The organism is Curvibacter sp. GW821-FHT01G03 (genome assembly GCF_059422285.1).
Genome location: NZ_JBWKWP010000001.1, coordinates 281,701 through 463,758, shown reverse-complemented (window position 1 = coordinate 463,758; position 182,058 = coordinate 281,701). Strand labels below are relative to the sequence as shown.

Genomic DNA, 182,058 nt, shown 5'->3' with positions numbered 1-182,058 from the left:
TGCCGACATGCTCACCATGACCGCCTGCTCGCGCTGCGCCGGCAAGTTCGTCACCGAGCCCTACGAAAACGCCCGCCACTTCCTGTGCGGCCTGTGCAACCCGCCCGCACGCGCCGGCAAGAGCAAGGCCAGCGGCGCCCTGATGGTGCACTGACCCCCTCCGCCTCCTTCATTTCGACAAAACGCCCCGCCGGCTCGCGCCGCGGGGCGTTTTGTCATCTGGGGTCGGCGGCGCCCGACATCCGGCAGCGACCGCAACGGTCGATGTCCTTGGCACAGGTCGCGACACAGCAGCAGCCAGCGACCACCTCGGCAGCTTTGTATCAGCCACTCAGGTATTCAAGGCGCTGAATATCCCACCCCGCCACGGCGCACTATTTAATCCCTGCCAGGGCAGGCACAGCCGGACACCGGTTTGAATTCAAAAAGGCCCCCGATACAAATCCGGCCTTTATATCAACACGCTTACAAAAACCCTGACATCAGCACACCCTGGCCGTCTTCACCGCCAGTGCCACAGCGCTCAGCACGATGGCGCTTTGCCATCGGGTAAAGAGATTGAATGCAATATGTTTCTGCACTGTAAATATAAATTTAATAGTTTAAATATGTACCAAGAAAATGTTTGTTTGTATTTTGATACATGCATTTTCATCCGGAATTGAAGCAAATCCGGTGGGTTTATCAAACGCCAGTTTTCGGGGCTGAAACCTACGATTCAGACACCCCAACTCTCTGGAGAAAACCCGTGAGCACCATCAACACCAGCAGCATGGCCTATTCGGCCGGGCTGAGCCCCTATGAGATCAACACCAAGGCCTATGGGCCAGTCGTCGCCAGTGCCATCGGCGTGGTCGATGGGGCCTCCGAAGCCGCCAGCGCGGTCTACAACTTCAGCGCCGAGAGCCTGCAGGCGCTCAGCGACTCCATCAGCGGCGGGGTGGACTCGGTCACCTCCACCTTCAGCGATGCGGCCAATGCTGTCGGCCACAGCGTGGAGAGTGTGGTGAACACCGTCACTGAAGCGGCCAGCGAAGGCTTGCAGGCGGTCGAAGGCCTGGGCACCTCGGTCAGCGACACGGCCAGCGAGGTCACCAGCACCGTCACCGATGCCCTGAGCAGCGCCACCAGCACGGTCACCGACGCCGTGAGCAGCGCCGCGAGCACCGTGGGCGATGTGGCGAGCTCGGTCGGCAGCAGCATCAGCGACACCGCCAGCAGCATCGCCGCCTATGTGACCCTCGGCGCCCTGGGCACCAAAAGCCTGCTCGACACCACCGCCTGACGCCCCCCTCTCTCAAGCTCAAGCAGGAGACTCTCCATGAAGGCAAGACTGGCACATCACCGCCCGCCCGCCCAGCGCCGCCATGCCCGCCTGACGCGGACGCTGGCCCGCCTGGGCACGTTGGGCCTGGGTGCGGCCCTGGGCGGCTGCTCCATCCTCAGCCCGATCCCGCTGCTGGAACTGGCCAAAGGCACGGCGAACGTGACCGGTGTGGCCGTGCAGTCAAGCGCCGGCAAGGCCACCGACACCGTCTACCACCTGCACTCGACGGTCAAGACGGTGTGCATCGAATACAACCCCACGGCACCCGTGGCCGACGTGGTGCCCGCGCTGCAGCTGGAGCTGCGCAAGCACGCCATTGAGAGCCGGGTCTACCAGGCCAACGCCTGGAACGCCAACTGCCCGGTGTGGCTGCGTTACACGGCCTACATGGACTGGGGCACCCAACCCTACAACGACGAGTTGCGGCCTTACGTCAACAACATCTCGCTGACCCTGCACAACGACCGGGGGCAGGTGCTGTCGACCAGCAACTACCGCTTTGACGGCGGTGGCTTCAATGCCAGCAAGTGGGCCTCGACCCGCGACAAGCTGGGCCCCGTGGTGACGGCCCTGGTCACCGGTTTTGAATGATGGCCCAGAGCGGCCAAGGAGCTTTCATGTCTCACCTCTCGCTTTCGTCCTCGCAGCGCCTGCTGATTCTGTGCAGCCTGGCCGCCCTGCTGGGGGCCTGCAGCACGCCCACCCCGGTCAGTACCGTGCCCGGCCCGCTGACGGCCGCCCCCTTGTCCCCGCCCCTGAACATCGAACGGGCCAACACCGGCTCCTTGTTCCAGCCCGGCATGACGACCGCGTCGCTGTTCACAGACCGACGCAAGCCCCGCGCCGTGGGCGACACCCTCAAGGTCGACATCTCCGAAAGCATCAACGCCAGCAATGTGCTGACCACCGACAACAGCCGCAGCAACGCGATGAGCACCAAGGGCCCCGGCGTCAAAGGCGTGGGCAGCGGCATCATCCGCTCGCTGCTGAACCTGGACGCCAGCGCCTCGGGCAGCGACTCTTACAAAGGCAACGGCAAGACCACCGACGTCAGCAGCTTCACAGGTCAGCTGACGGCCACCGTGATCAACGTTCTGCCCAACGGCAATCTGGTGGTGGCCGGCGAGCGCAGCGTGGCCCTCAATGGCGGCGTGCGCACCCTGCGCTTCTCGGGCGTGGTCGACCCCAAGGACCTGGCTTCGGGCAACGTGGTGGCCTCGGCCGACGTGGCCAATGCCCGCCTCGAAGTGGCCGGCCAGGGCGATGTCTCCGAAGCCGCCTCGCGCAACTGGCTGCAAAGGGTGCTCACCAACAGCCTGTCGGTCTGGTAAGTGCGAGGGGCAGCGCTCAGCCGCCCCCCCCAACGCAAGAAAGGAAAGGGTATGAAACAACGCTTCATCCGTCTGGGCCTGGGCATGGTCCTGGGGCTGGCCACGCTGGGGGCCGCCGCCCCGGCCCTGGCGCTTGATCTGGCCGGCGTGCACTTCGACGACCAGATCGTGGTGGCCGGCAAGCCGCTGCGGCTCAATGGGGCCGGCGTGGGCTATCGCTTCCTGTTCAAGGTCTATGCCGTGGGCCTGTACCTGCCCGAGCGCCGGTTTTCAGCCCAGGAGGTGATGGCCACCGACGAGCCACGTCGCATGGTGATCACCGCGCTGCGCGAACTCAGCAGCAGCGACTTCAACGACGCGGTGATGAACCACTTCGGGCCCCGAGGCGACGAACCCGACGCCCGCGCCGCTCAGAGGGTGCTGCACCTGGGCCGCATCATCGCCAGCAAGGCACCGGTGCTCAAGAAGGGCGACAGCCTGACACTGGACTGGCAGCCCGACCAGGGCATGAGCATGAGCTACAACGACAACGTCACGACCCTGCCCGGACACGATGTGGGGTTCTACAACACCTTGCTGGCCATCTGGCTGGGCGACAAGGCTTCGGACCCGACGCTGCGCAGCCACTTGCTGGGGCGGCCGAGCGCCTCACGCGCCTCGGCCGACTGAGCCGCCTGAGCCGCGTGGCCGGGGCCTCGCCAGGCCGCTCACTGGGGGTGCAGGCGCAGCGAATCGGCCAGCGCGTCGGAGCGGGCCGGCGCCCCGCCCCCCCCCTGGCCAAGGCCGCGGTTGGCGCCAGCCAGCGCCCCCTGGCCTGTCTTGAGTTGCGCCTTGGCCGCCTCCCGATCACGGATGCGCAGCACCACGCCGCCGGCAGAACGCTCGCCCTCCTGCCCCAGCATGGCCCGGGCCGGCCCCACACCGCAGCGCTGGCGCAAGGCATCGATCTGGCTTTGCAGTTCACCGGCCTGCTCCAGGCGGGTCTGGTTGCGCGACACGATCTGGTGCGCCAGGTCGATCAGCTTGGTGTTCTGTGTCCGGCCGCCGTCCTCCAGCAACTGGGCCACCGCGCCCTGCACATCGCCGCCCAGGCTGCGGCCCATCGCGGCCTCGGCCATGGCGTTGATCTGCTGCAGGCAATCGCGCACCAGATCGGCATAGGGCGTGTGGCGCACACAGGCGTTGGCGATCAGTTCGGCCAGCCCCCGGGTGTTGGCAAAGCGCAGCCCCACCTGCCGCACCCAGCCCTCGGCCTCGTTGACACGCAGCTCGCGCTCGGCCAGCACCGACAACAGATTGCAGACGTTGCAGGCGGCCTCGAAGTCGAAATCGGCGTCGTGCAGTTCAGCCGCCATGGCGCGCAGGCCGGCCAGCACCTCTTCGTGACGGCGGTGCAGCAAATGCCCCAGGATGTGCACCATGTCGCGAAAACGACGCACCCGGGCGCTGCCCGTGTGGCGTTCCGCAAAGCGGGCCAGGTCGGCCACGCAGCGATCCAGGCCACGCCGGTCGCGCTCGTTGAGGTGGCAGAACGCCAACAGCACCAGCGACTGAAAGTCGAACAGCTTGGAGTTCACGCCCAGGATGCCGGCGCGGGTCAGCGGCAACTTGGCATTGCTCAGGTCGCCGACGTAATAGGCCATCATGCCGGTCTTCTGCAGGCGTGCCACCGACTCTGGCGTGAGGTCGCTGGCGCGGCGGAAACTGTCCATGGCACCGCCGAAATCGGCCATCTCGACCTGGGCCCGGCCCAGCACGTCGTAGGCATCGGCAAAACCGGTGTCGCGTTCGATCAAGCTCTGCAGGCTGGTCACCGCCTTGGTCGACTGCCCGGCCTCGATCTGGGCTCGCGCTACCCCCAGCTCGGCCCAGGGCGCCGGGCGCAGCGCCAGCACGGCCCGGTACAAGGCCTCGGCCTCTTTGGGGCGGCCCTGGCGCAACAGCAGCTCGGCCCCGATGCGCGCCGCATACAGCCAGTAAGGGCCCTGGGTCTCGAAGCGCTGCTGACACAGGTTGGCCGCCTCGTCGACGCGGCCGTGCTCCAGGGCATCAAAGATGGGCAGCAGATGGCGCTTGCGCAGCCGCGCCAGGTTCAGGCGCTCAAACAGCATGGACGGCGTGAAAGGCTTGAGCAGATAGCCATCCAGGGCCGATTCGGCCGCCTCGGACACGGCAGCGTAAGAGGCCTCGCCCGTGACCATGAAGAACACGGTGGAAAACGGCAGCATGTGGGCCCGACGCAGATCGTCCAGCAGGGTCTGACCCGAATAGTGGTGCTCGGCAAAGAACTGCTCGCACAGCACGAAATCGAACACCGTGTGCTCCAGCCGGTTGCGCGCGTCCTGAATGCGGCTGCACTGGACCACCTCGCCCACGCCGAAATCACGCAACTGACGCACCAGGATTGAGCGCGAGGTGGTGTTGCCGTCAATGACCAACGCCTTGGTGTTGGCAATTTCTCGCGAGTTTTCAGTGGCCATGGCTCATAAACAGGTATCGTCTCTATTTGTAACAGGGATCGCGTCAGACCAGAACGCAAAAGCGCGCCGTTCGTGCTCTCGAAACGTAAAAGTTACGCGTTTTTGCGCTCTTTAGAGGCAGGGCGAACATCCCTGAGCAATCTGCGCCAGCCCGTTTCAGAAAGTGCCCCCTTTGACCCTGTTCATCGCCTCGGCCGCCGGCCTGCTGCTGTTGTTGTTGTTCATTGCCCTGCTGTTGGGCCGGCGCCGGCGTGATCCGGCGAAACCGGTGGCGCCCGCACCCAGTGCAACGCCCCCCCGGGTGGACGTCGCACCGCCCACACGGGCCGGTCCGGTGGCGGCCACGCCTCGGGCCGTGCTGCCCTTGCCCGACACGTTGGCCTCGTTCCAGCGCCTGGGGCGCGACCAGCTGTCGATGCCCCGCCAGGCCGCCATCACGGCCGCCTTGCAGCGGGTGGCGCAGCCCTCGCGCGCACTGCACCAGTTGGTCTCGCCCGACTTTCTGGCCCATGCCAGTTCGGCCGATCTGGCCGAATTGCTGCAAGGCGAACCCCAGGTCACGGCCAAGGTGCTGGCCACGGTCAACTCGCCGTTGTATGCCTTGCAGGCACCGGTGGTCAGCCTGGGCCCCGCCATCACCTACCTGGGCCTGAACACGGTGCGAGGTCTGTGCCTGCACTACATGCTGGAGGACAGCTTCCAGAGCGCAGACCGTGGCCTGCGGCGCTACTTCGATCAGGTGTGGGGGGCCAGCAGCCTGGCCAGCGAGCTGTGCCTGCGTCTGGCACAGGGTTGCCACCTGTCCGACCCCGGGGCCCTGGCCACGCAGGTCGTGCTGTCTTTTCTGGGGCGGCTGTCGATGGCCTCGGTGCTGCCCACTGAGCGACTGCTGGCCCTGGCCCCCTTGGACCTGCTGGAGCGCAGCCGGGCCGAGCAACAGCAGCTCGGCCTGTGTGCCAGCGAAGTGGGTGGCCTGCTGATGCAAGCCTGGCACCTGCCCGCGGCGCTGATCCAGGAGACCAGTGCCATCGACGCCCTGCTCAGCCCGCAGCCCCAGGCCCTGAACCCGTGCGCCGAAGCCCGGCTGGCCGTGGCCTACCTGAGCGCCCGCATCGGTGAACTGATGATGTTCGGCGAGCTGACGGAACCGGCAGCCCTGGACCTGACGGAGGCCGCTCGGATCGAGCTGTTTCCGGTGCGCCGGGCGCTGGCGCTGCCGGCACTGACACCTCTGCCTGATCTGCTGCAGGGGCCGGAATTGAATCGCCACCTGAAACAGATGCAGCAGGCGCTGCAGACTTGGATTTGACCCTCTGATCCCGCTGCGCGGATGATTGTCAGAAATTTACAATAGCGTTACTTTTCAGTCACAATCAGCGCAGATCCCAACCTCCTCACTGGCCCGCGGGCATCCATGCGATACACAGAATCCAAGGCCCGCAGCGCCGAGTTGCTGCGACTGACGCTGGCCAACATGGGCCATCACACAGCCGCCTTCAACCCCATCACGTTCACGGTGTGGTACGAACATGCCGCTGGCATCAACCCGAAGCTGAATGCCGACATGAGCCAGTGCCTGAGCAAGGGCCTGGCCATGGACGACGAGATGATGCTGCGCTTGTACCGCGACCACATCACGCCCGCGGACACGGAGCAGATGGAGTTGATCGCCCACGAGATGCAGCGCCTGATGCGCAACATGGCCGATTCGGCCGCCGCGACGGGCGAACAGGCCGGCAGTTTCGGTCAGCAATTGGTGGAACTGAATGAAGCCCTGACGGCGACTGAGAACAGCCCTTTGAGCACCCAGGTGACACGCGCCCTGGAAGGCACGCTGGAGATGAAAGCCGCGGTCGACACCTTGCAGGCCCGAGTCAACCAGAGCCAGGAAGAAATCAAGCGCCTGCGCCAGGACCTGGAACGCACGCGTGAGGAAGCCATGCTGGACCCGCTGACCGGCCTGCTCAACCGCAAGGGTTTCGACCAGCGCCTGCAGGCCCTGTTGAGCCAGGCACCCGACTCAAGCGAAAGCCATTGCCTGCTGATGCTGGACATCGATCACTTCAAGCGCGTGAACGACACCCACGGACACCTGATGGGTGACCGCGTGATCCAGGGCCTGGGCGAGATCCTGCGCACCTCGGTCACCCACCCCAGTCACGCGGTGGCCCGCTACGGCGGAGAAGAGTTTGCCATCGTGCTGCCCAACACCAGCCGCGCCGAGGCCACGCAGATCGCTGAAACCATCCGTGCCCGCACCAAGGCGATGAAGCTGCGCAATCGATCCACCCAGGAGGTGGTGCTGACCGTGACCATCTCCAGCGGCATCGCGACCCTGCGCCAGGGCGACGATGCACACTCGCTGATTGCACGCGCCGATGCTGCGCTGTATGCCTCCAAGAAGGGCGGTCGCGACCGCGTCACCTGCCAGTGACGCCGCCGCGAACAGCCTGCGCCCCCGACCGAAAACAGCCGCAGGCGCATCGGATCGTCGGATCCTCGTCGGATCCTCAATAGGTTTCGAGGTGCAAGCGGGCGCCCTGACGCAAGCCGGGGCCCACACTGTCCCAGGCCAGGCCGGCCTGCTGGGCCACATCGCGCAGGGCCAGCACCACCCCTTCCTCCATGGCCTTGAGGCCGCAGACGAAGAAATAGGTGTCCGGATCGGCCAGCAAGGGCCCCAGGTCGGCTGCGCGTTCGCGGATCAGGTCCTGCACATAGCGCTTGGGAGCCCCGGACTGACGCGAGAAGGCAAAGTTGATGTCGATGAAATCCTTGGGCAGATTTTGCAAGGGCCCAAAGTACGGCAGTTCTTCAGGCGTGCGGGCGCCAAAGAACAGCATCAGCTTGCCGCCCTCGAACTTGCCCGACTGCCGCAGACGGCGGCGCCACTCGGTCATGGCGCGCATCGGGGCACTGCCGGTGCCGGTGCAGATCATGACGATGTTGGAGCGCGGGTGGTTGGGCATCAGGAAGCTGGCGCCAAAGGGCCCGATCACCTGGACCTTGTCCCCCACCTGCAGGTCGCACATGTAGTTGCTGGCCACGCCCCGCACGGGCTGGCCCTGGTGGTCTTCCAACACGCGCTTGATGGTCAGCGACAGGTTGTTGTAGCCCGGTCGCTCGCCATTGCGCGGGCTGGCGATGGAGTATTGGCGGGCATGGTACGGCCGGCCCTGGGCATCGGTGCCGGGTGGGATCACACCGATCGACTGCCCCTCGAGCACCGGAAACGGAAGGTGGCCGAAATCGAGCACCACGTGATGGGTGTCGTAGTCCTTGCCGACTTCGGTGACGCGCACATTGCCGACCACGGTGGCGGTGATGAACTTCTCGGACGCCTTGGGGCCGTAGAGGTTGGTGTAGGCATGGGCCGCCGACCAGGGCGGCAGAGTGGCGCCATATTGGGCGCTGTTGAAACGTTCGCCTTCACCAGGCCCCGCCGGTGCGGTGCTGACGGCAGGGGCCTGATCCGGCGCAGTGGCCGCACCGGCCGCCGCCAGTTGCTCGGCACTGAGTTCGTCGGGCAGGTTGTCCCAGCCCAGTTGGGCCTCGACCGTGTAGGCCATCGCGCGCGGCATGTTGCGCCAGTTGTCGATCGAGCCCGTGGGGCAAGGCGGCACACAGGCCATGCACAGGTTGCACTTGTCGGCGTCGACCACGTAGTTGCGCGAATCGTGGGTGATGGCCGCGACCGGGCAGGTGGCCTCGCAGGTGTTGCAGCGGATGCAGATCTCGGGGTCGATCAGATGCTGCCGGATGACTTGGGGTTCGCTCATGTCCATGGCTGTCTCGACTTGTTGTGGGCTGTGGGGCGGTTCTGGAGCGGGATCTTGAAGGCGGGAAAGGGGGCTGGCAAGCCCCCTTTCCTCAAACCCCGGAGGGCTCGGCGAGGGGCATACCCCGCCGCCGGGCCGCCCCAAGGCGGGGTACGGCCCCCTTGGGGGGCAGCGCATGACATGAAATGCAAAGCGTGGGGGCCATTTCAGTTGAAGCGGACATATTCGAAGTCCACGGGCTGGCGGTTGATGCCCATGACCGGCGGCGCGATCCAGTTGGCAAACTTGCCGGTGTCGGTGACACGGCCCATCAGGCTGGCCACAAAGGCCCGGTCTTCGGCGCTGGGCAGCCAGTCGTTCTTCTTGGCTTGCCATTCGGCTTCGGACACCACACGCCCGTCAGGCGACACCTTGACCCCGGCCAGGGAGCCGATGTTGCGGTGGAAAGCCTTGTGCGGCACGGTCAGGCGGAACGGGATGCCGTTCTTTTCGATCACCTTGTTCCAGCGCTCCACGCCGCCGATCGAATCCTTGATGTAGTCGTCGCGCAGCACTTCGTTGAGTGCATTGAGCATCGGCACTTCCTTCTCGACGAGCTGGCCGTTCTGCACGTTCAGCACCTTGTAGCTCTGGCCGCGCAGCTGGTGGTCGTCGGTGCGCTTGCCTTCTTCAAAGCGGCCCTTGAGACCCGTGCTGTAGAAGGTGGCCGCATTGCTCGACTCGTCGGCACCGAACAGGTCGATGGTCACGCTGAAGTGGAAGTTCAGGTAGCGCTGCAGAGTGGGCAGATCGATGACACCGGCAGCGCGCAGCTTGGCAGGGTCGTCGGTCTTGAGCTCGTTCATGACCTGGCAGGTGCGCTGGATCACGCGGCTCACGCCCGACTCGCCCACGAACATGTGGTGGGCTTCCTCGGTCAGCATGAACTTGGTGGTGCGGGCCAACGGATCGAAACTCGACTCGGCCAGGGCACACAGCTGGAACTTGCCGTCCCGGTCGGTGAAGTAGGTGAACATGAAGAAGCTCAGCCAATCCGGCGTGGGCTCGTTGAAGGCCTGCAGGATGCGGGGGTTGTCCTGCTGACCGCTGCGGCGCTCCAGCAGGGCTTCGCCTTCCTCGCGGCCGTCGCGGCCGAAGTACTTGTGCAGCAGGTAGACCATGGCCCACAGGTGGCGGCCTTCTTCGACGTTGACCTGGAACAGGTTACGCAGGTCGTACTGGCTGGGCGCGGTCAGGCCCAGGTGGCGCTGCTGCTCGACCGAGGCCGGCTCGGTGTCGCCCTGGGTGACGATGATGCGGCGCAGGTTGGCGCGGTACTCGCCGGGCACGTCTTGCCAGGCGTTCTCGCCCTTGTGGTCACCGAAGTGGATCTTGCGGTCTTGTTCGGCCGGATTGAGGAAGATGCCCCAGCGGTAGTCGGGCATCTTGACGTGGCCAAACTGCGCCCAGCCCTGCGGATCCACGCTGACTGCCGTGCGCAGGTACACATCAAAGCCGTGGCTGCCGTCCGGACCCATGTCGTTCCACCAGTCCAGGTAGTTGGGCTGCCACTGCTCCAGCGCGCGCTTCAGGGTGCGGTCTTCGGCCAGGTTGACGTTGTTGGGGATCTTTTCGCTGTAGTCGATCGTGGACATGCTTGTCTCCAGGTAAGTGGTCAGTCAGTCATCAAGAAAATCACACCAGGTTTGAGGGGTGTGGCTGCCGTAGCGAGCGCGCCGAGGTGGCCTTGAGCACCGCAGCCGTACACCCGTACGGCGAGGAGCACAGAGGCCAGATCGGCGGGCGCAGCCGGCAGACACCCCCTCAAACCCGGTTCCAGTCGAAGGCGGCCTTGTTGCCTTTGCCGTAGACCTTCAAAGCGCCGTATTCGCCCACCGCATTGGGGCGCTGGAAGATCCAGTTCTGCCAGGCGGTGAGGCGGCCGAAGATGCGGGTGAACATGTTCTCGGGCCCGTTGAAGCGCAGGTTGGCTTCCATGCCGGTCAGGGCATCGGGTGACATGGCCACGCGCTCTTCGATGGCGATGCGCACCTCGTCGGCCCAGTCGATGTCGTCGGGGTTGCTGGTGACCAGGCCCAGGGCGTAGGCGGCGTCGGCATCCAGGGCACGGCCGGCGGCGGCGCGCACGGCCTCCAGCGGAGCGACTTCGTCATAGAAGCGCCGGCCCAGGCGGCTCTGGCCGGTGACCATGGGGTACAGGCCGAAGTTGGCCTCGCCCACCGTGATCTTCGGGGCCTGGTCTTCGTCGTCGGGCAGGGCCAGGTGGTAGCTGCGGTCGCAGGCCAGGGCCAGCTCCAGAAAGCTGCCGGCAAAGCACGAGCCCGGCTCGATCAGGGCGAACAGGCTGCGGCTGGACACGTCCAGGCGGCTGAAGGTGCGGCGCAGCAAGCCGATGGTTTCGCGCACCAGCCAATGGCTGGCATGGGCGCTCAGAACGACGTCCATGGCCAGCACCGCGGCGGCATCGCCCTGGGTGGTGATCAGCCAGGTGCCGATCTCCAGCTCATTGGTGCGCATGGACAGGATGGCGTCCTCCAGTTGGCGCGCCAAGGCCAGCGGGTACCAGGCGGCCCCTGCGGCTTCGATCCCGGCCACATCGGCGGGTTGGGCACCGGCCGGGGCCTTGACCACGAACGTGGCCGTGCGCTTGGCGCGGTCGATGTTCACGCTGACATGGTCGTAGTGCAGGGCATCGGCCTCGGTCCGGCGCTGCAGGGCCACCAACTCGACCCCGCGGCCATCGGCCGGGCGGTCGCTCTGGGCGGCCAGTTGTTCGGCGCGTTCGCGCACCTTCTGGGCGAACACGGCGGGCTTGGCAATGTCGTCAACCAGGCGCCAGTCCTTGGCCTTCTGGCCGCGCACACCTTCGGTGGTGGTGCAGAAGATGTCGGCCAGATCGTGGCGCACATGGCGCTTGTCGGTGACACGGGTCAGGCCGCCGGTGCCGGGCAGCACGCCCAGCAAGGGCACCTCAGGCAGGCTGACCGCGCTGGAGCGGTCGTCCACCAGGATGATCTCGTCGCAGGCCAGAGCCAGCTCGTAGCCGCCACCGGCACAGGCGCCGTTCACGGCCGCCAGGAACTTCAGGCCGCTGTGCTGGGAGGAGTCTTCAAGGCCGTTGCGGGTCTCGTTGGTGAATTTGCAGAAGTTCACTTTCCAACCGTGGCTGGACACGCCCAGCATGAAGATGTTGGCGCCCGAGCAGAACACCTTTTCCTTGGCGCTGGTGACCACCACGGTGCGCACCTCGGGGTGCTCGAAGCGGATGCGGTTGATGGCATCGTTGAGTTCGATGTCCACGCCCAGGTCGTAGCTGTTGAGCTTGAGCTTGTAGCCGGGGGCCAGGCCACCGTTTTCGTCGAAGTCGGCCGTCAGCGTGGCGATGGCGCCATCAAAGCTCAGTTTCCAGTGCTTGTACTGGCTGGGATGGGTCTGGTAATCGACGCGGGGCGCGGTGCTCATGGTGTGTCTCCGTCGGTGGAAAAATAATGCATTCTTGCGAAACTGACTGCATGTTAGTACATGCATTAAAGTGCGTCAAGCAAGATGCAGTAAATTTCCTATCGCCCCACCACCCCGGGTCAGACCGGCAGTTTCAAGGCCTCCCGGACCTGGGTGCGCAACAGCTTGAAGGTGTCCTGCAGCGGCTGCGAGCTGGTGTTCAGACGCAGATCAGCCTTCGAATAAAAGGCTGAGCGCCCCGCCAGGATCTGCCGCAGGTCATTCATGGCCTCGGCACTGGCAGCCATGGGGCGCAGATCCCCTTGCTCGGCCACGCGCTGCATGTGGTCTTCGGGTTCGGCCTGCAGCCACACCGTGGTGCAGTGCGACAGCAGCAGATTGAAGGTGGCCGCATCGGACACCAGGCCGCCGGGGGTGGCGATCACCACCTCGGGGTAGATCTGGATGGCCTCTTCTAGGGCGCGGCGCTCGTAGCGGCGGTAGGCATTCATGCCATACAGGCCCTGGATTTCAGAGATGCTGCAGCCGGCAAACTTCTCGATCTCGCGACTCAACTCGACAAAGGGGTACTCCAGGTCGTCGGCCAGCATCTGGCCCAGCGTCGATTTGCCCGCACCGCGCAGCCCCACCAGCGCCACCCGCGGCCAGGCCGCGCCCGGCGTGTGCCCACTGACACTGCCATTGCCCAACAACTCACCAATGGCCACGCGCACCCGGCGCAGCGTGGCCTCGTCACGGTGCTCCAGCAACTCGCGAATCAGCAGCCACTCGGGCGAGGACGCAGTGATGTCGCCGATCAATTCGGCCATGGAGCATTGCAGTGCACCCGCCACCTGCTGCAGCACCAGAAAAGAAGCATTGCCGGTGCCGTACTCCAGGTTGGCCAGGTGACGCTCGGACACATCGGCCGCCAAGGCCACGGCCTTGCGCGTCATGCCTCGGCGCGCGCGCAGGCTGCGCACCCGCTCGCCCAAGGCCACCAGCGAGGCGTGGCGCTCTTCGCCAGCGGCGTCAGGGGCAGCGGCGATGGCGGGCGCCACCGGGGTGATGGAATCTTGCATCTTGATGATATGGGTAAACCCTGATTTATGAACTATAGTGCTTGACGCCACTCAGGGCGAGCATTAGCCTTCACGACATGCACAATACTTCACCAGACTTGCCGATGCAAGCCTGCATGTCAAACGGAGGCCCGACTGTGGCACAAAATGCGTTCCGTCAAACCCTGGCCCGACTCACCGCCGACATCGCTGCCCATTTGGCCAGGCGCCCCCTGGACAGCGAACTGGGCACCTGGCTGAACACCGACCATGGGGCTGACAGCCCCACCTGGCAGACGCTGAAGCAGCAATGCCTGACCGGCGTGGAACAGGGCTGGCTGTGCGAGCGCGAGGGCGGCGGCATCCGCTACGGCCGCGTCTTCAAACCCGCCGAGGATCTACACGGCTTCTCGGTCGACGTGGTGGACATGCACGACATTGCCGGCCCGCACCACAGCCACCCGCTGGGCGAGATCGACCTGATCATGCCCCTCGACGGCGAGGCCCGGTTTGACGGCCACCCGGCCGGCTGGCTGGTCTACCCCCCGGGCAGCGCCCACCGCCCCACCGTGAGGCCTGGCCGCGCCCTGGTGCTGTACCTGCTGCCCGAGGGCCGGATCGAATTCACCCGCACGAAAGAAGCCGCCCAATGAGCCCCTCTGAATTGCTGCTGAACCACCTGGGTGGCCAATGGGTTGCCGGCCGCGGCACCGGCACGGCCTTGTTCGACCCGGTGCTGGGGAACGAGCTGGTGCGCGTGGACGCGACCGGGCTGGACCTGCGCGCCGGTTTTGCCTTCGCCCGTGAGCACGCCGGCCCCGCCCTGCGCGCGCTGGGCTATGCCCAACGCGCCGCCCTGCTGGGGGCGGCCGTGAAGGTGCTGCAGGCGAATCGCGACACGTACTACGAGATCGCCACGGCCAACAGTGGCACGGTGAAGAACGATTCGGCAGTGGACATCGACGGCGGCATCTTCACCCTCGCTCACTACGCCCGACTGGGCGAAAGCCTGGGAGACCGACCGCATCTACTCGATGGCGAGGCCACCCGACTGGGCAAGGACCCGCTGTTTCAGAGCCAGCATGTGCTGAGCCCGGCACGGGGCGTGGCCTTGTTCATCAATGCCTTCAACTTTCCCAGTTGGGGCCTGTGGGAGAAAGCCGCCCCCGCCTTGCTTTCGGGTGTGCCGGTGGTGGTCAAGCCCGGCACCTCGACCGCCTGGCTGACCCAGCGCATGGTGCAGGACGTGGTGACGGCCGGTATTTTCCCGCCCGGTGCGCTGTCAGTGGTGTGCGGCAGCTCGGCTGGGTTGCTGGAGGCGCTGACACCATTCGACCTGATCAGTTTCACCGGCTCGGCTGACACGGCCGAACTGATCCGCTCGCACCCGGCGGTGGCGCGGCGTTCGGTGCGCTGCAACATCGAGGCCGACAGCGTGAACTCGGCCCTGCTGCTGCCGGGCGTGGGCGCTGACAGTGAAGCCTTCGAGCTGCTGGCCAAGGAGGTGGCTCGCGAGATGACGGTCAAATCGGGCCAAAAATGCACCGCGATCCGCCGCATCTTCGTGCCCCAGGAACATTACGACACCGCCGCCCAGGCCATCAGCGCGCGGCTGGCCCGGACCACGGTGGGCAACCCACGCAACGAGTCGGTGCGCATGGGCGCCTTGGTCAGTCGCGCCCAGTTTGATGCCGTGCAGGCCGGCCTGGCCCGCTTGCAGCAACAGGCCAGCACCTTGCACGACGGCAGCCGCCACCCGCTGGTCGACGCCGACCCTGCCGTGGCCTGCTGCCTGGGCCCCACCTTGCTGGGCAGCCGCGATGCCGAGGCCGATGTGTTCCACGACACCGAGGTGTTCGGCCCGGTGGCCACCCTGCTGCCCTACCGCGACCTGGACCACGCCCTGCACCTGGTGCGTCGCGGCGAAGGCTCGCTGGTGGCCTCGGTGTTCGGCAGCGACGACCAGGCCCTGCAATCGGCGGCCCTTGAACTGGCCGACAGCCAGGGGCGGGTGCACGTGATCTCGCCCGAGGTGGGCGGCCTGCACACCGGCCACGGCAACGTGATGCCCCAGTCGCTGCATGGCGGCCCGGGCCGTGCCGGTGGTGGCGAGGAACTGGGCGGCTTGCGCGCCCTGGGCTTCTACCACCGCCGCTGTGCCCTGCAGGCATCGACCAGTGTGCTGCAAGGGCTGTGACCCCCTCAGAACCAGACAGGAGACCGACATGAACACCCCCACAGCGCCAATAGCCAACGTGCCCCCACCGGGACCCAGTTTCAACTTCGCCCAGCACCTGATCGAGCGCAATGCCGGACGCGGCGCCAAGGCCGCCTACATCGACGACCAGGGCCAGCTGAGCTACGGCGAACTGGCCCAGCGCATCCGCCGCCTGGGCTCGGCACTGCTGGCCAGCGGCGTGCATCGCGAGGAGCGTGTGCTGTTGCTGATGCACGACTGCAACGACTGGCCGGTGGCCTTTCTGGGGGCCATGCACGCGGGCATCGTGCCGGTGGCCGTGAACACCTTGCTGACGGCCGACGATTACGCCTACATGCTGGAGCACAGCCGTGCCCGCGCCGTGCTGGTGTCGGCCGCGCTGCTGCCGGTGCTGCAATCGGCCATGACCCGGGGCGAGCACGAGGTGCGGCGAGTCATCGCCTCGCGCCCCACCGGCCCGCTGGCCGAGGGTGTGATGGACTTCGAGAGCTTTCTGAGCCAGGGTGAGCCCCATGCTGCCCCCGCCGCCACCGGCCCGGATGACCCTGGCTTCTGGCTGTACTCCTCGGGCTCCACCGGCCGCCCCAAGGGCACGGTGCACCTGCAGGGCAACCCGTACTGGACGGCCGAGTTGTATGGCGGCCCGATCCTGGGCCTGCGCGAGGACGACATCTGCTTCTCTGCGGCCAAGCTGTTCTTTGCCTACGGCCTGGGCAACGCACTGAGCTTTCCGCTCAGCGTGGGGGCCACCACCGTGCTGATGCCCGAACGGCCCACGCCGGACGCCACCTTCCAGCGCTGGACCGAGCAACGCCCCACGGTGTTCTTCGGCGCCCCGACCGGCTTTGCCGGCATGCTGAGTTCGCCCAGGCTGCCCGCGCGCGATCAGGTGGCGCTGCGCCTGTGCTCGTCGGCCGGGGAGGCCCTGCCGGCCGACATCGGCGAGCGCTTCACCCGCCACTTCGGGGTCGAGATCATCGATGGCATCGGCTCCACCGAGATGCTGCACATCTACCTGTCCAACCGGGTGGGGGCGGTGCGCTATGGCACCACCGGCACGCCGGTGCCAGGCTATGACATCGACCTGCGCGGCGAGGATGGCCAGCCGGTGCCCGATGGCGAACCCGGCGATCTGTACGTGCGCGGGCCCTCGTCCGCCCTGATGTACTGGAACAACCGCGAAAAGACGCGCGAGACCTTCCAGGGCGGCTGGACCAAGAGCGGCGACAAATACATCCACAACACCGACGGCACCTACACCTATGCCGGGCGCAGTGATGACATGCTCAAGGTCAGCGGCATCTATGTGTCGCCCTTCGAGGTCGAGGCCACGCTGGTGCAGCACCCGGCGGTGTTGGAGGCGGCCGTGATCGGGGTGCCCGACGCCGAGGGCCTGACCAAGACCAAGGCCTTTGTGGTGCTCAAGCCCGGCCAGGTCTGCAGCGAAGACGAGCTCAAGGCTTTCGTGAAGGAACGCCTGGCACCGTACAAGTACCCTCGCCAGATCGAGTTTCTGGAGGAGTTGCCCAAGACCGCGACCGGCAAGATCCAGCGCTTCAAGCTGCGCGAACTGGAGGCCTCGCGTCCATGAGCGCGCAGCACGTGCCCGTGGCCTGGAACGGGGGGGCGGTCGAGATCGAGGTCGCCTGGATCAACCCGGACCGCATCACCACCCCGGTGCTGGTGTTTCTGCATGAGGGCCTGGGCTCGGTGGCGATGTGGAAGGACTTTCCGCAGCGCCTGTGCGATGCGCTGGGCTGGCGTGGCCTGGTGTACTCACGCCCGGGTTATGGCCGTTCGACGCCGCGCCCGGCCTCAGACGTCTGGGGCCCCGACTTCATGCACCGCCAGGCCCATGAGCTGCTGCCGGCCCTGCTGCAGGCCCTGGGCCTCAGCGGCCCGCAAGCGCCGGCACTGTGGCTGTTCGGTCACAGCGATGGGGGCTCGATCACCCTGCTGTACGCCGCAGGCGCCGGCACGGCCTTGGCGGGGGCCATCGTGCTGGCCCCCCACATCCTGGTGGAAGACATCTCCGTGCGCAGCATCGAAGCGGCGCGCCAGGCTTACGAAAGCGGGACGCTGCGGACCGGCCTGGCCCGCTATCACGACGACCCGGATTCGGCCTTCTGGGGCTGGAACCGCATCTGGCTGAGCCCGGATTTCCGCGACTGGAACATCGCGGCCGAACTGCAACACATCCGCTGCCCCGTGCTGGCCGTGCAAGGGCTGGACGATGAGTACGGCACGCTGGAGCAGATCCGGGGCATTGCTCGCCAGGCCCCGCACACGCAACTGCTGGCGCTGCCCGACTGCGGCCATTCACCCCACCGGGACCAGCCCGAGCGGCTGATCGCGGCCGTGCAGGCTTTTGTCTCCGACCCAGCGCCAGCGCTCAATCGACCAGCGTGAGGGCGTCGAAAGACAGGTGGTGCATGAACTCACGCAGGATCAGCACCCCGGCGGCAAAGGCTTGGCCTTCGGGCAGCCCTTCGGTGACGGCGGGCCGCCCTTCAGAGACTGCACACACGCGGTTGAAAAGGCGCTCAAGGGCGTCCAGGCTCAGGGTATTGCCACCGCCGGCCTGCTCCACGATCTGACGCAGCAGAGGGTCAGCACCGTGCAGGGCCGTGCCCACCGGCAGGCGCGGCACCAGGCGCATCAGCTCGTCTTCGACCTCGGCAATCGCGGCTTCCAGCTCGGCGGGCCGGGGCGGATCATGCCGCCACAGGCGTTCGGGCAGGCTCAGCGTGCCCAGCGGCAGCTCCAGGGTCAGCGCGGCTTGCTCGCCATCACCGACCAGCACCTGGCAGCGCTGCGACCCCAGTTGCAGCAGGCTGATCAGCCGAGGGGGACGGGGTTCTGGCAGGTTCCGCAGCACGGCCTGCAGACGGCGCAGCCCCGCATCGGCCTCGTAGCTGCCGGACAGGGGGCGCAGCAAAGGCTGCAGTGACTCGGGCTCCAGCGTGCGCGCCGCACCAAAACCGGCGATGTGGCGGCCCGACGTGGGGGTGAGGCACACAAAACGGAAATCACCCAGTTCGGTCATGGGAGCGGCCTCAGGGAAGCGACTCAGGTAAGCGGCACGGCACAAAAGCCACTCGGCTTGGTCGGGCCCCTCGGCTTGCAGCACCCTGGCCTGAGCCTGCAGCGTGAGCCGCTGCAGATCATGCACCGGCGCACCCGCCACTTCGGCCTGGGTGATCAACAGCGAGACCGCGCTGCGGGCCTGCAAGTAGCGCGTGTGGGCCGCCAGGGCACTCACATGGATCACCACCCAGGGCCCGTCGGCCACGAGGGCAAAGGGCACCATCGACACAGAGGGCTCACCCGTGTCGGTGCAGGTTCCCAGGGCGGCCACACGGGTGTCGGCCAGCAATTGACGCAGTGCACCATCAAGCCGGGATTCATGGGCCATGCCAGGCTCCTCGTTGTTCAGGGATGGGCCAGAGCGCATGCGGTCTTCAGCGCTCGTGGTGGTCTGAAAACAGGGCATCGTCGTGGCCAGCAGCCAAGGCACGGCGGTGTTGCACGTGGTAGGCCGTCACCACCTGATGGGCCACCATGTCGAGCGAAGGCCGGTGATTGCCTTGTTTGTCGGTCCAGACTCTCGGCGTCAGGCTGCCCGACAGGGCCACTGAATCGCCGTCGCCCAGGGCCAACAGGCCGTCCACCACCTCAGTGTCAAAGGCAATCACGTTCACAAACAGATTCTCGCCATCGCTGGCCGAGGCCCGCACCCGGGCCACCGCAAAAGGCTGGTTGTGCCGGTCGATACGCGACTCAGGGGCGCCATGCAGTCGGCCACAAATCAATCCATCAATCATTTTTCTCAATCCTTGCAAGGCATGCGCCACCACGCCGGTGCCACCCGATAGCTTACCCACATGGACGCGCCCCAAAAGGCAACGCCGCTGAGGGCGGTGTATTTTTCAGTGTCGCCCAGGCTCTGGCACAATCGCGCCCGGACTGACGCTCAAGCGGCCCAGTCTCCCACGCCCCGGGGCTCAGCCTGTCTGACGCCCTTCCGCACAGCCTCTGGATATACACCATGAACCGCTGCCTGAACATTTTTTTACACCATGCCCCGCGCTGGGCCATGCTGGCCAGTGTGATGGCCGTCGCGGCCCATGCGGAGGTGCGTGAGTTTCCGGCGTCCGCACTGCGCGGCACGCTGGTGGTCACCCAACCACCCATCGTGTCCCTGGACGGGGTGCAGACCCGGCTGTCGCCGGGTGCCCGCATCCGGGATGCCCACAACCTGATGGTGCTGTCGGGCTCGCTGGTCAACCAGAGCCTGACCGTGAACTACACCCGTGACACGTACCAGCTGGTGCATGAGGTGTGGATCCTGACGGCCGAAGAAGCAGCGCTCAAACGCGCCTCGGCCGCCCCGACCACCAACATCGTCGTCACGGTACCGGTCAAATAAAAAGCGCGTTGACCTGAGCGCGGTGCCCCGTCGACGCGCCGGGACCAAGCCGCCCCAGGGCGCACCTGCCTGCCCTCCTTTTTCTGAGCCCGCCGAGCCTCGATGGCCCGCGCCCCCCCACGAACGAGAACTGCCATGAGCAAAAAAGTCTTCATCAAAACCTTTGGCTGCCAGATGAACGAGTACGACTCGGACAAGATGGCCGACGTGCTCCATGCCGCCCAGGGCTATGAGCCGACCCAGAATGTGGACGAGGCCGACCTGATCCTGTTCAACACCTGCTCGGTGCGCGAAAAGGCCCAGGAGAAAGTGTTTTCGGACCTGGGCCGGGTGCAGCACCTGAAGAAAAAGGGCGTGCTGATCGGCGTGGGCGGCTGCGTGGCCAGCCAGGAAGGCGCCGAGATCATCAAGCGTGCGCCCTACGTGGACGTGGTGTTCGGGCCACAGACCCTGCACCGACTGCCCGAGATGCTCAAGGCCCGCGCGCGACTGGAGCGCCCCCAGGTGGACATCAGCTTTCCCGAGATCGAAAAGTTCGACCACCTGCCGCCGGCCCGTGTGGAGGGGGCCTCGGCCTTTGTGTCGATCATGGAAGGCTGCAGCAAGTACTGCAGCTACTGCGTGGTGCCCTACACCCGCGGTGAAGAGATGAGCCGCCCCTTCGAGGACGTGCTGGTGGAGGTGGCGGGCCTGGCCGACCAGGGCGTGCGCGAAGTCACGCTGCTGGGGCAGAACGTGAACGCCTACCGCGGCACCATGGGCGACACCGCCGAGATCGCCGACTTTGCGCTGCTGATCGAGTACATCGCCGACATCCCCGGCATCGAGCGCATCCGCTACACCACCAGCCACCCGAATGAATTCACCCAGCGCCTGATCGATGTGTACGACAAAGTGCCCAAGCTGGTCAGCCACCTGCACCTGCCGGTGCAGCACGGCAGCGACCGCATCCTGATGGCCATGAAGCGCGGCTACACCGCCATGGAATACAAGAGCACGGTGCGCAAGCTGCGCGCCATCCGCCCTGACATGGCCATGAGCAGCGATTTCATCGTGGGCTTTCCGGGTGAGACCGAGGACGATTTCAGCAAGATGATGAAGCTGATCGACGATGTGGGCTTTGACAACTCGTTCAGCTTCATCTTCAGCCCGCGCCCGGGCACCCCGGCCGCCAACCTGCCTGACGACACCCCGCACGAGGTCAAGCTGCGCCGCCTGCAGCAGGTGCAGGCCGCCATCGAAGACAACATGAAGCGCATCAGCGACACCCGCTTCGGCACGGTGCAGCGCATTCTGGTGGAAGGCCCGTCACGCAAATCAAGCGCCGAGAACCCCGAACTGATGGGCCGCACCGAATGCAACCGGGCGGTGAACTTCCCGGCCGGCCCCAACCCTCAGCGGCTGATCGGCCAATTGATCGACGTGAAGATCACCCAGGCCATGCCGCACTCGCTGCGCGGCGAAGTGCTGGTGCGCGAAAGCGCCTGAGCCCCCGCCCTGGGCAAGGCGCCCCTGCGGAGGGGCGCCCCGGGCTTCAGAAAGGCATGCCCGGCATGCCTTTCATGCCCTTCATCCCGCCCATGCGCTTCATCATCTTCATGAGGCCGCCGCCCTTCATCTTCTTCATCATCGTCTGCATCTGCTCAAACTCGTTGAGCAGGCGGTTCACTTCCTGCACCTGAACACCCGCCCCGTTGGCAATGCGGCGCTTGCGCGTGGCCTTGATCAACTCGGGCTTGCGGCGCTCCAGGGCAGTCATGCTGCAGATGATGCCTTCCTTGCGGCGGATGTCGCGCTCGGCCTTGTCCATGTCCATCTGGCCAGCCTTGGCGGTGAGCTGCGCCGGCAGTTTGTCCATGAGGCTGGACAAGCCCCCCATCTGCTTCATCTGCTGGATCTGGGACAGGAAGTCGTTCAGGTCAAAGCCGTCGCCACTCTTGACCTTGGCCGCCAGCTTCTGGGCAGCCTCCAGGTCGACCCCGGCCGTGACCTGCTCGACCAGGGCCACGATGTCGCCCATGCCCAGGATGCGACCGGCATGGCGCTCGGCATCGAACACCTCCAGACCATCGATCTTTTCGGACACCCCGGCAAACTTGATCGGGGCGCCGGTGACCTGGCGCACCGACAGGGCCGCACCACCACGCGAGTCACCGTCGAGCTTGGTGAGCACGATGCCGGTGAGCGGCAGGGCCTCCTTGAAGGCCTTGGCCGTGTTGACCGCATCCTGACCCTGCATGGCGTCGACCACGAACAGGGTTTCGACCGGCTTGAGGGCCGCGTGCAGCTGCTGGATCTCCTGCATCAGCACTTCGTCTATGGCGAGGCGGCCGGCCGTGTCAACCAGCAACACGTCAAAGTAATGTTTCTTGGCGTAATCGAGGGCCGCGTGGGCAATGTCCAGGGGCTTTTGATCCGGGGTGCTGGGAAACCACTCGGCACCGGCCTGGGCCGTGACGGTCTTGAGCTGCTCGATGGCGGCAGGGCGGTAGACGTCGCCCGACACGGTCAGCACCTTCTTCTTGCGCTTTTCGATCAGGTGCTTGGCCAGCTTGGCGGTGGTGGTGGTCTTGCCGGCCCCCTGCAGACCCGCCATGAGGATGACCGCCGGCGGCTGGGTGGCCAGGTTGATGTCGGCGATGCCTTCACCCATGGTCGCGGCCAGCTCGCGGTTGACGATGCCCACCAGGGCCTGCCCGGGCTTGAGCGAGCCCAGCACGTCCTGGCCCAGGGCCTTGTCCTTGACACGGGCAATGAAGTCGCGCACCACCGGCAGGGCCACGTCGGCCTCAAGCAACGCCATGCGAACCTCGCGCAGCATGTCGGCCACGTTGGACTCGGTGATGCGCGCCTGGCCGCTCATCTGCTTGACGAGGCGCGAAAGTTTGTCGGTAAGGGCGGAGGCCATGTTTGATGTTCCGAGAGGGTTGAGCGGGCTGGGCCTGCAGGGCTTGCGCCAGGCAAAGACGGCGGGCAGCGCGCCGGGCACCCATGTGCAAGACGCTAAACTGTGATCCATGATTTTATCCAGTGAGTCCACCGGTCTGGTGCTGCTGGGCCTGGCAGCCGCCGCCGCCTACGCCGTTCCTGCGGCCGCCGCCTCGCGCATCGCGCCGCGCGGCGTGCGCTTTTCCCTGCTGCTGGCCTGGTTGCTGCACGCCGGCGTGTTGATGCTGGGGCTGGCTGGCGAGCCACCCCGATTCGGTTTTGCCCCGGCCCTGTCCGTCACGGCCTGGCTGGTGCTGACGGTGTACGCCATCGAGAGCCGGCTGTTTCCACAACTCCAGGCCCGCTGGGCCCTGGCCGGCCTGGGCGCCTTCACCGTGCTGCTGTCGCTGGTGTTTCCGGGGCAGGCATTGCACGTCAGCGCCTCGCCCTGGCTGCCGCTGCACTGGGCACTGGGCATTGCCTCGTACGGCATGTTCTCGGCGGCCGTGGTGCATGCCTGGCTCATGACCCGGGCTGAACACCGCATCCGGCAGGCTGCCGACCCGCACAGCGGGGTGCCGCTGCTGACACTGGAGCGCCTCACCTTCCGCTTCGTGGCCGCCGGCTTTGTGCTGCTGACCGCCACCCTGCTGGCCGGTTGGTTGTTTGGCGAGGTGCTTTACGGCCAGGCCTGGCGCTGGAATCACAAGACCGTGTTCTCGGTGCTGTCCTGGCTGACCTTTGCCGTGCTGCTGCTGGGCCGCTCGCGCTTCGGCTGGCGGGGGCGCCGGGCCCTGCGCATCCTGTACATCGGCTCGGGCCTGCTGCTGCTGGCCTATGTGGGCTCGCGCTTCGTGATGGAAGTGCTGCTGAGCCGGGGGGGCGCATGAGCAAATACCTGTTGATCATTGGCATTGCGCTGGGCGTCTACTGGCTGTGGCGCCAGGGGCGCATGGCAGAAACCCGGGACGCCAGACCGGCGCCCCCTGCGGCGCGACCTGCCCCACGCACCGGCGCTGAGCCGCAAGACATGGTGGCCTGCGCCCACTGCGGCCTGCACCTGCCCCGCAGTGAAGCCCTGGCCGACGGCCCGGGCGGCAGTGCGCCGTTCTACTGCAGCGCGGCCCACCGCCAGAGCGGCCGCCAGGCATGAGCGCTGACGACGCACCGGCGTCCTGGTTCAGCGCACTCGACCCCGAATCATCCGAATGGCTGTCGCCGCCGGGCACGCCGTCCCGGCTGTGGCACGGGTTTCTGACCGCCCGGCTGATGCTGGCCCTGGCCTTGCTGATGCTGCAGGGCCTGAGCAACCTCCTGACCCCGCCGATCAACATCTGGGTGATGGGCTTGGGCGGGGTGTATTTCGGTCTGACACTGCTGGCCCGCTGGCGAGCGACACCGCAGCCGCCCAATCCGGAGATGGGGCCCCACTGGTTGCCCACCCTCGGGCTGGATCTGCTGGTATTTTCGGGCTTGCAATGGTTGCAGAGCGGCAGCATGAATTACACGCCCCTGATCGTGATGCCGGTGCTGATGGCCGCCACGCTGGGCTCGCGCCTGCTGACGCTGTCGAGTGCGGCGGCCGGCACGCTGCTGCTGCTGGTACAGACCTGGAGCCAGCACCTGCTGACCGGCAACGATGCGGCGGCCCCGCTCATGCAGGCCGGCATCACGGGTGGTGGCTACTTCGTGGTGGGCCTGCTGGTGCATCAACTGGCCCAGCGCTTGGCCCGCGAAGAGCGTATTTCAAACAGCAGCCGGCTGGCGGCCCAGGTGCAGGCCCAGGTCAACACCCTGGTGATCGAGCACCTGCGCGATGGGGTGCTGGTGATCGACGCCCGCGAGGTGGTATGCGCCCTGAACCCGGCGGCTCGTGCCTTGCTGGGGCCGGCGGCGGCCCAAGCCGCGCCGGGCTTCTGGCTGGGCACCCACCCGCAGTGGCAACCCCTGCTGGACCTGGCCCGTGCCACCTTTGGCCAGGCCTTGCCACAAGTGCAGGACACCGAACTGCGCCTGGACGCCCAAAGCCTGGCCCAAGTGCATGTGCGCACGCAGCTGACCCGCAGTGGTCAGCAAGGGGCCGGCAAGCTGTGCGTCATGTTCGTGCACGATCTGCGCGAGCTGGAGGCCCGGCTGCGCACCGAGAAGCTGGCGGCCATGGGTCGGGTGTCGGCCGCCATGGCGCATGAGATCCGCAACCCGCTGGCGGCCATCACCCAGGCCAACGCCCTGCTGGAAGAAGACGTGCAGGACCCGGGCCAGCGAAGGCTGGTGCAGATGGTTCAACACAATGCGCAACGCCTGGCCCGCATCGTCGAAGAGGTGCTCGACATCGCCCGGGTGGAACATCAGCCGGGCGCTGACCCGGCCAGCGCCATGGCGCTGGATGCCAGCGTGGCGGCCTGCTGCCGGGAATGGTGCCAGCGCGATCCAGCCAGGCGACGCGTGCAGCTGGATCTTCAGGCGGGCCTGACGTCGGTCCACTTCGACCCCGAGCACCTGCGCCGGGTGCTGGACAACCTGCTGGACAACGCCCTGCGCTACCAGGGCACCCATCCCGACTCGCTGCAGGTGTCGACCCGGTCTCGGGCGGGTCAGGCCCCCGGCCTGATGGTGTGGAGCGATGGTGCCCCCATGGAGCCCAGTGTGGAGCGCCACCTGTTTGAACCCTTTTTCTCGTCCGAGAGCCGGTCTTCCGGACTGGGTCTGTACATCTGCCGCCAACTGTGCGAGCGCCATGGCGCCCACATCGCCTACCGCCGCACCCCGGCGGCCACGGCCCGCGGCACCTTGGACGGCAATGCCTTCGTGCTTGATTTCACGGCTGCCCTGGCCAGTGATGGACAGCCCCAGCTTGCGTTTGACACAATGCCCAGCTGACCATGTCCAGTCTCCCTTCCCCATCGCTGCCGGCGCCGGCCCACATCCTGGTTGTGGATGACGAGCCCGATCTGCGCACGCTGTATGAACTCACGCTGCTGCGCGAGGGTTACCGCGTGGAGGCCGCGGGCAGCCTGGCTGAAGCCAGGGCCTGCCTGGACGAGCGCAGTTTCGACGCCGTGATCACCGACATGCGCCTGCCTGACGGGCTGGGGCTCGATCTGCTCAAGCAATTGCGGACCCGCCAGCGCCCTGAGCGCTGCGTGGTCATGACCGCCTATGGCTCGGCCGAGAATGCGGTCGAGGCCCTCAAGGCCGGCGCCTTCGACTACCTGACCAAGCCGGTCGACCTCAAGCAGTTCCGCACCGTGGTGGCCTCTGCGGTACAAGGCAGCCGGGAGACGCTGGTGATTGCTGCCCGCGAAATGGCCCACCCCGTCGAGCCCGGCCTGGGCACTCCACCCGGCGGCTTGCAGGCGCTGGAGCGGCTGGTCGGCCAGTCCGAAGCCCTGCAGTCGGTCAAGCAGCGCGTCGGCAAGGTGGCGCGCGGCATGGCCCCGGTGCTGGTGCGCGGCGAGTCCGGTACCGGCAAAGAGCTGGTGGCGCGTGCGCTGCACGCCTGCAGCCAGCGCGGCCACGGGCCACTGGTGGCGGTGAATTGCGGCGCCATTCCTGAAAGCCTGCTCGAAGCCGAGTTCTTCGGGGCCCGCAAGGGCTCCTACACCGGGGCCCAACAGGACCGCGAGGGCTACTTCCAGGCCGCCAGCGGCGGGACGCTGTTTCTTGACGAGATCGGCGACCTGCCCCTGGCCATGCAATCCAAACTGCTGCGGGCGATCCAGGAACGCAGCATCCGCCCCCTGGGCTCGACCCAGGAGATCCCGGTGGACGTGCGCATCGTCAGCGCGACCCACAAGGACCTGGCCGCCGAGGTGCTGGCCGGGCGTTTCCGGCAGGACCTGTACTACCGCCTCAATGTGATCGAAGTGGTGGTGCCGCCGCTGCGCGAGCGGCGCGAAGACCTGCCCCTGCTCTGTCAGGCCTTGCTTGACCGCATCGCGCGCGAGTCGGGGTTGGCCGCACCACGCCTGACCGAACAGGCCATGGCCCCGCTGTATGCCCTGCCCTTGGCGGGCAATGTGCGCGAACTGGAGAACCTCCTGCACCGCGCGGTGGCCTTGAGCGAAGGCGATGAACTGGCCATGGATCAGGCGCTGTGGCTCCAGGGAGACGCCCTCCCCTGCAAGGCCGAAGCCCCTGCAGCCCTCCCCACGGCCAGCCAGGTGTCGACCGCCCAGCCGACCCTGCCGCACGGGGACGCCAGCACGCCGCAACCCGCCTCCGCGGCAGGCGGCGCCCCCCCTGCACCGCCTGATCCACTGCCCTTCGATCTGCAGGCCTATCTGGACGAACAGGAGCGCGCCATCCTGATGCGAGCCCTCGAAGACAACCAGTTCAACCGGACCGCCACCGCAGCCCGCCTGGGTCTGAGCCTGCGCCAGATCCGCTATCGGATCGAACGCCTGAACATTCCCATTCCCCAGGACAGCGAAAGCCATGAAGCCGGCTGACCCGGCGCCCCCCTTGTGGCGAGGGGGCTGGTACACCCCTGCCCGGGCCCTGGCCTCACCCAACTTCGGCCCGCGCCCCAAGCGCGCCTGCATCGACCTGATCGTGCTGCACTCGATCAGTCTGCCACCGGGCCAGTATGGTGGCGACGAGGTGCAGCAGCTGTTCACCAACCAACTGGATTGGGACGCCCACCCCTACTTTGATCAGATCCGTGGACTGGAGGTGTCCTCGCACTTCTACATCCGACGCGATGGCGAGCTGTGGCAATTTGTCGATTGCAATGAGCGGGCTTGGCACGCCGGCCGCTCGCATTACCGGGGCCGGGACAACTGCAATGACGACTCGATAGGCATTGAACTCGAAGGTCTCGAAGGAAGCACTTTCACGGTGGCACAATACGCGACCCTGATCGGGCTGTGTCAGGCTTTGCGCTGCCACTACCCCATCGCTCACGTGGCGGGTCACGAACACATTGCACCGGGTCGCAAACACGATCCCGGGGCGGGTTTTGACTGGCCTGGGCTGATCGGCCAGCTCGACTGGCCCTCAGGATTTTTCCCTATGGCCGTGGCGCATTTGCCGCGGTCCTGATTTTTTTGCGGCTTCAGGTGCTGCTCGGACGCCGCGGCGATGCGCAGAAACCATGCGGTCCGGCAGCCTGAAATGCCCGGCAAAGCCATGGAACAAGCGGCTCGCTGACTTGAAGCGCAGTCCTGGCGCGGCTTTTGAAGCCGCCCCTCATACAGCAATCACAAAGTGAAATAAAGACCCTTTGCCTGCGCCCATCTTTGGGCTTGGTACACTACAGGTAGTGTCTTGAATTCACTCAAGGCCCCAGATATAGTGTGTAACGATCGGTTCGATCGAACCACCCCCATCACTCGCACGCTCCCACCCGAGCCGTGCCTTCTCCCCTGAAAACAGTTCAAGAAGAGGAATCCATGCAAGTTGCCACGAACGCCCCGGCCTCGGCCTCGACCAGCACCACCTCGCCTCCCGAAGCCGCCGAATCCGGCGTGCCCAGCGTGCTTGCGCACTACCAGATCATCCGCCGCAACGGTGCGGTGGTGCCCTTTGAGCCGCAGAAGATTGCCGTGGCCATGATGAAGGCCTTCCTGGCTGTGCATGGCACACAAGGCGCGGCTTCGGCCAGCGTGCGCGATGTGGTCGATGCCCTGACCCAAGGCGTGGTCAAGGCGCTGATGCGCTCGCGCCCAGGTGGCGGCACCTTCCCGATCGAAGACGTGCAAGACCAGGTTGAACTGGGTCTGATGCGTGGCAGCCACCATGAAGTGGCCCGAGCCTACGTGCTGTACCGTGAACGCCGCGCCCAGGAACGTGCTCACCAGGTCGAGCAAGCCAAGCCCCCAGTGCCGACCCTGCACGTGACCGAGAACGGCCAACGCCTGGCCCTCGACGAGGCCTACCTGCGTTCGCTGATCGTCTCGGCCTGCCAAGGCCTGAGCGCCGACGTCAAGCCCGAACCGATCTTTGCCGAGACCATGCGCAACCTGTACGACGGTGTGCCCATGGAAGAGGTCTACAAGGCGTCGATCCTGGCTGCCCGGACCCTGATCGAAAAGGACCCGGACTACACCTACGCCACCGCTCGCCTGCTGCTGCACACGATCGCCAAGGAAGTGCTGGGTCGCGAAGTCAGCCCGGCCGAAATGGCCAGCAGCTACGCCGAGTACTTTCCTCAGTTCATTCAGAAGGGCGTGGCCAACGAACTGCTCGACGAAAAGCTGCTGAGCTACGACCTGACCCGCCTGGCCGCAGCCCTCAAGGCCGAACGTGATCTGCAGTTCGACTACCTGGGCCTGCAGACCCTGTACGACCGTTACTTCCTGCACGTGCGCAAGACCCGCATCGAACTGCCGCAGGCCTTTTTCATGCGCGTGGCCATGGGCCTGGCATTGAACGAGACCGACCGCGAGGCCCGCGCCATCGAGTTCTACGAAGTGCTGTCGTCCTTCGACTTCATGTCCAGCACCCCGACGCTGTTCAACAGCGGCACGCTGCGTTCGCAGCTTTCCAGCTGCTACCTGACCACGGTGCCTGACGACCTGGACGGCATCTACGAATCCATCAAGGAAAACGCCCTGCTGTCCAAGTTTGCCGGCGGCCTGGGCAATGACTGGACCCGTGTGCGCGCCCTGGGCTCGCACATCAAGGGAACCAACGGCGAATCACAAGGCGTGGTGCCGTTCCTGAAGGTGGTGAACGACACCGCCGTGGCCGTGAACCAGGGTGGCAAGCGCAAAGGCGCCGTCTGCACCTACCTGGAGACCTGGCACCTCGACATCGAAGAGTTCCTGGAGCTGCGCAAGAACACCGGCGATGACCGCCGCCGCACCCACGACATGAACACGGCCAACTGGATCCCTGATCTGTTCATGCGCCGCGTGATGGAAAAGGGCACCTGGACCCTGTTCTCGCCCTCCACCGTGCCCGATCTGCACGACCTGTTCGGTGCTGACTTCGAGCGCGCCTACGTGGCCTACGAAGAGAAGGCCGCCCGTGGCGAAATCAAGCCCAGCCGCACCCTGCAGGCCACTGACCTGTGGCGCAAGATGCTGACCATGCTGTTCGAGACTGGCCACCCCTGGATCACCTTCAAGGACGCCTGCAATGTGCGCTCGCCGCAGCAGCACGTGGGCGTGGTGCACTCGTCCAACCTGTGCACCGAGATCACGCTCAACACCAGCGACACCGAAACGGCGGTGTGCAACCTGGGCTCGGTCAACCTGCTGCAGCACATCACCGACGGCAAGCTCGATCACGAGAAGCTCAAGCGCACCATCAAGGTGGCCATGCGCATGCTCGACAACGTGATTGACATCAACTACTACGCGGTCAAGAAGGCCCGTGATTCGAACCTGCGCCACCGCCCGGTGGGCCTGGGCCTGATGGGCTTCCAGGACAGCCTGTACGAATTGCGCATCCCCTACGCGTCGCAGGCCGCTGTTGAGTTCGCCGACCGGTCGATGGAAGCCATCTGCTACTACGCCTACTGGGCTTCGTCCGAACTGGCCAAGGAGCGTGGCAAGTATTCGAGCTACCCGGGGTCGCTGTGGGACCGCGGCATCCTGCCCTTCGACACCATCGACATGCTCGAAAAAGCCCGCGGCGGTTACATCGAAGTGGATCGTTCGGCCACGCTGGACTGGGATGCCCTGCGCAAGAAGATCGCGGCTGACGGCATGCGCAACTCCAACTGCGTGGCCATTGCCCCCACGGCCACCATCTCCAACATCATTGGTGTGGATGCCTCGATCGAGCCGTGCTTCGGCAACCTCTCGGTCAAGTCCAACCTGTCGGGCGAGTTCACCGTCATCAACGGCTACCTGGTGCGCGACCTCAAGCGCCTGGGCCTGTGGGACGACGTGATGGTGATGGACCTCAAGCACTTTGATGGCTCGCTGCGCCCCATCGACCGCGTGCCGCACGAAATCAAGGCGCTGTATTCGACCGCCTTCGAGGTGGAGACCACCTGGCTGGTCGAAGCCGCAGCACGCCGCCAGAAGTGGATCGATCAAGCCCAGTCGCTGAACATCTACATGGCCGGCGCCTCGGGCAAGAAGCTCGACGACACCTACAAGCTGGCCTGGTTGCGTGGCCTCAAGACCACCTACTACCTGCGCACCGTCGGTGCCACCCACGCCGAGAAATCGACGGTGGCAGCAGGCCGCATGAACTCCGTGTCCTCGGGCAGCGAACCCGGCCTGAGCGCCGCGCCCAAGCCCAGCGCCCTGGAAGCCGCCGCCGCGGCCGCCCGAGCACAGGCCGATGCGATTCCGGCCACGGACATCAAGTTCTGCGCCATCGACGACCCGGGCTGCGAAGCCTGCCAGTAAGGCCATTGATGAAGCCCCTGCATCGAGAGTCAGGGGCTTCGTCGATGCACTGGATGCCACGCATGCCCGGACCTGTTTCGACCAGAGACAGCCGCGTCATGCAAGGGCCACAGCGTCGATGCGACAGAACAACAAACCTCTCACAAACAAGGCAGCCACGCCCATCGGGTACTTTCCAATTTGCATGGCTGCTTTCATAATCCGGACATTGGAAAACCTATGTTGACCTGGGACGAAGAAGTCAAGCCCTCATCGCAAAATTCACTCGCCGGCGAACTGCAAAACAGCCGCACGGCCGAGGCCGCGTCTCCCACTGAATTCGGCACCCCATCCGCCTCGACAACCGAGGTCGCGGCCGGCGCCAAACGCCGAGTCAACGCAGCCGACAAGCGCATCATCAACGGCCAGACCGACGTCAACCAGCTGGTGCCCTTCAAGTACAAATGGGCCTGGGAAAAATACCTGGCCACCTGCGCCAATCACTGGATGCCGCAAGAGGTCAACATGACCCGCGACATCGCGCTCTGGAAAGACCCCAATGGGCTGACCGAAGATGAGCGTCGCATCATCAAGCGCAACCTCGGCTTCTTCGTGACGGCCGACTCGCTGGCTGCCAACAACATCGTGCTGGGCACCTACCGCCACATCACCGCCCCCGAGTGCCGTCAGTTCCTGCTGCGCCAGGCCTTCGAAGAAGCCATCCACACCCATGCCTACCAGTACATCGTGGAGTCGCTGGGCCTGGATGAGAGCGAGATCTTCAACGCCTACAACGAGGTGAAGTCGATCCGCGACAAGGATGAATTTCTGATCCCGTTCATCGACGCGATCATGAACCCCGAATTCAAGACCGGCACTGTCGAGACCGACCAGACCTTGCTGAAGTCGCTGATCGTGTTTGCCTGCCTCATGGAAGGCCTGTTCTTCTACGTGGGCTTCACCCAGATCCTGGCGCTTGGCCGGCAGAACAAGATGACCGGTGCTGCCGAGCAGTATCAGTACATCCTGCGCGACGAGTCGATGCACTGCAACTTCGGCATCGATCTGATCAACCAGCTCAAGCTCGAGAACCCCCACCTCTGGACAGCCGACTTCAAGAACGAGATCAAGGCCTTGTTCATGAAGGCCGTCGAACTCGAATACGCCTACGCCGAAGACACCATGCCCCGCGGCGTACTGGGTCTGAACGCCTCGATGTTCAAGGGCTACCTGCGCTACATCGCCAATCGCCGTGCCACCCAGATCGGGCTCGAGGCACTCTTCCCCAACGAAGAGAACCCCTTCCCCTGGATGAGCGAAATGATCGACCTGAAGAAAGAGCGCAACTTCTTCGAAACCCGCGTGATCGAGTATCAGTCGGGTGGCGCGCTTTCCTGGGACTGATCACCGCAACGCCATGGCCACCCCATTCATGCCCACCGACCACGCAGCGGCCATTGCGCCTGCCGTGGCGTTGCGCGCCCCCATTCAGACCTGTGGGCACAGGCCCAGAGACCTGGATCGCTTGACGCCGACATGCGAGCGACAAGTGTTCATTGCAATCCGACCAAGGAGAAAATGATGGCAACTGCGAAGAAACCGGCCGCCAAGAAGGCCGCTGCACCTGCAAAGAAGGCGGCTGCACCCGCCAAGAAGGCCGCCGCCCCAGCCAAGAAGGCTGCTGCACCCGCCAAGAAGGCCGCTGCTCCTGCCAAGGCTGCAGCACCCGCCAAGAAGGCCGCAGCACCTGCCAAGGCCGCTGCACCCGCCAAGAAGGCTGCTGCGCCTGCCAAGAAGGCCGCTGCGCCCGCCAAGAAGGCTGCTGCGCCTGCGAAGAAGGCCGCTGCACCCGCCAAGAAGGCTGCTGCGCCTGCGAAGAAGGCTGCTGCTCCTGCCAAGAAGGCCGCTGCACCTGCGAAGAAGGCTGCTGCACCTGCCAAGAAGGCCGCTGCTCCTGCCAAGAAGGCTGCCGCGCCTGCAAAGAAGGCCGCCGCACCCGCCAAGAAGGCTGCTGCACCTGCCAAGAAGGCCGCTGCACCGAAGAAGACCGCAGCCACTGTGGCCAAGAAGGCTCCGGCCGCCAAAAAGCCTGCTGCCAAGAAGGCTGCTGCGAAGAAAGCGCCCGCCAAGCCTGCCGCTGCCCCTGTGGCTCCTGCTGCTCCGTCGGCTCAGACCACACTCAACCCTCAGGCTGCCTGGCCCTTCCCGACCGGCAACAAGCCCTGAACGACACGTTCTCCAACGTGCCAGCCCGACGCCTCACGGCCTCGGGCTTTTTTAATGGGCGAAGCCGCCAGTGCCAGCCGGCCCCTGAGAGCCTGTTCAGGGCTGAAAGTCGAGCTGGTAGTTCTGTGGCCCGCGCTGGGCAATCTTGAGGGCCCCGACGCGGCTGCCGAGGGCGGCACAGCGCACCAGGTCCCAGCCTTGTTCCAGACCGAACAGCAGCGCGCCGCGCCAGGCATCACCACAACCGGTCGGGTCGACCACGGCCTGCGCCTGCACCGGGGGCACATGGGTGCGCTGCCCCGCCACCCAGACTTCGCTGCCTTCAGCGCCCAGGGTGATCACCAGTCCGCCCTCGACGCGGCGCGAAATCTCAGCAGCGGTCAAGCCGGTACGGTCGCACAGCATCTTGCCTTCGTAGTCGTTGACCGTGACCCAGGTCGCCTGGTCCACAAAGCGGGCCAGATCGGCGCCGTCGAACATCGGCAAGCCCTGACCCGGATCGAACACGAAGGGAATGCCGGCGGCCTTGAACTGTGCGGCATGCTCAAGCATGGCATCACGCCCATCGGGCGAGATGATGCCCAGGCGCACATCAGGGCGTGCCTCGATGCGGGTCTGGTGCGCCTGCATCATGGCCCCGGGGTGGAAAGCGGTGATCTGGTTGTTGTCACGGTCAGTCATGATCATGGCCTGGGCCGTGTAGGTGTCCGCAACCTGACGCACATACTCGCAGCTGATGCCCAGGGTGCGCAGGCGCTCCAGGTAGTCTGCACCGTCATTGCCGACAGTGGCCATGGGCAGGGGCGTGCCCCCCAGCAGCTTGAGCGCATAGGCGATGTTGCCGGCACAGCCGCCAAAGTCACGCCGCAGGGCCGGCACCAGAAAAGACACGTTGAGGATGTGCAACTGATCCGGCAGGATCTGGTCCGCAAAACGCCCCTCGAAGGTCATGATGGTGTCGAAAGCCAGGGAACCACAGATGATTGCTGCCATGTTGTTGAATTCGTTTCTTGAAAGTCGTCAGGGATAAAAAACCAGCACCCGATAGCCCGCGATGCGCAAGGTGGCGGCACCCGCCACCCGCACGGGCAGAGTGGCATTCCACTCGGCCCCAGGGCCCAGCATTGGCGGGGCACCCAGCTCGGTCGGCAGGAACACGCGCCGCAACACGGCCTGGTCCTGCGAATCGGTCAGGCTGAGTTCGGCCGCCGGCATGCCCAGAGGCAAGGCACCGGTGTTGCGAATGGCCAGGGCCAGCTGAAAGCCCTCGCCATGGGTTTTGTTGAAGGCGGAGGACTCGATGACGAAGGCCTCGATGCGGCGCAAGGGAGCCAGCTCGCAACCCGTCACATCGCACAGGGCCTGCAAAGTGGGCCGAAGCGCCGGCTCGGCAGCGGCCAGGCGGGCACGCTCGTGCAGCGCCCACTGGAGCAGCAGCAGCCCCGACAGCAGCAACACGGCCAAACCCAGCCCTGCTCGCACCCAGGGACGTCGCCAGAAGGCCTCGCGGCGCGCACGGCGCAGAAACTGCAAGCCCTTGAGCACATCCGGGCCGAAAGCATCGACTTCATCCTCAGCCCGCCGTGCAGGCGCTGCCGCCATGGCCTGGGCAGGCGCTTCGGCAGCCCACTGAGTGGAGAGATCGCCCGGTGCATCGGCCGCCACCGACTCGGACAACAGACTGGGCGACACCTCGTCAACCAGGCCTGCCGCGTTCAGCATGGAATCGGTCTTCGGTGCCGCCGGGGGGAGCTCGGGGCCGGGCGCATCGGCCGGCGCCGGGTCATCCGGAAATCGCAACGCCGCGAGCGTGACCCCGGGCGGGTCGGCACGGGGCGGCTGCGGGGCCCCTGGCAGGTCGAGCTCTGGCACCGACAACACTGGAAACCGGTCCCCCTGGGGACGCACGCGCGGCTCGGCCGGCTCGGCCATCGGTGCGAAATCGACCCGCACGGGGGGGGCATCGACTTCGGGCTGAGGCGCGAAGACATCGTGCAGATCGAGAGCGAACTCATCGTCATCCAGCGTGGGTTCGACCTGACGCCGCGCATCGGAGGTGGCCAGATCCAGATCCAGATCCAGGCGAGCCAGTTGCTCGGCCAGCAAGTCGTCTGCGCTGCGTGGCACGGCAGGCTCGGCCACCGGCGCGGATGCGGGGGACTCGGGTGCATGCACGCGCACCGGCTGCACTGGTGGTGGCGGCGGTAGCGGTGGGGGTGGCAACACCAGATCCGGCATCACCAGCTCTGGCATCACGGGTTCACGGCTGGGGCGAGCTGGCGGCGGGGGAGCGGGCGGGGGCTGCGTCGCCAAGACCGGCTGCACGGCTGAGGCCGGCAAAGGCGCGTGATCGGCCACCGAGGCCGGCGGGTGGGTGGGCGCCGGTGCCGCCACCGGTGCTGCCGCGGGCATGGCCGAGACCGGCGAGTGGGCTGGTGCACGCAAAAACGCCGGGGGTTCCGGCCGGTGACTTCGCGATGCCGCAGGCCCGCTCGTGGCCAGCGGGCTGGCATCACCTTCCTGGACCAGGTTGGCCGTGGCGTCGAACACCTCGGTGCACTGCCCACAGCGCACCCAGCCATCGGAAATCCTCAATTGGTCTGGCACAACCTTGAAGGTCGTGGCGCAGGCTGGGCAACGTGTGATGAGGCTCATGGATGCGCCTGATTGTAGAGGCGCGGGCGCATTTTTCACCCGGCTCGTCACCGGGAGACACCACCGCTGTGGCGCAGGCTTAACGCTGCGCGGTCATCAGGATCCAGCCGTCCTCGCTGTCGGCCACCGACAACTGCAGCCAGGGCGCATAGGCGGCCTTCAGCTCATCGGCCTGGCGCTCCAGGATGCCAGCCAGCACCAGCGAGCCGCCTGCAGCCACATGGGCGCACAGCAGCGGTGCCAGCACCTTGAGCGGGGTGGCCAGGATGTTGGCCAGCACCGTGTCGTACACCCCGTGCGCCTTGTCCGGCAGGCCAGCGTTCAAGGCCACGCCATTGGCCTCGGCATTGAGGTGGGTGGACTGAACCGCCGCCTCGTCGATGTCGACCGCATCGATGGCCTGCGCGCCATGCTTGGCTGCACCGATGGCCAGGATGCCCGAACCGCAACCGTAATCCAGCACCCGACCCAGCGTGGCCGTGGCCGGTCGCCGCGCGATCCAGCGCAGACACATGCGGGTGGTGGGGTGAGTGCCGGTGCCAAAGGCCAGCCCGGGGTCCAGGCGAATCACCTGGCGGGCCTGCGCTGGCGGCTCGTGCCAGGTAGGCACGATCCAGAACTCAGGCGTGATCTCGACCGGCGAGAACTGGGATTGGGTCAGGCGCACCCAGTCTTCGTCCGGCACCTTGGCCAGCCCCAGCAGACGGCAGTCGGCAAAGAAATCCTGCAACTGCAGCAACTTGGCCGCCTCGTCAGCGCTGGCCTCGTCTGGAAACAGCGCAATCACGCGCGAACGCTGCCAGCCTTCTTTGGGCGGCGGCATGCCGGGTTCACCGAACAGCGCCTGCTCGGCGTCGGTCTGGGCATCGGCGTCTTCGACGCTGACGCTCAGGGCATCCAGCGCATCGAGCGCGTCGCTCACCGTTTCAACGTGGTCTTCGGGGCACAGCAGCCGGAGTTCAAACATGGCGTTCCTGGGGTCTTGGGAGGCCGGCCGCCCGCGAGGGGCGCCAGCCGGGGCCGATCAGCGCTTGTGGTGGCCCAGCCACTCTTCAAGGTAGTGGATGTTGGTGCCGCCGGCCATGAACTTGGCATCCACCATCAGCTCGCGGTGCAGCGGGATGTTGGTGTTGATGCCTTCGACCACGGTCTCCAGCAAGGCGGTGCGCATGCGGGCCAGGGCCTGCTCGCGGGTATCGCCGTGCACGATGATCTTGCCGATCATCGAGTCATAGTTCGGCGGCACGAAGTAGTTGGTGTAGACGTGCGAATCCACGCGTACCCCCGGGCCACCCGGGGCGTGCCACATGGTGATGCGACCCGGCGACGGCACAAACTTGTAGGGGTCTTCGGCATTCACGCGGCACTCGATGGCGTGACCCCGGATCTCGATCTGGCGCTGCGTGAAGGGCAGCTTCTCGCCTGCGGCGACCATGATCTGGGTCTTCACGATGTCAATGCCGGTGATCAGCTCGGTCACCGGATGCTCCACCTGCACACGGGTGTTCATCTCGATGAAATAGAACTCGCCGTTTTCATACAGGAACTCGAAGGTCCCCGCACCGCGGTAGCCGATCTTCTTGCAGGCGGCGGCACAACGCTCACCGATCTTCTCGATCAGCTTGCGTGGAATGCCAGGGGCCGGCGCCTCTTCAATCACCTTCTGGTGGCGACGCTGCATCGAGCAGTCACGCTCACCCAGGTAGACCGCATTGCGGTGCTTGTCGGCCAGGATCTGGATCTCGATGTGGCGCGGGTTCTGCAGGAACTTTTCCATGTAGACCGCAGGATTGCCGAAAGCAGCCCCCGCCTCGGCCTTGGTCATCTGCACGGCATTGACCAGCGCGGCCTCGGTGTGTACCACGCGCATGCCGCGGCCACCGCCGCCGCCGGCGGCCTTGATGATGACGGGGTAGCCCACGGTCTTGGCGATGCGCTTGATCTGCACCGGGTCATCAGGCAGTTCGCCCTCGGAACCCGGAACGCAGGGCACGCCAGCCCGGATCATGGCCTGCTTGGCCGACACCTTGTCGCCCATGATGCGGATCGACTCGGGTGAGGGGCCGATGAACTGGAAGCCACTTTTCTCGACGCGCTCGGCAAAGTCGGCGTTTTCGCTCAGAAAGCCGTAGCCGGGGTGGATGGCTTCGGCGTCGGTCACCTCGGCTGCCGAGATGATGGCGGGCATGTTGAGGTAGCTTTGAGGCGAAGGGGCCGGGCCGATGCACACGGCCTCTTCCGCCAGCTTGACGTACTTGGCATCGCGGTCGGCCTCGGAATAGACCATCACCGCCTTGACACCCAGTTCGCGGCAGGCCCGCTGGATGCGGAGGGCAATCTCCCCCCGATTGGCAATCAGGATTTTCTTAAACATCAGTGCTCCCGGGGCGGCAGAGCCCCGCACGCAGCGCGTGCACTATCTCTGGGATGGGCACCCGACAGCCGACGGCCCAAGAGGCCCGCCGTCCCGGCACCCCCATGCGATCACTCGATCACGAACAAGGGCTGACCGTACTCGACGGCCTGGCCGTTCTCGCCCAGGATCTGGGTCACGGTACCCGACTTGTCGGCTTCGATCTCATTGAGGATCTTCATGGCCTCGATGATGCAGATGGTCTCGCCTTCCTTGATCTGGCTGCCCACCTCGACAAAGGCCTTGGCGCCCGGGCTGGAGGCACGGTAGAAAGTACCCACCATGGGCGACTTGACCACATGCCCGGCAGGTGCTGCCGCGACGGCGGGAGCGGCGGCGGCGGCTGCGACAGGCGCGGCGGCCACGGCAGGCTGAGCCAGCACAGGGGCCGCCACCATTTGCTGAATCACGGCCCCGCCGCCCTTCACGATGCGCACCTTGCCTTCGGCTTCAGTGATTTCCAGTTCTGAAACATTGGATTCAGACACCAGATCAATCAGGGTCTTGAGTTTTCGCAGGTCCATGTAAGCTCCAACAGCTAAAACGATAACAGGCGCGAATTTACTGCAAAACAGCGCCAAGTCTCATCATCAGCAGACAAATTAATTACAACTTCATTCGGGCAGATCAAAGAAAATACCCTGGAAGTGTGCAGAAAGGCCCCTGAGCAAAAGGGGCCTCAAAGACAGCCCGACGGTCAGCCGGGCTGGGTCCACACCGTCAGTTCCTGAGGTGTGATCTGGCCCATTTTACGCTGTATTACCCGCCCATCGGCCGCGATCACCACCGAAAACGGCAAGCCGCCGTTCTCGTTGCCCAGGGCGCGGCTGAGTTCGGTGCCGCCCAGACCGGCCAGCCCCACGGGAAAGCCCAGGGGGGTGCGGCTCAGAAAACGGGCCACCGAACTGGGCTGGTCAATGGCCAATCCAAGCACTTGCCAGCCATTGACCGAAGTTTCGCGTTGAAACCGATCCAGCATGGGCAACTCCTCCACACAGGGTGGACACCAGGTGGCCCAGAAGTTGATCAGCAGCGGTTTGCCCTTGAAATCGGCCAGCACCAACTCACCGCCACCCGCCCGATCGAACTTCAGGCCCCACAGCTCGGACAAGGCCGCCCCGGCCTGGGCGTCCGTGCCTTGGGGTCGCGTGCGCCACCAGCCCAGCCCCGCTCCGGCCACCGCAGCCACGCCCGCGGCCGATGCCCACAGCCATCGGCGCCGGCCGGCGCCGGGCGATTTCAACTCCTGGGAATTGCTCATGCTTCAGCTTCCTTCAACAAGGCCTGAACGGCGGCCAGAGAGCCCCGAGGCGCACGCCCGCGGGCATCAGGCACCAGAGCGCCCCGCAGATCGTCCAGGTCGTAGATCAACAGATGGACACCAATCACCTCGCCCAGCGCCTTGCTGGGCGAGCCCAGGGACAAGGCCTCGACCGGCTCGCCCCGAAAACCCTGGACCGTCTGCGGCTCGTAATCGACGTTGTGATCGATCAATCGAATCTCGGCCGACTTGGGGTCATCGCAAAACAGCTGGATGCGGATGTCCGACAGCCGCGTCGCGGTGCCCTGCCAGACCGCCCCCGTCAGGTGTGGGCGGAATTCCGACATGCGCTCCATCCAGACCAGGGCCAGTTCGCGCAGCGCACGAAGCTCTGCCGGCTGGGTGTCGGCACAGAACAATTCGATGTACTCCAGCACCGCATCTTCAACCGCGAGGTTGTCGGGCAAGGCCGTGCGGGCCGGCAAACCCAGCTGCTTGACGGCACGGCGCTTGGCAGCACCGTACTCCAGGCCTTCTTCCACCACCATGCGGGCAGCGGTTGCGGCAATTTCCGAGGCAAGACTTTCCATGGAGACGGGTCGGGCGGGCCATCAGCACACGCACCGCAGACATTGCAAAGCGGGCATTTTGCGCTTTTTCGCCGCTTCGCCCCGCCGCTACCAGTTTGATAGCTTGCCAGCCCGCCCCCACGCAGGCCACGCCCGACATGGCGCATGACCCCACGTAAAATCGGTTTCATGCACATTCACATCCTGGGTATTTGCGGCACCTTCATGGGCGGCCTGGCGGCCCTGGCCCGCGAGGCGGGTCACCGCGTCACCGGTTGCGACGCGGGGGTCTACCCCCCGATGAGCGATCAGCTTCGGTCTTTGGGCATCGATCTGATCGAAGGCTTCTCAGCCGATCAGATGGCTCTGAAACCGGATCTTTTCGTCATTGGCAACGTGGTCAGCCGCGCCAGAACAAACGACGGCAGCCCCAAGTTCCCACTGATGGAAGCCATCCTGGACCAGGGCGCACGCTACACCAGTGGCCCTCAGTGGCTGGCGGAGCATCTGCTGCACGGCCGCCACGTGCTGGCCGTGGCGGGCACGCACGGCAAGACCACCACCACCTCGATGCTGGCCTGGGTGCTGGACCAGGCAGGCCTGCAACCCGGCTTTCTGGTGGGGGGCGTCCCGCTGAACTTCGGGGTCTCGGCGCGCCTGGGGGAATGCAGCGCCTTCGTGATCGAGGCCGATGAGTACGACACCGCCTTTTTCGACAAACGAAGCAAGTTCGTGCATTACCGCCCGCGCACCGCGGTGCTGAACAACCTGGAGTTCGACCACGCCGACATCTTCGACAACCTGGCCGCCATCGAACGTCAGTTCCATCACCTGGTGCGCACCGTGCCGGGCCAAGGCCGTGTGGTGGTCAATGGACTGGAAGAAAGCCTGACCCGGGTGCTGGCCCAGGGCTGCTGGAGCGAGGTGCGCAGCTTTGGCAGCACGGTGAGCGATTTCTCCGCCGAGGGTGAAGCCCATGATTTCGCCGTGCTGCACCAAGGCCGGCCCGTGGCGCGCGTGCAGTGGACCCTCAGCGGGGCCCACAACCAACTCAACGCCCTGGCCACCCTGGCCGCGGCCGACCACCTGGGCGTGCCGGCCGAGGTGGCCGCCGAGGCGCTGTCACGCTTCCAGAACGTGAAGCGCCGCATGGAGGTTCGCGGCCAGGTCGGTGGCATCACCGTGTACGACGACTTTGCCCACCACCCCACCGCCATCCGCACCACGCTGGACGGCCTGCGCCAGCGCCTGGGCCCGGTGACCGACGCTGGCGGACGCATCCTGGCGGTGTTCGAACCGCGCAGCAACACCATGAAACTGGGCACCATGAAAGCCCAGTTGCCCTGGTCGCTGGCCAGTGCCGAACAGGCCTTCTGCCACACCGGGGGCCTGGACTGGGATGCCGCAGAAGCCCTGGCGCCCCTGGGTGAGCGCGCGCACACGGCCCCCGACATCGCCACCCTGGTGCAGCAGGTGAGCGCCGCGGCACGCCCCGGTGACCACGTGGTGTGCATGAGCAACGGCGGCTTTGGTGGCGTGCACCAGCGCCTGCTAGAGGCCCTGTCACAGGCCTGAGCGAAGCCTCCTCAGCGCATCAAGGCTCGACGTGCCAATAGGCTGAGCGCATCCACCGCCGCCACCATCAACAGCATCGCGGCCAGGATGGTGGCCGTCTTGCCCATGTGGAACAGGCCCATGTGAAAGGCCAGCAACTGGCCCAGGCCGCCCGCCCCCACCACGCCCAGCACGGCGGCGGCGCGGATGTTGTTCTCCCAACGGTACAGGGTGTAGCTCAGCCACTGGGGCAGCACCTGAGGCAGGCTGGCATAGGCCAACACCTGCACCCGCCCCACCCCTTGCTGGCGCAGCGCCTCGGCCGGGCCCGAAGGGGCGTTCTCAAGGGCTTCGGCGAACAAACGGCCCAGCACGCCCAGGGTGTGACAGGCCAGGGCCAGGGTGCCGGCAAACGGCCCCAGGCCCGCCGAAATCAACAACAGCGTGGCCCAGACCAGCTCGGGAATGGAGCGCAGCGCATTGAGCAGCCAGCGCGTCGGCCCCCGCAGCCAAGCCCGCTCACCCGCTTGCAACCGGCTTGCCGGCAGGGCCAACAGCAGGCCGCCCAGCGCCGCCAGCCCGGTGCCCAGCAAGGACATGGCCAAGGTCTCCCAACTGGCCACCAGCACCTGACGCAGCAGGCCGGGCGACAGGTCGGGTGGGTAAAACTCCCCCAGGAAGCGGCCCATGCTGTGCAGGGCCTCCAGCGACAGGAACTGCTGCCATTGCAAATCCAGCGATGCCGTGCTGGCCACGACCAGCAGCAGCACACCGACGGTGAACCACAGGCCGGGCCGGCGCCAGGGCGCAGGCGCCTGCAGATCGGACAGGCGACGGGCCGGCAGCCTGGAGGGCAGACCGGGGGGCGAATCGGGCGAGGCGGCAGGCTTCATCCGAGCAGCTTTCGCAAACCGGCGCTGACGCGGTCGGCCAGGGCCACCAGGGCCATGAACACCAGCAGCATGCTGGCCACCTCAGCGCCATTGAACATCTTCATCGAGTTGTCGAGCTGCTGCCCCAGGCCGCCAGCGCCGACAAAACCCAGCACCACCGATGAGCGGATCGCACACTCCCAACGGTAGACGGTGTAAGAGCTGAGCTCGGCCGCGCAGGTCGGCAGCAGCCCGTGGAAAAAGGCCTGCAGGCGGCCCGCGCCATTGCGCAACAAGGACTGGGCGGCATGCTGCTCGCCACTTTCCAGGATTTCGCCATAGACCTTGCCCAGCATGCCGGCATAGGTGAGCGCGATGGCCAGCACGCCAGCGGTGGGCCCGAGCCCCACCACCCGCACAAACACCAGCGCCCAGACCAGCTCGGGCACGCTGCGCAGCACGATCAACAGCGCGCGCACGCCCTGGCGGGCCCAGAACGGCCCTCGGGCCATGCACCCAGACAAGGCCGACACCGACAAAGCGGCGGTCGACAGCAAGGTGAGCGGTACGGCCAGCAGCCAGCCCAGCGCCACACCGACCGTGGCCATGGCCACGGTGCGCCACGATTCACGCGCCAGCAGGCTCAGGAACTCGGCGCCCCCCGCCAAGGGCCAGAAGCTGGCCAGAAAGCGCCCGCTGAAGGCCAGCGAATCGGGCTGCAGCAGGATCCAGGGCTTGAATTCAGTGGCCTGCAGCAGCGGCCACAGCAGCACCAGCAAGGCGCCGCCAAGAGCCAGGCGTCGGGGCCAGGCCGGGTCGCGCAGCGGGGCGCGGCGGGCTGCCGGATTCATCGACACGACAGACCCACGGGCTCGGCCAGGGCATCGGCGCTCAAGCCAGCGAGGGGCGCGGCCTCGCTACGCAACTCATGCTCGCGCTGGGCATACAAGCGGGCCAGCCGCTCCGGGCTTACCTCGGCGGCCGGCAGGTCAAACATCAGCCCCCCCTCACGCAGGCCCAGGATGCGGTCAAAGCAGGCCAGGGCCACATCCACCTGGTGCAGCGAGGCCACCAAGGTGATGTCACGCTCGCGGGCCACCCCCTGCAGCGTCGCCATGGCCTGGCGGGCCCGGGTGGGATCCAGAGCCGAAAGCGGCTCATCGACCAGCCACAGCGAAGCCGGCGCCAGCAGGGCACGGGCCAGGCCCACCCGCTGGCGTTCACCGCCCGACAGGCGATCTACTCGCTCGAACAGTTTGTCGCCCAGGTCGAAGTGCTCCAAGGCATCAAATGCCGCCGGCAGGTCGCTGGGGTGGAACAAGGAAACCAGACTGGCCATCAGGCCCATGGCTGGCAAGCGCCCGGCGAGCACCGAGGTGACCACGCGCTGCCGGGGAGGCAGCGGCGGCACCTGAGGCGCCAGAAACAGACGACCACGCAACTGCTGCAACTGCCGGCGCGGCAATTGCCAGGGGTCACGCCCGTCCAACCTCAGTTGTCCGGTGGTCGGCGGCAAGGCACAGGCCAGCACCTGCAACAGACTGGTCTTGCCGGCGCCCGAGGGCCCGATCACGGCGACTTGTTCACCCGCTCGGAGGCACAGGCTCAGACCAGCCAGCGCGGCACGCGCGCCCGCACGCGCCGCTGGGTGCAAAGCGCCGATCTGGTCGAGTTCAATCATCAGGCCCAAGTGCGGCTCCGTGGCTCGCCCATCAGAGCAGGCCGGCGCTGCGTGCGGCAGCCTCGATGCTCTTGTAGTTCTCGACCTTGGTCGGGACGAAGCGGGTGGCGCGCTGCAACTCCAGCACCTCTTTGCCCTCGGGCGTGTTCTTGTTGAGTGCCAGGAAGGCCTGGGTGATCTTGTCGCGCAGGGCGGCCGGCATGTCGGCGTGCACGGCCCAGTTGTAGTCGTAATACGGCGGCGTGGTGTAGAACACCTGCACCTTGCTGGTGTCGACCTTCTTGTCGGCCACGAACTTGTCCCACACCGAAATATTGAGCGCGCCAGCCTGCACCTTGCCTGAGGCCACGGCCGCGATGGTGGCGTCATGGGCACCGCTGTAGGCCACGCGACGGAAATCATGTTCGGGGTTGAGGCCGGCCTGCAACAGGAAACTGCGCGGCATCAGATGGCCGGAGGTGCTGCTTTGCGAGCCAAAGCTCACATCCTTGCCCTTGAGATCGGCCAGCGACTTGATGGCCGGATCGGCGCTGATGAAGACCGACTTGAACTTTTCGTCCTCCTCACGTTGCACCAGGGGAATGATCTTGCCGTTGGAGCGCACCTGGGCCTGCACAAGAGTAAAGCCGCCGAACCAGGCCATGTCCACCTTCTTGTTGACCAGGGCCTCCACCGAGGCCGCGTAGTCGGTGACCGGGGTGTACTCCACCTTCACGGACAGCTTGCCTTCCAGGTACTTCATCAGCGGTGCAGCCTTGCGGGCCAGTTCGGTGGGCGACTCGTCGGGGATGGCGGTGACACGCAGCACCTGCTGGGCCTGCCCCAGCGGGGCCAGGCTCAGCAAGGCGCACGCCAGCAGGGCGCGCAAGGTGGTGGCGCGGGTGATCGAACGGGCGGCCACAGGGGTGAACAGAGACATGAAGAATCCTTACAGATCAGAATGGCCGGCAGGTTACACCGAAAGACGGGCGGTGGCCTGAGAACACCAAGGCCTGTTCAGGCTTTCGCATCGGGCTGGCGCGCAGACTTCGGCTCACGCGCATCGGGCAGGCCCAGCACCAGGAAACAGCTGTCGCAACGTGCGTAGGCGACTGGATCGCTCAAGGGCCAGGCCAGATGCTTGTCCTTGGTCCGGGCGCCGCAGTAGACCGCCTCGTCGATCTCGCTCAGCCGCGCCTGCCCACAACGCGGGCAGCTCAGCTTGGACAGGTCGATGTTGAATGCGGCAGCTTTGTTCGGCATGGCGATCCGGAAATCCGTGGACAGGCGACAGGGTTCAGGTCGGTCCCGCCCTGATCCAGCAAGACGGGATCAGGCGAGCCGCTGAGTTGGATCTTGAAGCAAATGCTGCACCGCAGCAACCACACGGGTGTCAGACCTGAGAAATAGTTGGCGACAGGGCAGCCCCTCGCGTTGGAAAACCCTCATTTCTGCCGCATTTGTTCGATAGTCGGACCACGTTACCGCCCCTGCTGTTGCTCAGCGGTCAAACGGTGACGCCGAGCGGATATGGCACCGTATGATGGCAAAAACCACAACGCCACCATGTCCGAAGCCCCGGCGACACCCGCTCCCAGCCGCTCTCTGATCCCCCCCTCACTTTTGATGCGGGGTTTCACGGGTTCGCGCCTGAGCTGGATGGTGGCCCTGTCGGTGCTGGCCCTGCTGGCCATCGGTTGGGTGGCGGTGGTGCTGACACTGGATCTGAAAGCCCGCGATGCCGTGGCGGCTGAGGTGAGGCAAAACACCAACCTGGCCCGCGTGCTGCAGGAGCAGACCGTGCGCGTGCTGGCATCGGTCGACCAGGCCACCCTGCGCATGCGCGATGCCGCCGTGGCGGGCGAACTGACACCCGCTGACTACGGGCAATTTGCCAATGAAACCGGCCTGGTACCGCAAATCCTGACCCAGCTGTCGTTGATCGACGCTCAGGGCCACTTCGTAGGCAGCAACATCGACCCGACCGGCGAGAAGACGGGCCACGTGGATCTGTCGGCACGCGAGCATGTGCAAGTACACCTGGCGCCCGACAAGGTACCCGACGCATCACAGCAGATGAGCCCCGACGGCCTGTTCGTCGGCAAGCCGGTGCTGGGCAAGGTCTCGAACAAATGGACCATCCAGCTGTCGCGCAAGATCCAGCGCAGTGATGGCCGGGTTCTGGGGGTGATCGTGGCTTCACTCAACCCGGCCTACTTCGAGCAATCCTACAGCGGGGTCAATCTGGGGCCCAAAGGCGGCGTCACCTTGCTGGGCAACGACCGCAGCGTCCGCGCCCGGGTGATCGGCGGGACCCCCACCGGCATGGGCACCACCCTGTCGAACAGTTCAACCATGGCACGTCTGCCCCAGAACGAACGGGCCGGCTGGTCCATCGTCACCAGCAACATCGACAAGGTCGAGCGCGTGGCGGCCTACCACCGGGTGGCCGACTACCCCTTGCGGGTGTACGTGCTGACCAGCACCGAGGGGGCCTTGAGCGACTGGCGCAGCCTGCGCAACGTGACCGTGACACTGATGGGCTTGCTGACCCTGGCTTCGCTGGCCGGTGCGGGGGTGTTTCTGCGCAGCCTGCGTCAGCTGGAAAACACGAACCATGCGCTGCAGATCAGCGAGGCCCAGGCCCAGTCGGCCAGCCGCGCCAAGAGCGAGTTCCTGGCCGCGGTTTCGCATGAGCTGCGCACCCCCTTGACCAGCATCCGCGGCTTTGCCGAACTGATGGAGATGCGCCTGGAGCAGCCTCGCTTCAAAGACCAGGCGCGCATGATCCGCAAGGCCGCCGAGCACCTCAATGAGTTGCTCACCGAAATCCTGGACCTGGCCAAGGTCGAGGCCGGGGCCATGCCGGTCACACCCGAGCCGGTGGCCTTGGCCGAGCTGCTGCAATCCACGCTGGATTTCTTCAGTGTCACCGCGGCACAGAAATCGTTGGATCTCAAATTGCAGTTGGCCCCCAGCACCCCTCAGACCCTGTTGTGCGACGGATTGAGGCTCAAGCAGATCCTCAACAACCTGTTGTCCAACGCGCTCAAATTCACCCAGGAAGGCTGCGTGACCATCGAGGTGGAAGGCAGCGAAGACCGGGTGAGCTTCCATGTGGTCGACACCGGCCCCGGCATCGCCCCCGAACTGCACGACACCATCTTCGAGCGCTTCCGCCAGGGCAATGACCGGGTCAGTTACGAGCATGGCGGCACGGGCTTGGGCCTGTCGCTGTCGCGTGCGCTGGCGGGCCTGATGGGTGGCACGCTGACCGTGCAATCGAGCCCGGGCGAAGGAGCCCGGTTCACCCTGCAACTGCCTCGCCCGATCGTCCCCAGCGCTGCAGCCTGAAACGCGGCGCAAGGACCTGGCGCCGTCGTCATGTCGGCGTCACGGGCCGCCCGAAGAATGGCGCTCGTGATGGCCAACAGCAACCCCATGCAAGCATTTGAACGGCAGCGCGCCAGCCCGGCCTGGCGACCCGCATGGCCGACCGCGCAGGCGACGACGACCGCCACGGCTCAGGCAACAGCGCCCATGGGGCCTGATGCAACGGCCACCCGGGAGGCCTTCGCCGCCTGCGCCCAGCACCCTGGCCTGCTGTTCTTTCATGCAGGCACCTTCCATGCCGAACTGGTGCAGGCCGCCACCCAGCGCTTGCGCCAGCGCCTGGCCGAAATGGAGGCCCCTCAGCCCGCCAAGGACCGCCTGTTGCGCGTCTTCATCGAACTGACCCGTCAGTTGGCCAGCCGCGGGCCCGAAGCCACCGAACCCCAGGGGCGCATCGCAGTCGGTGGCGTGGGCGAACATTTCTGGGTTCTTTGCAGTTGGCGCCTGACGGCCGAGCGGGTGGCACAGCTGCGCCCGCACCTGGAGGCCGTGCACCGCATGAGCGCCGAGGAACTCGCCAACCACACGCCCGCAGGGCATCGGTTCGGAGCCCTGACTGAAGCCGCGCATGCACCGTTGGCCCAGGCCCCGGACGATCTGGATCCTGCCTGGCTGCAAGTGGCTCGCCATTGCTCGGCCCCGATCGAATATGGCTTCTCCGGCCCACAGCCGGATGGAGGGGCTCGGCTTCATGTGCGGGCCTGGATCTGAGCGGAGGTTCCGAGCCCAGGCTCCGAGCCGACGCCATCAGCCGCCGTTCTGAGCACGCTCGAGGCGCGGCCTCACTCAGTCGGCCAGCCGGCTCACCTGCTGGTGCAACTCGGCCGCCCAGCGGCGGCGATCACGCCCGCCGGCGTGCTGCAGCTCGCCATAGTGCACCACCGCCACGATGGGCTCGCTGGTCAACGTGCGCCACAGGGAGCCGACCAGGGTGTCGTCCCCCACGTAGCAGGGGGCCAGTGAGCGCGTCCCACCGGCCGCCGTGACAAACTTCAGCGCCACCGGCTGCACCGGTGCCGCCGCCGACACCGCGGCCTGCAGCAAATTGGCATGGAATGGCAGCACCTGCAGACCGTCACCCGTGGTGCCTTCGGGAAACACGGCCAGCACGTCGCCGCGCCGCAGGCTGTCGCTCATGTCGTGCACCACCCGCATGGCGTCGCGGCGGGAGGCACGTTCGATGAACAAGGTCCCTGCCGCCGCGGCCAGGGCGCCGATCAGGGGCCAGTGCCGCACCTCGGATTTGGACACGAAGCGGCAATGCCGGCTGGCGTGCAGCACCACGATGTCCAGCCAGGAGATGTGGTTGGACACCAGCAGGGCCGGGCCCAGCGCGACCGGCGTACCCTGGACGCGCAGGCGGATGCCCAGCACTTGCAGCAAACGGCTGGCCCAGGCCTGCACCCGCATTTCACGCTGCTCAGGCCCCAGGCGCGGGAACTGCAGCAGCACCGTGTGCAGGCCAGCCAGCACGTGCAGCAGCACGCGCCCCAGGCGCCAGACGGCCCTGGGGGCCCGCAGCCAGCGGCTCGAAGCCCCAGCCTGGCGGTGAGCGGAGGGGTTCATGACGCCGCCGGGCCCTGACCGTGACCGCGTCTCAGACGCGCTCGAAGGCCACCTGGCCACCCACCACCGTGTAGCGCACCTGGCCCGGCATGGCCGTGCCGGTCAGCTCGTAGGCAAACGGGGTGTGCTTTCCCTGGCTGCGCAACGCCTGCGGCAGCACCTGCCACACGGCTTCGGGGTCGAACAGGCAGAGGTCGGCCACGCCGCCTTCGATCACCTGGCCCACGCTGGCCTGCAGGGTGCCCAGCGCCGAACCCAGCACCTGGGCCGGGTCGCGCGTCAGCACCGACAGCGCCCGGGGCAGGCTCAGGCCCAGGTCCTGGCCCCATTTGAGCGCCAGGCTGAGCAGCAGCTCGAAGCCGGTGGCACCGGGCTCGCTCTCGGCAAACGGCAGGGTCTTGGCGTCTTCATCCACCGGGTTGTGGTCGGACACCAGGGCATCGATGGTGCCGTCGGCCAGCGCTTCGCGCAGCGCGTCGCGGTCGCGCTGCTGACGCAGTGGCGGCGTGAGGCGGGCGCGGCTGTCGAAGAAGCCGATGTCGGCATCGATCAGGTGCAGTGAGTTGATGCTGACATCGCAACTCACGGGCAGGCCCTCGGCCTTGGCCTGGCGTACCAGGGCCACGCCGGCGGCGCTGCTGAGGCGGCACAGGTGAACCCGGGCGCGGGTGCTGCGCTGCAACTCGAAGATGGTGTGCAGGGCGATGGTCTCGGCGGCCACCGGCACACCGCTCAGGCCCAGGCGGGTGGCCAGCGGGCCGCTGGCCGCCACACCCTTGCCCAGGTACAGCTCTTGCGGACGCAGCCAGACGGTGTAGCCGAAGGTGCTGGCGTATTGCAGGGCCCGCTGCAGCACCTGGGTGCTGACCAGGGGCACCTCGGCCTGACCGAAACCGATGCAGCCGGCCTCGGTCAACTCGGCCATCTCGGTGAGCACTTCACCAGCCAGGTTGCGGGTCAGCGCCCCCAGGGGGAACAGGCGCGACTGGTGCAGCTTCTCGGCGCGAAACTTGAGCATCTCGACCAATCCGGGCTCGTCGAGCACCGGATCGGTGTCGGGCAGGCAGACCACGCTGGTCACGCCACCGGCCACCGCCGCAGCCATTTCAGATTCGAGCATGCCTTCGTGTTCGTGGCCGGGTTCGCGCAGGCGCGCCGCCAGGTCCACCAGGCCAGGCGCCACCACCAGACCGGTGGCATCGATCACGCGCTGCGGCGCGAATTCGCCACGCACGGCGCCGATGGACACGATGCGGCCCGCCGCCACGGCCACGTCGGCCACCTCGTCGCGGCCCGAAGCCGGGTCGATCACACGGCCGTTCTTGATCAGCAGATTCATGGTGCTCTCCTCCCTCAGGCCTCGTTGCCGGCCACGATGCTCATCACGGCCATGCGGACCGCGATGCCGAAAGTGACCTGCGGCAGGATCACCGATTGCTTGCCGTCCACCACGGCCGAGTCGATCTCGACGCCGCGGTTGATCGGGCCCGGGTGCATCACGATCGCATCGGGCTTGGCCAATTGCAGCTTTTCCTCGGTCAGGCCGAAGCTCTTGAAGAACTCCTGGCTGGACGGCAGCAACGCGCCACTCATGCGCTCGTTCTGCAGGCGCAGCATGATCACCACGTCGCAGTCCTTGATGCCCTCTTCGAGGGTGTGGAACACCTTCACGCCCATCTGCGCCATGTCGCTGGGCACCAGGGTCTTGGGGCCCACCACACGCACCTCGGCACAGCCCAGGGTGGTCAGGCCGTGGATGTCGGAACGCGCCACACGCGAGTGCAGCACGTCGCCCACGATGGCCACCGTGAGGTTGGAGAAATCCTTCTTGTAGTGACGGATCGTGAACATGTCGAGCAAGCCCTGGGTGGGGTGCGCATGGCGCCCGTCACCGGCATTGATCACATGCACATGGGGCGCCACGTGCTGGGCGATCAGGTAAGGCGCACCCGACTCGCTGTGCCGCACCACGAACAGGTCGGCCGCCATGGCCGACAGGTTGGCAATGGTGTCGAGCAGCGACTCGCCCTTGGAGGCCGAGGAGCGCGCGATGTCAAGGTTGATCACATCAGCCGACAGGCGCTTGGCCGCGATCTCGAAGGTGGTGCGGGTGCGCGTGCTGTTCTCGAAGAACAGGTTGAACACGCTCTTGCCGCGCAGCAGGGGCACCTTCTTGACCTCGCGGTCGCTGACGCTGACGAAATTGGCCGCCGTGTCCAGGATGTGGGTCACGATGTCCTTGGGCAGGCCTTCGATGGAGAGCAGGTGGATCAGCTCGCCGTTCTTGTTGAGTTGGGGGTTTCGTTTGTGGAGCATGGCAATTCCCTGTGGGATTCAGGCGAAATCTGGGGCTCAGGCGGGTTCGACGTGGAAGCTGAAGCCGCCCGCATCGCTGCGAGCCAGCGCCAGGGTGCTGCCCTCAGGCAGGGCCACACGGGCCGCCGCGTAGTCGGCCTGGATCGGCAGCTGGCGGCCGCCACGGTCCACCAGCACAGCCAGTCGCACGCTGGCGGGCCGGCCGTAGTCGAACAGTTCGTTGATCACGGCGCGCAGGGTGCGGCCGGTGTAGAGCACGTCGTCCAGCAACAGGATGTCGGCGCCATTGACGTCAAAGGGCAGCAGGGTCTGCCCCGCCGAACTGAGTCCACGCTGGGCAAAGTCGTCGCGGTGCAGGGCGGACGAGATCACGCCGGGCTGACCGGGCAGCCCCAACTCCTTTTGCAGGCGCTCGACCAGCCAGGCGCCCCCCGAGGTGATGCCCACCAGGCGGGTTTCAGGCCCCATCAGGGAACGGACACCGCGTACCAGCTCGCGGTAAAGTGCTTCGGCATCCAGCACCAGGCTTCCGGTGGAACTCAAGGCAGACTCCTCAAAAACTGTTCAAGAATGATGCACGCCGAGGCCGCATCGGCATCGGCGGCACCCAGGGAATGGGCTTCGGTGGTGCTGTAGCGCTCGTCCACCTCGAACACCTGCAGGCCGTAACGGCCCTTGAGCTGGCGCGCAAAACGACGCGCCTTGACGGTGTTCTCGTGCTCGGCGCCATCCGGATGAAAAGGCACGCCCACCACCAGCGCATCGGGCTGCCACTCAGCCAGGACCTTGCCGATCGCTTCGAAGCGACGGTCGCCCTCAGCCGCAATGGTCTTCTGCGGCGTGGCCGAACGGGTGAAGCGGTTGCCCACGGCCACCCCGGTGCGCTTGGCGCCGTAGTCAAAAGCCAGAAACGATTGGAACTGGGCAGGAACCGCTGGAACGCCGGGGCGGTCAGCAGTGCTCATGCGTGCCCCGCCTCGGGCGACAACATCCAGGCCTGCAGGCCCAGCAAGGCCAGAGCCTGGTCGTAGCGCTGTTCGATGGGGGTGTCGAAGATCACACGGCTGTCGGCATCGACCGTGAGCCAGCTGTTTTCAGCCAGCTCGGACTCCAGTTGGCCACCGCCCCAGGACGAGTAGCCCAAGGTGACGATGACCCGTCGCGGGCCGGCCCCAGTGGCCAAGGCCTCCAGCACGTCGCGCGAGGTGGTCATTTCGAGCCCCCCGGGGATGGTCATGGTGGACGCATAGGCCGACTGGTCGCCCTCGGGCGTGTCGGCCACCATGGCGTCATGCAGCACAAAGCCGCGTTCGGTCTGGACCGGGCCGCCTTGCAGCACCGGCGCGTCGGACAGGTCAGGCCGACGCAAAGACAGATCGACCTTGTCAAACAAGGCCTTGAGTGAGAGATCGCTGGGTTTGTTGATGATGAGGCCCAGCGCGCCGCGCTCGCTGTGCTCGCACAGGTAAACCACACTGCGCGCAAAAGCCTCATCCTCCAGCCCGGGCATGGCGATCAGGAAATGATTCGTCAGGTTGATGGGGGCAGAATCAGAAGGCATCCCGCGATTTTAACGGTCCCTATGCCCAAGCCTTACCCGATCGGTCTTTTCTGGTTCCGGCGCGACCTGCGCGCCCATGACAATGCCGGCCTGCACCAGGCCCTGAGCCAGTGTGCGCAGGTGCACACGGTGTTCGTGCTCGACACCGACATCCTTGACGGCCTGCCGCGGCAGGACCGGCGCGTGGACTTCATCGTGCAAAGCCTGGCCCAGCTCGATGAGGCCTTGCGCAGCCTGGCCGGACGGGCCGGTGCCGGCCTGATCGTGCTGCACGGATCGGCCCGCGACGAGGTGCCGGCCCTGGCCCGGCGCCTGGGTGCCCAGGCGGTGTTCACCAACCACGACGACGAGCCGGCCGCCTTGCAGCGCGACAGCGAGGTGCGCACCGCCCTGAGCCGGCAGGGCATGGCCTTCCACACCAGCAAAGACCAGGTGATCTTCGAGCGCCGCGAGGTGCTGACCCAGACTGGCTCGGTGTATGGCGTGTTCACGCCCTACAAGAACGCCTGGCTCAAGAAGATCACGCCCTTCTACCTGAAGAGCTACCCGGTGGAACGCCACGCCAGCGCCCTGGCCGAGCGGCCTGAGGGCCTGCGCCACGCACCGCCCAGCCTGGAGTCCATCGGCTTTCAGCCCAGCAACCTGGGCCAGCTGCGCCTGCCGGTGGGCCTGGCCGGCGCACGCGCGCTGCTGGACGACTTCCGCCCCCGACTGGAGGCCTACCAGCGCACGCGCGACTTTCCAGCCCTCAAGGGGCCCAGCTACCTGAGCACCCACTTGCGCTTTGGCACCGTCTCGATCCGCGAGTTGGCAGCCCTGGCCCACCAGGCCAGCAGCCACGATCCGGCCGACACCGGCGCCGCCACCTGGCTGAGCGAGCTGATCTGGCGCGATTTCTACATGCAGATCCTGGCCAACCACCCAGGCGTGGTGACGAACAGTTTCAAGCCCGAGTACGACGCCATCGAATGGGAACAGGGCCCCAAGGCCGAGGCCCAGTTCCAGGCCTGGTGCGAGGGCCGCACCGGCTACCCGCTGGTGGATGCGGCCATGGCCCAACTCAACCAGACCGGCTACATGCACAACCGCCTGCGCATGGTGGTGGCGAGTTTTCTGGTCAAGGACCTGGGGATCGACTGGCGTCGAGGCGAGGCCTATTTCGCGCAGCAGCTCAATGACTTCGACCTGGCGGCCAACAACGGCGGCTGGCAGTGGGCCAGCTCCAGCGGCTGCGATGCGCAGCCGTATTTCCGCATCTTCAACCCGGTGAGCCAGAGCGAGAAGTTCGATGCCGAGGGGCGATTCATCCGCCGCTACCTGCCTCAACTGGCGGGCTTGCAGGGTGCAGCCCTGCACGCCCCCTGGCAGGCCCGCCCCATCGACCTGCAGGCGGCCGGCCTGCGCCTGGGTGAGGGCTACCCGCTGCCCATCGTGCAGCACGACGAAGCACGCCAGCGCACGCTGGCGCGTTACGCGGTGGTCAAGAAGCCCAGCTGATCCCATGACGGGGCCAGGGCCCCGCCGGCAGCGGCGTGCTCAGGCCGGGGTGTCGGCCACCACGCCCTGCCCGGCATAGTGCCGCACCAGGCTCAGCAGCTCTTCTTCGGCGTAGGGCTTGCCCAGGTAGTGGTTGACGCCCAGTTCCAGGGCATGCTCACGGTGCTTGGCGGCAATGCGCGAGGTGATCATGATGATGGGCAGCTCATGCAGGGCCGCATCGTGGCGGATGTTGCGCGCCAGATCGAAGCCATCCATGCGGGGCATTTCGATGTCGGACAGCACCACCACCGGGCGCTCATCCTGCAGGCGCTCCAGGGCCTGCAGCCCGTCGGCGGCCAGGGTCACCCGGTAGCCTTCGCGCTGCAACAGACGCTGGGTCACGCGGCGCACGGTGATCGAATCGTCCACCACCAGCACCAGCGGGGCCTGGGCATCGGACAGCACAGCCGGTTCGGCCACGCCGCCCGGGGCATCGGCCGCAGGGGTGACCGGCTGGGCCAGGCGGGCCCGGATCTGATCGCCATACACGTTGGCCAGCGCCACCGGGTTGTAGATCATCACCACCGCCCCGGAAGCCAGCACCGACATGCCGGCCAGGCCGGGCAGGCGTGAGAGTTGCGGCCCCAGGTTCTTCACCACCACCTCCTGGTTGCCCAGCACTTCATCGACGTGCACCGCGATGCGCTGCGCCGCGCTGTGGAAGATCACCACGGGCCGCGTGCGGGCCGCCGCCTCGGTGCTGTGCGCCGCCAGTTGCAACAGTGCCCCGCCCCAGTAGAAGGGCACGGTCTCGACCCCCAGATCGAACTGGCTGCTGCGGTAGGCTTCATCCAGTTCGCCGGGGCCTGAGCGGCGCACGATCTCGACCAGGCTGGCCGGCACGCCGAGGGTGGCCTGGCCGATGCGCAGCATCACCACCTGGGTGACCGCCGTGGTCAGGGGCAGCACCAGCTTGAAGCGGCTGCCCTGCCCGCTGCGGCTGCGGGTTTCAATGCGCCCACCCAAGGCGTTGACCTCGGTGCGCACCACGTCCATGCCGATGCCGCGGCCCGCCAGTTCGGTGACCTCGCTGGCAGTGGTGAAACCGGGCATGAAGATCATCTGGGCGGCCTCGTCCTCGGACAGGACGTGACCGGGCGCCATCAGGCCCTGGCTTTGGGCTCGCTCGCCAATCGCCGCGAGATCCAGCCCGGCACCATCATCGGCGAACTCGACCGACACATCGTTGCCGCTTTGCGTGACCTGGATGCCGATGCTGCCGGTGGCCGGCTTGCCGGCGGCCGCGCGCTGCTCGGGGCTTTCGATGCCGTGCGCCACCGCGTTGCGCAACAGGTGTTCGAAGGCCGGGGTCATGCGGTCCAGCACGCCGCGGTCCATCTCGATGCTGCCGCCGGTGATGTCGAGCTTGATCTGCTTGCCGGTTTCCTTCGCTGATTGACGTGCGATGGCGTACAGACGCTCGGCAATGCCGTCAAACTCAACCATGCGGGTGCGCAGCAGATCACGCTGCAGTTCACGCGCCTGGCGGGCCTGGGCCACCAGCTCGTCTTCGGTGCTGTCCACCGTGCGCTGCAGATTGCGCTGCACCATGGCCACGTCGTTGACCGACTCGGCCATCATGCGGGTGAGCTCCTGCACCCGGGTGAAACGATCAAACTCCAGCGGGTCAAAGCCCGCATCCGAATCCTTGGCCTGGGCCAGGCGCGACTGCATCTGCGACTCGGCCTGAAGCTCGATGTCGCGCAACTGCTCGCGCAGGCGATCCAGGTTGCCGGTGAGCTCACCCAGCGAACTGCGCATCTGCCCCACGCGCGACTCCAGGCGTGATCGCGAAATCATGACCTCGCCGGCCTGATTGACCAGCCGGTCCAGCAGTTGCGAGCGCACCCGCACCGATTGGCCTGCCAGCGTCTTCTGCGGCACCCACTGAACGGTTGGGGGCAAGGCTGGCCGCGGCACGGCGGCCGCCACAACCTCGCCTGACAACACTTGGGTGGCGGCCTGCAGATCGGCCTCGGTGGCCGCATCGCTGTAGCCCCGCAGCGCATCAAAATTGGCCTGCAAACCGTCAAAGCGGTTCACCAGGGCGTCCAGGGCCGATGCATCGGCACCAGTTTCGTCCAGCCCTTCGATCACCGACTCCATGCGGTGGGCCATCTCGCCCAGGCGCAGTGCGCCCGCCAGGCGCGCGCTGCCTTTGAGGGTGTGCAAATGCCGCAGCAACTCGGCCCGCGGCTCGGCCTGGGTGGGCTCGTCCTGCCAGTGGCGCAGGCTGGCCGCCACCCGCGGCAACAGTTCGAGCGCTTCTTCTTCGAAGATCGGGAACAGGTCGGGGTCGATCACGTCGACCGCGTCAAATTCGTCGTCGTAGGCCCGCTCAGGCGCGGCGTCGAGGGCCGAGGGCTGCGGGGCTTCCAGGCTCGGCTGCGCGTTGGGCGCAGGCTCTTCGGCGGACGGCAGGGGGGCCACCGGCAGCACTTGCGACGCATCCGCCAAATTCGCCACATCGGCCACATCCGACACCTGCTCTGCCTGCCACGCGGGCACCGGCTCAAGCACCGGCTCAGGGCTCAGGGCCACGTCCACCAGGTCGGTGGTGGGCGCCTCCACGAGGAGGGGCTCCGGCTCGGCTTCAAGCAGGGGCTCGGGCATGGGCACGGACATGGGCGCGTCCATGTCGCCCGGCAGGGTCAGTGGCTCTGGCTGACCCAATTCAAGAGTTTCAACCGTTTCGATCGCTTCAACGGCTTCAACGGCTTCATCCAGCCCGGCCTCATCGAAGGCCGGTTCATCAAAAGCCGGTTCATTCGAGGCTTGCGCCGGCGCATCGATCCACTCCGAGGGCTCGGCCAGGGCCAGGCCCTCCGGCAAGGGCGCGCCTGCCTCGGTCGCCAGAATGGCCTCCAGGGCCTGCACCACGGCCGGCTGCGGCTCTTTGAGAAAGCCCGCCGCAAACTGATGCAGCAGGCGGCGGATGTCGTCCGCCGCATCGACGAAGGCACGCGCATCCGACTCGGTGCCCCGGCTTTGCAACTGCACATGCTGCAGCGCATGCTCCAGCGTGCGGGCCAGCGACGACAAGGCCTTGAAGCCCACCGTGGCCGAACTGCCGGCCAGGGAGTGGGCCAGCGCCACCGCCGTATCGGGCACCGGCTCGTGCAACTCCAGCGCCCACTCACCCAGCGAGGTCTGCAAACGCCGCGACCACTCGTCAGCCTCATTGAGGTAGACGTTGTAAAGCGGAATGCTCAGGCGCAGGTCGCCAATGACCCGGATTGATTCATCATCACCGGCAGGCATCAGCAAGTCGACGGGCTCGGGCTCGGGCTCGGCAGGGTGGTCCTCTGGCGCCATGGCGGGGTCGGCCAGCACAGGCTCCAGATCCCCGTCGGACTCGGGCGAAGGTGGCGGTGGTTCCTCGGCGGCATCCGCGGCCAGGAGCAAGTCCGCTTGCAAGGTGTCCTGCGGGATGTCATGCGGGGTGTCCAGCAGCGCATCCGGCAGGGCTTGCAGCCCGGGTTCAGACAGCGATTCAGCCGCGGGTTCCAACGACAGGGCCTCGAAAGAGCGCAACAGCTCATCGTCCAGGGCGGCATCCACGGCCGCATCCAGACTGGCTTCATCCAAAGGCAAGGCCGGCGGCTGTGGACGCTCCAGTCCGGCATCGGCCTCCAGCGGAAAGTCCAGCTCAAAGTGGGGCAAAGCGTCGGCCTGCGGCGCTGCCTCGGCCTCAGCGTCAGTCTCTACGCCCGGCAAATCAAGCAGCAGCTCCGGCAGGGCCGCATCAGGCGGCACATCGTCGACAGGCGCGACAGCCTCTGCAGGGGCTTCGGCCAGGGCTGCCTCGAACTGGGCGAAATCAATGTCCTCAACATCGAACGATGCCGTCGCCGCCTCGGGTGCGGCTGCGGTCTCGACCGGCGCCTCGTCAGCGAACGACATCATTGCCGTGGGCGCAAAGTCGACCAGCGGTACGCCGTCGTCTTGGGCCACCGGCAGCCCCGCATCGAGGGACAGGCCGTCGAGCGACAGGTCCCCATCAGCGCCCTCACCGACCTCTTCCGGTGCCAGCGGCGGCAGCTCAGGCAACCCGGTGGGTGCCGGCGTAGGCTCAGCCACGGCATCGAGCAGGGGCAACAGGCGATCTTCGAGCCGCAGGGCATCGGCGGCCTCGCGGAAGGGTGCGGCGCGCCAGGCATGGGCCTGGTGGGCGGCAATGTCGTCCACCCAGCGCGAGAACTGATTCAGGGCCTGGATGGACAGGGTCAGCACAGGCTTGCTGGCAGGCTTTTGGTCGGCCAGCCAGGCGTTGTGCAATTGCTCAAGTGCCCAGGCGGCTTCGCCAAACTCGCCCAGGCCCACCATGCGCGAACTGCCCTTGAGGGTGTGGAAGGCTCGGCGCAAGGCCGTCTGGTCACCCAGGGAGGCCGGGTCGTGGTGCAGCGCATCGATGGTGGCGGCCCCCTGGGCAAAGACCTCGCGGGCCTCTTCCAGGAAAACGTCGATGAGTTCGTCCTCTTCGATCGCGGGCGCCTCGGTGCGGGCGGGCGGCGGCAACGAGGGGGCTGCGACTTCGTCGCCCAGTGCGTCGTCACCGAGCTCGGCAGGCTCGGGGGCCTGGACCGGCGCGGCAGGGGCCGGCAAGGCCGTGCCGAGCGGGGCCTCCTGGGCTTGCGCAAGACCAGACGACGGGGTACCCAATGCCAGTGAGTCCACAAACAGCGGTGGCTCGAGCGGGGTTTCAGGGCTTTCGGTGGGGCCGAACTGCTGGCGCTGGCGCCCGCCCAGGAACTTGAGTTCGCCCGCCTCTTCGTCATAAACAAAGAGCTTGCGGGCCAACGTGCGTTGGTAGCTCAGCATGTCGATCAGGAACCCCAGTGCCCCCAGGCTGTTGCCCAGGCGCTCGAAGGTGCCGGCACGCACGGCGTCGCTGGTGACTTCATCGACCATCAGCCGCTCGACGCTGTCGCGCATGCGCATGGCCGCGTGGGCGGCCTGCTCCAGCCCCAGCACCGAAAGCACCCCACGCATCTGCGACAGGCGCGCCGGCACCGCCGTCAGAACCTGGCTGTCGGAAGGCTGGCGGAAGAAGGTATCGAGCGACTTTTCAACTTCGGTCAGGGTGGAGCGCAGTTCCTCAACCACACTGCCCATGGTCTGGCGATCGCTGACACGCCGGTACAGCTCTTCCATCCAGGGTTCCAGAGGGCCCACTTCCTCGCCGGCGAGCACGCGGTCCAGGCGATCAGCGAGGGCTCGCGAGCGCTCGCTCATCTGGGCTTCGTCAATGTCCATTTCCTGGTAGCAGGCCTGCAGGAACAGCACGGCCGTGGCCACTTCCATGGCCACCGATGCCCCAGGTGCGTCGCCCCCGTGAGCCGTGGCTTCGGCCGCCCGTTGCAGCGCCTGGCCCAAAGGCTGGCTACCCGGGTGCAGCTTGGACAGCGATTCACCCACCAGGGCAAACTGATCGACGGCGCTGCGCAACTTGTTGCGGTCGCCACCGGCCAGGGCCGACCAGGTGTCGGTGGCCGTGGCGATGCGCTTGCGCGCCTGCACCAGCACGGCCGGGTCAAAACGGCCGAAACGGCGCGCCTCGTAATCGGCCGGGGCGTGGCGTTGCAGGCCATAGGCCTCGCGCACGGCACGCAGCAGGGGTGCAGGTTGCTGCTCGGTCAGGCGGGCCTGTGCGCAGTAGAAAAGCAGGTCCTGGAACAGACGCTCGGACACCGCGGCTTCGCCACGGGCCAGCGCCGAGTACTGCACCAGCACACGCGAGATGACCCGCTTGACGTAGACATCCAGCGGCACCAGGCCCAGGGACAGTCCTTCAAAGAAACCCGCCGCCACCTTCCAGAACAGACGCCCGCCCTGGGTGCCCGCATGGGCCAGGCCAGCAGCGATCTGGGCCATGGCACGGGCCCCCGAGGGGCGTCCGGTCTTGACCAGCTTGAGCATGGCGTGGTCGAAACGAGAGCGCACCTCGGCGTCATAGGCCAGCGGCACCAGGCCGTCGGGCAACACCGGATCGGCCACGCGGCGCTCGTTGCCCCACAGATCGGCCGGATGAATGCGCTCGACGCCCAGCCACTGCTGCACGTCGCGGTACTGAGGAAACAGGCTGACCGCCGACACTTCGTGGCCCGCCAGCACCGCCTCCAGATACTCGCTGATGGCAAAGCTGGCCCGCTCGATCACGGCGATGGCATCGTCGGTGCAACTTGATGGGGCCTGGATGAACTTCTGTGTCATCGCCTCCAGGGCCCGCATCATCAGCGCCACCGGCGCCATGCCCACCATCTCAAGCGCCCCGGTGGCCTGGTGCATCTGCTGGCGCGCCAGGCGCAGCGCACTCACATCCGCGCTGGCCAGTTCGGCCCCGTGGCTCAGCAAAGCCTCGCGCACATGGCGGCGCATGGCCTTGATCGAGCCGTCAAGGGATTTGCGCAGTTCGTCCAGCACCCAGGCCAGAGGGCCCAGGTCATGGTCTGCCGCATCCAGGGCAGCGGGGGACACAGCGTCGGTGGGTCGCATGAAGGGTTCCGGTCAGGCGTTGGGGCGACTGGCCCCGATCAGGCGATCTTGAACCGCGCCACGGAGTGACGCAGTTCATCGGCCATCTGCGACAGTTCGCGCACCTGCTGGGCTGTGGTCCGAGTGCCCTCTCCGGTCTGTTCGGTCACGGCAAAAATGTGCTGGATGTTGTCGGCCACCTCGTTGGCCAGCGTGGCTTCCTTGGAGGCTGACGACGAGATCTGTTCGATCAGCTCGGCCAGTCGCTGCGACACGCGGTCGATCTCGGTCAGAGCAGTACCGGCGCTGTCGGACAGTCGAGCCCCTTCCACCACACCCTGGGTGGAGCGCTCCATGGCGGCCACGGCGTCCTGGGTGTCGGTCTGAATCGCCTTCACCAGCGCCGCGATCTGGCGCGTGGCGTCGGCCGAACGCTCAGCCAGACGCTGCACTTCTTCCGCCACCACCGAGAAGCCTCGACCGGCTTCACCGGCCGAGGCGGCCTGGATGGCGGCGTTCAGGGCCAGCACGTTGGTCTGCTCGGTAATGTCAGAGATCAGCTCGGTGATTTCACCGATCTCTTGCGAGGATTCGCCCAGTCGCTTGATGCGCTTGGAGGTTTCCTGGATCTGGTCACGGATGGCGTTCATGCCCCCGATGGCGTTCTGCACCGCTTGCAGACCTGAGTCGGCCGCCTGCAGCGATTGGCGAGCCACCGAGGCGGACTCTTGCGCCTGCGCCGACACACCATTGATGCGCGAGGCCATTTCAAGCACCGAGCGGCCGGTTTCACGGATCTCACGCAGTTGCTCGGTGGAGGCCGCCAGCAGCTCGGTCGAGGTGTTGTCCACCTGGGCCGTGGTCTGGGCCACGCGGGTGGCCGTGTTCTGCACGTTGCCCACCAGAACACGCAGCTCTTCCACCGTGTAGTTCACCGAGTCGGCGATGGCGCCGGTGATGTCTTCGGTCACCGTGGCTTCCTGGGTCAGATCGCCTTCGGCCACCGTCTGCAGTTCGTTCATGAGTCGCAGAATGGCGGCCTGGTTGGCGTCGTTGACGCGCTTGGCCTCTTGCTCCTGGCGTTGGGCTTCAAGCTGCTGCAACTCGGCAGCGGTCTGGCGGTTGCGGCTGTCCAGCAGCTGCACACGGGCCAACCCGAAAGCACAGATCAACACGAAGAACGAAGCCACCACCAGGGACAAGATGGAGGTCAGGCTCAGACCGGTCTGCGAGGACAGGCGACCCTGCAGGTCTTCCAGGCCCCGGCGCAGCGGCTCGGAGTCGTTGAGGATGGCGGACTGCGCCTCACGGGCCGACACCAGCCCTTGCAGGTTGCCCAGAATCGCACCGGCCTGGCTGCGGGTCTGGTCATAGACCTTGATCAGGCTTTCGAGCTGCTCGCGGGTCTGGGCGTCCTTGGAGGCCGCCAGACGCAGTTCCGGGCTGCCGTTGAGCAGGCCCTGGGCGATCTCGCGGAAGGAGTTCAAATCCTTGCCGAGCAGGAACACGGCTTCGGGGCTGACCCCTTCGGTGGTCTGGAACTCGTTGGCGGATTTGCCGATGCGCTGGGTCAGCATCACCAGTTGGCCGGCGGCCGAAATCTCGGACGCCGGTGCGTTCTGCTGCAGCTTGAGCGAGGAGATGGTTTCGGCGATCTCCAGCAGGTCGGCAGACTGGCGGTTGATGGTGCGCAGGGCCTCACCCACCTGGGTCAGGATCTTCTGCTGGCTCATCACCACGGATGCATTGCGTTCGGCACGCTCCATCAGCGGCATGACCTTGTCCAGGTCGGCCTTGAAATCGGTGCCCAGCGGATCCAGGCGCATCTGGTCATCACCATTGGTCAAGCCACGCACGGTCTTGACCAACACCCCCGCGCTCTCGACGACGTCAGGGAAAGCCTGCGGGCTGCCCACCAGGGCCTGTGATACCGACTTGGCCAGGCGCTGCGACTGCATCAGCGACTGCCCTGAGGCTGCAAGCTGCTGAGCCACCTTGTCCGCCTGGCTCAGCGCCACACCGGCAATGGCGGCCAGCACCAGCAAGGCCACCCCCAACAGAATGAACAGCACGCGCTGATGGCGTGCCACGGTGCCGCGCCCCAGCAGGGGCAACTCGATCTGCCCTTCGGTGGCATCCTTGATCTCGGATTCAGCCAGGCGCGTTTCGGCAAAGTTGACCTGGCGGTTGTCCAGTTCGGTTTCAGGGGCCAGAGAGTCGCCCAGTCCGCCGCCGTCCTGCCTCAGATCCTGCAGGGCGTCCGGGTGGCCGGGCAACTCATGCAGGGTGTCAGGCCCCGCCAGCCCCACCGCCACCGAGGACTCGGCCTCGGCCGGAGACTTCTTCTTGGCAAACAGCTTTCCGATTTGATCCGCAAATGACATGGAACGACCTTGATGGCTGAGGCACTCAGGCACTGATACTGAGGAACTGCGCAGACTGCGAGAGCGACAGGAGTTGGATCTCCTGCCAGGTCTCGCCTTGCGCATCGGTGTGGAGGGCACCGAAGAAGCCCGGGGCATCTTCGGCAGGGGGGGCGCTGGAAACAAAAGCGTCGGGGCTGCGCAATCCGGCAAGGCGGTCGACCACCAGGGCCACGTTCACGTCCAGGGCGGCATTGAGCGCCAGGAGGCTGCAATCGGCCAGGGCCAGCTCGGAGCGAGGACGCAAAGCAGGCGCTGTTGGCCAGACTTCGACCAGAAAAGCGGCCAGGTCGACCACGCCGGACAGACTGCCGCGCAGATTGGCCACCCCCCAAAACCAGGGCTGCGTGTAAGGCACCGGCTGCACCGGCGACCATGGAAAAATCTCGCCCGACTGGGCCAGGGGCATCAGGTAACGCCCTGCGCCGGCATGCACTGCCAGCCAGGCAATCGAGGGCCCTTCGGCTTGCGCAGCCTGAAGACGGGCGGCCAGGCGGCTTTGGAGTTCACGGAGAGCATCTCGATTGGCCATTGGGGGGGTCGCAGGTCTGGGCGATCAGTTCAGCGCGTTGATCTTGGCCTTGAGTTCGGCGGGATCGACCGGCTTGGTGATGTAACCCCGCGCGCCCTGTCGCAAGCCCCAGACCCGGTCGGTCTCCTGGTTCTTGCTGGTGCACATGATGATGGGCACATCGGCGTACTTGGGGTCCCGGCTGATCGAGCGCGTGAGCTGAAAGCCATTCTGGCCGGGCATCACGACATCCATCAGGATGAGGTCGGGCTTCTCTTCGGCCAGGCGCTTGAATGCTTCGTCAGCGTTTTCAGCGGTGCGGACCTGCATCCCGTTTTTCTGCAGCAGTTCAGACAGGAACATCAGCTCCGTCTTCGAGTCGTCAACGATCAGCACTTTGTGAATCGACATCACAACGCTCCTAGAGTCGGCATACCGAATTGCCGCACGGCCTGCAGCAATTGGTCCTTGGTGAAGGGTTTGGTGAGGTAATCCTGACAACCCACCATGCGTCCGCGCGCCTTGTCGAACACGCCATCCTTGGAGGACAGCATCACGACCGGCGTCGCCGCAAAGCGCTCATTGCGTTTGATGATGGCACAGGTCTGGTAGCCATCCAGCTTGGGCATCAGGATGTCACAGAAGATCAGCTGCGGCTCGTAGTCATTGACTTTGGCGAGCGCATCAAAGCCGTCGTCGGCCAGCAGAACGTCATGACCGCCCTGCTTGAGAAATATTTCAGCGCTGCGGCGGATGGTGTTGCTGTCGTCCACCACCAGCACTTTGAGACCTGAACTGTCAATGGACATCAGTGCGTTCCTCCTGTCGCCAGATCGACGCCAGCAAGGGAGTCACGGGTTCAGATCTGGACCATTTCAAAGTCTTCCTTGCGGGCTCCGCACTCAGGGCAGGTCCAGTTCATCGGAACCTTTTCCCAGGGGGTGCCTGGCTCGATGCCATGCTCGGGAGCACCGGTGGATTCGTCATAAATCCAGCCACAAATAAGACACATCCAAGTTTTGTTATCAGTCACAGCTTAAGGGGCCTTCGAATAGAATGCAATGATTGTATCGAGTCCCGCGGCCGCTTCTGCTACCCTGAGCAGACTGCCCATTTCCGGACTTCATGACCACCCTCACCTCCCCCCCCAGCGCCCCCGCGGCCAGCGACGAAGAGAGCACGCCGGCATGCGTGTTGGTGTTCAACGCCAGCGACCCCAGCGGGGCTGGCGGCCTCACGGCAGACATCACCACCATCGCCTCGGTTGGCGGGCACGCCTTGCCCGTGGTGACCGGCAGCTACATCCGCGATACCTCCGAAATCTTCGACCATGCCGCCTTCGATGACGAGGTCGTCACCGAGCAGGCGCGCACCATGCTCGAAGATGTGCCGGTGCAGGTGATCAAGGTAGGCTTTGTGGGCGACCCGGAGAACCTCAGCTCGATCGCCGAGATCAGCTCAGACTACCCCGACATCCCGGTGGTGGCCTACATGCCCAACCTGTCCTGGTGGCAGGAGGACAAGATCGACAGCTACCTGGACGCGTTTTCCGAACTGCTGTTGCCCCAGACCTCGGTGTTGGTTGGCAACCACAGTACCTTGTGGCGATGGCTGCTGCCCGACTGGAACAGTGACCGTTCCCCCACCGCCCGTGACATTGCCACTGCCGCCGCCAAACAAGGCGTGCCCTACACCCTGGTCACGGGCATCCCCCTGCCCGAGCAACATGTCGACAACGTGCTGGCCAGCCCGCAAAGCGTGCTGGGCCACGTGCAGTTCGAGTTGTTCGACGCCGTGTTCGCCGGTGCCGGCGACACTTTGTCGGCCGCGCTGGCCGCCCTGGTCGCCACCGGCATGGATCTGGGCGAAGCCACCAGCGAGGCCTTGAGCTACCTGGACCGATGTCTGGACGCGGGCTTCCGCCCCGGCATGGGCCATGTGATCCCCGACCGCCTGTTCTGGGCCCAGCCCGAAGAAGGTGAAGACGACAACGAAGACCCCGACGCCAGCGACACGCTGGCCGGGTTTGTGATTCCTCCCCATGACACTCAACACTGACCTGAACCTGCCCCTGTTCGAACGTGCCAAGCGCGTGATCCCCGGCGGCGTGAACTCGCCCGTGCGCGCCTTCCGCGCCGTGGGGGGCACGCCACGTTTTGTCCAACGGGCACAGGGCGCCTACTTCTGGGACGCCAACGACCAGCGCTTCATCGACTACATCGGCTCCTGGGGGCCGATGATCCTGGGCCATGGCCACCCAGCCGTGCTGGAAGCGGTACAAAAAGCAGCCCTGGAGGGCTTCTCGTTCGGCGCCCCCACCGAGCGCGAGGTTGAACTGGCCGAAGAAATCCTGAGCCTGGTGCCCTCGATGGACATGGTGCGCCTGGTCAGCTCGGGCACCGAAGCCGGCATGACCGCGATCCGCCTGGCCCGTGGCGCCACTGGCCGCAGCAAGCTGATCAAGTTCGAGGGCTGCTACCACGGCCACGCCGATGCCCTGCTCGTCAAGGCGGGCTCGGGGCTGGCCACCTTCGGCACCTCCACCAGCGCTGGCGTACCGCCCGAGGTGGTGCAGCACACCCTGGTGCTGGAGTACAACAACATCGAGCAGCTTGAACAGGCCTTTGCCGAGCACGGCAAGGAACTGGCCTGTGTGATGATCGAACCGATCGCAGGCAACATGAACTTCGTGCGTGCTTCAGTGCCCTTCATGAAGCGCTGCCGCGAGCTGTGCTCGGAACACGGCGCCCTGCTGATCCTCGACGAGGTGATGACCGGCTTCCGCGTGGCCCTGGGCAGTGCCCAGAGCGTCTATGCGCGGGCCATCCCCGGTTTTGAACCCGACATCACGGTGATGGGCAAGGTGATTGGCGGCGGCATGCCGCTGGCCGCTTTCGGCGCCCGCCGCGCCATCATGGAACACCTGGCTCCGCTGGGGGGCGTTTACCAGGCCGGCACCCTGTCGGGCAACCCGGTCGCCACCGCCTGTGGCCTGGCCACGCTGCGCGAGATCCGCCAACCCGGTTTCTTCGAGGCCCTGTCGGCCAGCACCCAGTCGCTGGTGGACGGGCTCAAGGCGGCCGCTGCCGCCGAGGGCGTCCCCTTCAGCGCCGACTGCCAGGGCGGCATGTTCGGCTTCTTCCTGATGCCGGAGTTGCCGCAGAACTACGCCACGGTCATGAAGACCGACAGCGCCCGCTTCAACCAGCTGTTCCACGGCCTGCTGGACCGCGGCGTGTACATCGCTCCGGCCCTGTATGAAGCCGGCTTTGTCAGCAGCGCCCACAGCGCCGACGACATCGCCCAGACCGTGGCCGCCGCCCGCGAGGTGTTCAAGACCCTGGCGGCCGCGAGCTGACCCCCTGATGCGCCGGGCCACCGCCCGGTGCGCCCAAAGCCCTTGTGCTTGCGCACCGCTGTGCTAAAAATGAAGCACTGACCGCGCCCTGCGGCCATGAAAAGAGGGCGTCATGAGCAACAACAAGCCGCTTCGCTTTTGGGAAGTCGATCTGCTGGAGTGGGCCAAGCAGACCCTGATCGACCTGTTCGTGCTGGCCCAGTTCACTTCAGTGTTCCTGTTTCTGACCCTGCCGGTGGTGATTCCAGGCCTGCTGATGTGGGGTTTCCAGATCCTGACCGGACGCCCCTGAGTTGAAACTCAAGTCGCAGTTCATCGACCTGCGACGCTTCATCACTTCCCACGGCCTGCCATTTCTTTGGCAGTATTGGCAGTCACTGCCAAACGACTGCCTGCCATGCCCCGCACCCGCCCCACGCTCCGCCCCACGGCGGCCCTGCCGAGCCAGGATGAGCTCAATGCCCTGTTGTCCTTCCTGGAGCACGACCATGCCCCGATGATGGTGCTTGACCCGGCCTACAACATCCTGGCTGCCAACACCGCCTACCGGCGCCAGTTCGGGGCAGCCGACCCCTCGCCCCTGGGGCGCAAGTGCTACGAGGTCTCACACCACTACGACGTGCCCTGCGACCAGGCGGGCGAGCACTGCCCCATGCGCCACGCGCTGGAGCGGCGGCGTGCCGACCGCGTGCTGCATGTGCACCACACCCCGCGCGGGCTGGAGCATGTCGACGTCGAACTGCGCCCCATCCAGGACCGCCAAGGCCAGGTGATTGCCTTTGTCGAGCGCTTGTCCACGCTGCGCAGCGCCTCGCCCCAGGTGCGGGCCGACGGCCTGGTCGGGCATTCGAGCGCCTTCACCCAGGCGTTGGCCGCCTTGCAGCGCGTGGCGCCCTCGAACCTGCCGGTGCTGCTGCTGGGCGAGTCTGGCACGGGCAAGGAATTGTTCGCCCGGGCGCTGCATGAGGCCAGCGAACGCGCCCATGGTCCCTTCGTGACCGTGGACTGCTCGGGCTTCACCGAGACGCTGTTCGAAAGCGAGCTGTTCGGCTACGAGAAAGGGGCCTTCACCGGTGCAAGCAGCCGCAAGAAAGGCCTGGTCGAGACGGCCACCGGGGGCACGCTCTTCCTCGACGAGATGGGCGACGTTCCGTTGAGCATGCAGGTCAAGCTGCTGCGCCTGATCGAGTCGGGCACCTTCCGGCGGGTGGGCGGCATCGAGACCCTGCGTGCCGATTTCCGCCTGGTGGCAGCCACCCACAAGCCCCTGGCACGCATGGTCGAGCAGGGGCAGTTCCGGCAGGATCTGTATTACCGCATCAACGCATTTCCGGTGCACCTGCCCGCGTTGCGCGAGCGGGCCGACGACATTCCGCTGCTGGTGGACTCCATCCTGGCGCGCAGCCAGTCCGGCAGCCTGCGTTATCGGGTCGATGCCGAGGCCATGCGCTGCATGCAGCACTACGCCTGGCCGGGCAACATCCGCGAACTGCGCAACGTGATCGACCGGGCGCGCCTGTTTGCCGACGATGGCGTGATCGGACTGGCCCAGTTGCCGCCGGACACCCTGCAGTCCGACGCCCGCGGCGGCCCAGCGGTGGCCACGGCGCCACCGCCTCCGCTGACCACCGACCGGCTCCAGACACCCGACGCATTGCGCGAACTGGCCACCCGCTTCCAGGGCAGCCGCAAGGCACTTGCGCGCCAACTCGGCCTGAGCGAGCGCACCCTCTACCGGCGCCTGAAGGACCTCGGGCTGGCCGGCAGGCCGTGATCAGCGCGGCACCAGGAAGGCCGACTTCTCCGACACATGGGCCTCGCCCCCCTCGGCACCGATCGAGAAATAAACGGTGTGCGAACCTGCCGGGGCCGAGCCATAGGGCACCTGCAGGCGCACGGGCACCCAGCGCGATTCGGCCGGCCCCACCTCGACCAACACCTCCGAGGCCACCTTCAGGCCCTCCAGGCCCGTGGCGCCCAGCCGGTAGGTCTGCGGCTTTTCGGTGGCGTTCATGATCTGCAGCCGGTACACGTTCTCCAGCATGCCGCCCGGGGCAATCCGCGACAGCGCCGCGCGGTCGCGCACCACATCCACGCGCAAGGGCGTGCGCAGCACCAGGTGGGAGAACAGCGCCACGGTCAGCGCGAGCAGCACGGTGGCATACACCAGCACCCGGGGGCGCATCACATGGCGCAGGATCTGTGCGCGCGTCCAGCCGTTGCGCACCGCGTTCTGGGTGGAGTAGCGCACCAGGCCGCGCGGGTAATTGAGCTTGTCCATCACCGTGTCGCACACATCGGCACAGGCGCCGCAACCGATGCACTCGTATTGCAGCCCCTTGCGGATGTCGATGCCGGTGGGGCAGACCTGCACGCACAACTCGCAATCCACGCAAGCCCCGAGCTTCAGCGCCGCCGGGTCGGCCTTGCGCGAGCGCTTGCCGCGCGGCTCGCCGCGCGCTTCGTCGTAGGTGACGATCAGGGTGTCCTTGTCGAACATGGCGCTCTGGAAGCGGGCATAGGGGCACATGTATTTGCACACCTGCTCGCGCATGAAGCCGGCGTTGCCATAGGTGGCAAAGCCGTAGAACAGCACCCAGAAGGTCTCCCAGGGGCCCAGTGAGTTGGTCCAGACCTCCAGGCCCAGCGTGCGCACGGGCGTGAAATAGCCGACAAAGGTGAAGCCCGTCCACACGGCCACGGCCAGCCAGACCCCGTGCTTGCCGCCGCGCCGCCAAAGCTTGTTGAGCGACATGGGGGCCTCGTCCAGGCGGATGCGGGCCATGCGGTCTCCCTCGAAGCGCCGCTCGATCCACAGGAAGATCTCGGTGTACACCGTCTGGGGGCAGGCATAGCCGCACCACAGGCGACCGGCGACGGCCGTGAACAGAAACAGCGACAGGGCCGAGATCACCAGCAAGCCGGTCAGGTAGATGAAATCCTGCGGGTAAAGGACGATGCCGAACAGGTAGAAGCGCCGCGCTCCCAAGTCAAACAGCACCGCCTGACGCTGGCCCCACTCCAGCCAGGGCAAGCCATAAAAGAAGATCTGCGTGAGGAACACCAGGCCCCAGCGCCAGCGAGCAAACAGGCCACTGACCGAGCGCGGATGGATCTTTTTGGTGGCGGCGTACAGGAACACCTCGGCGTCTTCCGGCGGTGCCGCAACGATGGGAATGACTTTGTTCGTGGAGGAAGGCGTGGAATCCATGGCAACCCGGTTCAGTGAGGCGCTCCTCCGCAGGCGGGATGCCACGCGGATGAGCCGACACGCGCCCGGGGACATCCCGGGCACTCAGATCAAGGCTTCCTAAGGGCAGTTTTCATGCCAGCCCATTCGCGCAGGAAATGTTCTTTAAATACAGGGGCTTATGCGCAGAACACCTGATCACCTCGAATTCTGACAGCCATTCCACTGCCAAATATCCGCCACTTCAGTGCCATAACACTGCCAATTCACTGCCACACGAGGTCGGTGGTCTGAAGCATTGAGCCGACCTGTTGCATCCATGGCATATTGAAAATAATCATTTTTAACATCTATCATATGAAAATAGATTAAATGATTCATTTGGACGTCAAAGAATTACAAAATGCTTGTTGAATTTCATATTTAGTATATATTTCAAATAAATAGACACACTCAACGCTTGGCACCACCCCACCGAGGCCGTTGCATCCCCCAAGGTTGATCCCCCATGGCACACGTCTGCAGTCCAGAACAGTCCCCCACGCAGCCCCTGACTGCTGCCGACCTGAATGCCCTGCAATCCCTGCACACGCATTTGAGGCAGCACTGCCCCGACGCATTTCGGGTTGCGGCCCGCCACCTGCTGCAAGAACCTGTCAGTCAGGCGCACTGGCCTGATGACGCGTCCGAGGGCCAACTGGAGCAACTGCAGGCAGCCTATTTCGCCAACCTCACCGAAGGCCCCTACGGAGAGGGTTATCGACAAAGCCGGGACCAGATGGGCCAGGCCATGGCCCGCCTGGACCTGCCCCCGAGCTGGCTGACCGAGGCCTACCGGCATTACCTGCAGACGGTGCTGCCCTGCCTGGTGCAGGCGCATGCCGGCCAACCCGACCAGTTGCTGGACCAGGTGCTGGCCCTGAGCAAGGCGCTGATGCATGACATGGGTCTGGCCACCGACGCACTGCAGCGCCACCGGCGACGGAACGCACCCCGTCTTGACAATTACGGCACGGCCTTTGCCGGGCTGCCCTGCGGCACCCTGGTGCTGACCCCGGACCTGACGGTCGTTTTCGCCAACCCGGCAGTCGAAGCCCTGTTGAATCTGCCCGCTGGCAGCCTGCACGGGCGTGCGCTGCACGAATGGCTGGACGTGACACGCCTGATCCCACTGGCCGAACAGGTCTTCCATCAGAACCTGGCCAGCGAGACCCTGACCCTGTGCCGCAGTGGGCACCCCGAGGCCCTGGCCATCCCGGTGCGTGCCACGACACGCCTTCTGCGCGATGCCCTCCACGGAGGAGAGCCCCACCTGCTGCTGGTATTGGAAGACCTGCGCCAGCAGACCCGCCTGACGCGCGACCTGCTCAATGCCCAGGCTGTGGCCAGCGTCGGCACCTGGCAGATTGACCTGGCCACCGATGTGATGCTGCTCAGCCCCCAGGCCTGCAGCATCCTGAACTGGCCCGAAGACCGGGTCTGCACCTTCCGCAGCCTGATGGAGCACATCCATGACGAAGATCGCGAAGGCGTGGAAAAGGCCTGGCAGGCCGCGCTGGAAGGGGCCCCTTTCCGAGTGGAGCACCGCCTCAAGATGGGCCAGGGGCTGCGCTGGATCGAGGCGCGTGGCCGCCTCGAATACGACGCCCAAGGCCGGCCACTGAAAGGCCATGGGACCCTGCTTGATACCTCTGAGCGCCACCTGGCGGCCGAACACCTGCAACGCCTGGCGCTTTACGACGTGCTGACCGGACTGCCCAATCGAACCCATGGCCTGGTGCTGGCACAGCAGATGCTGGACCGCTGCGAGCGCGCGGGCCGGCAACTGGCCTTGCTGTTCCTGGACCTGGACCGCCTGCAGGAGACCAACGACATCCTGGGGCACGCCATGGGCGACCAGGTGTTGCGCGAGGTGGCGCACCGCTGTCAGGCCCTGCTGTGCAAGGACCAGTTGCTGGCCCGCATTGGTGGTGATGAGTTCATGGTGGCCTGTGAAATCGACAGCCTGGAAGACGCCCAGCACATCAGTCGCAACCTGATGCACACCCTGGCCCAGCCCATCGGCGCAGCCGCCCCCCCGGTCGAGGTGGGCGTGAGCATCGGTATGGCGCTGTTCCCCAGCCAGGGCGCCACTGTCGAGGAATTGCTCAAACATGCGGATCTGGCCATGTTCAAGGCCAAGGCCCTGGGCGGTGGCCATTGCCAGTTGTACGAGCAGCAGATGAGTGAAAAACTGCATCGCCGCAACACCCTGGCCACACGCCTTGCCAAGGCCTTGAACAGTGGCGGCCTGCACCTGCACTACCAGCCCAAGATCGACCTGAACAGCGGCCGGCTGATCGGCCTGGAAGCCCTGGCCCGCTGGAACGACCCCGAGCTGGGGTCAATCAGCCCCGGTGAATTCATCCCGGTGGCAGAGGAACGGGGACTGATTACTCAGCTGGGGGACTGGGCCCTGCGCGAAGCCAGCCGCCAATGGGCGGCATGGCACGCACCGGCCCTGGCCGCGCCGCCCCCGATTGCGGTGAACGTGTCGGCCGCCCAGCTCAGCGATGAATCTTTCCCGCTCCGGGCCACCCAATTGGTACGCGCCGCCGGCGCCCGTCCTGAAGCGATCGAGCTGGAGATCACCGAGACCGCGATGACACTGGACCCTGAACGTGCCCGACGCGTGGCCGGCCAACTGGTGGCCGCAGGCTTCAACCTGACGCTCGACGATTTCGGCACAGGCTATGCCTCGATGGCGCAATTGAAGAACTTCCCGGTGGGCAAGCTGAAGATCGACATGAGCTTCGTGCACGACATGCTGCGCGCCCCGGCCGACCAGGCCATCGTGACGGCCGTCATCAGCATGGCACGGGCTCTGCGTCTGCGCACCGTGGCGGAAGGGGTGGAAACCCCTGAACAGGCCCAAACCCTGCTGGCACTCGGCTGCGATGAGGCCCAGGGCTACCACTACGCCCCGGCGCTGCCGCCCCGGCTGCTGGCAGCAGATTGGCTGCCCTAGCCATCCGGCCAGCACGGGTCAAAATCATCAGTACCAGCATTTATTTCAGAAAAACCAGCACGATGCCTCACTGACCCTGAGCTTTACCGGATCTGCCATGGCCCGGCACCGGCCTGGGTCATGCTTCTCCTGCAAAATGTTTGGTTACGTTGAGCGCCGTCAGCTCCATCGGGGATGGGCCTGGGCGCGCGACGCCTGCCTGCCAACCGGATGCCTGCCCCATGTGGATCGTCAATATTGCGCTGCGCCGACCTTACACGTTCATCGTGATGGCCCTGCTGATCGTGCTGGCCACGCCCCTGGCGCTGGTGCGCATGGCCACCGACATCTTTCCGGAAATCAACATTCCGGTGATCAGCATCATCTGGAACTACACCGGTCTGTCAGCCCAAGAGGTGGGCACCCGCATCACCAACGTCAATGAACGCTCGCTGACCACCACGGTCAACGACATTGAGCACATCGAGTCGCAGTCGCTGGCCGGCATTGCGGTGATCAAGGTGTTCTTCCAGCCCGACGCCAACATCCAGACCGCGCTGGCTCAGGTGACCTCCTCGGTGCAAGCCATCGTGCGGCAGATGCCGCCGGGTATCACGCCACCGCTGGTGATCAAGTATTCGGCCTCCAGCATCCCGGTGATCCAATTGGGCCTGGCCAGCCCGTCCATGTCGGAGCAGGGCCTGTTCGACGCCGCCGTCAACTTTCTGCGGCCGCGCCTGATCACCATCCCGGGCGCCGCCGTGCCCTTCCCCTACGGCGGCAAGAACCGGGTGGTCTCCGTGGACCTGAACACCCTGGCCCTGCAGGCCAAGGGCCTGACCCCCTCGGACGTGGTGAACGCCATCAATGCGCAGAACCTGATCCTGCCCGGCGGCACCGCCAAGCTGGGTGACACCGAATACACCGTGGCCATGAATGGCTCGCCAGCCAATCTGGAGGGCCTGAACGCCCTGCCCATCCGCTCCAGCAACGGCACCACCATCACCCTCAGCGACGTGGCCAATGTGCGCGACGGTTTCACCCCCCAGACCAACATCGCACGCCAGGACGGCAACCGTGGCGTGCTGCTGTCGGTGCTGAAGAATGGCAGTTCGTCCACCCTGGAGATCGTCACCAAACTGCGCGAACTGCTGCCCTCGGTGGCCCAGACCCTGCCGCCCGACCTGAAAATCACCCCCCTGTTCGACCAATCGCTGTTCGTGAAGGCCGCCATCAGCGGCGTGATCCACGAAGCGCTGATCGCCGCCTGCCTGACCGCGGCCATGATCCTGCTGTTCCTGGGCAACTGGCGCAGCACCTGCATCATTGCCGTGTCGATCCCGCTGTCGGTGCTGTCGGCCATCCTGATGCTCTACGCGCTGGGCGAGACCATCAACCTCATGACCCTGGGTGGTCTGGCGCTGGCGGTGGGTATTCTGGTGGACGACGCCACCGTGACCATCGAAAACATCGAGCGCCATCTGCACCTGGGCACACCACTGGAGCAGGCCATTCTGGAGGGGGCTGGCGAGATCGCCGTGCCGGCCTTCGTCTCCACCCTGTGCATCTGCATCGTGTTCGTACCCATGTTCTTTCTGACCGGTGTCGCCCGCTACCTGTTCGTGCCGCTGGCCGAATCGGTGGTGTTCGCGATGATGGCCTCCTATGTGCTGTCGCGCACCCTGGTGCCCACCCTGGTCAAGCTGCTGATGCGCAACGCCCCGCCCGTGGACGACAGCCGGCCCGGCTTTTTCCGCCGCATCTACCTGCGCTTTGACGCCGGCTTCGAAAACCTGCGCGGCGTCTATGTGGTGATCCTGAGCGGCCTGCTGACGCGCCGAGCCAGCTTCATCACCGCTTTCCTGGTGTTCTGCATCGCGTCCTGCGGGCTGTATGGCGTGCTGGGGCGCGACTTTTTCCCGAGCGTGGATGCCGGCCTGATCCGCCTGCACTTCCGTGCCCCCACCGGCACCCGCATCGAAGAGACGGCCCGCCTGGCCGACCGCATCGAGAACGCGGTGCGCGAACTGATCCCGCCCGAAGAGCTGGAGACCATTCTCGACAACCTGGGCCTGCCCTACAGCGGCATCAACCTGTCCTACAGCAATGCCGGCACCATCGGCACATTGGACGGCGAAGTCCAGATCGCGCTGCGCCATGGCCATGGCCCCACCGACGAACACGTCAAGCGCCTGCGCGCCGAACTGCCCAAGCGCTTCCCGGGCGTGGAGATCTTCTTCCAGCCGGCCGACATCATCACCCAGATCCTCAACTTCGGTCAGCCCGCGGCCATCGACGTGCAGTTCAGCGGCGCCAACATCGCCGAGAACTACCGCCTGGCCAGTGTGTTGCAGAGCAAGGTGCGGCAGATTGATGGCGCCGTGGATGTGCACATCCAGCAGCGCATCAACCAGCCGACCAAAAAGCTCGACATCGACCGCGCCCAGCTGCAGCAGTTGGGCCTGAACGCCAACAACGTGGCGCAAAACCTGCTGGTCTCGCTGTCGGGCAGCTTCCAGACCGCACCGGCCTTCTGGCTGAACCCGGCCAACGGCGTGGTCTACAGCATTGCGGTACAGACCCCGCAATACCAGGTCGACTCGCTGGACAACCTGCTGCAGATCCCGGTGGGCGTGCCCATCACCAACAGCGTGCCCACGGGCAGCACCGCCCTCGTGCAGCCCCCGGCCCAGCTGATGAGCAACCTGGTCACCGTGCGCCCCACCCGTGAGCAGACCGTGGTGTCACGCTACAACATCCAGCCCGTGGTGGATGTGTTCGTGAGCGTGTCCGGGCGTGACCTGGGCAGCGTGGCCGGCGAGGTTCAGAAGGTCATCGACAGCATGAAGGCCGACCTGCCCCGCGGCACCAACGTGAAGATGCGTGGCCAGGTCGAGACCATGCAGAGCTCTTACCTCGGCCTGGGCGTGGGCCTGATCATGGCCATCGTGCTGGTGTACCTGCTGATCGTGGTCAACTTCCAGTCCTGGGTCGACCCCTTCATCATCATCACCGCCCTGCCGGCCGCCCTGGGCGGCATTGCGTGGATGCTGTTCCTGACCGCCACCACGCTCAGCGTGCCCGCGCTCACCGGGGCCATCATGACCATGGGCGTGGCCACGGCCAACAGCATTCTGATGATCTCATTTGCCCGCGAGCGCCTGTTGGACGGCGCGCCGCCCCTGTCGGCCGCACTCGAAGCCGGCACCACCCGCCTGCGCCCGGTGCTGATGACCGCCCTGGCCATGATCATCGGCATGCTGCCCATGGCCGTGGGCCTGGGCGAAGGCGGCGAACAGAACGCGCCACTGGGCCGCGCCACCATTGGTGGCCTGTTGTTTGCCACCGTCTCCACCCTGTTCTTCGTGCCGGTGGTGTTTGCCGCCGTGCACCGCGCGCTGGAGCATCGGGCCGCCCGGCGCCCGCAGCCCGTCCCGACCCCCGCCCAAGGAAATGCCTGACATGAGCCACGCACAGCGACACTCTTCCATCGGAATCCATGGCCTGCATCAGCATGAAGGGGCCCACAACATCAAGCGCATCCGGCTGCTGCGACGCGCCCGCTGGGCCGCCCTGGGCGTGCTGCTGGTGCTCGGTGCAGGCGCGGCCCTGGTGATGACCGAGCGCGCGGCCCAGGCCAAGGCCCTGGCGGCCAGCACCCAGGAGAACGCCCAGGTGCACGTGTATGTGGTCTCGCCACGGCCCGGCCGGGGCCAGCAGACACTGCAACTGCCAGGCAGCCTGCAGGGCTACATCGAGACCCCGATCTATGCGCGCAGCAGCGGCTATGTCAAACAGTGGTTCAAGGACATCGGCGCGCGCGTGAGCAAGGGTGACCTGCTGGCCGAAATCGCCACTGGCGAAATCGAGCAGCAACTGGCCGAAGCCCGGGCCAACCGGGCCCAGGTGCAATCCAACCTGCAACTGGCGCGCACCTCGTTCGAGCGCTGGCAGGGCTTGCGCGCCCGCGATGCCGTGTCGCAGCAGGAACTCGACGAGCGCCAGAACACACTGAAGCTGGTACAGGCCAACCTGGCCGCCAGCGAGGCGGTGGTGCAAAGGCTGGAGCTGCAGCTGTCTTACAACCGCATCGTGGCGCCCTTCAGTGGCGTGGTCACCAAGCGCAACATCGATGTGGGCAGCCTGGTGGACGCTGGCAACGGCGGCGCCCCGAAGCTGCTGTTCACGCTGTCGCAGACCGATGTGCTGCGCTTGTACGTGTCGGCACCGCAAAGCTTTGCGCCGCGCATCAAGACTGGCCAGGAAGCCCAGGTCACCCTGTCCGAGCTGCCCGGCCAGACCTTCACCGGCAAGGTGGTGCGCACCGCCGGCGCCATCGACCCGGCCACCCGCACCCTGCAGGTCGAGGTCAACCTGCCCAACCCCGAGGGCAAGCTGCTGCCGGGCTCGTACGTGCAGGTGGCCCTGCAGGCCGCCGGCGCTGACAAGCCCGTGCTGACCGTGCCCAACAACGGCCTGCTGTTCCGCCCGGAAGGCACGCTGGTGGCCACCGTGGTGGACGGCAAGGTGCAACTCAAGAAGGTGGCACTGGGCCGTGACCTGGGCGTGCGCATCGAGATCCAGAACGGCCTGTCGCCCCAAGACAAGCTGATCATCAACCCGCCCGACTCGCTGGCCGAAGGCGATGCGGTGGTGGCCAGTGAGGCGCCGGTGCCGGCCAACAACAAGGAAGGTGCCAAGGAAGGCGGCAAAGAGGGCGCCAAGCCCGAAGCCCAGCCGAGCAAGGCCGAGCGGAGCGCCTCATGAACGCCCCCGCGCTGCACCGCCTGGCGCGGCACGGCGCCTGGCTGGGCCTGGCCCTGCTGGGCGGCTGCTCGGCCGTGGGGCCCGACTACGTGCGCCCCGACACCGTGGCCCCGGCCCACTGGCAGGCCGAAGCCGGCTGGCAGGCCGGCCAACCGCGAGACGACGAACTCAAAGGCCCCTGGTGGCTGCTGTACGCCGACCCCACGCTGCAGGGCCTGATCGATACCGCCCTGAAGCAGAACAACACCCTGGCCCTGGCCCAGTCGCGCCTGGACCAGGCCCGGGCCCAGACCGATTCGGCCCTGGGTGCCCTGCTGCCCCGGGTGGGCCTGCAGGCCGGAACCTCGCGTTTTCGAACCTCGGCCAACCGGCCGCTGAGCAGCTACACCAGCGCCAACAGTTCGGTGGAGCAGACCGACTACCAGACCGCGCTGACCGTGAGCTATGAGGTGGACCTGGCCGGCCGGGTACGGCGCCAATTGGAAAACGCCCGCGCCGCCCAGGCCCAGTCGGGCGCCGATTTTGAAAACACCCGCCTGGTGCTGACCGCGCAACTGGCCAGCAACTACCTGGCCCTGCGCGGGCTGGACGCCGAAATCGAGGTGCTGAACCAGACCCTCAAGGCGCAGCGCCAGACGCTGGATTTCATCGCCACCCGGCACGATCTGGGCACCGCCTCCGGCATCGATCTGGAGCAGCAACAGGGCCTGGTCTCGGGCACCGAAGCCCAGTTGCAAGGCCTGCGCGACAGCCGGGCCCGTTTCGAGCACGCGATTGCCACGCTCACCGGCCAGCCGGCCCCCAGCTTTCAACTGGCCGCCGACACCCGGCTGCCCGAGCCGCCGCAGTTGCCCCTGGGCACACCGGCCTCGCTGCTGGAGCGCCGCCCCGACATCGCCAGCGCCGAGCGCGCCATGGCAGCGGCCAATGCCCAGGTCGGCATCGCCACCAGCGCCTACTACCCCAGCCTGACCCTGAACAGCCTCTATGGCGACGACAGCAACGGCTTCAGCAAGCTGTTCTCGGCCCCCAGCCTGCTGTGGTCGCTGGGCCTGAGCGCCACACAGACCCTGTTTGACGGCGGCCGCACCACCGCGGCGGTGAACGTGGCCAAGGCCGGCTACCAGCAGGCCAGTGCCAGCTACCGCCAGACCGTGCTGCAGGCGTTCCAGGAAGTGCAGGACAGCCTGAGCACCCAGGCCGCGCTGCGCGAAGCCCAACGCTCGCTGCAGCAGGCCGTGAAAAGCGCCGGCAAGGTGCTGGAGCTGTCGCAGGCCCGCTACCGGGCTGGTGCCTCCAGCCTGCTGGAGGTTGTGCTGGCCCAGCAGACCCTGCTGGGCTACCAGCGCCAGCAGGTGCAGAACCAGAGCCAGCAGTTGCTGACCTCGGTGCAACTGATCAAGGCCCTGGGCGGCGGCTGGAAAGCCACCGACACCACGTTGGGCCAGGCCAGCCCGGCCCGCGTGGCTCAGGACTGAAAGCGCGGCGCTCGTTTCTCGACAAAGGCCCGCACCGCCTCAAAATGGTCTTCGGTGGTGTGGGCGAGGGCCTGGTAGGCGGCTGAGAGCTCCAGCAGCGACTCCAGCGAACTGCGCTCGCCCTCGCGCAGCAGGCGCTTGGTCATGCGCAGCACGCCGCCCGGGTTGGCGGCAATCTTGCCGGCCAGGGTGCGGGCCGCCGCCATCAGCTGACCGGCCGGCACCACGCGCGAGACCAGGCCGCAGGCCAGGGCCTCGGCCGCATCGATGGCCTCGCCCGTGAACGCCATCTCGGAGGCCTTGGACAGGCCCACCACCCGCGGCAACAGCCAGGCGCCGCCATCGCCGGGCACGATGCCCACGCGCACAAAGCTTTCGGCAAAGGTGGCGCCTTCGGCGGCGATGCGCATGTCGCACATGCAGCACAGGTCCAGCCCGGCGCCGACGGCGGGCCCGTTGATGGCCGCAATCACCGGCACATCGAGCTGATAGAGCGCGCGCGGCAGGCGCTGGATGCCCTGGCGGTACTCCTCGCGGATCGCATCGGGCGAAGGTCGCTCGCGCTCGTAGCGCTGCATGTCCTTGACGTTGCCGCCCGAGCTGAACACCGGGCCTTCGCCGGTCAGGATCACCACCCGCACGCTGGGGTCGCGGCGCACCTCATCGCAGGCCTGCACGAACTCGGCCACCGCGGTGTTGCCGGTCAGTGCGTTGCGCGTGGCCGGCTGACTCATGGTGAGGATCAGGATCGCGCCGTCGCGCTCGGATTTCAGGAAAGGGGTCGGGTGGGTCATGGAAAACTCCGTCAGGGCTCAGGCGGGAAGGGATTCGGTGTCGGTGAGCTGGCGCAACAGGTCGAGGGCCAGACCTTCGTGCCCGTTCACGAGGGCCTCGCCCAGCACACCCTGCCAATGCGATTCGCTGCCCCCGGCCTGACGCCAGGCGTGCAGGCGGCGGGTGTGAAGCTGCAGGTCGAACTCGGCGGTGAAGCCGATGGCGCCATGGATCGAGTGGCCCAACGCTGCCACCTCAGGGGCGGCCTCGCTGCAACGGGCTTTGGCCACGGCGGCCCGCAGCAGGTCAGGCGCCTGCACCGGGCCCTGGCAGCCCAGACGGGCCGCCATGCGCGAGGCAAACACCAACTCAGCCATCACGCTGAGCTGGTGCTGGATGGCCTGGAACTTGCCAATCGGGCGGCCGAACTGCTGGCGCTCATTGGCGTGCTGCAGGCTGCGCTCGAACACCGCCCTCATGGCGCCAGCCATCTGGGCCGCATACAGCACGGCCTGCAGCTCGCGCAGCGGCGGCAGGGCCCCGGGCCAGGCGGGCGTGGCCAGCCAGAAGGCCCGTGGCCAGCTCAGCGTGGCCTCCTGGGCCAGCCCGGTGGCTTCCACCCGGGCCTCGGCCACCGGCAGCAAGGCACAGCGATCGAGGTGGCGCAGCAGCACATGGCTGGCCACGCGGGCACTGGGCACGCTGGTGCAGATCAGGCGCTCCCCGTCATCCAGCGCCTGGGCGGCCAGCGTGAGGGGCCCCTCGGGCCGGGCCAGGCCGGCCTGGGCCAACAGGCCGCGCGCCAGCAGGGTTTCGCCCAGCGGCACGGGCAGCGCGAACTCACCACACAGGGCCAGCAGGCTGAAAGCCTGGCCCAGATCCAGGCCGGCCCCGCCCTGCGTCTCGGGCAACAGGGCATCGACAAAGCCCGAATCCTGCAAGGTCTGCCACAGGGCCAGGTGCGGACCACCGGCCTCGATGGCGCGCACCACGGGCGGGCCTGCATGGTCGGTCAGCAGGGTGCGCAGCGAGGCGGCGAAAAGGTCTTGCTCGTCGTTCATCAACCAGCCTTTCTCGATGGGGTTGTCAGCGGGCTCATCAACGCAGGCCCAGGCCGCGCGCGATCATGCCGCGCAGGATGTCGCGCGTGCCGCCACGCAGCGAGTACGAAGGCGCCACCTGGATCACGTAGTTCAGGGTGTGCAGCAGGCCGAACGGCACGGGCTGGCCCTCGGCCAGGCGGGTCCCCAGGTCGTCAGCCAGTGCCGCCGGGATCAGCTGCTCGACACCAGTGCCCAGGTCTTTGACCAGGGCCGACTCGACCACCGGGCTCTCGCCCCGTGCCAGACGCCCGGTGACCGCCACCGACATGGCCCGCAGCGGCGCCAGTTGGGCCAGCACCCGCCCGGCCAGCCGCAGGGCCGCAGCATTGCGCTGTGGGTGGGTAGCGGCGTCCTGGCGCACAAAGGCCAGCCACTCGTCAAACAGCACGATGCTGGAGTACAGGCGCTCGGGCCCGCTGCGCTCAAAGGCCAGCTCGGCCGTCACCTGGGCCCAACCCTGGCCCTCGGCCCCGATCAGGGCCTCGGGCGCCAGCGCCACGTCGTCAAAAAAGACCTCGCAGAAATGGCGGTCACCGGATTGGTCGGTGATGGGCCGCACGGTCACCCCGGGCAGCGACAGGTCGACGATGAACTGCGACAGGCCCTGCTGGCGGTCGCCCGCCTCGCCGGAGCTGCGCACCAGCGCGATCATGTAATGGCAGTGGTGCGCATTGGTGGTCCAGATCTTCTGGCCATTCAGGCGCCAGCCCATGTCGGTGCGGGTGGCGCGGGTGCGCACGCTGGCCAGGTCGGAGCCAGCCCCGGGCTCGCTCATGCCGATGCAGAAGAAGGCCTCGCCCCGGCAGATGGCGGGCAGGTACTGGCGCTTTTGCGCCTCGCTGCCGTACTTGAGGATCAGCGGGCCGCTCTGGCGGTCGGCAATCCAGTGCGAGCCCACGGGCGCGCCGGCATTGAGGAACTCCTCGACCAGCACGTAGCGGGCATAGGGGCTGCGCCCGCCGCCGCCATAAGCGGTGGGCAGGGTGATGCCCAGCCAGCCCTGTGCGCCCAGTGCCCGGCTGAAGGCCGGGTCGTAACCCGACCAGGAACGCGCCCGGGTGACCCCGGGCACACCTTGCAGGGCCTCGGCCAGAAAGGCCCGCACGGGGGCGCGCAGGGCCTCGTCCTCGGCGGGGATGGGGGTCAGGTCCAGTGAGTCGAGGGCACTCATTCAGCTTCCTTGTGAGAGGGCGGGTATCCGCCGATGAAACTCATGCCAGCACCCCTTGCCGGGTCAGGCGATCGAGTTCGGCTTCACCCAGGCCCAGGCGCTCGGCCAGCACGGCGCGGGTGTGCTGGCCCAGGGTGGGCGGGGCCTGGCGGTATTGCACCGGGGTGTCGGACAAGCGGATGGGGCTGGCTACCAAGGGGATGTCCCCCTCGGCCACCGGGTGCGGCAGGTGGGTGATCACGCCGCGCGACTGCAGTTGGGGGTCGGCAAACACCTGGGCCATGTTGTTGATGGGGCCGCAGGGCACACCGGCAGCCTCCAGGCGAGCCACCCAGTCGGCCGTGGTGTGCATCACCGTGCACTGGCGCAGCAGCGGGATCAGCGTGGCGCGGTGGGCCAGGCGGGCGCTGTTGCTCGCGTAGCGCGGGTCTTGCGCCCACTCGGGGTGACCGGCCTCGGCACAGAAGCGGGCAAACTGGCTGTCGTTGCCAATGGCCAGGATCATGTCGCCGTCGGCGGTCGGAAAGTCCTGGTAGGGCACGGTGTTGGGGTGGGCGTTGCCCATGCGTTGTGGCACCTGGCCGCTGTAGAGGTAGTTCATGCCCTGGTTGGCCAGGCAGGCCACCTGCACATCGAGCAGGGCCAGGTCAATGTGCTGGCCGCGCCCGGTCTGATCCCGGGCCCGCAGGGCGGCCAGCACCGCGGTGCTGGCGTACAGGCCGGTGAGGATGTCGGTCAGCGCCACACCCACCTTCAACGGCCCGGCCCCGGGCTGCCCCTCGGGCTGGCCGGTGACGCTCATCAAGCCCCCCATGCCCTGCATGAGGAAGTCGTAGCCCGCCCGCGCGGCATAGGGCCCGGTCTGGCCAAAGCCGGTGATCGAGCAATACACCAGCCGCGGGTTGAGCGCACACAGGGTCTCGGCGTCCAGGCCATAGGCACTCAGGCCGCCGACCTTGAAGTTCTCGATCAGCACGTCGCTGTCCTGGGCCAGGCGCCGGATGATGTCCTGCCCGGCAGGCTGGGTCAGATCCACTGCGATGGAGCGCTTGTTGCGGTTGGCGCACAGGTAATAGGCCGATTCGTGGCTGGCTTGACCCTGTGGGTCTTTCAGGAAGGGAGGGCCCCACAGGCGGGTGTCGTCACCGAAGCCCGGGCGTTCGACCTTGATCACCTCAGCCCCCAGGTCGCCCAGGGTCTGACTGGCCCAGGGGCCCGCCAGCACGCGCGACAGGTCGAGCACGCGCAGGCCGGCCAGCGCCATCACTGGGGCCCTGTCCGCCGGGGCGGCCGAAGGCAAGGCGCCCGCACTCATTACAGCTCCACCCGGGCCTTCTGGGCAATGCGCTTCCAGAGCTGGATCTCGCTGGCCTGGAAGGCGCGCATCTCGTCGGGGCCACCCGACATCACCTCGGCCCCCAGGCGCTCGTAGAACTCGCGGGTTTCGGGGAGGCCCTCGATGCGGGTGAACCAGGCGGCCAGGCGGTCGACCTCGGTGCGCGGCGTCTTGGCCGAGACCATGGCCGCGACCCAGGTGTAGGCGCTGAAGCCGGCCAGGCCGGCCTCGGTGGCGGTCGGAATCTGGGGCAAGGCCGGCACGCGGCGCTCGGACGCCACGGCCAGCGCCTTGAGCTTGCCGCCCTTGATCAGCTCCTGGGCGCTGGTGGTTTCGGCAAAGGCAAACTGCACCGTGCCGCCCACCACCGCCGTCACGGCTTCACCAGCGCCCTTGAAAGGCACATGGTGCGTCTGCACGCGGGCGGCATCGTTGAACAGCTCGGCCATCAGCTGATAGCCCGCCGAGCCAGCGCCGTAGTTGAGCGCATCGGGGCGGGCCCGGGCGGCGTTGATCAGATCGCCCAGGCTCTGCTGTTCGGCCTGGCCAGGGACCACCAGCAAGGCGGGCGAGCGCATCAGCATGGACAGGGGAGCGAAGTCAGCCACCGGGTCGTAGGGCAGCGACTTGAACAGTGCGGCATTGACGGCCAGGGTGGAGTTGCTGCCGACGAACACCGTGCTGCCATCGGCCGGGGCGGCCAGCACGGCGCGCACGGCGATGAAGCCATTGCCGCCCGCCCGGTTTTCAACCACCACGGGCTGGCCACTGAGCTCGGTGAGCTTGCGGGCAAAGTAGCGCGCCGAGGTGTCGGTGCCGCTGCCGGGCGGAAACGGCACCACGAAGCGGATGGGGCGGTTGGCGGCATCGGGCAGGGGCGTCTGCGCCTTCACCACAGGCGCGCTGAGCGTCAGGCAGGCGCCCACCAGGGCCAGGCCCAGGGCGAACAGGGTTTTGCGTTGCATGGGGGGTCTCCAGTTCAACGGGGCCGGTGGCGGTGACTCAGTCGAGGGCGGCGCCGGTCTGACGCACCACCTCGGTCCAACGGCGGATCTCGCTGTCGATGTAGGCGCCGTACTCGGCCGGGGTCGAGCCCAGGGGTTCGGCGCCCTGCTGGGCCAGCTTGGCGCGCACATCGGCGCTGGCCAGGGCCTTGAGCACCTCGGCGTTGAGCCGGTTCACGATTTCGGGCGGGGTGCGCGCCGGCAACAGCAGGCCCTGCCAGGCACCGGCCTCGAAACCGGGGGCCACGGTCTCGTTGAGGGTGGGCACCTCGGGCAGCACGCTGGTGCGCTTGAGGCTGGTGACGGCCAGCGCACGCAGGCGCTTGTCGCGGATGAAGGGCAAGGCCGAGTTGACGGTGTCGGTCATGAACTGCAGCTGCCCGCCCACCAGATCGGTGAGGGCCGGCGCGCTGCCCTTGTAGGGCGCGTGGGTGGCCTGCAGGCCCTGCCCTTTGAGCAACAGGAAGGCGCCCAGGTGGGTGATGTTGCCGTTGCCCGCCGAGCCGAAGGTGAGCCGCTCGCCCTGGGCCCGGGCGTACGCCAGGAACTCGGCCGGCGTGTGGACGGGCAGCGAGGGGTGCACCACCAGCACCAGCGGAATCACCGCCGTGAGGGCCACCGGCGCAAAGTCGGTGCGCACGTCGTAGCTGAGCTTCTTGTACAGCGCCGGGCTGAGCGCCACGGCCGAGGTGTTGTAGAACAGGGTGTAGCCATCGGCCGGGGCGCGGGCCACCATCTCGGCCGCGATGTTGCCGTTGGCGCCCGGGCGGTTGTCGACCAGCACCGACTGCCCCAACTGCTCACCGAGCTTCTGCGCCAGCACGCGGGCCACCAGATCGGTCGGGCCGCCGGGCGGGAAGGCCAGCACGAGGCGCAGCGGCTTGTCGGGGTAGCGGGCCGCCGGTGCGGCCGGCTGGGCAAGGCACAACGGGGCCAGCAGCGCCAGTGCCAGGCTGGCGCACACGCGGCGCGAAAAGGGGCTGAAGATCATGCCGGGGCTCCTGGGTTTCATTCGGGACGGCCCGCCAGCAAGCGCTTGGCGGTGTAGTGCATGACCTCGATGTCATGCTGATTGAAGACGGTGATGTCAGAGCTGACCACTGCCCGCCCCTTGGCCGAGGTGGGCCGCACCTCGGTCACGGTGATGCGGGCGTGGATGGTGTCGCCGACCCGCACCGGGTGCAGGATCTTCTGGTGCAGCTCCAGCATGGCCAGGCCAGTGCCCTGGATCATGGTCTGCAGGATGAAGCCCTCGATCAAGGTGTAGGTGAGTGCCCCGGGCACCGGGCGGCCGGCCATGGCACCGCCCTCGAACTCGGTGTCAATGAAGATCGCCTCCAGCATGCCGGTGCACGAGATGAAATTGACCAGGTCAGTCTCGGTGAGGGTGCGCCGGAAGGTGCGAAAGCTCTGGCCGACCGACAGGTCTTGCCAATGAAAGCCCTGGCCCAGGCGGGGCGGCAGCGGGGGCGTGGTGTGGGGCATGGAAGGCTCCAGGTTCAGGAAGGTGTTCGTTGGGCCGGGGCACCCACAGCGCCCGTGGCCAGCCACCCGGCCAGGGTGTCGGCCGGCACGCCGGCCGCGCTCAGGGCGCGCGCGGTGTCGGCCCCCAGGCGGGGCGGCAGGCCGACCGCGGCGCGCTGGCCGTCAAAGCGCGGGGCCACGCCCGGGAAGCGCAGGGCCCCCATGGCCGGGTCGTCGATCGGCTCGAAAAAGCCGGTGGCCTGCAGGTGCGGGTCGTGCTGCAGGTCTTCGAGCCGGTTCATGCGCGCCACCGGGACCTCGATGCGATCGCACAAGGCCAGCCAGTGGGCCGTGTCGTGCAGGGCTACCAGGCGGCCGGTGGTCTCGTACAAGGCCTCGATGTGGCGGGTACGCGCGGCCATGCTGGCAAAGCGCGGGTCGACGGCCAGGGCGGGCTCGCCCACGGCCTCGAAGAAGCGGCGCCAGTGGGCATCGGTGTAGGGCATCAGGCAGACGTGGCCGTCGGCCGTGGCATAGGGGCGACGCCAGTCGGCCAGCACCCGGGGGTAGCCTGGGGCCGAACGCGGCGGCTCGAAATGCTCACCATAGAAATGCTCGACCAGGTTGAAGCCCACCATGGTCTCGAACATCGGGACCTCGACAAAGCCGCCCTGCCCGGTGGCCTGCCGTTTCACCACCGCCGCCACGATGGCCAGGGCGGCCACCAGGCCACAGGTCTTGTCGGCGGCGATGGTGGGCAGGTAGCGCGCCACCCCGCTTTGGGCCTGCATCAGCGCGGCGCTGCCCGACAAGCCCTGGATGATGTCGTCGTAGGCCGGCTTGCCGCTGTAGGGCCCGCCGTCGGCAAAGCCGTGCAGACCGGCAAACACCAGGCGCGGGTAGCGTTGGCACAGCGTGGCAGGGTCCAGCCCCAACGGGGCCAGCTTCTGCGGCCGCATGCTGTGCATGAACACGTCGGCCCCGGCAATCAAGGCTTGCAGCGCGGCCTGGCCGCCGGCCTGCTTGAGGTCGATCACCACGCTTTGCTTGCTGCGGTTCACGCCCAGAAAGATCGCAGCCATGCCGGCTTCGGCCGCCGGGCCGGTGTGGCGCGTGGAATCGCCCTCGGGGGGCTCCACCTTGATCACCTCGGCCCCCAGGTCGGCCAGCCACTGGCTGGCGTAGGGGCCCATCACCACCGCGCTGGCATCCACCACGCGCAGGCCCGCCAGTGGCTGGGCCGCCTTTGTTGTCTCCGTCATGGGGATCGACTGTAGGAATCGCTTGTCAGAGCGTCCAATATTGATTAGCGTCGATCCAATACCGTTCGAGTATCAAAATGAACCTCAGGCAACTGGCGCAATTTGTCGATCTGGCCGAAACCGGCAACTTCCACCGCACGGCCGAGCGCCTGCACATGGCCCAGCCACCGCTGTCGGTGTCGATCCGCAAGCTGGAAGACGAGCTGGGCGGCGCCCTGTTCGACCGGACACCGGCCGGCGTGGTGCTGACGGCGGCCGGCCAGGCCATGCTGGCCGACGCACGACAGGCTCTGGCGCACGCGGCCCAGTGCCGCCAGCGGGTGGCCGCGGCCTTGCATGGCCTGGGCGGGCTGCTGCGGGTGGGCTTCATCGGCACAGCCACCTACTCGCTGCTGCCGCGGCTGATCCCGAGCTTTCGCGCCCATTACCCGAAGATCGAGCTGGAACTGACCGAGTCGACCACCCAGGCCGCGCTCGACGGCCTGGCCGCCGGACGCTTGGACGTGGGCCTGGTGCGCTACCCGGTGCTGACGCCGGGTGACTGCGAGTTCACAGTGCTGGAGCGCGATGAGTTCATGCTGGCCGTGCCCGGCAACAGCCCGCTGGCCCGGCGCAGTGCCATCGCGCTGTCGGCCGTGGCGCTGGAGCCTTTCATTCTTTACGAGCAGGCGAGGGTGCCAGGGCTGTTTGCGTTGGCCATGCTGCGCTGCCAGCACTCGGGCTTCAGCCCTCGCGTGGCCCAGCAGGCGATGCAGGTGTCCACCATCCTGAGCCTGGTCGAAAGCGGCCTGGGCCTGGCCCTGGTGGCCGGCGTGGCCCGCCACCAGATGCGCCGGGGCGTGAAGCTGCTGCGCCTGACCGACACCCCGGCCGATGCCCGACTCGACATGGCCCTGGCCACCCGACCGGGGCATGGCAACCAGTTGGTGAGCACCTTTGCGGCCCACGCCCTGCGGGTGGCCCAGGAAGCATCGGCCACGCCATGAATTGGAGGTTTGCGGGATTTGTTCACAGGCGGGTCAAGACCATCCAACTAGACTGAGCGCACATTCATCAAATCAAGTGCCTGCGGGCCAAGAGAGGATCACCATGGGTTTGTTCGATCAGGTACTGAGCACGGTCGGGGGCTTGGCGGCCCAGCAGGGTGGCAGCGCCGCCGGGGCCGGCCTGCCCGAGGTGGTGCTGCATTGGCTCAACGACCCGCAGACCGGCGGCTTGTCGGGTCTGGTGAAGGTTTTTGAGCAGCAGGGGCTGGCCCATGTGGTCGCCTCCTGGGTCTCGAATGGTCAGAACCTGCCGATCGACGCCAGCCAGCTGCAGGCCGTGCTGGGCAGCGACACGGTGCAGCGTCTGGCGGGCCAGTTGGGCCTGAACACAGGCGAGCTGTCGGCTCAGTTGGCGCAGTGGCTGCCCCAGATCGTCGATCACCTGACCCCCCAGGGGCAGCTGCCAGCCCAGGGCGCCCAAGGCGAGTCACCCCTGGTGGCCGAAGGGCTGAGCCTGCTCAAGGGCCTGCTGGGCTGATGTGACCTGAAGCCTCAGGCCAGAAACAGGGCCTGCAGATCGCTCAGGAAGTCAAAACCCCGCTCGGTGGGTTTGACGCGGGCGAAGTCGCGCTCGATCAGGCCCTTGCGTTCGGCCTCGTCCAGGCCGGCAGCGATGGCCGACAAGGGCAGGCCGGTGCGGTCGCAGAAATCCTGCAGCGCAAAGCCTTCGCGCAGGCGCAGCGCGTTCAGCATGTACTCGAAGGGCAGTTCGCTGCGCTTGACTTCGGTTTCTTGCGCGATGGCCTCGCCGGCCAGGGCCTTGTCCATGTAAAGGCGCGGTTCGCGCACCCGCACCTGCCGGATGACGCGGTGCGCAAAGCTGAGCTTGCCGTGCGCGCCCGCACCAATGCCCAGGTAATCGCCAAACTGCCAGTAATTGGTGTTGTGGAAACAGCCATGGCCGGGCTGGGCGTAGGCCGACACCTCGTAGCGCTGCATGCCACGGGCGGCAGTGCGCTCGGTGATCAGATCGAGCATGGCGTAAGCGGTGTCGTCTTCGGGCACCACGGGCGGGTACTTGGCGAAATAGGTGTTCGGCTCGATGGTCAGGTGGTAGACCGACAGGTGCGGCGGCGACAACGCCAGCGCGGTGTCCAGGTCTTGCGCAAACCCCTCCAGGCTCTGGCCGGGCAGTGCATACATCAGGTCGAGGTTGAAGGTGTCGAAGGCGCTGCGCGCCTCCTCCACCGCCGCCAGGGCCTGGGCCCGGTCGTGCACCCGGCCCAAGGCCTGGAGATGCTGGTCGTTGAAGCTCTGCACCCCCACCGAGAGGCGGGTGACTCCGGCTTGGCGGAAGGCGCGGAATCGATCCTTCTCAAAAGTACCGGGATTGGCCTCCAGGGTGATCTCACACTCGGCCTCCAGGCGCAGGCGGGCCCGCAGGCCGCTGATGAGCTGGTCGATCGATTCAGGCGAGAACAGGCTGGGCGTGCCCCCCCCGATGAAGATGCTGTGCACCGCGCGGCCCCAGATCAGGGGCAGAGAGGCCTCCAGATCGGCCATCAGGGCGTCAATGTAGCGCGCCTCGGGGGCCGCAGCCGGCTCACCGCCCTCACCCCGGAACTCGTGCGAGTTGAAGTCGCAGTAAGGGCACTTCTTGAGGCACCAGGGCAGGTGCACGTACAGCGACAGCGGCGGCAGCGCGGGCAGGCTGAGGGTGCCTGGGCGCATGTAGTGGGTCAGGTCGGGCGGACTCACGCGGAGGCCTCCGGCAGCCAGTTGTCGCGCATCAGCTGAAGCATCTGGCGCGCAGCGCGGCCGCGGTGGCTGTGGGCGTTCTTGACCTCGGGGGCCAACTGGGCAAACGTCTGGCCGAATTCGGGGATGAACATCACGGGGTCGAAGCCGAAGCCGTGCTCTCCCACGGGTTGGCGGGTGATCTGCCCGACGGCACGGCCCACCGCGATCAGGGGCTCGGGGTCTTCGGGTGAGCGCACCGCCACCAGGGTGCTGACCAGGGCGGCGCGGCGCTGGTCGATGCCCTGCATCTGTTCGAGCAAGGCGCGCACGTTGTTGTCATCGCCCTTGGGATAGCCAAACTGGGTGGCGTAGTAGGCCGTGTCGACGCCGGGCAGGCCGCCAAAAGCGTCCACGCACAGACCGGCGTCATCGGCCAGGGCCGGCAGGCCGCTGTGGGCGCTGGCGTGGCGGGCCTTGGCCAGGGCGTTTTCGACAAAGGTGCGGAAGGGTTCGGCGGCTTCGGGAATGCCCAACTCGCCCTGGCGCACCAGTTCGACGCCCAGGGGCGCGAACAGGGCCTGCAGTTCAGCCAGCTTGCCTTGGTTGTTGGAGGCCAGGACCAGTTTCATGACAGCGTTCTCACATCAGGGGGTCGGGTTCAGGCGGCCAGGGCTTGTTTCTGCAACCGCACCAGTTCGGCAATGCCCGCTTCGGCCAGGGCCAGCAACTGGTCCATTTCACGGCGGGTGAAAGCAGCCCCTTCGGCGGTGCCCTGCACTTCGACGTAGTGGCCGGCGCCGGTCATGACCACGTTCATGTCGGTGTCGCAGGCCGAGTCTTCGGTGTATTCAAGATCGAGCAGCGGCGTGCCTTCGACGATGCCCACCGAGATGGCGGCCACGTGGTCGAGGATGGGCGACTCGCTGATCTTGCCCGCGGCCAGCAGACCGTTGACGGCGTCCTGGGCGGCCACGAAGGCGCCAGTGATGGCCGCGGTGCGGGTGCCGCCATCGGCCTGCAGCACGTCGCAGTCCAGGTGCAAGGTGCGTTCACCCAGGCGTTTGAGGTCGAACACGGCGCGCAGCGAGCGCCCGATGAGGCGCTGGATCTCCTGGGTGCGGCCCGTCTGCTTGCCGCGCGCGGCCTCGCGGTCACTGCGGGTGTGAGTGGCACGCGGCAGCATGCCGTACTCGGCCGTGACCCAGCCCTCACCGCTGCCCCGCTTGTGCGGGGGCACTTTCTCTTCGACCGAGGCGGTGCACAAGACCTTGGTGTGACCGAATTCGATCAACACCGAGCCTTCGGCGTGCATGGTGTAGCCCCGCGTGATGCGCACCGGACGCAATTGGGCGGCGGCCCGCTGCTGGCTGCGTTGATAAAGGGTTGGGTTGGCCGTCATGTTGAGAATCCGTTGGTATGAAACGCGCCGGCTGGGCGGCCGGCAGGGCGTGATTGGAACCTGCCGCAGGCCTGGGTTCAAGCCCGCGCCGGGATGCCCCGCCATCGCACCAGGACAATCCCGGGCCTGCTCAATGCTTGCGCTGGGCCGAGCGGCGGATGGCGGCGTTGATCTCGGCGATGGAGCGCTCGATGGCGGCGTCGTCCAGATCGTCGACAAAATTGTCCAGGGCGCCCGACTGGATGGTCGAGGCAAACACCCCTTCGCTGATGCTGTCGGTGGAGATGCCGCGGGTGGACTCAAAGGTGTCAGGGGTTTCCCACTCGAGCGCGATCACCGTGACGTTGTCGCTGCTGTCGCCGGCCTTGCGCAGGGCGGTCTCGACCAGCTCAGGCACCACCTCCGAGACCGAGGAGCGACTGAGTTGACGCACGATTTCGTCGTCATGGACGCTGCCCCAAAGCCCGTCGGAGCACAGCATGATCTTGTCGCCTTGCTGCAGGATGACCGGTCCGGTCACATCAAAGACGGGCTTGGTGGGCGACCCCAGGCAGGTGAACAGCACGTTGCGGTTGATGCGCTCGGGCAGCATCATGGCCGGGCTGCGGTGCTCCAGGTAAGAGTGGTCGCGGGTGCGGGTGAGCAACTCGGCGTCACGCACCAGGTACAGGCGGGAGTCACCACAGTGCACCCAACTTGCACTGCCGCTTTGCACCACCCCGGCCACCAGGGTGGTGCGCGGGGTGTCCAGCATGCCTTTGTCGGCGGCGTAACGCAGGATCTGGTGGTGTGCGGCCATCAGCGCCGTGGTCAGAAACTCGGTCACGTCAGCCAAACGGGGCTGGGCCTCGCGCTGGAACAGCGCCGAGATGGTCTGCAAGGCAATTTGGGCCGCCACCTCGCCTTCGGGGTGACCGCCCATGCCGTCGGCCAGCACGAACAGGGCTGAATCACGGGTATAGCAATAGCCCATGCGGTCTTCGTTCTTTTCGCGACCACCTCGGCGGCTGACCTGGAAAACTGAGAATTTCATTTCGGTTTGGCACCCACGTCCGTGGCTTCACGGCCGGTTTTTTTCTTGTTGTCGGACACCAGGGTGTCGAATTGCAGCCGAACTTTCTCACCCACGGAGAGCTTGGTGTAGCGGCGCTCGCCTTCGCGGCTGAGTTCTTTTTGCAGCGCAAACACCGACTGCGGTCGGGCCAGTGGGTCGAGCGCCATGCACCACTCGACCACCTCGATGAGGTTGTCGGAATAGACACCGCGCAGGCGCGACAAGGCCAGCGAAAGGCGGTCTTTTTCGATGCGCTGGGGGGCCTCGTTGGGGGGATATCCCTGCATGCAGGCATAAATGCAGGCACCGATGGCGTAGATGTCAGTCCAGGGGCCCATGGCAGCATCGCGCCGGTACATCTCGGGGGCCGCAAAGCCAGGCGTGTACATCGGGCGGATGAAGTTGCCCTCCTTGGACAGCACTTCTCGGGCCGCCCCGAAGTCGATCAGCACGGCCTTGTTGTCGTCGGTGATGAAGATGTTGGCCGGCTTGATGTCCAGGTGAAGCATCTTGTGCTGGTGCACGATGCGCAGGCCGCGCAAGACCTCGTCGAACAGGGACCGGATGGTCGACTCGCGGAACACCTTCTGGGTTTTCAAGTCGCGCGCGGTGATGATGAAATCCTGCAGGGTGGCCCCCTCCAGGTAGTTCATCACCATGTAGACGGTTTCGTTCTCGCGGAAGAAGTTCAGCACACTCACCACCGAGGGGTGGGAGATCTGGGCCAGCGAGCGCCCCTCTTCAAAAAAGCTCTTCAGGCCGAGTCGGTAAAGCGACAGCTTTTCGGGCTGGACCTTGGGCAGCAACTCACCGGCACCGCGCGTGGCCAGCGACGAAGGAAGGTACTCTTTGACAGCAACCTGTTGACCTTCCATGTCGAGGGCCAGGTACACCACGCCGAAGCCGCCCGCAGACAGACGGCGCACCACACGGTAGCCACCGATGACGGTATCCGGTGGAAGCGGTGCCGGTTTGACCTTCGACATGTGGAGATAGACGGGACGGGCACCCCGTCCAGGCGGGATAATCCCTGTATTGATTTATGTAATAGAACCCAATGCCAGTTTACAGCATGACCGGTTACGCCACTGCCCAGCAGGACGTGGCCACCCCTGAGGTCGGCGGCGACGCCAAAAGCAGTGCCACCACCCGGTTCGGCCTGGAAATCCGCGCCGTGAACAGCCGCTTTCTGGACCTGAGCTTCCGGCTGCCCGAAGAGCTGCGCCAGCACGAGCCCGCCCTGCGCGAGCTGCTGACCGCCAAGCTCAAACGGGGCAAGGTGGAAGTACGCGCCGCCCTGGACCAGGAAGGCGGCGACGGCCTGAAAGAGCCCACCACCCGCCAACTGCAAAAACTCAATGCCATCCAGGACCAGGTGCGGGCCTGGCTGCCGCAGGCCACGCCGCTGAGCGTGGCGGATGTGATCCGGCTGGGGGGCTCGGATGCCCACACCCTGCTGCCCAGTGCCGAAGAGGTGCAGGCCCTGGCCGCCAAGGTGGTCAAGGAACTGCTGTCGGCGCGCCAGCGTGAAGGCGCCCGCCTGAGCACCATGCTGCAAGACCGCATCGGCCAGTTGCGCGCCCTGGCCGCCCAGGCCACCCCGCTGGTGCCCCAGTTGGTGGAGCAGCAGCGCCAGCGCTTTCTGGAGCGCTGGAAAGAAGCCATGAACCTGACCGAAGGCAGCACCCTGCCCGAGGCGGCCCAGGACCGCGCCCTGTCCGAGGCCACCGCTTTCGCCATCCGAATCGACGTGGCCGAAGAGATCACCCGCCTGGATTCGCACCTGGACGAGCTGGAGCGCCTGCTCACCAAGGGCGGCGAGCTGGGCAAACGGCTCGACTTCCTGATCCAGGAACTGCACCGCGAGGCCAACACCCTGGGCTCGAAATCGGCCGCCCTGGAACTGACCCGCATCAGCGTGGACATGAAGGTGCTGATCGAGCAGATGCGCGAGCAAGTCCAGAACATCGAATAAGCCCCAGAGCCCAACCCAGACTCCGAGCCCATCATGGATTACCCAGGAAACCTGTTTGTCGTGGCCGCCCCCAGCGGGGCCGGCAAGTCCAGCCTTGTGAAGGCGCTGCTGGAGCTGGACTCGCGTGTCCAGCCCTCGGTGTCGCACACCACCCGGCCACCCCGTGGCCAGGAAAAGCACGGACGCGAATACTTCTTTGTGTCCCAGCCCGAATTCGACGCGATGGTGGCCAACAACGCCTTCATCGAGTGGGCCCATGTGCACGGCAACCGCTACGGCACCTCGAAAAAAGCCATCGAAGAACGCATTGCCGAAGGCGCCGATGTGGTGCTGGAGATCGACTTTCAGGGCGCGATCCAGATCAAGAAAGCGTTTGCCAACGCCATCCTGATCTTCATCCTGCCCCCCAGCTGGGAAGAGCTGCGATCGCGCCTGGAGCGCCGCGGCGAAGACGCGCCTGACGTGATCGAACTGCGCCTGAAAAACGCCGCCATCGAGATGGCGCAGGCTTCCAAATTCGACTTCGTTATAATCAACGAATTGTTTGAGCGCGCCCTTTTCGACATGAAAGCCGTGGTGCACGCCCAACGTCTCAAGTATGCAGCCCAGCGACGCGCCCGGGCTGACACCTTCCACTCACTGAACATCGACTAGCCCGCGGAGAACCCTCATGGCACGCATTACCGTTGAAGATTGCCTGGTCAATATCCCGAACCGCTTCCAGCTGGTTCTGGCGGCCACTTACCGCGCCCGCATGCTGAGTCAGGGCCACTCGCCCAAGATCGAAAGCAAGAACAAGCCGGCCGTGACTGCCCTGCGTGAAATCGCAGAAGGCAAGATCGGCCTGGAAATGCTCAAAAAGGTTCCCTGAACCTGCTCGCGCCCCTGGCGCCGAAAAAGCACCGCAGCCGCGGTGCTTTTTTTTGCCCTCTGTCCCACACATCCCTGACAGCGCTACATTAGAAGCATGACTGCGGTGCTGCCCTCTTCCTCTGCCACGCCCCCGAAAAGTGCTGCCGCGGCCGCCGGTTCAGCCACGACTGCAGCCGCCAATGCCGCCGCCGCCAGCTTTGCCGCCCTGGTCGACGGCCTCGGCTACCTGGGCCCGACCGGCATCGAGCAGGTGCGCCAGGCCTACCGCTTTGCCGACGCGGCCCACCTGGGCCAGTTGCGCAACAGCGGCGAACCCTACATCACCCACCCGATCGCCGTGGCGGCCCAATGCGCCGTCTGGAAGCTCGATGCCCAGGCCTTGATGGCGGCCTTGCTGCACGACGCCCTGGAAGACTGCGGCGTGACCAAGGCCGAGCTGGTTGATCGCTTCGGCCTGCAGGTGGCCGAACTGGTCGACGGGCTGACCAAGCTCGACAAGCTGCAGTTCAACACCCGCGAAGAAAACCAGGCCGAGTCATTCCGCAAGATGCTGCTGGCCATGGCACGCGATGTGCGGGTGATCCTGATCAAACTGGCCGACCGCACGCACAACATGCGCACGATGTCGGACATGCCCAAGAGCAAATGGGGCCGGATCGCCTCCGAAACGCTCGAAATCTATGCGCCGATTGCCCACCGCCTGGGCCTGAACCAGACCTACCGCGAGCTGCAGGACCTGTCGTTCCGCCACCTGCACCCCTGGCGCTACGCCATCCTGGGCAAAGCGGTGGCCAAGGCCCGCAGTCGACGCCGCGACCTGATCCAGAAGGTGCAGGCCGATGTCGATGCCGCCTTTGCCACGCTGGGCATGCGCATCCGCATGGCCGGGCGGGAAAAGACGCTGTATTCGATCTATTGCAAGATGGATGAAAAACACCTGAGCTTTGCCCAGGTGACCGACATCTACGGCTTTCGCATCATCGTGCCGGGCATCACCGATTGCTACACGGCGTTGGGCGTGCTGCACCAGATGTACAAGCCGGTGCCGGGCAAGTTCAAGGACCACATCGCCATTGCCAAGGTGAACGGCTACCAGTCGCTGCACACGACGCTGGTGGGCCCTTCGGGCATCAACATCGAGTTCCAGATGCGAACCGAAGAGATGCACATGGTGGCCGAAGCCGGCGTGGCCGCCCACTGGCTGTACAAGGCCTCCGACCACGAAGGCGATCCCTCCGAGCGTCTGGGCACTCAGTGGCTGCAGTCGCTGCTCGACATCCAGAACGAAACACGCGATGCCGCCGAGTTCTGGGACCACGTCAAGGTCGACCTGTTCCCCGATGCGGTCTATGTGTTCACCCCCAAGAGCCAGATCATGGCCCTGCCACGGGGCGCCACCCTCGTCGACTTTGCCTACGCCATCCACAGCAACATCGGCGACCGCACGGTGGCGGGCAAGATCAATGGCGAGCAGGTGCCGCTGCGCACCGAACTCAAGAACGGTGATGTGGTGGAGGTGGTCACGGCCCCCGTGTCCTCGCCCAACCCCGCCTGGCTGGGCTTTGTGCGCACAGGTCGGGCCCGCTCCAAGATCCGGCATTACCTGAAGACGCTGGCCCAGACAGAATCCGAATCGCTGGGCGAAAAGCTGCTGATCCAGGCCCTGCGTGCCGAGGGCATCGACCGGTTGCCTGAAGCTCGTGACCCGCATTTCCCGGGCATCTGGGACAAATTGCTGCGCTTCACCGGCAACAAGACCCGCAGCGAGCTGATGACCGACATCGGCCTGGGCAAGCGCATTGCCAGCATGGTGGCCAAGCGCCTGACGGTGCTGATGACCGAGGGTGGCGAGAAGCGCGATGCCCTGCTGCTGACCCGCGAACGCTACACCTCGCACGAAAAGCTGTCGCAGGGCGCCGTGCTGCTCGATGGCAGCGAGAACGCCTCGGTCAAGTACGCCCCCTGTTGCCGCCCGATCCCGGGCGATGCCATCGTCGGCTACCTGGGGCGCGGCGAAGGCTTGGTGGTTCACACTGCCGACTGTGCCACCGCCAAACGCCTGCAGCACAAGGACAGCGAGCGCTTCATTGCGGTGGACTGGGCCGACGAGCCGGTTCGCCCATTCGAGACCGGGCTGGTGGTGACCGTGACCAACGGCAAGGGTGTGCTGGCCCGCGTGGCCGCCGATCTGGCCGCCTCCGAGGTAGACATCACCCATGTCGACATGGGCGATGAAGGCCCGGCCAGCACGGCCGAGCTGCGCTTCTTGGTGTCGGTTCAGGACACCCCGCACCTGGATGCCGCCTTACGGCATCTGCAGCGCACGCCCACCGTGCTGAGGGCTGCACGCATCAAGCCGGGGGCCTGAGAAGGCCCGGACGACGTTCCGCGGGCCGCGCAGTGGCCCTGTCGGGCGGGTTCAGTCCGCAGCCGTCGGCGCCGGGTAGACCACCTGCAGAATTTCGATGTCGCGCGGACCCGAAGGGGTGATCAGCTTGACCACATCGCCCTCACGCGCCTTGAGCAAGGCGCGCGACACCGGCGAGACCCAACTGACCTGCCCCAGCGCACTGTCGGCCTCGTCGATGCCCATGATGGTGACCGTGCGCTGCACGCCTTCGTCGTCTTCGTAGGTGACGGTGGCGCCAAAGAACACCTGATCACTGCCATGGTGCACGCTGGGGTTGGTGACCTCGGCGATCTCCAGGCGCTTGGTCAGAAAGCGGATGCGCCGGTCGATCTCGCGCAGACGCTTCTTGCCATACAGGTAGTCACCATTTTCCGAACGGTCGCCATTGCTGGCGGCCCAGTGAACCACGTCGACCACCTTGGGCCGCTCTTCGTCGATCAGTTGGAATAACTCGTCGCGCAGGCGTTGGTAGCCTGCCGCCGTGATGTAGTTGCGCGTGCCAGCAGGCAGGGCCGGCAGACCCAGGTCTTCGTCGTCGTCCGCCCCAGCGTCTGACTCTCGCGTGAACGCCTTGTTCATGATCCCCTCTTCAACAATCCCGGCCAGCGCAGGGCCTCTGACCCGTGGTGGGCCGCAGGGCTCCGAGTGTGCACGAATCTGCCACAGGCCCGGCCATCGCCGATTGAGGGCCCCTGATTTGGCCCGAGCTTGCCCCACGTCAATCCGGCACCCCACACAGAGGGGACCGCAATCGATACATTCTGTGGTGACCTCGCCCCTGGCAGGCGCCCCCGCCCCGGAAAGGAAACCATGTCCATCGAAGCCCCTTCGCCAGAGCGCCGCGCGCGGCACGATCTGCGCGCCATCTTCTTCGAGGCCTTTGAAATGCTGGCGCCGTTTTTTTCGCAGCAAAATGGCTGGGGCAGCGCCAGCTCCCATGATCATCTGGCCTACCGCGCCCTGAAAGAGCGGTTTCCGATGCTCAGCGCCCAGGACTGCCTGGTGCTGGTGATGACGGCCAAGCGCCTGCCACACCCAGGGCGCCCAGTCGCCAAGCCCTGACGCCCCCACCCACAGGAATCCGACCCGATGTTTGAATCTGCCGAGCTGGGCCACAAGATCAGCAAAGCCGCGTATAAAGCGGCCGTTCCCGAACTGCGCACAGGCCTGCTCCAGGCCCAGGCCGAGCTGTATGAAAAAAAGCCCTTCCCTGTCTTGTTGCTGATCAGCGGCCAGGACGGTGCCGGCAAGGGTGAAGCCATCAACCTGCTCTACGAGTGGATGGACTCTCGGTTCCTGTCGACCCTGGCCTTCTCCGAACCCACGGACGAAGAACGCGAACGCCCGCCAATGTGGCGCTATTGGCGCTCGCTGCCGCCCAAGGGCCGACTGGGCATCTTTGCCGGATCCTGGTACTCCGACCCCATCCGGCAGCGCATCGCCGGTGAGATCACCGTGGCCGAACTGGACGCCCGTGCCGCACAGATCAACCGCTTTGAGGCGATGCTGGCCCAGGAGGGTGCCCTGATCCTGAAGTTCTGGTTCCACCTGACCAAGGACGCCCAGCGCGAGCGCCTCAAAGCCCTGGAAAGCGATCCACGCACCGCCTGGCGGGTCAGCGCCTGGAACTGGGATCGGCTGAAAACCTACGACCAACTGCAAGATGCCGCCGGCCACCTGCTGCGCATCACCAACACCGCCCAGGCCCCCTGGATCGTGCTGGAAGGCAATGACGATCGCTACCGCTCCTTGACGGTCGGGCAACTGGTGCTCAAGGCGCTGCGCGAGCGCCTGGGCCAGCCCGCCGCCGCCAGCGCCCCACCACCGCCCGCGGCGCCCCTGCTGCGGGTGGACACCGATGGACGCAACGTGCTGTCCCAACTCGACCTGGCGCGCTCTCTGGCCGACAAGTCCTACAAGACCGAGTTGGCCCATTGGCAGGGGCGTCTGGCTGAACTGGTGCGCCACCCCGGCTTTCGCCAGAGAGCCCTGGTCTGCGCATTCGAAGGACCCGATGCCGCAGGCAAAGGCGGCGCCATCCGGCGCATCGGGGCGGCCCTCGATGCACGCCAGTACCAGGTGATTCCCGTTGCTGCCCCAAGCGAGGAGGAACGCGCCCAACCCTATCTGTGGCGCTTCTGGCGCCACCTGCCGCGCCAGGGCAACGTCAGCATCTTTGATCGAACCTGGTATGGGCGCGTGCTGGTCGAGCGCATCGAAGGCTTTTGCAGCGAGGCCGACTGGCAGCGCGCGTACTCTGAAATCAACGATTTCGAGCACGAACTGGCCGATGCCGGCACCATCGTGGTGAAGTTCTGGCTGCAGATCAGCCAAGAGGAGCAATTGCGGCGGTTTCAAGAGCGCGAATCGATTGACTTCAAGCGCTTCAAGATCACCGAAGAAGACTGGCGCAACCGCGAGAAATGGGATGCCTACCAACAAGCCATCTGCGACATGGTCGAACGCACCAGCACAGGCAATGCGCCCTGGACCCTGGTGGAGGCCAACGACAAGAATCACGCGCGGGTGAAGGTGTTGCGCACGCTTTGCGAACGGCTCGAAGCCGAACTCGATCAAGCGACAAGCAAGGCGGGCAAGGCGGGCAAGGCCAAGACACGCAAGGCCTCGGCGCAACCCAAGGCCGCACAGGCCGCAACGCGCAAGAAACCCAAGAAAGCCTGACGCCCAGGTCGAGGGCCGGGCTCAGCCCGGCCTGAAGGTCGCCCCGCGATGGCCAAAGACGAGACCCAGAAACGAAAAAGCCCTAGAACATTTCTGTTCTAGGGCTTGTCGTTTGGTGCGGCTGGCAGGATTCGAACCCACGACCCCTTGGTTCGTAGCCAAGTACTCTATCCAACTGAGCTACAGCCGCTGAGCTTTGTATTCTAACCTGATTTTTTTGCGTGTTTTGCGAAGTTTGAAAAATTTTTTCTTACTTGCTTTGCATCGCGTTGCTTCAGGTCAGAAGCGCTTCGTTGTGCGAAGACCGCAATTATGCACCATTTTCAAGACCCCTCGGGGAAACCCGCGATTTTTTTGCAATCGGTGTCGACGCTGGCCCGGTCGCTGAGGTTGCCAGGAATACTGTGGGCCCAAGGCCCGGAAGGTGCAGGAATTGGGCAAAATCAAGTTTCACATGGAGGTGGCGAAATGAGCCAGACAGGGAGCAGGCGATGGCAACGGTGACTTGCCGTGAATGTGGCACCACGTTCGCATCCGATGCGTTCGTATGCCCTCATTGCAAAGCCTGGCGCGGAGAAGCTGGCACCGGTGCACACCCCAGCAACGAGCCCTCCAACCGCATTCTTCAGACGGTGGCCATCGCCTTGATGGCCGCCACCCTGATGTGCACGGTCGGGCTGATGCTGCTTTGGAACTCAACCCCCCTGCCCTCGGCCCGCCCGCCAGAGACCAGCCGCCCCCCGGTCCAGGAGCTGGCCCGCGCCGACGCCACAGCCTCAGCCACGACCGACGTCAACGGCGTCTCGACCTCACAGCCCGGCCCTGCCAATCGCCACCAGCCCTGATTGACCCAGAACCCATGTCCCCACGCTCTGCCCGCCACGACAAAAGCCCCGTCACCCGCCCCACCAGGACCTGGGTACGCCAAGGGGTTGCCGCCTTGCTGGGAGGCTTGCTGTGCATGGGGGCCTGCGCCGAGTTCATTGACGGCGCCGAACTCAATCGATGGTCAGAGGCCTACGAGCGGCAGCGCCAAGGGCTTCAAAGCGCCAAGGACGGCCGCGACATCCTGATGTTCATGGGCTACGTCATGGGCGTCTGGGATTCGACCCTCGGTGAGCGCGATTTTCTGTGCACACCCGACGACTTTGCGTCGATGCAGATGTACCAGATCGTGGCCAAACACGTGCGCGAGCACCCTGAAAAATGGGGCCTGCCGGCCGACTACCTGATCCGCGAAGCTGCCCTTCGCGCCTACCGCTGCAAAAACAAGAACTGACCTGGCTTCAGCGCGGCCCGGGCGCAGAGGAAGTGCCGTCTGCGCCGTTGCCATCTGCGCCCTTGTCATCAGGCACTGTTGCCAGCGAGGCCAGCACACCACGGACCTGGTCCAGCACCTCGTCCGCCAGGGCCCGATCGGCCTTGAGCACACCCCGCGAAATGGCGGTCGCCCCGACGAAAGCCGCCACGAACACACTGGCCAGTGCAGACCGCTGGGCCGCATCCCCGGTGTCTGGCAGCACCGACTCCAGCCCGGTGCGGAACTCAACGAAGGCATCCGCAAAGCTCTGACTCAGCAGCTCACCCTGGCGTGCCGTTTCACAGGCGGTGGCGATCAGGGGGCACCCGGCCTCCAGGTCGTCCCGGATGCGCGGGTTGAGGTAGACCTTGAGGTAGGTGTCCACACTGCGCTCCGCCCCCGGCCGCGGGGCATTGACCCGATCGAAGCCACGTCGGAAGGCGTGGCTGAACGCCTGGGCCGCCAGGTCCTGCTTGTCCGCAAAGTGCTTGTACAGCGCCCCCGGCGTCAAGCCCGCCTCGCGGCTCACGTCGGCCACGCCAATGCCATCGATCCCGTGCTTCTTGAACAGCCTGCCGGCCGCGTCCAGCAAGGCCTGCCGGTTCTGCTGAGCCTGTTCCTTGGTCACTTTCATGGCTGGATACCTCGTTGACTTTTTTTGATTTCGACCATTATCATAAACACCCACACAATCGACAACCCGAAGCCAGCCGCCATCTTCGCCCAACGCCGGGCGAAGCGGCCCTTCACCCCCTAGGACGCCACAGCATGCTCGCACCCCGCCTGGCTTTGTATCTGAAACACCTGGGCATCCATTACGCCTGGGTGATCGCCGCCCTGACCTTTCTGGCCATGCTGGTCACCTCGGCGGCACTCGGGCTGCCCGGCGCCCTGATGCAGCCCCTGAGCCAGGAGTTTGGCTGGACCACCACCGAACTGTCGTCGGTCTTTGCCATCCGCTTTGCGCTGTATGGACTGCTGGGGCCTTTTGCTGCCATGGTGTTGATGCGCTATGGCGTGTCGCGCATGGTGGCCATTGCCGCAGCCGTGATTGCCAGCTCGTTGCTGCTGGGGGTGTTCATGCACAGCCTGGGGCAGGCCTTTGCGCTTTGGGGCCTGCTGCTGGGCGTGGGCACGGGCCTGACGGCCATGGTGCTGGGCGCCACGGTGGCCAACCGCTGGTTTGTTCAGCGCAAGGGCCTGGTGATGGGCCTGCTGGCCGGCAGCAGCGCCACCGGTCAGTTGGTTTTCCTGCCCCTGGTGGTCTGGCTCATCGAGCAATATGGCTGGCGCTGGGCCCTGGCCCCGGTGATCGCGGCTTCACTGCTGGTGTTCGTGATGATGCTGCTGTTCATGCGCGACCATCCGGCCGACCTGAACCTGAATGCCTACGGCGCCCCTGCGGGCGTGAACGTGCAGCCTGCCGCAGCCCGTGCGGACTGGGGCCTGCCCCTGCGCACACTGGCCAGCGCCGTCAAGGTGCCCTCATTCTGGGTTCTGGCAGCCAGCTTTTTCATCTGCGGGCTCAGCACCAATGGTCTGATCCAGACGCACTTCATCTCGCTGTGCGGCGACAACGGCCTGGGGCCGGTGCCGGCCGCCTCTGTGTTGTCGATGATGGGCTTGTTCGACCTGGTGGGCACCACCCTGTCGGGCTACCTGTCCGACCGCTATGACAGCCGCAAGCTGCTGTTCTGGTACTACGGACTGCGCGGCCTGTCGCTGTTCTGGCTGCCGTATTCAGAGTTCACCCTGGTCGGCCTGTCGATGTTTGCCGTGTTCTACGGACTCGACTGGATCGCCACGGTGCCCCCCACCGTGAAGCTGGCCGCCGCCGAGTTCGGCCCTGAGCGTGCCAGCATCGTCTTTGGCTGGGTGTTTGCGGCCCACCAACTGGGTGCTGCCACAGCGACCTATGGCGCCGGCCTGTCGCGCTCGGTGCTGGCCTCTTACACACCGGCCCTGTTCGTGGCAGGCGGGGCCTGCCTGATCGCCGCCTTGATCATCATGCGGCTGCAGCCCGCCGCCGTGAAAGCCAACGCCACCAGCCGCTGAAGAGCCGCCTGCGGCGGCCCGCCTCAAGCCGTGGCCGCCGGGGTGATGACGCCCAGCCCCCGCAGGCGCTCGATGGCCTCAGTATCAAAACCGGCCTCGCGCAGCAAGGCTTCGTTGTGCTCCCCCATGGCGGGGGCCGCGCGGTGAGGCAGGGCCGTGCCCGCAACGCGGATCGGGTTGGCAACCATGCGGGCGCTGCGGCCATCGTTGTAACGAAAGTCCTCCACCCCAGCCCGCTCGTGAACAAAGGGGTTGTCCAGGGCCTGAGCCACATCGAACACCGGAGACACAGGGATCTTGCCGCTCAAGGCCTGCAACCAATCGGCCGTGTCACGGGTCATGAAAGCAGCGTCGAGCAACTCCGTGACCAGGCCCCGGTGCTGCAGGCGGACAGCGAACGTGGCCAGGCGAGGGTCATCGGCCCATTCGGGGTGGCCCAGTTCGGCCGCCAGCAAGGGCCAGAACTTTTCCTTGTTGCACATGACAAAAATCCAGCCATCGCGGGTTCGATAAAGCTGGCTGGGCACCAGACTGGGGTGGCCGCTGCGCTCGGTGCGCCCGGTCACCACCTGGGCGTTCAGGTACCAGGTACCCGGGTAATTGAGGTTGTGCAGAGCCACATCGAACAACGAGGTATCGATGTCCATGCCTTGCCCGCTGGCACGCGCCTTGACCACGCCGGCCAGCAGGCCGAAGGCGGCCGCCAGACCCGTCATGAGATCGACAATCGACAACCCGTAGCGCGTGGGCGGACCGTCAGGCTCGCCCGTCAGCGACAGATGCCCCGCCTCGGCCTGCATCAGATAGTCGTAGCCGGGCCAGGCCTGGCGCGACCCGCTGCGCCCATAGGCCGAAAGGTGTGCACACACCAGGCGAGGGTTGACCTCACGCAGTGCGTCGTACGTCAGCCCCAGCTTGCCAGGCAAATCGCCACGCAGGTTGTCCAGCAAGGCGTCGGCACCAGCGGCAAGGCGGCGCAGCACCGCCATGCCTTCGGGGTGCTTGAGGTCCAGAGTCAGGCTTTTCTTGTTGCGGTTGAAGGTCTGAAAAAAGTGGCTGTCGTCATCGCCAAAGAAATGGGGCCCGACATGCCGTCCCACATCACCACCATCGCGGTGGTTTTCGATCTTGATCACCTCCGCCCCAAGGTCGGCCAGGTAAGAGGTGCCAAAGGGGCCGGCGCCATATTGCTCCACAGCCAGCACACGCAGGCCCGCCAGCGGCAGCCGGCCATTTGTCTCTTGGGATGTTTCGGGCGAAGTCATGTTGAACGTCCTTTATTTGTACGGACAATTCTATAACCACGGCCTGACAAATAGCAAGTTTCAGAACGCGACCAAGCTCAACGGGACATCTCCATCCGGTAACTGAACCGATCACTGGGGTGCAGGTTGTCGGCCACCTCGATGAGTTCACCCTGGTCACTGTAGTAGCGGCGCACGATGCGCAAGGCCGGCGCACCCGCCGGACATTGCAGGCTGGCCGCATCGTCCGCACTCAACACCACACCCTGGATTTCCTGCTCCACGCGCTGGATGGTGACCTTGTAATCCCGCTCGATCAGGGCATAGACCGCCGTCTGGCGCCCCGCCAACCTGGCCTCGATGCCCTGCAGCATGGGGTTCAAAAAGATCCGGGTCAGACACAGGGGTCGCGCAGCGCCACCGCCCGCACTGGTCTCGTCATGGCGCAAGCCCACCGCCAGCACCCACTCTTGCCCCACCTCGGCCCCGAAGTCCTGCGCCTGCGTGCGCGTGAGCGGGATGCGCCCGATGTAGACGATGCGCAGCGTGGTGTCCTGGGCGTACTGGAACAAGTCTGGCAACGAGCGCACGTCGTGGCGGTAGCGGGCTTCGTCAGGCGGGGCGATCACCACCGTGCCAACGCGCTGACGCCGGGTGACCAGGCCTGCCGACGACAAAAGCCGGATCGCCGCCCGGGCCGTGAAGCGGCTGATGCCAAATTGCTCACACAACTCCAGCTCAGTGGGCAGGCGGGCGCCGACCGGATAGCGGCCGTCGGCAATGCCGCGCCGCAATTCGGCAGCCACACGCTGGTAGATGGGCTGCCCTGCAACAACCGGCTCAGCAGCCGGCTCGGCAGGCGCCTCATCCAGAGGGAGATCGTCTTCAGAGGGCGGGGGTGGGATGGAGCTCATGCCCCAAGTCTGCATCAGATTGCCGCCACGCCAAGGATTGACACCGTACAAATGAGCGCGCAATAATGTCCGGACAATAAATCGATGCAGAGAACTTCGATGCCTCCCGATTCAACCCATCCGAGACAAGCAGGAGCCTTCATGACCCCCACCCCCGTCCGTGACGCGGCCGACGAACATGAATTTGTAGAGGCCGTGGAAGCCTGGGCCGCCAAAGAGCTCAAGCCCGTGGCCCGCCGCTACGACCAGGCCGACGAGTACCCCCATGAGATCGTGGAGCAGATGAAAGAGTTGGGCCTGTTCGGTGCCACCATCGGCGAGGCCTATGGTGGCCTGGGCCTGTCGGCCTGGACCTATGCCCAGATCGTGATCAAGGTCGCCTCCGTGTGGATGGCGCCGTCGGGCATCTTCAACTCGCACCTGATCATGGCCGCCGCCATCGAACGCCACGGCACCGATGCCCAGAAACAGGCCTACCTGCCCCGCATGGCCACCGGCGAGTACCGAGGCAGCATCGGCCTGACCGAACCCAACGCAGGCTCCGACCTGCAAGCCATCCGCACGGTGGCCCGGCGCGACGGCGACCATTACGTGGTCAATGGCAGCAAGACCTGGATCACCAACAGCATGCATGGCCACGGCACCCTGCTGCTGGTCAAGACCGACCCGCAGGCCCAACCCCGCCATCAGGGCATGAGCCTGCTGATCGCCGACAAAGGACCAGGCTTCAATGTGGTGGGCAAGCTCAAGAAGATGGGCTATCGCGCCATCGACACCTGCGAGCTGACCTTCGACAACTACCGCGTGCCCGCGGGGCAACTGGTGGGCGGCGTCGAGGGCAAAGGCTTTGCGCAGACCGCCGGTGGCCTGGAGCTGGGGCGGATCAACGTCGGCGCCCGCGGGGCCGGCATTGCCGAAGGCGCCTTGCGCCACGCCTTGCGCTACGTGCAGGAGCGCGAGGCCTTTGGCAAGCCGATCTGGCAGCACCAGGCCCTGCAACTCAAACTGGCCGACATGGTGACCCAGGTGGAGGGTGCCAAGCTGCTGCTGCAGCAGGCTGCCACCAAATACGACCGCGGTGAACGCTGCGACCTGGAGGCAGCCATGGCCAAGCTGGCGGGCTCGGAAGCGGGCGCCGAATGCGCTCAACAGGCCATGCGCATCTTTGGCGGATACAGCTATTCGGTCGAGTACGAGATCGAGCGCTACTACCGCGACGCCATGCTGATGTGCATCGGCGAAGGCACCAACGAGATCCTGCGCCAGGTGATCGCCAAACAACTGATCGAGCGCCACCACATCTGAGTCACTCCCCGAATCTGCCCCAACCTCCCCAGGAGACAGAACCATGCAATCCACGATTGAAATCAGCCCCCAGCGTTTCCGGGCCTCCTACGGCCGCTACTTCGAAGACTTTGAAGTGGGCCACACCTACGAACACCGCCCGGGCCGCACCATCACCGACAACGACAACATCCAGTTCTCGCTGATGACCATGAATGCCCACCCCATGCACTGCGATGCCAACTTTGCTGCCAAAAGTGAATTTGGCCGCCTGCTGGTCAACAGCGGTCTGTCGCTGGCCGTGGTGCTGGGCATGACGGTGAACGACGTCAGCGCCAAGGCGATCGCCAACCTGGGCTGGAAAGAAATCCGCCTGACCGCACCGGTATTCGGTGGCGACACCCTCTATGCCGAGTCGGAGGTGCTGGAAAAGCGCGCCTCCAAAAGCCGCCCCAACCAGGGCATCGTCACCACCCGCACCCGTGGGTTCAACCAGGACGGCGTGATGGTGATGGAGTTCATCCGCATGTCGCTGATCCCCATGCGTGGCCACGGCGTGGGCGACTGAGCGCGCGCGCCCACCCACCCGCCTGCACCTGCACTTCAAAACAAGACGGAGACAACACCATGAGCCTCTGGCGCAAACCCCTGGTCGCCCTGCTGCTGAGCAGCTGGGCCTGCCTGGCCCTGGCCACCTACCCCGACAAGCCGATCCGCCTGGTGGTCGGCTTCCCACCCGGCCAGGCCACGGACATCGTGGCCAGGGCCGCCGCCCGCAAGCTGCAGGAAGCCCTGGGCCAGGCCGTGATCGTGGACAACAAGCCCGGGGCAGCCGGCATCATCGGCTCGGAGCTGGTGGCCAAGGCCGCACCAGACGGCTACACCCTGGTCGTGGGCTCCAGCGGCACCATGGCCATCAACCCCAGCCTGTACTCCAAGCTGCCCTACCAGCCCCTGAAAGACTTCGAGCCGGTCAGCCTGCTCTCGGTGGTGCCGCTGTTCCTGGCGGTCAGCCCCGGGTTTCCGGCCAAGACGGCGGCTGAACTGGTGCAGATGGCCAAGGCCACGCCCGGCAAGATCAACTACGGCTCGGGCGGCAGTGGGGTGACCAGTCACCTGACCATGGAGTTGCTCAAAAACGCGCAGGGCATCGACCTGATCCATGTGCCCTACAAAGGCAGCCCGGCCGCGGTGACAGACCTGATCGGCGGTCAGGTCAACGCCATGATCGACACCGGCCCGGCCCTGCTGCCCCACATGCGCAGCGGCAAGCTGCGCGTGCTGGCCGTGGCCAGCGAAAAGCGAAACCCGGCTGCGCCCGACGTGCCCACCATGGCCGAAGCCGGCCTGGGCAACTTCGTGGCGCCCGCCTGGGTTGGCCTGGCAGCGCCCAAAGGCACCCCCAAGGAAGTGATCGACATCCTGTACAAAGCCCTGCAGACCCACTGGCGCGACGCACCGGACGTGCGCGAACAACTCAATGGGCAAGGGGCCGAACCGGCCGTGATGACGCCAGCCGAGTTCCGCAAGTACATCCAGTCAGAAATCGAGAAATGGGGCCTGGCCGTGAAGCTGTCGGGCGCCCGTGTGGATTGAGCAGGGACCACCGGCCATGACCTCTGAAACCCGCTCTCCCCGTGCCCGGCTGTCCAGGCAACTGGCCGACTTTGCCGTCGGCCTGGCGCTGGAACAGGTGCCGCCTGACGTGCAGGAACAGGCCAAGCACCTGATGCTCGACGCGCTGGGCATCGGCCTGGCCTGCACCCAATGGGACTTTGCCAACACCACCCTGGCGGGCCTGCGCGAGCTGGCCGGCCCCGGTGGCGACGTGCCTGTGATCGGTTGCGCACAGAACCTGCCGCTGCGTGACGCCGTGATCATGAACGCCTTGCTGATCCACGGCCTGGACTACGACGACACCCACCCGGCCGGCGTGATCCACGCCACCACCTCGGTGCTGCCCGCCGTAATGGGTCTGGGCCACCGCCTGGGCAGCAGCGGCGCCGAGCTGCTGCAGGCCTATGTGCTGGGCATGGAGACCGCCACCCGGATCGGTGCGGCCGCCAAAAGCGGCTTTCACCAGGTGGGTTTCCATCCGACCGGCCTGGTCGGCACCTTCGGCTGCACCTTGGCGGCAGCCCGCCTGCTGGGCCTGAACGCGGACCAGATGGTGGACGCCCAGGGCATTGCCTTGTCGCTGGCCTCAGGCAGCCTGGAGTGCCTGGAGGACGGCGCCTGGACCAAACGCCTTCACCCCGGCTGGGGGGCCGCGAGTGGCATCACCGCCGCCACCCTGGGCCGGCATGGCTTTGTCGGGCCCGGCGCTGCCTACGAGGGGCGCTTTGGTCTGTACGCCAGCCACCTCGGCCCTGACCTGCTGGCCAAAGCCGATTTATCGATGGTCTGCGCCGACCTGGGGCGGGTCTGGGAGGTGATGCAGGTGGCCATCAAGCCCGTGCCCGCCTGCCACTTCACCCACGCCTTCGCCGACGCCGCCAGCGTGCTGTCGCGGCAATGGGATGGCAGCCCCATCCGCCGCATCGTGGCCCGGGTGCCCACCGGGGCCATGAAGGCCGTGTGCGAGCCCATCGACAAAAAGCTGCGACCGGCCAATGCCTACGACGCCCAGTTCAGCGTGCCCTACTCAGTGGCCACCGGTCTTCGCTTGGGTCGCTTCACCCTCGATGCACTCGACCCGGCAGCCTATCAAGACCCCGAAACCCTCGCTCTGGCGGCGCTGGTGGAATGTCAGAGTGACCCGACGGCCGACTTTCCGCGCTACTTTGGCGGAGAGGTGATCCTGGAGCTGGCCGATGGCCGCACCCTGCGCCACCACGAACCCATCAACCGTGGCGCGGCCGGGCGCCCGATCAGCCATGCCGACATCGTGGCCAAGTTCCATGACAACGCAGCCCGCGCGGTCAGCCGCCAGCAGGCCGATCAGCTGCAGGACCTGGTGCTGAACATTGAGCAGGTCTCGGTTGCGGAGCTCACCCGCTGCCTTGGCCAGCCCGCGAAGGGCCGGTCTACGTGAGGCCCCACCCCAGCCATCCGCCCGGGCCCTGGCTCAGCCTGGCCATCACGCTGGCCGTTCAGGCCCTGGTTTCCATGGCCTTGCTGACCCTGCCGGTCATGGCACCGGTCGCGGCCCAGGCGCTCGGGGTGTCGCCCTCTCTGGTGGGCGTCTACGTGGCCCTGGTGTATGCCGGCGCCATGGCCGCCAGTCTGGCTGCCGGGGCTGGCGTGGCCCGGCTGGGCGCCATCCGGGTCAGCCAATGGGGCCTGCTGCTGTGCGCCACCGGCCTGGCCCTGTGCGCCCTGCCCTCCCTTTGGGCTTGCGCGGCAGGCGCCGTGCTCATTGGCCTGGGCTATGGCCCCATCACCCCAGCCAGCTCCCACCTGCTGAGCCGCACCACCCCGGCGCACCGGATGTCGGTGGTGTTTTCGATCAAGCAGACCGGCGTGCCCCTGGGCGGCATGCTGGCTGGCGCGCTGATCCCCAGCCTGATGCTGGCTTTTGGCTGGCAGCCCAGCCTGTTGTTGTCGGCCTTGGCCTGCCTGCTGTGCATGGCCGCCGCCCAACCCCTGCGCGCCGCCCTGGACGCCGACCGACAACCCGAGCGCCCTCTGGCCCTGGGCCACCTGGGCCAGCCCATCCGGCTGGTCTTGTCGCAGCCGGGCCTGCGCCTGTTGGCGGGTTGCTCCTTCGTGTTCTCGATCGCGCAGCTCTCGCTCACCACCTACCTGGTCACGTTTCTGAGCCAGCAACTGAACTACAGCCTGGTCGCTGCGGGGCTGCTGCTGTCGGTGGCCCAATGCGGCGGCGTGGCAGGTCGCATTCTGTGGGGCTGGTTGGCCGATCGGGGCTTGGGAGCGCGCCGCATGCTGGCCGTGCTGGGGGCTGTGATGGCCTTGAGCGCCGCACTGACAGCCCTGCTGCCGGCAGGCACACCGTCATGGCTGGTGGGCTGCCTGCTGGCCATCTTCGGGGCCTCGGCCATTGGCTGGAACGGCGTCTACCTGGCCGAGGTGGCCAGGCAGGCCCCACCGGGCCTGGCCAGCGTGGCCACGGGGGGCACCCTGGCCTTCACCTTTCTGGGCGTGGTCCTGGGGCCGCCCGTGTTTGGCGCACTCTCCAGCATGGCTGGCAGCTACAGCGCAGGTTACCTGGGCCTGGCTCTGCTGACCGCCGGCTGTTGCCTGACCCTGACCCGATACCGCCTGCCAGCCCCTGAGCAGAACAAGACGACCACCCAACGCCAGGTTTGACCCTCGCGCCAAAGGAACCCCACCCATGCTGGAACGAAGCTACCTGTTTGTCCCGGGCGACCGCCCGGAGCGCTTTGGCAAGGCCCTGGCCAGCGGCGCGCACGCCGTGATCCTGGATCTGGAAGATGCCGTACAGCCCGAACGCAAGCCCGAGGCTCGTGAAGCCATCCGTCACTGGCTGCACAGCACGGGCGGAGGGTCCGTCTGGGTGCGTGTGAACCCCCAGGGCTCATCCTGGCACGATGAGGATCTGGGGCTGCTGCAGGCCCCGCGTGTGCGCGGACTGATGCTGCCCAAGGCGCAGGACGCCGCCGCCCTGCAATCCCTGGCCCGGCGGCTGCAGCCCGGACAGCAGCTGATCCCCCTGGTGGAAACCGTGACAGGCTGGTTCGAAGCCGAAGCCCTGGCCCGCTGCCCACAGGTGCACCGACTGGCCTTTGGTTCGGTGGACTTCATGGCCGACTCGGGCATTCAGGGCGACGCCGAGGAAATGGACGCCGTGCGCACACCTCTCGTCCTGGTCTCGCGCCGGGCCAACATCCAGCCCCCCATCGATGGCGTGTCGCTGGCAATTGACGATGCCACGCAACTCAGCGCCGACACCGCCCGCTCGCGGCGCTTTGGCTTTGGAGCCAAACTGTGCATCCACCCCAAGCAGGTGGCGGTGGTGAACCAGGGCTTTCTGCCCAGCCCCCAGCAGATCGGCTGGGCCCGCCGCGTGGTACAGGCCCTGGCCAGCAGCCCCTCAGGGGCCGTGAGCGTGGACGGCAAGCTGGTCGACAAACCCGTGGAGTTGCTGGCGCGCGCCATCCTGGCCGAAGCCCCCCCGGACAGCGCAGGCTGAAGCGCCCGGGCAAAAGGGGGCGACGGGCGCGATAACCAGAAGAACTCACGCCCGCCAAGCTCAGCCGCGGCCCTGAAGGCCGACACCAGGGTCAAGGATGTCGACTACGCCCTGTTCTGGGACCAAGGCCATGCCGACAACGACGACGTGCAGGACCCACTCCGTGGTATCAACCAGCGGCTGGCCGCCGGCAACTGAACCCGGCACCGCCAGCGCACACTCAAGGCTGCAAGGTCAAGTTCAGCGTGTTGACGCTGTTCGGCGTCGACAACTGAACCACCCCTGCGGGGCTTTGCGTGGTATAGCCCACCGCACTGCCCAACACGGTGTAAGCCCCGGCCGCCGCGTTGTCTGGGCTGAAGTTCAGGGCTGCGCCTGCGTTGTAACTGGCGCGCAACGGGGCTGCCAGCGACAGACTCAAACTGTAGCCAGCACTGACCGGGTCCACCGCGGTCCAGGCCACATCAACAGCAGGCCCGCCGCTCAAGGTTTGCCGTGCGCTCACCCAAGCATCGGTCAGCACCGCCCCCAGGCTCGAGGTGACCGATCCGCTCACCGTCGCGACCGAAGACGCAGGCACGCTGATCGGATTGGCCGCCGGATTGATCGCGGTCACGCCAGCCGCCAACGACACAGGGACGCCAGTCACAGCCGCCGTGGTGAGGTTCTGCCCCGCCACCACCACGGTGTAGGCGGTGTTCTCAGGCAGGTAGGCCAACATAAAGCGGCCCGTGACAGGATCGGGAGCGACAGCCCGCAAATGGTTGTCTGGATCGCGCGTTGACACGGTCACGCTGGCGGCCTGCGCCGGACTCACGTACCCCACGATGGCGGTGGTCAGTCGCTTGATGACCGCCACCACAGGCTTGAGGTTGTAACGCCCCGAATTGCCAGCCTGGACGATCGAATGACAGGCATCGAAGTCGAGCACCATGTCGGCCAACTGGCCGCCAGTCACCTCAAAATTGGCTTGAAGCTTGTAGCCGCTCTGCTGCCCGCTGGGCGTGCTCAAGGCAATTTCGGTGCTGCTGCCTGACAGCACCAACGCATTGGCCAGCGGGTTGCCCGAAGTCGGATTGGCCGGGTTGTCGGCCAGCACCAGCCGAACCTGCTGATAACGGCCGGCTGGCAATGGCATCGAACCCAGCTCCTGCAGAACCCCGTTGTTCAGCTGAAGCAGATCCAGGCGCTGCGCGGGGATCACCATCTCACTCCAACCGGCGTCGCTGTCAGATGCCGTGGCGCTCTGGTGAACACGAATCTTGGTGACGGTCACATACACATGGTCGTAACCGCAACTGGGCGCATCCGTCATGGCCAGCTTGAGCGTGCCCACGCTACTGCCATCGCTGCCCCCACCGCCACCGCAAGCGGACAGAGTCAGTGCCGCCAGACCAACAGCGGTCAGTCCGAGCATTCGAGAGGAGAAATTAAAAGTGTGGGGGGTGTCCATGACTGCCTCTGTAGTTATGACGAGTGGTCAAATTTGAGGCAATGAGGCAGATGGCCGGGTTACATAAAGTAAATATGCAGCCGTTCACCGATGTGACATAGTAAGAAGATTACAAATAGACACCTTCCGGCGTGCCAAGCCCGCCGGGGGCACCGCTAGGCCAGAGCCACCCCGCGCCACGGCGCCCCAACCCCTACCCTGGGCCCATGACGGGTTGCACCACCTTGCTGAGGCCAGTAAGAGACGCCCGCAGTCGCCTTCGCCAAAGTCCTCCAACCGCCCACGACATCGGCTATCGCATGGCACTGAAAAGAAAAAGCTGCGCTATCTTTACGATAGCGCAGCTTCCTTAGGCAGCTTGGTAGGGCGTGAGGGACTTGAACCCGCGACCAAAGGATTATGAGTCCTGCTATACCTGTGTTGATAGGCATTCCAATGGATTGATGATATCAATATAAATCAACAACTTACAAACCACATCTAATTCAAAACACGAAATTTATGTTGATCGATATTCCGCAAAATTGCTGTATTCTGGCTACACAGTGGCTACACGGAACGCCGTGTAGCCAAACACAGCAGGAATCATCAACATGGCTCGCCCTAGAAACAATGAAGCACTCGACCTGAGCAAGCGCATCAATCTCACAGTAGGTGTCATCGAGCGACTCACTTGCCGAACAGACCAAAAAGCACAGGCCTTCCTACGCGACTCAGAGGTACCGGGCTTGAGGGTCAGGGTCACCAACACCGGTGCCAAATCTTTCGTCTTCGAAGCCAAACTCGACCGCCAGACCATCCGTCGAACGATCGGCGACGTGAAGACATGGACCATCGATCAGGCACGGGCCGAGGCACGCCGTCTGGCGGTCACACTGGACAACGGCGATGACCCGCGAGAACTTGCTCGTCAACGCGAGGCAGAGAGGGCCAAGCAAAAGGCAGCAGCAGTAACCCTTGCGACCACCGCGCAAGAAGCCTGGACGGCCTACATCGAGGAGCGCAGTCCGCTCTGGGGAGAACACCATCGCAACGATCACCAACGGCTGAGCAAAGCAGGCGGCATCGCAGCATCGCGCGGCACCCGCGGCAAAGGCATTACCCAACCAGGCCCTTTGTTTGATCTCTTGGCTCGCCCACTCAGAACCCTGGACAGCGCGACCATCGAGAACTGGGCCAAAAGTGAAGCAACGACTCGCCCCACAACAGCTCGGTTGGCATGGCGTCTTCTAAGAGCCTTTCTCGCTTGGTGCGCCGAACACCCAGAGTTCTCCACTCTGGTCTCGGAACGCAATCCAGCAAAGACAAAGAAGGCAAGGGAGGCACTCGGCAAACCTGGCGTCAAACAGGATGCGCTCTTACGCGAACAACTGCCGGCGTGGTTCGAAGCTGTCCGAGGGATGAGTGGAGCAGCACCAGCGGCTTACCTACAAACCATGCTGTTGACAGGCGCTCGTCCAGGTGAAATTCGGTCACTGCAATGGAGAGATCTCGACGCCAAGTGGAACAGCCTGACGATCCGTGACAAGGTGGAGGGGGAACGAGTGATACCTCTGACGCCGTATGTCCGAACCCTTTTGGAGGCCCTTCCACGCCGGAATGACTTCGTTTTCGCCAGCGGCAGAGTGGATGGAATCCCGATGTCCGAACCAAGCAACGCACATGACAAAGTCTGTGCAGCCGCAGGTATCGAGGGTTTGACTTTGCATGGCCTTCGCCGCTCTTTCAAATCTCTCACCGAGTGGCTCGATATCCCTGCGGGAGTTGTCGCCCAGATCATGGGGCACAAGCCAAGTGCGACAGCTGAGAAGCACTACACGGTGCGGCCACTCGATTTGTTGCGAGTTCATCACGAGCGCATCGAATCGTGGATTCTTGAGCAAGGCAACATGAAGTCGAAAGATCCGGCGTAATGCAGCGCCCCGGGCCATAGTGCATATTCGGTCCTACCCAACCATCTGCTCTGATCCAAACCTGCCACCGATTCCGAGTGGAGCCAGGCCAGCGGTTCCGATTCGATCCAACCACTTCGGTGGCCTGCATACCACTGAGGCACCGACTGATACGATGTCTGAGAACGGCCGAGGCTGTGTGAAAACGCGACTCAAGCCCTCGATTTGTCGGCTTGTTCAAAAATCGACCGCATAGAACGGCCTACAACGCCCGATCTCAATGCAGGCAAGGGTTCAAGCACCCCCGAAAAAGTCATGCATCAGCGTTTTCACACAGCCTCGGCCAACTCCGGACATTCGAAGCCTGGCTCCAATTGCGCCAGAAGCTGACGCTCGTGAGCTTTCTTCAAAATCCGCTTGCCCCGACCCTTGCGGCCGCCTTTATAAAAAACATCTTTCGAAATGCAGAAAGGTGGATTTGTGAATAGTCGAATGCGATTCCTGAGCCCTTCAAGCGCAGCCAGACGGCTCGGCGTTTCCGTGAAGGCACTGCGTATCTACGAGCAGCGTGGTCTGATGACGCCGGCGCGCTCTGAGGCTGGTTGGCGGTCTTACGGCCCAGCGGAGATGCAGCGTGCAGGCGAAATTGTGGCCCTGCGTGCGCTGGGCCTGAGCATTGCGCAAGTTGCAAGTGTCTTGGAAGGCGAGTCCGAGGGACTTGAACCTGCCTTGGCCTTACATCAGGCCGCGCTCGAAGGCGACGCGCGTCGACTTGCCAACACCATCGAACGCGTTCGTGGTCTGCGAGCCAAATTGGACAGCGGGCAGAGGCCCACCATCTCAGAGTTGACCCGCTTGCAGCCTTCGACCAGTGGGCTGAGCGTCGAATTTGAACTCCCCTGGCCCTGGGGTGGAGAGCTTTTCCAGTTGAACGACATCCCTCCACTGAACTACATCGTGGGTCCGTTAGGAAGCGGAAAAACGCGATTGGCCATGCGCCTAGCCCAGGCGCAACCGTCGGCGGTATTCCTGGGCCTAGAGCGGGTCACGACAGCCGATGCGAAGGGGAGTCTAGCTGCCGACCCGGATCTAAGACTGCGCGTCAACCGCGCGATTGATTGGCTGGTTGAAGACGGCGCAGTTGTCTCCGAGGCTCTAACCGCTTTGCTGGTCGGCCTTGAGGTCGAAGGCCCGACCATTCTGGTCGTCGACATGGTTGAGCACGGACTTGATACACCCACTCAACAGGCGCTGTCTGCCCATTTGCGTCGCCGCATGTCCGTGGAACGTCCACTCTTTTTGATGACACGCTCCTCTGTCATTCTAGATTTGGCTTCTGTTGGCAAGGGAGAGTCCATTATTCTTTGTCCAGCGAATCACAGCCCGCCCATTCGCGTGTCGCCCTATCCAGGTGCTGCCGGCTATGAAGCCGTCGCAACCTGTTTGGCAGCGCCTGAGGTGCGCGCACGAACGGAAGGCGTCATTGCATGGCGGCCTCAGGGGCGTCAACATGATTTTGGGGAAGGGCACCTTGCAGTTCGTTGCTAGCCGACTTTGCCGCGTGGAGTCATGTGCGTATCCGGCAGAATTCGGCCAGAAGCTGCCTGTCACAACCAGCGGCTTTTGAGCGAAGTTGATTTGTGTACGATGGCCTGAATTCCTGCAGATGATGCGTATTTCAGCGATCGTGGACGCCGGATTCAGGCTGATCGTCGACGGCAAATCAGTGTTGCCGTGGCGGCGCTGAAGAAGCGCGCAGGAACTGGTGTAACTGTAGCTCAATCGTTCACGATCAGCCTGAAATGGCCTGTCGTGGTGTAGGCACGCAAGAATGGTTTGATCCCGAGTTCATGTCTTCAACTCTCAGGCCTCGACCAACGCGGCGCGGGCAACCTCGTCGGCCGTCTCTCTCATGGACTTGGTGGCTTTGAGTGGGATCTTGTAGCTGCTGTGCACAACTCGGTCCAGGATGGCGTCGGCAAGTGTCGGGTCGTTGAGGTAGGTGTGCCAATCCTTGACCGGCAACTGGCCGGTGATCAGCGTGGAGCGCGTGCCGATGCGGTCATCCAGCAGTTCGAGCAGGTCATTGCGTTCAGGCGCTCCCATAGGCGAGATGGCAAAGTCGTCAATGACCAGAAGATCCAGCCGGGCCAACTGTGTCAGGCGCCGGGCGAAGCTGCCGTCGCCATGCGCCACCTGCAATTCGTCGAACAACCTGGCCGCCCGGACGTACTGCACTGAGAAGCCGCTGGCGTGCGGCCTGATGTGCCAGGGCGCACGCAAGCCAGGTTTTGCCGCTGCCTGTGGCACCGGTGATGAGCAGATTGCGCGCATGGCGCAGCCAGTCGCCACCAGCCAATGCGGTGATCAGGCCGCGGTCCAGTCCGCGGCTGGCACGCCAGTTGATCTCTTCGATGCAAGCTGTGCTCACGCGTGTCGGCTCGCAGCTTGCTCGCGCTTCACATCATTCATCCACATTCACATTCATTCCCCAGCTGAATGGGTGGACACTTCACGGAGCCATAGCTGCAAAACACGCAACAGTCTCCCGCCAGAGGCCGCAGGATCGCATGGCATCCGCTGCACTCGTGGAAGAACAGGCAGGAGTCGTTCGGCATCTCAAGCTTTTCCGTGTGGCCGCACTGCGGGCAGGCAAGCGTCGATTGGGATTGGATCGGGACAGCAGCAGGGAGATTCGAGCTGGCCATGGGGTGAGTTCAGTTTGGCTTGAGGCAATGGCAATAGATGAAGTGCTGGACCGTTCCCCAAGGCGTTTTATGCTCATCACTTGCGCGCTCTATCAGCTCGAAGGCGGGCCCGAATTCGCCGTGCAATTGGGTGTGGCTATACCGCGCAACCGGAAGGCCGCTGCACTGCTCGGGGCCATCGGGCGAGAAGGTCGCAACGATCACATGGCCGCCCGGCCTCACAGACTTCATGACCTGCCGAACGTAGGCCAGACGGTCGGCTGGAGCAGTCAGGAAATGGAAGACCGCCCGGTCGTGCCAGATATCGAAACCTTGCGAGGGTAGTTCAACCTGTCGGACGTCGCCCACGATCCACTGGACGCCATCGCCATTTGCTCCGAGCCGATCCTTGGCCACGGCGAGCGCGCTCGTCGAAAGGTCGAGGACAGAGATGTTCTTGAAGCCATCGGCCAGCAGATCATCCACCAAGGTGGACGCTCCACCTCCGACATCAATGATCCGCGCGTCGGGCTGTGCGCTGATCGAGCGGATGATTGCGAGTGATCTCTCCGCATGCTCCTGAAACCAGCTCACTTGGCTGGCCGATTTGGTTTGGTAGACCTTTTCCCAATGTTCTTGTCCGCTCATGGATGCTCCTGGCGCGGGTTTCATGCGGGACCTGCGTATTCCCCACGCGCAGGATAATCCCTGGCGATCGCGAAGTCGATGGCGCCCAGCAAGTCCTGGAACTGGGGGCGAGCGAAGGGCATGGTTTGCGTGGATCCGTAGTAGAGCGTCCCGTCAGGTTTGACCAGGAAGACTCCCGGCTCGCTGAACAAGGCCGGCTCCTCGATGCCAATGGAGGTGGCTCCGCGACCCTCGCTGATGTAGAGGCCCCATTGGCGGGCAGTTTGTAGAGGAAGACCAAAACCGAATTGAACAAGGTTCGCACCGACTTTTTCCGCCATGGCTTTGGCCCTGGACTCATCGTCGCTGCTGATGGCCATGATCTCCACCCCGCGCTTGTGCAACTCAGGCGCCAGGCGCTCAAGCTCCAGCAGGTATTTCGCGCAAATGGGGCAATGCAGCCCGCGATAGAACACGATCAGATCGAACCGACTTGCGGGCCGCTCTCCTAGGACGAACCGACCTCCTTGGACTGAGGAAACTTCAAGGCCTGGCACGGTTTGGCGAGGCATCAATGGCTGGGGTGTCATGTCAGATCTTTCATTGAATGGGAAGCGTTGATGGGAATGAGCAGGGGTGATGCGGCCAGCCTTTGCATCATTGCCCCGCCAAAAGGCAGGAAAGCTTTCTCTCGGTCTGCCCCCCGAGCAAAACTTCGCGGATTGAGCCTCCTTCGACCAAGATGAAGCTGGGCGTCCCAGCGATTCCGAATTTCCGGGCGAGTTCGATGTTCTGGCCTACATCGACCGGGATCAGGTTGCGATGCGACTGGCGCAGCTTCTCTACCAATGGCTTGATTGCCCGGCACGGCCCGCAGCTTGCCGAGTAGAAGTAATAAAGGCGACGGGTATCGGAGGCGGCAGGGCCGTCGATTGACGAGGTGTCAGGCGCGGGATGTCCCACGCTGCGCTTGGCCCGAAGCCACATGAGAAATTGCATGCCGACGATCAATGCGATCAGGCCTCCAGCGACGACACCCATCCAGTTCATGAGGCCCTCTTGGCATCTTGCTTTGTTTGTCCCGTCTCGCTCGAATCGGAGCTTAGGAGATATTCGCGCACCAACTCGCGTGCGCGGTGCAGCCGGCTTTTGATGGCCGGCGCGTTCTCACCCAGGCGCTCGGCGATTTCGACAATGGTGAGCTCCTCGAAGTCGCGCAGCAGCACCACTTCCAGGTAATGCGCCGGCAAGGACTCCAGGGCATTGGCTAGATCAATCCGTAAAGCCAGATCCGAGCGGCAGGCGAGCTGTTGCTCGGCGACATCTTCTTCAAGGGGCTCATGCTTGAACATCAAGCGTTCAAGCTTGCGGCATTCCCTTTTGATCACGACGAACAGCCAAGAGGAAAAGGCTGCAGCGGCTTTGAGCCCCGTGACCTTGCGCGAAAGTGTCAGCAGCGACTCCTGAACCGCATCGTCCACATCGCTGGCGTGGCAATGTCGGCGGGCATACCGACGGGCGTCGGCCTGGCAGACCGTCAACAGTTGGCTGATGGCCGCAGGATCGCCCGTCTGGGCGGCCAGGATGAGGTTGGAATGGTCTGCCATCGCTTTCATGTTCAATGCGCCCGATCAAGCTTGCGGCCGACCATCGCGCACATGGGACAAAAGCCGACCAGACCGGTCATGGACAGAATGGCGCCCATGACGCCTGCACCCATGGCCAAGGGCGAGCCCCAGCTCACGGCGGCGAAGGCCAGGGCCATCACGCCCATGATGATTCGAGCGATGCGTTCCCAGGCTGGGACATTTTTTGTGTAGAACATGGCAATCTCCTTTGGATGTTGAGTTGAGGACCGTCCTCCCTTGCTAAGAGGGAGCCTCAAGACAAAACGATTCGCGGGAGCTTGCATTTATTTGCCGTGAGTCTGGTGATTGGTGCTCAATTGGCCCCGGCGAGCTGGCCATCAAGGATGAAGATGCGGTCCGTGGGGTTGGCCGACTTGATGTGCAGGGTGCCAGCGCCTTTCAGGCCCTTGAAGGATCCCGTGCCGGATACGACTTCCCAGAAGCCGTTGTCGTTGAGCTCCGACTTGCCGTCCTTGCCGGGTAGGAATACCGCGCGAACTGTCCACTTGATGTAGGCGATGTTGCCCTCGCCCTTGGTGGCGACGAGGTAGCCGCTGGGGTCGCCTGCCACGCCTGGGACGATGTCATGGCGACCGTATTCGACGATCTGAGCGCCATCCAGCAAGCCCGTGCCAGCGGCCACACCCTCGCGGCGAACCATCAGCACGAAATGCCCAGATCCGTCCTTGAAATCGAGCTTGATCTGCTCCTTGGGGACCATGGTGGCCTGCACGTTGAGCGGATCGGCCATGGCGGCGGAGCCCAAAAGCATGGATGCGGCAATCGCTAACGCAGCTGAAATGAGAGTGGGGCGAAATGGCGTTTTGGACATGGCTTTTCCTGAGTTGATGAATGCAGGTAACAGGTGGTTGAGTTTGAAGTCAAGGATTTTTGGGGCCGCCGGCAGGTGTTCCCATGTCGCGGACGGCTTGGGCAAGCTGCTCGAATCCATCGAAGACGAAATTGCAATCAGGGTGGGGTGTCGGGTCGGGAGGCGACTCGCATCCCCATTCATTCGGCCTGCGAACAAAGGCCGTTTTGAATCCGCAAGCGCGAGCGGCGTTGAGGTCGAAGTTGTGGCAGGCGACCATCAAGATTTCGCCTGGCTCCATGGCGAGCCACTTCGCCACTTGGTGGTAGGCCCGCAGGTCTGGCTTGTAATAGCCGATTTCCTCGCAGGAGACGACTGCATCCCAAGTGAATCCGTTGAGCCGGGAGACGTCCACAACCAGCGACAGTGGCAGCATGGTGAACGAGATGGCGGGGATGCGCTCCCTGATGTACCGCAGGGGAGCTGCGAAGTCAGGCCATGCCGGCAGTCTGTGCCAAGCGCTCGATATGTGCGCTCGATCTTCCGATGTGAAAACGGCCAGGTCGTTGGCTTGGCAAATGTCGTCGAGCGCTTGGCGATGGATGTCGTCCATGTTGAAGGCAGGTTGGCTTTGGCCGACGATGCCCTTCATCGAAAGGCGCCGGTATTGGTTGGTGAGCAGCCCCCAATCCTTCTGGATTCCATGCGCCTTGCCGATGTCAGCGAAGGCGTTCCGAATGCCCGTGTGCCAATCCAATATGGTTCCGCCTGTGTCGAAAGTCGCTGCTTTGATACGCATGGAAGCTCCGTCATGGGTTGCTAAAACCGCGTGGTCAGCTGGGTCAGCCAGGTGGGTGAGTGGTCGACCAGCCAAGACTCGATCGGCTTGTCCGCGCCAGACAGGATCATGGCCGCCAACGCGATCATGACTGCACCCATCAGGATCTTGCCGGTTTTGCCAGCCTGCATGAGTTTGCCGCGCATTTTCATCATGGCTCCGCGGCCCACGTAGGCGAGTGCCACAACGGGGAGGGCGGCTCCGATCCCGAAAATGCCCATGAGCAAGGCCACTTGGGGAAGTTGTGAGCCTTGGCTCGCCAGCACCACGGCGGCTCCCAGCGTTGGGCCCACGCAGGGGCTCCACACCACGCCGAGAATCAGGCCGATGGCGAACTGCCCCCATAGGCCGTCGAGGTTCATGCGCGAGATAAGGTTGTTACCCGCATCGCCGATGCCGGAGATGGCCGAGGCGAAGCGCTGTTGAAGGCTCGTCGACATCAGCACCAAGCCCAACAGCCCAAGGATGGTGGCGCCTACCACTCGAAAGATGGAAGGGTCGAGGTCCAATGCGGAGCCCGCCCAGGCGAGTCCGGTGCCGATGATGGCATAAGAGATGGCAAGGCCTCCGGCCAGGGCCAGCGGCGCACGAGGGTGCGCGTTGGTGGCGGTCCCGAGCAGGATAGGGATGATAGGCAGCACGCAAGGCGAGAGCGTGGAGAGCACTCCCGCCAGGAAGCCGAAGCCATAGGAGCCGAGTCCGAAATCCATTACTGGACCGTCTTCTTGACCAGGCCTTCCAAGCCGTCGGGGGTGGTGTCGCCCGTGGAGCGGCCCACTTCCTTGCCGCCCTTGAAGGCAACCAAGGTGCTCTGCATGGAGACTTTGAATTTCTTGAGCGTGAGTTTGGCGGAGTCGAAGTCGACCGTCAGCAGGGTCACGTCCTTGTAGGCGGGCTGGCTCATAAGGCCGTCGATGATCGGCTTTTGGGCCTTGCAAGTCGGGCACCAGGTTGCACTGACGTCGACCACGACTGCTTTGCCATCGGCTGCGAGCTTGTCGAACTCGGCCTGGGTGTAGGGCTTGATCTCACCGGCCATCGCGATGGCCGCGGCGGTGGAGAGTGCGAAGAGGATGGCAGATTTTGCGAGGTTCATGAGAATCTCCGAGGGGTGGGTTAATGGGCGGGTTTGAAGGATTTTTGAAGCGAGGCGGTGTAGGCGGTCAAGGCGGCCAGCTCCTTGGAGTCCCAGGGCAGCGGCTTGGCGGCCATGGGCATGACCATGCAGCCTTGAATCATTTCGTCGAGATGGACCGTCTTGCGTCCTAGTTTGTCCTTGGCCATCGCGACGGTGTGGGGGTAGGGCTTTGCGAAACTGGCTTGGAACGCTCCATGGTCCGCATGGCAACTCGCGCAGCTCAGGCCGTTGGTGGAGAGCTTGGTGTCGTTGAAAAGCTTCTCGCCTAGGGCCACATCTCCGACCAGTGGCTTGTAACCACTAGGCCTGGTGATCGCCGCGCCCGGGTCGCCGGCAGCAATGGCGCCCGTGGCTCCCACGAAGGCGAGTATTGCTGGGGCGAGGGTCTTTGAGAGAGTGGCCACGACGTTCCTTCGGTTGTTTGGAAGTAAGAGGGGGCGTCAGGCCAAAAGGATTCGCGACGAGTGGAATATTTTTATAAGTTCGTCGCTCACCACGTCGGTTCCTTACAAATTTGTGCTGGCCGATCACCACTTTTAGACATCGCGCCCGGTTTGCAAATATTTATTGAGCTCCGCGAACCCAAACGTGATGTCGGCTCCTCTTAGCTTCCGAGGATCGTCCTCGACAGACCTACTAACCCAAGGAATCGACATGAAGACCAGTTTCAAACTCGCATCCCTGGCGGCCTTGACCGCCGCGACCCTGGCCTTGCCTGCCGCCGCTCAAGATATGAAGGACGGAGCCAAGTGCGCGCCCAAGATGTCGAAGTGTTGCGCCAAGTGCGCCGGCAAATGCTGCGCCAAGCCCATGATGAAATGCGCCGCCAAGAAGTGCGCGGCCAAATGCGGCGCGAAGTGTGGCGCCAAGTGCGGAGCGAAATGCGCTCCCAAATGCGGGGCAAAGTGCGCGCCTAAGAACTGAGCGCTGTGAGGGCGAGCCCGCGCATTCGTCGTTCCGCTTCGGCGGAGGAGGCGGGCTCGCGCCTTCTTGATGCCTACGCCGCGCTCGGCGAGCGTGGTGAGCATTTGTTTGCCGGCTTGCTCGGGGGCGCGCTTCCGAAGCAATGGGCGCACTACCCGGACGATGATGCGATCGACTCGGCTCGGTGCTACCAATGGTTCTATCACTCGCACAGCCCCGAGGACCGGCTCGACTCGGCCGAGCACGGACACATCCACTTGTTTGCGCGGCGACCGCTGTGGGGCCGCAGGCTGCGGTCCAAGTCGGAGAGGGATTTCGCCAAGCTTTGTGGCGATCCGAAGTCGGACGCCCACACGCGCCACTTGCTGGCCATCGGCTTCGACGCCAAGGGCCTGCCCATCTCGCTCTTCACGGTCAATAGTTGGGTTACGGGCGACCTGATGCTGGGGGCGGACCTGACGATGGACCTGCTCGAAAACATGGAGCTTGACACGGGGTATCCTGAGGTCGACGCCGTGGTCGAGTCGACCGTTCGAATGTGCATACCCGAACTTCGCGAATTGATGGCTACCCGCGACAGGTCCCTGGCCGCCCATGCCGGGCGAGACAAGCTCGGCAATTCTTCGTTGGAGCTGCTCTCCGAAAGCTCGATAGATTTGGATGCGAAGTTGATGGTCTAGCGTGATTGGTACATGCAACGCTAGTACGGCATCAGGTAGCAACGCGTGTACGGCTGCGTTAATGGCAAGAGGGGGGCGTCTCACATTGAATGACAACTGGCCAGCGTTGCATGAGTATTCCGATGTAGTCAACCGCTGATTACGATTCAAACCCACCTGCCAGTCCAAATCAAACCTGCCATCGATTCCGATTCAAACCAGGCCACTCGTTCCGACTTATGTCCACCATGTTGACATCCCCCGTGTTGAGTTCGCCAGGAAATCAACAGGCAGAGGATCCGCCCGTGCGGTCGTCGTTGCAGCCATGTGCGGCCATGAACATGGCAACGGCTGACTGGCAATAGGACTCGATTTCGCTATCGTCCCCTGCTCTCGCCTCGTCGAAGCGCGCAATGAGCAGAAGATCGGATCCTTTGAAAAGAGCTGAGAACAAGCGGGCGGACAAGCGAACGTCTGGCACGTCAAGAATCTTCTTCGCGTGCAACTGACTCAGCAGTGTCTCGATCAGTGCGATGACGTGGGCAGGCCCGGCTTCGAAATGAAGCTTGCACAACGCTTTTTGATTCGTCTTGTCAGCCAAGACCATAGCTTCGACGCTGCGGACGTTCGGGCTCAACAACGTACGAAGCAGAGACGATCCCACTGCCATAAGCAAATTTTCGGCTGAACCATCGATTCCTTCTAAAAGGGTCTGTGGTGCAAACGGATGACAGTGGGCCACCATGGCCGCGCTGAACAGCGTCTCCTTGTTCTCGAAGTGCCGATAGATGCTTAGCTTGGAAATCTTCGCCCGCTGAGCGACTTTGTCCATGGTCGTCGCTTGAAAACCCAATTCCACAAAGAGTTCGTAGGCGGTGTTGACGATTGTTTGGCGAAGCGCCTCGTTGACGGGGCGGCCACGCCGTCCCTTGGTGTCTTTGGTCATGATAATTACGGTACTTGACAGTACCTAATTTGCAGATATACGATACCCAATAGTATCTCAAATCTGCAAACTAGCCCCACTTCAACCGCCCCCTCCATACACAACAAGGAGCTCATCACCATGAATGACGTCATCATCATCGGAGGCAGCTTTGCCGGTCTCGCTGCTGCCTTACAACTGGGTCGTGCTCGCCGCAAGGTTATCGTTCTCGATACAAGCCGCCCACGTAACCGCTTCGCAGGCCACTCGCATGGCGTGCTAGGGCACGATCACAAACCACCGCAGGACATCCTGGCCGAGGCGCGACAGCAGTTGGCGCGCTATCCCTCGATCACCCTGGTCAATGCCCGGGCCGAGAGCGTGTCTGGCGCAATCGACGACTTCTCTGTCGTCACGGACGACAATGAATCCCTGAAGGCGCGTCGTCTGATCCTGAGCTATGGAGTCGTCGATCAGATGCCAGATGTCCCAGGCTTTGCCGAATGTTGGGGCTCGTCCATCGTGCCCTGCCCCTATTGCGATGGCTTTGAAGTCGCCGACCAGCATTGGGGCGTTTTCTGGTCTGGCCCGCAGTCACATCAGTCCGTCAGGCTGTTCCGTGATTGGACGGATAAGTTGACTGTTTTTGCCAATGGCCATGACATTGCGCCCGAACTCCGGGCCGATCTGGCGGGCCGCAACATCCTCATCGTCGACGGCCGGATCATCGAGATTGCCCATACCGAGGGCCACATCTCCACCGTCAACCTGGATACAGGCAGCAATGTCGCGGTCGACGTGCTGTTCGCTCAACCGCGCAACAAGCCTTCCGCAAGTCTGCATGAGTCACTGGGGCTTGCCACTGTGGAGACGCCTGTGGGCATCGCCATCAAGGTCGACGAGCGCCGACAAACCAGCATGCCCGGCATCTACGCAGCAGGTGACCTTGCCACGCCTTTCCTGCCCTCGGTCACCCAGTCGTCATGGCAGGGCGCGATGGCAGGTATCTTTGCCCAGCAATCGATGCTGGCTTGAGAGTAAGCAGCATCAATCACGATAGTTTCAATTCCACAATAGACAGGAGTCCACCATGACCGCCGCAAAACCATTCGTACCTTTGGACGAGAAATTTCCTTTTGACCGCCAACTCGGTGTCGCGGCCGCACCTCTCGTACTCATCAACCTCTTCACGGTCGTCGATCCCGCCGACGAAGCGGGCTTTTTGAACGCTTTCAAGGCGGCTGCCGAGGTCATAACGAAGGCACCGGGCTTCATTTCCATGCAATTGCATCGAGCGATCGGCGATAGCCCGACTTACCTGAACTACGTGATGTGGGAATCTACCGAGGCAGTCCGCGCCGCCTTTACTGATCCCAAGTTCCTTGCGAAACTTCCAGCATATCCTTCATCCGTCGTCGCCAGACCGCATCTGTTCGAGAAGGTCGCCGTCCCTGGTTTTTGCGAGGCTTGACGCCAGAAATGGTGAGTAAGCCCTCTTGCTAATTTGAAAAATTGAGGACGTGAACGATGTCGAAAGAACCAACGAGCGACTTCGCTGGGCAATGGGCTCTGATCACTGGAGCGTCGAGCGGCCTCGGCCTCGAATTCGCAGATCTACTAGCTGCTCAGAAAGTCAATCTGGTGTTAGCAGCACGACGGCTGGATCCGATGGAAAAGTTGGCCTCAGACCTCCGCAGAAAACATGGGGTGAATGTGCTGGTCGAGGCAATTGATCTTGCCTCCCCGGGTGCGGCCAGTCGCTTGAAGTCCAGTCTCGATGAGAAGTCGGTGACCATCGACATCTTGTTGAACAACGCCGGATACGGCTTGCATGGCGACTTGCTGGAAACGCCGATTGAGCGCACAGCGAACATGATCCAGCTCAATATCACGACGCTCACGGAGCTGACTTATCTGTTCGGTCGAGACATGTCCAATCGACGATCAGGACACATACTTCTCGTCGCCAGCCTCATGGCCTTTCAAGCCGTTCCCAGCTACGCAGCCTATGCAGCAACCAAGGCGTATGTACTTGCCCTTGGCGAGGCTCTTCACAATGAACTTCGTCCGCATGGCGTGGTTGTGACGACTCTCTGCCCGGGGCACACTGCGACGGGTTTCGATGAAGTGGCCGGTGCAACCACATCGGCAATGTTGCGCCTACTCACTATGCAGCCTCGCCCGGTGGCCGTGAGCGGTATTCGGGCGTTGTTGCAAGGAAAGGCCATGGTGGTCGCGGGTCTGTTGAACAAGGTGGTGGCATTTTCAAATCGGCTGACGCCTCGGTCAATGCAACGGGCAACGTTGAAAAAAATTGTGGATGCTTAATACCCAGAGCGCAGTCGTCGAGGGGGGCTCGAACCGGCGGGGCTCTGACTGTGACACGCGTTGGCATCGAAGCGCTTAATTTGGAAAACACCGGAACAAGGAAATTGCATGGAAGAGCAAGATGCCGATCAGGTCTCCGATTGGAACAGCCGGAGTGGAGAGCGCTGGGTAGCCAATCAGGCTCGACTCGATGCCGTGGTGTCGGTGTTTGGTGAGGCCGCGATTGAAGCTGCCGCGCCTGCAACAGGTGAGCGCGTGTTGGACGTTGGCTGTGGTGCAGGTGCGTCGAGCCTCGCTCTGGCCGCGCGCGTCGGCCCTGCGGGCCAAGTGCTGGGCGTGGACATATCTGAGCCGCTGATCGGGTTGGCGCGCAGGCAAATGCCACACAATACGCAGACCCAGTTCCAGTTGGCTGACGCCAGCAGTGTTGCGTTGCCCGTCGGAGCGTTCGACCTCTTGTTCTCGCGCTTCGGGGTGATGTTCTTCGATGATCCGACCGCTGCGTTCGCTCATATGCGACGCGCGCTCCGACCAGGTGGCCGGGTTGCTTTTGTTTGCTGGCGCAGCGCAGCCGAAAACGCATGGATAAGCCTCCCGATGGACGCAATCAAAGCCATTTTTCCGCCAGGCGTTGCGCCCGCTCCAGGGGCACTAGGCCCATTTTCGTTTGGGGACCGGGAGTATGTTTCGCGCATCCTGACAGCAGCCGGCTTCGCCGATATCGCCATTACGCCCTTTGATGCTTCCGTTCCGTTTGGCGAGGGTGAAACGCGAGAAGCTGCAATCGACGACGCGGTAAGGATGGCGCTTGATGTCGGACCTTTGTCGCGTGCGTTTGCCAATCAGTCCGATGAGATCGTCGCCCGCGCAAAGGCTGCAGTTCGTAACGCCTTCGCAAGACTCACTGGTACGCAGTCGGTGATGATCGAAGGCGCAGCCTGGATCGTTACGGCAAGCAATCCGAGAGGCTGACAGTGAGTGACAGGAGTCGCCCCGACCTGACGCCCACATCCACCTTTGACCAGCAAGTCGTCGAAATCAGGTTGCCCGTGTCTTGACGTGAAAAACTTAGCTTTATTTGGGGGCTCGAATCGGAATGAGTGGCCCGGTTTAAATCGGAGTTAGTGGCGGTTTTGGATCGGACTGGCTGGTGGGTTTGAAACGCAGATGGTGGTGGATTTCATCGGTATACGCAGTTGCATTCAGTGACACCGACCTTCCGCTCAGGGCCCTTTGCCTACACCTGTCTATCGGGCTTCAACTACTGTTGTGCAGCAGGAGCGGTCCACCAATCCAAGGAAGTTAACGGCCGCATTCCACAGGCAGCGTTCGCAGACCCAAGACAGATTCCTAGGCCTTGCCCTCAAGCGGCTCCATTGTCGGCACTGGCCCAGAACTTTCTTTGAGCTTGTCCAGCACCCACTGCGCCCGGTCCGTGCAGGCCAAGGCCTCAGGGCGGTTCTTGACGCTGTCGATGGCAACCAGGAGCTGCGCCTTGTTTTGCTCCAGGCGCCTCTGAAGGACTTCGATTTCCGAGACCTTGCGCTCCAAGCTCCCCAGCAACTCCGCGTGCTGCCACCGGGCTTCGTCGTTGGGTAAGAGGTTGCGAATCTCGTCGAGCGAGAAGCCAGCGCTCTGTGCGCTGGTGATGATGTCCAGCGTCCACAGGGCCTCAGGTCCGTACTCACGGTAACCGTTCTCCTTGCGTTCCACCCCTCGAATCAACCCGCTTGACTCATAGAAGCGGATGCGCGATGGCGCCAGACCGCTGTGCTTGGCCAATTCGCCGATCTTCATGCTGGACCTCAAATTCCTCTTGACTTTAAAGTTTACTTTAACCTTAAAGTTTCACTATCGTCAAGCAAGGACATCGCCATGAAGGCAAGCGCAAAGCATCCGTTCCCCCGTGGTCTGGGCCCTATCGTCAGGCTCAGTGCGACCTTTCTGAGGCCCATCCGAGCTGGGGTGGCTGCACTGACGGCCATCGCCTGGTTGGCCACGCCTGGGCCAGCGAAAGCCCAAGTCGTGACCAACGGACCTGTAACAACGAAGCGAGTCCTCATCGTCGTGACGAATCATTCGGACTACCCCAGCCGTAATGACAAGACCGGCTTGTGGCTCACCGAACTGACCCATTTTTGGGATGTGCTCCAGGAGGCAGGGATCACGATGGACATCGCGAGCCCTGCTGGCGGCAAGAGCCCTCTGGACGAGCGAAGTCTGAGTTCGTTCCACCTCGACGATGCGGCAAGCGCGCACATGCGCGACCCAGCCTTCATGGCGCGGTTGCAGCAGACGCTGCGTGTGGCGGAGTTGGACCCGTCCAACTACTCGGTCATCTACTTCACCGGTGGCCACGGCACGATGTGGGACTTTCGAGATGCGCCCGAACTTAAGCGCGTGGCCGAAGCCATTTACGAACAAGGTGGCATCGTGTCGGCCGTCTGTCATGGCAACGCGGCTTTGGTGCGGCTCCGTGGCACTGACGGTCAGCCTCTCATTGCAGGGCGCCGGGTCACAGGCTTCTCAAACTTCGAGGAGCGGCTTGCCGGCGTGCGGGACCAGGTCCCTTTCCTGCTGCAAGACGCGCTCGAGGCTGCTGGCGCAAGGTACGTAAAGGCCTGGATTCCGTTCACGTCCTTCGCCGTGACCGACGGGCGGCTCGTTACCGGCCAAAACCCTCAATCCGGCAAGGCCGTCGGTCAGCAGGTGCTAACGCTTCTGCGAGCACAGCAATCAGCTTCGGACTCCAGGTAGTCCATTCACACCTGGTCGAACTCCGTGCTCGCACTCGACACGCAGGCCAGGCAACTTATTCCAATAGGAACATCACCATGAACTACAAAAATTTGATCGCATCCACCATCATTAGCTTGAGTGCTGCCTCGGGCGCAGTACGGGCAGCCGATTTGGCAACGCCTGAGCTCACGAACATCAACATGGCCGGGCAGGAAGTGCCTGTCGTGAAGGGAGGCCTCTACGACCGATTCCGTTCTAACCCTCCGCTGTCCGTCATCGCCACCGAGGCCCCGGACGTCGACCTGAGCTGGTTCGAGCAGCTCAAAAAGGAGAAGGTAGATATCGGCTTCGAGTCCTACTCGCCGAACTTCTACTACAAGAACAGCCGCGTCACGGCCATATTCACGGCCGACCTTGCAAAGCTGAAGGAGTTGATGCCGGCCAAGGTCCTGGAGCAGGTTCAACCCTTGCAGGTTTGGTCAGGGCGCGGCCTCATCGCGCTGACCGCCTACACATACCAATACTGCGACAACGACAGCTATAACGAGATCGGTCTGTCGGTCATCACCAACCGGCCGGGCTCGACGAGCTTTGGACCTTTCACGTTGCTGCGTCAGTCCATGTCCGACGAATTCTGGGGGTATGTGCTCAAGCTGCCGGTGAACACGGAGCTGGCTCGCGTGCGCGGTGTGGTGGGCTACAACCTGCCGAAGTGGCTGACCGACATTAACTTCAAGGAGACGGAGAAGTCCGTCGTCGTCGAAATTTTCGACAACGACACCAAGAAGATCGACGTGACCCTCGAGACTCAGAAGCTGACGGACCTGTCAAGCAAGCCAACGCAGGTGACCAACAGCTTCACCAACATCGATCAGAAGGGGCAACTGACGGCCGGGTACGCTGTGTCTCGCCAGCTCAGCCATGCCAGCAGCACCAGCGCAGATGCAGTCAAGTTGAGACTGACCGAAGGGAGCTTGTCGTCGTTCATCAAGGCGCTGGACTTGGGCAAGATGGTGAAGTACGAATACGTGCCGGATTTCCAGAGCGCGCTGTACGCGCCCAAACCGTTTTAAGCCCCTTCAGGGCCATCTGAACCCGATGCAAGAAGGAAGAACATGCAAACCATCCTGGGAGCAACAGGCCAGATTGCTGTCGAGCTCGCGCGAGAGCTGCATCGCAACTACACGCGCGAGCTGCGCCTCGTGAGCCGCAACCCCCGCAAGATCAATGGCACCGATGTGCTCGTGTCCGCGAACCTTCTCGATGCGCAGCAGACCGCCGAGGCGGTAAAGGGGAGCGACGTCGTGTATTTCACGGCGGGCCTGCCACCGGACACGAAGCTGTGGGAGGCGCAGTTTCCGACCATGCTGAAAAACTCCCTCGATGCTAGCCGAGTCGCAGGTGCGAAGTTTGTCTACTTCGACAACACCTATATGTACCCGCAAGATGAGCGGCTGCTGACTGAGGAGGCACCATTCGAGCCAGTGGGTCGCAAAGGAAAAGTCCGCGCTGCGATGACCTCCATGGTGCTGCAGGAGATGGCGCGAGGGGAAATACCGGTGCTCATCGGACGCGCCCCCGAGTTCTATGGTCCGGGAAAGACGCAGAGCGTCACGAACGCGCTGGTGATCGACAAGCTCAGGCTCGGCAAGAAACCCAAGGTGCCGGTGCGCGACGACACCCGCCGAACCTTGATATGGACGCCTGACGCCAGCCGAGCATTGGCCGTCCTAGGCAATGCGCCGGACGCCTACGGACAGAGCTGGCATCTGCCCTGCGACGACGACCGACAGACCTACACGCAATTCGTGGCCATGGCTGCAGACGTGTTCGGCCTGCCCACCGACTACGGCGTCATTAGCAGCTTTGCCATGAGCGTGGCGGGCCTCTTCTCGAAAGAAGTTCGTGAAATCCGGGAACTGCTTCCACGCTACAAGTGGGACAACCTGTTTGACTCTAGCAAGTTCAAGCGTCGTTTTCCCGACTTTGTCGTCACCACGTACGGAGAAGGCCTGCGATTGATTCGACAGGAAGCAGTCATGGCCTAGCGGCGGTCGGACACAGCGAATCCTCGCGCGACTCTTCAAGACTTCTTTGCCAAGTAGAACCGGCCGACGGAAGATGACATTTTCCAACCACATCACCCTTGTCTGAGGTGCGCACGACCTCGTCTGAAATGACCGCTCACTGTGATTGATCGGACATTCGTGATCCGATGCTGGTTGGCCGCAATCAGTCCGAAGCAGTCAACTATGACAACGCCATGATCGGCGGCTCCTGGCCGAATTCTGCTCTACCTCAGATTGCGGTGGTGGGCCCTTAGCCGACTCATCACACCCCGCCTTGCAGACAGTCCCCTGGTTCGAAATCGACTCTTTAGAGTTGATTTGTTGGGCGACATGCCTGCTCAGAATGGTCCTAGAATCCAGCCAGCGGGGACTTGAGCAGTCTCCCCGCCACCAAGGGTTGTTCTGGCCCCAAGTGCTGCTCCTGTTCATGGGTCTCTGTACCCAGATAGGAGTTCGACTTGACATCTTCTCTTTCTTCGACGCCGCCGCCCGCCACATCGGGGCCGGTCTATACGCTCTGGGAACTGGTGCGTTACATGCTGGCCCTGGGCTCCTGGGGCTTCGGAGGCCCCGTGGCCTTGGTGGGGTACATGTACCGGGATCTGGTCGAGAAGCGGCACTGGATCTCCGAGAGCGACTACAAAGAAGGCATGGCTCTGGCCCAATTGATGCCAGGGCCTCTGGCGGCGCAGTTGGCCATCTACCTGGGCTACGTGCACTTCCGAATCGCAGGGGCGACATGGGCTGGACTCGCCTTCGTGCTGCCGTCATTCCTGATGGTCCTGGCATTGGGGGCCGCCTACAGTGCGTTTGGGGGTATCACTTGGATGCAGGCGGTGTTCTACGGGGTGGGGGCCTCGGTGATCGGCATCATTGCTATGAGCGCCTACAAGCTCACCACCAAGAACATCGGGCGCGACAAACTCTTGTGGGCCATCTTTCTGATCAGTGCCAGCGTCACGGTGGTCACCAAGTCTGAAGTGGTTTGGCTGTTTCTGGGCGCGGGTGTGCTGGTCTGGTTTTGGCGTGCGCCTCCCGCCTGGGCACGACGCGGGGGCCTTCAGGCCATCGCCGCGCCCATTGCGGCCTTCTTCACCCTTGAAGCTTTGGACTGGCACAAGCTGGCTCAGGTGGGCGGTTACTTCGCCTATGCGGGCAGCTTCGTGTTTGGCAGCGGTCTGGCCATCGTTCCCTTTCTCTACAGCGGTGTTGTCCAGGACTACCACTGGCTGACCGACCGCCAATTCGTGGATGCGGTGGCGGTGGCCATGATCACGCCGGGTCCGGTGGTCATCACCACGGGCTTCATCGGCTATCTGGTCTCTGGATTCTGGGGGGCCGTTGTGGCGGCTCTCGCCACCTTCTTGCCCTGCTACCTGTTCACGGTGCTTCCTGCCCCCTATTTCAAGAAGTACGGCAAGCTGCCCGCCATCATTGCCTTTGTGGATGGGGTCACTGCAGCGGCCATCGGTGCCATCACCGGGGCTGTGATTGTGATCGGGGAACGTTCCATCACCGATTGGGTGACCGCACTGCTGGCACTGACCACGGCTGCCGTCCTGTGGAAATTCAAAAAGCTCCCAGAACCGTTGATCGTTGTGGCTGCGGCTTTGATCGGGCTGGCGGTCTACCCGCTGATACACGGAGCCTGAGTGGGCGTCGCTTCGTCTACACATCGCTCGCCAAGTTGGCTTGCGTGTGCCTTGCTGACATTTGGCATCGGGATCGTGCAGGCCGAAACTTCACCACCGCACCTTCAAGTCCTGACGGCTCAAGAGGTGCGCAAGGCGAAACACACAACTGGCCTCCAGCGGGGTGACGACAGAGCAGAATCGGTGCTCGATGACGACTCCAATGCAATCTATGCCTGCGCTCAAAGGCGGCATGCTGGCTCTGCTGGCCGCAACCCTGTTCGGTATCAGTACCCCATTGGTGCAGAGGCTGGGCCTGGGCATCGGTCCCTTCACAACGGCTGCACTGCTCTACGCAGGAGCCGCCCTGGTCGGCGCTTTCTCGCGTCAGCCGACGGAGCGAGAGGCCCGCCTGTTGCCTTCGGATCTGCCTCGCCTGCTTGCAATGGCGCTCTTGGGGGCTGCGGTGGGGCCGGTGGCCTTGGCCTGGGGTCTACAACATACGAGCGGCACCGGGGCGTCCCTGATGTTGACGTTGGAGGCGTTGTTCACGGCGCTGCTGGCTTGGTGGCTCTACCGGGAAACCATGGATCGCCGAGTTGCCACTGCGGTGGCCCTGTTGTTGGCAGGAGGGATTGTGCTGGTGCTGGATCAGGGGCATAGCGGCCATAGCAAGTTCTGGGGGTTGATGGCGGTCATGGGCGCCACGGCGGCATGGGGGCTGGACAACACCTTGTCAAGAGCGCTGGCTGAGCGCGATCCCGGGCAAGTCGTGCTGGCGAAGTCAGTGCTTGGCACTGCCACAACGCTTGCTTTGGCGGTGCTGATGGGAGAGCCACTACCATCAACAGCTTCGATCCTAGGTTTGCTGGCGGTGGGAGGCAGTGGCTATGGCTTGAGCTTGCGCTTCTACCTGCTTGCACAACGTGCCTTTGGGGCGGCTCGCACGGGGTCGGTGTTTGCCTTTGCTCCGTTCATTGGTGCCGCGCTCGCGTTTCTGTTGGGAGATCGCTCGGGCGGTTGGGGCATGTTGCTGGGAGGGGTACTGATGCTGTTGGGGGTGGCCGTTCACTTGATGGAATCACATCACCATGAACATGACCATGAAGCCCTGTTGCACGAGCACGCGCACGCGCACAACGATGGGCACCATCACCACACCCATGAGGTCATGCCCACGGGGTCGCACAGCCACCTGCACCGACATGAGCCGACGCGGCACAGCCATGCGCACGTGCCGGATGCCCACCATTCACACAGTCACTGATGTGAGTGCGTGCGTTCGGCCTTGCTCTATGTCTGCTACCTGCAAACGCGTTGAGCGACCGCTTCTGGCCGAGGCCGCGTGAAAACGCGACTTGAGCTATCGATTTCTCGGCTCGTTCAAAAGTTGACCTCATAGAACGGCCTATAACGCCCGATCTCAATGCAGGCGAGGGTTCAAGCACACCCGAAAAAGTCACCCATCGGCGTTTTCACACAGCCTCGGCCGAATTCTGCCCCACATCGGAGGCCACTGGCGGCCCCTGAACCGACATTCAGCTATTGGATAGGCTGCCGATCACGTATGACTGAGTTCGGGGGGGGCGCCTCCGACAGGCAGAAGGACCCGCCGGTGCGACGGGCCGGCACCGATATAAGCCTCGGAAACTCATTTGGGATTGGATGCTAGCTCGCGCTCAAGGCGAGTGAGATTTTGCTCGTTCGCCGGTTCAACGATGTGTCGGATGGATTCGGCCACTTTGGAATCATCGAACTGCTGCGACCACGTAACCAGTGAGCCAGCCCTGACCTCCTGCAACTCTATACTCAGTTCGAAATGCGGCGCGCAGGTGTGCCTGATCCGCACTTTGGCGTTGGGCTCGATCTGCATAAATATGGCCTCATTTGGATAGTTTTTCCCATCCGGGCCATGCATTGTGAACCTCCACTGTCCCCCAGGTTGAAACTCGAACAGGTCAAATGTATTGGTAAAGCCGTCAGGCCCCCACCAACGAGCAAGACGCACTGGATCACTGATTGCGGCGAAAATAGCGGTTGGAGGGGCCGAAATTTCGCGTGAATGGCGGTAGGTGGTCATTAATCCTCCTGAGAGCAAGGTAGACGGGAAATTTTCGGCACCTACGAGGAGGTTATGAAGACATCGTCCATCGCGACATTGTGTGGGGCGCTATTTGGAATTGCAATTCACCAATGTCGGCTATGCGGTAGGGCACGCGAACGACTGTTTGTGGCCGAATTCTGCCCCATGGCGAGGGGCGTTAGCGGGACCCGGGGGGAGCCTCGTGCTCCCACAACTCACGGTAATCTAGGCCCACAGCTTAGCCGCCCCCGATGAGCCTTGTGCGCTTTCTCAACTCAAATCTCGGTCTGTTCAGATAGCTCAAGAGCATCGTCGACCTCAATACCAAGGTATCGGACAGTTGACTCGACTTTAGAGTGGCCAAGGAGTAGCTGGACCGCCCGTAGGTTCTTCGTTCTACGGTAAATGAGCGTAGCCTTGGTGCGCCGCATGGAGTGCGTTCCGTACTCCGCTGGATCCAGACCAAGCTGCACCACCCAGCGCTCGAGAATCCGGGCGTACTGACGCGTCCCGAGATGCGGTGACTTGTGAATTCGGCTCGGAAAGAGAAAGTTTTCCGATTGCAGCCTAGCGGTCTTGATCCATTGCTGAAGCGCTTCACGAGTGGTCGCCGTTATCTCGAACTGGACGGGGTGATGTGTTTTGTGTTGCATGACCGTTGATCGAGATGCAACTTGGTCGCCATGGCAAACATCGCGGACCTTGAGGGCGACCAAGTCGCATCCGCGCAGCTTGCTGTCTATTCCCAGGTTGAAGAGCGCAAGCTCGCGCACCCGGTTCTCCATCTGTAGGCGCACGCGCAGCGCCCAAATGTCTTTGGGCTTGAAGGGCGCCTTCTGACCAACGATCTTTCCTTTGTTCCAAGGCTCGCGATGAACGACAGTTGCAACGGATTCCATGATGGTCTCCCATCGAGTGGGCGGAGCAAAACCATGCGCCTTCTAGATGAAGTTGTCCACGAGTGACCACGCTAGCGGTGTCAGCTCTTGCGGTTCAGAAGAACGCCTGATCATGTTCTTCACTGTCTGCTCTCGGTCGCGGCAGTCGTTCAATGACTGCGTGTTGGATGACAGCAACCAGCCTGTAGCGGCCCCCGAAACCAATAGGTCTCCAGCCTTCCAAGCACGCCCTCTTACAAAGTTGATCTAAAAATTTTTCAATCACATATCTCCTTCCTGAGCTGAGACAGATAGGCCAACTTCCAGCCTGCCTCCAGCCCCCAAACCCCGCTCGGCGCCTTGCCCAGCGGGGTTTCTTTTTGGTCCCTCACCTCAGGAGAAATCTTTGATGCTTCCAACCCCGTCCCCCATGGACTGCTTGTCCGCCTTCGTTGTGGTGTTCGCCCTGGGCGCACTCACGGCAATGGCCGTTCAGCGCATGTCGCAAGCCAGCACCCGTTGCTCCACCAATCCTCATTGCCCCCACGCCGGCCATGCGAGCTGAATGCCCTCGCTGCCAAAGCGAACAAACCACCGAACTCGCCTGGGGTCGCAAGACCGGTTGCGCCGTTGGCCTCATGGCCGGTGTCGCAGCCGGCTCTGTCGGTCTGGGTGCAGTCGCCTCAGGTGGTTCTGGTTGGGATGTGCCGGCCCTGGCAGATTCCAACTCGCCCTCCAGCCCTCTGGGTCAATTGATCCTGGGCGCGCTGGTTGGCGCCACCACCGGCTGCGCCGTGGGCGCCCGTCTGGGTGAAGCCATCGATGAGCACCTGCTGCACAACCGCCGCTGCCTGGACTGCGGTCATCGCTTCAGCGTCAGCCGAAGTTACTGACACGCGTTCGCTGCCCCCTGCCTCAGCCACCGGCCCTTCTCGGACGGCTGGCTCCCACTCCTCACTGCTGCTGGCCCCGCGTACCTCTGGGTACCCGGGGCCTTATGCCGTCTGGGGTGGAGGCAACTTGGGGCGTCTTCCCTTTCTTTGTCTCGCACTGCTTCGGCCTTGGGCCAAGGAGGTTTTCATGACTTGTTTATGTTCATCTGGTGGTGCTGCCGTGGGCACCGTTTCCCGTGCTGTCTCTGACTCGACGGTGGCCTGCTCTGGCCTGTCCACCTATTCCCGAGCCCCCGTGGTTCAGGAAGCGCTGGCTCATCTGGAGCGTTCGGTGCGACACAGCTACTTCCTGAGCGGCCCCTGCGCCGTTCGGGATTTTCTGCAGGTGCTGCTGGCAGACCGGCCGCACGAGGTGTTCACGGTGGTGTTCCTGGATGCCCAGAACCAAGTGCTCGATGCCCTGGAGATGTTCCGGGGCTCCCTGACCCAGACCTCGGTCTACCCCCGAGAGGTGGTGATCGAAGCCCTGGCCCGTCAGTCCAATTCCGTGATCCTGGCTCACAACCACCCGAGCGGTGTCCCAGATCCGTCTACCGCCGACATCACCCTCACCAAGACCCTGCAGTCCGCCCTGTCCTTGGTGGATGTGCGGGTGTTGGACCACTTCATCGTGACCCGCAGCGCCATGCTCAGCCTGGCCGAGCGTGGGCTGATTTGAGTTTCTTTCGGTTTCCTCATTTCTTCATTTTTCAGGAGATTTCTCATGGCTCATTTGATGCAATCCATGGCCTATGTGGGCGAGACGCCCTGGCATTCCTTGGGCAACGCCCTGCCCGCCCGCCAATCCATCGATGTCTGGGCCCAGCAGGCCGGCATGGACTGGAAGATCTGCGAGACCCCGGTTCGCTTCATGGCCGGTGAAGCCGGTGGTCTGGGTGCGATCCAGACCTTTGAAGATCAGAAGGTCCTGTACCGAAGCGACACCAAGACAGCTTTGTCCGTTGTGGGCGGCCGCTACCAGGTGGTCCAACCCAAGGAGGTGTTGGAGTTTTATCGCGATCTGACCGAGGTGTCGGGGTTTGAGTTGGAGACAGCCGGCGTGCTGAAGGCAGGCCGCAAGTTCTGGGCTTTGGCAAAAACCGGCAAATCGACCGCCTTGAAGGGCACCGATGTGGTCGATGGCTACCTGCTACTGGCGACTTCCTGCGACGGGACCTTGGCCACCACGGCCACGCCGACGACGATCCGGGTGGTGTGTCACAACACCCTGACGATTGCCCTGAATGGTGCGACCAGTGCCATCCGGGTGCCACACTCCACGGCTTTCGACGCCCAGGCGGTGAAGAAGCAGTTGGGGATCGCGGTGTCCAACTGGGACAGCTTCATGTACCGCATGAAGACCCTGGCCGAGAGGAAGGTCAAGACCCATGAGGCGATGAACTATTTCCTCAAGGTGATTTGCCAGCCTTCAGGCATGGATGGCCATCAGGGCCACCTCGATCCTGCGGCCAAGCTGGTCAATGAGCGGGCATTGAAGAAGGTGCAGGCGCTCTATGACGGTCAAGGCCGCGGCGCGGAACTGTCGTCAGCCCAAGGCACGGCCTGGGGCCTGCTGAATGCCGTGACCGAGTTCGTGGACCACGAGCGTCGAGCCCGGTCTCAGGAGTACCGGCTCGACAGTGCCTGGTTCGGTCAGGGGGCCAACCTCAAGCAACGGGCACTGGATCAGGCCCTGCAGTTGGTGGCCTGACTCCTGCGCCTAGGCATACGTCTATGCGTAGGACTGGTCTTACGCCAGTTTCTTGTTCCTTCCTACTTCGGCCTCCTGTCGACCTTCCCTGCCATCGCGCTTCCCCCCCACCCCACGGCATAAGCCCCGCCCACCCTGGATGGATGGCGCGGGGCTTTTGCTTTGTAGGTGAAAGGTTTGTTGGGTGAGAGCTTTGTTGGGGTCAGGTTTCTTGTTCAACCCATTCGAAAGGATTTCTCATGGCACACGCCATTTCTTCGGCAGGTGCTTCGCCTGCTTCTTCGGTTTCAGGTTCGACTTCCGTTTCCGGTTCCTCGCGTCCCCGCCCTGCCCTGCGCCTGGTCAAGACCCAAGGTCTGAGCCGTGAGCAGTGGCTGGAAGTTCGTCGGGGTGGCATCGGCAGTTCCGATGCGGCTGCAGCGGTGGGGCTCAACCCCTATCAATCTCAGCTGGAGCTCTGGATGATCAAGACCGGTCGCGGGCACTTGCTGCCTGCGGTTGATGAATCCGAGGCCTCTCCGCTTTACTGGGGCACTTTGCTGGAGCCCATTGTGGCGGCCCATTACACCAAGCGCACCGGCAATCGCGTTCGCAAGGTCAATGCGGTTTTGCAGCATGCCGATCACCCCTGGATGTTGGCCAACATCGATCGGGAGGTGGTCGGTTGTCCCGATGTCCAGATCCTGGAGTGCAAGACGGCTGGTTACCACGGGGAGCGCCTCTGGCGTGACGGGGTGCCGGAGTACGTTCAACTGCAGGTGATGCACCAGCTCGCGGTCACAGGCAAGCAGGCCGCCGATGTGGCGGTGCTCATCTGTGGCCAGGAGCTTCGGGTGCATCGGGTGGCGCGTGACGAGGCCATGATCCGCCAGCTGGTGGAGTTGGAGCACGCATTCAAACGCTTCGTCGACACAGACACCGCACCAGCGGCTGACGGATCTGAGTCATCCAACGAGGCGTTGCGTGCTCTGTACCCAAGGGATGCGGGTCAGACGCTCGATCTTCGCGGGGACCTGGTGATGGAGTCGGTGTTCTCCGACCTGGTCGCTGTGCGCTCTGCCCTGAAGGCCCAAGGCGAGCGCGAAGCCCAGTTGAAGCAAGCCATTGTTCAACGCATGGGGGATGCGTCCAAGGTCTTGTTCGAGTCCGGGGTGGTGAGTTTCAAGAGGGCCAAGGACGGCTTGGCTTTGGATGAGGAGCGTCTGGGTGCCGCTCATCCTGAACTGCTGGCCCAGTACCAGGTGTCCAAATCGGGAAGCCGTCGCTTCCTGGTCAGTTCCAACACCTGAATCACTTTCAACCCATACGAGGCCTGCCTGGTCAACGGCGGTCTCACTTCAATTCATACGATAGGGAAAAAATCATGCTCAAAGGATTGGCTTTGACGCCCCCGGTGCTGGGGCGGATCTCCATCGGGCGCGTGGTGGAGAAGTCGGGCAAGCGAGTGCCCGAGAAGGATGACGAGTTCACCATCACCTCCCAGGTGCAGACCCGGGGGAGCTGGGTGAACCATCCGGTGGATGCGGAACTGCGCAAATCAGTTGAACCGGCGAACGGAAACGCCAGTTCCAACGCTCACGCCAAGTTGCGCAGCATTCCGGTGCGGCTGCTGTTTGACGATCCGGATCTGAACCTGCGCACCAACTACAGCCTGTTCGATCGCAAGACCGGAAGGCCGCTGTGCGTGGGCAATGGGGAGACCTGCCGGCGCTCCACCTCGACAGGGATCCAGACGCTGGAATGCGCGTCACCGGAGGGGTGCCAGTTGGGAGTCGACCAGGGGTGCAAGCCCTATGGGCGGCTCAACGTGCGCATCGACGTGGACTGCGACGACCAGACCGATGAACTGGGCAGCTTCGTGTTCCGGACCACGGGGTTCAACAGCATCAGGACGCTGGCGGCGCGGCTTCAGTACTTCCAGGCCATCACGGGGGGCAAGTTGTCTGCGATGCCATTGGAGCTTCGGCTTAGGGGCAAGTCGACGACGCAATCTCACCGGGCGGCGATTTTCTACGTGGACCTCACGGTCCGGGGTGGAATGACGCTGCTGGAAGCGATTGCCCAAACCAAGGCGACGTGGACTGAGCGGGAGGAAGCCGGGTTTGACCAGGCAGCGCTCGATGCGGCGGCCAAGGCCGGGCTGGCACTGGGCGCGTTTGAAGAATCGGCTGAAGACGGGGCTGCGGTGGTGGAGGAGTTTTACCCAGTGACAGGGGGTGACACGACTTCACCGACGGAGTCTGATCAGGTCGATCCGGCCAGACAGGAAAGCCAAGCCCGGCCTTCCTTGGGCAGCAAGCTCGAAGCCAAGGCGGCTCTGCTGCGGCACTGAGCCCGAACAGCCAACGACGGCAGGTGCAAGGCCTGCGTCAAACCACATGGAGCGCTTCGCGGTTGCGAGGGCGCCCTTTTCTTTTTTACACCCTCACATTTTTTCGACCGACGGTATGGCTGGCATCGCTCCTGGCGAGGCGCAGCCGTGTCCGGATGGCAGATCTGTGGGGGATCAATCTTGAAACAACTGAATGGAAATGAACATGGATATTGAGATCAACGATGCGGTGCCGCCAAGGGCCGCAGGGACCACAGACCAACAGCAAGGGCGCTCCAATGAGGCGCCCTTGTTTGCTTTGGGGAGGATCGTTGCCACACCAGCCGCCATGGATGTACTGCAGGCATTTCGTTTCTCACCGCTGCGCCTGTTGGCCCGGCACGTGCGCGGGGATTGGGGGGATGTCGATGGGGATGATGCTGAGATGAATCGACGCGCTCTGATCCTTCAAATGCGCATCCTTTCGGTCTACACCCTCAAGCGGGTGGTGGACGGGCAGGCCAGAACCGAGAAAGTGTGGGTGATCACGGAGGCAGACCGGTCGGTGACGACGGTGCTGTTGCCGGATGATTACTGAGGCTGATCCAAAGCCACCTCAAATCGAGCACTTGTTTGTTCGGGGGCTGCGGTTTGAGGGGGAGTTGCAGTACCTGGCCAAGGCATCGGGCAAGCACAGGGCAAGGTTTCGGGAGATCAGGGCGCCAAAGATTGGGCTTGATGGGGGGCTGGCGTGGTGCTCTGTCGTGGCTGGCGGCATTCTGGGGGTTTGGCCGCTCACGGAACATGCCCAGAGTCATGACGGGTGGAGTGCCACAGATGCCGACACCATTGATCAACTGACCCGACAAGGTGGACTGGCGATGGTCCAACTTGGGGATGGGCACTCGAAATGGTGGGCGGTGGTCACGGGGGTGGAGCGGAATCGGAGCCTGGAAACCACGACCGCCCTGCTTCTGTTGGACGTCACGCAGCCATTGCCTTGGGGGATGGCTTACAACGCACGAGTGGGTGGCATCAACGCCCTATCAAGCCCTCGACTGGTCTGGCGCAGCACTGATGGCGCCTGCCTTCGGGTGAGCATCTTGCGATGGGTTGCGATTGCCGGACCGAGCACTTGATGAAGGCATAAATCCCCGACCTGGCTTTGGCTGGGTCGGGGACTACACAAACCTGTTTTTTTGCCAAAAAGTTCTTGGATCTGTGGCCCCGCACCTAAGAAGTAGCCAACCCGGCTCCCTGCTCATTCAACGCTGATATTTGCATTTTTGATCATAGGGGCCCAGCGTCTATATGCGGTTCCTAGTAACTTGCCGATCACGATTGCACTGGCACCAACACCCCAGGCCCCCAACTCACGCATGGCGGCCGCCCTCCGGCAGGCCGTTCTGGAGGTGATCGACGCCGAACTGCGGCCACTGCTGCGCCAAAAGTTGCGCGTTCTGCGAGTTATGCTGGCTTCCTAATAGTCCAGGCGTGAGCTGCGTTGGACCTCGGTGTACAAAAACTGCGCCAGCGCTATCTCTGGCCTCATACCTTGCGCTGCTTGAGCAACCAATCTCTGGCACTTTGTATGTGGAAAAACTTCCGCGCTGAAGCCATGTGGTCGACACCATCGAAGGTCAGGAAGGTAATGTTGCCGCCCTCAGCGAGATAGCCTTCGACTTTTGAGTTCAGCTTCTCCTGGTGGCCGACCGGGAAGATCAGAGACGGGTCCAAGTACTCTGATGGACGTGTGACCTTCGCTCCTGCTTGGCGCCACACTGGCACGCACTGCTCATTCCATGGCGTCGCCTTGCCGTCGGCAGACCCTGTAATGATCAGTAGCTTCTGCTTGGCCAGCGTGACGACGTCTCTGGGTCGTTGCTGGCCGGCGATGATCAGGCCCGCCGCGAAGGTTTCCGGGTGCTTGGCCATCAGCCACAGCGATGTCATTGCACCCATCGACCAGCCGGTACAGTAGACCCTGTGCGGATCAATCTTTAGTACCTTATCCCGCCGGTCGTCCAGGTTGGGGTTGCCGTAGTCCCAAGTGTTCGAGAGCAGGGACTGGACGAGCCGATACGTGTTCTCGACATCAGCCGTATGCTCCCAATAGTCGTTCAGCGTGGTGCGCTCGTAGCGCGGCGTGATAACGACGCATTCTTGCCGATCCTGCTCTTCCGGCAGGCTCCAGATGCTAGCGATGCACTGCTCGGTTAGCGTCTGCGCGCAAGTCCCGTCGTAGCTGGTTCCGGAGTGCGTAATCGCCAAGACGAGTGGATACGCCTTCTTTTCGCCACCCGGGCGCAGGAACGACTTGGGAAGGTAGATGCTGTATTCGAGCCAGGCAGAACGCTTTTCGTCCCACCACCAGTGGTTCTGCTCCCACGCATCGACCCCGCGGATCACGACGCTGTTACCTCGCCGGCCCTCGTTGGTCCATGCTTTGGAGTTGGGTGCGTAGACCACTCCGCTAGTCGTCCGCACGTCCTTGACCTGCTTCAGCGCGACCTTGTCGCTGTCGGTGGTAGGCAGGCTGAGATCCGGGTCGTGCTCAAATTCGACAATGACGCAGGGACCCTGCGCATTCTTGCGGTCTGCATTCAGTGCTGGGCCAGCACTGGTGTAGACGGCGGTGACGGTCCGCGGCTGAGGCGTGGCCGTCGTGCTGTTCTTGTCGAACGACAGGGGCATGCCTGGAAAGAAGCCCTTAGCCGCCGGGACGACCGCCGCCGCATAGGTGTCGAGTGCCAGGTCTGCTGGGTCGATCGCCGCGTCGTACTCCACTGCGATGCCATAGACCTTCTGGCCACCACCCGTAACTTCGCAAAGCGCGTAGACGCGCTGGATGCCCGGCGCTCGCGGGCCAGCGCCTTGCGGTTCATCGGGCCCACTCTGACCGCTAATGGACGCAGCCATAAAGCTGCCCCCCTGGCCAGCTGCATGGGCAGTTGACGTACTCCAGCCTGCTGTGGACGCAATACTTGCCAAGGCTGTCCCAGCCTGCACGAAGCGACGTCTAGAAATGTTTTCCATGTGTGTTCCTCAGTTACTGGGGGTCAGTTGGACGATCGGTAGATGGACGTCAGTGTGGTGATGATCGCCGCAGCCGTAGCCTCGGCGGTTCCGCTCACATAGGACGAACTGCGCGCCTCATACGTCAAGCGCTCATAGCTCGTGGCGTCGGGCAGGTACTTGGCTGCGCCGTCAACCATGGTCACCACGAAGGTCGCCCGGAACGGCGATCGTGCTCGGATCAGCGCCCCAACGCTGGCCGCCATTTCCGGCTGCATGCCGACCAACATAAGGTCTCCGATGCGGATGAACACGAGCGGGATTTCCATTTGCACGCCGGCCTGGTATTCGTACGATAGGACTGGCCCGGAAGGCAATCCACCGCGTTCCTGTGCGATGGCCGGCAGCCGTACTCGACGAATGTCGAGAGTGGGTATCTGCGCCGTGCGTATTCCATCCGCGACCCTCGCCACGCTCTCTCCCAGTCGCTCCCCCAGGAGATCCGAGAGTACGAAGCCGGCCTCATGAACGTCCTCGCGACCAGCGCAGCCAACCGCATCGATCAAATGTCGGCTGGCCTGCAATACCGGCGATTGATCACCTGCAGCACCGATCAGGAACATCCCCACCGCGCCCGGATAGCGAGCCTCCAGGTGCCGAGTTGCGGCACCGGCCAAGTCCGACGAGATCAGTCGGCCACCGTCCGCACGCTGCGACTGGTCCATCACAGACGGCTGGACCGAGAAGTTCATCAGTACAGCCAGCAGTCGTCCGTCGCGACCGTCGACGCGCAGGACACCGAGCGAATGGTCTGCGAACCCAGCGTCATTCGCCCCCAGCCACCAACCATAGGGTGTCAGCAGGTCACGATTCACGTTGATCTGGCTCACTCCCGCACCAACGCCCAGGCGAGCAGGCTGCCGGCTGGCGAACGCCTGCGCGGTGGCCGTTCTCAATGCGGAGTCGAACGCCCGTACTGCGGCTTCGCCGCTGGCGGTACTCCCGTTCGCAGGTAAACGTTCACCGATAAAAATGTGAGGAGCGGAAAAGGTATGACTCGCACAAACGATGACGTTGTCCACCATGACCCCGGCAACCGCGCCGACCGTCGCCTTGAAGCGTGCGATTACCTCATCGAAGATCGAAGTTAGGTCGACCACCGCGATAGCTATGCGCTGGCGGCCCAGCTCGAGCAGCAACACGCGCACGGCCAGCGGATCATGCTGGCCAACGAAGCCATCCAGCGGAAACAGCTCTGCACCGAAAAACACATCCGAGCGGCCCGCACCGGCGGTCAACTCTCCGGCTACGCACGCCGTAGCACACGACGCAAAATCGGGCAGCAAGGCTGCCAAGGTGCCCAGCCCAACCCCCGCTGTGACAAATTTTCGTCGCGTGGACATTGATGTTCCTTAGGTGATTGTGTGAACCGACTAGCAGCCACCACACTGCGTCGACGTTGGCCTATCCGATCTCTGCAATTCGCGTCTGATACCCGCTCCCCCCCTCTTACGTCGAACGATGGCGCCCCTGTAGGCAGAACGAGGAAAGAGCGAGACAAGCGAACCGCGATCCAATTGGCACTAAGTTAGCATCGCGATGTAAAAGAACAATTGCCGTTCATGAAGAACGAAGAACTGCGCGGCTCGGAAGCCGTCTCTGAAACCGAAAAAACGCGGCTTAGTGAATCGCCCCGGGTTTGAACTGCCCCCCAGAAGTTGGACAAACGTCAAGGGGTCCCATGGGGAAGTACGAAACGGAATTCAAGCTCAAGTGCAAATTCCGACCAATCCAACCAGCTGATCCGATTCAAACCTGCCACCGATTCCGATTGGAGCCAGGCCAGCCTTTCCAATTCGATCCAACCACTCCGGTGGTCTGCATTCCACTGAGGCACCGCCTGGTACGATGTCTGAGAACGGCCAGGAGCAGACACCGAAAACTATGTCTTGGAATTTTGCACAACCAAAGAATCTCGCAGTCATCACCGTAGCTAGCGTGGTGTCAGGCGCACGCCCCGTTCTCTATGTCTCACATGACGAAGATGATGGTGGGTGGCAATTTCTCGACGGAACAGCGCTTGTAGAGACGAACGCACTAGTCGTTGGTCTTGGTCGCATGGTCGATAGTGACCCGGCTCTTGCCGAACTTGCCGACCTCCCAGAAGGCTTTATCGCCACGCGGCGCAGCACGGAAGATGCTTGGGTGCGGCAGCGCCGAGCCTGACGTCCCGCTTCGTCCAACTGCGGACCTTCGATTTACCGCCTCATTCCAAATAATGCCAATTCCTTTTTACGTTGAATCGGATGTTTGGGCTTTGCTGGAGCCAATTCCTTGCGTGCACCTCGCACGTGAAAGCAATGCACTAAGGTTCCTCCAAAAGGTGCAACGCGATGGGCAGGAATTGAGGGGTGTCTTGAGTCAGTTTCCAGACGTTCAGTATGAGCCACTGGAGATGCACTACGCGATTTCTAAGGCCATCGCAGCAGTGAATGAAAAATTGATATCCGACCTAACCTTTAACCTCGGTTGGCGAGGAGTGGTCTATGCGGCTTTTCTCGCAGCATTCCGTCCCATGACACAATTCGCCGCCTACCTGCGAATAGCCCGGGATGGCGTCCCCCACAATCAATGGTTGGTTGATTTGGCGCTTCGTGAAATCGAAGGTTGTGCGGCGCCCGAACCGGGCGGCCATCAATTCCTGATTAGGTCAATTGCAGCAACGCTTCCGGCTTACCCATGTGAGCATATCCGCCTCCGAGAGTGGCCTACTGGCGAAAAGTTAGCTCAGCTAAACCTAGCGAGAGAGGCCATAGTTGCGGTCTACCGGCAAGATGGAGCAAACGAAGCAATTTCGGAGATAAAGAACTCTCCGTGGTCGGAGCTGCTGATAACTTGACCGTCAGCTTCGGAGGAGGATGAACTTCCGCTGTGGGCCCGTTGCTGTCGTTCACACATCGGCTGCAGATGTCTGCTTTGCCAGCGGGAGCCGTCTCCTGGCTGCGGTTCACCAACGTCCACTTTCGCGGGCATAGCGGGCCACGGCACCAGGCGCCAACCGCCTGTGGCCCACAGAACGATCAACCCACTCGTCATTTCGTCAAATTTGTCAGTTAAGTTGCAGGTCAATGCATCAAAATGATGAATCTACTTATTGAAGCGGCCTGTGCGACAGGATACGCTTGGAACCAGATGAGGGCAGTGCCAATACCCTCCAGACGAAGAGGCAAGGGGCTTTCAGGCAATGCGAAACACCGTCCAGTTCCTGTTTTGGATTCGGACTTCCAGAGTTCGACTGACCCTATTGTTTGGGGGCATGTCGCTGGTAATCGCACTTATCGTTGCGACCTACTTAGACCATGATCGCACTGAGGAACTAACGCGCCTCAACTCTGATGTCTTGGTCATGGCCGGCAAACCAATTGCGATGGCGTTGGCAGAAGGACTACGGGAGAGAGAGCGCGAGATTGTGTTGTTGAGCCACCACCCCATGCTCACCCAAGGCCCATTAGATTCGGCGGTGATCGAGGGGCACTTTGAAGAGATTCAACAGTCCTTTCCTGCGTACTCTTGGATAGGGATCGCCGACGTCTATGGCGAAGTTCAATCAAGCACAGGCGGGCTCCTAATTCATCAAAGTGTGGCGCAACGACCTTGGTTTGGCGCAGGACTGAAAGGTCCCTACAGTGGCGACGCCCACGAAGCGATACTGCTGGATAAGCATCTGCGCACAGATCCTGAAGCTGAGCCATTGCGTTTTCTAGACTTCGCTTCACCAGTCCGTCGAGAAGATGGCGTCATTCGCGGCGTTCTGGGAGCGCACCTCAATTGGGAGTGGGCAACTGGTGTCATTGCCAATGCATTGAAGGGATTGCCCCACGCGGAAAATTTGGAAATTCTGATAGTTAACAAAAATGGTGACTTTCTTCATCCTAAAAGCATCAGAGATGACCAGAAGCCCACAACCCCACTTCCTGAGTACGGAACGTTCGCTAGGGTCAGCTGGGGCTCGGACAGGGAATTCTTGACGACAACTTTGGCCCTTCCAACGACGACCATCCAAAGTCTAGGTTGGACGATTGTGGTACGCCAGCCGATTGCCGCTGCACTAGCCCCTATCAAACAGATGCACGTTGAAATCGCAAAGTGGTCAGTTGGATTGACTGTCTTGCTCATGCTGATGACCTATTGGGTGGCTAGGCGCTTCAGTCTCCCAATCGAACAGCTGGCAGCAGAGGCTACGCGCCTGGATGAGACTGGACATGGAACCGATTTCAACATCAAAGCTAGCACCGTCGAGTTTGCCCGCCTTCGCAACGCACTGCGGCGGATGACGCACCATCTATTGCAAAGTAAGCGTGAGTTACTCGAAGCCAACCTGGTCCTCGAGCAAAAGGTTAGAGATCGAACCGCCGAGATCGCGCTCAGAGAACTCCAATACAAAGGCATCCTGGAGGATCAAACCGAACTCATCTGTCGCTTCAATGCAGACAACACACTGAGCTACGTGAATGACGCCTATTGCCGCATGTTCGGCTTGAAACGGGAGGATGTTCTCGGTCAGATCTGGGCTCCTGTGGTCCATCCAGATGACCTGAGCAAGGTCGAAAATGCATTGGCGACCATCACACCAGACCAGCCTACTTTGGAGATTGAAAACAGGGTCATATCGGGCTCGGGTGACGTGCGTTGGTGTCAATTTGTCAATCGTGCATACTTTGATTCGGAAGGTGCGTTGCGCGAATGGCAGACCGTGGGACGTGATGTGACCGCGAACAAGCAGCTTGAGGTCGAAGTGCAAAGGGTCTCTGATGAATTTCAGGATCTGTATAATCAAGCACCCTGTGGCTACTATTCAGTAGACGCTGACGGCGTCATCGTACGGGTCAATGATCTTGCACTGAACTGGATGGGGGCGGCGCGGACGGACGTTCTCGGCAAGGCCCGGCTGGTGGACTATCTCGATGAGGCTGGCCAGGACACTTATTGGGGCAATTTCCCCACTTTCCTTGAGCAAGGGCGAATGGGCCCCATCGAGTTCAACTTGATCGGGCGGGATGGAATTACTCGACGGGTTAGCCTTGCTGCGACGGCCCTTCGAGATGTCGATGGCCGATTCCTGATGAGCCGTTCCATCATGTATGACGTGTCCGAGTTGTACATCATGCGCTACCAGTTGCGGCAGTTGAACGCTGAGCAAGAAGCTATGCTGGATAACGACCTGCTGGGCATTGCAAAGCTGAAGGATCGCAAAATCATTTGGCGAAACAAGGCTCTCGAACGTATCTTTGGATATGAAACGGGAGAGCTTCTGGGCATCGATACGGCGTGCCTGTACGCCTCTGAAGAGGCTTATCAGGATTTCGGACTGGAGGCATACCCAGTTTTGAGCGCAGGCCAACACTTTCGCAAGCAGACAAGCATGCGCAAGAAGAATGGCGATGCCATCTGGCTCGACATCAGCGGTGTTCGTCTATCAGAGGAAACTGGCGAGAGCCTTTGGCTGCTCCAAGATATATCTGAGATGAAGCAGTACCAGGCCCAGGTAGAGCACATCGCGTTTCATGATTCATTGACAGGTCTTCCCAATCGCCTGCTTCTATCTGAGCACCTTCGGTTGTCATTGGCCCTCAATGATCGATTGGGCACATTGACTGCACTGTGCTATTTGGACCTGGATGGGTTCAAGCCAATCAATGACCAGTATGGCCATGAAGCCGGAGATGAAGTACTCAAGGAGATTGGTGGGCGTTTGCGAGCGGCTGTCCGAGCGAACGACACAGCATCCCGCTTGGGTGGAGACGAGTTCGCACTCCTTTTGACGAATTTAGGTCAGATTGACGAAGCTGAATTGGTGATCAGGCGCGTACTGTTGGCTGTCAAGCAGCCCATCCGACTCAAAGGAGGCCAGTGGGTATCTGTCTCCACCAGCGTCGGGGTCGCCTTTTATCCGACCGATGCAACACAGCCTGCCGCACTTTTTGCCAAGGCGGATCAGGCCATGTACAAAAACAAGAAGAGGCACTCACTGCTTGGCAACGCTTCCCTGTGACAAGTGAGGTTGCGGTGGTCCAAAGCTCTTCGGCTTTCCTTCGTTGCGCGATGGTCTGTTAGGCCTGGATGCGTATTGACGGGCTAGTCCGCCAATTGAAAAACCGACACTGCTTTTACAAGCGCATCCGCTTGGTTCCGCAAGCTGGATGCCGCTGCCGCCATTTCTTCGACCAAGGCAGCATTTTGTTGGGTACTCTGGTCCATCTGAGTCACTGCTTCACCCACTTGAGCCACACCAGAGCTTTGCTCCCTGCTCGCGGTGCTGATTTCTGTCACAACGTTGCTGACCCGTTGGATGGCGTCGACCACCTCCCGCATGGTACGGCCGGCCTGGTCCACTAGGCCGCTGCCACGCTCTACGCGTTCAACGCTGTCACTAATCAATGCTTTGATTTCTTTCGCGGCCTCTGCGCTGCGCTGCGCCAGGCTGCGCACCTCGCCTGCCACCACGGCAAAGCCCCGTCCCTGTTCGCCGGCGCGGGCTGCCTCGACAGCGGCATTCAGGGCCAAGATGTTGGTCTGGAAGGCGATTCCGTCAATGACCCCGATGATGTCGGCAATGCGTCGTGAGCTGTCGTTGATGCCGCGCATCGTCTCCACCACTTCGCTCACCACCTCACCGCCGCGGGTCGCCACCTGACTGGCCGTGACCGCCAGATCGCAGGCGGTGTGGGCGTGCTCGGCATTCAGTTTCACGGTGGCACCAAGTTGTTCCATAGATGCCGCTGTTTGCTCCAGGGCGCTTGCCTGACTTTCGGTGCGTGAACTGAGATTCTGGTTGCCCATGGCTATTTCGGAGCTAGTGGCCGCCACACTCTCAGAGTTCTGCCGGACCACCTGGACCACGCCGGTGAGGCCCTTGCCAATCCGGTTCATGGCCCGCATCAGATGCCCGATCTCGTCGCGTCGCGACTCATCCAACTGGACCGTGAGGTCGCCGCTGGCCAGGGTTTCTGCGGCTTGGCTGACCTGCGCGATCGGCGCCACGATGTACCTGCGGATCAGCACGTACCACCCCCCCGACAGCAGCAGAACCACCACCATGCCGAGCAACTCGAAGTAGTGCAGCAGTTGCTGAACCTCGCCCAGGTACTCATCCACATAAGTACCGCCGGCCACGATCCAGTTCCAGTCCGCGTAATAGGTGTAGGCGACCAGTTTGTCACGTGGTGTTGTCTCACCCAATGGGGCATTGATCCAGGGGTATTTGATCAGGCCATTCTTGGTCTCCATGATCTCTTTGATGAAGAAGCGGCCGTCCGTATCCTTGGACTCCAGAACACTCTGCCCCTCCAGCGCGGGGTGGACGACCAAGGTGCCATAGTCTGGACCTGGCTGGGCATTGAGTACGTAGTAGTAGCCTGAAGTTCCAAGTGTGAGTTTGCGGATCGCCTCTTTTAGCGAGGCAAGATATTCAGAAAAGTCGATGCCCACGAAGGACAGGCCCACCACTTTGCCGCTGGCATCCCTCAGGGGGTCGTATTGGGTCATGTAACGCCGCCCGAAGAGGTTGGCCAGACCGACATAGGACTTGCCTGAGAGCAAGGTCTGGTACCCGGGGTGTTCATGCGACAACACAGTGCCGATGGCGCGCGCGCCCTTGTCGTTTTTCAGAGAGGTGCTGACCCGGACAAAGTCATCCCCATCGCGCACGAAGACCGTCGCGACGGCACCCGTCAAGCTCGTAAAGTGGTCTGTGATTTGGAAGTTGAGGTTGATCGGTACTCCGTCCAGTTTTAAGACCGGGGTGGCGCGCCCCGCCACATCCATGGGACCTTGATCCACTGTCAAACTGCCATGCAAGATGCTTTGCAAGGCCTTGGCCAATGCAGCAGTGCGGATGCGCAGGTCCTTGTCTGAAGAAGCGATCAAGCCAGTGAGCAGTTTTGTGCTCCCCAGTACCTCACTGCCGGCGCGGGCCTCAATGGCACGGGAGATGGAGATGGTGATGGCAAGCAGGAAGAGCGCCAACAGGGTCGCAACCAGCAAGAAGTTGCCGATGGACAGCCGTGCGCCCAAACCTAAGGATTGAAGCTTGGCAATGATGAATTTCATGTCTTGTCTCCAGCCCGGCGCACCACACTGACGTACCGTCGGCAGCCACCTAGCCTTGTTTGATTTCGAGAGCTTCAGATCGATTCATTCTGAACCGGAATCTGGTGTGCCAGGCTTGAACTTCGTTAGGCCGGGGAAAACGATAGGCGATGAGCCGGTAGAGCTGTTTGAACCGCAGCACCCATTTGATGTCTGGAACTTCAAGAACTGACCTGGTCAGCTGAATCAAGAATTTCCTCGTAGCGAAGCGCACTAACGCAACCCGCGTCATCTAAGGGTCTGTCTGCGATTTTCAGCGGAAGTTGAGAAAAGGCCCAGGCGGGGTTCCTAGCCAGCAGCGATTTCAAGCATGCGATAAGCCTTTCGGAGATTCGTTGCATCCAGTTGAGACACGGTCATTTCACCGTGCTGAAGCCGAAACACGCGCGTGGACAACAGAACTGTCTCCACCTGCCGCGTCAAAGACTGGGCCGATGCAGCCAGTTGCTCCACCAAGGCCGCATTCTGCTGCGTCAGTGCGTCCATTTGAGTCACGGCATCGTTGATTTGGTGGATACCCAGGTGCTGCTCTTTGGCTGCATCACTGATTTCGGCAAGCATCTCACTGACATGTCCCACAGACTCCAGGGCATCTGCCACGCGGTGCTTGGCGTCACTAACTTGATCGCTGCCTCGGCTGACGCGGGCATTGGAGTCCTGGATCTGGGTTTTGATCTCTTTGGCGGCCTGAGCGGTTCTGTGGGCCAACGAGCGAACCTCGGCGGCCACCACTGCAAAGCCTCGTCCGCTCTCTCCGGCACGCGCCGCCTCCACTGCCGCATTGAGCGCCAAAATATTGGTCTGGAACGCAACACCTTCGACCACCTGAATGATTTCGTGAATGCGCTTGGACGATTCACTGATCGCCTCCATGCTGTCCGCAGCGGCATGAACTGCTTCATTGCTGCGCTGTGCCACCGCGGCAGTGTTGGCCGCAATTACAGTTCCTTTTTGGGCTGACTCCGCGCTGCGCTTCACGGTCTCTGTCATCTGCTCCATCGAGGCTGAGGTTTCCTGCAAATTGCTCGCTTGAGCCTCTGTGCGGGCCGAAAGGTCCTGATTGCCGAGCGCAATTTCCTGTATGACGGACTTCAATGAGCCAATATCGGTGCGTGCGTCAGCCACCACCGTGCGGATATTGATCTGCAGTTGACGCAAGGCACGTTGCAGATCGCCAGTCAGACCATTTGAATTCAGCGTGACGTGATGGGCAAGATCACCAGCACCGATGCGGCGGGCATCATCCAACATTTGGTTCAATGGGCGAAGAACTCGCTTCAATGTCCAATGGCTTGTCAATATCACCACCAACATGGATATCAGGACGGCCATCCATGGTGTGAAGAGCATCCCGCACAGAATCGCAGTAATGGCACAGCCAACCTGGAAATAGATCAACCGCCATGGCAACAGGCTTCTGTAAAGACGCCCCAACCGCCCCAGGATGGAGTTGGATGTTGGGCGGCCGCGCCGCAAGTGCAAACTGCCACGCCCTTGCGCAGCTTGGTGATTCAGTTGTGCATAGAGCCGTATTGTGGCTTCAATTTCCGAGCGGCTTGCGGGCGTACGAACGGACAGATACCCCGTGATGGTGTCCCCATCGCGTACCGGCGTGGCATTGGCAACTACCCAGTAATGATCGCCATTCTTGCGACGGTTCTTGACCAAACCCACCCACGGCATGCCCCGTTGAATGGTGTCCCACATGTCGCGAAACGCTTCTTCCGGCATATCAGGATGCCGAACAATGTTATGAGGCTGGCCCAGAAGCTCCGCGCTGCTGAAACCACTGACCTGGATGAAGGCTTCATTGCAAAATGTGATTCGCCCCTTAAGATCGGTGACGCTTATCAGGGTCTCGCAATTCTGAGGAAATTGGAATTCACGGCCTGTGACGGGGGTATTCTGTCTCATGAATGAACTTGGATAATTGGGGCTAAAAGAGCGCTTCGACTCCTGGACTCGCCTGAAAAACTGGTCGGAAGTACCAAGCGTCTTGGGATGGGTCAGTCATCGCTGTCCGATGACAATGTGGTTAGCATTTGGATGCAGGCTTCGGCCTCGGTGTGTTTGTCAAAAAAGTGGCTCCCACCTGCTTGGAAACTCGCTTTGCGCATCTCTGGATGAGTGAAATTGGTCAAGACCAGCACTTGGGCCGTACAACCTGTGGCACGAATACGCCGAATCACAGACAAGCCACTTCCCGGCTTCAGGCTCAAATCCAAAATGACGGCGTCAGGTTGGGTGCTCAAAATGAGTTGGACGGCATCGTCTTCACTGACCGCATGCCCCACAACTCGAACCGTGGGCTCGCGCCCGAGTCGGTCGATCAGTTGAGCTGCGATCAACGCTGAGTCCTCTACCAAAACGACTTTCATGCCCCCCCACTGACGAACGTGGCTCCTTGGTCCCAACTGTGCCCAGGTACAGAACAACGCAGTAGCAGGCATTGCCTCATGGGGATGGAAGGGAACACCGATTTGCCTGAGAGGGAAAACCTACACTGATCGCTCAATGCGTTCCAACTAGACTGTCGAATGACGGGGGGGAGCACTTCTCAACAGACATAGGCCGGATCACACGCATGAGATACACCCACTCCATCTCCACCTGGCTTTGGGCTCTGGTATTGCTGCCCACGTTGCCCTTGATGGCCCTTTTCGGCTATTCGGCCTACCAGTACGCCGAGGAGCGAGAGCGTCAACTCGCAATCGCTTTGGTAGATGAAACAGAGGAATTGGCACAGACTGCCCAGATCAGTCTGGAGAGGGTGGTCAGTGCGTTGACCACCGTTGCCGTGTCCAATGCCATGCTGGCGAATGACATCGCAGGCGTCTACGCTTTGGCCCAGCGCGTGCAAGAGTTCTCGCAGGGGCTGACGGCGATCAGCTTGATCGACCGCAATGATCAGCTGGTGTTCCTGACGTTACGACCCCTCGGCACGAAATTGCCTGCAACGCAACTGGACTCGGTACACCGGGCTTTCCAGACTGGTCGCCCCAACCTGTCCAAACCCTTCAACTCGCCCATCACAGAGCGTCAGGTGGTGGCGCTGAACGTTCCTGTCCTTCACGATGGCCAAGTGGTCTATTGCCTTCGCGGGATCTTCGGGACCGATACATTGGCTCGGTTGATTCAAACTGAGGACATGCCCGCTCAATGGATCGCGGGGATCTTTGATCAGGATGGCATCACGGTCGCCCGTAGTCATTCACCCGAACGGTTTGTCGGTCAACCGGGTGGCCCTGATCTCCTGCACGCCATCGCCCATCCGCAAAAGGCGGCCTGGCCGGCCACCACGAAAGAGGGTATCGAGACGCTGTCGGCCTCACGTCAGATTGGTCAATGGGGTTGGACCGTTGCACTGGCTGTCCCGGTCCAGGTACTGTCAGCGCCATTGCGAAAGGAAATGATTCAATTTGCACTCATGGCGTTGGGGACCTTAGCCGCATTGACACTGACTGTCGTATTTCTCAGTCGCCAAATTACTCGGCGTTTGGAGTCTGTCGTTGATGATGCGCGACGTGCTATCGACGGAGGCCTGGAGCCAGCTCAAACCAGTGGGATCCGCGAACTAGATGACCTCCGATTCAGTTTGGCGCACGCAGATATCTTTCGGCAGGCCATCCTGAATCAGGTTCAGCAACGAACGGCTGAACTAGACTCAGCCAAGAGGCAATTGACTGAGTTTGCACAGCAGCAGGAAGACAATATCGAACAGGAGCGTCTACGCATCGCTCGAGAAGTACACGATCAGATCGGTGCGATCTTCACGGGTGTTTCCATGCTGGTCAGTGGATTGCCTTCCTCAGCCATGTCTTCCTCCCAGCGTCGCCTGCTAGAGGAGGCCCTGCACCAAGGCGTCACCACGTCACGGCGCATCACCGCTGAGCTTCGCCCCCCACTGCTCGATGATCTTGGCCTGCAGACCGCTGTCGAAGATTGGGTCAAGACCGTCCTCGGACCTGCAAAAATTGACACCCAAGTTGTCGTGCACGATGCCAACCACCTGAGCCCTCGCCAGACAATCGCGTGCTTCCGAATTGTGCAGGAAGCAGTCACCAACGTATTGCGCCACTCTAGAGCGACGACCTGTCGCATCACAGGCCAGGTCACACCAGAAGGAAACTACCTACTGATGATTGCCGACAATGGGCAAGGACTGGCGCAGAATCACGACAGTAGCGGACATTTTGGTCTATCAGGCATGCGCGAGCGAGCCCGATTGATGGATGGTGAATTGCAAGTCGAGAGCCTACCCGGACAAGGGTTCCTGGTTCAGGTTTTTCTCCCACTGACGATAGAGAATCACGAGGATGATTGAGCATTGCCTGCTGGTTGAAGATCACCCTATCGTGCAACTGGGCCTGCAACAGCTCTTGCTGGCACGATGGCCCCAAGCGTCGATTGACACGGCCCCGACTTTGGCAAGCGCACGTGATCTGGTGGTCGTAAAAAGCTTTGATATTGCCGTGGTCGACCTCAATCTACCGGACGCTTCGGGCCTTGATTCCGTAAGTACGCTGCGACGATTGGCGCCTGCCCTGCGCTTGCTAGTGCTCAGTCTCAACGACGAGGCAGCTTATGCTCAACGCGTTCTGCAATTGGGCGCCAATGGTTATCTTTCGAAAGATCGAGCGCCCACCGAATTGGTTCAGGCCATTGAGAGGATCGCGTCTGGGGGACGATACATCACGTCCAGTCAGGCCGAACGCATTGCCGAGCTAGCATTGGGGCAAGGGCGACAGGCCCCACATGAAGCGTTGTCGACACAGGAATACCGAGTACTGATTTATCTGGCTGAAGGGAAGCGCCTGACAGAGATTGGTGAACTGATGCACCTATCACCGAAAACCGTGACGACTTACCGATCACGAGTTCTGGAAAAGCTACTGGTGAGTAACAATCGAGAGTTGTTTCAGTATTGTTTGGCTCATGGCATCAGCCTCGGGTGAAATACGAAATTCCGAGTATCTGTGCTCCGAGTCACCGTTGCATGCGGATCTTTCGATAGATGGACTCGGTGACCTGCGACGATTGCAGGATGGACGCCCCGACAAAGGATTTGCCCGATCTTGAGATGCTGATGTCGCCTGTACCTCAACATCACATGAGCTGTGCAATGCCTGGTTGGTACAGGACATTGGGGCCAGGGGTATGACGAGGGACCTCTGAAATCTCATGTGTCTCCCCAGAATTTCCCGAGCGTATGTGATCGAGGTCCCAACGACCGAACTCGGCGAAAGCCGACATCCAATCCGGGAAGCCTCCGACCTCACCCAGCCTACTGCAGCAATTCGCTCGACAGGTCCAGGAGACCGCTACTGGCCGTTCTCAGACATGGTGCGTCAAAGAACCTTGCTCTCGCTGCGTCTTGACCCGGCCACCGGCGTCAGCGCCGCTCGGGAGTAGAAACTCCCAGCTTTCAATCATTCCCCAGTACTGGATCTAGAAGCTTCCGAGGATCAACCTGAAGCGCCTCAGCAATACGTTGAATGTTGCGGATGCTGAGATTGCGCCGTTTGCGCTCAATGCCGGAGATGTAGGTCCGATCCAGGTCACAGAGGTCAGCCAGCGCCTCTTGGGACAACTCCCGGCTCTTGCGGATGGTTCGCATGTTGTCCGCGAACAACCGAAGCAGTTGATCCGGATCAGAGCTTGACGATGAGGCTGACGATCCACGCCCCCGTGGACTCAAAGGCGCCACTTGCGCTGCTTTCACCTGCGCACTCCGACCCACAGCCCTGGTTTTGGGCTGTGTCGTCGGTGACTTTTTTGCCACGGTTGGAGCTTTTAAGGGAGGCTTGACCACCCCGGAATGCTCAATAATGGCGGACTATGAGACCACGGACTATGAGTATCATTTCATTTTTAATGAGCGCAGAAGCCCTTCTCCATCGCAGCGCCGATCCAGGTCGGCTGCGGTGGGGAAGTTATGCCTTCTCTTTTTTTGCGCCGCATGTGACTCATAGTCAACAAATATCAAATACGGAGCTACGGCGGAGGATCGAATGAGTGGATGGTTGATAGTGCAAAGGCACCGAGCACCCCTGGTACGCGGCATGACTGCCGGAGCGGTCATCGTCCTGGTCACCGCGTGTTCCAAGGGCCCAGAGGATCAGTTGGTGGAACTGGGACAGTGCTACAAGGCGGCCACAGCGTTCCAAGACAAGGAGATGCTGTTTGGGGTTGGCGTGAAGTTGGACCCGGTGTTTCAGCAAGTCGAATCGAAAGTCGGCAGCAAGGCCATGGTGTCCATGCTGATCAACGAAAAAATCAACGACAAGCTCTACCCCCATGGGTCTAGCTCCTCTGCGGAGGACGCAATGCAAATGCTCGCGGACTGGCATGACTCGGATCGATGCACGTCACTGCGAATGGCCCTACCCGAAGTGCGTCCCAAAGTTCGCCCCACTGTCGTGGTTCCGCAGGTTGACGGTGTTTGCAAGGACCAGAAACAGCTACTGATAGACGCACACCTCGTGCCCAAGCAGATCACTTTGTCAGGCGACCCAGAAGAGCCCGACCAAGGAGCCGTCGGGTGCGCGTATCGCCAGAGCCCTGCAGCAGGCACCTCTGTGCCAGAAGGCACTGAGGTGACCTACCGAACCTGGCTGTACCCAGCAGGAAGCTGACCGTTCGCCACAGCCTTTGCAATCCTTCTGTTGAATCTGGATAGGCCCCTGAATCCGAATGACTACTGTCAATCATTACGACATCTTGGGTGTGCGCACCAACGCATCACCGCAAGAAATCGAGCTTGCCTACAAAGGGCGTCGCTCTCAATACCACCCTGACCGGTACGAACAAGGGGACCCCGAGGCTCTGAGGTGGGCCACCGATCAGATGCAACGGGTCAATGAAGCCTACAGGGTGTTGAGTAATCCAGATCGACGCATCTTGCACGACCGCGAGCTTCGGCAAAGCCAGCGCACAGATACGGGCAGCCAGGCGGGGCGGTCGTCAGGCCCCTCTTCCCCTCCACGCCAGGAGCGCACTGAAACACCCAAGCCAAAGGAGTCCTCGTCCAATTCGGAGGTCGGAACGCTGCGCGCTTTTCTGCGCAAATTCCTGCCACCCGATCAAGAGTTCGAGCGGATGTATGTCGCGCCCAAGATCCCGCTCAAGAAACTCAGTGGTGCGATTTCGTCCTATGCCAATGACGTCGACATGGATGACGTCTTGCTTTTGGTGGACGACACCATCTGGGGTGGCGCAGGAGACGGGATCCTCGTGCTTGAGAACCGGGTGATTTTCAAAGAACTGGGGGACACCCGAGTTGCGGTCGCCATCGAAAAGCTGGCGGACATGCGTACCGAGGAGAACGCAATCTACCTGCGAGCTCGGCGCCTGATCAAGCTGAACATGACCGCGCAGATGGAAATCAATTCGGTTTTCAAACTCATCCGTGACTATGCGCGTTTGCGGTACACCGAAGACGCATTGAACGAACAAGCTCAAGGAAGCAGCTCATCAACGTCCTCCTCGACCCATTCGGCCAAGCCAGGCGAGCACGGCAAATGGCGCAGCCAAATTCAGAGTGCCAGAGGCCAATCCAAGAGGTTTGTCGATGAAATCGTCGAAGAGCACCCCGAAGCGGAGGAGATGCTGAGAGAACTCGTCGATGATTTTTTCTCCGATATGGAGGCGCACCTCTACACCACCGGTCTGACCGAAGACGAGTCGTGGGAGCTGCATCAAGCAGATCAGTTACTGGCCAACATTTTCCAGCTGGTCAAGACCGGAAACAGCCCCGATCACCGGCTGTTTCGACGGCGTACCAACGAGCATGAATACCTCGAACTGCTGCGCACGGCTCTTGAGCAAATCGCCGAAGCCAAAGAAGCCCAGGCAGGCCGTGGACAACGGCAAGGCTATTGATTTCCCCAACCCACCGAAAGGATGCCCCCATGAACAACGACTCGCAATTCGAACCCAGCAACCCAAACAGCAACAAAGTACCCGCCAAGAAGCCGTCCATTCGGAACATGCTTATCGGGGCATATGCAGTCATGGTTGTCCTGGTGACTTTGTACCAATGGCTGCTGGGGCCAGCGGCCTACAGAGGATTCTGGTTCAACCTAGGTAAAGGCTTGTTTTGGCCCACAACTGTCTTTCCCTGGCTGGGCCAACTGGTCGGTGGCGTTATATGGATTGGCGTCGTGATCGCGTTGTTTTGGCTCAAAAGCCCAGCCAAGCCCAAAGACAGGGACGGTAGTAATTGATAGTGTCACAGGACCTCAATTTTTGTGAGGCGAGGGTCCAAGTTAAGTTGGCGCAGACCCCACCTTGGACTGCAAGTTGAAGTCCTCCAAGTAAGCTCACATCCCCAACATCTATTGCCTGCGGCCGGCCACATTGGAGGGCAAGGTGCGGGCACTCAATGCTTCGGTTGAACCCACCAGCAGACGGGTGTTCGCGAATCAAAGTGATAGCAGCGTAAATGGGCCCCTTGCTGTCGGCTTTGACTGGTCGATTCGCGTGATAGTTATGATTTTAACTTTCCCAGTCCACAACACCTCCAGTTCAAAGCCATTCAGCAATGGCCTCAAATCACCCCATAGAGCCTCACTATCGATTTACCCACGCCAATCCATTCCAGCAGCCTGCGAGGCTCCCAGAGCCTCTTGCCGCCCTCTCCCCGTTCCTCTCCACTTCGACCTACAAACAAGTAAAGCCAACACAATCTGCCACTTCAAAAAGTGGCGTTTATGCCGCAAGCTTTGCAAGGGACAACACATCAAACGGAACACATTTCACTCAGGCATTCCAAAGACAATCTGTGGCAAGACAACATGCCCTATCTGCCTTTCAAGGAACTCGCGAACCGATGATCAACTTAACCCGTTCCACAAGAACAGAAAAGGCTGATCTATCATTTCCGGTATTTCATGCGGAACTGCCGCTCTGATGGCACCTGCGTAAACCACAGAAATCCCGATAGTCCCGGTACCGCACAAAGTAGTCAGTTCCCGAACTGACAACAGACTCAAAAAACGACTCACCAATGCCGTTTAGAAGGCATTAGAGGCACTTCTCGCGCCTCTTATAACAACCAAGCCCCTACCCTTCTCCAAGGACTCTTACGCAGTTTAAGGCGCCTTATACGCCACACACCCATTCATTTCAGATACGGGCTGATAAATACAAGCAAAAGTAAAAAAGATCTATTCGAAATAATGGCAGACCATCATCAAAAGGATTAAACTCGCGCCATAGCTCCCGCTATACCGCTCTCAATCCCTTACAAATACTTCTCATCCCGGAACAGGAGTCACCATGAGCTCTTACAAAGAACTACTCGCACAAAAAGCAGCCCTTGAGGCACAAATTGCACAAGCCCGTGAGACTGAAGTCTCAGCTGCTCTGACCACTGTTAAGCAACTGATCGCAGATTTCAGCTTAACTGCTGAAGATGTCTTCCCCGCCCCAGGTAAGAAGGGTGGGAATGGCGCCACGAAGGGCCTGAAGGTCGCAGCCAAGTACAAAAACCCAGCAACTGGCGAAACCTGGACAGGTCGCGGCAAGGCTCCTCGCTGGCTTGATGGGAAGGATCGTAGCCAATTCCTGATCACTCAGTAAATAAATTTATCTGTTAGCGAGCCAGGAATCAAGATCTACTCGCCATATCAGAAGTAGATCTCGATTCTTAGACGATATTTTTCCTCAGCATACCTTAATTAGGGAGGAGCAAGACCCAAATCCACACCCATCTTATCCAACATGCTAAATTTGAGCAAACAAAAAATTATCGATATATCTCTCACACTACGATCCTTCACAAACCTCCACAAAAGAAGCATCTTAAGCTCCCGTATCTTTCTGCGATGCTCAGCATACAAAAACAAGCGCTCAGCACCCATATCAAAAGAGATGTTTGAATAGTAAATCTGTCCAAACGCAGCAAGAAAAATTTCCTCCACATGGATAGATGGTCCCGAATGCAATGCTCCCCTCGCAGGAAATACTGACTTACTGCGATTTTTAGACCCAATCAACTCATTATCCACCTTTGAGCCACCGTAGTAGGCCGCCAGCATAACGACAGCCAACAAGAATCGCTGAAATGAATTGAAATCAGATTCAGGGTTTGCACTCGAATTATTATCAACTGCCGACCTGAGTTCACCAAACTCAAAAATTCCGCGCCCTTTTAAATAAGCACTGCGCAACGATACCGTCCACTGCAAGATCTTATCAACATCCGATTCAAAAATTGGCTTTTTGAAAAGCGGGTGCTTACCCAACAATTCCCCTCCCGAGCCAAACCAACCTAAAATCAGGTTTCGCAAAGATTCGCTGCAATCAAAAAACTCAATCTCAAGGATATGATCCGGAGCACTAGCGATGCCAACCTCATTGAGAGCCTGAGTGAATCCATGCAGCATCTGAAATGCTTTTTGATGTATTTCATTTTGAGCCGCCATTTCGTTCAGCGCCTTATTAACCGAAAGATGAACGCTGAACAGCAATGTTAGACTGTCTGGAACAGTATCGAATTCTCCTTGATTTTCAGCGAGACTCCAATCATCACCGAGATTCAAAGCCTCAGTAGAATGCTTACCTGGCTCAAACTCCGAAACAATGCCATCCAGAACCCCTAGATATCGATCTAATTCACTTTTATATAAATCAAACTCAACAGACCGCACCAATTCAAAATCACATCCCCAACCATCAATCGATTTTCGCTCTGAGATCTGCTGCTTCACACCCAGTTCAAGGTCATTCTCAAGAAAAAACAATACGCGACTAAGATTTGTATCAGTACTCCATGGATGACGAGCCAGCTCATCGTCAAATTTTGCCGACTCAAACCAAGACATCATAAGCTTTCCGATATCGGCATCCGTATCGCTCGAGTACTTTGCGTTTCCAGATTTACGGCAGTATTCAGCATACAAGCCACGATGAATAGATCGACATACTTCCGCATGGGTTTCTGGTGATTTTTTCGGATCCTCGTCACCCAGATTCTCAATTGATGCCAAAAATTGCAACGAAGATCGCGCACCACCATCCTGCGTAGAAATTACACAACTATAGTCTCCGACCTGACACATACTCCTTGGTATTTTTGCCATTATCACTGAGGCCCATTGTCGCCAATTACCCGTACCAGCGCCGATCAAAACACGCGCAAGAGCAGGAATTTCATCCGCATATCTATCAATCAACGCCTCAGCTTGTGCCTCATCAATAGAAAGCACGTCAGGCAAATGATTAAGAACAACCTCCCGATCAAGTCGAGAATATGGTTTACTCGGGCGCCCCATCTCAAACCTCCCAAAAAATCCCAAGATTATCACAAACCTCTCCAGCCAGAGGAAAGATCTCATAAGTCACCAAGCGGCCCCAGCAACATCAAGGTCAATTCAATTGGTGGCTACCGCAGCCCCTGTTAAAAGATACGAATGAATCCTATCAACCCCATTCGGGGACCTTTACGGTCTCGTGACCACTGCCGCGCGAGAAAGTTGCGCGACGACCAGAGATTCATTTTTCACATAAAAGCAAAGTTTGATCAACGCCTCAAGGACAAAATGCGACTGAGCAACACTGAGGCTTCATTGCTCAGGTGCATGATAAAGTTTACAAACGAATATCGAGACAATAAATGCTTTGATTTCGCAAGGGAAGCCTCGACACGTTCCAGCCTGTAGTGACAAGTGACCCGAAGACTTGAGATGGACCAAGAACAGGACAAAACTAATAAAACGCACCCACATCGAATGCGAATGAGGCACTCAAGCAAACTAGAGTGCCAGTTCCGACCTGCACTCCAATCCAGTCATGGGTATCCGCCCGAATGTGGCAACCGGCAGACGGCAGCAAAAGTCGGTGCGGTCAAAACTCCACAGCGAACACTTCGCCGATGATGCGAAGCCCCGCTGCGAAGGCAGCTAAAGGTGGCGCATGTCCACGGGTGGCCCACGTGCTAGCACCCCAAAAATGTGCAAGTTGGACGCGTCAGACATCGCTCACGCCGTCTTTCTTCTTCGCGGCATCTTTGGCTGCCGCCTTGCTCTTGGCCTTTTCGGCATCCCTGATCAGCAGCGCCTTGATGCCTGCAACCGGCCACAACAAGCGTGCACCACGCCCGATGGGCTGCAACAGGCCGGTCTCGTTGCAGCTCCAAACACGCAGGGTCTGGGGCTTGCGGCCGAGGTGGTACGCCGCCTCGTTGGTGGGAAGGTAGTCACGCACCTCCTTTTCAAGCGGGACGTAGACAACGGCGCGCTTGGACTTGCGACCAGACGGCGCCTGGACCGCATCAGGCACAGCACCACTGGCAAGCGAGTTCTTAACGACACTGACCCGCGGGGAAGGCGCAACACAGTGCGCCTCACTCGCGTAGTGACTGCGAATCGGCACACGACGGCGTCCCAGACGCTTGGGCTTGGAGGAAGCAGTGGACAGAAGGCGCTGGCTGACATAGCGCGTGCGGAAGGACAAACTTTTGGAAGACATCATTGACCCTTTCACTTGAAACATGGACTACGGTGTGCACGCCGTGTCGCCAGTTTCAGATCCGCCACCATCGATTTTTCCGGCGATTTGCCCGGAGTCCTTTGAGAGCAAGTGCCCGACGCCAGCAACACATTGAAAGTGCAAGGACCACGCACCATGTCAGCGACAACTGAGCCCTGGAAAGCCTCGATCCAAACACTGCGTCCCATGGCAGGTTGTTCAACAATTGGCCGTCAGTTCAGCAACAAGACTTCATGCTGACAGCGCCATTCATTCAGAAGAACTGCTCATTTGTCCTCGAGCAGCTCTCAACGCAGAGCAACGATGCGCTGTAAGGGGACCCGCTCAGACCACCAACCAAGAAATGGATCGCGCGCGTCGATTCAGACACGCAATGAGTTGAAAGCGTTGATATGCGCGCCGCCGCATGGCGACCAGACGGTCGGTCTGGTCCACGGTCCAACCTTTCGAGATGAGGTTGAAACCGGTGTCTGCTGACGATCACCAGCGCCCCCTTTCGACATAAAGCCGCACCGACCAAATGAAGCACGCCGGTGATCTATGTCTGCCGCCCAAGCCCCCATTCCGGGTCGCCTCCGTACTCATCAAGTCGGTCCAAGTCCTGACCCAGACATGGTCTAAAGGGTGAATGAAGGCCAGTCATCAGCCACCAAATCGAGCTCTGTTTTCAGCATTCTCAAGCCGCATAAATCATTTCACATTGCAAGATTGAAGCCCCATATCAAAACGTGCCATTGGAAAAATGGGCCCGTTTTTGTCTTTGCCTGAATTACAAGTTCCACCTGAAAGCCCGATTTCTTGCGGCCTGGCGAGGGGTGATGATCGCCCTGGAATCGCTCTGCAAGCAAAAATGCAAGTGTGCACGTCGTGGGCTCAGTTGCCTGAAAGTTGGCGCTCATTAATGATTTTTTGCGCTCGAGAGCGGTGTTTTGTCATCCAAGGCAGACGTCGGTATAAGTCCGCGTCCACCAACGTCCGAGGACTTCCACAAAGCGAACCACAGCTACACATGACCTGCGCCAGTGACACCCCACGACCATGATCCAGCGTGCGCCTAGATCTGCGCTGATCCTGTATTCAGGGCGTTTGCACACGCGTGCAGATTCAAGCCAAAAGAATGCATTCCGCCAACGTCAGACCTTGCCGACTCGCGCCGCGCGCAGTATCAATGTTGGCCCACGTTGCAAGATCAACCGTCTATGAAGCGTTGATCCAGACAGGTGTCCTGAGCCCCACTCACCCCGGTCAACCGGCGGCGATGTCCGCCATTGCGATCAACCGTTTGCATTGAGGCAGGGGTGGCCCGGTGCAGCCCCACATTTGCAGGCTGGCCAGAGAGATGATGCTGGGCAGAAGTCTTGGCTCAGTGAGTGTGCTCCCACGTGTCCCACGCAGCTTGCAAGTCAACGACGAAGTGATCAGGTAGGGCGACGGGCTCACCATACCCGTCCTGCATTACTGGAGCCCTGGTGTGATTGATATCAGCCGTCACATCTGGGCTGCAGCAGCCCAGCATCTGCTGCCGCAAGTGCAGAACGGCGGTAGCGTCAGCGCTGGTGCGCAACAGCGCCGATCGCCTCCGCGAATCGAACTTTACAAAATCTTAACAATTTTCATCGCCGGCATGCGCTGCCTCCGTTGATGGCGTTGAGATCCATCCATTCCCCAATCGGCAGGGTGCTTGCAAAGTCGAGTCATCGGCTGCCGCCACAACCGAGAGGATCAAAGAGGCGGCAGTCGACCCGATCCAAATGCCCTGCCAGACCTGCCGTCGGGGGCTTGAGAACGTCCAACACCTGTCGCAACGAGGAACCATCATGCCGCTTCGCACCAAACCGGTCGCCAAACGCACTTCCATCATGGAGGCCATCCTGAACGAGTACCTGTTCAAACACTGCCCTGAACAGGCCGCCGAAAAAGCCTACGTTATCGAAGCCCGACTGCACAACGCACTCGAAATTAACCGCGCGTTGATCAACTCGCACGACCCCATCACCACCCTCCGCGAGACGCACGGTGCCCTGCGCATCAAGCTCACCAAGGTCGCAAGCGCCCTGTTGACCCACAGCGCCGATTTGCTGGCCTACGCAACGCCGACCAATCGACTCAGCTTCTCACTGCACCCCTGCGTTGAAAACCTCATCCGCGAGTTGAACAAAAGCCGCGCGATCTTTGGGCTCCACCCCGAGATGCTTGACGCCATGTTGCGCTCGGACCCCAAGGTCCTGCACGACACCATCACGGGGTTCGTTGATTCGTTTCGCCGCAACGCCGGCACGTCGCGCAATCGCCTGGTTGCCTACGAGCATCAGCGCGCGCACGACGAGCATTTCAAAGCCCTGTTCCAAGCCCTGAAAAAGCAAGCCCTGCGCTTTCCCGGTGCCCGCGTGGTGCAGGTCGACTTGCTTGGTCCAGCGATCGAGCAGATGACCACTCAGCCGCCCCTCGAACAGGAGGTCCTCAACCTGAATTCTGCCTACGCCAGTTGGCAGAAGTCGATGCACGAACGCCTGGGCAAGGACCGTTTGGTCGAGGCACATCAGTTGATGGTGTCCGTCCGTGGTGCGCGCATTCATTGCGCCCTCCTGGTGAAGCAGCACAGCCTGCAAGAGGTGAAGGACCTGATCGAGTTCTTGGGAGATCGTTGGATCGAGTGCTACCCGGAGGCACAGTTTTTTGACCCGAATTTTCCGGGCTCCCCGTTCGAATTTCGTGGCATGGATCACGACATCTCGGAGGGCTATCCCTTGCTCCACCGTCTCGAAAACGTCGCCACGTACCTGGTGCGTCCGACCCAGATGCTGTCCTGCCACCCGATTGCCGGCGTGCAGTTCAGCGGCCTGCAGAGCCTTGAAGTTGACCTCAAGCCCAAGCTGGGCCACAAGCAGCCTCGCACGGCGAGCTACAGCGAGTTCATGGCCAAAGCGTCCATCCCGCAGCCGAGGCTCCTGCGCGTCGACGACTTCAGCGCTGAAGGTCAACGTCCGAGCCGCCTGGCCGCACCTTGAGGTTTCACCAATGAACAACATGCCCTACATCGCGCCGGGCCCCGCCCAGGTGCACAAGGCACGGCGCGCTCACCAACACGCACCCGAGGTCACGCTCAAACCGATGGTGATGACAACTCTGTGGCGTACGCGCGTGCTGACTGAGCAGCTGCAGCGTGCTCACGCGCAAGCACGCTACGCGGGCCAGATGTCTGCTGACACCCCATCTATCGATGCGGTGCCGGACCTGCTCGACGGCGTCCGAGAACTGCCACCGCTGCGCGCGAACCTCGACGGCAACGAGCCGTGGTTTGAGTCCACCCTGTTTCACGCCGCGGTCATTCTCCAATGGGCTACCTTGCTCAGGGGGGCGCCATCGCCTGTCAGCGCGCTGGTGGAAATCCAACGTGCAACTCAAGAGGGGGGGAACAGCAGCAATTCAGGGCACCTGCAAACTGTCCATGATTGCTATACGCCCACTGGTCAGCAGGTGATGCGCTCAATCCGACACGTTCTTTACTGGCAGCATATCCGTGAGGCCTACCACCCTTGGGTGAACTTGGTGATCGAGTGCGCCGTGACCGCCAAGATGCAGGCCCTTCTGGACCTCTACAAGGCCGAAGAACTGATCCCACTGAACCAGCTGAATGAGTTGCTGGCAGAAGGTCGTGGCATCTTCGAAGTCAACCCACAACAAATCCGTGTCGTCGACGATCAGGAGCACGTGCCGTTCGCCCATTGCGTTCACCTGTTTTCTTTGCTGGTACGCAACCGTCTGATGGCAATCGCTATTGCGAACCGTGTTCGTGATCGTGAACGCATCTTCGTGGCACGTGAAAACGGTGCGACCCTGTGGCTCGATTCGATCTTCAAACAGCACGAGCACATCCAGGCCATCGTCTTGGACTTTGGCTTTGATCCTGCCTTGAAGAACGATTTGAGCTGTGCTCTGGTCTCATCGGTCTGGAACGGGTTCTGGAACGCACTGCGTCATCAACCTGTCGCACAGCATCTGCTCGGCAAGCAGTGGACCTTGCACTGGCGCCGCGATCGCGGGTTCGTGTTTCGATGCCTGATGATCCTGGACACGGCAGCGCGTGTGGATGCCTGCACGACGATTCAGACGCAATGGCTCAACCGTCTAACGGGCACGACAGACATGGTCAAAGATGTCACGCCCGCACCCTTCAGGACGCTGGAGTCCGTGTTCGGCGACGTGCCGCCGCAGCGCGAAAGACTGGAAAAAGCCGTCCGCTTGCAATGCTGGTTTGCCTGGCTGAAGGACGTGAATGGTTGCAAGCCGGGTCAGACTTACAGCCGCTCGGAGGCACTCAAGAAGACCGGTGCCCGGCACACGCCCACCCCGACGCCGGCACAGGCGCTGGAGGCGTTTTTGGAGATGGCGGTTATGAACATGAACACGTAGTTCATCTTCCGTATTGATCAACAAATCACCGAGGCCATTTGCACTCGATTGCGTCAGAACACGCTGCGCCGACGACCTAACTTTTAACCGGCAGATCGGCACTACGGCACTCCCCCTCTAATAAGAGGGCGGAGTAGCAGGGTCGCTCAGAACAATGGGGTTTCTATGTTATCCAAAGGGCACAACTCTCCCGCCCTTTCCTGCCAGCTCCCACCAGTTATCAGCACAACTCACCTCGAACCCACGTGCAACACAAAGTTCCGCTTGCCAACGCGAGGTCCCATTGCTGCCCACGCGTACGCCCTTTTGACGGCATAGATCTGAGAACGCTCTAACTTTTTTACTCACCAGTAGTAATCGTCTGTTGCTCAAGTCTGCACCGAATGCAGATGCAACGAACGCACGCAAGGGGATCGAGTGGACTCAATCCACCCGGGTGACCGCGTGCTGTCAGGAACTTTCTTTTGAATCGAGTTTGAACATGACGACATCTGAAATCCAATTTGACGCAGAGGACCTGCACTCCCTGCTGTGGCATCGCACGTTGGCTGATGACCACGGCAAAACGAAGATCGCCATCACTCAGCGCCAGGATGCCGTACAGGCACTGGAGCACATCGAGCGCCTGATGCCCAAGATTGCCCAAAGTGCCGGGCAATTGTTCCGGGTCGTTTCAGACAAGCCTAGTGCATGGCGCGTGTCTTCCTGTCCCTTGGGCCGCAGTCTCATGGGTCGCCTGTATTGCACTCACCAAAGGCTGGCCAGTCGCTTTCCGAAGCATGAGTTGCATCCCTACCTCAAGTTGTTCTTTGATTTGACAAGCATGGGGCAGGTTGGCGCGGATCTGCTGTACCGTCAGGTTGACGATGTCATGCCACTTGAGGCCGCTCAGGTGGTTTCCGACAAGCTCAATGCTTTCGTGGAGGCTGTGCGGTGGCACTGCAACAAGCCAGCGTTTCGCAAGGCCGTCAAAAGCTTCCAGCATGCGGCACGTCGAACTGAACGCAACGTCCAGAATTATGTTCGCGCTTTGTTTGAAGCGCACAGTCGCATGCTCGTGATTCGCATTGACCTCACCTACCAACACGACCTCATCGCTGAGCACGACACGTCAGACACGATCGGTTTTGAGACCGTCTACGCTCACAAGGGCCAGATTCTGAAGCACCTCAACAAGAAGTATGGCAAGGCCTTGTTGGGCTACGTCTGGAAGATCGAGTTCGGCTGGCTCAAGGGTTTTCATAACCACGTTTTGCTATTCCTGGATGCGAGGCTGCACATGCAGGACATCACCATTGCCATGACCATTGGTGAACACTGGAAAAACGAGGTGACCGGTGGCCAGGGGCTGTACTTCAACTGCAACGCGGACAAGAAGATCTACCAGCATTGCGGACTTGGCGAAGTGACGTATCACGATGTTGACGCCTTGCGTGGACTGCAGATGGCCGTGCGCTACATGTGCAAGTCCGATTTCCTGGTGCGGGGTGTGTTGCCCAAGGGAGCACGAGCAATGACCAAAGGCGGTATGCCGAAGAGAAAGGGTGAGAAGCGTGGGCAGAAGCGTCAACAGCAGATGGCGTGGCCGGACTGGAAATCGGTGAAGCTTGATCCCACGGGGACGCGGCATAAGAAGCCACGAGCGAAGCGTGGCATGTTGATGCAGACGGAGTTGGGTGGGTGAAGTTGAAGGGAACGGGGGCGTGGCTTCTTGAGAGGCCGCAGGAGGGCCGAAGGATCTCTCTGACCCCAACACCCACAACTCGACCGACGCAATGCGTTTGAGCGGGATTCAAGAGCCTTGTAGGGCCATTGCTACGGCGAGAAAACAAGGTAGCGCTGTCCATTCGTCTCGAAGGCGAAAGTTGGGCTGCTGCAACGGTTGGCAAGGTATCCTGCGGCCATCTTAAAACTTGTACCCTCACATGCAACGCACCTTACTGAAATCGAAGATCCATCGAGCCACCGTCACCCATTGCGAGCTTCACTACGAGGGGTCTTGTGCCATTGACGAAGACCTACTGGACGCAGCCAACCTGATGGAAAACGAGCAGATCCACATATGGAACATCAACAACGGCGAGCGCTTCATCACCTACGCCATCAAAGGCCAACGCGGCAGCGGCATGATCTCGGTGAACGGATCAGCAGCGCGACGAGCTGCGGTGGGTGACTTATTGATCATCGCGGCATTCGCACAGGTAGAGGAGTCTGAAGTTCACGCTCATCAACCTCAGCTGGTGTTTGTGGATGTACTCAACAAGCAAACTGAGTTGCGGCACGCAGTACCAACTCAGGCCGTTTGAATCGCAGGCGAGGGTGACATCCATCCTGGCACTTGGCCTGGTAGGTCTACGAAATCGACTGCTTCAGGCTGGTTGCGAACGGTCAGGCTGACGCTTTCCACTGTATGCGGTTGCCGATACCGGCCGTTGGGCGATGGGCGGCACGAGCGATCACGATTCGTCCAAAGCAGACGTCAGTCTGCACCTTGGGCGCAGGCGGGCTAGCGATGCACTACCACGGCTCGGATTTAGGGTTGGTGATTGATCGCCGACTCTGTCCCTGCCAAAGTCGCGAAGGCCCCCGCGGAGCGCGGCGCTCTGGAATGCGCCATACGTACGAAAATAGGCGTTGATGAAAATTCCAGAAGACCAACGTTGGGAGCAGACGCGCGCCGGAGCACGTGCCGGCCGCGGCTTCCGTTATCAGGATGCTGCCGCAGCCTTCCTACTTGTGGAGCAATGGAATCGGGGCATGTCTGCCCAACTCGTGCCTGAAGGTCTGGACGACCTGACGCTGTTCGTTGACAGAGTAGAGACTCGGATCCAGGCAAAGTCCATGCACGATCCGAAAGGCATGTTTCGCGCTATGCAACTCGCCGAGTACCTGGAGAAGACTGCGGCCCTACTGTCGCAGGAAGAATGGGTTCAAGGCAATGTGCGTATCGCTGTGATCCTTGAGCGCCCTGTCGTTGGCCTGGAGGCCAAGGGATTGGAGGTGCCTCTGTCATCGTACAAGGATGTTACTGTAGTCCGCCAGGCCCTGGACGCGCAGCGTCCCTCGGCGAGAAGCTTCACAGTGGAGCAGTTACTTGAGCGTTCATTTCTCTTGGTCGAGAGCACTCCAATTGAGTGCTGCGTTCAGCTCCTCACCGAAAAGCAAGGCGCGCCCGCCTTCGCCTGCAGGCTCGTGGCACAACAACTTCGGGTGGACGCCGGCCGCTGCTCCGATGAGAACTATTCCGTGAAGGCATCCAACGCCGCAAAAATAACGACTGCCGACGTGGCAGGGGCAATGGAGCGCGTTCTCCTCGCCACTCAGGAAGGTGGACTTCAGCGCGCCATCCAGGACGGCATCTGTGAAATCGTCGACTTCTCTATGAAGGTTCACGACGAAGCGTTCTACGCAGGCGTGAACGTAGTAGCTGGCCATGTCGCGGCCGGCCTGGTGTTCGAGCGTCCAGCCGTCACTGAGCAGGTCGAGACCGCTGTCGAAACCGGGAAAGCGACCCTCATCGCCGGCCAATCAGGCAGCGGAAAGTCGGCCAGCGCATGGCTGTATGCGAACTCTACGCGGCATGATGTGATCTGGTACAGAGTTGCGAGACTCGCGTCGAATGAGTCCGCTCTTTTGCTACGTCTTGCGAAGGCCAATGAGGCGAGTCGGACTCGCAGGGTTGGATTCATCCTTGACGACGTAGGCAGAAACTTCACCGACACTTGGGACGAGGTGGTTCGCATGGCTGGGGAGTCTGAAGGCGTCATCCTGATTGGCACGATTCGAGAAGAAGACCTCGATCTCCTGGCTGACCTTCGGAGCACCACAGTCGTCAGGCCACAGCTGGACGAGGAACTCGCGACTCGGCTTTTCACTCAGTTGCCCTCACATGAGGGGCGTCGCTTTCATCACTGGCGCGAACCATTCGAAGAGAGCAAGGGGCTTCTACTCGAATTCACGCACCTGGTGACCCAGGGAAAAAGGCTGGAGACGGTGCTTCGCGACCAGTTGCGCCAGCGCGTCAAGGATGCTCGCGACGATGAGCTATTGATCTTGCAGGCGGTCTCATTCGCCTCACGCTTCTCCGCAGCTATCGACAAGGAACGTCTACGCGAAAAAACTGGCCTGACCCCAATCGCATTTGCCAGAGCTCTAAACCGCTTGGTTCAAGAGCACGCCGTCGCGTTAGTGGGTGATGACTCCATCGGAGGGCTCCATGAAATCAGGTCACGGCACCTGGACATCCTGCTTCGTGAGATAACACATCAGACTGAGCTATCCTCTCTGCACCTTGCCCTGACGTGCATTAGATTCAAGGATCTCGCCAGCTTTATTGCCAGTCTCTATCGCGAGCTACCAACAGTTCATGACGCCGTAGTACAAGACTTGGCCTCCTTGCTCCCAGGCTCCAAGATTGAGGCTTGGACTGCGGCGCTTCACGGCTTGGGACTGGTCACCTGCGATCTCGTCGGCAAGGCCTGGATGGATATCTGCAAGGACGAGAAGATCGACGAACGCTTTGCACACATGGTATTCGGGCTCGCTATAGCGAATGCGAACCTGGAAGGGATGGAATTTTGGGAGAGGATTCGCGGTGCGATGAGCCGTTTCTCGGGCATCGGAATACCGGATAAGCGATTGCAGTTGTCAATGCAGCTCTCCAGCTCACCGCCACCTCCATCCTGGAGTTTGCAACAGGCGGTCGAACTCGCTGCTGCACTCATGCCCCTACATGGCACAACGCAACTGCCAGCCACCCCCCAGTGGCTGGTGAGCACTCCCTTCAGCGAGCCCGCATCGGCTTCACAGGTGCTTGGCTTCATCGGCGTGCTGCGCGAGTTGAACGAGCAACTTGCAGGCGAAGCTCTCACAACACAGGGCGGTTCGGCTCACCTACTCGAGAGATTGCACAGTGACACCGCTTGGCTGACGAAGCCCACCCTTGAAAACGATGACGGCGGTGTATTCGTCATCCGGGCCAACATCCGTCTGGTGAACGACGCCGTCCAGTCTAATCTGCACGAACGCGCGGTTTCAATCTGCGACATGCTCATTGCCGCCGAGCCGTTCGCGCAAGCGGCCGCTGTCTCCGCAGTGCTCGGAGATGGCAGCGTTCTGAAGGTGGGTGACTATCCCGTGGCTGACGTCCGATTAGACCGCAGCCGCATAGTCGTTCCGGCGCGGGTGGCTTGGAATCGGGCACAGCTTCGCAGCGTTCAGCAGGTTCAGGAGACGGACGGGGAAACGGCTCGTGCCAATAGCCTGGCGACAGCGCTAAGCGAGACGACTTCGAATTTGCGCCGTGCCGCAGAGTGCTTCTGTCGCTTGGAGCCAGCACCACAGAAGCTGCATGCGCTTGCTTCAATCCGACAGGTCCTTACAGGAATGATCCTCCCTGGTCGCATTCGCTCGTCCGTCTCCGGAGTTCTGGACCGAGGAAGTTACGACACGTCAGATGTCGTCGCCGATGTGGTGCAGGGAATCCAGGAAATCACAAAAGGCCTCGTGTCAGGGAAGGTCGAACACCCCCTGCTGAAGGCGATCAACACGATAGATATCTCAAACAAGATACGTGAGGTAGCGTCATCTGAGCTTTGGCGGTACACGGACTTGGCGAGCGACGTCGACTTCGAGGGCGGCGCACAGTTGCTCAAGGAGATTTCTTACGTGCTGGCGGACACCTACACGTGCCCCTCCGAGTCGTACTCAAGTAGAGCCGCGCTATCGAAGCGGTCACGCAAGCACTCAGCTCTTGGCGCCGCTAGTGCTCTGGCCCTCTCCCGTGCTCAAGGCCTGATTGAGGCGCGTCGTCAAGAGCTCGAAGTCCAGTTTCAAGGAGCTCAGCCCGGATGTGTGGTGGTGGCGCGCAATGACCCATTTGAGCACCTGTGGCCTCCCGCATCGTTCGCAATTCTTTTGCCGTGCAATGAAATCGTAGAGTTTTTTCAAGCGATTGAGCGCTTTGCAAGCGAGCACGCCTGGGATGGCCCTGACCACCGTGTAGCGGCTCCTTTGTTACGGGGGAAGGTCGCCGCTCGGTTTGCCGTGGGCGGAGTTTCGACTATGTTTCCCCAATTCGAGTTCACGAAAGAATGGCAAGCGCTGCTTCCATATCCTTTGCTCGATGACGTTGCGACTGCGGCATTCGACAGAATCCTTGGCGACTGCACCAGTATTTCTGCGGTGATGACGGGTCTTGATCGGGACCTGAACTCCGAGGAGGCGGACTACCTCAACGAACTCATGGCACCGCTTGAAGGTCGTGTGGAGAGTTTTCTGACGCTGAGAAAGGGCAACGACGATGAAGTAATAATAGCCGCGGGCCGGTTTCTCGCCGAGTGTGCGCAAAAGGTGATTTACCAGGCCCAAGAAAACGGTTCCGGCCCGTCCATTGCGCAGGACCAAGCCTCCCTCTTTCGCAACGAGATCAATGATTCGAACGCACAAGTGTTGATATACAGGCTGATGCTCGCAGATTGGGACGCTGCCTCCCAGCCAGTACAAGGAAACTAAAGATGAATGGGGCCACTTCTCCCATAATCGCGCTTTGATACAACGCTCTTTCGGCTCCGCCAATCTCAACATGCTAATGGCGGCAACGGGAAGCTACTGATAACCGAGCGATGGTGCGGCGCGTCCTCTGTTCTCAGAAAAAACTCAACAAGGAGGGCTGCATGCAGCTTCAGCAAATCGACGTCACCGGCGCGCGTCTCGTGGGCGCCATCACTAAGGAATTGGGCTTCGATGGCCCCAAGCACCATGCCGTAGTGCTCGGTCAAGGGATGTTCGACGGCATGGTCTACTTGGCAGAGCTGGTGAAGGGCGGATACCAGGTCGCGACGTTTGAAGATTTCCAGCGACGCTACGCCGCGAACGGCGATATCCGGGTAGAGCCCAATGCTGGGCCGCACAGTAACGTCGAGGTGGCAAAGAGGGCACTGACGGAGCTCAAGCAAGGTCAGGCGAAGTACGACCTCATAGCCAACAACTGCGAGTGCTTCGTCAACCGTGCGATGCACGGGCAGTCCACCAGCACCCAGGTAATCAATACGGCGATCGGTGTGCTGTTGGTCGCTGGACTCGCTTACCTCATCCGCAACTCTCGATAGGTTCCTCGAGGCATGCCACGGCGCCAGAGCTCGCAGCCTGAGTCTTCAGGCATTACCCGGCGGGAGCGTTTTTCTCATCTCACTGGCCAGTAACAAAGCCATTTTGGCTGTGCCCGATCAGTTCTGGTGGGAGTGTGTGAGGTACAGAACCAATTCTGACAAGCGTCACCTTCGTCCTGTGGTGCTGGGTGAGCGATTGATGGTCGTGAAGGGACGGTGGCCACGTCAGGGTGAGGTATGCGACATCATCGCCGGGCATCTGGAAGACTGACCCGATCCAGGCGAGTTGGCGACGAAGAGCCGGGATTTCAGGTAGCACGTCCGTGCATTGATCCCTTGCTGACTATTGGATTTTGCGCTAACTTCCGCTCATTCATATAGGGAGGGGCTCGCCAGCAAAGCTGGGAGTTGCACACGCAACTTATGGCGGCGGTCTAGAGCCTCACATAACGCTCAGCCGAGCGAAAAAAGAACAGGTTTGTGAGGCATGATTAATCCAGTAGCCGTTAATCCTATCGCGGGCGCAATAACTCTTCGATGCCTTGAACTTCGTCAGTTTCGTCGGCTGGCCGATGTGAAGGTGGATATCGACGAGAAGACAACCATTCTTGTTGGCGCAAATAACAGCGGTAAGACGTCCATCCTTGCCGCGTTGCGGCATTTCCTGTCAGATTCTTTCGCCTTTGGTGCCTACGACTTGAGTCTGTCGCAGTGGGCAAAGCTCCGCGCGCTGGGGAAGAAGTGGGAGGCGCTAACCGAGAATCCTATGACTGCGGCGGCTCCGGCGTTCGATTGGGATGACCAGTTGGCGGCACTGCGCGCCACCATGCCGACGCTCGATCTCTGGTTCAACGCTGAGGCCGGTATGTACCACTTTGTTGCGCCGTTCCTCTCAAAATTCAGTTGGAAGGGCGGCGCCGTTGGTTTGCGCCTTCGCCTCGAACCTGCGTCTGATGCCGAAGGGCTACGAGAGCTCGCCTGGGCTTACAACCAAGCGAGGACACCGGTGAAGGATATGGGTGAGAAATCGCTGGCCTGGCCCGTCGACCTCATCGACTTTTGGTTGCATGAGCCAAAGCGGCTTGGATCTGTCCGCGTGTACAAGCTGGACGCAGAAAATAACCCTCTTGAAGGCCATGCGACTTATGCGCAGCAGGCGCTCGACGCAGATGCTGCGCCTATCGACAGGAAGCACCTCACGAAGCTGATTCGTGTCGACTTTGTCGCCGCTCAGCGTGGTCTTGGGAGCGAGGAGGCTGAATCACGCTCGACTTCAGGGATTCATCGGGCTGGCCTCTTCTCCAACCAGTTACTCAAGTTCGCTCGAGACCATCTGAAGGTGGCGTCCACGGGTCATGGCCATCGGGCGGACCTCATCCAGGCAGTGGCGGAAGCGCAGCAGGCACTCGATGCGAAGATCGAAGAGGCAATTGCGCCGTCGGTCGCGGAGGTCCGAGAGCTTGGCTATCCAGGGTTACATGACCCGCAGGAAATCCGCTTCCGCACGCGAATCCAAACCGCCGACTTGTTGGACCACTCGACTGCCGTCCAGTACGGAATCGGTAAGGGGGCCACAGACGAGTTTCTCCCTGAGTTCTCCATCGGTCTCGGCTATCAGAACCTCCAGTCACTGAGCTACCAGCTCGTGTCGTTCAAGGCCGCGCGGCTAAGCCCAGAGAAGGGCTCACCGCCGCCGGTGCACTTTGTGATGATTGAGGAGCCGGAGGCGCACTTGCATGTACAGGTGCAGCGAATCTTCCCGGGGAAAGCGCACCAACTCATCAGTCCGACCCTGGTGGAGGCGCCAGGACTCAAAAGCCAATTGCTCATCAGCACGCACTCAAGTCACCTCGCCCATGCCGAGAACTTCGACCGGCTTCGCTATGTGCGCCGGGTACCGAAGGCCGAAGGCGCAGTGATGCCGACCACGGAGGTGGTGAACCTGGGGTCGGTTTTCGGTACGGACGTCTCGACCCGAAAGTTCGCCGAGCGCTACTTCCGAGTACAGCACACGGACCTACTGTTCGCGAACGCAGCAATCTTTGTGGAGGGCGTGGCAGAGCGCATGCTAGTGCCGCTGTTCATTGAGCGCCAGTTCAGTGGCCTGAGTTCTAAGTACGTTTCGTTCCTAGACATCGGGGGCAGTCATGCTCACAGACTCCAGCCACTGGTTGAGAAGCTTCGCATTCCTACGGTCGTAATCACCGATGCCGACCCCGTGGAGGTGAAGAAAAGCGATAAGAACCCGAAGAAGACCGTGAGAGTCGCGGTGGCTAACCTTGGGCAGGCCGGCCTCGAATGCGGAAATGCGACCTTGCGCAAATGGCATCCACAGCTTCAAATGCTGGAGGAAATGAAGGCTCCCACTGCCAAGCAACTGGTGTGGTCGGAGAAGGGCTGTTCCGTGCGCTTCGCTTGGCAGCTTCCTGTCGATGAGGCAGACGGGAGTTGGCCAAGCTCGTTCGAGGACTCGCTGATTCTCACCAATCACAAGTGGTTTGCGGAGCTTGCTGCCGCCGGCGCGGTTGGCGCCGTAGGTGGGGTTGGCGCCGTAGGTGGGGTTGGCGCCGTAGGTGGGGTTGAGCTCCCAACGAGCGGGCTGACGGATGTGGCCGAACTCGTGGCAGAAGGAAAGTCGTTCCCAGAGTTGGTCGAAGCGCTCCATCTCCTGATGCACAAATCCCTGAACAAGGGCGAGTTCGCAGCCAGCGTCTTCGAGCAGGTCGCTGGCGGCGCTCAAATCGCGTGCCCCAAGTACATCGCAGATGCCCTGCAATGGCTCCAGGCGCAGCTTGAACCGAATCCGGACCTGATGACATGAGCGCGGACATTAACGATCCGGGGAACGAACTCGATGCCGGCGTCGTCGAGGAGATTTGTGGCTACCTCACCGAGCAACCCCCACGGAGCTTCTTTCTGTTCGCGGGTGCCGGCTCTGGAAAGACGCGCACGTTGGTCGAGGTCCTGCGCCGCCTCACAGGGGTGACACCTCACGAGGCTGGCGGGAAAATCGCTCGCAGTCTGCGACTGGCTGGCCGATCCATTCGGGTAGTGACCTACACCAAGAATGCCGTAGCGGTCATCAACGGCCGACTTGGCGACAATGACCTGGTCAAGGTCTCGACGATTCACAGCTTCTGCTGGGAACTCATCGAAGGCTTCAACAGCGACATCAGGGAAGCTCTCATCGCGGTCGCGCAGGCCAAGCTTGAAAGGGACCGTGCGGCGGCAGCGGCGAAGCCCAAGGGCATCAGTGACAAAGACCGAGTCGATTTCGCTGAGATTGAGGCCGTCATTGAGGCATATCGTCAGACGTCCTCCTTCAGATATCACCCTGACAAGAACCTCTATGGAGCCGGTGCCATCCAACATACGCATGTGCTCAACGCAACCGCTTGGATTCTGCTAAATAAGCCGACG

Annotated in this window: 160 protein-coding genes, 1 tRNA gene and 1 pseudogene (1 of these 162 only partly in view); 86 read left to right on the top strand and 76 right to left on the bottom strand. The window is 63.0% G+C overall.

All coding sequences use genetic code 11. From position 1 onward, the window contains the following. The 5 genes from AC07VS_RS02135 to AC07VS_RS02115 form a co-directional block, all read left to right on the top strand. The coding region (locus AC07VS_RS02135) for a FlhC family transcriptional regulator (protein WP_494750096.1) at positions 1-154 on the top strand (154 nt) is incomplete at its 5' end. 594 nt (positions 155-748) lie between these two features. Beyond that, positions 749-1,285 (top strand): hypothetical protein, encoded by a 537-nt coding sequence (locus AC07VS_RS02130; protein WP_494656712.1) that lies wholly within the window; start codon positions 749-751, stop codon positions 1,283-1,285. Positions 1,286-1,321: 36 nt separating this feature from the next. Then, positions 1,322-1,918 carry a cell division protein FtsI gene (locus AC07VS_RS02125; RefSeq protein WP_492347069.1) on the top strand — a complete coding sequence of 199 codons (597 nt, stop codon included), beginning with the start codon at positions 1,322-1,324 and terminating at the stop codon, positions 1,916-1,918. A 26-nt stretch (positions 1,919-1,944) separates the two neighbouring features. Beyond that, positions 1,945-2,658, top strand: coding sequence for a flagellar basal body L-ring protein FlgH (locus AC07VS_RS02120; RefSeq protein WP_494750088.1), 714 nt, complete (start codon positions 1,945-1,947; stop codon positions 2,656-2,658). A 51-nt stretch (positions 2,659-2,709) separates the two neighbouring features. Next, positions 2,710-3,327, top strand: a complete 618-nt coding sequence (locus tag AC07VS_RS02115; RefSeq protein ID WP_494750087.1) for a chalcone isomerase family protein — start codon at positions 2,710-2,712, stop codon at positions 3,325-3,327. Positions 3,328-3,365: 38 nt separating this feature from the next. Here the strand turns inward: AC07VS_RS02115 and AC07VS_RS02110 are convergent, their stop codons facing one another. Then, entirely contained in the window at positions 3,366-5,138 is a 1,773-nt protein-coding gene (locus AC07VS_RS02110; RefSeq protein ID WP_494750086.1) for a response regulator, read from the bottom strand. 172 nt (positions 5,139-5,310) lie between these two features. On the opposite strand from AC07VS_RS02110, the gene AC07VS_RS02105 reads away from it, so the two are divergent. Both AC07VS_RS02105 and AC07VS_RS02100 read left to right on the top strand, forming a co-directional pair. Then, positions 5,311-6,447 (top strand): HDOD domain-containing protein, encoded by a 1,137-nt coding sequence (locus AC07VS_RS02105; RefSeq protein ID WP_494750085.1) that lies wholly within the window; start codon positions 5,311-5,313, stop codon positions 6,445-6,447. A 105-nt stretch (positions 6,448-6,552) separates the two neighbouring features. Beyond that, positions 6,553-7,572, top strand: coding sequence for a GGDEF domain-containing protein (locus tag AC07VS_RS02100; protein WP_492347074.1), 1,020 nt, complete (start codon positions 6,553-6,555; stop codon positions 7,570-7,572). Between the two features lie 76 nt (positions 7,573-7,648). Here AC07VS_RS02100 and boxA read toward each other — a convergent pair whose 3' ends face one another. The 4 genes from boxA to AC07VS_RS02080 all read right to left on the bottom strand — a co-directional run bounded on the left by boxA (position 7,649) and on the right by AC07VS_RS02080 (position 13,440). Further along, a complete protein-coding gene (boxA, locus tag AC07VS_RS02095; RefSeq protein WP_494656708.1) occupies positions 7,649-8,923 on the bottom strand; it encodes a benzoyl-CoA 2,3-epoxidase subunit BoxA in 1,275 nt (424 codons plus the stop codon). A 200-nt stretch (positions 8,924-9,123) separates the two neighbouring features. After that, complete coding sequence (gene boxB, locus AC07VS_RS02090; protein ID WP_027478232.1) at positions 9,124-10,551, bottom strand: benzoyl-CoA 2,3-epoxidase subunit BoxB; 1,428 nt, start codon at positions 10,549-10,551, stop codon at positions 9,124-9,126. A gap of 169 nt (positions 10,552-10,720) precedes the next feature. Then, positions 10,721-12,379, bottom strand: a complete 1,659-nt coding sequence (gene boxC / locus AC07VS_RS02085) for a 2,3-epoxybenzoyl-CoA dihydrolase (RefSeq protein WP_494750084.1) — start codon at positions 12,377-12,379, stop codon at positions 10,721-10,723. A 119-nt stretch (positions 12,380-12,498) separates the two neighbouring features. Continuing rightward, positions 12,499-13,440 (bottom strand): helix-turn-helix transcriptional regulator, encoded by a 942-nt coding sequence (locus AC07VS_RS02080; protein WP_492347077.1) that lies wholly within the window; start codon positions 13,438-13,440, stop codon positions 12,499-12,501. Positions 13,441-13,556: 116 nt separating this feature from the next. On the opposite strand from AC07VS_RS02080, the gene AC07VS_RS02075 reads away from it, so the two are divergent. Genes AC07VS_RS02075 through AC07VS_RS02060 form a run of 4 tightly spaced genes read left to right on the top strand, consistent with a single transcriptional unit; the run spans position 13,557 to position 18,046 of the window. Beyond that, on the top strand, positions 13,557-14,072 hold the full coding sequence (locus AC07VS_RS02075) for a 4-hydroxylaminobenzoate lyase (RefSeq protein ID WP_494750083.1): 516 nt from the start codon (positions 13,557-13,559) through the stop codon (positions 14,070-14,072). Next, complete coding sequence (locus AC07VS_RS02070) at positions 14,069-15,616, top strand: 3,4-dehydroadipyl-CoA semialdehyde dehydrogenase (protein WP_494750082.1); 1,548 nt, start codon at positions 14,069-14,071, stop codon at positions 15,614-15,616. Before AC07VS_RS02075 ends, AC07VS_RS02070 begins: the two co-directional genes overlap by 4 nt. 28 nt (positions 15,617-15,644) lie before the next feature. Continuing rightward, a complete protein-coding gene (locus tag AC07VS_RS02065) occupies positions 15,645-17,228 on the top strand; it encodes a benzoate-CoA ligase family protein (protein ID WP_494750081.1) in 1,584 nt (527 codons plus the stop codon). Beyond that, positions 17,225-18,046 carry an alpha/beta fold hydrolase gene (locus tag AC07VS_RS02060; protein ID WP_494750080.1) on the top strand — a complete coding sequence of 274 codons (822 nt, stop codon included), beginning with the start codon at positions 17,225-17,227 and terminating at the stop codon, positions 18,044-18,046. Before AC07VS_RS02065 ends, AC07VS_RS02060 begins: the two co-directional genes overlap by 4 nt. Here AC07VS_RS02060 and AC07VS_RS02055 read toward each other — a convergent pair. Together AC07VS_RS02055 and AC07VS_RS02050 are read right to left on the bottom strand one after the other, a co-directional pair. Further along, entirely contained in the window at positions 18,030-19,052 is a 1,023-nt protein-coding gene (locus tag AC07VS_RS02055; protein ID WP_494750079.1) for a pyridoxamine 5'-phosphate oxidase family protein, read from the bottom strand. The genes AC07VS_RS02060 and AC07VS_RS02055 overlap by 17 nt on opposite strands. A 46-nt stretch (positions 19,053-19,098) precedes the next feature. Continuing rightward, positions 19,099-19,461: a single-stranded DNA-binding protein gene (locus AC07VS_RS02050; protein WP_492347083.1), complete on the bottom strand. Its 363-nt coding sequence runs from the start codon at positions 19,459-19,461 to the stop codon at positions 19,099-19,101. A 224-nt stretch (positions 19,462-19,685) separates the two neighbouring features. Here AC07VS_RS02050 and AC07VS_RS02045 point away from each other — a divergent pair, with 224 nt between their 5' ends. Further along, positions 19,686-20,066: a hypothetical protein gene (locus tag AC07VS_RS02045; protein WP_494656701.1), complete on the top strand. Its 381-nt coding sequence runs from the start codon at positions 19,686-19,688 to the stop codon at positions 20,064-20,066. A 135-nt stretch (positions 20,067-20,201) separates the two neighbouring features. Further along, positions 20,202-21,554, top strand: coding sequence for a tRNA (N6-isopentenyl adenosine(37)-C2)-methylthiotransferase MiaB (miaB, locus tag AC07VS_RS02040; RefSeq protein ID WP_492347085.1), 1,353 nt, complete (start codon positions 20,202-20,204; stop codon positions 21,552-21,554). A 46-nt stretch (positions 21,555-21,600) separates the two neighbouring features. Here the strand turns inward: miaB and ffh are convergent, their stop codons facing one another. Next, a complete protein-coding gene (gene ffh, locus AC07VS_RS02035) occupies positions 21,601-22,974 on the bottom strand; it encodes a signal recognition particle protein (RefSeq protein WP_492347086.1) in 1,374 nt (457 codons plus the stop codon). A 109-nt stretch (positions 22,975-23,083) separates the two neighbouring features. On the opposite strand from ffh, the gene AC07VS_RS02030 reads away from it, so the two are divergent. The 8 genes from AC07VS_RS02030 to AC07VS_RS01995 all read left to right on the top strand — a co-directional run bounded on the left by AC07VS_RS02030 (position 23,084) and on the right by AC07VS_RS01995 (position 33,508). Continuing rightward, entirely contained in the window at positions 23,084-23,884 is an 801-nt protein-coding gene (locus AC07VS_RS02030) for a cytochrome C assembly family protein (RefSeq protein ID WP_492347087.1), read from the top strand. After that, the gene (locus tag AC07VS_RS02025; protein ID WP_492347088.1) at positions 23,881-24,147 is read left to right on the top strand and encodes a PP0621 family protein; all 267 of its coding nucleotides are present in this window, start codon (positions 23,881-23,883) and stop codon (positions 24,145-24,147) included. Before AC07VS_RS02030 ends, AC07VS_RS02025 begins: the two co-directional genes overlap by 4 nt. Next, positions 24,144-25,874 carry a sensor histidine kinase gene (locus AC07VS_RS02020; RefSeq protein ID WP_494656699.1) on the top strand — a complete coding sequence of 577 codons (1,731 nt, stop codon included), beginning with the start codon at positions 24,144-24,146 and terminating at the stop codon, positions 25,872-25,874. The genes AC07VS_RS02025 and AC07VS_RS02020 overlap by 4 nt, the downstream gene beginning before the upstream one ends. Before the next feature lie 2 nt (positions 25,875-25,876). Then, the gene (locus AC07VS_RS02015; protein ID WP_494656698.1) at positions 25,877-27,445 is read left to right on the top strand and encodes a sigma-54-dependent transcriptional regulator; all 1,569 of its coding nucleotides are present in this window, start codon (positions 25,877-25,879) and stop codon (positions 27,443-27,445) included. Then, a complete protein-coding gene (ampD, locus tag AC07VS_RS02010; RefSeq protein ID WP_494750078.1) occupies positions 27,432-28,037 on the top strand; it encodes a 1,6-anhydro-N-acetylmuramyl-L-alanine amidase AmpD in 606 nt (201 codons plus the stop codon). The genes AC07VS_RS02015 and ampD overlap by 14 nt, the downstream gene beginning before the upstream one ends. A 350-nt stretch (positions 28,038-28,387) precedes the next feature. Further along, positions 28,388-31,303 carry a ribonucleoside-diphosphate reductase subunit alpha gene (locus AC07VS_RS02005; protein ID WP_494750077.1) on the top strand — a complete coding sequence of 972 codons (2,916 nt, stop codon included), beginning with the start codon at positions 28,388-28,390 and terminating at the stop codon, positions 31,301-31,303. 219 nt (positions 31,304-31,522) lie between these two features. Then, complete coding sequence (locus tag AC07VS_RS02000) at positions 31,523-32,686, top strand: ribonucleotide-diphosphate reductase subunit beta (protein ID WP_492347093.1); 1,164 nt, start codon at positions 31,523-31,525, stop codon at positions 32,684-32,686. A 177-nt stretch (positions 32,687-32,863) separates the two neighbouring features. Continuing rightward, complete coding sequence (locus AC07VS_RS01995; RefSeq protein WP_492347094.1) at positions 32,864-33,508, top strand: histone; 645 nt, start codon at positions 32,864-32,866, stop codon at positions 33,506-33,508. Between the two features lie 96 nt (positions 33,509-33,604). Here AC07VS_RS01995 and AC07VS_RS01990 read toward each other — a convergent pair whose 3' ends face one another. The 7 genes from AC07VS_RS01990 to AC07VS_RS01960 form a co-directional block, all read right to left on the bottom strand. Continuing rightward, positions 33,605-34,501: a carbohydrate kinase family protein gene (locus AC07VS_RS01990; protein ID WP_492347095.1), complete on the bottom strand. Its 897-nt coding sequence runs from the start codon at positions 34,499-34,501 to the stop codon at positions 33,605-33,607. Between the two features lie 27 nt (positions 34,502-34,528). Then, positions 34,529-36,163, bottom strand: a complete 1,635-nt coding sequence (locus tag AC07VS_RS01985; protein ID WP_494750076.1) for a zinc-ribbon and DUF3426 domain-containing protein — start codon at positions 36,161-36,163, stop codon at positions 34,529-34,531. A gap of 79 nt (positions 36,164-36,242) precedes the next feature. After that, on the bottom strand, positions 36,243-37,130 hold the full coding sequence (prmA, locus tag AC07VS_RS01980; protein WP_492347097.1) for a 50S ribosomal protein L11 methyltransferase: 888 nt from the start codon (positions 37,128-37,130) through the stop codon (positions 36,243-36,245). A gap of 57 nt (positions 37,131-37,187) precedes the next feature. Then, positions 37,188-38,537: an acetyl-CoA carboxylase biotin carboxylase subunit gene (accC, locus tag AC07VS_RS01975; RefSeq protein ID WP_019577108.1), complete on the bottom strand. Its 1,350-nt coding sequence runs from the start codon at positions 38,535-38,537 to the stop codon at positions 37,188-37,190. A 110-nt stretch (positions 38,538-38,647) separates the two neighbouring features. Further along, positions 38,648-39,100: an acetyl-CoA carboxylase biotin carboxyl carrier protein gene (accB, locus tag AC07VS_RS01970; RefSeq protein ID WP_492347098.1), complete on the bottom strand. Its 453-nt coding sequence runs from the start codon at positions 39,098-39,100 to the stop codon at positions 38,648-38,650. 173 nt (positions 39,101-39,273) lie between these two features. Continuing rightward, complete coding sequence (locus AC07VS_RS01965; RefSeq protein WP_492347099.1) at positions 39,274-39,837, bottom strand: TlpA family protein disulfide reductase; 564 nt, start codon at positions 39,835-39,837, stop codon at positions 39,274-39,276. Then, a complete protein-coding gene (locus AC07VS_RS01960) occupies positions 39,834-40,427 on the bottom strand; it encodes a hypothetical protein (RefSeq protein WP_492347100.1) in 594 nt (197 codons plus the stop codon). Before AC07VS_RS01960 ends, AC07VS_RS01965 begins: the two co-directional genes overlap by 4 nt. A gap of 168 nt (positions 40,428-40,595) precedes the next feature. On the opposite strand from AC07VS_RS01960, the gene mpl reads away from it, so the two are divergent. Further along, the gene (mpl, locus tag AC07VS_RS01955) at positions 40,596-41,981 is read left to right on the top strand and encodes a UDP-N-acetylmuramate:L-alanyl-gamma-D-glutamyl-meso-diaminopimelate ligase (RefSeq protein ID WP_494750095.1); all 1,386 of its coding nucleotides are present in this window, start codon (positions 40,596-40,598) and stop codon (positions 41,979-41,981) included. Positions 41,982-41,992: 11 nt separating this feature from the next. Here mpl and phnE read toward each other — a convergent pair whose 3' ends face one another. The 5 genes from phnE to AC07VS_RS01930 all read right to left on the bottom strand — a co-directional run bounded on the left by phnE (position 41,993) and on the right by AC07VS_RS01930 (position 45,755). Beyond that, positions 41,993-42,853: a phosphonate ABC transporter, permease protein PhnE gene (phnE, locus tag AC07VS_RS01950; RefSeq protein WP_492347101.1), complete on the bottom strand. Its 861-nt coding sequence runs from the start codon at positions 42,851-42,853 to the stop codon at positions 41,993-41,995. Then, positions 42,850-43,683, bottom strand: a complete 834-nt coding sequence (locus tag AC07VS_RS01945) for a PhnE/PtxC family ABC transporter permease (RefSeq protein ID WP_494750075.1) — start codon at positions 43,681-43,683, stop codon at positions 42,850-42,852. The genes phnE and AC07VS_RS01945 overlap by 4 nt, the downstream gene beginning before the upstream one ends. After that, positions 43,680-44,516: a phosphonate ABC transporter ATP-binding protein gene (locus AC07VS_RS01940; RefSeq protein WP_494750094.1), complete on the bottom strand. Its 837-nt coding sequence runs from the start codon at positions 44,514-44,516 to the stop codon at positions 43,680-43,682. Before AC07VS_RS01940 ends, AC07VS_RS01945 begins: the two co-directional genes overlap by 4 nt. A gap of 28 nt (positions 44,517-44,544) precedes the next feature. After that, complete coding sequence (locus tag AC07VS_RS01935; RefSeq protein ID WP_492347103.1) at positions 44,545-45,432, bottom strand: putative selenate ABC transporter substrate-binding protein; 888 nt, start codon at positions 45,430-45,432, stop codon at positions 44,545-44,547. Positions 45,433-45,509: 77 nt separating this feature from the next. Continuing rightward, a complete protein-coding gene (locus tag AC07VS_RS01930) occupies positions 45,510-45,755 on the bottom strand; it encodes a hypothetical protein (RefSeq protein ID WP_492347104.1) in 246 nt (81 codons plus the stop codon). A gap of 267 nt (positions 45,756-46,022) precedes the next feature. Between AC07VS_RS01930 and AC07VS_RS01925 the strand changes: the two genes are divergently transcribed. Then, positions 46,023-47,846 carry a sensor histidine kinase gene (locus AC07VS_RS01925; RefSeq protein WP_494750074.1) on the top strand — a complete coding sequence of 608 codons (1,824 nt, stop codon included), beginning with the start codon at positions 46,023-46,025 and terminating at the stop codon, positions 47,844-47,846. Between the two features lie 87 nt (positions 47,847-47,933). Beyond that, a complete protein-coding gene (locus AC07VS_RS01920) occupies positions 47,934-48,596 on the top strand; it encodes a hypothetical protein (protein ID WP_494750073.1) in 663 nt (220 codons plus the stop codon). A gap of 75 nt (positions 48,597-48,671) precedes the next feature. Here AC07VS_RS01920 and AC07VS_RS01915 read toward each other — a convergent pair whose 3' ends face one another. Genes AC07VS_RS01915 through AC07VS_RS01890 form a run of 6 tightly spaced genes read right to left on the bottom strand, consistent with a single transcriptional unit; the run spans position 48,672 to position 53,328 of the window. Beyond that, complete coding sequence (locus AC07VS_RS01915) at positions 48,672-49,451, bottom strand: lysophospholipid acyltransferase family protein (protein ID WP_494656690.1); 780 nt, start codon at positions 49,449-49,451, stop codon at positions 48,672-48,674. 31 nt (positions 49,452-49,482) lie between these two features. Next, positions 49,483-50,790 carry a dihydroorotase gene (locus tag AC07VS_RS01910; protein ID WP_492347108.1) on the bottom strand — a complete coding sequence of 436 codons (1,308 nt, stop codon included), beginning with the start codon at positions 50,788-50,790 and terminating at the stop codon, positions 49,483-49,485. Between the two features lie 14 nt (positions 50,791-50,804). Then, the gene (locus AC07VS_RS01905) at positions 50,805-51,767 is read right to left on the bottom strand and encodes an aspartate carbamoyltransferase catalytic subunit (RefSeq protein WP_019577122.1); all 963 of its coding nucleotides are present in this window, start codon (positions 51,765-51,767) and stop codon (positions 50,805-50,807) included. 36 nt (positions 51,768-51,803) lie between these two features. Beyond that, the gene (pyrR, locus tag AC07VS_RS01900) at positions 51,804-52,310 is read right to left on the bottom strand and encodes a bifunctional pyr operon transcriptional regulator/uracil phosphoribosyltransferase PyrR (RefSeq protein ID WP_492347109.1); all 507 of its coding nucleotides are present in this window, start codon (positions 52,308-52,310) and stop codon (positions 51,804-51,806) included. Further along, positions 52,307-52,732, bottom strand: coding sequence for a Holliday junction resolvase RuvX (gene ruvX / locus AC07VS_RS01895; protein WP_494656689.1), 426 nt, complete (start codon positions 52,730-52,732; stop codon positions 52,307-52,309). Before ruvX ends, pyrR begins: the two co-directional genes overlap by 4 nt. Next, positions 52,729-53,328 (bottom strand): YqgE/AlgH family protein, encoded by a 600-nt coding sequence (locus AC07VS_RS01890; protein ID WP_492347111.1) that lies wholly within the window; start codon positions 53,326-53,328, stop codon positions 52,729-52,731. Before AC07VS_RS01890 ends, ruvX begins: the two co-directional genes overlap by 4 nt. Before the next feature lie 21 nt (positions 53,329-53,349). Between AC07VS_RS01890 and AC07VS_RS01885 the strand changes: the two genes are divergently transcribed. After that, positions 53,350-54,825, top strand: coding sequence for a cryptochrome/photolyase family protein (locus AC07VS_RS01885; RefSeq protein WP_494750072.1), 1,476 nt, complete (start codon positions 53,350-53,352; stop codon positions 54,823-54,825). Positions 54,826-54,864: 39 nt separating this feature from the next. Here AC07VS_RS01885 and AC07VS_RS01880 read toward each other — a convergent pair whose 3' ends face one another. From AC07VS_RS01880 to AC07VS_RS01855, 6 genes are read right to left on the bottom strand one after another with little or no spacing between them, the layout of a single operon-like run. Further along, positions 54,865-61,362, bottom strand: a complete 6,498-nt coding sequence (locus AC07VS_RS01880) for a hybrid sensor histidine kinase/response regulator (protein ID WP_494750071.1) — start codon at positions 61,360-61,362, stop codon at positions 54,865-54,867. A 38-nt stretch (positions 61,363-61,400) separates the two neighbouring features. Continuing rightward, positions 61,401-63,725 carry a methyl-accepting chemotaxis protein gene (locus AC07VS_RS01875; RefSeq protein WP_494656686.1) on the bottom strand — a complete coding sequence of 775 codons (2,325 nt, stop codon included), beginning with the start codon at positions 63,723-63,725 and terminating at the stop codon, positions 61,401-61,403. A 25-nt stretch (positions 63,726-63,750) separates the two neighbouring features. Next, on the bottom strand, positions 63,751-64,296 hold the full coding sequence (locus AC07VS_RS01870) for a chemotaxis protein CheW (protein WP_492347115.1): 546 nt from the start codon (positions 64,294-64,296) through the stop codon (positions 63,751-63,753). Between the two features lie 24 nt (positions 64,297-64,320). Beyond that, positions 64,321-64,686, bottom strand: coding sequence for a response regulator (locus AC07VS_RS01865; RefSeq protein ID WP_492347116.1), 366 nt, complete (start codon positions 64,684-64,686; stop codon positions 64,321-64,323). Further along, positions 64,686-65,084 (bottom strand): response regulator, encoded by a 399-nt coding sequence (locus AC07VS_RS01860; RefSeq protein WP_019577131.1) that lies wholly within the window; start codon positions 65,082-65,084, stop codon positions 64,686-64,688. Before AC07VS_RS01860 ends, AC07VS_RS01865 begins: the two co-directional genes overlap by 1 nt. 50 nt (positions 65,085-65,134) lie before the next feature. Continuing rightward, a complete protein-coding gene (locus tag AC07VS_RS01855) occupies positions 65,135-65,308 on the bottom strand; it encodes a rubredoxin (RefSeq protein WP_084461699.1) in 174 nt (57 codons plus the stop codon). Between the two features lie 92 nt (positions 65,309-65,400). Here AC07VS_RS01855 and thiD point away from each other — a divergent pair, with 92 nt between their 5' ends. From thiD to AC07VS_RS01835, 4 genes are all read left to right on the top strand, one after another. Beyond that, complete coding sequence (gene thiD, locus AC07VS_RS01850) at positions 65,401-66,333, top strand: bifunctional hydroxymethylpyrimidine kinase/phosphomethylpyrimidine kinase (RefSeq protein WP_492347118.1); 933 nt, start codon at positions 65,401-65,403, stop codon at positions 66,331-66,333. Next, a complete protein-coding gene (hemL, locus tag AC07VS_RS01845; protein ID WP_492347119.1) occupies positions 66,317-67,633 on the top strand; it encodes a glutamate-1-semialdehyde 2,1-aminomutase in 1,317 nt (438 codons plus the stop codon). The genes thiD and hemL overlap by 17 nt, the downstream gene beginning before the upstream one ends. Before the next feature lie 112 nt (positions 67,634-67,745). After that, positions 67,746-67,925, top strand: a complete 180-nt coding sequence (locus AC07VS_RS01840) for a hypothetical protein (protein WP_019577134.1) — start codon at positions 67,746-67,748, stop codon at positions 67,923-67,925. 105 nt (positions 67,926-68,030) lie between these two features. Beyond that, positions 68,031-69,407 (top strand): sigma-54 interaction domain-containing protein, encoded by a 1,377-nt coding sequence (locus AC07VS_RS01835; protein ID WP_494750070.1) that lies wholly within the window; start codon positions 68,031-68,033, stop codon positions 69,405-69,407. On the opposite strand, the gene ccoG is transcribed toward AC07VS_RS01835, so the two are convergent. After that, positions 69,408-70,844 carry a cytochrome c oxidase accessory protein CcoG gene (ccoG, locus tag AC07VS_RS01830; RefSeq protein ID WP_492347121.1) on the bottom strand — a complete coding sequence of 479 codons (1,437 nt, stop codon included), beginning with the start codon at positions 70,842-70,844 and terminating at the stop codon, positions 69,408-69,410. 487 nt (positions 70,845-71,331) lie between these two features. Between ccoG and AC07VS_RS01825 the strand changes: the two genes are divergently transcribed. The 4 genes from AC07VS_RS01825 to AC07VS_RS01810 all read left to right on the top strand — a co-directional run bounded on the left by AC07VS_RS01825 (position 71,332) and on the right by AC07VS_RS01810 (position 80,054). After that, positions 71,332-73,830, top strand: coding sequence for an EAL domain-containing protein (locus AC07VS_RS01825; protein WP_494750069.1), 2,499 nt, complete (start codon positions 71,332-71,334; stop codon positions 73,828-73,830). A 221-nt stretch (positions 73,831-74,051) separates the two neighbouring features. After that, entirely contained in the window at positions 74,052-77,270 is a 3,219-nt protein-coding gene (locus AC07VS_RS01820; RefSeq protein ID WP_494750068.1) for an efflux RND transporter permease subunit, read from the top strand. Next, positions 77,263-78,576, top strand: coding sequence for an efflux RND transporter periplasmic adaptor subunit (locus tag AC07VS_RS01815; RefSeq protein WP_494750067.1), 1,314 nt, complete (start codon positions 77,263-77,265; stop codon positions 78,574-78,576). Before AC07VS_RS01820 ends, AC07VS_RS01815 begins: the two co-directional genes overlap by 8 nt. After that, the gene (locus tag AC07VS_RS01810; RefSeq protein WP_494750066.1) at positions 78,573-80,054 is read left to right on the top strand and encodes an efflux transporter outer membrane subunit; all 1,482 of its coding nucleotides are present in this window, start codon (positions 78,573-78,575) and stop codon (positions 80,052-80,054) included. The genes AC07VS_RS01815 and AC07VS_RS01810 overlap by 4 nt, the downstream gene beginning before the upstream one ends. On the opposite strand, the gene AC07VS_RS01805 is transcribed toward AC07VS_RS01810, so the two are convergent. Genes AC07VS_RS01805 through AC07VS_RS01770 form a run of 8 tightly spaced genes read right to left on the bottom strand, consistent with a single transcriptional unit; the run spans position 80,045 to position 88,168 of the window. Beyond that, entirely contained in the window at positions 80,045-80,848 is an 804-nt protein-coding gene (locus AC07VS_RS01805) for a crotonase/enoyl-CoA hydratase family protein (RefSeq protein ID WP_494750065.1), read from the bottom strand. The two genes, AC07VS_RS01810 and AC07VS_RS01805, sit on opposite strands and share 10 nt — an antisense overlap. 18 nt (positions 80,849-80,866) lie before the next feature. Then, the gene (locus AC07VS_RS01800; protein ID WP_494750064.1) at positions 80,867-81,889 is read right to left on the bottom strand and encodes an acyl-CoA dehydrogenase family protein; all 1,023 of its coding nucleotides are present in this window, start codon (positions 81,887-81,889) and stop codon (positions 80,867-80,869) included. 37 nt (positions 81,890-81,926) lie between these two features. Beyond that, complete coding sequence (locus tag AC07VS_RS01795; protein WP_494750063.1) at positions 81,927-83,102, bottom strand: acyl-CoA dehydrogenase family protein; 1,176 nt, start codon at positions 83,100-83,102, stop codon at positions 81,927-81,929. A 40-nt stretch (positions 83,103-83,142) separates the two neighbouring features. Beyond that, positions 83,143-84,417 (bottom strand): CaiB/BaiF CoA transferase family protein, encoded by a 1,275-nt coding sequence (locus tag AC07VS_RS01790; protein WP_494656675.1) that lies wholly within the window; start codon positions 84,415-84,417, stop codon positions 83,143-83,145. Continuing rightward, entirely contained in the window at positions 84,417-85,403 is a 987-nt protein-coding gene (locus AC07VS_RS01785) for a Bug family tripartite tricarboxylate transporter substrate binding protein (RefSeq protein WP_494750062.1), read from the bottom strand. The genes AC07VS_RS01790 and AC07VS_RS01785 overlap by 1 nt, the downstream gene beginning before the upstream one ends. 37 nt (positions 85,404-85,440) lie before the next feature. Next, a complete protein-coding gene (locus AC07VS_RS01780) occupies positions 85,441-86,433 on the bottom strand; it encodes a tripartite tricarboxylate transporter substrate binding protein (RefSeq protein WP_494750061.1) in 993 nt (330 codons plus the stop codon). A gap of 17 nt (positions 86,434-86,450) precedes the next feature. Further along, the gene (locus tag AC07VS_RS01775) at positions 86,451-86,927 is read right to left on the bottom strand and encodes a MaoC family dehydratase (protein WP_492347132.1); all 477 of its coding nucleotides are present in this window, start codon (positions 86,925-86,927) and stop codon (positions 86,451-86,453) included. A 14-nt stretch (positions 86,928-86,941) separates the two neighbouring features. Continuing rightward, positions 86,942-88,168 carry a CaiB/BaiF CoA transferase family protein gene (locus AC07VS_RS01770; RefSeq protein ID WP_494656672.1) on the bottom strand — a complete coding sequence of 409 codons (1,227 nt, stop codon included), beginning with the start codon at positions 88,166-88,168 and terminating at the stop codon, positions 86,942-86,944. A gap of 77 nt (positions 88,169-88,245) precedes the next feature. On the opposite strand from AC07VS_RS01770, the gene AC07VS_RS01765 reads away from it, so the two are divergent. Beyond that, entirely contained in the window at positions 88,246-89,154 is a 909-nt protein-coding gene (locus tag AC07VS_RS01765) for a LysR family transcriptional regulator (protein WP_492347134.1), read from the top strand. 103 nt (positions 89,155-89,257) lie between these two features. Beyond that, positions 89,258-89,692, top strand: a complete 435-nt coding sequence (locus AC07VS_RS01760; RefSeq protein WP_492347135.1) for a YidB family protein — start codon at positions 89,258-89,260, stop codon at positions 89,690-89,692. 14 nt (positions 89,693-89,706) lie between these two features. Here AC07VS_RS01760 and hemW read toward each other — a convergent pair whose 3' ends face one another. The 5 genes from hemW to AC07VS_RS01735 form a co-directional block, all read right to left on the bottom strand. Then, the gene (hemW, locus tag AC07VS_RS01755; RefSeq protein WP_492347440.1) at positions 89,707-90,885 is read right to left on the bottom strand and encodes a radical SAM family heme chaperone HemW; all 1,179 of its coding nucleotides are present in this window, start codon (positions 90,883-90,885) and stop codon (positions 89,707-89,709) included. 23 nt (positions 90,886-90,908) lie between these two features. Continuing rightward, positions 90,909-91,523 (bottom strand): RdgB/HAM1 family non-canonical purine NTP pyrophosphatase, encoded by a 615-nt coding sequence (gene rdgB, locus AC07VS_RS01750; RefSeq protein ID WP_492347136.1) that lies wholly within the window; start codon positions 91,521-91,523, stop codon positions 90,909-90,911. Positions 91,524-91,552: 29 nt separating this feature from the next. After that, positions 91,553-92,293 carry a ribonuclease PH gene (gene rph / locus AC07VS_RS01745; RefSeq protein ID WP_494750060.1) on the bottom strand — a complete coding sequence of 247 codons (741 nt, stop codon included), beginning with the start codon at positions 92,291-92,293 and terminating at the stop codon, positions 91,553-91,555. Positions 92,294-92,423: 130 nt separating this feature from the next. Next, on the bottom strand, positions 92,424-93,326 hold the full coding sequence (locus AC07VS_RS01740; protein WP_492347138.1) for a PP2C family protein-serine/threonine phosphatase: 903 nt from the start codon (positions 93,324-93,326) through the stop codon (positions 92,424-92,426). Continuing rightward, positions 93,323-94,333, bottom strand: a complete 1,011-nt coding sequence (locus AC07VS_RS01735) for a serine/threonine protein kinase (RefSeq protein ID WP_492347139.1) — start codon at positions 94,331-94,333, stop codon at positions 93,323-93,325. The genes AC07VS_RS01740 and AC07VS_RS01735 overlap by 4 nt, the downstream gene beginning before the upstream one ends. A gap of 71 nt (positions 94,334-94,404) precedes the next feature. Between AC07VS_RS01735 and AC07VS_RS01730 the strand changes: the two genes are divergently transcribed. From AC07VS_RS01730 to AC07VS_RS01715, 4 genes are all read left to right on the top strand, one after another. Beyond that, a complete protein-coding gene (locus AC07VS_RS01730; RefSeq protein ID WP_492347140.1) occupies positions 94,405-95,322 on the top strand; it encodes a YicC/YloC family endoribonuclease in 918 nt (305 codons plus the stop codon). Positions 95,323-95,355: 33 nt separating this feature from the next. Further along, entirely contained in the window at positions 95,356-95,976 is a 621-nt protein-coding gene (gene gmk / locus AC07VS_RS01725) for a guanylate kinase (protein WP_492347141.1), read from the top strand. A 16-nt stretch (positions 95,977-95,992) separates the two neighbouring features. Continuing rightward, on the top strand, positions 95,993-96,193 hold the full coding sequence (rpoZ, locus tag AC07VS_RS01720; RefSeq protein WP_027478290.1) for a DNA-directed RNA polymerase subunit omega: 201 nt from the start codon (positions 95,993-95,995) through the stop codon (positions 96,191-96,193). A 96-nt stretch (positions 96,194-96,289) separates the two neighbouring features. Next, on the top strand, positions 96,290-98,563 hold the full coding sequence (locus AC07VS_RS01715; RefSeq protein WP_494656669.1) for a RelA/SpoT family protein: 2,274 nt from the start codon (positions 96,290-96,292) through the stop codon (positions 98,561-98,563). Positions 98,564-98,614: 51 nt separating this feature from the next. Here the strand turns inward: AC07VS_RS01715 and greB are convergent, their stop codons facing one another. Beyond that, on the bottom strand, positions 98,615-99,184 hold the full coding sequence (gene greB, locus AC07VS_RS01710) for a transcription elongation factor GreB (RefSeq protein ID WP_492347143.1): 570 nt from the start codon (positions 99,182-99,184) through the stop codon (positions 98,615-98,617). 231 nt (positions 99,185-99,415) lie between these two features. Between greB and AC07VS_RS01705 the strand changes: the two genes are divergently transcribed. Then, positions 99,416-99,667 (top strand): hypothetical protein, encoded by a 252-nt coding sequence (locus AC07VS_RS01705; RefSeq protein WP_492347144.1) that lies wholly within the window; start codon positions 99,416-99,418, stop codon positions 99,665-99,667. A 27-nt stretch (positions 99,668-99,694) separates the two neighbouring features. Beyond that, complete coding sequence (pap, locus tag AC07VS_RS01700) at positions 99,695-101,287, top strand: polyphosphate:AMP phosphotransferase (RefSeq protein ID WP_494750059.1); 1,593 nt, start codon at positions 99,695-99,697, stop codon at positions 101,285-101,287. A 113-nt stretch (positions 101,288-101,400) separates the two neighbouring features. Here the strand turns inward: pap and AC07VS_RS01695 are convergent. Next, positions 101,401-101,477: transfer RNA gene (locus AC07VS_RS01695), tRNA-Arg, on the bottom strand. A 457-nt stretch (positions 101,478-101,934) separates the two neighbouring features. Here AC07VS_RS01695 and AC07VS_RS01690 point away from each other — a divergent pair. Together AC07VS_RS01690 and AC07VS_RS01685 are read left to right on the top strand one after the other, a co-directional pair. Further along, complete coding sequence (locus tag AC07VS_RS01690; protein WP_494750058.1) at positions 101,935-102,132, top strand: hypothetical protein; 198 nt, start codon at positions 101,935-101,937, stop codon at positions 102,130-102,132. Positions 102,133-102,146: 14 nt separating this feature from the next. Then, positions 102,147-102,566 carry a Rap1a/Tai family immunity protein gene (locus AC07VS_RS01685; protein ID WP_492347154.1) on the top strand — a complete coding sequence of 140 codons (420 nt, stop codon included), beginning with the start codon at positions 102,147-102,149 and terminating at the stop codon, positions 102,564-102,566. Between the two features lie 7 nt (positions 102,567-102,573). Here AC07VS_RS01685 and AC07VS_RS01680 read toward each other — a convergent pair whose 3' ends face one another. Then, on the bottom strand, positions 102,574-103,221 hold the full coding sequence (locus tag AC07VS_RS01680) for a TetR family transcriptional regulator (RefSeq protein ID WP_494750057.1): 648 nt from the start codon (positions 103,219-103,221) through the stop codon (positions 102,574-102,576). 134 nt (positions 103,222-103,355) lie between these two features. Here AC07VS_RS01680 and AC07VS_RS01675 point away from each other — a divergent pair, with 134 nt between their 5' ends. Next, a complete protein-coding gene (locus tag AC07VS_RS01675; protein ID WP_492347156.1) occupies positions 103,356-104,642 on the top strand; it encodes an MFS transporter in 1,287 nt (428 codons plus the stop codon). A gap of 23 nt (positions 104,643-104,665) precedes the next feature. Here AC07VS_RS01675 and AC07VS_RS01670 read toward each other — a convergent pair whose 3' ends face one another. Further along, complete coding sequence (locus AC07VS_RS01670) at positions 104,666-105,907, bottom strand: CaiB/BaiF CoA transferase family protein (RefSeq protein ID WP_494750056.1); 1,242 nt, start codon at positions 105,905-105,907, stop codon at positions 104,666-104,668. 77 nt (positions 105,908-105,984) lie between these two features. Next, the gene (locus AC07VS_RS01665; RefSeq protein ID WP_492347158.1) at positions 105,985-106,800 is read right to left on the bottom strand and encodes a GntR family transcriptional regulator; all 816 of its coding nucleotides are present in this window, start codon (positions 106,798-106,800) and stop codon (positions 105,985-105,987) included. Between the two features lie 141 nt (positions 106,801-106,941). Between AC07VS_RS01665 and AC07VS_RS01660 the strand changes: the two genes are divergently transcribed. From AC07VS_RS01660 to AC07VS_RS01635, 6 genes are read left to right on the top strand one after another with little or no spacing between them, the layout of a single operon-like run. Further along, positions 106,942-108,105, top strand: coding sequence for an acyl-CoA dehydrogenase family protein (locus AC07VS_RS01660; RefSeq protein ID WP_494750055.1), 1,164 nt, complete (start codon positions 106,942-106,944; stop codon positions 108,103-108,105). Between the two features lie 43 nt (positions 108,106-108,148). Continuing rightward, positions 108,149-108,652 carry a MaoC family dehydratase gene (locus AC07VS_RS01655; RefSeq protein ID WP_494750054.1) on the top strand — a complete coding sequence of 168 codons (504 nt, stop codon included), beginning with the start codon at positions 108,149-108,151 and terminating at the stop codon, positions 108,650-108,652. A gap of 59 nt (positions 108,653-108,711) precedes the next feature. After that, positions 108,712-109,680: a Bug family tripartite tricarboxylate transporter substrate binding protein gene (locus AC07VS_RS01650; RefSeq protein ID WP_494656662.1), complete on the top strand. Its 969-nt coding sequence runs from the start codon at positions 108,712-108,714 to the stop codon at positions 109,678-109,680. Between the two features lie 16 nt (positions 109,681-109,696). Next, a complete protein-coding gene (locus tag AC07VS_RS01645) occupies positions 109,697-111,118 on the top strand; it encodes an MmgE/PrpD family protein (RefSeq protein WP_494750053.1) in 1,422 nt (473 codons plus the stop codon). Next, positions 111,115-112,353 carry an MFS transporter gene (locus AC07VS_RS01640; RefSeq protein WP_494750052.1) on the top strand — a complete coding sequence of 413 codons (1,239 nt, stop codon included), beginning with the start codon at positions 111,115-111,117 and terminating at the stop codon, positions 112,351-112,353. Before AC07VS_RS01645 ends, AC07VS_RS01640 begins: the two co-directional genes overlap by 4 nt. A 25-nt stretch (positions 112,354-112,378) precedes the next feature. Continuing rightward, positions 112,379-113,197 carry an HpcH/HpaI aldolase/citrate lyase family protein gene (locus tag AC07VS_RS01635; protein WP_494750051.1) on the top strand — a complete coding sequence of 273 codons (819 nt, stop codon included), beginning with the start codon at positions 112,379-112,381 and terminating at the stop codon, positions 113,195-113,197. Between the two features lie 220 nt (positions 113,198-113,417). Here the strand turns inward: AC07VS_RS01635 and AC07VS_RS01630 are convergent, their stop codons facing one another. After that, entirely contained in the window at positions 113,418-114,650 is a 1,233-nt protein-coding gene (locus AC07VS_RS01630; RefSeq protein ID WP_494750050.1) for a DUF4382 domain-containing protein, read from the bottom strand. Between the two features lie 593 nt (positions 114,651-115,243). On the opposite strand from AC07VS_RS01630, the gene AC07VS_RS01625 reads away from it, so the two are divergent. Both AC07VS_RS01625 and AC07VS_RS01620 read left to right on the top strand, forming a co-directional pair. Next, positions 115,244-116,563 (top strand): tyrosine-type recombinase/integrase, encoded by a 1,320-nt coding sequence (locus tag AC07VS_RS01625; protein WP_494750049.1) that lies wholly within the window; start codon positions 115,244-115,246, stop codon positions 116,561-116,563. A 471-nt stretch (positions 116,564-117,034) separates the two neighbouring features. Beyond that, positions 117,035-118,090 (top strand): MerR family transcriptional regulator, encoded by a 1,056-nt coding sequence (locus AC07VS_RS01620; protein WP_494750048.1) that lies wholly within the window; start codon positions 117,035-117,037, stop codon positions 118,088-118,090. A gap of 315 nt (positions 118,091-118,405) precedes the next feature. Here the strand turns inward: AC07VS_RS01620 and AC07VS_RS01615 are convergent. From AC07VS_RS01615 to AC07VS_RS01560, 12 genes and pseudogenes are all read right to left on the bottom strand, one after another. Next, positions 118,406-118,976, bottom strand: a pseudogene (locus tag AC07VS_RS01615) (ATP-binding protein); the annotation flags it as partial. Between the two features lie 34 nt (positions 118,977-119,010). Then, the gene (locus AC07VS_RS01610) at positions 119,011-119,250 is read right to left on the bottom strand and encodes a GDCCVxC domain-containing (seleno)protein (protein ID WP_494750047.1); all 240 of its coding nucleotides are present in this window, start codon (positions 119,248-119,250) and stop codon (positions 119,011-119,013) included. 9 nt (positions 119,251-119,259) lie between these two features. After that, the gene (locus tag AC07VS_RS01605) at positions 119,260-119,877 is read right to left on the bottom strand and encodes a class I SAM-dependent methyltransferase (RefSeq protein WP_494750046.1); all 618 of its coding nucleotides are present in this window, start codon (positions 119,875-119,877) and stop codon (positions 119,260-119,262) included. A 20-nt stretch (positions 119,878-119,897) separates the two neighbouring features. Continuing rightward, positions 119,898-120,446, bottom strand: a complete 549-nt coding sequence (locus AC07VS_RS01600; RefSeq protein ID WP_494750045.1) for a peroxiredoxin-like family protein — start codon at positions 120,444-120,446, stop codon at positions 119,898-119,900. 67 nt (positions 120,447-120,513) lie between these two features. Further along, the gene (locus AC07VS_RS01595) at positions 120,514-120,906 is read right to left on the bottom strand and encodes a thioredoxin family protein (RefSeq protein WP_494750044.1); all 393 of its coding nucleotides are present in this window, start codon (positions 120,904-120,906) and stop codon (positions 120,514-120,516) included. Beyond that, positions 120,903-121,472: an RNA polymerase sigma factor gene (locus AC07VS_RS01590; protein ID WP_494750043.1), complete on the bottom strand. Its 570-nt coding sequence runs from the start codon at positions 121,470-121,472 to the stop codon at positions 120,903-120,905. Before AC07VS_RS01590 ends, AC07VS_RS01595 begins: the two co-directional genes overlap by 4 nt. Positions 121,473-121,474: 2 nt before the next feature. Continuing rightward, positions 121,475-121,681, bottom strand: a complete 207-nt coding sequence (locus AC07VS_RS01585; RefSeq protein ID WP_494750042.1) for a YgaP family membrane protein — start codon at positions 121,679-121,681, stop codon at positions 121,475-121,477. Between the two features lie 116 nt (positions 121,682-121,797). After that, positions 121,798-122,421 carry a hypothetical protein gene (locus AC07VS_RS01580; RefSeq protein ID WP_494750041.1) on the bottom strand — a complete coding sequence of 208 codons (624 nt, stop codon included), beginning with the start codon at positions 122,419-122,421 and terminating at the stop codon, positions 121,798-121,800. Continuing rightward, positions 122,366-123,094 (bottom strand): HAD-IA family hydrolase, encoded by a 729-nt coding sequence (locus AC07VS_RS01575; protein ID WP_494750040.1) that lies wholly within the window; start codon positions 123,092-123,094, stop codon positions 122,366-122,368. Before AC07VS_RS01575 ends, AC07VS_RS01580 begins: the two co-directional genes overlap by 56 nt. A gap of 20 nt (positions 123,095-123,114) precedes the next feature. After that, a complete protein-coding gene (locus AC07VS_RS01570) occupies positions 123,115-123,843 on the bottom strand; it encodes a cytochrome c biogenesis CcdA family protein (protein ID WP_494750039.1) in 729 nt (242 codons plus the stop codon). Beyond that, on the bottom strand, positions 123,843-124,229 hold the full coding sequence (locus tag AC07VS_RS01565) for a thioredoxin family protein (protein ID WP_494750038.1): 387 nt from the start codon (positions 124,227-124,229) through the stop codon (positions 123,843-123,845). Before AC07VS_RS01565 ends, AC07VS_RS01570 begins: the two co-directional genes overlap by 1 nt. Positions 124,230-124,249: 20 nt before the next feature. Continuing rightward, complete coding sequence (locus AC07VS_RS01560) at positions 124,250-124,675, bottom strand: c-type cytochrome (RefSeq protein WP_494750037.1); 426 nt, start codon at positions 124,673-124,675, stop codon at positions 124,250-124,252. A gap of 250 nt (positions 124,676-124,925) precedes the next feature. On the opposite strand from AC07VS_RS01560, the gene AC07VS_RS01555 reads away from it, so the two are divergent. Continuing rightward, positions 124,926-125,195, top strand: coding sequence for a hypothetical protein (locus AC07VS_RS01555; RefSeq protein WP_494750036.1), 270 nt, complete (start codon positions 124,926-124,928; stop codon positions 125,193-125,195). A 5-nt stretch (positions 125,196-125,200) separates the two neighbouring features. Beyond that, positions 125,201-125,875, top strand: coding sequence for a DUF6969 family protein (locus tag AC07VS_RS01550; RefSeq protein WP_494750035.1), 675 nt, complete (start codon positions 125,201-125,203; stop codon positions 125,873-125,875). A 262-nt stretch (positions 125,876-126,137) separates the two neighbouring features. Here AC07VS_RS01550 and AC07VS_RS01545 read toward each other — a convergent pair whose 3' ends face one another. Next, on the bottom strand, positions 126,138-126,800 hold the full coding sequence (locus AC07VS_RS01545) for a TetR/AcrR family transcriptional regulator (RefSeq protein ID WP_494750034.1): 663 nt from the start codon (positions 126,798-126,800) through the stop codon (positions 126,138-126,140). A 120-nt stretch (positions 126,801-126,920) separates the two neighbouring features. On the opposite strand from AC07VS_RS01545, the gene AC07VS_RS01540 reads away from it, so the two are divergent. The 4 genes from AC07VS_RS01540 to AC07VS_RS01525 all read left to right on the top strand — a co-directional run bounded on the left by AC07VS_RS01540 (position 126,921) and on the right by AC07VS_RS01525 (position 130,079). Further along, positions 126,921-127,814 carry an NAD(P)/FAD-dependent oxidoreductase gene (locus AC07VS_RS01540; RefSeq protein WP_494750033.1) on the top strand — a complete coding sequence of 298 codons (894 nt, stop codon included), beginning with the start codon at positions 126,921-126,923 and terminating at the stop codon, positions 127,812-127,814. A 55-nt stretch (positions 127,815-127,869) separates the two neighbouring features. Beyond that, the gene (locus AC07VS_RS01535; protein ID WP_494750032.1) at positions 127,870-128,250 is read left to right on the top strand and encodes an antibiotic biosynthesis monooxygenase family protein; all 381 of its coding nucleotides are present in this window, start codon (positions 127,870-127,872) and stop codon (positions 128,248-128,250) included. Between the two features lie 56 nt (positions 128,251-128,306). Continuing rightward, positions 128,307-129,107 carry an SDR family NAD(P)-dependent oxidoreductase gene (locus AC07VS_RS01530; protein WP_494750031.1) on the top strand — a complete coding sequence of 267 codons (801 nt, stop codon included), beginning with the start codon at positions 128,307-128,309 and terminating at the stop codon, positions 129,105-129,107. A 108-nt stretch (positions 129,108-129,215) separates the two neighbouring features. Further along, the gene (locus AC07VS_RS01525) at positions 129,216-130,079 is read left to right on the top strand and encodes a class I SAM-dependent methyltransferase (protein WP_494750030.1); all 864 of its coding nucleotides are present in this window, start codon (positions 129,216-129,218) and stop codon (positions 130,077-130,079) included. Positions 130,080-130,457: 378 nt separating this feature from the next. On the opposite strand, the gene AC07VS_RS01520 is transcribed toward AC07VS_RS01525, so the two are convergent. Beyond that, positions 130,458-130,904, bottom strand: a complete 447-nt coding sequence (locus AC07VS_RS01520) for a MerR family transcriptional regulator (protein ID WP_494750029.1) — start codon at positions 130,902-130,904, stop codon at positions 130,458-130,460. Between the two features lie 228 nt (positions 130,905-131,132). On the opposite strand from AC07VS_RS01520, the gene AC07VS_RS01515 reads away from it, so the two are divergent. From AC07VS_RS01515 to AC07VS_RS01495, 5 genes are all read left to right on the top strand, one after another. Next, positions 131,133-131,864 carry a type 1 glutamine amidotransferase domain-containing protein gene (locus tag AC07VS_RS01515; protein WP_494750028.1) on the top strand — a complete coding sequence of 244 codons (732 nt, stop codon included), beginning with the start codon at positions 131,133-131,135 and terminating at the stop codon, positions 131,862-131,864. 77 nt (positions 131,865-131,941) lie between these two features. Then, complete coding sequence (locus AC07VS_RS01510) at positions 131,942-132,919, top strand: acetoacetate decarboxylase (ADC) (RefSeq protein WP_494750027.1); 978 nt, start codon at positions 131,942-131,944, stop codon at positions 132,917-132,919. Positions 132,920-132,961: 42 nt separating this feature from the next. Next, complete coding sequence (locus AC07VS_RS01505) at positions 132,962-133,894, top strand: NAD-dependent epimerase/dehydratase family protein (RefSeq protein WP_494750026.1); 933 nt, start codon at positions 132,962-132,964, stop codon at positions 133,892-133,894. Positions 133,895-134,451: 557 nt separating this feature from the next. Then, positions 134,452-135,567 carry a chromate transporter gene (locus tag AC07VS_RS01500; RefSeq protein ID WP_494750093.1) on the top strand — a complete coding sequence of 372 codons (1,116 nt, stop codon included), beginning with the start codon at positions 134,452-134,454 and terminating at the stop codon, positions 135,565-135,567. A gap of 190 nt (positions 135,568-135,757) precedes the next feature. Next, a complete protein-coding gene (locus AC07VS_RS01495; protein ID WP_494750025.1) occupies positions 135,758-136,813 on the top strand; it encodes a DMT family transporter in 1,056 nt (351 codons plus the stop codon). A gap of 384 nt (positions 136,814-137,197) precedes the next feature. On the opposite strand, the gene AC07VS_RS01490 is transcribed toward AC07VS_RS01495, so the two are convergent. Together AC07VS_RS01490 and AC07VS_RS01485 are read right to left on the bottom strand one after the other, a co-directional pair. Continuing rightward, positions 137,198-137,626, bottom strand: a complete 429-nt coding sequence (locus AC07VS_RS01490) for an SRPBCC domain-containing protein (RefSeq protein WP_494750024.1) — start codon at positions 137,624-137,626, stop codon at positions 137,198-137,200. Between the two features lie 278 nt (positions 137,627-137,904). Then, complete coding sequence (locus tag AC07VS_RS01485) at positions 137,905-138,528, bottom strand: tyrosine-type recombinase/integrase (protein ID WP_494750023.1); 624 nt, start codon at positions 138,526-138,528, stop codon at positions 137,905-137,907. Between the two features lie 617 nt (positions 138,529-139,145). Here AC07VS_RS01485 and AC07VS_RS01480 point away from each other — a divergent pair. The 6 genes from AC07VS_RS01480 (at position 139,146) to AC07VS_RS01455 (ending at position 144,059) form a co-directional block, all read left to right on the top strand. After that, a complete protein-coding gene (locus AC07VS_RS01480) occupies positions 139,146-139,400 on the top strand; it encodes a hypothetical protein (RefSeq protein WP_494750022.1) in 255 nt (84 codons plus the stop codon). Positions 139,401-139,620: 220 nt separating this feature from the next. After that, positions 139,621-140,118 (top strand): RadC family protein, encoded by a 498-nt coding sequence (gene radC / locus AC07VS_RS01475; protein ID WP_494750021.1) that lies wholly within the window; start codon positions 139,621-139,623, stop codon positions 140,116-140,118. Positions 140,119-140,163: 45 nt separating this feature from the next. Continuing rightward, positions 140,164-141,150, top strand: a complete 987-nt coding sequence (locus tag AC07VS_RS01470; protein WP_494750020.1) for a DUF932 domain-containing protein — start codon at positions 140,164-140,166, stop codon at positions 141,148-141,150. Between the two features lie 239 nt (positions 141,151-141,389). Further along, positions 141,390-142,439 carry a YqaJ viral recombinase family nuclease gene (locus tag AC07VS_RS01465; RefSeq protein WP_494750019.1) on the top strand — a complete coding sequence of 350 codons (1,050 nt, stop codon included), beginning with the start codon at positions 141,390-141,392 and terminating at the stop codon, positions 142,437-142,439. 74 nt (positions 142,440-142,513) lie between these two features. Continuing rightward, positions 142,514-143,482, top strand: a complete 969-nt coding sequence (locus AC07VS_RS01460; RefSeq protein WP_494750018.1) for a recombination directionality factor — start codon at positions 142,514-142,516, stop codon at positions 143,480-143,482. 205 nt (positions 143,483-143,687) lie between these two features. After that, on the top strand, positions 143,688-144,059 hold the full coding sequence (locus AC07VS_RS01455) for a hypothetical protein (protein WP_494750017.1): 372 nt from the start codon (positions 143,688-143,690) through the stop codon (positions 144,057-144,059). Positions 144,060-145,009: 950 nt separating this feature from the next. On the opposite strand, the gene AC07VS_RS01450 is transcribed toward AC07VS_RS01455, so the two are convergent. After that, the gene (locus tag AC07VS_RS01450; protein ID WP_494750016.1) at positions 145,010-146,497 is read right to left on the bottom strand and encodes a prolyl oligopeptidase family serine peptidase; all 1,488 of its coding nucleotides are present in this window, start codon (positions 146,495-146,497) and stop codon (positions 145,010-145,012) included. A 23-nt stretch (positions 146,498-146,520) separates the two neighbouring features. Continuing rightward, positions 146,521-147,879 carry a hypothetical protein gene (locus AC07VS_RS01445; protein ID WP_494750015.1) on the bottom strand — a complete coding sequence of 453 codons (1,359 nt, stop codon included), beginning with the start codon at positions 147,877-147,879 and terminating at the stop codon, positions 146,521-146,523. A gap of 505 nt (positions 147,880-148,384) precedes the next feature. Here AC07VS_RS01445 and AC07VS_RS01440 point away from each other — a divergent pair. The 3 genes from AC07VS_RS01440 to AC07VS_RS01430 all read left to right on the top strand — a co-directional run bounded on the left by AC07VS_RS01440 (position 148,385) and on the right by AC07VS_RS01430 (position 152,528). Next, positions 148,385-148,702, top strand: coding sequence for a hypothetical protein (locus AC07VS_RS01440; RefSeq protein WP_494750014.1), 318 nt, complete (start codon positions 148,385-148,387; stop codon positions 148,700-148,702). Between the two features lie 229 nt (positions 148,703-148,931). After that, entirely contained in the window at positions 148,932-149,375 is a 444-nt protein-coding gene (locus tag AC07VS_RS01435) for a hypothetical protein (RefSeq protein ID WP_494750013.1), read from the top strand. Between the two features lie 417 nt (positions 149,376-149,792). Beyond that, complete coding sequence (locus tag AC07VS_RS01430) at positions 149,793-152,528, top strand: diguanylate cyclase domain-containing protein (RefSeq protein WP_494750012.1); 2,736 nt, start codon at positions 149,793-149,795, stop codon at positions 152,526-152,528. Positions 152,529-152,611: 83 nt separating this feature from the next. Here AC07VS_RS01430 and AC07VS_RS01425 read toward each other — a convergent pair whose 3' ends face one another. The 3 genes from AC07VS_RS01425 to AC07VS_RS01415 form a co-directional block, all read right to left on the bottom strand. Continuing rightward, positions 152,612-154,585 (bottom strand): methyl-accepting chemotaxis protein, encoded by a 1,974-nt coding sequence (locus AC07VS_RS01425; protein ID WP_494750011.1) that lies wholly within the window; start codon positions 154,583-154,585, stop codon positions 152,612-152,614. A 327-nt stretch (positions 154,586-154,912) separates the two neighbouring features. Continuing rightward, positions 154,913-156,538 carry a methyl-accepting chemotaxis protein gene (locus AC07VS_RS01420; protein ID WP_494750010.1) on the bottom strand — a complete coding sequence of 542 codons (1,626 nt, stop codon included), beginning with the start codon at positions 156,536-156,538 and terminating at the stop codon, positions 154,913-154,915. Positions 156,539-156,630: 92 nt separating this feature from the next. Then, on the bottom strand, positions 156,631-157,002 hold the full coding sequence (locus AC07VS_RS01415; protein ID WP_494658071.1) for a response regulator: 372 nt from the start codon (positions 157,000-157,002) through the stop codon (positions 156,631-156,633). 206 nt (positions 157,003-157,208) lie between these two features. Between AC07VS_RS01415 and AC07VS_RS01410 the strand changes: the two genes are divergently transcribed. Both AC07VS_RS01410 and AC07VS_RS01405 read left to right on the top strand, forming a co-directional pair. After that, complete coding sequence (locus AC07VS_RS01410; protein WP_494750009.1) at positions 157,209-158,948, top strand: sensor histidine kinase; 1,740 nt, start codon at positions 157,209-157,211, stop codon at positions 158,946-158,948. Then, positions 158,941-159,579 (top strand): response regulator, encoded by a 639-nt coding sequence (locus tag AC07VS_RS01405; protein ID WP_494658073.1) that lies wholly within the window; start codon positions 158,941-158,943, stop codon positions 159,577-159,579. The genes AC07VS_RS01410 and AC07VS_RS01405 overlap by 8 nt, the downstream gene beginning before the upstream one ends. 470 nt (positions 159,580-160,049) lie before the next feature. Here AC07VS_RS01405 and AC07VS_RS01400 read toward each other — a convergent pair whose 3' ends face one another. After that, positions 160,050-160,241, bottom strand: a complete 192-nt coding sequence (locus AC07VS_RS01400) for a helix-turn-helix domain-containing protein (protein ID WP_494750008.1) — start codon at positions 160,239-160,241, stop codon at positions 160,050-160,052. 445 nt (positions 160,242-160,686) lie between these two features. On the opposite strand from AC07VS_RS01400, the gene AC07VS_RS01395 reads away from it, so the two are divergent. The 4 genes from AC07VS_RS01395 to AC07VS_RS01380 all read left to right on the top strand — a co-directional run bounded on the left by AC07VS_RS01395 (position 160,687) and on the right by AC07VS_RS01380 (position 164,206). Beyond that, positions 160,687-161,259 carry a hypothetical protein gene (locus tag AC07VS_RS01395; protein WP_494750007.1) on the top strand — a complete coding sequence of 191 codons (573 nt, stop codon included), beginning with the start codon at positions 160,687-160,689 and terminating at the stop codon, positions 161,257-161,259. A 58-nt stretch (positions 161,260-161,317) separates the two neighbouring features. Beyond that, a complete protein-coding gene (locus AC07VS_RS01390; protein ID WP_494750006.1) occupies positions 161,318-162,505 on the top strand; it encodes a J domain-containing protein in 1,188 nt (395 codons plus the stop codon). A 29-nt stretch (positions 162,506-162,534) separates the two neighbouring features. Further along, positions 162,535-162,849 carry a hypothetical protein gene (locus tag AC07VS_RS01385; protein ID WP_494750005.1) on the top strand — a complete coding sequence of 105 codons (315 nt, stop codon included), beginning with the start codon at positions 162,535-162,537 and terminating at the stop codon, positions 162,847-162,849. Positions 162,850-163,903: 1,054 nt separating this feature from the next. After that, positions 163,904-164,206 (top strand): H-NS histone family protein, encoded by a 303-nt coding sequence (locus AC07VS_RS01380; RefSeq protein WP_494750004.1) that lies wholly within the window; start codon positions 163,904-163,906, stop codon positions 164,204-164,206. 98 nt (positions 164,207-164,304) lie between these two features. Here AC07VS_RS01380 and AC07VS_RS01375 read toward each other — a convergent pair whose 3' ends face one another. Together AC07VS_RS01375 and AC07VS_RS01370 are read right to left on the bottom strand one after the other, a co-directional pair. Then, complete coding sequence (locus AC07VS_RS01375) at positions 164,305-165,834, bottom strand: hypothetical protein (RefSeq protein ID WP_494750003.1); 1,530 nt, start codon at positions 165,832-165,834, stop codon at positions 164,305-164,307. A gap of 760 nt (positions 165,835-166,594) precedes the next feature. After that, positions 166,595-167,119 (bottom strand): hypothetical protein, encoded by a 525-nt coding sequence (locus tag AC07VS_RS01370; protein ID WP_494750002.1) that lies wholly within the window; start codon positions 167,117-167,119, stop codon positions 166,595-166,597. 1,814 nt (positions 167,120-168,933) lie between these two features. On the opposite strand from AC07VS_RS01370, the gene AC07VS_RS01365 reads away from it, so the two are divergent. The 8 genes from AC07VS_RS01365 to AC07VS_RS01330 all read left to right on the top strand — a co-directional run. Further along, positions 168,934-170,124, top strand: a complete 1,191-nt coding sequence (locus AC07VS_RS01365) for a hypothetical protein (RefSeq protein WP_494750001.1) — start codon at positions 168,934-168,936, stop codon at positions 170,122-170,124. A 10-nt stretch (positions 170,125-170,134) separates the two neighbouring features. Then, positions 170,135-171,529 carry a hypothetical protein gene (locus tag AC07VS_RS01360; protein ID WP_494750000.1) on the top strand — a complete coding sequence of 465 codons (1,395 nt, stop codon included), beginning with the start codon at positions 170,135-170,137 and terminating at the stop codon, positions 171,527-171,529. Between the two features lie 481 nt (positions 171,530-172,010). Next, positions 172,011-173,213 (top strand): YagK/YfjJ domain-containing protein, encoded by a 1,203-nt coding sequence (locus tag AC07VS_RS01355; RefSeq protein WP_494749999.1) that lies wholly within the window; start codon positions 172,011-172,013, stop codon positions 173,211-173,213. A gap of 241 nt (positions 173,214-173,454) precedes the next feature. Next, positions 173,455-173,835, top strand: a complete 381-nt coding sequence (gene panD / locus AC07VS_RS01350) for an aspartate 1-decarboxylase (RefSeq protein WP_494749998.1) — start codon at positions 173,455-173,457, stop codon at positions 173,833-173,835. A 331-nt stretch (positions 173,836-174,166) separates the two neighbouring features. After that, entirely contained in the window at positions 174,167-178,042 is a 3,876-nt protein-coding gene (locus tag AC07VS_RS01345; RefSeq protein ID WP_494749997.1) for a hypothetical protein, read from the top strand. Positions 178,043-178,203: 161 nt separating this feature from the next. Continuing rightward, the gene (locus AC07VS_RS01340; protein ID WP_494749996.1) at positions 178,204-178,638 is read left to right on the top strand and encodes a lecithin retinol acyltransferase family protein; all 435 of its coding nucleotides are present in this window, start codon (positions 178,204-178,206) and stop codon (positions 178,636-178,638) included. Between the two features lie 487 nt (positions 178,639-179,125). Further along, the gene (locus AC07VS_RS01335; RefSeq protein ID WP_494749995.1) at positions 179,126-181,459 is read left to right on the top strand and encodes an AAA family ATPase; all 2,334 of its coding nucleotides are present in this window, start codon (positions 179,126-179,128) and stop codon (positions 181,457-181,459) included. Next, positions 181,456-182,058, top strand: partial view of a UvrD-helicase domain-containing protein gene (locus AC07VS_RS01330; protein ID WP_494749994.1) — the beginning only. It continues 1,356 nt past the right edge of the window; the window shows 603 of its 1,959 coding nt (coding positions 1-603); the start codon lies at positions 181,456-181,458; the stop codon falls past the right edge of the window. The genes AC07VS_RS01335 and AC07VS_RS01330 overlap by 4 nt, the downstream gene beginning before the upstream one ends.

Excerpts from the sequence above, each read along its gene's own strand:
- AC07VS_RS02125 (WP_492347069.1), top strand. The coding sequence starts at position 1,322 with ATGAAGGCAAGACTGGCACATCACCGCCCGCCCGCCCAGCGCCGCCAT.
- AC07VS_RS02120 (WP_494750088.1), top strand. The coding sequence starts at position 1,945 with ATGTCTCACCTCTCGCTTTCGTCCTCGCAGCGCCTGCTGATTCTGTGC.
- AC07VS_RS02115 (WP_494750087.1), top strand. The coding sequence starts at position 2,710 with ATGAAACAACGCTTCATCCGTCTGGGCCTGGGCATGGTCCTGGGGCTG.
- AC07VS_RS02110 (WP_494750086.1), bottom strand. The coding sequence starts at position 5,138 with ATGGCCACTGAAAACTCGCGAGAAATTGCCAACACCAAGGCGTTGGTC.
- AC07VS_RS02100 (WP_492347074.1), top strand. The coding sequence starts at position 6,553 with ATGCGATACACAGAATCCAAGGCCCGCAGCGCCGAGTTGCTGCGACTG.
- boxA (WP_494656708.1), bottom strand. The coding sequence starts at position 8,923 with ATGGACATGAGCGAACCCCAAGTCATCCGGCAGCATCTGATCGACCCC.
- boxB (WP_027478232.1), bottom strand. The coding sequence starts at position 10,551 with ATGTCCACGATCGACTACAGCGAAAAGATCCCCAACAACGTCAACCTG.
- boxC (WP_494750084.1), bottom strand. The coding sequence starts at position 12,379 with ATGAGCACCGCGCCCCGCGTCGATTACCAGACCCATCCCAGCCAGTAC.
- AC07VS_RS02080 (WP_492347077.1), bottom strand. The coding sequence starts at position 13,440 with ATGCAAGATTCCATCACCCCGGTGGCGCCCGCCATCGCCGCTGCCCCT.
- AC07VS_RS02075 (WP_494750083.1), top strand. The coding sequence starts at position 13,557 with ATGTCAAACGGAGGCCCGACTGTGGCACAAAATGCGTTCCGTCAAACC.
- AC07VS_RS02070 (WP_494750082.1), top strand. The coding sequence starts at position 14,069 with ATGAGCCCCTCTGAATTGCTGCTGAACCACCTGGGTGGCCAATGGGTT.
- AC07VS_RS02065 (WP_494750081.1), top strand. The coding sequence starts at position 15,645 with ATGAACACCCCCACAGCGCCAATAGCCAACGTGCCCCCACCGGGACCC.
- AC07VS_RS02060 (WP_494750080.1), top strand. The coding sequence starts at position 17,225 with ATGAGCGCGCAGCACGTGCCCGTGGCCTGGAACGGGGGGGCGGTCGAG.
- AC07VS_RS02055 (WP_494750079.1), bottom strand. The coding sequence starts at position 19,052 with ATGGCCCATGAATCCCGGCTTGATGGTGCACTGCGTCAATTGCTGGCC.
- AC07VS_RS02050 (WP_492347083.1), bottom strand. The coding sequence starts at position 19,461 with ATGATTGATGGATTGATTTGTGGCCGACTGCATGGCGCCCCTGAGTCG.
- AC07VS_RS02045 (WP_494656701.1), top strand. The coding sequence starts at position 19,686 with ATGAACCGCTGCCTGAACATTTTTTTACACCATGCCCCGCGCTGGGCC.
- miaB (WP_492347085.1), top strand. The coding sequence starts at position 20,202 with ATGAGCAAAAAAGTCTTCATCAAAACCTTTGGCTGCCAGATGAACGAG.
- ffh (WP_492347086.1), bottom strand. The coding sequence starts at position 22,974 with ATGGCCTCCGCCCTTACCGACAAACTTTCGCGCCTCGTCAAGCAGATG.
- AC07VS_RS02030 (WP_492347087.1), top strand. The coding sequence starts at position 23,084 with ATGATTTTATCCAGTGAGTCCACCGGTCTGGTGCTGCTGGGCCTGGCA.
- AC07VS_RS02025 (WP_492347088.1), top strand. The coding sequence starts at position 23,881 with ATGAGCAAATACCTGTTGATCATTGGCATTGCGCTGGGCGTCTACTGG.
- AC07VS_RS02020 (WP_494656699.1), top strand. The coding sequence starts at position 24,144 with ATGAGCGCTGACGACGCACCGGCGTCCTGGTTCAGCGCACTCGACCCC.
- AC07VS_RS02015 (WP_494656698.1), top strand. The coding sequence starts at position 25,877 with ATGTCCAGTCTCCCTTCCCCATCGCTGCCGGCGCCGGCCCACATCCTG.
- ampD (WP_494750078.1), top strand. The coding sequence starts at position 27,432 with ATGAAGCCGGCTGACCCGGCGCCCCCCTTGTGGCGAGGGGGCTGGTAC.
- AC07VS_RS02005 (WP_494750077.1), top strand. The coding sequence starts at position 28,388 with ATGCAAGTTGCCACGAACGCCCCGGCCTCGGCCTCGACCAGCACCACC.
- AC07VS_RS02000 (WP_492347093.1), top strand. The coding sequence starts at position 31,523 with ATGTTGACCTGGGACGAAGAAGTCAAGCCCTCATCGCAAAATTCACTC.
- AC07VS_RS01995 (WP_492347094.1), top strand. The coding sequence starts at position 32,864 with ATGGCAACTGCGAAGAAACCGGCCGCCAAGAAGGCCGCTGCACCTGCA.
- AC07VS_RS01990 (WP_492347095.1), bottom strand. The coding sequence starts at position 34,501 with ATGGCAGCAATCATCTGTGGTTCCCTGGCTTTCGACACCATCATGACC.
- AC07VS_RS01985 (WP_494750076.1), bottom strand. The coding sequence starts at position 36,163 with ATGAGCCTCATCACACGTTGCCCAGCCTGCGCCACGACCTTCAAGGTT.
- prmA (WP_492347097.1), bottom strand. The coding sequence starts at position 37,130 with ATGTTTGAACTCCGGCTGCTGTGCCCCGAAGACCACGTTGAAACGGTG.
- accC (WP_019577108.1), bottom strand. The coding sequence starts at position 38,537 with ATGTTTAAGAAAATCCTGATTGCCAATCGGGGGGAGATTGCCCTCCGC.
- accB (WP_492347098.1), bottom strand. The coding sequence starts at position 39,100 with ATGGACCTGCGAAAACTCAAGACCCTGATTGATCTGGTGTCTGAATCC.
- AC07VS_RS01965 (WP_492347099.1), bottom strand. The coding sequence starts at position 39,837 with ATGAGCAATTCCCAGGAGTTGAAATCGCCCGGCGCCGGCCGGCGCCGA.
- AC07VS_RS01960 (WP_492347100.1), bottom strand. The coding sequence starts at position 40,427 with ATGGAAAGTCTTGCCTCGGAAATTGCCGCAACCGCTGCCCGCATGGTG.
- mpl (WP_494750095.1), top strand. The coding sequence starts at position 40,596 with ATGCACATTCACATCCTGGGTATTTGCGGCACCTTCATGGGCGGCCTG.
- phnE (WP_492347101.1), bottom strand. The coding sequence starts at position 42,853 with ATGAAGCCTGCCGCCTCGCCCGATTCGCCCCCCGGTCTGCCCTCCAGG.
- AC07VS_RS01945 (WP_494750075.1), bottom strand. The coding sequence starts at position 43,683 with ATGAATCCGGCAGCCCGCCGCGCCCCGCTGCGCGACCCGGCCTGGCCC.
- AC07VS_RS01935 (WP_492347103.1), bottom strand. The coding sequence starts at position 45,432 with ATGTCTCTGTTCACCCCTGTGGCCGCCCGTTCGATCACCCGCGCCACC.
- AC07VS_RS01930 (WP_492347104.1), bottom strand. The coding sequence starts at position 45,755 with ATGCCGAACAAAGCTGCCGCATTCAACATCGACCTGTCCAAGCTGAGC.
- AC07VS_RS01925 (WP_494750074.1), top strand. The coding sequence starts at position 46,023 with ATGGCACCGTATGATGGCAAAAACCACAACGCCACCATGTCCGAAGCC.
- AC07VS_RS01920 (WP_494750073.1), top strand. The coding sequence starts at position 47,934 with ATGCAAGCATTTGAACGGCAGCGCGCCAGCCCGGCCTGGCGACCCGCA.
- AC07VS_RS01915 (WP_494656690.1), bottom strand. The coding sequence starts at position 49,451 with ATGAACCCCTCCGCTCACCGCCAGGCTGGGGCTTCGAGCCGCTGGCTG.
- AC07VS_RS01910 (WP_492347108.1), bottom strand. The coding sequence starts at position 50,790 with ATGAATCTGCTGATCAAGAACGGCCGTGTGATCGACCCGGCTTCGGGC.
- AC07VS_RS01905 (WP_019577122.1), bottom strand. The coding sequence starts at position 51,767 with ATGCTCCACAAACGAAACCCCCAACTCAACAAGAACGGCGAGCTGATC.
- ruvX (WP_494656689.1), bottom strand. The coding sequence starts at position 52,732 with ATGAGCACTGCTGACCGCCCCGGCGTTCCAGCGGTTCCTGCCCAGTTC.
- AC07VS_RS01890 (WP_492347111.1), bottom strand. The coding sequence starts at position 53,328 with ATGCCTTCTGATTCTGCCCCCATCAACCTGACGAATCATTTCCTGATC.
- AC07VS_RS01885 (WP_494750072.1), top strand. The coding sequence starts at position 53,350 with ATGCCCAAGCCTTACCCGATCGGTCTTTTCTGGTTCCGGCGCGACCTG.
- AC07VS_RS01880 (WP_494750071.1), bottom strand. The coding sequence starts at position 61,362 with ATGCGACCCACCGACGCTGTGTCCCCCGCTGCCCTGGATGCGGCAGAC.
- AC07VS_RS01875 (WP_494656686.1), bottom strand. The coding sequence starts at position 63,725 with ATGTCATTTGCGGATCAAATCGGAAAGCTGTTTGCCAAGAAGAAGTCT.
- AC07VS_RS01870 (WP_492347115.1), bottom strand. The coding sequence starts at position 64,296 with ATGGCCAATCGAGATGCTCTCCGTGAACTCCAAAGCCGCCTGGCCGCC.
- AC07VS_RS01865 (WP_492347116.1), bottom strand. The coding sequence starts at position 64,686 with ATGTCGATTCACAAAGTGCTGATCGTTGACGACTCGAAGACGGAGCTG.
- AC07VS_RS01860 (WP_019577131.1), bottom strand. The coding sequence starts at position 65,084 with ATGTCCATTGACAGTTCAGGTCTCAAAGTGCTGGTGGTGGACGACAGC.
- thiD (WP_492347118.1), top strand. The coding sequence starts at position 65,401 with ATGACCACCCTCACCTCCCCCCCCAGCGCCCCCGCGGCCAGCGACGAA.
- hemL (WP_492347119.1), top strand. The coding sequence starts at position 66,317 with ATGACACTCAACACTGACCTGAACCTGCCCCTGTTCGAACGTGCCAAG.
- AC07VS_RS01840 (WP_019577134.1), top strand. The coding sequence starts at position 67,746 with ATGAGCAACAACAAGCCGCTTCGCTTTTGGGAAGTCGATCTGCTGGAG.
- AC07VS_RS01835 (WP_494750070.1), top strand. The coding sequence starts at position 68,031 with ATGCCCCGCACCCGCCCCACGCTCCGCCCCACGGCGGCCCTGCCGAGC.
- ccoG (WP_492347121.1), bottom strand. The coding sequence starts at position 70,844 with ATGGATTCCACGCCTTCCTCCACGAACAAAGTCATTCCCATCGTTGCG.
- AC07VS_RS01825 (WP_494750069.1), top strand. The coding sequence starts at position 71,332 with ATGGCACACGTCTGCAGTCCAGAACAGTCCCCCACGCAGCCCCTGACT.
- AC07VS_RS01820 (WP_494750068.1), top strand. The coding sequence starts at position 74,052 with ATGTGGATCGTCAATATTGCGCTGCGCCGACCTTACACGTTCATCGTG.
- AC07VS_RS01815 (WP_494750067.1), top strand. The coding sequence starts at position 77,263 with ATGCCTGACATGAGCCACGCACAGCGACACTCTTCCATCGGAATCCAT.
- AC07VS_RS01810 (WP_494750066.1), top strand. The coding sequence starts at position 78,573 with ATGAACGCCCCCGCGCTGCACCGCCTGGCGCGGCACGGCGCCTGGCTG.
- AC07VS_RS01805 (WP_494750065.1), bottom strand. The coding sequence starts at position 80,848 with ATGACCCACCCGACCCCTTTCCTGAAATCCGAGCGCGACGGCGCGATC.
- AC07VS_RS01800 (WP_494750064.1), bottom strand. The coding sequence starts at position 81,889 with ATGAACGACGAGCAAGACCTTTTCGCCGCCTCGCTGCGCACCCTGCTG.
- AC07VS_RS01795 (WP_494750063.1), bottom strand. The coding sequence starts at position 83,102 with ATGAGTGCCCTCGACTCACTGGACCTGACCCCCATCCCCGCCGAGGAC.
- AC07VS_RS01790 (WP_494656675.1), bottom strand. The coding sequence starts at position 84,417 with ATGAGTGCGGGCGCCTTGCCTTCGGCCGCCCCGGCGGACAGGGCCCCA.
- AC07VS_RS01785 (WP_494750062.1), bottom strand. The coding sequence starts at position 85,403 with ATGCAACGCAAAACCCTGTTCGCCCTGGGCCTGGCCCTGGTGGGCGCC.
- AC07VS_RS01780 (WP_494750061.1), bottom strand. The coding sequence starts at position 86,433 with ATGATCTTCAGCCCCTTTTCGCGCCGCGTGTGCGCCAGCCTGGCACTG.
- AC07VS_RS01775 (WP_492347132.1), bottom strand. The coding sequence starts at position 86,927 with ATGCCCCACACCACGCCCCCGCTGCCGCCCCGCCTGGGCCAGGGCTTT.
- AC07VS_RS01770 (WP_494656672.1), bottom strand. The coding sequence starts at position 88,168 with ATGACGGAGACAACAAAGGCGGCCCAGCCACTGGCGGGCCTGCGCGTG.
- AC07VS_RS01765 (WP_492347134.1), top strand. The coding sequence starts at position 88,246 with ATGAACCTCAGGCAACTGGCGCAATTTGTCGATCTGGCCGAAACCGGC.
- AC07VS_RS01760 (WP_492347135.1), top strand. The coding sequence starts at position 89,258 with ATGGGTTTGTTCGATCAGGTACTGAGCACGGTCGGGGGCTTGGCGGCC.
- hemW (WP_492347440.1), bottom strand. The coding sequence starts at position 90,885 with ATGCGCCCAGGCACCCTCAGCCTGCCCGCGCTGCCGCCGCTGTCGCTG.
- rdgB (WP_492347136.1), bottom strand. The coding sequence starts at position 91,523 with ATGAAACTGGTCCTGGCCTCCAACAACCAAGGCAAGCTGGCTGAACTG.
- rph (WP_494750060.1), bottom strand. The coding sequence starts at position 92,293 with ATGACGGCCAACCCAACCCTTTATCAACGCAGCCAGCAGCGGGCCGCC.
- AC07VS_RS01740 (WP_492347138.1), bottom strand. The coding sequence starts at position 93,326 with ATGAAATTCTCAGTTTTCCAGGTCAGCCGCCGAGGTGGTCGCGAAAAG.
- AC07VS_RS01735 (WP_492347139.1), bottom strand. The coding sequence starts at position 94,333 with ATGTCGAAGGTCAAACCGGCACCGCTTCCACCGGATACCGTCATCGGT.
- AC07VS_RS01730 (WP_492347140.1), top strand. The coding sequence starts at position 94,405 with ATGCCAGTTTACAGCATGACCGGTTACGCCACTGCCCAGCAGGACGTG.
- gmk (WP_492347141.1), top strand. The coding sequence starts at position 95,356 with ATGGATTACCCAGGAAACCTGTTTGTCGTGGCCGCCCCCAGCGGGGCC.
- rpoZ (WP_027478290.1), top strand. The coding sequence starts at position 95,993 with ATGGCACGCATTACCGTTGAAGATTGCCTGGTCAATATCCCGAACCGC.
- AC07VS_RS01715 (WP_494656669.1), top strand. The coding sequence starts at position 96,290 with ATGACTGCGGTGCTGCCCTCTTCCTCTGCCACGCCCCCGAAAAGTGCT.
- greB (WP_492347143.1), bottom strand. The coding sequence starts at position 99,184 with ATGAACAAGGCGTTCACGCGAGAGTCAGACGCTGGGGCGGACGACGAC.
- AC07VS_RS01705 (WP_492347144.1), top strand. The coding sequence starts at position 99,416 with ATGTCCATCGAAGCCCCTTCGCCAGAGCGCCGCGCGCGGCACGATCTG.
- pap (WP_494750059.1), top strand. The coding sequence starts at position 99,695 with ATGTTTGAATCTGCCGAGCTGGGCCACAAGATCAGCAAAGCCGCGTAT.
- AC07VS_RS01690 (WP_494750058.1), top strand. The coding sequence starts at position 101,935 with ATGGCCGCCACCCTGATGTGCACGGTCGGGCTGATGCTGCTTTGGAAC.
- AC07VS_RS01685 (WP_492347154.1), top strand. The coding sequence starts at position 102,147 with ATGTCCCCACGCTCTGCCCGCCACGACAAAAGCCCCGTCACCCGCCCC.
- AC07VS_RS01680 (WP_494750057.1), bottom strand. The coding sequence starts at position 103,221 with ATGAAAGTGACCAAGGAACAGGCTCAGCAGAACCGGCAGGCCTTGCTG.
- AC07VS_RS01675 (WP_492347156.1), top strand. The coding sequence starts at position 103,356 with ATGCTCGCACCCCGCCTGGCTTTGTATCTGAAACACCTGGGCATCCAT.
- AC07VS_RS01670 (WP_494750056.1), bottom strand. The coding sequence starts at position 105,907 with ATGACTTCGCCCGAAACATCCCAAGAGACAAATGGCCGGCTGCCGCTG.
- AC07VS_RS01665 (WP_492347158.1), bottom strand. The coding sequence starts at position 106,800 with ATGAGCTCCATCCCACCCCCGCCCTCTGAAGACGATCTCCCTCTGGAT.
- AC07VS_RS01660 (WP_494750055.1), top strand. The coding sequence starts at position 106,942 with ATGACCCCCACCCCCGTCCGTGACGCGGCCGACGAACATGAATTTGTA.
- AC07VS_RS01655 (WP_494750054.1), top strand. The coding sequence starts at position 108,149 with ATGCAATCCACGATTGAAATCAGCCCCCAGCGTTTCCGGGCCTCCTAC.
- AC07VS_RS01650 (WP_494656662.1), top strand. The coding sequence starts at position 108,712 with ATGAGCCTCTGGCGCAAACCCCTGGTCGCCCTGCTGCTGAGCAGCTGG.
- AC07VS_RS01645 (WP_494750053.1), top strand. The coding sequence starts at position 109,697 with ATGACCTCTGAAACCCGCTCTCCCCGTGCCCGGCTGTCCAGGCAACTG.
- AC07VS_RS01635 (WP_494750051.1), top strand. The coding sequence starts at position 112,379 with ATGCTGGAACGAAGCTACCTGTTTGTCCCGGGCGACCGCCCGGAGCGC.
- AC07VS_RS01630 (WP_494750050.1), bottom strand. The coding sequence starts at position 114,650 with ATGGACACCCCCCACACTTTTAATTTCTCCTCTCGAATGCTCGGACTG.
- AC07VS_RS01625 (WP_494750049.1), top strand. The coding sequence starts at position 115,244 with ATGGCTCGCCCTAGAAACAATGAAGCACTCGACCTGAGCAAGCGCATC.
- AC07VS_RS01620 (WP_494750048.1), top strand. The coding sequence starts at position 117,035 with ATGCGATTCCTGAGCCCTTCAAGCGCAGCCAGACGGCTCGGCGTTTCC.
- AC07VS_RS01610 (WP_494750047.1), bottom strand. The coding sequence starts at position 119,250 with ATGGCCAGCTCGAATCTCCCTGCTGCTGTCCCGATCCAATCCCAATCG.
- AC07VS_RS01605 (WP_494750046.1), bottom strand. The coding sequence starts at position 119,877 with ATGAGCGGACAAGAACATTGGGAAAAGGTCTACCAAACCAAATCGGCC.
- AC07VS_RS01600 (WP_494750045.1), bottom strand. The coding sequence starts at position 120,446 with ATGACACCCCAGCCATTGATGCCTCGCCAAACCGTGCCAGGCCTTGAA.
- AC07VS_RS01595 (WP_494750044.1), bottom strand. The coding sequence starts at position 120,906 with ATGAACTGGATGGGTGTCGTCGCTGGAGGCCTGATCGCATTGATCGTC.
- AC07VS_RS01590 (WP_494750043.1), bottom strand. The coding sequence starts at position 121,472 with ATGAAAGCGATGGCAGACCATTCCAACCTCATCCTGGCCGCCCAGACG.
- AC07VS_RS01585 (WP_494750042.1), bottom strand. The coding sequence starts at position 121,681 with ATGTTCTACACAAAAAATGTCCCAGCCTGGGAACGCATCGCTCGAATC.
- AC07VS_RS01575 (WP_494750040.1), bottom strand. The coding sequence starts at position 123,094 with ATGCGTATCAAAGCAGCGACTTTCGACACAGGCGGAACCATATTGGAT.
- AC07VS_RS01570 (WP_494750039.1), bottom strand. The coding sequence starts at position 123,843 with ATGGATTTCGGACTCGGCTCCTATGGCTTCGGCTTCCTGGCGGGAGTG.
- AC07VS_RS01565 (WP_494750038.1), bottom strand. The coding sequence starts at position 124,229 with ATGAACCTCGCAAAATCTGCCATCCTCTTCGCACTCTCCACCGCCGCG.
- AC07VS_RS01555 (WP_494750036.1), top strand. The coding sequence starts at position 124,926 with ATGAAGACCAGTTTCAAACTCGCATCCCTGGCGGCCTTGACCGCCGCG.
- AC07VS_RS01545 (WP_494750034.1), bottom strand. The coding sequence starts at position 126,800 with ATGACCAAAGACACCAAGGGACGGCGTGGCCGCCCCGTCAACGAGGCG.
- AC07VS_RS01540 (WP_494750033.1), top strand. The coding sequence starts at position 126,921 with ATGAATGACGTCATCATCATCGGAGGCAGCTTTGCCGGTCTCGCTGCT.
- AC07VS_RS01535 (WP_494750032.1), top strand. The coding sequence starts at position 127,870 with ATGACCGCCGCAAAACCATTCGTACCTTTGGACGAGAAATTTCCTTTT.
- AC07VS_RS01530 (WP_494750031.1), top strand. The coding sequence starts at position 128,307 with ATGTCGAAAGAACCAACGAGCGACTTCGCTGGGCAATGGGCTCTGATC.
- AC07VS_RS01525 (WP_494750030.1), top strand. The coding sequence starts at position 129,216 with ATGGAAGAGCAAGATGCCGATCAGGTCTCCGATTGGAACAGCCGGAGT.
- AC07VS_RS01520 (WP_494750029.1), bottom strand. The coding sequence starts at position 130,904 with ATGAAGATCGGCGAATTGGCCAAGCACAGCGGTCTGGCGCCATCGCGC.
- AC07VS_RS01510 (WP_494750027.1), top strand. The coding sequence starts at position 131,942 with ATGAACTACAAAAATTTGATCGCATCCACCATCATTAGCTTGAGTGCT.
- AC07VS_RS01505 (WP_494750026.1), top strand. The coding sequence starts at position 132,962 with ATGCAAACCATCCTGGGAGCAACAGGCCAGATTGCTGTCGAGCTCGCG.
- AC07VS_RS01500 (WP_494750093.1), top strand. The coding sequence starts at position 134,452 with ATGCTGGCCCTGGGCTCCTGGGGCTTCGGAGGCCCCGTGGCCTTGGTG.
- AC07VS_RS01495 (WP_494750025.1), top strand. The coding sequence starts at position 135,758 with ATGACGACTCCAATGCAATCTATGCCTGCGCTCAAAGGCGGCATGCTG.
- AC07VS_RS01490 (WP_494750024.1), bottom strand. The coding sequence starts at position 137,626 with ATGACCACCTACCGCCATTCACGCGAAATTTCGGCCCCTCCAACCGCT.
- AC07VS_RS01485 (WP_494750023.1), bottom strand. The coding sequence starts at position 138,528 with ATGGAATCCGTTGCAACTGTCGTTCATCGCGAGCCTTGGAACAAAGGA.
- AC07VS_RS01480 (WP_494750022.1), top strand. The coding sequence starts at position 139,146 with ATGGCCGGTGTCGCAGCCGGCTCTGTCGGTCTGGGTGCAGTCGCCTCA.
- AC07VS_RS01470 (WP_494750020.1), top strand. The coding sequence starts at position 140,164 with ATGGCTCATTTGATGCAATCCATGGCCTATGTGGGCGAGACGCCCTGG.
- AC07VS_RS01465 (WP_494750019.1), top strand. The coding sequence starts at position 141,390 with ATGGCACACGCCATTTCTTCGGCAGGTGCTTCGCCTGCTTCTTCGGTT.
- AC07VS_RS01460 (WP_494750018.1), top strand. The coding sequence starts at position 142,514 with ATGCTCAAAGGATTGGCTTTGACGCCCCCGGTGCTGGGGCGGATCTCC.
- AC07VS_RS01455 (WP_494750017.1), top strand. The coding sequence starts at position 143,688 with ATGGATATTGAGATCAACGATGCGGTGCCGCCAAGGGCCGCAGGGACC.
- AC07VS_RS01450 (WP_494750016.1), bottom strand. The coding sequence starts at position 146,497 with ATGGAAAACATTTCTAGACGTCGCTTCGTGCAGGCTGGGACAGCCTTG.
- AC07VS_RS01445 (WP_494750015.1), bottom strand. The coding sequence starts at position 147,879 with ATGTCCACGCGACGAAAATTTGTCACAGCGGGGGTTGGGCTGGGCACC.
- AC07VS_RS01440 (WP_494750014.1), top strand. The coding sequence starts at position 148,385 with ATGTCTGAGAACGGCCAGGAGCAGACACCGAAAACTATGTCTTGGAAT.
- AC07VS_RS01435 (WP_494750013.1), top strand. The coding sequence starts at position 148,932 with ATGCACTACGCGATTTCTAAGGCCATCGCAGCAGTGAATGAAAAATTG.
- AC07VS_RS01430 (WP_494750012.1), top strand. The coding sequence starts at position 149,793 with ATGTCGCTGGTAATCGCACTTATCGTTGCGACCTACTTAGACCATGAT.
- AC07VS_RS01425 (WP_494750011.1), bottom strand. The coding sequence starts at position 154,585 with ATGAAATTCATCATTGCCAAGCTTCAATCCTTAGGTTTGGGCGCACGG.
- AC07VS_RS01420 (WP_494750010.1), bottom strand. The coding sequence starts at position 156,538 with ATGAGACAGAATACCCCCGTCACAGGCCGTGAATTCCAATTTCCTCAG.
- AC07VS_RS01415 (WP_494658071.1), bottom strand. The coding sequence starts at position 157,002 with ATGAAAGTCGTTTTGGTAGAGGACTCAGCGTTGATCGCAGCTCAACTG.
- AC07VS_RS01410 (WP_494750009.1), top strand. The coding sequence starts at position 157,209 with ATGAGATACACCCACTCCATCTCCACCTGGCTTTGGGCTCTGGTATTG.
- AC07VS_RS01405 (WP_494658073.1), top strand. The coding sequence starts at position 158,941 with ATGATTGAGCATTGCCTGCTGGTTGAAGATCACCCTATCGTGCAACTG.
- AC07VS_RS01400 (WP_494750008.1), bottom strand. The coding sequence starts at position 160,241 with ATGCGAACCATCCGCAAGAGCCGGGAGTTGTCCCAAGAGGCGCTGGCT.
- AC07VS_RS01395 (WP_494750007.1), top strand. The coding sequence starts at position 160,687 with ATGACTGCCGGAGCGGTCATCGTCCTGGTCACCGCGTGTTCCAAGGGC.
- AC07VS_RS01390 (WP_494750006.1), top strand. The coding sequence starts at position 161,318 with ATGACTACTGTCAATCATTACGACATCTTGGGTGTGCGCACCAACGCA.
- AC07VS_RS01385 (WP_494750005.1), top strand. The coding sequence starts at position 162,535 with ATGAACAACGACTCGCAATTCGAACCCAGCAACCCAAACAGCAACAAA.
- AC07VS_RS01380 (WP_494750004.1), top strand. The coding sequence starts at position 163,904 with ATGAGCTCTTACAAAGAACTACTCGCACAAAAAGCAGCCCTTGAGGCA.
- AC07VS_RS01370 (WP_494750002.1), bottom strand. The coding sequence starts at position 167,119 with ATGTTTCAAGTGAAAGGGTCAATGATGTCTTCCAAAAGTTTGTCCTTC.
- AC07VS_RS01365 (WP_494750001.1), top strand. The coding sequence starts at position 168,934 with ATGCCGCTTCGCACCAAACCGGTCGCCAAACGCACTTCCATCATGGAG.
- AC07VS_RS01360 (WP_494750000.1), top strand. The coding sequence starts at position 170,135 with ATGAACAACATGCCCTACATCGCGCCGGGCCCCGCCCAGGTGCACAAG.
- AC07VS_RS01355 (WP_494749999.1), top strand. The coding sequence starts at position 172,011 with ATGACGACATCTGAAATCCAATTTGACGCAGAGGACCTGCACTCCCTG.
- panD (WP_494749998.1), top strand. The coding sequence starts at position 173,455 with ATGCAACGCACCTTACTGAAATCGAAGATCCATCGAGCCACCGTCACC.
- AC07VS_RS01345 (WP_494749997.1), top strand. The coding sequence starts at position 174,167 with ATGAAAATTCCAGAAGACCAACGTTGGGAGCAGACGCGCGCCGGAGCA.
- AC07VS_RS01340 (WP_494749996.1), top strand. The coding sequence starts at position 178,204 with ATGCAGCTTCAGCAAATCGACGTCACCGGCGCGCGTCTCGTGGGCGCC.
- AC07VS_RS01335 (WP_494749995.1), top strand. The coding sequence starts at position 179,126 with ATGATTAATCCAGTAGCCGTTAATCCTATCGCGGGCGCAATAACTCTT.